Source organism: Candidatus Pseudothioglobus sp. uisw_142 (assembly GCF_059512465.1).
This window is the reverse complement of sequence record NZ_CM183452.1, coordinates 1-230686: the sequence shown is the minus strand read 5'-3', so window position 1 is coordinate 230686 and position 230686 is coordinate 1. Positions and strand designations below refer to the sequence as shown.

Annotated in this window: 222 protein-coding genes, 7 tRNA genes, 3 rRNA genes and 2 pseudogenes; 89 read left to right on the top strand and 145 right to left on the bottom strand. The window is 38.4% G+C overall.

Going from position 1 to position 230686, the window contains the following annotated elements; all coding sequences use genetic code 11:
- Positions 1 to 19 precede the first annotated feature (19 nt).
- The 6 genes from AC5YGB_RS01170 to AC5YGB_RS01145 form a co-directional block, all read right to left on the bottom strand.
- Entirely contained in the window at positions 20 to 316 is a 297-nt protein-coding gene (locus tag AC5YGB_RS01170) for an RnfH family protein (RefSeq protein ID WP_496137472.1), read from the bottom strand.
- Entirely contained in the window at positions 306 to 1043 is a 738-nt protein-coding gene (gene hisA, locus AC5YGB_RS01165) for a 1-(5-phosphoribosyl)-5-[(5-phosphoribosylamino)methylideneamino]imidazole-4-carboxamide isomerase (protein ID WP_496137471.1), read from the bottom strand. Before hisA ends, AC5YGB_RS01170 begins: the two co-directional genes overlap by 11 nt.
- A 91-nt stretch (positions 1044 to 1134) precedes the next feature.
- Positions 1135 to 2160 carry a tRNA (adenosine(37)-N6)-threonylcarbamoyltransferase complex transferase subunit TsaD gene (gene tsaD / locus AC5YGB_RS01160; protein WP_496137470.1) on the bottom strand — a complete coding sequence of 342 codons (1026 nt, stop codon included), beginning with the start codon at positions 2158 to 2160 and terminating at the stop codon, positions 1135 to 1137.
- The gene (lptB, locus tag AC5YGB_RS01155; protein ID WP_496137469.1) at positions 2153 to 2884 is read right to left on the bottom strand and encodes an LPS export ABC transporter ATP-binding protein; all 732 of its coding nucleotides are present in this window, start codon (positions 2882 to 2884) and stop codon (positions 2153 to 2155) included. The genes tsaD and lptB overlap by 8 nt, the downstream gene beginning before the upstream one ends.
- 37 nt (positions 2885 to 2921) lie before the next feature.
- Positions 2922 to 3677 carry a biotin--[acetyl-CoA-carboxylase] ligase gene (locus AC5YGB_RS01150; RefSeq protein WP_496137468.1) on the bottom strand — a complete coding sequence of 252 codons (756 nt, stop codon included), beginning with the start codon at positions 3675 to 3677 and terminating at the stop codon, positions 2922 to 2924.
- The gene (locus AC5YGB_RS01145; RefSeq protein ID WP_496137467.1) at positions 3656 to 4018 is read right to left on the bottom strand and encodes a diacylglycerol kinase; all 363 of its coding nucleotides are present in this window, start codon (positions 4016 to 4018) and stop codon (positions 3656 to 3658) included. The genes AC5YGB_RS01150 and AC5YGB_RS01145 overlap by 22 nt, the downstream gene beginning before the upstream one ends.
- Positions 4019 to 4113: 95 nt before the next feature.
- On the opposite strand from AC5YGB_RS01145, the gene truA reads away from it, so the two are divergent.
- Positions 4114 to 4857, top strand: a complete 744-nt coding sequence (gene truA, locus AC5YGB_RS01140) for a tRNA pseudouridine(38-40) synthase TruA (protein ID WP_496137466.1) — start codon at positions 4114 to 4116, stop codon at positions 4855 to 4857.
- Here the strand turns inward: truA and AC5YGB_RS01135 are convergent, their stop codons facing one another.
- The 4 genes from AC5YGB_RS01135 to purB form a co-directional block, all read right to left on the bottom strand.
- A complete protein-coding gene (locus tag AC5YGB_RS01135; protein WP_496137465.1) occupies positions 4858 to 6705 on the bottom strand; it encodes a sulfate permease in 1848 nt (615 codons plus the stop codon).
- An 86-nt stretch (positions 6706 to 6791) separates the two neighbouring features.
- Positions 6792 to 7310, bottom strand: a complete 519-nt coding sequence (rimM, locus tag AC5YGB_RS01130; protein WP_020028443.1) for a ribosome maturation factor RimM — start codon at positions 7308 to 7310, stop codon at positions 6792 to 6794.
- 4 nt (positions 7311 to 7314) lie between these two features.
- The gene (gene rpsP, locus AC5YGB_RS01125; protein WP_496137464.1) at positions 7315 to 7923 is read right to left on the bottom strand and encodes a 30S ribosomal protein S16; all 609 of its coding nucleotides are present in this window, start codon (positions 7921 to 7923) and stop codon (positions 7315 to 7317) included.
- A 54-nt stretch (positions 7924 to 7977) separates the two neighbouring features.
- A complete protein-coding gene (gene purB / locus AC5YGB_RS01120; protein WP_496137463.1) occupies positions 7978 to 9342 on the bottom strand; it encodes an adenylosuccinate lyase in 1365 nt (454 codons plus the stop codon).
- 93 nt (positions 9343 to 9435) lie between these two features.
- Here purB and acnB point away from each other — a divergent pair, with 93 nt between their 5' ends.
- Positions 9436 to 11994, top strand: coding sequence for a bifunctional aconitate hydratase 2/2-methylisocitrate dehydratase (gene acnB, locus AC5YGB_RS01115; protein ID WP_496137462.1), 2559 nt, complete (start codon positions 9436 to 9438; stop codon positions 11992 to 11994).
- A 58-nt stretch (positions 11995 to 12052) separates the two neighbouring features.
- Here acnB and rpmG read toward each other — a convergent pair whose 3' ends face one another.
- Together rpmG and rpmB are read right to left on the bottom strand one after the other, a co-directional pair.
- Complete coding sequence (gene rpmG / locus AC5YGB_RS01110; protein WP_020023743.1) at positions 12053 to 12208, bottom strand: 50S ribosomal protein L33; 156 nt, start codon at positions 12206 to 12208, stop codon at positions 12053 to 12055.
- 10 nt (positions 12209 to 12218) lie between these two features.
- Positions 12219 to 12455, bottom strand: a complete 237-nt coding sequence (gene rpmB, locus AC5YGB_RS01105; protein WP_020023744.1) for a 50S ribosomal protein L28 — start codon at positions 12453 to 12455, stop codon at positions 12219 to 12221.
- 113 nt (positions 12456 to 12568) lie between these two features.
- Between rpmB and AC5YGB_RS01100 the strand changes: the two genes are divergently transcribed.
- The 3 genes from AC5YGB_RS01100 (at position 12569) to AC5YGB_RS01090 (ending at position 13804) form a co-directional block, all read left to right on the top strand.
- Positions 12569 to 12658 (top strand) — tRNA-Ser (locus AC5YGB_RS01100).
- Positions 12659 to 12790: 132 nt separating this feature from the next.
- On the top strand, positions 12791 to 13129 hold the full coding sequence (locus AC5YGB_RS01095) for a P-II family nitrogen regulator (RefSeq protein WP_496137461.1): 339 nt from the start codon (positions 12791 to 12793) through the stop codon (positions 13127 to 13129).
- Between the two features lie 129 nt (positions 13130 to 13258).
- Complete coding sequence (locus tag AC5YGB_RS01090) at positions 13259 to 13804, top strand: CIA30 family protein (protein WP_144417912.1); 546 nt, start codon at positions 13259 to 13261, stop codon at positions 13802 to 13804.
- Position 13805: 1 nt separating this feature from the next.
- Here the strand turns inward: AC5YGB_RS01090 and AC5YGB_RS01085 are convergent, their stop codons facing one another.
- The 5 genes from AC5YGB_RS01085 to AC5YGB_RS01065 form a co-directional block, all read right to left on the bottom strand.
- The gene (locus tag AC5YGB_RS01085; protein ID WP_496137999.1) at positions 13806 to 14183 is read right to left on the bottom strand and encodes a type II 3-dehydroquinate dehydratase; all 378 of its coding nucleotides are present in this window, start codon (positions 14181 to 14183) and stop codon (positions 13806 to 13808) included.
- A 56-nt stretch (positions 14184 to 14239) separates the two neighbouring features.
- Positions 14240 to 14710: a type II 3-dehydroquinate dehydratase gene (locus AC5YGB_RS01080; protein ID WP_496137460.1), complete on the bottom strand. Its 471-nt coding sequence runs from the start codon at positions 14708 to 14710 to the stop codon at positions 14240 to 14242.
- 86 nt (positions 14711 to 14796) lie between these two features.
- Positions 14797 to 15363, bottom strand: coding sequence for an HDIG domain-containing metalloprotein (locus AC5YGB_RS01075; RefSeq protein ID WP_496137459.1), 567 nt, complete (start codon positions 15361 to 15363; stop codon positions 14797 to 14799).
- On the bottom strand, positions 15356 to 16456 hold the full coding sequence (locus tag AC5YGB_RS01070; protein ID WP_496137458.1) for a gamma-butyrobetaine dioxygenase: 1101 nt from the start codon (positions 16454 to 16456) through the stop codon (positions 15356 to 15358). Before AC5YGB_RS01070 ends, AC5YGB_RS01075 begins: the two co-directional genes overlap by 8 nt.
- Positions 16457 to 16530: 74 nt before the next feature.
- Positions 16531 to 17421, bottom strand: coding sequence for a phytanoyl-CoA dioxygenase family protein (locus tag AC5YGB_RS01065; protein WP_496137457.1), 891 nt, complete (start codon positions 17419 to 17421; stop codon positions 16531 to 16533).
- A gap of 90 nt (positions 17422 to 17511) precedes the next feature.
- On the opposite strand from AC5YGB_RS01065, the gene AC5YGB_RS01060 reads away from it, so the two are divergent.
- Positions 17512 to 17952: an NfeD family protein gene (locus AC5YGB_RS01060; RefSeq protein WP_496137456.1), complete on the top strand. Its 441-nt coding sequence runs from the start codon at positions 17512 to 17514 to the stop codon at positions 17950 to 17952.
- Positions 17953 to 17960: 8 nt separating this feature from the next.
- Here AC5YGB_RS01060 and pyrE read toward each other — a convergent pair whose 3' ends face one another.
- Entirely contained in the window at positions 17961 to 18602 is a 642-nt protein-coding gene (gene pyrE / locus AC5YGB_RS01055; RefSeq protein WP_496137455.1) for an orotate phosphoribosyltransferase, read from the bottom strand.
- 31 nt (positions 18603 to 18633) lie between these two features.
- Here pyrE and AC5YGB_RS01050 point away from each other — a divergent pair, with 31 nt between their 5' ends.
- From AC5YGB_RS01050 to fabB, 9 genes are all read left to right on the top strand, one after another.
- Positions 18634 to 19398, top strand: a complete 765-nt coding sequence (locus AC5YGB_RS01050) for an exodeoxyribonuclease III (protein ID WP_496137454.1) — start codon at positions 18634 to 18636, stop codon at positions 19396 to 19398.
- Entirely contained in the window at positions 19395 to 20093 is a 699-nt protein-coding gene (trmB, locus tag AC5YGB_RS01045) for a tRNA (guanosine(46)-N7)-methyltransferase TrmB (protein WP_496137453.1), read from the top strand. Before AC5YGB_RS01050 ends, trmB begins: the two co-directional genes overlap by 4 nt.
- The gene (locus tag AC5YGB_RS01040; RefSeq protein ID WP_496137452.1) at positions 20094 to 20546 is read left to right on the top strand and encodes an FxsA family protein; all 453 of its coding nucleotides are present in this window, start codon (positions 20094 to 20096) and stop codon (positions 20544 to 20546) included.
- A 39-nt stretch (positions 20547 to 20585) separates the two neighbouring features.
- Positions 20586 to 21785: a glutamate ligase domain-containing protein gene (locus tag AC5YGB_RS01035; protein ID WP_496137451.1), complete on the top strand. Its 1200-nt coding sequence runs from the start codon at positions 20586 to 20588 to the stop codon at positions 21783 to 21785.
- A gap of 71 nt (positions 21786 to 21856) precedes the next feature.
- The gene (locus AC5YGB_RS01030) at positions 21857 to 22753 is read left to right on the top strand and encodes a CvpA family protein (RefSeq protein WP_020025563.1); all 897 of its coding nucleotides are present in this window, start codon (positions 21857 to 21859) and stop codon (positions 22751 to 22753) included.
- Positions 22754 to 22756: 3 nt separating this feature from the next.
- On the top strand, positions 22757 to 24274 hold the full coding sequence (gene purF, locus AC5YGB_RS01025; protein WP_496137450.1) for an amidophosphoribosyltransferase: 1518 nt from the start codon (positions 22757 to 22759) through the stop codon (positions 24272 to 24274).
- Between the two features lie 12 nt (positions 24275 to 24286).
- Positions 24287 to 25444: an O-succinylhomoserine sulfhydrylase gene (locus tag AC5YGB_RS01020; RefSeq protein ID WP_020025561.1), complete on the top strand. Its 1158-nt coding sequence runs from the start codon at positions 24287 to 24289 to the stop codon at positions 25442 to 25444.
- Positions 25445 to 25507: 63 nt separating this feature from the next.
- The gene (fabA, locus tag AC5YGB_RS01015; RefSeq protein WP_020023761.1) at positions 25508 to 26020 is read left to right on the top strand and encodes a 3-hydroxyacyl-[acyl-carrier-protein] dehydratase FabA; all 513 of its coding nucleotides are present in this window, start codon (positions 25508 to 25510) and stop codon (positions 26018 to 26020) included.
- Complete coding sequence (gene fabB, locus AC5YGB_RS01010; protein WP_271771287.1) at positions 26020 to 27246, top strand: beta-ketoacyl-ACP synthase I; 1227 nt, start codon at positions 26020 to 26022, stop codon at positions 27244 to 27246. Before fabA ends, fabB begins: the two co-directional genes overlap by 1 nt.
- On the opposite strand, the gene secF is transcribed toward fabB, so the two are convergent.
- The 15 genes from secF to gshA all read right to left on the bottom strand — a co-directional run bounded on the left by secF (position 27247) and on the right by gshA (position 46336).
- Positions 27247 to 28173: a protein translocase subunit SecF gene (gene secF, locus AC5YGB_RS01005; protein ID WP_020027119.1), complete on the bottom strand. Its 927-nt coding sequence runs from the start codon at positions 28171 to 28173 to the stop codon at positions 27247 to 27249.
- The gene (secD, locus tag AC5YGB_RS01000; protein ID WP_496137449.1) at positions 28170 to 30017 is read right to left on the bottom strand and encodes a protein translocase subunit SecD; all 1848 of its coding nucleotides are present in this window, start codon (positions 30015 to 30017) and stop codon (positions 28170 to 28172) included. Before secD ends, secF begins: the two co-directional genes overlap by 4 nt.
- Positions 30018 to 30033: 16 nt before the next feature.
- Positions 30034 to 30372: a preprotein translocase subunit YajC gene (gene yajC / locus AC5YGB_RS00995; protein WP_020023765.1), complete on the bottom strand. Its 339-nt coding sequence runs from the start codon at positions 30370 to 30372 to the stop codon at positions 30034 to 30036.
- Positions 30373 to 30398: 26 nt separating this feature from the next.
- Positions 30399 to 31694 carry a serine--tRNA ligase gene (gene serS, locus AC5YGB_RS00990; RefSeq protein ID WP_020023766.1) on the bottom strand — a complete coding sequence of 432 codons (1296 nt, stop codon included), beginning with the start codon at positions 31692 to 31694 and terminating at the stop codon, positions 30399 to 30401.
- Positions 31695 to 31799: 105 nt separating this feature from the next.
- Positions 31800 to 33014 (bottom strand): Tat pathway signal protein, encoded by a 1215-nt coding sequence (locus AC5YGB_RS00985; protein WP_496137448.1) that lies wholly within the window; start codon positions 33012 to 33014, stop codon positions 31800 to 31802.
- 65 nt (positions 33015 to 33079) lie between these two features.
- Positions 33080 to 33994: an outer membrane lipoprotein-sorting protein gene (locus tag AC5YGB_RS00980; RefSeq protein ID WP_271771278.1), complete on the bottom strand. Its 915-nt coding sequence runs from the start codon at positions 33992 to 33994 to the stop codon at positions 33080 to 33082.
- The gene (locus AC5YGB_RS00975) at positions 33991 to 36579 is read right to left on the bottom strand and encodes an efflux RND transporter permease subunit (protein WP_065353775.1); all 2589 of its coding nucleotides are present in this window, start codon (positions 36577 to 36579) and stop codon (positions 33991 to 33993) included. The genes AC5YGB_RS00980 and AC5YGB_RS00975 overlap by 4 nt, the downstream gene beginning before the upstream one ends.
- Positions 36580 to 36757: 178 nt before the next feature.
- The gene (locus AC5YGB_RS00970; RefSeq protein ID WP_496137447.1) at positions 36758 to 37702 is read right to left on the bottom strand and encodes an MBL fold metallo-hydrolase; all 945 of its coding nucleotides are present in this window, start codon (positions 37700 to 37702) and stop codon (positions 36758 to 36760) included.
- A 101-nt stretch (positions 37703 to 37803) separates the two neighbouring features.
- Positions 37804 to 37919, bottom strand: a 5S ribosomal RNA gene (rrf, locus tag AC5YGB_RS00965).
- A 152-nt stretch (positions 37920 to 38071) separates the two neighbouring features.
- A 23S ribosomal RNA gene (locus tag AC5YGB_RS00960) occupies positions 38072 to 40961 on the bottom strand.
- Between the two features lie 304 nt (positions 40962 to 41265).
- A tRNA-Ala gene (locus AC5YGB_RS00955) sits at positions 41266 to 41341 on the bottom strand.
- 25 nt (positions 41342 to 41366) lie between these two features.
- Positions 41367 to 41443, bottom strand: a tRNA-Ile gene (locus AC5YGB_RS00950).
- 92 nt (positions 41444 to 41535) lie between these two features.
- Positions 41536 to 43076 (bottom strand): 16S ribosomal RNA (locus AC5YGB_RS00945).
- Together the 16S, 23S and 5S rRNA genes with 2 tRNA genes alongside form the textbook arrangement of a ribosomal RNA operon.
- Before the next feature lie 364 nt (positions 43077 to 43440).
- Positions 43441 to 44784, bottom strand: coding sequence for a tRNA uridine-5-carboxymethylaminomethyl(34) synthesis GTPase MnmE (gene mnmE / locus AC5YGB_RS00940; protein WP_496137446.1), 1344 nt, complete (start codon positions 44782 to 44784; stop codon positions 43441 to 43443).
- Positions 44774 to 46336: a glutamate--cysteine ligase gene (gene gshA, locus AC5YGB_RS00935; protein ID WP_496137445.1), complete on the bottom strand. Its 1563-nt coding sequence runs from the start codon at positions 46334 to 46336 to the stop codon at positions 44774 to 44776. Before gshA ends, mnmE begins: the two co-directional genes overlap by 11 nt.
- A gap of 97 nt (positions 46337 to 46433) precedes the next feature.
- Here gshA and AC5YGB_RS00930 point away from each other — a divergent pair, with 97 nt between their 5' ends.
- A complete protein-coding gene (locus AC5YGB_RS00930) occupies positions 46434 to 47363 on the top strand; it encodes a Nudix family hydrolase (protein WP_065353777.1) in 930 nt (309 codons plus the stop codon).
- Here the strand turns inward: AC5YGB_RS00930 and AC5YGB_RS00925 are convergent.
- Both AC5YGB_RS00925 and yaaA read right to left on the bottom strand, forming a co-directional pair.
- On the bottom strand, positions 47360 to 47626 hold the full coding sequence (locus AC5YGB_RS00925; RefSeq protein WP_038328893.1) for a glutaredoxin family protein: 267 nt from the start codon (positions 47624 to 47626) through the stop codon (positions 47360 to 47362). The two genes, AC5YGB_RS00930 and AC5YGB_RS00925, sit on opposite strands and share 4 nt — an antisense overlap.
- A 93-nt stretch (positions 47627 to 47719) precedes the next feature.
- A complete protein-coding gene (gene yaaA / locus AC5YGB_RS00920; protein WP_020023775.1) occupies positions 47720 to 48472 on the bottom strand; it encodes a peroxide stress protein YaaA in 753 nt (250 codons plus the stop codon).
- Positions 48473 to 48609: 137 nt separating this feature from the next.
- Between yaaA and gltB the strand changes: the two genes are divergently transcribed.
- The gene (gltB, locus tag AC5YGB_RS00915; RefSeq protein ID WP_496137444.1) at positions 48610 to 53127 is read left to right on the top strand and encodes a glutamate synthase large subunit; all 4518 of its coding nucleotides are present in this window, start codon (positions 48610 to 48612) and stop codon (positions 53125 to 53127) included.
- On the opposite strand, the gene AC5YGB_RS00910 is transcribed toward gltB, so the two are convergent.
- Together AC5YGB_RS00910 and folA are read right to left on the bottom strand one after the other, a co-directional pair.
- A complete protein-coding gene (locus AC5YGB_RS00910) occupies positions 53124 to 53306 on the bottom strand; it encodes a DUF6726 family protein (RefSeq protein WP_020023777.1) in 183 nt (60 codons plus the stop codon). The two genes, gltB and AC5YGB_RS00910, sit on opposite strands and share 4 nt — an antisense overlap.
- Positions 53303 to 53791, bottom strand: a complete 489-nt coding sequence (gene folA / locus AC5YGB_RS00905; RefSeq protein ID WP_496137443.1) for a type 3 dihydrofolate reductase — start codon at positions 53789 to 53791, stop codon at positions 53303 to 53305. Before folA ends, AC5YGB_RS00910 begins: the two co-directional genes overlap by 4 nt.
- Positions 53792 to 53847: 56 nt before the next feature.
- On the opposite strand from folA, the gene AC5YGB_RS00900 reads away from it, so the two are divergent.
- On the top strand, positions 53848 to 54438 hold the full coding sequence (locus AC5YGB_RS00900) for a Maf family nucleotide pyrophosphatase (protein WP_496137442.1): 591 nt from the start codon (positions 53848 to 53850) through the stop codon (positions 54436 to 54438).
- A complete protein-coding gene (mfd, locus tag AC5YGB_RS00895; protein ID WP_496137441.1) occupies positions 54435 to 57866 on the top strand; it encodes a transcription-repair coupling factor in 3432 nt (1143 codons plus the stop codon). The genes AC5YGB_RS00900 and mfd overlap by 4 nt, the downstream gene beginning before the upstream one ends.
- Positions 57867 to 57910: 44 nt before the next feature.
- Here mfd and AC5YGB_RS00890 read toward each other — a convergent pair whose 3' ends face one another.
- The 13 genes from AC5YGB_RS00890 to AC5YGB_RS00830 form a co-directional block, all read right to left on the bottom strand.
- Positions 57911 to 58486 (bottom strand): hypothetical protein, encoded by a 576-nt coding sequence (locus tag AC5YGB_RS00890; protein WP_496137440.1) that lies wholly within the window; start codon positions 58484 to 58486, stop codon positions 57911 to 57913.
- A 512-nt stretch (positions 58487 to 58998) separates the two neighbouring features.
- Entirely contained in the window at positions 58999 to 59283 is a 285-nt protein-coding gene (locus AC5YGB_RS00885; protein WP_496137439.1) for a hypothetical protein, read from the bottom strand.
- A 134-nt stretch (positions 59284 to 59417) separates the two neighbouring features.
- Positions 59418 to 60416 carry an adenosine kinase gene (locus AC5YGB_RS00880; protein ID WP_271770427.1) on the bottom strand — a complete coding sequence of 333 codons (999 nt, stop codon included), beginning with the start codon at positions 60414 to 60416 and terminating at the stop codon, positions 59418 to 59420.
- A gap of 33 nt (positions 60417 to 60449) precedes the next feature.
- On the bottom strand, positions 60450 to 61379 hold the full coding sequence (gene ispH / locus AC5YGB_RS00875; protein ID WP_496137438.1) for a 4-hydroxy-3-methylbut-2-enyl diphosphate reductase: 930 nt from the start codon (positions 61377 to 61379) through the stop codon (positions 60450 to 60452).
- 27 nt (positions 61380 to 61406) lie between these two features.
- Positions 61407 to 62258, bottom strand: coding sequence for an acetyl-CoA carboxylase, carboxyltransferase subunit beta (gene accD, locus AC5YGB_RS00870; protein WP_020027098.1), 852 nt, complete (start codon positions 62256 to 62258; stop codon positions 61407 to 61409).
- A 12-nt stretch (positions 62259 to 62270) separates the two neighbouring features.
- Entirely contained in the window at positions 62271 to 63071 is an 801-nt protein-coding gene (trpA, locus tag AC5YGB_RS00865; protein ID WP_020028006.1) for a tryptophan synthase subunit alpha, read from the bottom strand.
- A gap of 68 nt (positions 63072 to 63139) precedes the next feature.
- Positions 63140 to 64180, bottom strand: coding sequence for a uroporphyrinogen decarboxylase (gene hemE / locus AC5YGB_RS00860; protein ID WP_496137437.1), 1041 nt, complete (start codon positions 64178 to 64180; stop codon positions 63140 to 63142).
- A gap of 109 nt (positions 64181 to 64289) precedes the next feature.
- On the bottom strand, positions 64290 to 64502 hold the full coding sequence (gene rpmE / locus AC5YGB_RS00855; RefSeq protein WP_020023788.1) for a 50S ribosomal protein L31: 213 nt from the start codon (positions 64500 to 64502) through the stop codon (positions 64290 to 64292).
- A gap of 42 nt (positions 64503 to 64544) precedes the next feature.
- Positions 64545 to 64772: a BolA family protein gene (locus tag AC5YGB_RS00850; RefSeq protein WP_020023789.1), complete on the bottom strand. Its 228-nt coding sequence runs from the start codon at positions 64770 to 64772 to the stop codon at positions 64545 to 64547.
- Between the two features lie 36 nt (positions 64773 to 64808).
- Positions 64809 to 66089, bottom strand: coding sequence for an inorganic phosphate transporter (locus AC5YGB_RS00845; RefSeq protein WP_020027094.1), 1281 nt, complete (start codon positions 66087 to 66089; stop codon positions 64809 to 64811).
- Between the two features lie 8 nt (positions 66090 to 66097).
- Positions 66098 to 66778, bottom strand: coding sequence for a TIGR00153 family protein (locus AC5YGB_RS00840; RefSeq protein WP_020026305.1), 681 nt, complete (start codon positions 66776 to 66778; stop codon positions 66098 to 66100).
- Positions 66779 to 67033: 255 nt separating this feature from the next.
- Positions 67034 to 67444: an arsenate reductase/protein-tyrosine-phosphatase family protein gene (locus AC5YGB_RS00835; RefSeq protein WP_496137436.1), complete on the bottom strand. Its 411-nt coding sequence runs from the start codon at positions 67442 to 67444 to the stop codon at positions 67034 to 67036.
- Between the two features lie 9 nt (positions 67445 to 67453).
- Positions 67454 to 68122, bottom strand: a complete 669-nt coding sequence (locus tag AC5YGB_RS00830) for an MIP/aquaporin family protein (RefSeq protein WP_271770780.1) — start codon at positions 68120 to 68122, stop codon at positions 67454 to 67456.
- 183 nt (positions 68123 to 68305) lie between these two features.
- Here AC5YGB_RS00830 and glmU point away from each other — a divergent pair, with 183 nt between their 5' ends.
- The 3 genes from glmU to AC5YGB_RS00815 are packed head-to-tail and all read left to right on the top strand — an operon-like array spanning position 68306 to position 71739.
- Complete coding sequence (gene glmU / locus AC5YGB_RS00825; RefSeq protein ID WP_496137435.1) at positions 68306 to 69661, top strand: bifunctional UDP-N-acetylglucosamine diphosphorylase/glucosamine-1-phosphate N-acetyltransferase GlmU; 1356 nt, start codon at positions 68306 to 68308, stop codon at positions 69659 to 69661.
- A gap of 27 nt (positions 69662 to 69688) precedes the next feature.
- A complete protein-coding gene (locus tag AC5YGB_RS00820) occupies positions 69689 to 70855 on the top strand; it encodes an MFS transporter (RefSeq protein WP_496137433.1) in 1167 nt (388 codons plus the stop codon).
- A gap of 53 nt (positions 70856 to 70908) precedes the next feature.
- Positions 70909 to 71739, top strand: coding sequence for a TauD/TfdA family dioxygenase (locus AC5YGB_RS00815; RefSeq protein ID WP_496137432.1), 831 nt, complete (start codon positions 70909 to 70911; stop codon positions 71737 to 71739).
- A gap of 13 nt (positions 71740 to 71752) precedes the next feature.
- Here the strand turns inward: AC5YGB_RS00815 and metC are convergent, their stop codons facing one another.
- The 4 genes from metC to polA all read right to left on the bottom strand — a co-directional run bounded on the left by metC (position 71753) and on the right by polA (position 80761).
- Positions 71753 to 72919: a cystathionine beta-lyase gene (gene metC / locus AC5YGB_RS00810; RefSeq protein ID WP_496137431.1), complete on the bottom strand. Its 1167-nt coding sequence runs from the start codon at positions 72917 to 72919 to the stop codon at positions 71753 to 71755.
- An 80-nt stretch (positions 72920 to 72999) separates the two neighbouring features.
- Positions 73000 to 76176: a UvrD-helicase domain-containing protein gene (locus AC5YGB_RS00805; protein ID WP_496137430.1), complete on the bottom strand. Its 3177-nt coding sequence runs from the start codon at positions 76174 to 76176 to the stop codon at positions 73000 to 73002.
- The gene (argS, locus tag AC5YGB_RS00800) at positions 76173 to 77921 is read right to left on the bottom strand and encodes an arginine--tRNA ligase (protein ID WP_496137429.1); all 1749 of its coding nucleotides are present in this window, start codon (positions 77919 to 77921) and stop codon (positions 76173 to 76175) included. Before argS ends, AC5YGB_RS00805 begins: the two co-directional genes overlap by 4 nt.
- Positions 77922 to 78028: 107 nt before the next feature.
- A complete protein-coding gene (gene polA / locus AC5YGB_RS00795) occupies positions 78029 to 80761 on the bottom strand; it encodes a DNA polymerase I (protein WP_496137428.1) in 2733 nt (910 codons plus the stop codon).
- A 115-nt stretch (positions 80762 to 80876) separates the two neighbouring features.
- Between polA and AC5YGB_RS00790 the strand changes: the two genes are divergently transcribed.
- Both AC5YGB_RS00790 and dapD read left to right on the top strand, forming a co-directional pair.
- Complete coding sequence (locus AC5YGB_RS00790; RefSeq protein ID WP_020023801.1) at positions 80877 to 81596, top strand: metal ABC transporter ATP-binding protein; 720 nt, start codon at positions 80877 to 80879, stop codon at positions 81594 to 81596.
- Between the two features lie 56 nt (positions 81597 to 81652).
- The gene (dapD, locus tag AC5YGB_RS00785; protein WP_496137427.1) at positions 81653 to 82468 is read left to right on the top strand and encodes a 2,3,4,5-tetrahydropyridine-2,6-dicarboxylate N-succinyltransferase; all 816 of its coding nucleotides are present in this window, start codon (positions 81653 to 81655) and stop codon (positions 82466 to 82468) included.
- 66 nt (positions 82469 to 82534) lie between these two features.
- On the opposite strand, the gene AC5YGB_RS00780 is transcribed toward dapD, so the two are convergent.
- The 12 genes from AC5YGB_RS00780 to tkt form a co-directional block, all read right to left on the bottom strand.
- The gene (locus tag AC5YGB_RS00780) at positions 82535 to 82753 is read right to left on the bottom strand and encodes a hypothetical protein (RefSeq protein ID WP_020023803.1); all 219 of its coding nucleotides are present in this window, start codon (positions 82751 to 82753) and stop codon (positions 82535 to 82537) included.
- A gap of 213 nt (positions 82754 to 82966) precedes the next feature.
- Positions 82967 to 83185, bottom strand: coding sequence for a hypothetical protein (locus tag AC5YGB_RS00775; protein ID WP_020023804.1), 219 nt, complete (start codon positions 83183 to 83185; stop codon positions 82967 to 82969).
- A 167-nt stretch (positions 83186 to 83352) separates the two neighbouring features.
- A complete protein-coding gene (gene ubiA / locus AC5YGB_RS00770; RefSeq protein ID WP_053820645.1) occupies positions 83353 to 84195 on the bottom strand; it encodes a 4-hydroxybenzoate octaprenyltransferase in 843 nt (280 codons plus the stop codon).
- Entirely contained in the window at positions 84192 to 85115 is a 924-nt protein-coding gene (locus AC5YGB_RS00765; protein ID WP_020027147.1) for an RluA family pseudouridine synthase, read from the bottom strand. Before AC5YGB_RS00765 ends, ubiA begins: the two co-directional genes overlap by 4 nt.
- 4 nt (positions 85116 to 85119) lie before the next feature.
- The gene (locus tag AC5YGB_RS00760) at positions 85120 to 85890 is read right to left on the bottom strand and encodes a TatD family hydrolase (RefSeq protein WP_020026280.1); all 771 of its coding nucleotides are present in this window, start codon (positions 85888 to 85890) and stop codon (positions 85120 to 85122) included.
- Between the two features lie 9 nt (positions 85891 to 85899).
- Positions 85900 to 86511: a 16S rRNA (guanine(527)-N(7))-methyltransferase RsmG gene (rsmG, locus tag AC5YGB_RS00755; RefSeq protein ID WP_496137426.1), complete on the bottom strand. Its 612-nt coding sequence runs from the start codon at positions 86509 to 86511 to the stop codon at positions 85900 to 85902.
- Positions 86508 to 88379 carry a tRNA uridine-5-carboxymethylaminomethyl(34) synthesis enzyme MnmG gene (mnmG, locus tag AC5YGB_RS00750; protein WP_496137425.1) on the bottom strand — a complete coding sequence of 624 codons (1872 nt, stop codon included), beginning with the start codon at positions 88377 to 88379 and terminating at the stop codon, positions 86508 to 86510. Before mnmG ends, rsmG begins: the two co-directional genes overlap by 4 nt.
- Positions 88380 to 88487: 108 nt before the next feature.
- Complete coding sequence (locus AC5YGB_RS00745) at positions 88488 to 89549, bottom strand: class I fructose-bisphosphate aldolase (protein WP_496137424.1); 1062 nt, start codon at positions 89547 to 89549, stop codon at positions 88488 to 88490.
- A gap of 23 nt (positions 89550 to 89572) precedes the next feature.
- Positions 89573 to 91021, bottom strand: coding sequence for a pyruvate kinase (gene pyk, locus AC5YGB_RS00740; protein WP_496137423.1), 1449 nt, complete (start codon positions 91019 to 91021; stop codon positions 89573 to 89575).
- On the bottom strand, positions 91021 to 92184 hold the full coding sequence (locus AC5YGB_RS00735) for a phosphoglycerate kinase (RefSeq protein ID WP_496137422.1): 1164 nt from the start codon (positions 92182 to 92184) through the stop codon (positions 91021 to 91023). The genes pyk and AC5YGB_RS00735 overlap by 1 nt, the downstream gene beginning before the upstream one ends.
- A gap of 28 nt (positions 92185 to 92212) precedes the next feature.
- The gene (gene gap / locus AC5YGB_RS00730) at positions 92213 to 93211 is read right to left on the bottom strand and encodes a type I glyceraldehyde-3-phosphate dehydrogenase (protein WP_496137421.1); all 999 of its coding nucleotides are present in this window, start codon (positions 93209 to 93211) and stop codon (positions 92213 to 92215) included.
- A 19-nt stretch (positions 93212 to 93230) separates the two neighbouring features.
- Complete coding sequence (tkt, locus tag AC5YGB_RS00725) at positions 93231 to 95219, bottom strand: transketolase (protein WP_496137420.1); 1989 nt, start codon at positions 95217 to 95219, stop codon at positions 93231 to 93233.
- Positions 95220 to 95510: 291 nt separating this feature from the next.
- Between tkt and ppsA the strand changes: the two genes are divergently transcribed.
- A complete protein-coding gene (ppsA, locus tag AC5YGB_RS00720) occupies positions 95511 to 97874 on the top strand; it encodes a phosphoenolpyruvate synthase (RefSeq protein ID WP_496137419.1) in 2364 nt (787 codons plus the stop codon).
- Between the two features lie 4 nt (positions 97875 to 97878).
- Positions 97879 to 98691, top strand: coding sequence for a posphoenolpyruvate synthetase regulatory kinase/phosphorylase PpsR (ppsR, locus tag AC5YGB_RS00715; protein WP_496137418.1), 813 nt, complete (start codon positions 97879 to 97881; stop codon positions 98689 to 98691).
- Positions 98692 to 98735: 44 nt separating this feature from the next.
- On the opposite strand, the gene fdhF is transcribed toward ppsR, so the two are convergent.
- The 12 genes from fdhF to AC5YGB_RS00655 form a co-directional block, all read right to left on the bottom strand.
- Positions 98736 to 101450: a formate dehydrogenase subunit alpha gene (gene fdhF / locus AC5YGB_RS00710; RefSeq protein ID WP_496137417.1), complete on the bottom strand. Its 2715-nt coding sequence runs from the start codon at positions 101448 to 101450 to the stop codon at positions 98736 to 98738.
- Between the two features lies 1 nt (position 101451).
- Entirely contained in the window at positions 101452 to 103092 is a 1641-nt protein-coding gene (locus tag AC5YGB_RS00705) for an NADH-ubiquinone oxidoreductase-F iron-sulfur binding region domain-containing protein (protein WP_496137416.1), read from the bottom strand.
- Positions 103093 to 103953, bottom strand: coding sequence for a formate dehydrogenase accessory sulfurtransferase FdhD (gene fdhD, locus AC5YGB_RS00700; RefSeq protein WP_496137415.1), 861 nt, complete (start codon positions 103951 to 103953; stop codon positions 103093 to 103095).
- A 2-nt stretch (positions 103954 to 103955) separates the two neighbouring features.
- Entirely contained in the window at positions 103956 to 105635 is a 1680-nt protein-coding gene (locus tag AC5YGB_RS00695; protein ID WP_020026270.1) for a formate--tetrahydrofolate ligase, read from the bottom strand.
- A 192-nt stretch (positions 105636 to 105827) separates the two neighbouring features.
- Entirely contained in the window at positions 105828 to 107375 is a 1548-nt protein-coding gene (locus tag AC5YGB_RS00690; RefSeq protein WP_020026269.1) for a trimethylamine methyltransferase family protein, read from the bottom strand.
- Between the two features lie 20 nt (positions 107376 to 107395).
- The gene (locus AC5YGB_RS00685; protein WP_496137414.1) at positions 107396 to 109336 is read right to left on the bottom strand and encodes an ASKHA domain-containing protein; all 1941 of its coding nucleotides are present in this window, start codon (positions 109334 to 109336) and stop codon (positions 107396 to 107398) included.
- Between the two features lie 8 nt (positions 109337 to 109344).
- Complete coding sequence (locus AC5YGB_RS00680; protein ID WP_020027162.1) at positions 109345 to 109752, bottom strand: GFA family protein; 408 nt, start codon at positions 109750 to 109752, stop codon at positions 109345 to 109347.
- Positions 109753 to 109755: 3 nt separating this feature from the next.
- Positions 109756 to 110649 carry a dihydropteroate synthase gene (locus AC5YGB_RS00675; protein WP_065353795.1) on the bottom strand — a complete coding sequence of 298 codons (894 nt, stop codon included), beginning with the start codon at positions 110647 to 110649 and terminating at the stop codon, positions 109756 to 109758.
- Between the two features lie 17 nt (positions 110650 to 110666).
- Positions 110667 to 111569 carry a methylenetetrahydrofolate reductase gene (locus AC5YGB_RS00670; RefSeq protein ID WP_496137413.1) on the bottom strand — a complete coding sequence of 301 codons (903 nt, stop codon included), beginning with the start codon at positions 111567 to 111569 and terminating at the stop codon, positions 110667 to 110669.
- A gap of 55 nt (positions 111570 to 111624) precedes the next feature.
- Positions 111625 to 112263 carry a DUF1638 domain-containing protein gene (locus tag AC5YGB_RS00665; protein ID WP_271771150.1) on the bottom strand — a complete coding sequence of 213 codons (639 nt, stop codon included), beginning with the start codon at positions 112261 to 112263 and terminating at the stop codon, positions 111625 to 111627.
- Positions 112250 to 112954: a cobalamin B12-binding domain-containing protein gene (locus AC5YGB_RS00660; protein WP_020023827.1), complete on the bottom strand. Its 705-nt coding sequence runs from the start codon at positions 112952 to 112954 to the stop codon at positions 112250 to 112252. The genes AC5YGB_RS00665 and AC5YGB_RS00660 overlap by 14 nt, the downstream gene beginning before the upstream one ends.
- A gap of 214 nt (positions 112955 to 113168) precedes the next feature.
- Positions 113169 to 113882 (bottom strand): glutamine amidotransferase-related protein, encoded by a 714-nt coding sequence (locus tag AC5YGB_RS00655; RefSeq protein ID WP_496137412.1) that lies wholly within the window; start codon positions 113880 to 113882, stop codon positions 113169 to 113171.
- Between the two features lie 112 nt (positions 113883 to 113994).
- On the opposite strand from AC5YGB_RS00655, the gene AC5YGB_RS00650 reads away from it, so the two are divergent.
- Positions 113995 to 115215, top strand: coding sequence for an MFS transporter (locus AC5YGB_RS00650; protein WP_496137411.1), 1221 nt, complete (start codon positions 113995 to 113997; stop codon positions 115213 to 115215).
- Here the strand turns inward: AC5YGB_RS00650 and modC are convergent.
- Genes modC through modA form a run of 3 tightly spaced genes read right to left on the bottom strand, consistent with a single transcriptional unit; the run spans position 115212 to position 117729 of the window.
- On the bottom strand, positions 115212 to 116273 hold the full coding sequence (gene modC / locus AC5YGB_RS00645) for a molybdenum ABC transporter ATP-binding protein (RefSeq protein ID WP_496137410.1): 1062 nt from the start codon (positions 116271 to 116273) through the stop codon (positions 115212 to 115214). The two genes, AC5YGB_RS00650 and modC, sit on opposite strands and share 4 nt — an antisense overlap.
- Entirely contained in the window at positions 116273 to 116959 is a 687-nt protein-coding gene (gene modB, locus AC5YGB_RS00640) for a molybdate ABC transporter permease subunit (RefSeq protein ID WP_496137409.1), read from the bottom strand. The genes modC and modB overlap by 1 nt, the downstream gene beginning before the upstream one ends.
- A complete protein-coding gene (gene modA, locus AC5YGB_RS00635; RefSeq protein WP_496137408.1) occupies positions 116959 to 117729 on the bottom strand; it encodes a molybdate ABC transporter substrate-binding protein in 771 nt (256 codons plus the stop codon). The genes modB and modA overlap by 1 nt, the downstream gene beginning before the upstream one ends.
- Before the next feature lie 203 nt (positions 117730 to 117932).
- Here modA and AC5YGB_RS00630 point away from each other — a divergent pair, with 203 nt between their 5' ends.
- Positions 117933 to 118469: a tetratricopeptide repeat protein gene (locus tag AC5YGB_RS00630; protein ID WP_496137407.1), complete on the top strand. Its 537-nt coding sequence runs from the start codon at positions 117933 to 117935 to the stop codon at positions 118467 to 118469.
- Between the two features lie 32 nt (positions 118470 to 118501).
- Here AC5YGB_RS00630 and AC5YGB_RS00625 read toward each other — a convergent pair whose 3' ends face one another.
- From AC5YGB_RS00625 to AC5YGB_RS00590, 8 genes are all read right to left on the bottom strand, one after another.
- Entirely contained in the window at positions 118502 to 119536 is a 1035-nt protein-coding gene (locus AC5YGB_RS00625; protein WP_496137406.1) for a Gfo/Idh/MocA family oxidoreductase, read from the bottom strand.
- Between the two features lie 8 nt (positions 119537 to 119544).
- The gene (locus AC5YGB_RS00620) at positions 119545 to 120390 is read right to left on the bottom strand and encodes a TIM barrel protein (RefSeq protein WP_496137405.1); all 846 of its coding nucleotides are present in this window, start codon (positions 120388 to 120390) and stop codon (positions 119545 to 119547) included.
- A gap of 12 nt (positions 120391 to 120402) precedes the next feature.
- Entirely contained in the window at positions 120403 to 121557 is a 1155-nt protein-coding gene (locus AC5YGB_RS00615; RefSeq protein ID WP_496137404.1) for a Gfo/Idh/MocA family oxidoreductase, read from the bottom strand.
- 22 nt (positions 121558 to 121579) lie between these two features.
- Positions 121580 to 122662 (bottom strand): sn-glycerol-3-phosphate ABC transporter ATP-binding protein UgpC, encoded by a 1083-nt coding sequence (locus tag AC5YGB_RS00610; protein WP_496137403.1) that lies wholly within the window; start codon positions 122660 to 122662, stop codon positions 121580 to 121582.
- 166 nt (positions 122663 to 122828) lie between these two features.
- Positions 122829 to 124034, bottom strand: coding sequence for an ABC transporter substrate-binding protein (locus AC5YGB_RS00605; RefSeq protein ID WP_020023838.1), 1206 nt, complete (start codon positions 124032 to 124034; stop codon positions 122829 to 122831).
- An 80-nt stretch (positions 124035 to 124114) separates the two neighbouring features.
- Complete coding sequence (locus AC5YGB_RS00600; RefSeq protein WP_020026254.1) at positions 124115 to 124999, bottom strand: carbohydrate ABC transporter permease; 885 nt, start codon at positions 124997 to 124999, stop codon at positions 124115 to 124117.
- Positions 124996 to 125919 carry an ABC transporter permease subunit gene (locus AC5YGB_RS00595; protein WP_496138032.1) on the bottom strand — a complete coding sequence of 308 codons (924 nt, stop codon included), beginning with the start codon at positions 125917 to 125919 and terminating at the stop codon, positions 124996 to 124998. The genes AC5YGB_RS00600 and AC5YGB_RS00595 overlap by 4 nt, the downstream gene beginning before the upstream one ends.
- Positions 125920 to 125929: 10 nt before the next feature.
- Positions 125930 to 127921 (bottom strand): family 20 glycosylhydrolase, encoded by a 1992-nt coding sequence (locus AC5YGB_RS00590; RefSeq protein ID WP_496137402.1) that lies wholly within the window; start codon positions 127919 to 127921, stop codon positions 125930 to 125932.
- 315 nt (positions 127922 to 128236) lie between these two features.
- On the opposite strand from AC5YGB_RS00590, the gene AC5YGB_RS00585 reads away from it, so the two are divergent.
- From AC5YGB_RS00585 to AC5YGB_RS00570, 4 genes are read left to right on the top strand one after another with little or no spacing between them, the layout of a single operon-like run.
- A complete protein-coding gene (locus AC5YGB_RS00585; RefSeq protein WP_496137401.1) occupies positions 128237 to 128989 on the top strand; it encodes a UTRA domain-containing protein in 753 nt (250 codons plus the stop codon).
- Complete coding sequence (gene nagA, locus AC5YGB_RS00580; protein WP_496137400.1) at positions 128986 to 130134, top strand: N-acetylglucosamine-6-phosphate deacetylase; 1149 nt, start codon at positions 128986 to 128988, stop codon at positions 130132 to 130134. The genes AC5YGB_RS00585 and nagA overlap by 4 nt, the downstream gene beginning before the upstream one ends.
- On the top strand, positions 130131 to 130910 hold the full coding sequence (nagB, locus tag AC5YGB_RS00575; protein WP_496137399.1) for a glucosamine-6-phosphate deaminase: 780 nt from the start codon (positions 130131 to 130133) through the stop codon (positions 130908 to 130910). The genes nagA and nagB overlap by 4 nt, the downstream gene beginning before the upstream one ends.
- A gap of 34 nt (positions 130911 to 130944) precedes the next feature.
- Positions 130945 to 131661: an MBL fold metallo-hydrolase gene (locus AC5YGB_RS00570; protein WP_496137398.1), complete on the top strand. Its 717-nt coding sequence runs from the start codon at positions 130945 to 130947 to the stop codon at positions 131659 to 131661.
- On the opposite strand, the gene AC5YGB_RS00565 is transcribed toward AC5YGB_RS00570, so the two are convergent.
- Complete coding sequence (locus AC5YGB_RS00565; protein WP_496137397.1) at positions 131658 to 132137, bottom strand: Lrp/AsnC ligand binding domain-containing protein; 480 nt, start codon at positions 132135 to 132137, stop codon at positions 131658 to 131660. The two genes, AC5YGB_RS00570 and AC5YGB_RS00565, sit on opposite strands and share 4 nt — an antisense overlap.
- Positions 132138 to 132303: 166 nt before the next feature.
- Here AC5YGB_RS00565 and AC5YGB_RS00560 point away from each other — a divergent pair.
- From AC5YGB_RS00560 to AC5YGB_RS00550, 3 genes and pseudogenes are all read left to right on the top strand, one after another.
- Positions 132304 to 133467: pseudogene (locus tag AC5YGB_RS00560) on the top strand (PrnB family protein); the annotation flags it as partial.
- Positions 133462 to 134604, top strand: a complete 1143-nt coding sequence (locus tag AC5YGB_RS00555; RefSeq protein ID WP_496138031.1) for an aminotransferase class V-fold PLP-dependent enzyme — start codon at positions 133462 to 133464, stop codon at positions 134602 to 134604. The pseudogene AC5YGB_RS00560 and the gene AC5YGB_RS00555, both read left to right, overlap by 6 nt.
- Before the next feature lie 42 nt (positions 134605 to 134646).
- A complete protein-coding gene (locus AC5YGB_RS00550; RefSeq protein ID WP_020026245.1) occupies positions 134647 to 135033 on the top strand; it encodes a DUF2721 domain-containing protein in 387 nt (128 codons plus the stop codon).
- Here the strand turns inward: AC5YGB_RS00550 and AC5YGB_RS00545 are convergent.
- Together AC5YGB_RS00545 and AC5YGB_RS00540 are read right to left on the bottom strand one after the other, a co-directional pair.
- A complete protein-coding gene (locus AC5YGB_RS00545) occupies positions 135030 to 136028 on the bottom strand; it encodes an arginase family protein (RefSeq protein ID WP_496137396.1) in 999 nt (332 codons plus the stop codon). The genes AC5YGB_RS00550 and AC5YGB_RS00545 overlap by 4 nt on opposite strands.
- Before the next feature lie 15 nt (positions 136029 to 136043).
- Positions 136044 to 136607: a hypothetical protein gene (locus AC5YGB_RS00540; protein WP_236849146.1), complete on the bottom strand. Its 564-nt coding sequence runs from the start codon at positions 136605 to 136607 to the stop codon at positions 136044 to 136046.
- Between the two features lie 130 nt (positions 136608 to 136737).
- Between AC5YGB_RS00540 and AC5YGB_RS00535 the strand changes: the two genes are divergently transcribed.
- Positions 136738 to 137454, top strand: coding sequence for an SDR family oxidoreductase (locus AC5YGB_RS00535; protein ID WP_496137395.1), 717 nt, complete (start codon positions 136738 to 136740; stop codon positions 137452 to 137454).
- 38 nt (positions 137455 to 137492) lie between these two features.
- Here AC5YGB_RS00535 and AC5YGB_RS00530 read toward each other — a convergent pair whose 3' ends face one another.
- The 3 genes from AC5YGB_RS00530 to AC5YGB_RS00520 form a co-directional block, all read right to left on the bottom strand.
- Entirely contained in the window at positions 137493 to 138476 is a 984-nt protein-coding gene (locus tag AC5YGB_RS00530; RefSeq protein ID WP_496137394.1) for a hypothetical protein, read from the bottom strand.
- A 1-nt stretch (position 138477) separates the two neighbouring features.
- The gene (locus AC5YGB_RS00525) at positions 138478 to 139404 is read right to left on the bottom strand and encodes an inverse autotransporter beta domain-containing protein (protein WP_496137393.1); all 927 of its coding nucleotides are present in this window, start codon (positions 139402 to 139404) and stop codon (positions 138478 to 138480) included.
- 89 nt (positions 139405 to 139493) lie between these two features.
- Entirely contained in the window at positions 139494 to 140501 is a 1008-nt protein-coding gene (locus tag AC5YGB_RS00520) for an Ldh family oxidoreductase (protein WP_496137392.1), read from the bottom strand.
- A 304-nt stretch (positions 140502 to 140805) separates the two neighbouring features.
- Here AC5YGB_RS00520 and AC5YGB_RS00515 point away from each other — a divergent pair, with 304 nt between their 5' ends.
- On the top strand, positions 140806 to 141579 hold the full coding sequence (locus AC5YGB_RS00515; protein ID WP_496137391.1) for a nitrilase-related carbon-nitrogen hydrolase: 774 nt from the start codon (positions 140806 to 140808) through the stop codon (positions 141577 to 141579).
- 38 nt (positions 141580 to 141617) lie between these two features.
- On the opposite strand, the gene AC5YGB_RS00510 is transcribed toward AC5YGB_RS00515, so the two are convergent.
- Positions 141618 to 142136 carry a pentapeptide repeat-containing protein gene (locus tag AC5YGB_RS00510; protein WP_496137390.1) on the bottom strand — a complete coding sequence of 173 codons (519 nt, stop codon included), beginning with the start codon at positions 142134 to 142136 and terminating at the stop codon, positions 141618 to 141620.
- 86 nt (positions 142137 to 142222) lie between these two features.
- Here AC5YGB_RS00510 and AC5YGB_RS00505 point away from each other — a divergent pair, with 86 nt between their 5' ends.
- Both AC5YGB_RS00505 and AC5YGB_RS00500 read left to right on the top strand, forming a co-directional pair.
- A complete protein-coding gene (locus AC5YGB_RS00505) occupies positions 142223 to 142588 on the top strand; it encodes a cupin domain-containing protein (protein WP_020027193.1) in 366 nt (121 codons plus the stop codon).
- A 112-nt stretch (positions 142589 to 142700) separates the two neighbouring features.
- Positions 142701 to 143879, top strand: coding sequence for an SRPBCC family protein (locus tag AC5YGB_RS00500; protein WP_496137389.1), 1179 nt, complete (start codon positions 142701 to 142703; stop codon positions 143877 to 143879).
- On the opposite strand, the gene AC5YGB_RS00495 is transcribed toward AC5YGB_RS00500, so the two are convergent.
- Positions 143876 to 144568 carry a glutathione S-transferase family protein gene (locus AC5YGB_RS00495; protein WP_496137388.1) on the bottom strand — a complete coding sequence of 231 codons (693 nt, stop codon included), beginning with the start codon at positions 144566 to 144568 and terminating at the stop codon, positions 143876 to 143878. The two genes, AC5YGB_RS00500 and AC5YGB_RS00495, sit on opposite strands and share 4 nt — an antisense overlap.
- A 208-nt stretch (positions 144569 to 144776) precedes the next feature.
- Between AC5YGB_RS00495 and AC5YGB_RS00490 the strand changes: the two genes are divergently transcribed.
- Both AC5YGB_RS00490 and AC5YGB_RS00485 read left to right on the top strand, forming a co-directional pair.
- A complete protein-coding gene (locus AC5YGB_RS00490) occupies positions 144777 to 145484 on the top strand; it encodes a bacteriorhodopsin-like (protein WP_020026650.1) in 708 nt (235 codons plus the stop codon).
- 93 nt (positions 145485 to 145577) lie between these two features.
- Entirely contained in the window at positions 145578 to 145697 is a 120-nt protein-coding gene (locus tag AC5YGB_RS00485) for a DUF2256 domain-containing protein (protein ID WP_082345036.1), read from the top strand.
- Between the two features lie 67 nt (positions 145698 to 145764).
- On the opposite strand, the gene AC5YGB_RS00480 is transcribed toward AC5YGB_RS00485, so the two are convergent.
- The 3 genes from AC5YGB_RS00480 to AC5YGB_RS00470 all read right to left on the bottom strand — a co-directional run bounded on the left by AC5YGB_RS00480 (position 145765) and on the right by AC5YGB_RS00470 (position 147410).
- A complete protein-coding gene (locus AC5YGB_RS00480; RefSeq protein WP_496137387.1) occupies positions 145765 to 146133 on the bottom strand; it encodes a hypothetical protein in 369 nt (122 codons plus the stop codon).
- Positions 146134 to 146486: 353 nt separating this feature from the next.
- Complete coding sequence (locus AC5YGB_RS00475) at positions 146487 to 146921, bottom strand: tetratricopeptide repeat protein (protein ID WP_496137386.1); 435 nt, start codon at positions 146919 to 146921, stop codon at positions 146487 to 146489.
- A gap of 147 nt (positions 146922 to 147068) precedes the next feature.
- On the bottom strand, positions 147069 to 147410 hold the full coding sequence (locus AC5YGB_RS00470) for a hypothetical protein (protein ID WP_496137385.1): 342 nt from the start codon (positions 147408 to 147410) through the stop codon (positions 147069 to 147071).
- A gap of 152 nt (positions 147411 to 147562) precedes the next feature.
- On the opposite strand from AC5YGB_RS00470, the gene AC5YGB_RS00465 reads away from it, so the two are divergent.
- From AC5YGB_RS00465 to AC5YGB_RS00450, 4 genes are all read left to right on the top strand, one after another.
- Positions 147563 to 147982: a hypothetical protein gene (locus AC5YGB_RS00465; RefSeq protein WP_496137384.1), complete on the top strand. Its 420-nt coding sequence runs from the start codon at positions 147563 to 147565 to the stop codon at positions 147980 to 147982.
- 2 nt (positions 147983 to 147984) lie between these two features.
- Positions 147985 to 148200 (top strand): helix-turn-helix domain-containing protein, encoded by a 216-nt coding sequence (locus AC5YGB_RS00460; RefSeq protein ID WP_496137383.1) that lies wholly within the window; start codon positions 147985 to 147987, stop codon positions 148198 to 148200.
- A 22-nt stretch (positions 148201 to 148222) separates the two neighbouring features.
- The gene (locus AC5YGB_RS00455) at positions 148223 to 148408 is read left to right on the top strand and encodes a hypothetical protein (RefSeq protein WP_496137382.1); all 186 of its coding nucleotides are present in this window, start codon (positions 148223 to 148225) and stop codon (positions 148406 to 148408) included.
- A 178-nt stretch (positions 148409 to 148586) separates the two neighbouring features.
- The gene (locus tag AC5YGB_RS00450; protein ID WP_496137381.1) at positions 148587 to 149159 is read left to right on the top strand and encodes a DUF4389 domain-containing protein; all 573 of its coding nucleotides are present in this window, start codon (positions 148587 to 148589) and stop codon (positions 149157 to 149159) included.
- 15 nt (positions 149160 to 149174) lie between these two features.
- Here the strand turns inward: AC5YGB_RS00450 and AC5YGB_RS00445 are convergent, their stop codons facing one another.
- Positions 149175 to 149396 (bottom strand): hypothetical protein, encoded by a 222-nt coding sequence (locus tag AC5YGB_RS00445; RefSeq protein ID WP_496137380.1) that lies wholly within the window; start codon positions 149394 to 149396, stop codon positions 149175 to 149177.
- Positions 149350 to 149472, bottom strand: a complete 123-nt coding sequence (locus tag AC5YGB_RS00440; protein WP_496137379.1) for a hypothetical protein — start codon at positions 149470 to 149472, stop codon at positions 149350 to 149352. Before AC5YGB_RS00440 ends, AC5YGB_RS00445 begins: the two co-directional genes overlap by 47 nt.
- Positions 149473 to 149581: 109 nt before the next feature.
- Here AC5YGB_RS00440 and AC5YGB_RS00435 point away from each other — a divergent pair, with 109 nt between their 5' ends.
- The 3 genes from AC5YGB_RS00435 to AC5YGB_RS00425 are packed head-to-tail and all read left to right on the top strand — an operon-like array spanning position 149582 to position 151143.
- The gene (locus AC5YGB_RS00435) at positions 149582 to 150775 is read left to right on the top strand and encodes a hypothetical protein (protein WP_496137378.1); all 1194 of its coding nucleotides are present in this window, start codon (positions 149582 to 149584) and stop codon (positions 150773 to 150775) included.
- On the top strand, positions 150776 to 150949 hold the full coding sequence (locus AC5YGB_RS00430; protein WP_496137377.1) for a hypothetical protein: 174 nt from the start codon (positions 150776 to 150778) through the stop codon (positions 150947 to 150949).
- The gene (locus tag AC5YGB_RS00425) at positions 150946 to 151143 is read left to right on the top strand and encodes a TIGR03643 family protein (RefSeq protein ID WP_020023873.1); all 198 of its coding nucleotides are present in this window, start codon (positions 150946 to 150948) and stop codon (positions 151141 to 151143) included. Before AC5YGB_RS00430 ends, AC5YGB_RS00425 begins: the two co-directional genes overlap by 4 nt.
- A gap of 129 nt (positions 151144 to 151272) precedes the next feature.
- Here the strand turns inward: AC5YGB_RS00425 and AC5YGB_RS00420 are convergent, their stop codons facing one another.
- The 4 genes from AC5YGB_RS00420 to AC5YGB_RS00405 form a co-directional block, all read right to left on the bottom strand.
- Positions 151273 to 151860, bottom strand: coding sequence for a CIA30 family protein (locus tag AC5YGB_RS00420; RefSeq protein ID WP_496137376.1), 588 nt, complete (start codon positions 151858 to 151860; stop codon positions 151273 to 151275).
- Positions 151861 to 151865: 5 nt separating this feature from the next.
- The gene (locus AC5YGB_RS00415; protein ID WP_020023875.1) at positions 151866 to 152075 is read right to left on the bottom strand and encodes a hypothetical protein; all 210 of its coding nucleotides are present in this window, start codon (positions 152073 to 152075) and stop codon (positions 151866 to 151868) included.
- Positions 152076 to 152134: 59 nt separating this feature from the next.
- The gene (locus AC5YGB_RS00410; RefSeq protein ID WP_496137375.1) at positions 152135 to 152440 is read right to left on the bottom strand and encodes a hypothetical protein; all 306 of its coding nucleotides are present in this window, start codon (positions 152438 to 152440) and stop codon (positions 152135 to 152137) included.
- A gap of 70 nt (positions 152441 to 152510) precedes the next feature.
- A complete protein-coding gene (locus tag AC5YGB_RS00405) occupies positions 152511 to 152684 on the bottom strand; it encodes a DUF8622 domain-containing protein (protein WP_496137374.1) in 174 nt (57 codons plus the stop codon).
- Positions 152685 to 152772: 88 nt separating this feature from the next.
- On the opposite strand from AC5YGB_RS00405, the gene AC5YGB_RS00400 reads away from it, so the two are divergent.
- The gene (locus AC5YGB_RS00400; protein WP_496137373.1) at positions 152773 to 153315 is read left to right on the top strand and encodes a hypothetical protein; all 543 of its coding nucleotides are present in this window, start codon (positions 152773 to 152775) and stop codon (positions 153313 to 153315) included.
- Positions 153316 to 153352: 37 nt separating this feature from the next.
- Positions 153353 to 154180 carry an FkbM family methyltransferase gene (locus AC5YGB_RS00395; protein ID WP_496137372.1) on the top strand — a complete coding sequence of 276 codons (828 nt, stop codon included), beginning with the start codon at positions 153353 to 153355 and terminating at the stop codon, positions 154178 to 154180.
- A gap of 180 nt (positions 154181 to 154360) precedes the next feature.
- Here the strand turns inward: AC5YGB_RS00395 and AC5YGB_RS00390 are convergent, their stop codons facing one another.
- The 4 genes from AC5YGB_RS00390 to AC5YGB_RS00375 form a co-directional block, all read right to left on the bottom strand.
- Complete coding sequence (locus AC5YGB_RS00390; RefSeq protein WP_496137371.1) at positions 154361 to 154606, bottom strand: hypothetical protein; 246 nt, start codon at positions 154604 to 154606, stop codon at positions 154361 to 154363.
- 168 nt (positions 154607 to 154774) lie between these two features.
- On the bottom strand, positions 154775 to 155902 hold the full coding sequence (locus AC5YGB_RS00385; protein ID WP_496137370.1) for an SRPBCC family protein: 1128 nt from the start codon (positions 155900 to 155902) through the stop codon (positions 154775 to 154777).
- A gap of 164 nt (positions 155903 to 156066) precedes the next feature.
- The gene (locus tag AC5YGB_RS00380) at positions 156067 to 156588 is read right to left on the bottom strand and encodes a peptidoglycan DD-metalloendopeptidase family protein (protein WP_496137369.1); all 522 of its coding nucleotides are present in this window, start codon (positions 156586 to 156588) and stop codon (positions 156067 to 156069) included.
- Positions 156589 to 156980: 392 nt separating this feature from the next.
- A tRNA-Met gene (locus AC5YGB_RS00375) sits at positions 156981 to 157057 on the bottom strand.
- 140 nt (positions 157058 to 157197) lie between these two features.
- Here AC5YGB_RS00375 and coaE point away from each other — a divergent pair.
- Positions 157198 to 157812 (top strand): dephospho-CoA kinase, encoded by a 615-nt coding sequence (coaE, locus tag AC5YGB_RS00370; protein WP_496137368.1) that lies wholly within the window; start codon positions 157198 to 157200, stop codon positions 157810 to 157812.
- A 17-nt stretch (positions 157813 to 157829) separates the two neighbouring features.
- Here the strand turns inward: coaE and AC5YGB_RS00365 are convergent, their stop codons facing one another.
- A complete protein-coding gene (locus tag AC5YGB_RS00365; protein ID WP_496138030.1) occupies positions 157830 to 160364 on the bottom strand; it encodes an FtsX-like permease family protein in 2535 nt (844 codons plus the stop codon).
- A complete protein-coding gene (locus tag AC5YGB_RS00360) occupies positions 160348 to 161013 on the bottom strand; it encodes an ABC transporter ATP-binding protein (RefSeq protein ID WP_020027928.1) in 666 nt (221 codons plus the stop codon). Before AC5YGB_RS00360 ends, AC5YGB_RS00365 begins: the two co-directional genes overlap by 17 nt.
- A gap of 27 nt (positions 161014 to 161040) precedes the next feature.
- Between AC5YGB_RS00360 and AC5YGB_RS00355 the strand changes: the two genes are divergently transcribed.
- Positions 161041 to 161682 (top strand): GDSL-type esterase/lipase family protein, encoded by a 642-nt coding sequence (locus AC5YGB_RS00355; protein WP_496137367.1) that lies wholly within the window; start codon positions 161041 to 161043, stop codon positions 161680 to 161682.
- Between the two features lie 5 nt (positions 161683 to 161687).
- Here the strand turns inward: AC5YGB_RS00355 and AC5YGB_RS00350 are convergent, their stop codons facing one another.
- A complete protein-coding gene (locus AC5YGB_RS00350; RefSeq protein WP_271549475.1) occupies positions 161688 to 162002 on the bottom strand; it encodes a (2Fe-2S) ferredoxin domain-containing protein in 315 nt (104 codons plus the stop codon).
- Complete coding sequence (rsmI, locus tag AC5YGB_RS00345) at positions 161999 to 162829, bottom strand: 16S rRNA (cytidine(1402)-2'-O)-methyltransferase (protein WP_496137366.1); 831 nt, start codon at positions 162827 to 162829, stop codon at positions 161999 to 162001. The genes AC5YGB_RS00350 and rsmI overlap by 4 nt, the downstream gene beginning before the upstream one ends.
- Positions 162830 to 162991: 162 nt before the next feature.
- Between rsmI and AC5YGB_RS00340 the strand changes: the two genes are divergently transcribed.
- Positions 162992 to 163714, top strand: a complete 723-nt coding sequence (locus AC5YGB_RS00340) for a BON domain-containing protein (RefSeq protein ID WP_496137365.1) — start codon at positions 162992 to 162994, stop codon at positions 163712 to 163714.
- On the opposite strand, the gene rnhB is transcribed toward AC5YGB_RS00340, so the two are convergent.
- The 8 genes and pseudogenes from rnhB to AC5YGB_RS00300 form a co-directional block, all read right to left on the bottom strand.
- Positions 163700 to 164284 carry a ribonuclease HII gene (gene rnhB, locus AC5YGB_RS00335; protein ID WP_496137364.1) on the bottom strand — a complete coding sequence of 195 codons (585 nt, stop codon included), beginning with the start codon at positions 164282 to 164284 and terminating at the stop codon, positions 163700 to 163702. The genes AC5YGB_RS00340 and rnhB overlap by 15 nt on opposite strands.
- A gap of 11 nt (positions 164285 to 164295) precedes the next feature.
- Positions 164296 to 165559 (bottom strand): annotated as a pseudogene (purD, locus tag AC5YGB_RS00330) (phosphoribosylamine--glycine ligase).
- A gap of 22 nt (positions 165560 to 165581) precedes the next feature.
- Positions 165582 to 166496: a tRNA pseudouridine(55) synthase TruB gene (gene truB / locus AC5YGB_RS00325; RefSeq protein ID WP_496137363.1), complete on the bottom strand. Its 915-nt coding sequence runs from the start codon at positions 166494 to 166496 to the stop codon at positions 165582 to 165584.
- Between the two features lie 11 nt (positions 166497 to 166507).
- Positions 166508 to 166846: a 30S ribosome-binding factor RbfA gene (rbfA, locus tag AC5YGB_RS00320; RefSeq protein ID WP_053820711.1), complete on the bottom strand. Its 339-nt coding sequence runs from the start codon at positions 166844 to 166846 to the stop codon at positions 166508 to 166510.
- Between the two features lie 14 nt (positions 166847 to 166860).
- Complete coding sequence (infB, locus tag AC5YGB_RS00315; RefSeq protein ID WP_496137362.1) at positions 166861 to 169299, bottom strand: translation initiation factor IF-2; 2439 nt, start codon at positions 169297 to 169299, stop codon at positions 166861 to 166863.
- 55 nt (positions 169300 to 169354) lie between these two features.
- On the bottom strand, positions 169355 to 170830 hold the full coding sequence (gene nusA / locus AC5YGB_RS00310; protein ID WP_496137361.1) for a transcription termination factor NusA: 1476 nt from the start codon (positions 170828 to 170830) through the stop codon (positions 169355 to 169357).
- A gap of 9 nt (positions 170831 to 170839) precedes the next feature.
- The gene (gene rimP / locus AC5YGB_RS00305; RefSeq protein ID WP_496137360.1) at positions 170840 to 171301 is read right to left on the bottom strand and encodes a ribosome maturation factor RimP; all 462 of its coding nucleotides are present in this window, start codon (positions 171299 to 171301) and stop codon (positions 170840 to 170842) included.
- A 42-nt stretch (positions 171302 to 171343) separates the two neighbouring features.
- A tRNA-Met gene (locus tag AC5YGB_RS00300) sits at positions 171344 to 171420 on the bottom strand.
- Between the two features lie 98 nt (positions 171421 to 171518).
- Between AC5YGB_RS00300 and gshB the strand changes: the two genes are divergently transcribed.
- Positions 171519 to 172475 (top strand): glutathione synthase, encoded by a 957-nt coding sequence (gshB, locus tag AC5YGB_RS00295; protein ID WP_496137359.1) that lies wholly within the window; start codon positions 171519 to 171521, stop codon positions 172473 to 172475.
- Here the strand turns inward: gshB and crcB are convergent.
- Positions 172461 to 172862, bottom strand: coding sequence for a fluoride efflux transporter CrcB (crcB, locus tag AC5YGB_RS00290; RefSeq protein ID WP_496137358.1), 402 nt, complete (start codon positions 172860 to 172862; stop codon positions 172461 to 172463). The genes gshB and crcB overlap by 15 nt on opposite strands.
- Positions 172859 to 174112 carry an AAA family ATPase gene (locus tag AC5YGB_RS00285; protein WP_496137357.1) on the bottom strand — a complete coding sequence of 418 codons (1254 nt, stop codon included), beginning with the start codon at positions 174110 to 174112 and terminating at the stop codon, positions 172859 to 172861. The genes crcB and AC5YGB_RS00285 overlap by 4 nt, the downstream gene beginning before the upstream one ends.
- 52 nt (positions 174113 to 174164) lie before the next feature.
- Here AC5YGB_RS00285 and AC5YGB_RS00280 point away from each other — a divergent pair, with 52 nt between their 5' ends.
- The 5 genes from AC5YGB_RS00280 (at position 174165) to AC5YGB_RS00260 (ending at position 177734) form a co-directional block, all read left to right on the top strand.
- Positions 174165 to 175334, top strand: coding sequence for a lytic murein transglycosylase (locus AC5YGB_RS00280; RefSeq protein WP_496137356.1), 1170 nt, complete (start codon positions 174165 to 174167; stop codon positions 175332 to 175334).
- Positions 175331 to 175759 (top strand): Holliday junction resolvase RuvX, encoded by a 429-nt coding sequence (gene ruvX / locus AC5YGB_RS00275; protein ID WP_496137355.1) that lies wholly within the window; start codon positions 175331 to 175333, stop codon positions 175757 to 175759. The genes AC5YGB_RS00280 and ruvX overlap by 4 nt, the downstream gene beginning before the upstream one ends.
- The gene (locus tag AC5YGB_RS00270) at positions 175740 to 176699 is read left to right on the top strand and encodes an aspartate carbamoyltransferase catalytic subunit (RefSeq protein WP_496137354.1); all 960 of its coding nucleotides are present in this window, start codon (positions 175740 to 175742) and stop codon (positions 176697 to 176699) included. The genes ruvX and AC5YGB_RS00270 overlap by 20 nt, the downstream gene beginning before the upstream one ends.
- A 3-nt stretch (positions 176700 to 176702) precedes the next feature.
- Complete coding sequence (locus tag AC5YGB_RS00265) at positions 176703 to 177260, top strand: UPF0149 family protein (RefSeq protein WP_496137353.1); 558 nt, start codon at positions 176703 to 176705, stop codon at positions 177258 to 177260.
- Positions 177261 to 177365: 105 nt separating this feature from the next.
- Positions 177366 to 177734 carry a hypothetical protein gene (locus AC5YGB_RS00260; protein WP_496137352.1) on the top strand — a complete coding sequence of 123 codons (369 nt, stop codon included), beginning with the start codon at positions 177366 to 177368 and terminating at the stop codon, positions 177732 to 177734.
- Between the two features lie 54 nt (positions 177735 to 177788).
- On the opposite strand, the gene AC5YGB_RS00255 is transcribed toward AC5YGB_RS00260, so the two are convergent.
- Together AC5YGB_RS00255 and trxB are read right to left on the bottom strand one after the other, a co-directional pair.
- A tRNA-Phe gene (locus AC5YGB_RS00255) sits at positions 177789 to 177864 on the bottom strand.
- A gap of 70 nt (positions 177865 to 177934) precedes the next feature.
- Positions 177935 to 178882, bottom strand: a complete 948-nt coding sequence (trxB, locus tag AC5YGB_RS00250; RefSeq protein WP_496137351.1) for a thioredoxin-disulfide reductase — start codon at positions 178880 to 178882, stop codon at positions 177935 to 177937.
- Positions 178883 to 179019: 137 nt separating this feature from the next.
- On the opposite strand from trxB, the gene AC5YGB_RS00245 reads away from it, so the two are divergent.
- The 10 genes from AC5YGB_RS00245 to AC5YGB_RS00200 all read left to right on the top strand — a co-directional run bounded on the left by AC5YGB_RS00245 (position 179020) and on the right by AC5YGB_RS00200 (position 192093).
- Positions 179020 to 181269, top strand: coding sequence for a DNA translocase FtsK 4TM domain-containing protein (locus AC5YGB_RS00245; protein WP_496137350.1), 2250 nt, complete (start codon positions 179020 to 179022; stop codon positions 181267 to 181269).
- Between the two features lie 227 nt (positions 181270 to 181496).
- Entirely contained in the window at positions 181497 to 183071 is a 1575-nt protein-coding gene (locus tag AC5YGB_RS00240; protein ID WP_496137349.1) for an ABC transporter substrate-binding protein, read from the top strand.
- A gap of 91 nt (positions 183072 to 183162) precedes the next feature.
- On the top strand, positions 183163 to 184140 hold the full coding sequence (locus tag AC5YGB_RS00235) for an ABC transporter permease subunit (protein ID WP_496137348.1): 978 nt from the start codon (positions 183163 to 183165) through the stop codon (positions 184138 to 184140).
- 2 nt (positions 184141 to 184142) lie between these two features.
- A complete protein-coding gene (locus AC5YGB_RS00230) occupies positions 184143 to 185066 on the top strand; it encodes an ABC transporter permease subunit (RefSeq protein WP_496137347.1) in 924 nt (307 codons plus the stop codon).
- Positions 185063 to 186781, top strand: coding sequence for a dipeptide ABC transporter ATP-binding protein (locus AC5YGB_RS00225; protein ID WP_496137346.1), 1719 nt, complete (start codon positions 185063 to 185065; stop codon positions 186779 to 186781). The genes AC5YGB_RS00230 and AC5YGB_RS00225 overlap by 4 nt, the downstream gene beginning before the upstream one ends.
- Positions 186782 to 186809: 28 nt before the next feature.
- Entirely contained in the window at positions 186810 to 187895 is a 1086-nt protein-coding gene (locus AC5YGB_RS00220) for a M24 family metallopeptidase (RefSeq protein ID WP_496137345.1), read from the top strand.
- Between the two features lie 81 nt (positions 187896 to 187976).
- Positions 187977 to 189116 (top strand): glycine cleavage T C-terminal barrel domain-containing protein, encoded by a 1140-nt coding sequence (locus tag AC5YGB_RS00215; protein ID WP_496137344.1) that lies wholly within the window; start codon positions 187977 to 187979, stop codon positions 189114 to 189116.
- A gap of 28 nt (positions 189117 to 189144) precedes the next feature.
- Positions 189145 to 189597 (top strand): OsmC family protein, encoded by a 453-nt coding sequence (locus tag AC5YGB_RS00210; RefSeq protein ID WP_496137343.1) that lies wholly within the window; start codon positions 189145 to 189147, stop codon positions 189595 to 189597.
- 40 nt (positions 189598 to 189637) lie between these two features.
- Entirely contained in the window at positions 189638 to 190462 is an 825-nt protein-coding gene (locus tag AC5YGB_RS00205; RefSeq protein WP_496137342.1) for an enoyl-CoA hydratase, read from the top strand.
- Positions 190450 to 192093, top strand: a complete 1644-nt coding sequence (locus AC5YGB_RS00200; protein WP_496137341.1) for an AMP-binding protein — start codon at positions 190450 to 190452, stop codon at positions 192091 to 192093. Before AC5YGB_RS00205 ends, AC5YGB_RS00200 begins: the two co-directional genes overlap by 13 nt.
- 52 nt (positions 192094 to 192145) lie before the next feature.
- Here AC5YGB_RS00200 and AC5YGB_RS00195 read toward each other — a convergent pair.
- The 7 genes from AC5YGB_RS00195 to coxB all read right to left on the bottom strand — a co-directional run bounded on the left by AC5YGB_RS00195 (position 192146) and on the right by coxB (position 197539).
- Positions 192146 to 192221 (bottom strand) — tRNA-Thr (locus tag AC5YGB_RS00195).
- A gap of 63 nt (positions 192222 to 192284) precedes the next feature.
- The gene (locus AC5YGB_RS00190; protein ID WP_496137340.1) at positions 192285 to 192983 is read right to left on the bottom strand and encodes an SURF1 family cytochrome oxidase biogenesis protein; all 699 of its coding nucleotides are present in this window, start codon (positions 192981 to 192983) and stop codon (positions 192285 to 192287) included.
- Between the two features lie 2 nt (positions 192984 to 192985).
- Complete coding sequence (locus AC5YGB_RS00185) at positions 192986 to 193204, bottom strand: DUF2909 family protein (RefSeq protein WP_020024937.1); 219 nt, start codon at positions 193202 to 193204, stop codon at positions 192986 to 192988.
- A 69-nt stretch (positions 193205 to 193273) separates the two neighbouring features.
- On the bottom strand, positions 193274 to 194152 hold the full coding sequence (locus AC5YGB_RS00180) for a cytochrome c oxidase subunit 3 (protein WP_020024938.1): 879 nt from the start codon (positions 194150 to 194152) through the stop codon (positions 193274 to 193276).
- A 15-nt stretch (positions 194153 to 194167) separates the two neighbouring features.
- Positions 194168 to 194689 (bottom strand): cytochrome c oxidase assembly protein, encoded by a 522-nt coding sequence (locus AC5YGB_RS00175; protein ID WP_020024939.1) that lies wholly within the window; start codon positions 194687 to 194689, stop codon positions 194168 to 194170.
- Between the two features lie 99 nt (positions 194690 to 194788).
- Positions 194789 to 196402 carry a cytochrome c oxidase subunit I gene (gene ctaD / locus AC5YGB_RS00170; RefSeq protein WP_020024941.1) on the bottom strand — a complete coding sequence of 538 codons (1614 nt, stop codon included), beginning with the start codon at positions 196400 to 196402 and terminating at the stop codon, positions 194789 to 194791.
- A gap of 15 nt (positions 196403 to 196417) precedes the next feature.
- A complete protein-coding gene (coxB, locus tag AC5YGB_RS00165; protein ID WP_496137339.1) occupies positions 196418 to 197539 on the bottom strand; it encodes a cytochrome c oxidase subunit II in 1122 nt (373 codons plus the stop codon).
- Between the two features lie 313 nt (positions 197540 to 197852).
- On the opposite strand from coxB, the gene AC5YGB_RS00160 reads away from it, so the two are divergent.
- Together AC5YGB_RS00160 and AC5YGB_RS00155 are read left to right on the top strand one after the other, a co-directional pair.
- Positions 197853 to 198827 carry a COX15/CtaA family protein gene (locus AC5YGB_RS00160; RefSeq protein ID WP_496138029.1) on the top strand — a complete coding sequence of 325 codons (975 nt, stop codon included), beginning with the start codon at positions 197853 to 197855 and terminating at the stop codon, positions 198825 to 198827.
- Between the two features lie 23 nt (positions 198828 to 198850).
- Positions 198851 to 199585: an SCO family protein gene (locus AC5YGB_RS00155; protein ID WP_496137338.1), complete on the top strand. Its 735-nt coding sequence runs from the start codon at positions 198851 to 198853 to the stop codon at positions 199583 to 199585.
- Here the strand turns inward: AC5YGB_RS00155 and AC5YGB_RS00150 are convergent.
- From AC5YGB_RS00150 to hisF, 4 genes are read right to left on the bottom strand one after another with little or no spacing between them, the layout of a single operon-like run.
- Entirely contained in the window at positions 199571 to 199762 is a 192-nt protein-coding gene (locus AC5YGB_RS00150; RefSeq protein WP_020024945.1) for a DUF2970 domain-containing protein, read from the bottom strand. The two genes, AC5YGB_RS00155 and AC5YGB_RS00150, sit on opposite strands and share 15 nt — an antisense overlap.
- A 2-nt stretch (positions 199763 to 199764) precedes the next feature.
- The gene (gene cyoE, locus AC5YGB_RS00145) at positions 199765 to 200661 is read right to left on the bottom strand and encodes a heme o synthase (protein ID WP_496137337.1); all 897 of its coding nucleotides are present in this window, start codon (positions 200659 to 200661) and stop codon (positions 199765 to 199767) included.
- Positions 200661 to 201197 (bottom strand): redox-active disulfide-containing membrane protein, encoded by a 537-nt coding sequence (locus AC5YGB_RS00140; RefSeq protein WP_496137336.1) that lies wholly within the window; start codon positions 201195 to 201197, stop codon positions 200661 to 200663. Before AC5YGB_RS00140 ends, cyoE begins: the two co-directional genes overlap by 1 nt.
- Positions 201198 to 201256: 59 nt before the next feature.
- A complete protein-coding gene (gene hisF, locus AC5YGB_RS00135; protein WP_496137335.1) occupies positions 201257 to 202030 on the bottom strand; it encodes an imidazole glycerol phosphate synthase subunit HisF in 774 nt (257 codons plus the stop codon).
- Between the two features lie 122 nt (positions 202031 to 202152).
- Here hisF and uppS point away from each other — a divergent pair, with 122 nt between their 5' ends.
- The 10 genes from uppS to ribF all read left to right on the top strand — a co-directional run bounded on the left by uppS (position 202153) and on the right by ribF (position 211611).
- Positions 202153 to 202899, top strand: a complete 747-nt coding sequence (uppS, locus tag AC5YGB_RS00130; RefSeq protein WP_496137334.1) for a polyprenyl diphosphate synthase — start codon at positions 202153 to 202155, stop codon at positions 202897 to 202899.
- Positions 202899 to 203705, top strand: a complete 807-nt coding sequence (locus AC5YGB_RS00125; RefSeq protein ID WP_496137333.1) for a phosphatidate cytidylyltransferase — start codon at positions 202899 to 202901, stop codon at positions 203703 to 203705. The genes uppS and AC5YGB_RS00125 overlap by 1 nt, the downstream gene beginning before the upstream one ends.
- On the top strand, positions 203702 to 204853 hold the full coding sequence (gene dxr, locus AC5YGB_RS00120; protein ID WP_496137332.1) for a 1-deoxy-D-xylulose-5-phosphate reductoisomerase: 1152 nt from the start codon (positions 203702 to 203704) through the stop codon (positions 204851 to 204853). The genes AC5YGB_RS00125 and dxr overlap by 4 nt, the downstream gene beginning before the upstream one ends.
- A gap of 11 nt (positions 204854 to 204864) precedes the next feature.
- Complete coding sequence (locus AC5YGB_RS00115; protein WP_496137331.1) at positions 204865 to 205983, top strand: peptidoglycan DD-metalloendopeptidase family protein; 1119 nt, start codon at positions 204865 to 204867, stop codon at positions 205981 to 205983.
- 78 nt (positions 205984 to 206061) lie between these two features.
- Positions 206062 to 206937: a phosphoribosylaminoimidazolesuccinocarboxamide synthase gene (locus AC5YGB_RS00110; RefSeq protein ID WP_496137330.1), complete on the top strand. Its 876-nt coding sequence runs from the start codon at positions 206062 to 206064 to the stop codon at positions 206935 to 206937.
- Positions 206928 to 207728: a DUF2797 domain-containing protein gene (locus AC5YGB_RS00105; RefSeq protein ID WP_496137329.1), complete on the top strand. Its 801-nt coding sequence runs from the start codon at positions 206928 to 206930 to the stop codon at positions 207726 to 207728. The genes AC5YGB_RS00110 and AC5YGB_RS00105 overlap by 10 nt, the downstream gene beginning before the upstream one ends.
- A 12-nt stretch (positions 207729 to 207740) precedes the next feature.
- Positions 207741 to 208571: an ATPase gene (locus AC5YGB_RS00100; RefSeq protein WP_496137328.1), complete on the top strand. Its 831-nt coding sequence runs from the start codon at positions 207741 to 207743 to the stop codon at positions 208569 to 208571.
- A 4-nt stretch (positions 208572 to 208575) separates the two neighbouring features.
- Positions 208576 to 209628: a homoserine O-succinyltransferase MetA gene (gene metA / locus AC5YGB_RS00095; protein WP_496137327.1), complete on the top strand. Its 1053-nt coding sequence runs from the start codon at positions 208576 to 208578 to the stop codon at positions 209626 to 209628.
- A 2-nt stretch (positions 209629 to 209630) separates the two neighbouring features.
- Complete coding sequence (mutY, locus tag AC5YGB_RS00090; RefSeq protein ID WP_496137326.1) at positions 209631 to 210647, top strand: A/G-specific adenine glycosylase; 1017 nt, start codon at positions 209631 to 209633, stop codon at positions 210645 to 210647.
- Positions 210648 to 210687: 40 nt separating this feature from the next.
- Positions 210688 to 211611: a bifunctional riboflavin kinase/FAD synthetase gene (gene ribF, locus AC5YGB_RS00085; RefSeq protein ID WP_496137325.1), complete on the top strand. Its 924-nt coding sequence runs from the start codon at positions 210688 to 210690 to the stop codon at positions 211609 to 211611.
- On the opposite strand, the gene pyrC is transcribed toward ribF, so the two are convergent.
- Both pyrC and secA read right to left on the bottom strand, forming a co-directional pair.
- Positions 211608 to 212645 carry a dihydroorotase gene (gene pyrC, locus AC5YGB_RS00080; RefSeq protein WP_496137324.1) on the bottom strand — a complete coding sequence of 346 codons (1038 nt, stop codon included), beginning with the start codon at positions 212643 to 212645 and terminating at the stop codon, positions 211608 to 211610. The genes ribF and pyrC overlap by 4 nt on opposite strands.
- 35 nt (positions 212646 to 212680) lie before the next feature.
- Entirely contained in the window at positions 212681 to 215347 is a 2667-nt protein-coding gene (gene secA, locus AC5YGB_RS00075) for a preprotein translocase subunit SecA (protein WP_496137323.1), read from the bottom strand.
- 46 nt (positions 215348 to 215393) lie between these two features.
- On the opposite strand from secA, the gene AC5YGB_RS00070 reads away from it, so the two are divergent.
- From AC5YGB_RS00070 to AC5YGB_RS00045, 6 genes are all read left to right on the top strand, one after another.
- Entirely contained in the window at positions 215394 to 215699 is a 306-nt protein-coding gene (locus AC5YGB_RS00070; RefSeq protein WP_053820817.1) for a hypothetical protein, read from the top strand.
- Between the two features lie 85 nt (positions 215700 to 215784).
- Positions 215785 to 216402: a ubiquinol-cytochrome c reductase iron-sulfur subunit gene (gene petA, locus AC5YGB_RS00065; RefSeq protein WP_496137322.1), complete on the top strand. Its 618-nt coding sequence runs from the start codon at positions 215785 to 215787 to the stop codon at positions 216400 to 216402.
- Positions 216403 to 216410: 8 nt separating this feature from the next.
- Positions 216411 to 217634 carry a cytochrome b gene (locus AC5YGB_RS00060; protein WP_020026505.1) on the top strand — a complete coding sequence of 408 codons (1224 nt, stop codon included), beginning with the start codon at positions 216411 to 216413 and terminating at the stop codon, positions 217632 to 217634.
- 3 nt (positions 217635 to 217637) lie between these two features.
- Positions 217638 to 218321 carry a cytochrome c1 gene (locus AC5YGB_RS00055; RefSeq protein WP_020028858.1) on the top strand — a complete coding sequence of 228 codons (684 nt, stop codon included), beginning with the start codon at positions 217638 to 217640 and terminating at the stop codon, positions 218319 to 218321.
- Positions 218322 to 218396: 75 nt separating this feature from the next.
- A complete protein-coding gene (locus AC5YGB_RS00050) occupies positions 218397 to 219026 on the top strand; it encodes a glutathione binding-like protein (RefSeq protein WP_053820754.1) in 630 nt (209 codons plus the stop codon).
- Between the two features lie 6 nt (positions 219027 to 219032).
- Complete coding sequence (locus AC5YGB_RS00045) at positions 219033 to 219392, top strand: ClpXP protease specificity-enhancing factor SspB (RefSeq protein WP_496137321.1); 360 nt, start codon at positions 219033 to 219035, stop codon at positions 219390 to 219392.
- Here AC5YGB_RS00045 and bioD read toward each other — a convergent pair.
- Positions 219384 to 220025: a dethiobiotin synthase gene (gene bioD, locus AC5YGB_RS00040; protein ID WP_496137320.1), complete on the bottom strand. Its 642-nt coding sequence runs from the start codon at positions 220023 to 220025 to the stop codon at positions 219384 to 219386. The genes AC5YGB_RS00045 and bioD overlap by 9 nt on opposite strands.
- A gap of 50 nt (positions 220026 to 220075) precedes the next feature.
- Between bioD and AC5YGB_RS00035 the strand changes: the two genes are divergently transcribed.
- Entirely contained in the window at positions 220076 to 221014 is a 939-nt protein-coding gene (locus tag AC5YGB_RS00035; protein WP_496137319.1) for a dihydroorotate dehydrogenase, read from the top strand.
- Between the two features lie 9 nt (positions 221015 to 221023).
- Positions 221024 to 223483, top strand: a complete 2460-nt coding sequence (gene leuS / locus AC5YGB_RS00030) for a leucine--tRNA ligase (protein WP_496137318.1) — start codon at positions 221024 to 221026, stop codon at positions 223481 to 223483.
- 18 nt (positions 223484 to 223501) lie between these two features.
- Here leuS and AC5YGB_RS00025 read toward each other — a convergent pair whose 3' ends face one another.
- The 5 genes from AC5YGB_RS00025 to dnaA form a co-directional block, all read right to left on the bottom strand.
- On the bottom strand, positions 223502 to 224362 hold the full coding sequence (locus AC5YGB_RS00025) for a phosphoribulokinase (RefSeq protein ID WP_496137317.1): 861 nt from the start codon (positions 224360 to 224362) through the stop codon (positions 223502 to 223504).
- Between the two features lie 111 nt (positions 224363 to 224473).
- Entirely contained in the window at positions 224474 to 226861 is a 2388-nt protein-coding gene (gene gyrB, locus AC5YGB_RS00020; protein WP_496137316.1) for a DNA topoisomerase (ATP-hydrolyzing) subunit B, read from the bottom strand.
- A gap of 99 nt (positions 226862 to 226960) precedes the next feature.
- Positions 226961 to 228049, bottom strand: coding sequence for a DNA replication/repair protein RecF (recF, locus tag AC5YGB_RS00015; protein WP_496137315.1), 1089 nt, complete (start codon positions 228047 to 228049; stop codon positions 226961 to 226963).
- A gap of 13 nt (positions 228050 to 228062) precedes the next feature.
- Positions 228063 to 229166, bottom strand: a complete 1104-nt coding sequence (gene dnaN, locus AC5YGB_RS00010; RefSeq protein ID WP_496137314.1) for a DNA polymerase III subunit beta — start codon at positions 229164 to 229166, stop codon at positions 228063 to 228065.
- Positions 229167 to 229372: 206 nt separating this feature from the next.
- Positions 229373 to 230686 (bottom strand): chromosomal replication initiator protein DnaA, encoded by a 1314-nt coding sequence (dnaA, locus tag AC5YGB_RS00005; protein WP_496137313.1) that lies wholly within the window; start codon positions 230684 to 230686, stop codon positions 229373 to 229375.

Here is a 230686-nt window from a genome sequence, read left to right as displayed (position 1 = left end):
TGATCTATTTTACCTTGAATTAGGCCTTTTTATTGACTCGCATTGCCTTACCCTCAGCTGCCCTCTCTTTACGAACTTTTTTTGGATCAGCAATGAGAGGTCTATAAATCTCAACTCTGTCTTTCTCTCTCAGTATTGTCTCTAAGGTTGCGAATTTTGAAAAAATTCCTACTCTGTCTTTAGATAAATCAATTTCCTCATAAGTATCAAGAATACCTGATGCCAAAACTGCCTCTTTAAGTGTTGTACCATTTTTTACCTCAATACTAATAAGGCTTTGCTTAATAGCTATGGCATAAGCCACCTCAACTATCATAAATATCGCTCATTGTTTGGGCATCATTAAAGTCGAGCTGCCCTTCATAGATAGCCCTTCCAGTTATAGCGCCCATTATCCCATGATGGGCATTTTTCAAAAGTGCAGCTATATCATCCAGATTAGTTATTCCGCCAGATGCAATGATTGGAATAGATGTTTTTTTAGCAAGATTCGCAGTCGCTTCAACATTGACACCTTGCATCATCCCATCCCTCGCAATGTCAGTATAAACAATAGAATTAACTCCATACTGTTCATATTTTTTAGATAGCTCTACAACATCTATATCCGTTTGTTTTGCCCAACCATCTGTAGCAACAAGACCATTATTCGCATCAAGACCCACAATAATTTTATTAGGAAATTCGTCACAAAGTTTTTCGACAAAATCAGGATTGGTTACTGCCATAGTTCCAATGATGAGATAGCTTATCCCTGCTTCAATATATGCATTTGCAGTCTGTAAATCACGAATACCTCCGCCAATTTGTACTGGGAGATTTGGGAAAGACTTAGTAATCTCATTGACACAGTCGGCATTTATAGGTTTACCCTCAAATGCACCATTGAGGTCAACCAAATGAAGTCTTCTTGCTCCCTCTGCAACCCATTTGGAGGCCATTTCAGCAGGATTATTTGAAAAAACAGTTGTATCCTCCATAATCCCTTTACGGAGCCGGACACATTGACCATCTTTTAAGTCGATCGCTGGAATAATAATCATAAGAGTATTTATTTAGCTGAGAAGTTTTAGTTGTGTTTTAAATTATACTCTATGCTCTGGAAACAGAGGCTCCATAAAGAAAATCGAATAATTAATCCACCGGCAGAAGCTCTTCAAGACTCCATCGAGGCTTAATGGTTATTTCATAATTTTGATTACTTTGGCCTGCAAGAAATCTATAGTGTCCAGCTAAAGCAATCATCGCACCGTTATCCGTACAAAAATCTAGCGCAGGATAAAAAACACTTGCATTATTTTTCGTTGTCATCTCATTCAAAGATTCACGCAGAGATAAATTAGCGCTAACTCCACCAGCCACCACAAGTGTTTTATATCCAGTTTGTTTAAGGGCTCTATTGCATTTTATTGTTAATGTTTCAGTGGCTGCAACTTCAAATGCTTTAGCAATATTAGCTTTCTCTTCAGGGAAGTCAATGAATGTGTTTCTTGCGTATGTCTTCAAACCACTAAAACTGAAATCAAGCCCGGGTCTGTCAGTCATCGGTCTTGGAAAAGTGAATCGATTCTTATCACCTTGTTTAGCTAGATTTGCAAGAGCAGGACCACCTGGATAACCCAAACCAAGTATTTTTGCAGTTTTATCAAATCCCTCGCCAACTGCATCATCCAGTGACTCTCCTAGAATTTTATATTGACCAATTCTAGGAACATCTACAAGCAAAGTATGGCCTCCAGAAACTAAAAGCGCTACAAAAGGAAATTCAGGCCTTTCAGCCTCTAAAAGTGGAGCTAAAAGATGTCCTTCCATATGATGAACACCTAATGCAGGGATACCTAAACCCCATGCTAAACTCTGAGCAATTGAACCGCCAACTAAAAGTGCTCCCGATAAGCCTGGTCCAGCAGTATATGCAATGCCAGTAAGTTCATTTAATTTGATTCCACTCTCATTAAGAGCCTCTTTAATCAAGGGTATGGCTCTTTGAATATGATCTCTAGAAGCTAGTTCTGGAACTACACCACCATATTCTGCATGAAGACTCACTTGGGAAAATAACTTATGTGAAATAAGGCCGCCCTCACTAGTATAAATCCCGATTCCTGTTTCATCACATGAGGATTCAATCCCCAAAGTAATAAAGTTTTTACTAGCCACCAACGCTCTCACCTAAGTAAACTTTTTTCACTTCTTCATTGGCCAAAATTGAATCTTTGCCGCCCTGCGCTATGATTTTTCCTGCACTTAAGACATAAGAATGATTACACGTATCAAGCATTTCCCTATAGTTGTGATCTGTAATTAAAATCCCAATTCCTTTATCTCTCAGTTGATAAATTATTTCTTGAATATCACCAACTGAAATTGGATCAATGCCGGCAAATGGTTCATCTAATAAAATGAATTTTGGATCCATCGCTAAGGCTCTAGCAATTTCAACCCTTCTTCGCTCTCCACCAGATAAAGTAATGCCCTTTATGTGGCGAACATGCTCAACCTTAAATTCGGATAAAAGTTCTTCGAGTCTTAAAGGTCTATCTTTTTTTGAAACCGATTTGTTCATTTCTAAGACTGCCATAATATTGTCTTCGACGCTTAGCTTACGGAAAATAGATGGCTCCTGAGGAAGGTATCCAAGACCCAGCTTTGCACGCTTATGCATTGGCATATGGCCGATACTCTTATTGTCTAGAGTTACTTGACCTCTGCTCGACCTTACAAGGCCACAAGTTATATAGAAGCAAGTTGTCTTACCAGCGCCATTTGGACCCAGTAAACCAACAATTTCACCACCTTTAACAGAAAATGAAACATCATTAACAACCTCACGACGTGCATATTTTTTATAAAGATTTTTAACTTCTAACTGGTGATTTAACATTCCATTCAAGCGGCTGTATTATGAAAACTATCTTACCCTAAATGTACTCAATATGGATAGAGCTATAGACCTCTTTTAAGCCATCTGTTGTTGAAATCCTAAGCGCCCCATGCTCACTAATTCCATCCACTTCACCTTCAAAAATTTCTTTTGAATCTTTTGATCTAATTTTGAGTCCTTTGAGCATATCATAATCGTTCCAGTCTGTTAGCAGATTAGAGAGCCCTTCGGATTCAAAATCCTTCGACATGGCTAATATATTCTTTATGAATGCAGCAGTTAATGTGTCAAAACTAGGTAATTTTTTTAAAATTTGTGCCAAATCAGTCCAAGGAGTATCAATATTAATGTTGTAATCTAGCTGATAATTAACGCCAACTCCAATAACTACATACTGAACCCCTTTATGAATATTATTTTCCATCAAAATGCCTGCTAATTTTTTATTTCCATAATAAACATCATTAGGCCACTTAATTTTTAAACCTTGAAGCTGGCATTCCTCCTCTATGGATTTAATAATGGCCATTCCAATTACTAAACTGAGTCCATTTAGATTTGTATCAACACTAAAACATTTGCGAAGTGAAAAGAGAATACTGCCATCTTTTTGGGACGCCCAGTCTCTTCCATGTTGACCTTTTCCCATAGTTTGTTCTCTAGCAATACAAAGCTGAGTTCTTTTTGAATAGGGAACCTTTGTCAGGTAAGAACTTGTGCTCTCTATTGAATCAAAAAAATGACAATCAATATCATCTTCGATTAACTTCCTTAGAGAAGAATAATGATCCATGTGAACAAGAATATAATTAGTGAGATAAGCACTGCTGCTGACGCTACATCTTTAGCAAAACCTGACAACTCATTGTGTTCAAGGCCGACTCTATCAACAACTGCCTCAATAGCAGAGTTTAACATTTCAACAATTAAAACTAAAAATATAGGAAAAATAAGAAGTACTTTTTCGATTGAGGATTCACCAAGCCAGTAACCAATTGGAACCAAAAAAACGGCTAACCATACTTCAAGCCTAAACGCGTATTCTGATTGATAACATGCCTTTAAACCCTGAGCTGAATAGATAGAAGCAGACCAAAGTTTTTTAATACCAGTCGGTTTTTGATTTTCTGTCATATAATTAGCATCCAAATTAGACTCGTCAGGCGAGTCAGAATAATTTGTTAAAATATTAAGATTGATTTTACAATAAAAAAATTTAGTGGTTGATTATGAAAATTGCATTAGGCGTTGAATATTTTGGTAAGAATTTTCATGGCTGGCAAGTTCAAAAATCTGGCCTTCGAACTGTACAGAGCTCTGTTGAAGCCTCTTTAGCAAAAGTAGCAAACCACCCTGTGCGTGTATTTTGTAGTGGGAGAACAGACTCAGGAGTTCATGCCATGGAACAAGTCATTCATTTTGAAACGTCAGTAATTAGAACAGAACGAGCCTGGCTTTTTGGTGGGAATGTTAACCTTCCAAGTGATGTCAACTTTAAATGGGTTAAGGAGGTGAGTGATGACTTTCATGCAAGGTTTAGTGCTTTTGCAAGATCCTATGAATACAAGATCCATCATAACCCTGTTAGGTCATCACTTAAAGGGGATTATTATTTGTGGGAGCCAAGAGCTCTAGATATAACTAAGATGCAAACAGCTGCAGATTTACTGGTTGGAGAGCATGACTTTTCTTGCTTTAGAGGAAGCCTTTGTCAGGCAAAATCACCAATTAAAACGATTGAATATATTCAAATTGAATCATCTATAGACGAGCTGATCATCAGCATTAAGGCGAATGCCTTCCTTCATCATATGGTTCGAAATATTGTTGGAACCCTTTTAAAAATTGGAAGGGGTGAGAAGAATGTTGAGTGGATGTCATCTGTATTGGCAAGTAAAGATCGAAGAGAGGCGGGGCCAACCGCAGAGCCACAAGGCCTTTATTTTATCAAAGCGTTCTATGAAGAGATTTAATTAATTTGATTCGTTGGTGTCGTCAATATCTTCTACTTGCGCTTCGTCTTTTTCTTTCTCAATGTTTTCTAACTCCTGCCAAACATATTTTAGGGCGTCCGCTCTTAAATCAAAAAAACGATTTTCGCCATAACGTTTTTTGAATCCTGATCGGAATAATTCTGCTTCTAACCTTTCTGTTCTTGCAAAAAGTATTTCAACTCCAGAGCTTGAACAACTCTCTACCAGACTTGATAATACTTGTTCACCACTTGCATCCACTTGAACAATCGATGCCACATCAACAATGACATACTGGAGTTCGTCATTATTTTTAGCAATCAATTCAAGTAACTTTGTTTCAAAATAAGCAGCATTTGCAAAGTAAAGTGAGCCGCTCCACTTAGCAACCTTGACGGATTGACTTGCTTCAACAGATTCATCAGCGAATCTTGACGCAATAATTGACCCATGTTCGACTGATAACTCGGTAAAGTTTGGCTCCATCGTTCTGTAAAGAAACAAACCTAATGACAGAATGACTCCAAATGCGATTCCGTTCTCAAGATGGGGCGCAAAAGTTAGCGTCATCACAAAAGTCAACAAACCAACCAAACCGTCATGCTTCTCTACTTTCCATGCGTGCCTGAGTGGTGAGAAGTGAACCAGGTTGACAACAGCCATTAAAATAATTGCAGCAAGAGTGGCCTGAGGAAGATGGTATAGCAAAGGGGTTAGCCAAACGATGGTTAACCCTACGATAATAGCAGTCACGACAGATGAAAATCCAGTCACTGCTCCTGCTGTCAAATTGACTGCTGATCGCGAAAAAGATCCTGAAACCGAGTAACCTTGAAAAAAACTTGAGGTCACGTTTGATAAACCCTGACCAATTAATTCCTGGTTAACATCTAATCGCTGTTTCGTGGTTGCAGCCATTGATTTAGCAACAGAAATCGCCTCCATAAATCCAATTAATGAAATTGTAATTGCATAGATAAACAAAGTTCCAACCGCGTTGAAATCAAATCTTGGCACCTTAAAGCTAAATAGTCCATCAATATTAATTGAGCTTACAATCGCTCCACCCATAGCCTGGAAGTCCATCAAGAATGACGCTACTGTTGAAAGAACTGCTACTGACAAAATAGCTGGAAATCTTGGGAAAAAACGCTGAAAAAGTACAATACCTATTACACCAGAAATAGCCATAGCCAAGGTGGGTAGATGGGTATGAAAGACTGCCGCTTCTAGAAGTCTTGCTATCGTTTGGTAACTCTGATCTGCATTACAAATTGCGTGCAGCCCATTAACATCTATTGACTCAATTCTTTCAATGATCGTCAATGGTTGGCAGGCACTTACCCAGTCAGTATCATTTGAACTAATAACCCTAATTCCAAAAACCTTTGGAAGTTGAGAAGCACCAATAATGATTGCTGCAGCATTCGTAAAGCCTGTAACCACAGGATGTGAGAGGAAGTTAATTACAAAACCTAACCTGAGAACACCCAGTGAAAACTGAAATACGCCAACAATTAATGCTAGAAGTGCTGCGTACACTGCGTAACTCGCCGGATCAGTCACGATTTCACCAAGTGCTGCAGCAGTTAACAAGGAAACAACGGCAACTGGTCCAGTAGAAAGTTGTCTTGATGAGCCCATCAATGCACCAATTAAAACCGGTAAGAATGAGGCATAAAGACCATATTGCGGACCTAAACCTGCAAGCTGTGCATAGGCCATTGACTGAGGAATTATAACGAATGCAACTGTTGTGCCCGCCAAAATATCCGCTTTTAAGTTCTTAGGGTTACTTAAATCTTTAATCCATAACAAAAACGGAAATAGTCTTGTTATCCAATTCATGAAATATGATTCTGAAATTTTGTATTTAATTCAGCAATAAGTCTACCTCACTAGCGAAGGCAAACACAGAATTTTTTTACTAGTAATTAAAAATCTTTATCCCAGTCAACAAAAATTTCTTTCTTTTTTGAATCGACTGAAACAAGGTACGGCTCAATGTATGGAATCCAATGTTCTTTTTTACCTTTTACAACTAAGACATTATTTGCGCCAGTTTCAACAAAATAATCAACTAATCCAAGACTTTCTTTATTCTGATTTAAAACCGTAAACCCTATCAGCTCATGCCAATAGTATTGATCCTCATTCAATTCTGGAAGCTGTTCTTTGTCGATATATATATCTTTACCAATCAGTTTTTGAGAATCTTCACGGGTATCAATTCCACTTATATGTGCGACAATTGTTTTTGACTGTTCTCGTCCATTCTTTATTTCTATTTTTTGAAGCTCCCCATCAACATCAATTGACCAAGGTGAGTAGTTTAGGATATTAACTCTGGGTTTGGTGTATGAAAAAACTTTTACCCAGCCCTGTAAACCAAAAAAGCCATTAATCTTTCCGACTAATAGCTTTTTTTCGTTTGAGTGAGGTGCAGATGACACCAAATTATTTTTCTTCAGATTCTTCAGCTGGCTTTTCTTCTGCTGCGGCTTCTTCTGCAGGAGCTTCTGCTGCTGCGGCTTCTGCTGCTGCTTCTTCTACTGGAGCTTCTGCTGCGGCTTCTGCTGCTGCTTCTTCTACTGGAGCTTCTGCTGCGGCTTCTTCTACTGGAGCTTCTGCTGCGGCTTCTTCTACTGGAGCTTCTGCTGCGGCTTCTGCTGCTGCTTCTTCTACTGGAGCTTCTGCTGCGGCTTCTGCTGCTGCTGCCTCTTTAGCCTCTAGATCAGCTTTTGCTTTTTCTTCTGCTGCAATCTTTTTAGCTTTATCATCTGCCTTTGCTGATTGTTTAGCTAATTGCTTTTCACGAATAGAGGGATCTCTGTACTCTTTTACAAGCTGCTTAACGCGATCCGAAATCTGCGCGCCTTGAGAAATCCAATGTGACAGTCTGTCTTCTTCGAGTTGAAGCCTGACTTCTTGTCCGCGAGCGACAGGATTAAAATATCCAATACGCTCAATGTAACCACTATCTCTTCTCTTTCTAGAGTCTGTCGCTACAATCGAATAAAAAGGGTTTTTCTTGGCTCCACCTCGGGCTAGTCTTATCTTAACCATGGGTTTTTTGCTCCTTAGATTGTTAAATTATTAAGGCGAGAAATTATATCAGTTTTAGATGTTGCGTGCTAATTTAATCGCATCCCCAATATAGTTCATTGGCGTTAACTTGTTCAGTTCTTTTTTTGCCTCTAAGGGGATGTCCAAAGAGGCAATAAAATCACTGAGAATTTTGGCGTCAATTTTCTTTCCCCTTGTCAGAGCCTTAAGTTTCTCATAGGGATTTGACACGCCATACCTGCGCATTACAGTTTGAATTGGTTCAGCGAGAACTTCCCATGAATTATTCAGATCTTCGATCAGTTTTTCTTCATTTACTTCAAGTTTTTTTATGCCTTTGCAAATTGAAGCATACGAAATTAAACAATGTGCACTACTAACGCCTAAATTTCTTAAAACAGTAGAATCTGTCAAGTCACGCTGCCATCTTGATATAGGAAGTTTTGTTGCAAAATGCTCTCCAATGGCAATGGCTAATCCAAGATTGCCCTCAGCATTTTCAAAATCAATGGGGTTGACCTTATGCGGCATAGTTGAAGAACCTATTTCCCCTTTAACTGTTTTTTGAGTGAAATAACCTAATGAAATGTAGCCCCAAACATCACGGCAAAAGTCAATTAAGATGGTGTTAAATCTATTTAATGCATGAAAATACTCAGCAATATAATCATGTGATTCAATCTGTGAACTATAAGGAGCGTAATTCACTCCGAGACTCTCAATAAAGCTCTTAGAAACTTTTTCCCAATCAACTTCAGGATACGCACTGAGATGAGCATTGAAATTTCCAACTGCACCATTAAACTTACCCATTATTTGAACATCTTTCAGCTGCTTTATTTGTCTCTGCAGTCGATAAGAGAAGTTTGCCATCTCTTTTCCAAGAGTTGTGGGAGATGCTGTTTGACCATGCGTTCTTGAAAGCATTGGAATTTCAGCATTTTCCCTTGCTAAGCCAGTCATTAGATTCAAAGTTTCTGTCATTTCAGCCAAAAGAACCTCTCTTCCATTTTCAAGCATAAGCGCATGTGATAAATTATTAATATCCTCTGAGGTGCATGCAAAATGAATAAACTCATTCACTTTATGAAGTTCAGGAGTTGAAGATACTTTCTCTTTCAAGAAATACTCAATCGCTTTAACATCATGATTGGTTGTCTTTTCAATTTCTTTTATTGCTCTTGCATCATCTATAGAAAAATTATCGGCAATAGCTAATAATTTTTTGTTGGCTTCAGAGCTAAACAAGGGAACTTCAGATATTTCTGAATTGTTTGACATTGCCTCTAACCATCGCACTTCAACTAAAAGCCTATACTTTATGAGCCCAAATTCACTAAATATAGTTTTGAGTTGAGCGGTCTTATCGCTGTAACGCCCATCGATTGGTGAAATAGAGGTAAGTTTATCAAATGTCATAATACGAACTAATGCTTCAAAAAATTTAAGCCTTCATATTAAAAAGGATAAAATTATACTCTTTTATTTAATCACCTAATAACCAGTATTACTATGATAAAAGCTTACTTAAAGCACTGTGAAGAGAGAAAGTCGGACAATCTTCCACCACTAGCACTCGATGCAAAACAAACTAAGTCTGTCGTAGAGAGCCTAATATCAGGGCTTGATGATGACTTCTATTTGAATTTACTCACTCATAGAGTCCCGCCGGGTGTTGATGAAGCTGCTTATGTAAAAGCTGGTTTTTTAACTAGTATTGCTAAAGGAGAACAGTCTTGCAATGCGATCTCAAGAAAACATGCTACTTTTTTGCTAGGAACAATGCTTGGTGGATATAGCATCGAATCCTTAATTAATCTTCTGGATGATGATGAAACTGCTGAGGAAGCCTGTAAAGCACTATCTCATACAATACTTATCTATGAGGCCCACCAAAGCATAATGGAAAAGTCAGCAAACAACGCACATGCGAAGAAGATAGTTGATTCATGGGCTTCAGCTGACTGGTTTACCTCCAAAGAGCCTCTTCCTGAGAGCATTAAAGTGACAGTATTTCGTGTCGATGGTGAAACCAATACTGATGACCTTTCACCAGCAACTGAAGCCTGGTCTCGTCCTGATATCCCTCTTCATGCAAAAGCAATGCTTGTCAAAAAAATGGATAAGCCCCTTGAAAAAATTGAAGAATTAAAGCAAAAGGGCAATTCTCTTGCCTATGTTGGAGATGTAGTGGGTACTGGCTCTTCAAGAAAATCAGCAATTAACTCGGTTTTATGGCATATGGGTGAACCTATTGACTACATTCCTAATAAAAATAGTGGTGGCATAGTCCTTGGTGGCAAAATTGCTCCAATATTTTTTAATACAGCTGAGGATTCAGGGGCACTTCCAATTCAATGCGACGTTTCAGAACTCAAAATGGGTGATGAGATTACAATTTATCCATATGAAGGCAATATTAAAGATGCATCTGGAGAAGTTATTTCAAAATTTAATCTTGCGCCTAGTACGATGCCAGATGAGGTTCGTGCTGGTGGCAGAATTCCACTTATTATTGGAAGAGGTTTAACAGATAAAACAAGAGCTGAACTTGGCTTAGCGGTGAGTGATGTGTTTCTTCGTCCAGTGGACCCAAAGAATAGTTCATTAGGATTTACCTTAGCTCAAAAAATTGTTGGTAAAGCTTGTGGTGTTAAAGGTATAAGGCCCGGAACCTATTGTGAGCCTCGCATGAGTACAGTTGGATCTCAAGACACAACAGGAGCAATGACTCGAGATGAGCTCAAAGAATTAGCTTGTTTAGGATTTTCTGCTGATCTAGTTATGCAGAGTTTTTGTCACACAGCTGCTTATCCTAAGCCCATTGATCTTGAGTTGCAGCACACACTCCCAGACTTCATGCATTCACGAGGTGGCGTGTCACTCAAACCAGGCGATGGCATTATTCATTCTTGGTTAAATCGCATGCTTTTGCCAGACTCTGTTGGAACTGGTGGCGACTCTCATACGCGTTTCCCAATAGGAATTAGTTTTCCAGCTGGCTCTGGCCTTGTTGCATTTGGTGCCTCAATTGGAGTGCTACCATTAGACATGCCTGAATCAGTTTTAGTCAGGTTTAAGGGTGAGATGCAACCTGGAATCACTCTAAGGGACCTTGTCAATGCAATCCCATATGTTGCCATTCAAAAGGGATTACTCACTGTTGATAAATCTAACAAGAAAAATATTTTTTCTGGACGCGTTCTTGAAATTGAGGGACTTGGAGATCTAAAAGTTGAGCAAGCATTTGAGCTTGCAGATGCAACAGCAGAGAGGTCGGCAAATGGATGTACTGTAAAGCTTAATAAAGAACCCATTGCAGAATATTTAAATTCAAATATTACACTTCTCGGCTCGATGATTGATTCTGGCTATGATGATAAAAAAACAATAGCAAAAAGAATACAGGATATGAAAAAGTGGCTTGATAATCCAGAGCTTCTTGAGGCTGATAAAGATTGCGAGTATTCAGAGGTCATTGAAATAAATCTTAATGACATTAAGGAGCCAATCTTAGCCTGTCCAAATGATCCAGATGATGTAAGACTTCTATCATCAGTTGCCAAAACATCAATAGATGAAGTTTTCATTGGCTCTTGTATGACCAATATTGGACATTTCAGGGCTGCGGCACAGCTACTCAAAGATAAGTCAGAGCTTAATACAGTTTTATGGGTGGTGCCTCCAACAAGAATGGATGAAAAACAGTTAAGGGCTGAGGGAATATATGAAACCTTTGAGCGACTTACAGACAGGACTGAGGTCCCAGGCTGCTCACTTTGTATGGGAAACCAAGCAAGGGTTGAAGAAGGAGCATCTGTCGTTTCAACCTCGACCAGAAACTTTCCAAATCGATTAGGAGATAACAGCAATGTATTTTTAGCATCAGCAGAGGTTGCTGCAATCTCTGCTAAGCTAGGGTATATTCCTACTTCTGAAGAGTACTTATCCTTAATGAAAGACATTGAGCCTTTATCAGGTGAAATATATCAGTATCTCAATTTTGACCAAATCGCAGATTATCAAGAATCTTCTTCCAATGTTCCACTTGAGATGATCCTACAAAGTTAAACTTTAGGTAATTAAAAAGCCGCTCTAAAGCGGCTTTTTTTATGAATATTATTAAGGATTACTTAATCTTTGCTTCCTTATACATTACGTGTTTTCTTACAACAGGATCAAATTTTTTAACTTCAACCTTTTCTGGGTGAATTCTTTTATTTTTAGTTGTAGTGTAATAGTGACCTGTTTCAGCTGAAGAAACCAGTTTAATTTTTTCTCTCATAACTTACTCCTTATACCTTTTCGCCGCGTCCGCGGATTTCTGCTAAAACAACATCAATGCCCTTTTTATCAATAACGCGAAGACCTCTTGCAGATAACTTCAACTTAACAAAACGGTTTTCAGCCTCAACCCAAAAACGGTGAGTATGAAGGTTAGGGTAAAAACGACGACGCGTTCTGTTATTCGCGTGAGAAACGTTATTTCCACTTATAGGTCTCTTACCAGTTACTTGGCATACTTTAGACATAACGATCACCTAATCAAATTTCTAAAAAGGGAGAATTATACGCAAAAAATTGCAGTTTTTTTAAATAAATTTTATTTACTTTATTCATAAAAACGGTATCATACCAATCTTTCGGAGGGATGGCAGAGCGGTTGAATGCACTGGTCTTGAAAACCAGCAAGGGCTAATACCCTTCCAGGGTTCGAATCCCTGTCCCTCCACCATTCATACATGCTTTTCAAGCAGTTTCTAAAAAATCAATTTAAAATTGTAATCCATTGCTACTTAAATACAATTTAAGTATATTATTTCTCCTATAACTCAATAAGTTAAAGACAAAATAATAAGGATTATCTTTGAAACTAGTTACTGCAATATTAAGGCCTGAAATTTTAGACAAAGTTAGAGAAGCGCTTTGTGATGTTGATATACCAGGCATGACTGTTACCGAAGTCAAAGGTTTTGGCAAACAAAAAGGTCACACCGAACACTATCGAGGCACAGAGTTTACTGTTGAATTTGTCCACAAGGTCAAACTTGAAATTGCCATTTCTACTAAAAATTTAGATTTAGTCATTAATGTTATAAGTGATATCGCTCAATCTGGGCAAAAAGGTGATGGAAAAATCTTTGTCTCTGACATCGAAAAAGTAGTTCGTATTCGAACTGGTGAAACCAATCAAGATGCTCTTTAACTGAGCCAAAATAAAATAATTTAAGTGTTTATAAAATAAACATATAATAAGCTTTTTATTAATAAAAAATTCGCTTTTATGCCCTTATATTCATCCATTCAATCCAAATTAAAACATCTTCTAGTACTAATGTCATTTTCAATCTTATCAATTAGTTCAAATGTAATTGCAAATGATGAAGTACTTGCTTATCCATTCAACGCAGATAGTGGCAGGTACTGGCAGTACGTTAGTGATAGGGTCATGGGTGGTGTCTCTGATGGCAAGGTAAATCTTGAACAAGACGGTGAAATGTATTACGCAAGACTTACTGGTAATGTAAGTACAGCAAACAACGGTGGCTTTATTCAATTGCGTGCGAGTGTTTCATTTGCAAATTCTGAAAAGGAAGGGGAGAATCTTAAAGGCGTTCGACTGAACGTAAGAGGAAATGGTGAAACTTACTACATCCATATCCGAACAAATGAGAGTTGGTCGCCTTCAGACTATTATGCTACAACTTTCATAGCTAGTGAGGAGTGGCAAATGATTGACCTTCCTTTTAATAAATTTGAACGAAGATGGTCAAAGGACTCGACCTTGGATCCAAAAAAAATTAGGAGTTTTGGTATTGTTGCTTATGGCAAAGACTATGTTTCTGATATTTCAGTCTCAACACTAGAGTTTTACTATTAGGCTAGGATCTTTGTAAATCTGCCAACAACTCAATGACATGGCTATACCCATCTGCACCAAGACCAGCAACTACTGCATCCACAGCTGGAGAGACAAAAGAAATATGACGAAATGACTCACGTAAATGTGGATTCGAAATATGTAACTCTATCTTCAAGCCAGGAAAAGACTTTAAAGCATCATGAATTGCAATTGATGTATGAGTATAAGCAGCAGCATTAATGACAATTACATCAATTTTTTCTTTTATTGCGCTCTGAATCCACTCAACTATTTCACCTTCATAATTAGACTGCATAAATTTCACATTATTGCCATCTTTAAGACCTTGTTCTATACACTCTTTTGAAATACTATCTAATGTATCATGCCCATAAATCTCGGGCTCGCGTCAGCCAAGTAGGTTTATATTTGGACCATTGATAACAAAAATATTCATGATTTTTGACTCAACTGCTTATTGACTGCTCTAATAGCAAGATCATAGCTATGGATACCAAATCCACTTACAAAACCAACATTCCCTTCCGAAGCCTTTATTGGACTATTAATATTAACTCCCTTCTGGAAAATATTTGCAATATGCACCTCAATAACTGGCTTTTTTTGATTAGCCATGGCCTCTATATTAGATGCGTATAGATCGGGGTCTAAAGAGGCTGCATTAGAATAAGCAGCAGGATTAATTATTAAAGCATCAAACTCCTTAGAGGCCTTTAAAAGATAGTTTGATAACTCAGCCTGATCATCAGTTTGACAAAAATCCACACTAATCCCTAAACTATTGCAAGTTTCTAAACATTTTTTTTGGACCTTTTCCAAAGTAAGGTTATCATGGCCGAATTCATTAAAGTTGCTCAAATCTGAAAGCCCAGGGCCATTGATTATTAATAATTTTTTTTTCATAAAGTGATTAATTTCAATTTATTACCACAATATTATACTTTCCGAATGAAACTATATAGAAAGATTAAAAATCAAGTATTTATTTACTAAATATTACTGATTAATTGAGCCTCAATTAAAGACCGATAGTATGAAAATGGTGGACATTGCTTGTTCGGGTCTTTAGCTTCTTCATCCCAGTGGCGCAGATTGACACACTGCTCTAAATAATCATTTTTTTCAAACTCTCTCACCTCATACTCACTCATTGGACCTCCTTGAAGATTCAAGGTGTGGATTGAGGCTGATGAGAGACGTTCAAAATAATCAGGTTGAACTGCGCAAAGATATCGCTTTGCAGAGACATGCTGACGAATTGGCTCAACGACTGATGCCGGAAAATACTCTTCAAGAAAATTAGCACCTGCCTCTTCATGATAGTTATTAATACCTTTAGCTAATGATGACTCAGGAATTTCATTTTTGTAATGCCCAATATCATGAAGAAGTGCCGCTACTATTTGACTATTATCAGCACCCGCTTCTTCAGCACACTGAGCGGCCTGAAGCATGTGCTGTGCCATCGTAACTTCCTCGCCTAAGTAGGACTCAGCACCTCGCCTTTCAAAAATATCTTCAATAAGATCTACTATATATTCTGGGGTATTAGTCATTATTATTTTTCATTTCTAGCCTGTTAAGAAGACTATAAAGGCCATCCAAATCAGAATATGCACCCTGCAGATGGCGTTTGCCAGATTTAGAGAATTCTGTTCTAGCGTGCATCACTCGAGTATTATCAAAAAGCATTAAATCGCCCTCAGATAGCTTGAATTGAATCTTTAATTCATCCCTCTCAATAACCTCACTCCAGTGACGGTATGCCTTATAAAAAGACCTCATTTTATCTTGAGGCACATTGATCGTATCGATTGAACGGTTGTTGTATCGAACCTTGATAACTTCTTTTTTATCATTTAACTCAATCATCGGTACCCTTGAGCGAAGCTCAGTTTTACTGTCTGAAAAGCGATAATTAATCCAGGTATTTGCTAAGGATAGAAAACTCTCTTCACTCTCTTCTCGAAGAATAGATGCGGCTTTAAAACCATCAACCAAAATTGACTCTCCGCCCTCGGTAGAACTCTCAAGGCAATGCAGTAATTGGACTGTTGGAACAGGATCCCTGTAAGGATTATCTGTGTGAGAGCCAAGCCCAAGATTGGTAAAGGCAAGGTTATTCGGGTTGACCTCTGTTCTTACCTCAAACAAAGCCCCATAGTTTGTCTCTCTAGTGAACCCCAACTCACTAATCACTTTCAACACTTGGCCGTCTTGGGTTGGAACGTCATTTAAAACAAAGAAACCAGACTCTCTAAGCGACCTAAGCGCTAAGACCTTGGAAGTATCATCATAATGCATCAAGTCATAGCTGATAAAAGGAAGTCCATTATCAAAGCTATCTTTTTTCCATAATTTTTTGTACTTTTCGCTCCTATCCTCGAAATGACTGTTGAGTTCATAGCAGTTTTCCCTGAGCCACTTCTGAGAAAAGACTGACAAGTGATTTTCAGGTTGAAACATCACGCAAACATTTCCCTCAGCATCCTTGTAAGCCTTTTCAATAGTAATATTAGAGGGAAGATCTTTAACGCTAAATAGTCTTTGCCCGTTATCTAAGTTTCTTGATTCAGGCATCTGACAGTGGTCTCTTAGCCAGAGACTGTAAAGAGAGCTTTTGTTTCCATCACTCCAATCTATGACCAACTCATCACCGACTATAGAAATTATTTTGATTAAATCGATTTGTATCCCCTTTGATAATCTAGCTTTAAGTTTTTTTACATTGCAATATTTTTACTTTTGGATTGCTGTCCAAAAAAGGAAACCTCTTTTGGGTATTCTGGCAACTCGATACTATAGCTAGTGCACCTCACGGTACCAGTCTCTTTACCCCTGACAACCAAGCCAACTAGATCACTTGGGAGGTGGTTTGGAGAGAGTGCAACTGCATCCTCAGCTTTATAGGTAATGATGAATAATGACCTTGGCAGTGAAGATCGGTTTGGTGCTGAACCATGCAGCAATTTTGAATGCATAAGGCAAGCCGAACCTGCTTTACCAATACAACTTAACGCATTTTTTTTATTTTCAGACGCAACATTTTCAGCAACAGCTCCAGTAAAAATGCCCTTATGCCAATGAGAGTGTAGTGGTCCATTATGGGTTCCAGGAACAACCTCAAGTGGCCCGTTTTCAAGGGTCACATCATCTAGAAAATAAAGAACAGTCATAATATCTTCATTGGAATGAGGCTCAAAAGGAAAGTCCTGATGAAACTTCACCTCAGTGCCTGAGCCAGGCAACTTGAGATTTATTTTATTGCCAAGGTGTGTGATATTTGGACCAAATATCTCAGTCACCAGATCTAATGCATTGTTATCTTTTACCACGTCAAGGCATATCTCCGAAATTTCTGCTGGTGATGTGATCCTTCTCACTGCTGGTGTGCTTTCAGAATGAGTTTTAGGCTCAATATCAAATCGAGGCCTTCCATCCTTTATCTTTCCAAAAGGCTTCTTGTGGCTCTTACTTTCATCAACCCAGCTGGCAAGCTCAGCATTAAGTGATGCTAATTGCTCACTGGTAATTGCATTTTCAAAGAAAATATAGCCATCTCGATGAAATTGATCAATCAGTTCTTTGTTGTCAGACTCATTTTTTGCTTGCATACATAGCCTCCTAAGGGCATTATGAACCAATATTAAGAAAAAATAAAGAAAAATTTAATGGCCTATTAGAAAGAATATAAAATTATCAACATGGAAATATTATTTGATAATTTAAACTTCATGCATTGGTTAGTTTTAGGCCTTGCACTCATCATTCTAGAGCTGTTCTTATGGACAACATTTCTTCTTTGGATTGGCGCCTCAGCAATCACCGTGAGTATTGTTTTTTATCTCATTCCAGATGTTGATGGGCTCTTACAATTATTAACTTTCCTAGCCATTTCAGTTGCCACAACATACCTTTCTAAAAAATATTATCCTGTTAAAACAGTTGATGATGAATTAAACGAGAAGGCCAAGACTTATATCGGAAAAGAATGTAAAGTCAACTCAATGGAGGATGGCGTCATTAAGGTTCAAATAGGTAAGTCACTTTGGTTCGCTGAGGGCACTGATCTCAGTGTGGGTCAGAGCGTTAAAATTGTTGGCGTTGAGGCGTCTACTTTTATTGTCGAGCCAGTTAAGACCTAATTGGAAGTTTAACCGATCCCGTACTGCGATCTGTAGCTCTCAATTTTAGCTAGGATTTTTGAATCATCGCTTGTCCTCAAATAGTCAATGATATGTGACAGGTTTATGATACTCAAAACCGTAATTCCAAATATCTGCTCTACTTCTTGTATGGCTGAAAGCTCGCTCTTCCCTTTCTCTTGTCGGTCAAGCGCCACAATAACACCTTTCGCATTTGCCCCACAATTTTGGATAATATCTTGAGCCTCTCTAATCGCAGTTCCTGCCGTTATAACGTCATCTATAATCAAAATGTCTCCCTCCAGGGGGTGACCAACTATGCTTCCACCTTCACCATGATCCTTTGCCTCTTTTCGATTAAAGCTATACGGAACGTTATGATTAAAACTGTCATTAAGTGCAATAGAGGCAGCAGCTGCAAGAGGTATGCCCTTGTATGCAGGGCCAAACAATACATCAAACTTTAGCGCACTCACTTCAATGGCTTGCGCATAGAACTTTCCTAATTCAGATAAGTGACTGCCCTTGTTGAAAAGACCTGCATTAAAGAAATAGGGACTAATCCTGCCTGATTTAAGTGTAAATTCTCCAAATTTAAGAACGCCAGTCTCTAACGTAAAATCAACAAAATCCTTTTGATACTGTTCCATCCAATATTCCTAAACAATTAAAATAAGCGATATGAGAATTATAACAATTAATGTTAATGGAATAAGGGCTGCTGAGAGAAAAGGTTTCTTTAATTGGCTTAAAAAACAGAATGCTGATGTTGTCTGCCTACAAGAGATTAAAGCGCAGGAAGATCAGCTTGATGAGCGTTTTTACCCCAAAGAAATGTACACGTATTACCATCCTGCAGAGCGAAAAGGATATAGCGGGACTGGCCTATATTGTAAGTCTAAGCCTGACAAGATATCTTATAGTCCGTGGGATGACATGAACTCTGAAGGAAGGATTATTCAAGCTGATTTCGCTGACTTGAGCGTTTTATCAATCTATCTCCCCTCTGGATCATCAAAGGAGGAGAGGCAAGCACTAAAAATGGAATTTATTTATGACCGCTTTTTGCCGCACTTACGTGAGCTCGAAAAAGATAATAGAAGATACGTAATGTGTGGTGATTGGAACATTGCGCATAAAAAAATTGACCTAAAAAATTGGAGATCTAATCAAAAAAACTCAGGCTTCCTTCCAGAAGAGAGGGCATGGCTTGATATTCTTTATGATGACTTGGGCTACATCGACTCTTTCCGAGAAATCAACCAAGAAGAGCTCCAATATACTTGGTGGTCTAACCGTGGCCAAGCCTGGCTGAACAATACTGGTTGGCGCCTTGATTATCATATCGTCAGTTCAAATATGGCTGGCACTGCAACCTCGTGTGAAATATACAAAGAGGAGCGCTTTTCAGATCATTCTCCTTTAATCATTGATTATCAGTTATGAGTGAAGCAAAAAGCCATCGCAAAATTCAGAGTTTTGTTAAAAGGTCGGGTAGACTTTCAAAAGCCCAATACCTTGGACTGAATGATCTATGGAGTGATTTTGGGGTTGAGATTAATGACAAGGAACTCATCAACTTTGATGGGGTATTTGAAAAGCAAAATGATATTACGCTTGAAGTTGGGTTTGGGAATGGTGACAGCCTTCTTGAGATGGCCATAAAACAGCCTCATCAAAATTTCATTGGTATTGAGGTCTATGAGGCTGGAGTTGGAAGAATTATTAATGAGGCGAGTAAACAAAATGTCAGCAATCTAAAGATTATCAAAGATGATGCTGTAGAGGTAATCGCTAATAACATCGCTGATGAAAGTATTTCGCATTTCCAATTATTTTTTCCTGATCCTTGGCACAAAAAGAAGCATCATAAGCGTAGAATTGTCCAAACAAGCTTTTTAGATCTCCTTTCGAGAAAACTAAAAACCAATGGAACTGTCCATATAGCAACTGACTGGGAAAACTATGCGGAACATATCATGGAAACTCTAGAAGCGCATCCACACTTTAAAAACATTGCAGGAGGCCATATATATTCTGAAAGGCCCAAAGATAGGCCGCTTACTAAATTCGAAAATCGTGGTCATAAATTAGGTCATGGTGTTTGGGACTTACTTTTTAAAAACACAAAGGGGGGTTAAATGTTATTTCCTATATTTGTTGTTGTAACGCTAGCTGAAATATACGTGCTTGTTTCTGTGGGACAGGCCATTGGCGGTCTCTCAACAGTTCTACTCGTTGTAATTACTGCATTTATTGGATCAAGCCTTCTTAGACAGCAGGGCTGGTCAACTTTGGCCAAAGCTCAACAAAGCATGTCAGAGGGAAGAACACCAGCAATGGAGATGATGGAAGGTGTCGTTATTTTAGTTTCTGGAATCCTTTTACTGACTCCTGGTTTTCTGACAGATGCACTTGGACTTCTAGGTCTAATGCCTTGGAGCAGAAGTTACTTTATTAATCATTTTCTTGAGAAAAATGCTGAGCGCGTTTTTAAGCAAAGAAACTCAGTCTTTATTAACAGAACAAACAACAGTGAAAAAAAATCAAATAAAGATGACACCATTGAGGGCGAATTTTGGGAAGATAAATAATCCTCTATTTCAAAAAAAATCAGCAATAAATATCTCATAATGACAAGCAAAAAAACGCTAGATGACTGGTTGGCCTGGCAAGAAACCCTTATGGAAGAGACGATTGTATTAGGACTTGATAGAGTTCAATTAGTCTATGAAAAACTTTTTCCAAATGGCGTTCCCTTCAAAGTTATAACAGTTGCAGGAACTAATGGAAAAGGCTCCACGGTTTCCTTTATCGATAGTATTTATCAGCAATCAAAATATAAAGTGGGGCGCTCTACTTCTCCCCACTTATTGAAATACAATGAGCGCTATGCAGTAGATGGTGAAGATGCATCTGATGACGTCATAATCGAAGCTTTTGAAATCATTGAAGGCAAAAGAGAAGATATCAAGTTAACCTATTTCGAATTTTCAACTCTCGCAGCCTTCATTATTTTTGAAAAGGCCGAGGTCGACATTGCAATACTTGAGGTTGGGTTGGGCGGCCGGCTTGACTCTGTCAATGTAGTTGATAGTGATGTGAGCATCATCACAAATATTGCAATCGATCATACCGATTACCTAGGTGACACTAGGGAGGCTATAGGCAGAGAAAAAGCAGGCGTGATGAGAGGCTCTAGGCCTTGCATTTGTGGAGATCAGGACCCTCCTCAAAGCTTATTGGCATATGCTAAGGAAATTGGCACCGATATTACATTTGTGAGTAATGCCTATGAAGATGAAATTGGACTCGAGGGAGATCATCAGAGACTTAATGCTGCTGTTGCAATCAAAGCAGTTGAAAGTCTTGCAGTACAAAACCCAATTTCTAAAAGTATGATTAGCGAAGGCATCAAAAATGCATCAATCAGAGCAAGATTTGAGAAGGTTGAGATTGGAGATAAAACAATTATTCTGGATGTTGCTCACAATCCAGCAGCTGTAAAAACGCTTGTAGAAACTCTATCTAAATCGTCGATGCAAACAGTCGCTATTTTTTCAGCGCTCGTAGATAAAGATATTATTGAGATGATTGAACTTGCCTCAAAAGCAGTAAAGCATTGGTACCTGGTCCCCCTTTCCTCAGAGAGAGCAATTGAATCAGAAATATTGAATAAAAAATTTTCAAGCTCCGACTTAACAACAATCTGCCAAGATATGGAAAGTGCAATTCATGGGTCATTAGCTCTTAGGGAGGTAGAAAGAATTGTTATTTTTGGCTCTTTTTATACAATCGCAGATGCTTCAATAATTATTAATAAACTCAGATAGTATTAGTCGTTGGAGAGAACGACAAAGCATCATAAACTATTGTAAAATCAATTCTATCTATCAAGGAGCTCATGGGCAATTTTTTTGACAATGTTTGGAGTGCAATAAGCATATTGGCTTGGTCAGATTGGCTCACCCTCTTAATTCTTATCACATTTGTTGTTCGAGGTTTTATTCAAGGCCTTGCCAAAGAAGTCATAAGCTTTATATTTGTTATTATTGCAATCATATTAGCTTGGCTCTACTATGAGCCATTTGCTAAGACCTTTCTAAGTAGCTGGATTAACTCAGATAATCAATCTACCTATGCACTCTCCTTTGGAGGACTATTTCTGAGCGCTTGGTTCATTAAAAAAGGCTTATACAGAATTGCAAGTGCATCGGCAAGTAACCAAAATTCTAATGATCTAAATAGACCCTTTGCCAATTCAGTGATCTTTGTGATAGTTGGAATATTTAGCTTTAACTTTTTAGGAACAGTTTCAGACCTTAAAACTATTGAAGCAATAATCACTAACGAGTCACTCAGAAGTTTTGTGTCTTTTGTCCTAATTTTCGTAATCTTAATGGCTGGATTATTTGCCCTATCAAAACTTCTTAATATTAAAGTTGATACAGAAAATCCTTCCATTATGGCGCCAGTATATGAGGGTATATTAAGCGCATTAAGTTCCTTAGATACTCTTATTAATGCTAGAAATGTTGATGGCCTAAAGAATAAATTTTTTGGAGCAATTCTAGGTTTGTTTATAGGTGGTACTTTTGTTCTTATCGTTGTTCTTATTTTACAAAACATGAGTTGGGTTACACAAAACCATGCGTGGGTTGAAACGAGTGGTGCATTAAGAACATTTCAGGACTGGTCTGTTGACGTTAAGCCCGTCTTATCCAAGTATCTTCTTTTTGTAGAGCTTGACCCGGGTGATGTTGTTGTTGAATTTATAGAAAGTGAAATTTTGAAGGATTAATATATGTGCGGAATTATTGGTATTCTCTCCACAACTAAAAAAGATGTTGGTTTATACATCTATGATGCATTAACAATTATTCAGCATCGCGGTCAAGATGCCGCAGGAATAACAACAGCCAATAAAGGTCGTTTTTATATGAGAAAGGGTAATGGCCTTGTTCGAAATGTATTTAGAACAAAGCATATGGAAAAACTGATAGGTGATATGGGTATTGGACACATACGCTATCCAACTGCAGGAAGCTCTTCAGAGGCTGAGGCGCAACCTTTTTATGTCAATTCACCCTATGGAATTGCATTTGCACACAATGGCAACCTAACCAATGCAGAAACTCTGGCTCAAGAAATTTTTGAGCAAGATCTTCGTCATATTAATACCAATTCAGATTCCGAAATTCTACTTAATATCCTGGCGAGTGAAATTGCTGAAGAGCAAAAACATAGAATCAATGAAAGAGATATTTTTAAAGCAGTAACTAAGCTCCATCAAAGAGTAAAGGGGGCGTATGCAGCTATTGGAATGATCCCAGGCTATGGAATTTTTGGATTTAGAGATCCTAACGGAATCAGACCATTGATACTTGGTGAAAGAACTACTACAGAGGGTACTAAATATATGCTAACTTCAGAGAGCGTTGCTTTGACTGCTCTTGGATATAAGATTACACGCGATGTTGACCCTGGCGAGACAGTAGTGATTGATCGCAAAGGCCAAGTCCACTCCCATCAGTGCTCAGCTAACTCGAGACTCTCTCCTTGTATTTTTGAATTTGTTTATTTTGCAAGGCCTGACTCTATTATTGATAATATATCAGTTTATAAATCACGCCTAAGAATGGGTGAAAAACTTGCAGAAAAAATTAAATCTCAATGGCCTAGGGATGAAATTGATGTTGTTATGCCTGTGCCTGACACTTCGAGGACGGCGGCGCTTCAGCTGGCTAATGAGTTAGATATTAAATATCGAGAGGGCTTTATAAAAAATCGATATATTGCCAGAACTTTTATTATGCCAGGGCAAAAACAAAGGAAAAAATCAGTACGTCAAAAACTCAGTGCAATCGAACTAGAATTCAAGGATAAGAACGTTCTTCTCGTTGATGATTCAATTGTACGAGGCACCACCAGCAAAGAAATTGTTCAGATGGCAAGAGCAGCTGGTGCAAAAAAAGTTTTCTTCGCCTCAGCCGCTCCTCCAGTTCGCTACCCAAATGTATATGGCATTGATATGGCAAGTAAAAATGAGTTTATTGCTCATGAAAAAACAACTGATGAAGTATGCAAAGTCATTGGAGCAGATAAACTCATTTATCAAAACTTGGATGACCTGATATGGTCTGTTAAGCAAGGAAATCCTAATATCAAATCTTTTGATTGTTCGTGTTTTGATGGAAATTATTTGACTAATGACATTGACAAACCATACCTAGATAACCTTGAAGCCATTAGATCTGACAAAGCAAAAGAAACCAATATGACGAATGAAAGCTCAGAATTGATCTACAATGACGCTGACTAAACAGACAAAATCATGACTGAAAAAAGCTTTCAAACCAAATCAATTCGTGAAGGACACGAGCCTACGAATGAACAAGAGCACTCGGCTGCAATATTCTTAACCTCAAGCTACAAATTTAATAGTGCTGAAGAAGCTGCAAAACGATTTGATAAAAAGGAAGAGGGTAACGTTTATTCTAGATTTACAAATCCAACAGTTGATGCTTTTCAAAACAAATTAGCCGCCTTAGAGGGCGCCGAGAAGTGCCAAGCTACAGCAAGCGGTATGTCAGCTATTTTTGCAACTATCATGACAATACTTAAGCCGGGTGAACATATGGTGGCCTCTCGTTGTATGTTTGGGACGACCATTGTTCTCCTTAATGATATTATTGAAAAATTTGAAATCAAAGTCACATTTGTTGACCTGCCAAATCTTGATGATTGGGCCTCAAGTGTTCAAACAAATACAAAATTGTTTCTGCTAGAAACTCCTTCAAACCCCTTAGGTGAAGTGGTAGACATCAAAAAACTCTCGTCTATTGCAAAAAGTAATAATATTGTTTTAGCAGTTGACAACTGTATTATGTCGCCAGCTCTTCAAAAACCTTTATCTTTGGGTGCAGATCTAGTGATTCATTCAGCAACCAAATATATTGATGGCCAAGGAAGATGCCTTGCTGGTGCGGTTGCAGGCAAAGCCTCAATTATTGATGATATTAGCTCATTTACGAGAAGTACTGGACCTACCTTAAGTGCCTTTAATGCTTGGATTGTTCTAAAGGGCCTTGAAACACTTAATCTTAGAATGAGGGCACACTGTGAAAGTGCGATGACACTTGCAAGCTGGCTAGAGAGTCAAGCATTTGTTGAACAAGTTCACTACGTCGGCCTAAATAACCATCCACATCATGAGATTGCTTCAAAACAGCAGTCAGGTTTTGGAGGAATTGTCTCGTTTCAGGTCAAGGGTGGCAGAAAAGAGGCTTTTAAACTCATTAATAATACTAAAATGATTTCAATCACTGCAAACCTGGGTGATACAAAAACGACTATTACTCATCCTTCATCCACGACTCATGTTAGGCTTAGTGATGATGAAAAAAAACAAACGCATATCACTGAAAACCTAATTCGTATTTCAGTTGGATTAGAAAATGTTGAAGATATTATTGCTGATCTTAAGCCTTAAGTTGAATTTTAAGCGTAATTCAACTATGTTAAAATTCATTCAAAACAAGATATTTCAAATTTTATGAAGCAAAATAGCTACTCTTATGAAGATTTAATCCTTTGTGGCAAAGGAGAATTGTTTGGACCTGGAAATGCTCAACTACCACAACCACCCATGTTAATGTTTGATCGTATTACTGAGATTAATGAAAATGGTGGAGATTATGGCAAGGGAGGAATGACTGCTGAACTTGATATTCATAAAGATTTATGGTTTTTTGATTGCCACTTTAATGAAGATCCAGTCATGCCTGGTTGTCTTGGTGTTGATGCTATGTGGCAATTGGTTGGGTTTTATCTCGGATGGCTAGGGGGTCCAGGCAGAGGGCGTGCACTTGGCTCTGGACAAGTGAAATTCACAGGCCAAGTACTGCCTACAAGCAAAAAAGTCACCTATAACATTAGCCTTTCACGTGTTATCGCAAGAAAACTATATATGGGTATAGCTGATGCCACGATGGAAGTTGATGGAAAAACCATTTACGAGGCAACCAATCTAAGAGTTGGATTGTTTACTGATACTTCAGCATTCTGATGAATAGAGTTGTTGTCACTGGTATGGGTATTGTTAGTAGCTTAGGCATAAATAAGTCTGAAGTATTAGAATCCCTTAAGTCTGCAAAAACCGGAATTGAGTTTAGTGAAAAATATTCAGAAATGGGTTTAAGATCCCATGTTCATGGCTCTATTCCTGAAATTGATACAAGTGATGTAATAGATCGAAAAATGCTTCGCTTTATGGCCGATGCAGCAATATATAATGCCTTAGCGCTTGACGAAGCCATTAAAGAATCTGGACTTAGCCCAGAGATGGTTTCGCACGAGAGAACTGGTTTAATTATGGGATCTGGTGGTGCTTCAAACCAAAATATTGTTGAGTCAGCTGATATTTTGAGAGACAGAGGTATTAAGAGAGTTGGGCCATATCGTGTTCCAAGGACAATGGGCTCTACAACATCTGCATGCCTATCAACGTTATTTAAGATTAAAGGTATTAATTACTCTATCAGCTCAGCTTGTTCAACTAGTGCCCACTGTATTGGTAATGCGATGGAACAAATTCAACTTGGGAAACAAGATGTTGTTTTTGCAGGTGGTGGTGAAGAGTTGGACTGGTCTCTTACTATGTTGTTTGATGCCATGGGAGCTCTTTCTTCAAAATATAATGACTCTCCTAATAAAGCCTCACGCGCATTTGACGCCGATCGTGATGGATTTGTTATTTCAGGCGGTGGAGGTGCTCTTGTACTTGAATCCTTGGATCATGCACAAGCAAGAGGAGCAAATATCATTGCTGAACTAGTTGGCTATGGCGCAACCTCTGATGGCTATGATATGGTGGCGCCCTCTGGTGAAGGTGCAAAAAGATGTATGGAAATTGCAATTAATGGAATTAAAGGACCAATTGATTATATTAATGCTCACGGAACGTCGACTCCTGTAGGAGATGTTAAAGAACTAGGTGCAATAAAGGAAGTATTTGGTGATAGCACAATACCACTTATTGGATCTACAAAATCCTTATCGGGTCACGCATTAGGCGCAGCTGGTGTGAACGAATCAATCTACTCACTTTTAATGCTTCAAAATGACTTTGTTGCCGAGTCGGTTAATATTGAAAATCTTGACGATGAGGCAAAAGGAATGCCCATTGTAACTGAGACCAAAAATATTAAACTGAATCGAATACTTTCAAACAGCTTCGGCTTTGGTGGCACAAATGCGTGTCTAGTTTTTGAAAGGTTTAGCGATTCAAAATAATTAAGGTCTAGCGTCGATCTCTTTTTTCTCTTTTTCTGAAGGAAGCATATCTTCCTTCGAAATTCCGAGCGCAAGGATCATTGAACTTGCAACATATATTGATGAATAAGTACCAATAATAACTCCAATCAATAATGCGCCTGCGAAACTATGAATCACTTCGCCACCTAAATAAAATAATGCTAGAAGAACCAACAAAGTCGTCAGTGAGGTCATCAATGTTCGCGATAGCGTTTGATTAAGAGCTTCGTTGATGATAGGCCCAGCCTCAACTTGGCGTGTAGAGAGAAAATTTTCTCTAATTCTATCGAACACAACAATGGTGTCATTAAGAGAGTAACCAATTACAGCAAGAATTGCTGCCAAAACAGTCAAGTCAAATTCAATTTGTAAAATTGAAAAAATACCTAACGTAATTATCACATCATGAACAAGGGCCGCTATAGAGCCTAAAGCAAATCTATATTCAAATCTAAATGCAACATAAATCAGAATACCTATTAGCGCATAAAGCATTGCTAGGCCACCGTCATTTGTTAATTCTTCGCCAACTTTGGGACCTACAAACTCTACCCTTCTTACATCAATACCATCACCAAGCATTCTGATGATTGAAGAGCTAAGCTTTGCACTTGAGACCTCCTGAGGCTCAAGTTGAATCAGCACCTCTGTATCTGAACCAAAATATTGAACATTAGTTCCCTTAAAATCACCCTCTGAAAGTTTTAAACGGATATCTTCAAGGTCAGCTGTTTTTTCATAGCCTAACTCTATTAATGTTCCACCTGTAAAGTCAATTCCAAACTTTAGGCCTTGAAAGCTTATAGAAGCAATAGACAAAACTAATAAGACTGCAGAAAAAATCATTGCAAACTTCCGCTTGCCAACAAAGTCAATCACAGGAATATTTAATGATCTAAGACTCATATTGCCAACTCCTCAATTTTTTTACCGCCATAAATAATATTTATCACTGCTCTGGAAACAATAATGGCAGTAAACATCGATGTAATAATTCCAATCGATAGCGTTACAGCAAAGCCTTTAATTGCTCCAGTGCCAAAACTAAATAATACTATGGACGCTATTAACGTCGTGATGTTGGCATCTGCAATTGTTAGAAGTGCCTTTTCATAGCCTGCAGATATAGCCTTTTGTATATTTTTTGTAGCCTTCAGTTCTTCCTTTACTCGCTCAAAGATTAATACGTTAGCATCTACAGCCATACCAACAGTTAAAACAATTCCGGCTATACCAGGCAGAGTAAGGGTTGCCTGGATTAAGGATAAGATAGATACTATTGTAATCAAATTTATTGTCAATGCTAGATTTGCAACAAGGCCAAAAACGCGATAGCGCCATCCCATGAAAACTAATACTAAAGCAAAACCAACAAGAACAGAAATAAGGCCTTTTTGAATGTTATCTGCACCCAAACTTGGGCCTATTGTTCTCTCTTCAATAATTTCAACTGGCGCTGAAAGTGAACCAGCCCTCAAGAGAAGAGCAAGATTTGTAGCCTCTCTAGAGCTATCTAAGCCAGTAATTTGAAATCTGTTAGAGAAAGTTCCTTGTATAGTCGCAGCATTAATAATATCCTGAGTTTTGCTACGCTTTTTGACAGCGATACCATCCTCTAAAACAGTTTCAACTTTATTTTCAATAAATACTACCGCCATTCTGTAACCAATAAACTCCTTAGTAGTATCTAACATCGATCTTCCACCAGAACTATCCAGAACTATACTGACACTGGGCTGATTGTTCTCATCCATACTTGATGAAGCGTCAACTATGTTTTCACCAGTGGTTATGACGTTAGTTTTCAGAAGCAAAGGTCGACCATCTTTAAATTTATATATTTTTGATCCAGCGGGCGTTTTTCCGGACTGAATAGAAGTTTGTACATCATTTTTCTCATCGACCATTCTAAACTCGATAGTTGCAACTGCACCTAAGATTTCTTTGGCTCTTGCTGTATCCTGAACGCCTGGCAATTGGACAACAATTCTCTCTGTACCTTGTTGTTGAATGATTGGTTCAGCGACACCTAACTCATTAACACGATTTCTTAGTGTTGTTATATTTTGTTTTAATGCACTTAGTTTTGCAGCTGCTTGTGCACTTGAAGAAATTTCAAGACCAAGCTCTAATGCTTGCTCGCTTCCTTCCGCAATAATCAAATCAGGTAAATCGCTTTTTATAACCTTTTTTGCTTCATTCTTAAGTTCTTCAGTTTTAAAGCTAACTACAAGAATACCTTCATCTTTACGAATTTTTTTATAAAGCTTATCCTCACGAAGAGTTGTTCTTAATTCGTTGTAATAACGATCCATAGCCATTGCAGTAACTGCATTCATATCGACCTCAAGTAGAAAATGAACACCACCTCTCAAGTCAAGCCCTAGAGACATTGCCCTGCCACCTAAACTTGAGAGCCATTGTGGAATTGAAGGCGCAAGATTAAGCGCAACAACATAATTCCTATTCAATGAATCCTTCAACAGAGCTTTAGAGGTTAATTGAGACTTTGAATCACTAAACCTAATTAGAACATTATTATTTTCAATTGTTGCAGATTTATAGTCAACACTATTCTCAGAAAGTGTCTCATTTATGCTTTTCAGATCTTTTTCTTGAACTACATAGTCACCAGTACCGGTAATTTGGATCGCTAAATCCGACCCATAAAGATTAGGAATAGCGTAGAGAGTTGAGATGAAAAGGAAAAATACGATAAGTGCATTTTTCCATCCTGCATAATGATTCATAGAAACTTATTTATAGTTATTTTTCTTTTTTCTCGATTGATTTAGCTTTTGAGCTAGACTTAGCTTTTGAGCTAGACTTAGTCATTGGCTTGACACTTCCTTTAGGCATTTTTTGGTTAATACCTTGCTTTTGAACTTTTACTGAGACACCCGAGGCAATTTCCAATTCAGCAAAAGACTCGTCGACAGCACTAATTTTTCCAATAATTCCACCATTCGTTACAACTTCATCGCCTTTCTTCAAAGCTTTTAGAAGGTTTTTATGATCTTTAGCTCTTTTTTGTTGCGGTCTGATAAGTAAAAAATACATCAGCACAAACATTGCTATCAGAAAGAGTTCTGGTGGTAAATTCATTTTTCGCTCCAAAAATTGTAAAGGGGTTATTTTATCTTAGTTAGGCCTTTCATGTAGCCCTGTAAGACTTTTGGTATGGTTATACTTCCATCAGCATTTTGATAATTTTCAATCACTGCAACCAATGTTCTGCCAACTGCAAGGCCAGATCCATTGAGTGTATGTAAAAACTCAGTCTCATTCGTTTCAGGGTTCTTCCATCTGAGCTGCATTCTTCTGGCCTGGAAAGCCTCAAAACAAGAACAAGAAGAAATTTCACGATAGGCATTTTGACCTGGTAGCCATACCTCTAAGTCATAAGTTTTTGCTGATGAGAAACCGAGATCACCTGAACAAAGGACTACTTTGCGATATGGAAGACCTAATAACTGCAAAATGCCCTCAGCATCACTTGTCAACTCTTCAAGAATTTTGTATGATTCAGAGGGTTTTGAAATTTGCACTAGCTCAACTTTTTCGAACTGATGTTGGCGTATTAATCCTCTAGTATCTTTTCCATAGGAGCCAGCCTCTGATCGAAAACAAGGTGTATGAGCAACAAATTTGACTGGCAAGTCAGATGCTTTCAAGATTGAATCTCTAACAAGGTTTGTCACAGGAACCTCAGCTGTAGGTATCAAGTACAAAGCTCTTGCTTCTCCCTCCTCACCATGCAGATGAGTTTTGAATAAATCTGCCTCAAATTTAGGTAATTGGCCAGTACCCATTAGGGAGTCTGAATTAACTAGATAGGGGGCATAAGTCTCTGTATATCCATTTTTTTCAGTATGATGATCCAGCATGAACTGAGTTAGAGCGCGTTGAAGTTTTGCAAGCTTACCAGTAATAACTACAAACCTTGAACCCGAAATCTTAGCTGCAGCAGCAAAGTCTATTCCATGCATTTCACCAATATCAACATGATCCTTAGGTTCAAAGTCTAATGTTGCTGGTCCCTTTTCTGGCCAGCTGAAAACCTCATCATTGTCATCTTCAGAGTTACCCTCTGGAACTGAAGTGTGAGGAATATTAGGTATCGATAAAACTATCTCGTTAATCTTTGACTGGATTTCCTGTAATTGATCTTTAGCACTATTAAGTTTATCACCAAGCTCTGAAACCTCTTCCAAAAGTGGCTCAATATTCTCCCCACTAGCCTTTGCTTGTCCGATAGACTTTGATTTGGTGTTTCGTAAATTTTGTAATTCTTGAGTTTGAACTTGGGTGATTTTTCTTTGATTTTCAAGTTCATTGTATTCATCAACATCAAAAGAAAAATTTCTTCTTTTGAGCTGCTCAACAACAAAACCAATATTCCCTCTTAAAAGCTTACTCTCTAACATGATGTTAAGTTAAATTATTATGCGTAAATTATACTATGTACCACTCTGGATAAGGCCTTTATAGTATTGCAACAGTCTTTCCTTTTAACTTAAGGCCACTGTATCTTAATATTGATACTTAATTTCTAAATTAACCCTCTGATAATCATCTAATGCAGCAAAAGCACGATTATCTTTAGCATCGATATAGGTCCCACTAAAAGAAGCTTGCCACTGATCATTAATGTCCCAATCTAGAGTTGCTGAGCTGAGATTTAGGTCATTATTTGAAGATATGACATTTGATAATCCCCATTTCCAATCAGAATCTCCAAACTTATCACTGACACTGGCCATGTAGCTCATATTATTTCGTTTTGCGCCAACACCAACACCTAGAATTGAAGGCGTTAAATAATCATTAGCATAATCCAAAAGATACTGAGAATTAATAGATATAAGCCACTGCCTATCATCGTTCTGAATATCAAATGCCAAGTCCCAATCAACCCGATCTACTTTAATAAATTGTCCTGTTCGATTGTGCTGAACATTATTCTTGAGGGCAATATCAAATTTAATCAAGAAGTCATCAAAAGCCTTGTTCATTCCAAAACCTATTAATTGATAAGGAGTTGCATAAACCAGTCCATCAGTAAGATTAGTCAGCGCATCATTGGGCACTAGTTGACCCATATAAAATGCCATATCACTCCCCTCACTGCTAATGCCGTATCGCATTCCAAATTCATCATAGGTATCATTTTTCAGAATAAGGAGACTACTCTTCGAAACTTTTGGATTCGTGTTGTAAAAAAAACTTAAATCACTATGATCAAAATAACGTGTTGCACTCAAAAACCACTGAGTAATCATGGAAGGATCTGTTAATCCTCCAGAAGGATTAACAACATCAAGTGCTCCACCTTCGAGCTCTCCCCATCCAATGGTATATTTACCTATCTTAGTGCTCCAGTCATCAAAACTAAACTGTAAAAAAGCCTGCTCAACCTCTAAATCGCTTTTTTCAGTTGAATAATTGCTATCACTTGGCCAATATTTTGTTGCCTTTAATTCAACCTCTCCATAGCCTGAATCAGAGACACTCCCACTAGTTCCGAGAGTCATCTCTGTTCTTTCTTCAGTGGTGCTGTAATCACTCGCAGGATTAAAGCCCCACTTCTGAGTCACTCCAAGATCTAGCCAAGCTAATTTCTTTTCTTCAATAGCAGTTTCTTCTCCAAAGATATCACTATCATCAGACCACTCATCAAAATCTCCTTCAGACTCATCAAAAACAACATCATCATCAAAAAATAAGTCGTCTGCATTTACATTCATTAGGAAGGTAAAGCCAAATATTACAAATATTAATTGTCTTAGAACACTATTTAACATCTTACGATTTATTTGGCCTGTTTGCGAAGATCTTTCAGATATTTCTCTCTGAAGGCCTGATCAGTAAGAGCTCTCTGAGTTAAAAAGTCCTCTTTAATGTCCATATCAAAATTGATAGCCTCAAGCTTCATGTTGGTTAGCCTGTTACTGACAGTATTAAAAAATGTCAAACTTCTACCCATCCAAACATCATTAATTTTTTCAACTTTACCTACCTCAAGCTTTTTAATAGGATTGGAGTTCTTATCAAACATTTGAACCTTCAAGGTAATGAATCTTTCGGTATCTACCCAACTCTGAGTTTTTCCATAACTACTTTTACTGAGTCGATGAGGCTTTGGTATAGACTCAACAACGGCAACATCACGACCTCTAAACTTACCTTGCTCTAGTAATTCATAGGTATAGTCATCGAGCTTTCCAGACTCCTGATCTTCTGTTGTCATTTCAGTTCCGAAAATACTAGCTGACTCAGTCTCCTCATCATCACTATTTCTAACACTTATTCTCTTCACCTTTCCAAGCGCAGACAAATAGAGCCAAGTCTCATTATCTCTGTCACTGTCATCATAGCTGTAAGAGAGCATTCCAATTCCCCTCTCACTTGCTGGCTCAAGAATGATTGCGACACTCTTGGTGTCCTTGTCATCAATCCCAGTATTGATTTGTGCATTCTCGACTAATTTAACACGAGGCTTTTCAGCACACTTAACCTTGCCATCCTTTTTGCCATATTTACAAGTCGTTAACTTCATTCTAGTGAACGCAGAGTCTGTCGATTTTCTGGACTCTTCGTCAACCCTTTCCATGATTTCTCTAGCGCTCATATCACTATCAGCACTGACATTTAGACTAAAAAATGCTACACAAAAACTTAACATGAGCAGTTTTAAGTTCAAATCATTTCTTACTGTTTTATTCATTTTGAAACCTCTATAAAGTTTAAATTATCATCGACATCTTTCTGGCCAAATTTGGGCTTAAATATCATTATCAGTGCAGGGAAAAACAACAAGTCACATAGCAGCGCTACAAAAATCGCTAAGGAGCCAAAACCGCCAATTTTAGCCAAACCTAAATAATCACTAAAAGTAAGCATAAAAAATCCACAGCCTAATATCAGTGTTGTAAACGTAACCGCCTGTCCAACCTCTTTAATGGTTTCAACTAGTGCGATTTTCATATTGTGGTTTTGAGCGAGCGACATTCTGTAATGACTAATAAAGTGAATTGTATCATCGACCGCAATACCAATAATTAAAGGTGCAATCATGAGCGTATCTGTATCCAGCGAAATGCCAAGCAGGCCCATCAATCCAAAGGCCAATGTCGCTGGAATTAGGTTTGGAACAATCGACATTACACCTGCCTGCAATGAGCCAAGTGTCAACATCATAAGTAAACTGATGACAACTGCAGCTATCGCCAAACTCTTGAATTGATTCTTGCTGATATCATCTGCTAGCCTCATCATCAATGCAAATGAGCCAGTAATTTGAACCTTGAGTTCTGGGTAGGTTGCTGTAAGCTTATTAAATTCATTATTAATATCCGTCTGTATCTCATCAAAAAAATCTTTGTATTCTTCTGATCCTGCATTTCTTAGCTGCACACTAATATGACTTTTACTGAAATCATCACTGACTAAAGCTCTTCGCTCCTCTGGATTGGAACTATTAAAGAGATAAAGGAGCTGGGAGACAGCAATCTGACTGTCGGGAATAGTTCTGAATTCCTCTGAACTTTGCATAATCGCGTGAGTATCTTTAACGAGGTCAGCTAGGGAATTTGTACGGATAATGTAATCACTATAACTATCTTCAATTTTAGTCTGAAGTCTATCCATTGAACTTAAGACCGCAGGATCCATGATTCCATCAGATACAGCAGTATCAACAACTATGACCATGTTTCCAGTCCCCATCATATTGTCATCAACAATGTCGTATGCCTGACCAATTGGAACATCGTCAGAGTAAAGCTCAACGAGGTTAGAGTCTATTTTTACTTGCGTTGCGCCATACAAACACACGATAAACCCACCAAAAAACATGATGGCAATCATGTATCGAAAACGCTCTACAAAAGCTGGGATTCTATCTAATAACGGCTGGAGCCACTCTGCGCTCACTAGCCAGGTCAAGCCAACTTTTTTTGATGCGCTTAATAGAGGTTTTGCAAAGAAACATAAAAAACTTAATAGCTTTGATTTCAACAATAAAGCCAGAGCTCTAATTCCTTTTTTGTTATAAGTATCTTCATTACTTGATTTTTTAATCTGCATTGGATGCCAGTAATTTAACAAAACGGGTAGCAAATAAATTGTGTAAAGGAAGGCAAAAAAAACGCCTGCAGCGGAAGAAAGACCAAACTGCACGAACATCGGCATGCCTGTTGCAGCGAGTGAAGACATGCCTGCCATCGTTGTTATAGTAGTCAGGAGTATAGGAACACCAGTTTTGCCATAAGCTTTTGAAAGAGCCTCATCGTGCTCTTTCCCATCTCGCCTAAAAAATAAGTAGGAGCTCATAACATGTACACAGTCGGCAACACCTACGGCAATTACAAGCATTACTGTTAGAGCTATAAGCGTTGTTGATGCTAAATTCAACCAACTCAGTCCACCAATTACAAACAAAATACTTAGGCCTATTGCAAGTTGAGGCAGAACAACGGCGCTGGCAGAGCGAAACAAAGTCCACAGCAAGAGGTTAATGATTACTACCATTCCAACCAGTAAGAATGCAGCCTGGATAAGCGTATCCATAGCTAACGAGATCATTGCAGAGTTGCCAATCGGATAAAATTTAAAGTGTTCAGTCATCTTTGGCTGCTCTGTGATTGCTGTTATAGCCTTCATAAAGGGGATATAAAGGGCAGGCTCGTCAGGCTGGTATTCGATTTTTTGAATCACAGCGCTATCATCCATGCTGGCATCAAAATCATCACTCCAGTCGTCATCAGAAAAAAGAGAGGAGTCGTCATCAGACTCTTGGAAAACTGGAATAGCGCCAAAATCAGTTTTTATAGAGATTGCCCCAAAACGATGGTCTTTAGAAAACATAAATAGCTCAAGAGAAGGCTGGTCATCTGCCTCAGAACTAATTGCACTTAACTTACTTATATCACTTGGAATATTTTTAGGCACTAAGCGAGGCGAACTTAAAACATCGTCATCATTTTTCTGAATTCTAATGTTTGATAAGGATTGAACGCGCTTAATGTGAGTTAGTGATTCAACAATATCTGGGGTTAAACCATACTGATTAAGCCATTCATCATCACTGATTTGCTCATAATTATCTAGAGACTCTGTTATCTCTGCGATTAAGGTGAGCGATTTATTTGAGAAGACATCGCCATCTTTTGCCTCATAGACAATGAAAAGACCATCATCACTTCCAAATTGGTCTCGGAAATCATCCAAAGCTTCGATTGCAGGATCTGACTCACTAAACCAGACATCAAAAGAAGTGTCAAGTACAAAACGAGAGGCTCCAAAACCCATAAAAATAGTTGATAGCAGGGCTACTATGAGAACTATTTTGCGATAGGGAATAAGTTGACCGGGCACTCTCGCAAAATACCCGTTAAGATAAAGTAATAGATTCTTCATATTCAGTTTTCTAACGCCTACTTATATTATATCTATATGTTCATTAAAGGATTAAATTCAAGAGTCGGCCTTAACTATTTTTCTGCCAGTAAATTAGACCTTGAGTATTAATTAGAACGTCAAGACTTAACCTATCCTTTGCATAATCATTATTTTGAAAACCTATCTCATTAAGTCCTTCAAGAAAATAATCCATCATTTTTTTATAAATGATGGACTCTGAGTCATTTTTATCTGCATACTTGATTGCTAAATTACTGACAAAGTGAATACTTTCTATTAATTTATTAGTAACCTTTTTGGTTGGCTTAATAGCTGAAAAGTGGGTTAAGCAGACCCTTTCTGGTTTGAACTCCATAATTCGATTAATGCTTTGAATGAGTGCTTCTGGATCAAATTGGACAGGGCTCGTGCTAGGCAAAATATATAACTCATCTTGATGGTCAAGGTCACGATAGGAAATTCCAAACGTGTCGCCTGTAAACATCGACTTTGTTGCTTTGTCCCAGATGCAAAAATGGTGTCTTGCATGCCCTGGAGTATCAATAAATCTGAGCTCTCTCCCATCAAAATCTAAAATAAAGTTATCATCTGCCTGAATTACTCTATTGGCATCTATTGGAAAAATTTCACCATAATATTCTTTGAATTTATTTTCACCATAGACCGCCTTTGCCCCTGCAACGAGCTTACTTGGATCAATTAGATGACGAGCCCCTCTTGGATGAACAACTAAGGCTGCATTTTGACATTGCATCATAAGTAAGCCAGCACCGCCAGCATGATCTAGATGAACATGTGTTGGAATAACATATGACACATCTGAAAAACTGAGACCAACCTGAGAGAGTGCTTCTTTAACGTGGGGAACACTATAATTAGTCCCCGTCTCAATAATAATGATTTTGTTTTTTTGCTTGAGGAGATATATTGCTGCGAAATCTTTACTGTAGTATTCAGAATCGATCACACTAATCCCATCTACAATATTTATTAAATTAACTTTACTACTCATATCAGCAGCTCTTGATGATTAAAACTTGATTTATTTTACTAGAAAATAGTCAGATAAAAAAATACCCCGCCTTTATAAAGGTCGGGGTATTTTGAATAAAAGCCTAGCAATGTCCTACTCTCACATGGGGAGACCCCACACTACCATCGGCGCTAAGTGGTTTCACTTCTGAGTTCGGGATGGGATCAGGTGGGTCACACTTGCTATTATCACTAAGCAAACTGCTTACTTGGACTAAATAAGGAACTTAGACCAAGTGAATTAAAAAGTTTTTATACCAAAAAAAGGTATAACAAAATGGATAAAGTAAAGTCTATAAGGCATATTGCCTGTTGACACAACAACATCTCCAAATATCTTGGGTGTTATATGGTCAAGCCTCACGATCAATTAGTACTAGTTAGCTCAATACATTGCTGCACTTTCACACCTAGCCTATCAACCTCGTAGTCTTCGAGGGATCTTTAGGATTATTAAATAATCAGGGAGACCTAATCTTGGGAGGGGCTTCCCGCTTAGATGCTTTCAGCGGTTATCCTTTCCACACATAGCTACTCGGCAATGCCACTGGCGTGACAACCGAAACACCAGAGGTGTGTCCATTCCGGTCCTCTCGTACTAAGAACAGCTTCCCTCAAGTCTCCAACGCCCACGGTAGATAGGGACCGAACTGTCTCACGACGTTCTAAACCCAGCTCGCGTACCACTTTAAATGGCGAACAGCCATACCCTTGGGACCTGCTTCAGCCCCAGGATGTGATGAGCCGACATCGAGGTGCCAAACACCCCCGTCGATGTGAACTCTTGGGGGGTATCAGCCTGTTATCCCCGGCGTACCTTTTATCCGTTGAGCGATGGTCCTTCCACTCAGAACCACCGGATCACTAAGACCTAGTTTCCTACCTGCTCGACGTGTCAGTCTCGCAGTCAAGCATCCTTTTACCTTTGCGCTCATTGCACGATGTCCGACCGTGCTGAGGATACCTTTGCGCTCCTCCGTTACTCTTTAGGAGGAGACCGCCCCAGTCAAACTACCCACCATGCATTGTTCCCGATCCGGATTACGGACCTAGGTTAGAACCCCAACCATACCAGGGTGGTATTTCAAGGTTGGCTCCACTCTAACTAGCGTTAAAGCTTCAAAGCCTCCCACCTATCCTACACAAGTAGGATCAGAGTTCAATGCAAAGCTGTAGTAAAGGTGCACGGGGTCTTTCCGTCTGGCCGCGGGTATACTGCATCTTAACAGCAATTTCAATTTCACTGAGTCTCGGGTGGAGACAGTGTGGCCGTCGTTACTCCATTCGTGCAGGTCGGAACTTACCCGACAAGGAATTTCGCTACCTTAGGACCGTTATAGTTACGGCCGCCGTTTACTTGGGCTTCGATCAAAAGCTTCGCGCAAGCGCTAACCTCATCAATTAACCTTCAAGCACCGGGCAGGAGTCACACCCTATACGTCCACTTACGTGTTTGCAGAGTGCTGTGTTTTTAATAAACAGTCGCAGCCACCTAGTATTTTCAACTCTTTTCTGCTTTATCAGCAAGTGATATCACATAACAAGAGTACACCTTCTCCCGAAGTTACGGTGTCATTTTGCCTAGTTCCTTCACCCGAGTTCTCTCAAGCGCCTTAGAATTCTCATCTCGTCCACCTGTGTCGGTTTGGGGTACGGTTTCATATAACCTGAAGCTTAGAGGATTTTCCTGGAAGCATGGTCTCACTCACTTCTCCCAAAAGAGGGATCGTTATCACGCCTTGAAATAGAGGTTCCCGGATTTTCCTAAGAACCATTTCTACACGCTTGAACAAGGACAACCATCGCCTTGCTGAGCTAACCTTCTCCGTCTTCCCATCGCAGTTATATGAAGTACGGGAATATTAACCCGTTTCCCATCGACTACGCATTTCTGCCTCGCCTTAGGGGCCGACTAACCCTACGCCGATTAACGTTGCGTAGGAAACCTTGGACTTCTGGCGAGGGGGTTTTTCACCCCCTTTATCGTTACTCATGTCAGCATTCGCACTTCTGATACCTCCAGCAAACCTCACAGTTCACCTTCAACGGCTTACAGAACGCTCTCCTACCATCGCAATAAATTGCGATCCGCAGCTTCGGTATATAGTTTAGCCCCGTTAAATCTTCCGCGCAAACCGACTCGACCAGTGAGCTATTACGCACTCTTTAAAGGAATGGCTGCTTCTAAGCCAACCTCCTGGCTGTCTATGCCTTTTCACATCGTTTCCCACTTAACTATAATTTTGGGACCTTAGCTGACGGTCTGGGTTGTTTCCCTTTCCACTACGGACGTTAGCACCCGCAGTGTGTCTGCCATGCTCATACTTTCTGGTATTCGGAGTTTGCAATGGTTTACTAAGTCTTGACGACCCGCTAGCCATAACAGTGCTCTACCCCCAGAAGTAATACATGACGCTCTACCTAAATAGATTTCGGAGAGAACCAGCTATCTCCGGGTTTGTTTGGCCTTTCACCCCTATCCACAGTTCATCCCCTCATTTTTCAACATAAGTGGGTTCGCGCCTCCAGTTAGTTTTACCTAACCTTCACACTGACCATGGATAGATCACCCGGTTTCGGGTCTACTCCCAGCAACTAAACGCCCATTTAAGACTCGGTTTCCCTACGGCTCCCCTAATGGTTAACCTTGCTACTGAGAAGTAAGTCGCTGACCCATTATACAAAAGGTACGCAGTCACAGAACAAGTCTGCTCCCACTGCTTGTATGCATACGATTTCAGGTTCTATTTCACTCCCCTCCCGGGGTTCTTTTCGCCTTTCCCTCACGGTACTTGTTCACTATCGGTCAGTAGAGAGTATTTAGCCTTGGAGGGTGGTCCCCCCATATTCAAACAGCGTTTCACGTGCGCCGCCTTACTCGATTTCACAATTAAAAGATTTTCGTATACGGGACTATCACCCTGTGTCGTTGAACTTTCCAGAACATTCTACTAATCAAAAAATTGCTTAAGGGCTGGTCCCCGTTCGCTCGCCGCTACTAAGGGAATCTCGGTTGATTTCTTTTCCTCTAGGTACTTAGATGTTTCAGTTCCCTAGGTTTGCCTCCTTAACCTATGTATTCAGTTAAGGATAATGATCTTATGATCACTGGGTTTTCCCATTCGGAGATCTCCGGGTTAGAGCTTATTATCAGCTAACCGAAGCTTATCGCAGATTATCACGTCCTTCATCGCCTTCTACTGCCAAGGCATCCGTCGTATGCACTTATTCACTTGACCATATAACCCCAAAGTATCTGGGTTAATGGTTCTTTTTACACCGAGAAGTCACTAACTGTATCTCACGATACAATCGGTGAATTCTATTTTTTCAATGATAGATAAATCTATCAATGAGAATCCATATTTTTTGAAATTGTTGTGTCAATGCAATACACCTTTTTACGTTGTATTGTATTTAACAAACTTTACTTCATATCCAAATTGTTAAAGAGCTCCGAACCAAGGAATAAACCAAGGCTTGGTATAAAAACTTAAGTAAGCATTATTAATAAAACTTACTTAAGTTTTCATTTGAGAAAAATGGTGGAGCTAAGCAGGATCGAACTGCTGACCTCCTGGATGCAAACCAGGCGCTCTCCCAGCTGAGCTATAGCCCCATTAGAAAACTAATAACCCAGAAAATGGTGGGTCTGGGTGGATTTGAACCACCGACCTCACCCTTATCAGGGGTGCGCTCTAACCAACTGAGCTACAGACCCTTAATATCAATTAGATTGACTTTGGGTTATTGGTCTTTTTTTCTCTTACTTTAATATTATCAAACAACTTGTGTGAACACTCATGCTTTTCTTAAGGAGGTGATCCAGCCCCACCTTCCGGTAGGGCTACCTTGTTACGACTTTACCCCAGTCATGAATCACACCGTGGTGACCGTCCTCAATAAAGTTAGACTAGCCACTTCTGGTGCAACCCACTCCCATGGTATGACGGGCGGTGTGTACAAGACCCGGGAACGTATTCACCGTAGCATTCTGATCTACGATTACTAGCGATTCCGACTTCATGGAGTCGAGTTGCAGACTCCAATCCGGACTACGAAAAGGTTTATGAGATTAGCTACACCTCGCGGCTTCGCGGCTCTTTGTCCTTCCCATTGTAGCACGTGTGTAGCCCTGGTCGTAAGGGCCATGATGACTTGACGTCGTCCCCGCCTTCCTCCGGTTTATCACCGGCAGTCTCCTTATAGTTCCCACCATGATGTGCTGGCAAATAAGGATAGGGGTTGCGCTCGTTACGGGACTTAACCCAACATCTCACGACACGAGCTGACGACAGCCATGCAGCACCTGTCACTGCGTTCCCGAAGGCACCAATCTATTTCTAGAAAGTTCGCAGGATGTCAAGACCAGGTAAGGTTCTTCGCGTTGCATCGAATTAAACCACATGCTCCACCGCTTGTGCGGGTCCCCGTCAATTCCTTTGAGTTTTAACCTTGCGGCCGTACTCCCCAGGCGGATAACTTAACGCGTTAGCTTCGCCACTAAAGGGTAAATCCCCCCAACGGCTAGTTATCATCGTTTACGGCGTGGACTACCAGGGTATCTAATCCTGTTTGCTACCCACGCTTTCGTACCTCAGCGTCAGTATTGGTCCAGAAAGCTGCCTTCGCCATTGATGTTCCTTCTGATATCTACGCATTTCACCGCTACACCAGAAATTCCACTTTCCTCTACCATACTCTAGTTGACCAGTTTCAAATGCAGTTCCCAGGTTAAGCCCGGGGCTTTCACATCTGACTTAATAAACCGCCTACGCACGCTTTACGCCCAGTAATTCCGATTAACGCTTGCACCCTCCGTATTACCGCGGCTGCTGGCACGGAGTTAGCCGGTGCTTCTTCTAAAGTTAACGTCAAGGCTAACGGTTATTAACCGCTAACTTTTCTTCACAATTGAAAGTGCTTTACAACCCTCAGGCCTTCTTCACACACGCGGTATTGCTGGATCAGGGTTGCCCCCATTGTCCAATATTCCCCACTGCTGCCTCCCGTAGGAGTTCGGGCCGTGTCTCAGTCCCGATGTGGCTGATCATCCTCTCAGACCAGCTAAAGATCGTCGCCTTGGTAGGCTTTTACCCTACCAACAAGCTAATCTTACGCAGGCTCATCTGATAGCGTGAGGCTCGAAAGTCCCCCACTTTACTACGAATAGATTATGCGGTATTAATCCGAATTTCTTCGGGCTATCCCCCACTATCAGGCAGATTCCTACGCGTTACTCACCCGTCCGCCACTCGACGCCTACTAGCAAGCTAGTATCGTTTCCGTTCGACTTGCATGTGTTAAGCATACCGCCAGCGTTCAATCTGAGCCAGGATCAAACTCTTCAGTTTAATCTTTGACTTTTAGAACACATGGCATTTATAACCAATAGTTCAATTTTTTTAAAAGCTTATCTGCTTTTGTTTTTTATGTGCACTGCACAATTTCTTGCACGAGTGCCCACACAAGTTGCTTGATAAATTGTTAAAGAACTACCACTCAAAAAAAGATCTATTTGTGCGGTGAAAGCGGGAAATTATACATGCTCAAATTGTTGCGTCAAGCTATATTGCTCTTTTTTATTAAATAAACTTTTGAGCGCTAAAATTAATAAAGTAGCAGTCTATAAAATAGTGTTTTAAATCAACAATATAGAGAGAATTACTAAGATCAAGAATTTCCTATTTTTTTCTCTCGAAAACAGTCAATTGTACTCTACTTGCCAATACAGAATGAAGAGAAGATTTGACCCAATAGATCGTCTGATGAAAACTCACCAGTTATTTGACCAAGATGCATTCCTGCCTGACGAAGATCTTCAGCAACCAGTTCGCTTGCTCCTCCATCCAGTTGACTGATCGCACTATTAATAAACGAGAGAGTTTCATTAATGGCAATGATATGCCTTTTGCGAGCCAGAAAGACGCCCTCAGTATTTGAATTAAGTCCGGCAAAATCTGCGAGGGCTTTTCTAACTATATTAATTCCATCTCCATTTTTTGCTGAGATAGATATTTCTGGGTTGTTTTGAATCTTTTGAATCCCAGTTTTAGATCCTGTTAAATCAATCTTATTTTTGATTACGATTTTTGGTTTGTCTTTAACTGATTCTGGCAGTATTGAAAGATCAACGGACTTATCACTTGCATCATAAACAAGTAAAACAACATCTGCATTATTAATTTCGGTATGTGCTCTCCTAATTCCCTCTTGCTCAATTATATTGTCACTATTGTGCAGGCCAGCAGTATCGATAATATGAATAGGCATTCCATCTATTTGGATTGTTTCCTTTAGAACATCTCTTGTGGTGCCAGCAACATCAGTAACAATAGCACTAGGTTGTTTTGTGAGGGAATTCAGTAAACTCGATTTACCCGCATTTGGTTTACCCGCAATTGCCACATGAATTCCATCTCTTAAAATTGCGCCTTGATTTGCACTTTCTAGAATATTTAAAAGCGTTAATTTGAGAGAGTAAAGCTTGCTTGAAACTTCATGAGACTCTAAAAAATCAATTTCTTCATCAGAAAAATCAATAGTAGCCTCCACAAAAACTCTCAGAGCGATTAATTCTGAAAGTATTTGATTGATTTTTTCTGAAAACTCTCCAGTTAATGACCTCACTGCACTTAATGCAGATTCTTCAGAGCTGGATTGAATCAAATCTTGAACTGCTTCAGCTTGCACTAAATCCATTTTGCCATTTAAGAACGCCCTCTTAGTAAATTCACCTGGTTCAGCGACCCTAACATCCAGTGAAATGATAGTCTCTAAGAGCTTTCTAATAACGCTGACTCCTCCATGCCCCTGAAACTCAACCACATCTTCTCCAGTATAAGAATTGGGACCAGGAAAGGAAATCGCTACTCCTTTATCAATTAGGTTATTGTCGTTATCAAAGAATGAGCCATAATAGGCATACCTGGGCTCCAAATCTTGATGAAGTATTTTTTTTGAAATAGACTTTGAAAGAGGTCCAGTCACCCTAATGACTCCAATTCCACTTTGGCCATAAGCAGTTGCCAGTGCACATATGGTATCTGACTTATGTATCACTTGAGAAATAATCTGCTAAAAAATCATCGAAACTCAATGTATCACTCGACTCAATTTCAAGCTGTTTATTAATTGAGAATATTTTTTGATTGTCAAGCTCTGCAAAGTACTCTTCAGTTATAGACATTTCATTAAATAGCTCTTTGTTCTTTAGGCTGAATTGATTGGTATATTCAAAAAAACCTTTTTCTTCATCCTTCATCTGATTAAGCATTTCTGCTGAAGGAGTCAAATCAGGATCATTGATTCTTTTTGAAATATTCCTAACAGATTTTTGATGGGCCTCACTCAACAGAGTTGAGCAATCATTGATTCTAGCCAAAATAGACTGACCCCAATTTAATAAAGTTACATCTTCTCCATTATGACATAGAGATAATCCTGGCTCTCTCCCTCTGTGAGCAACCAAATTTGCGTTAACATCAATTTCGGTCAATTCTGCAGAAGAAACGGCGGGAGAATCTTCTAAAAGGCAAAACAACATAAAGGCCTCAAGAAATTGAACTTGCTCCTCATCAATTCCTTCTTTCATCATTGGATTTACATCAAGCGACCTTAATTCTATGTAGCCCACTCCTTCATTTAAAAGAGCTCCCAATGGCCTATCACTTCCATGGGTAGATGGCTTCGGCCTAACAGAGGAGTAATACTCATTAGCAATCTGAAGAATGTTGGTATTCAGTTGTTGATACTCACCATGTTTTTTTACACCAATGTTTTCACAATCATCACAGCTTGTTTGCATTGCAGCTCTCAGACTATAAACATAGTGACGCAAACTATTGTAGTTAGCCTTAACTCCTTTCTTGTCCTCTTGAGAGTTTTGATAGCCAATATCACCCATCCTTAATGATGTTGCGTATGGAAGATATAATGTATTGTCGTCAAACTCCTCTAAATTATGCTCATGATAATCTTGCATAAATGATTTACAAACAGTTGCAGAAGCCCCGAATAGGTAGGTGACCAACCAGCCATACCTTAATACATTTCTAGTCAGGCACATATAATGATGACTCATAAACTTTTGAGAGTCAACCTTGCTTGAGGGTGCGATAAGTTCACGGTAGGAATTCCAAAAATCTATTGAAAATGAATAATTGAAGTGGATACCAGCTATTGCCTGCATAACACTTCCGTAACGATTGGATAGCCCGCGGCGATAGACCGTTTTCATTTTTCCAATATTAGAATCACCATAATATGCAATAGGAATATTCGTCTTCCCTCTCAGAATACAGGGCATACTTGCAGGCCAGAAACGCTCACTTTCAGGCAAGTGATGTTGAACATAGTGATGTATTTTGGATAATTCATTAATGACATTATGAGAGCCCTGGATTGGCTTTGTAACTATTTCAACTAGTGCCTCACTAAAATCAGTCGTAATTTCTGGATGAGTCAATGCAGAGCCAAAGCTCTCTGGATGAGGGGTTTGCGCAATAGTTCCATCTTCAGCAACTCGCAACCCTTCTTTCTCAATCCCTATAAGATTTCCATTAAGACTGTCTTTAAAAGAATGGATTGAATTAATTTTATCTTGAAGACTCACTTTCTTTTATCTCAAATATTAAAATAGTTATTTTACCTCGGTCTTATGATAGCGGTGATAATAGAAAATAACTACAAAATGAATATATCTAATAGTGATGAGTCATAAAAATAAGAGCATTGAAGTTGTTGTTGGTGTGATGCGCAACGACAACAATGAAATATTTATTACAAGGCGTCAAATTGATCAATTTATGTCTGGGTATTGGGAACTTCCTGGGGGTAAAGTTGAGAATAAGGAGAGTCATTCTATTGCCATTATGAGAGAGCTCTATGAGGAAACAGGAGTTACTGTAAAGAATCACCATCTAATTCAAACAATTGAGCATCAATATCCTCAAAAGACAATTAACCTTTCAGTATTTTCTATTGAAAAATATGACGGAGCCCCCCTGGGAAATGAAGGACAAGAATTCTGCTGGTGTGGCATTGATAAATTAAAGGACTATAAATTATTACCCACAATGTGGAAAATTATCCATCGAATTTGTCTTCCAAAAAGCTATTGGATTACGCCAGATGAACACGAATCTGACTTAGTCATTAATCAGTGTAAACAGCGCCTTAGAGATGGAATCAAAATAATTCAGCTAAGAAGCAAATCTACTCTCAACAATACTTATATTGAGAAAATTTTTACATTATGTCAACTGAATCAAGCAAAACTTATACTCAATACGCCTAATAAAAGCTTTAAGGAAGCATGTGATGGTTGGCATCTCACTTCCAATGAACTGATGGAAATAAAAGAGAGGCCATTTGATGAAAAAAAATTATTTGGCGCTTCAGTACACAATTTAAATGAAGCAAAACATGCTGAGGATATATCTGCAGATTACATCAGTCTCTCACCGATTAATGAAACACTTTCTCATCCAAATACTGGAGTTTTAGGCTGGGAAAATGCCTCTGACATTATTAATCAATGCAAGACGCCTATATTTCTTTTAGGAGGAATGAATAAAAAATTGATGGATAGAGCATTAAGTATTGGTGCTCAGGGAATTGCTGGTATTAGAGGACTCTAGAGCTCGGAACCTGTAATCTCAAGAACTTTATTTTGGATATCCTCTTTGCTCATTTGCACCAACCCATCAGAACCACCCTTAACCAAAAGCGTGTCATTGACAAATATTTGTGGGACTGTCCTAAAACCTGACTTCATAAAGAAGTTACGTGCATCACTATCCTCTTGAATGTTGAGTGTCTCGTATTCTATATCTAGGTTGTCAAGATAGTTTTTGGCTCTTGTGCAGTAGAAGCAAGAGTGTGATGTATAAACTTTAATCATAAAATAAAAAAGATCAATACAGTTATTAAGAGCGCAAATGATACCAGTGTGAAGGCTAAAGAGGCCAAGCATCACAACATAAATATTGTGGCTTTATCCTCTCAAATAAACCCAAGTTGAATCGCTCGATAGATCTTTATCAAACCGATATCCCTCATCTGAAAAATCTTGAAGTGCTTCTGGGTTGTTTAACCTATTGCGGATAATAAAGTTAACCATTAATCCTCTGGCTCTTTTTGCGTATATTCCAATCACCTTGTATGAATCACCTTTTTTTTCTTTAAATACAATATCCAATATTTTGGCGTTAAGTGATTTTTTATCTATTGCCTTAAAGTACTCATTGGATGCAAGATTGACAATTAATTCATTCTCATCATCATTCAAAATATGACTTATATCAGACCCCCAGTAATCATATAGATCCTTACCTTTAGCATTACTCAGCTTTGTGCCCATCTCTAGTCGATAAGGTTGAATCAAATCAAGCGGTCTAATGACGCCATATAATCCTGAGAGCATTCGAACCTTATCTTGAGCAAAATTCAAATCCTCTGTTGATAGTGACGGAGCATCAATACCATTATAAACATCTCCCTTAAAAGCAAGAATGGCCTGTTTTGCATTCTCAAGAGTAAAAGGTATTTTAAATTTTTGAAAACGCTCAAAATTTAGTGCCGACAATTTTTCACTGATTGACATTAGTTTTGAAATTTGAGACTGGCTTTGATTCTTCAGAATGCTAACTAATTCATTGGAACTTTCTTGCTGTCTTGTTTGAGAAAACTTTTCGATATTACATTCAGAAAAATCTTGAGTTTTTGATGGAGAAATAATTGCCAACATATGCGGTACAAAAATGAAAAAGATTCTACCTTAAAATCGTTGTTATAACAACATAAGTAGGCAAATTTGGCCTTTAAAAGTAATAAAAAATAAGGTATGATGTGTGGTTTGATTGTATTCGTTTTAATCTCAATTTTATGAAAAATAAGCAATTACATTTGCCAAAAGCGCGTGGGCTTTATCACCCAGCCAACGAGAAAGAGAATTGTGGTGTTGGTTTTATTGCCAATCTAAAAAGTGATTCGTCTCATAAAATTACTAAAGATGCTTTGGAAATGTTAACTCGTATGGATCATCGAGGTGCCTGTGGATGCGAGGCAAATACCGGTGATGGCGCTGGAATACTGACAAACATTCCGCATGACTTTTTTATTGAGGAGATAAAAACCCTTTTTGGGCTAGATGTGACTGCGGGTAATTATGGTGTAGGTAATATATTTCTACCTCAAGATGAAAAAGAAAGAGATCTCTGCATGTCTATGGTTGAAAAAACGGTCAAAGATGAGGGGCAAACCTTGGTTGGATGGAGAGATGTTCCTGTTGACGCAAAAAAAGCAAATGTTGGTGATACAGCTCGTGACTCTCAACCAAATATCAAGCAGTTAATCATTCAAAACACTGGTAACTTAAATCAAGAGAGTTTTGAGGGAGTTCTTTATGTTATCCGAAAAAATATTTCTCAGGTTATTAGAACTGATGAGTCTATCTCACAGGCATTACTTTTCTATATTTGCAGTCTATCGACCAGAGTAATCATATACAAGGGTATGTTAATGGGGTCTCAGTTACTAGAATTCTATTCTGATCTCAGTAATAAGAAATTTAGCACCTACTTAGCGATGGTGCATTCTCGTTTTTCAACTAATACCTTTCCTTCTTGGGATAGAGCGCAGCCATGCAGATTCATGGCACATAATGGTGAAATTAATACTCGTCAAGGGAACTATAACTGGATGAGAGCTCGAGAAGGTGATCTCAAAAGTGATATTTTTGGTGACAATTTATCTAAAACCTTGCCTGTTATTGAAACTGAAGTTTCTGACTCAGGAAGCTTTGACAACGTTCTAGAATTTTTATTGATGAATGGACGCTCCCTTCAAGAAGCCATATTGATGATGGTCCCTGAAGCTTGGCAAAATGATAAAGAAATGAGCGCAGAGAAAAAAGCCTTTTATGAGTATTTTTCAAATGTGATGGAGCCATGGGATGGCCCTGCATCGATAGCCTTTACTGATGGGCGCTATATTGGAGCCGTTCTTGATAGAAATGGTCTTAGACCATCAAGGTACTACCTAACTCATGATGATAGAGTCATCATGGCATCAGAAGTTGGTGTTGTTGATGTGGAGACTAATAACGTAAAAACTAAGGGCAGGCTTAGGCCTGGAAAAATGTTTCTGGTTGACTTCGAAAAAGGACAGTTAGTTGACGATGAGCAAATAAAAAATAGTTTTGCATCAAAAAATCCATACAGTGACTGGCTCAAAAATCAACAAATAGTTTTATCAGATCTAAAAATTCATGGTGACTCAAAAGGTTTTTATCCTGAGACTCTCATTAACCGACTTAAGGCTTTTGGTTATAGCACTGAAACACTTCAGTTCATGTTATTACCTCTAGTCAGTGAGCTTAGAGATCCTGTAGGATCTATGGGAAATGACTCTGCACTGGCTTGTCTATCCGATCAATCTCGAATCATTTACGACTACTTTAAACAACTCTTTGCCCAGGTTACAAATCCTGCTATTGACTCAATCAGAGAGGAAGTGGTTATGTCTTTGAGTTGCGCAATTGGGCCTGAGGGAAATTTACTTAGCAATAAAGAGGAAAATGCTCATCGACTCGTGATTGAGCATCCCATCTTAACCAATGAAGAAATGTCAGCCCTGAAACATTGTGACCATCGAGGCTGGACCAGTAAAAGGATAGATATTACCTATGATATCAATAATGGTCATAATTTGAGTGACATGCTTGACTCAATTTGTGATCAAAGCACTCAAGCTATTGATGATGGTCATAGCCTTGTCATCTTGTCAGATAGAAAAATAAATGCTAATCGAAATGCTGTCAGCGCTCTTCTGGCATCATCTGCAGTTCATCGTCATCTGGTTGCAAATCACAAACGCACACAGGTTGGTATCATAGTTGAAACAGGTGAGGCTAGAGAAGTTCATCACTTTTGCCTTTTGACTGGATTTGGTGCTGATGCTGTTAACCCATATCTCGCTTTTGAGGCATTATGGCAGGCAAGAAGAGACAAACTAATTGATCTTGAAGATGATCATGCTGTCGTTAACTCATATCGAAAAGCAATTGCCAAGGGCATGCTAAAAGTGATGGCAAAAATGGGTATTTCAACGCTCGCTTCATATAAAGGAGCTCAAATTTTTGAGGCAGTCGGCTTATCGAATGAAATCATGCATAAATGCTTTTTTGAGACAGCGAGTCGAATTAGTGGCGTAGGTTTTGATGTGGTTCAAACAGAATCTGAAGAGCAGCATAAAAAAGCCTTTGTTACAAAGTCACTGGATAATCTTGGGCACTATCACTGGAGAAGTGGTGGCGAAAAACATATGTGGGAACCTCAAACTATCACGAGTTTACAGCAGGCTGCTCGAGGAAATGATCAAAATGCGTACTGGGAATTTTCAAAAAAATCAGATGAAGAAGGCACAAGAAATTGTACACTCCGTGGCCTCATGTCTTTCAAAAATGGCAACTCCATTGACATTAATCAAGTCGAGCCCGCAAAAGAGATTGTTAAGAGGTTTGTTACAGGTGCAATGAGTTTTGGCTCAATATCAGCTGAATCTCATGAATCACTCGCCATTGCCATGAATCGTATTGGTGGAAAGTCCAATACTGGTGAGGGTGGTGAAGACTCGAAGCGATGGACTCCAGATAAGAATGGTGATTCACGTCGCAGCGCTATTAAGCAGGTTGCCTCGGGTCGATTTGGTGTCACTATCGATTATTTAAATAATGCAGATGAACTTCAAATCAAAGTATCTCAAGGTGCAAAACCAGGCGAAGGCGGAGAGCTTCCTGGTGGAAAGGTTGATGAAGGTATTGCAAAAATTCGATGCTCAACTGCTGGTGTTGGTCTTATAAGCCCTCCACCGCACCATGATATATATTCTATTGAAGACCTCTCACAGCTTATTTTTGATCTTAAGCGCTCAAATCCAGATGCTCGTATAAGTGTCAAATTGGTTTCAGAGGTTGGGGTGGGAACAGTTGCAGCTGGTGTCACTAAAGCCAAATCTGACCATATCGTTATTGCAGGTCATGATGGTGGAACAGGTGCTTCTCCGTTGACATCAATCAAGCACGCAGGCCTTCCTTGGGAGCTAGGAGTTGCTGAAACGCATCAAACTCTTGTCATGAATGACCTTCGTTCAAGGGTTGTCATTCAAACTGATGGTCAACTCAAAACTGGAAGAGATGTTGCAATTGCCGCGCTATTAGGTGCAGAAGAGTTTGGCTTTTCAACGGCGCCATTAATAACGCTTGGCTGCATTATGATGCGAAAGTGTCACTTAAATACCTGTCCAGTCGGTATTGCGACGCAAGACAAAGTATTGCGTAAAAAATTCACTGGTAAGCCAGAGCATGTTGTTAATTACTTATTCATGGTTGCTGAAGAGTTAAGAACAATTATGGCTGAACTTGGCTTTTCTAAACTAACTGATATGGTTGGAAGAGTAGATATGCTTGAGATGAATAAAGCTATCAATCACTGGAAGCAAGACTCAATTGATTTGAGTGCAATACTGACTCCAGCTGAAAATCTATATAGAGATGCCGGAACCTATCAAACTATGAAACAAGATCATCAGCTTGAAGAGCAACTTGATATTGATTTAATTCTCAAATCAAAAGAGGCAATTGAGAAGGATGTTCCAGTTAAATTTGACTCTGTCATTTCTAATGTTGATAGGGCGGTTGGTGCAATGCTATCTTCCCATGTTGTTAAATATAGGAATGGGAATAACCTTAAAGAAGATTCAATTCATATTGATTTTAAAGGGTCAGCTGGCCAGTCTTTCGGAGCCTTTCTTGCGAATGGAATTACGCTTACCGTAGAGGGTGATGCTAATGACTATGTTGGAAAAGGACTCTCTGGTGGCCGTGTCATCGTTTATCCTCCCAAAGATTCAACATTTTCATCCCAGAGCGAAATTATTGCAGGCAATGTCTGCGGCTATGGCGCCACCGGTGGTGAATTATATCTCTCGGGTCAAGTGGCTGAACGATTCTGTGTTCGAAACTCTGGATTAGTTGCTGTTGTCGAAGGGATTGGTGATCATGGATGTGAATACATGACTGGAGGAAGAGCAGTTATTCTAGGAGAGGTTGGTCGAAACTTTGGAGCAGGCATGAGTGGAGGTATTGCTTATGTTTATAATCCAAATAAAACACTTGAAGGCAGAGCTAATGCCTCAATGATTGATTTTGATCCTATGGATAAAGCATCTGTTTCAGAGCTGTTTGAACTTACAAAGAAGCATTACAGATATACAGGCTCAAAAATCGCTGGCCAAATATTAAATAACTGGGATGAAGAGATACTTTGCTTTGTGAAGGTTATGCCGAAAGCCTTAAAAGCAGTTCTGGCTGCCCAAGACAAACAACACCTAAAGGCAATTTAAATAGGTATTGCGTCGATTACATCGGCGCTAGTCCCTAAAATACTATCAACCCCATCACCCACAACTGGAATGACTGAAATAACAGCGCCTGTAACTCTCATAGGCACAGTGACTACTTTGGTAAAAACGCAGCCCGATAAAAAAAGAATGGCTAAACTTAGAATAATTAGCTTGTTCAAGAATTTCTCTCTAATACAATAAAATGATAGGAGTAGTTATTTGCAATATCCTTTGGGTGAGACTCAGCGCTAACTTGGTGCCAACTTGAAGCGTCATAAGTTGGGAAATAGATATCGCCCTCAAACTCAGAGTCAATCCTAGTGATGTAAAGACGGTTAACCTTGGGCAGTAATTGCTCGCATAAACTTGCTCCTCCAATCACCATAACTTCCTTTTCATTCTCAGTTAATAAAAGTGCCTCGTCAATTGAAGAGACAACTTCACATCCAGGAATCATTATTTTTGTATTGCGAGTAATGACTATATTTCGTCGATTGGGTAATGGCCTTCCAATTGAATCGTAGGTCTTCCTTCCCATCAATATAGATTTACCCGTTGTGATTTTTTTGAAATAGGCTAAGTCGGCAGGCAAGTGCCATGGTAGTTGATTATCTTTACCAATCAGTCCATTGTTATCCATTGCAACTACTATTGATAAGCCCATTAATTCAGCCCGATTGAAGTAAAATATTAGATTATTTTACAATTTTTAAACGCGCAGTGTCACTCATTCTAGCCTCATCATCTCCATTCAGAAGAGCTATTCTAGATAAACTAGGTTTGCCTTTCGATGTCATTGCTCCAGAGATTGATGAAATGAGAAAAGACAACGAGTCTCCATTTGATTTAGTTGCTCGTCTTTCTAAAGAAAAAGCTCTGGAAGTAGCTAAAACTCATTCAGGTCTAATTATTGCCTCAGATCAAGTCGCCACTTTTGATTCTGGCGAAAATGGAGCAGATGAAATTTTAACGAAGCCTGGCACTCATGAAAATGCTTTCTTACAATTAAAAAAAAGCTCTGGAAGGAACGTAAACTTTCTCACAGGATTAGTACTCCTAAATACAGACACCTCAGAAATGCAGCTTCATGTTGAATATTACAAAGTAAATTTTAAGGTGCTTTCAGATAGTCAAATCTTAAATTATTTATCTAAAGAGGATACTCTCAATTGTGCTGGCAGCTTTAAGTCCGAAGGTCTTGGTATAGCATTATTTAACAGTATGGCGGGTGATGACCCTAACAGTCTTATTGGATTGCCAACAATTCAATTAATAAATATGCTCGCAAAGGAAAATGTTCACGTCTTATGAGTATTGTCTATCCGCAAGAATCTGGGTCATTTTCCTCTGACTTAAAAAAAAATTATTGGGGATCATTATTCGGGTCCTCAGAAGCTCTTGCGCTTATAGAGCTTGCAGAATCAAATCATTGTGTTGTTCTCTATATTGCGAGAGACATTGCACATCATGATGAAATTAAAAAAGCGCTTTTATTTTTTAGAACATCTGTAGAAATATTAGGTTTTGATAGCTGGGAAGTGTTAGCTTTTGATCACTTCTCTCCTCATCCTGACATTATTTCATCAAGGGTCCATACCTTATCCAAGTTATTATCTATCGAGAGTGCAATTGTTGTTACAACACTTGAAACGCTCTCCCAAAGATTGTGCCCAAAGGAATATATTAATCAGTACAGCCTAAATTTAAAGACTCGACAGAGCCTTGAGATTGATTCATTTGTTGAAAGCTTAATTAAAATTGGGTATAGAAGAGTAACAACTGTAATGGAGCCAGGAGAGTTTTCCATAAAAGGCGCACTGATAGATTTGTACCCTATGGGCGCAGTAAATCCATTCAGAATTGACCTTTTTGATAATGAGATTGATTCTATAAGGTCCTTCGATCCATCCACCCAAAGATCCATAGAGGTCATTGAGGAAATTCACCTTTTGCCAGCTAGAGAATTTGCTTCTGATAGTGCCAGCATTAATATATTCAAGGAAAACTATCTGTCTGAGTTTGGAAATACTGATGGCTTTATATATACAGAAGTCAGTGAAGGAAGATACCCTGGAGGAATTGAGTTCTATTTGCCATTATTCTTTGATAGAACAAATACTTTGTTTGATTACATTCCTAATAACTCAATGATTGTTTATCAAAAAGGGCTTGATGAGTTAATAGAAAATCAGAGTATTGAATTATTATCAAGGTTTAATTATTGTCAAAGCTCACTGGAAAGACTTCCCCTTCCAATCAATAAAGTTTTCGTGGATAGTAATGATTTTTTTAGTTCACTCAATGAAAAAAAACTAATACAAACACAGACTACAAAAATACAACAGAAGACAGGCCTTAATTTTACATCCTCAATACTCCCACCCCTCAAAATTGAAGCTCAAGCAAAAAACCCACTTAACAAATTAATCAAATTTATTGAGGGTTTTGAGGGTAGGCTCTTAATTGTATGCGAATCGGATGGAAGACAAAGCGTTTTAGTAGATTTGTTATCGTCCCATAAACTGAATCCCACTCAATGCTCTGATTGGATTGATTTTATTAATCACAGCTCAAAACTCTGTATTACAAGTGCCAGTCTCAACGAAGGTGTTGTATTTAAAAAAATAGCAATCATTTCAGAGAATAATTTATTCGGTAAGGATGCCATTAAGCAACGGCGTAGACGGCGAGCAAAACATAAAGATTTTGATGAAGCGATAAAAAGTTTAGTTGAAATTAAACTTGGAGATCCGGTTGTACATGAACACTATGGAGTGGGGCGATACCTAGGACTTGAAAGCAGAAGTTTTGATGAAAATCAACAAGACTTTCTCTCTCTAGAGTATGCAAATGGCTCAAAATTAATGGTTCCAATAACCAGCCTTAATTTGATCTCAAGATATTCTGGTGTGAGCTCTGATCACGCACCTCTTCACAAACTTGGAAGCCAGCAATGGATAAAAGCAAAAAGAAAAGCAGCTGAAGCACTCTATGATGTGGCAGCCGAGCTACTAGAAATCTATGCTAAGAGACAATCTCAAAAAGGATTTTCTTATCCAGCTCCCAATGACTCCTATAGTTCTTTTGTCTCAAGTTTTAAATTTGAAGAAACACCTGATCAGCTTAAAACAATGGATGATGTTCTACTTGATATGCAGTCTGATAGGCCGATGGATCGATTAGTTTGCGGTGATGTCGGTTTTGGGAAAACTGAAATAGCAATGAGGGCAGCTTTTCTAGCAGTTGAGTCTGGAAAGCAAGTAGCCATTCTAGTACCCACAACCCTATTAGCTAATCAGCATTTCCAAACTTTTAATGATCGTTTTTCAAAATTTCCTATTGTTATAAAATCTTTATCTAGATTCCAAGATGCGAAAGAACAAAAACAAATCAAGCTGAATCTAAAGGAAGGAAAAATTGATATTATTATAGGAACTCATAAACTTATTCAGGGTGATATTAAATATCAAAAATTAGGGCTAATCATAATTGATGAAGAGCATCGATTTGGTGTTAAACAAAAAGAATCATTAAAGAAGATTCGTGGTCAAAGTGATATATTAACGATGACTGCAACCCCTATACCACGCTCCTTAAATATGGCTCTAGGATCTTTAAAAGAGCTTTCAATCATTGCCTCACCTCCTTCAAAAAGAATAGCAATTCAGACTTTTGTAGATCAGTGGAATGACAACACAATAGTTGAGGCATGCTCTAGGGAGATTCATAGAGGTGGTCAAATTTTTGTTGTTCATAATGATATTGACTCCATAGACAATATGGCGGAGTCATTAAGAGTGCTTATGCCCAATTTAAAGATTCGAATTGCTCATGGTCAAATGCCAAGCAAAGAACTTGAACAAATAATGACTGATTTTTATCATCAGCGTTTTCAAGTCCTAGTTTGTACTACAATTATAGAGACTGGAATAGATATCCCAAGTGCAAACACTATTATTATAAATAATGCGCAAAATTTTGGTCTTGCTCAGCTTCATCAATTAAGAGGAAGAGTTGGGCGTTCGCATCATAAAGCATATGCATATCTCGTCATAAAATCTCATCAATCTATTACTGAAAATGCCAAAAAACGACTTGATGCAATTGCTTCACTAGAGGAGCTTGGAGCTGGCTTTATGCTGGCCAATCATGACTTAGAGATAAGGGGTGCTGGAGATTTATTAGGAGAAAATCAAAGTGGAAAAATTTCTGAAATTGGCTTTAATCTTTATCATGACTTATTAAAACGAACGATCCATGCCATTAAGAATAATAAACAGCTAGATATTAAAGAAGCACTTACTGAAGAGGTTGAGATTAATCCTGGTATAGCCTGTATTATTCCAGACACCTACCTTCCGGATGTTCATGAACGATTAATTCTCTATAAGAGAATTGCTAGTGCGAATAATGAGGAAGAATTAAAAGATCTTAAGATTGAAATGATAGACCGTTTTGGTCTTCTTCCAGACCCAACAAATAACTTGTTCGAATCCTCCTCACTAAAGAATTTTTCTCAAAATATTGGAATTCTTAAAATCAATATCTATGACGACAAGGCAGAAATTACTTTAAATGAAAAGAATAGTATCGACACATCCAAAATTATTAATCTAATACAAACAAAACCTCACCAGTTTCAACTAAAAAATCAAAAGACCTTGATAGTAAAAGAAGTTATGGAGGCTGATCAATTTAGAATTAAAAAAATTAGTGATATCGTTAAGTCACTGGTTTAGTTAGCTTGGTTTAATAAAAGAGTTAAAATATTCTTAGTCAAAAATTATTCTGAAGGCCCAATCTTTGGAAAAAAATATTTGATAAAGGGAACAACCACAAGAGCTGCAAAAAATAAAACTATTAAACAGCCTAAAATATCGCCCATTAAGTAGTTCCTCAAGAAGTCAGTCGCATTAATTGTCTCATTAGCTTGACCATTTGAAACAATATAAGAAGATACAAAAAATGCAGTAAGCGTATTAAATAAAGCGGTTAAGATTGCTAAAAAAATAAGGTGGTGGAATACAAGTTTGTCACCATCAAAAAAATTAGACAGTTTGAAAAACCTCATACTCGCAATAGCAAGGGCCGGCCCCATTGCTCCAGAAATAGTCCGAATCAGTGTTACCTGATCAAAAAAAGGTTGAGAGTGAAACCAAAATTCAGACAACTGTGATGCTAATATAGCGGCAAAAACCACCCTAAAACCAAATAATAAAAAACATAGCGACATCCCACCCAAGGGAAGCCAGATAAGGTTCCCTTCAAAGGGATAAGCAGGCCCGTTAATAAAGTAACATAAGACAACTATCAACAAAGTTATTATTTGAGGCTGGAACTCTAGGGCTTCAGATTTCATATAGCACACCCTTTCACTAGTTTCCGAGCTCTATCAAGAATAGAAAAAGTGTCACTATCTGGTATGTATCTTTGTGTCATCTTTACTCCCTATCGTTCGCTTTAAGTCTGTAGATTAGGATAAAAAGTCAGACTCACTACGCTATTTTTAAGTGGTCGTTATCATCCAAAGAAGCCCCTCCACTTAGTTAAATTTTGTGATGCCCTACATCACAACCTCAACTGTTGTTTTTTGTTTTATTCAAGGTACTGGCAGTCAATCCACAACCTTTCCTACGCTTTTTTATAAAGTGGTCATTAGGCAACCCACTTTAGGTTTTTTAGAAGATACTAACTGATTGCTCTGTTGACCTTCATCTGCGAGTATGTTGTGGAAACCACTCTGTATTGATTTGTTACTCGCTGCTTGCAGTATCAGTCGAGTCCTATTGGATTGTATTATAGTGAGGTCTCTATAGGCTTCGCTCACTTAATGTATCTTCTTTAATAATGGAAGTACTATACCAAAAAAAATTACTGTTGCAAGGTAAGAATCATCTCTCTCCTGTCTTCAGAGGATTGAGCTGCGCTTATAATTCTATTTGATGTTAGAAAGAGAACTGCTCTTTTGATAGTGGATAAAGAATATTTTGAGAAGTATGGGTCATTTTTAATTGAGGTAATCGTAACATTAGCATTAGAGGTAATATAAGAGAACACTGCCCTTTCTACTTCCGAGTAATCACTCAAACCAAGCTCTTTTTCACACTCATCAAGGGCCTGTCTCAGTTGGAATAATCTGTTAACCGCTTTTTTCATTTACTACCTCAAGAAATATATAAAGAAATTATAAATTACATCACTTAATTAATTTAGTGTCAGTATACAATAATTTTGTGCACCTGAAAAATCAATAAATTTCAATGGATACTTACTTCTAATATATCAAATATTTAGAGATTAAATTGTTGTTTGAGACTAATATACTCAATTGCTTTAATTCTTGGCCCAAATTGACTTACAACCCTTGAAGAAGCGGCATTAGCAAAATCAGCAGCCCAACCAAAGTCCTTGCCCTGACCTAAAGCAAACAAAAAAGAGCCTGCAAACATATCCCCTGCACCATTCGTATCGACTGCACTTGCCATTACTCCAGCAGTTTGTATTAGACGAGTTCCATCAAATACTAAGGATCCACCAGGTCCCCTAGTAATTGCAAAAGTCTTTGCATATTTTTTTAACTCCTCTGCTGCAGCCTCAATTGTGTGTGTCCCAGTGAAACTTCTAGCCTCATCCCCATTACAGAAGATGAGATCAAGACCATCATCGCCAATAATAGTTTTAATATTTTCAGAAAAAACTTCTACCACAAATGGATCAGAAAGGCTTAAAGAAGTCTTAACTCCATTTTGTTTAGCAAATTTCATAGCATCTCTTGCAACTGAAGTTCTTTGATCATCAGTGACTACATAACCTTCTATGTATAGCCAGTCTGAGTTTGCTAAAGCTTTTTCATCAACCTCTCGATAAGAAAGCTCAAGGCTTGCTCCTAAATTTGTATTCATAGTTCTTTCAGCGTCTGGCGTAACCATAACGAGGCACTTACCTGTTACCCCATTTGAAGGCTCTACCTGATGAAATTCAACGCCAGATTTGTTGAGGTCTTTAGCAAAGAAAACACCGACCTCATCATCTGCAACTTTACCCGAAAAGAATGTAGCAGAGCCAAACTGACTGGCAGCTACAACTGAATTACAGGCAGAACCACCACAACTCATCTTCACAGGGATGCGCTGTGTTGTTAGAGAGTCAATCAGATATTTTTGACGCTCTTCATCAACAAGTGTCATTAGGCCTTTACCAATTTCGTTATCACTTAGAAATGAGTCACTCACAATAACCTCTGTATCAACAATAGCAGCACCAATTCCATAAATATCATATTTTTTCATTAACTTAAAACTCCAAATTGATTAATAAATAATTTATTCTTTGAGTAGAGCTGGAATTGGAAAACTCACAGTCTCTTCTACGCCACCGAACTCGATAACTTCAGATCCACCATTAGACATTAGAAATGAAACAACCTCCTGAACCAATATCTCAGGCGCTGATGCTCCTGCAGTTATGCCAATAGAACTAATACCATCAAGCCATCCATTATCAATATCCTCAGGACCATCAATTAAATAAGATGGTTTACCTTTATTATCAGCAATTTCTTTAAGGCGATTTGAATTTGAAGAATTTTTTGACCCAATTACAATAAGGATTTGAGAATGCTTAATGACCTCTTTAACGGAGTCTTGACGGTTTTGAGTTGCGTAGCAAATATCACTCTTTTTAGGGGACTGAATATTAGGAAATTTTACTTTCAAGGCATCTACAATCTCATTTGTATCATCTACTGATAGGGTAGTTTGCGTAGTGAAAGAAATATCTCTGTCTTTTTGCAGATCAATTTTCTCAACGTCACTTATTGATTCAACCAAGGTGATATTATTATTTTCAGTTGCCTGCCCAAGAGTTCCCTCTACTTCGGGATGCCCAGCATGTCCAATAAGAATAACCTGATGATTATATTTTTGGCGACGTGTTACCTCTTTATGTACTTTTGTAACGAGTGGACAAGTAGCATCATAGATGATAGCGGAGATATCATTTGTCTCTTTTCTAACAGCTTGCGAAACGCCATGTGCACTATAAATGACCACACTCCCACTTGGAACCTCAGAAATTTCATCAACAAATATAGCCCCTTTATTTTTAAGGTTCTTTACAACATATTTATTATGGACTACTTCGTGACGAACATAGATTGGAGGTCCATGTTTTTCAATGGCGCGCTCAACAATCTCGATAGCGCGATCAACTCCTGCACAAAAACCCCTCGGATTTGCTAAATATATCTTCAAAATTTAATACACAATAGTTAAAAAAAATTAACTAGCTGATGCTGGATGAAGCGCAGAGAGTATTTGAAAAATTTTATTTCTAAGCTCTGATCGAGGAACAATCATATCAATAGCACCCTTCTCAAGCAAAAATTCACTTCTTTGAAAACCCTCTGGTAACTCCTCACGAACCGTCTGCTCAACCACTCTCGCTCCTGCAAAACCAATTCTTGCGTTTGGCTCTGCAATTTGTATGTCACCGAGCATCGCAAGACTAGCAGAAACACCACCCATCGTTGGATCAGTTAAAACTGAAATGAATGGTATTTTATTATCAGATAGTAACTTCACCGCAAGAGATGTTTTAGACATCTGCATTAATGAGAAAAGTCCTTCTTGCATTCTAGCGCCACCACTTGCTGAAAAACAAACTAAAGGCTGATTATTCTTGATAGCTAGATGAGCCGCTCGAACAAATTTTTCGCCCACTACGGAGCCCATTGACCCACCCATAAAGCTAAAATCAAATGCAACTGTGACAATTGGCATGCCCTTTAAAAAACCAGATTTTGCAATGAGTGCATCTTTTTCTTTAGTCTTTTTTTGTGCATCTTGATAACGATCTTTATATTTCTTTTGATCTTTGAACTTAAGAGGGTCGACTGATTGAATATTTGGAGCTATCTCAACTTGATTCTCCATATCAAGAAAATCTTGAATGCGCCTTCTGGCAGAAATTCTTAAATGGTGATTACACTTTGGACAGACATATAGAAGGCGTTCAAGTTCCTCTTGATAAAGAACCCTATTGCACTCAGGACATTTGCTCCAGAGTCCTTCTGGAATATTTTTTTTAGCATTCTTGCCAATCGATGGCATTATTTTTTCTAACCAACTCATACTATGCCTTAGTTAAGTAATTGCACTCGAGATTTCTTTTGCTAAATTTCCAACTTTGGTAACCATTTTATCCTTATCAGATGCGAGCTCTTCGACAATAGAGACAAGGGCACTTCCAACTATCACTGCATCAGCATTTTCACCAACCTGTTTTGCAGTGTCAGCATCTTTTATACCAAAACCAACACCCACTGGAAGTTGAATATAATTCCTCATTCGTTCAAGGTGATAATTGACCGAGTCAATATCAAGATTTGCAGCGCCAGTTACCCCCTTGAGGGAAACATAATAAATATATCCACTGGCTATTTTCGAAATTTGCTCTAAGCGCTCATCTGTCGTTGTAGGGGCAACCAGAAAAATTAAATCAATCTTATATTTATCCAGCTCCTGTTTAAGATCTGCAGCTTCTTCAGGCGGCATATCAACAACCAAAATGCCATCAACTCCAGCCTCATCTGCTCTAATAGCAAACTCTTTGTAGCCATAGACTTCAATAGGGTTGGTATAGCCCATCAAAACGATACCTGTCGTCTGATTGTGCTCTCTAAACCTCTCCACTATTGCAAAAACAGAATCTAAGTTGATACCGTCTGCAACTGCTCTTTCATGTGACTTTGCAATGACAGGCCCATCTGCCATTGGATCAGAGAACGGCATTCCCAATTCGATAATGTCGGCGCCACTATCAGCCAAAGTGAAGACAAGAGCCTCACAGCCATCTAACCCACCATCACCAGCAGTAATAAATGGAATGAAGGCGGTCTGATCTTGATCATCAAGTTTTTTAAAGATATTAGAGATTCTTGACATATTGTTATTATTATTATTTATTACGAAATTTTAACATAGAGAGACTCTCACTCTATTTAAGTGATTTTTTATTTTGAGTATGAATGGACCGCATCAACCAAGGCCTTCATACTTTCAGGATTAACATCTGGAGTGATGCCATGCCCCAGATTAAATACATGTCCCGTTGAGCCTTGAAACTGATCTAAAATTTTATGTGCTTCACTTTTGATGACCTCAGCTGATGCATAAAGTACAGATGGGTCAAGGTTACCTTGAAGGGCAACTTTCGAGCCAACCCTTCTTTCTGCTTCTCCAATTTCAACTGTCCAGTCAATACCAACAGCATCGCAACCAGTTGCAGCAATTTGTTCAAGCCATGCGGATCCACCTTTTGTAAAAAGCGTAACAGGTATTGTTTTACCTTCGTAGTTGCGGTTAATTCCAGCCACTATTTTTGACATATACATTAATGAAAAATTTTCATAACTGGCTTTATTTAAAAGACCGCCCCAGGTATCAAAAATCATAACTGAGTCAGCCCCAGCCTCGATTTGAGAGTTAAGATAGTCAATAATTGTGTCAGCTAGAACATTTAAAAGTTGGTGCATATGCTTTGGATTTTCATACATCAATCCTTTAACCTTTGAAAAGGTCTTGCTTGAACCGCCCTCAACCATATAAGTAGCAAGCGTCCATGGACTTCCAGTAAAGCCGATTAGTGGAACCCTTCCTTTAAGATTTTTTTTGATAACTGATACGGCCTCACTGACATAAGATAAATCTTTTGAGACGTCAGGTTTAGTTAATTGATTAATTTCTGCAAGTGAGCTCAGCGGGTGCGAAAATTTTGGACCCTCCCCTTCAATAAAGTGCAATCCAAGTCCCATTGCATCTGGAATAGTCAAAATATCAGAAAAGAGAATGGCTGCATCTAAATCAAAACGCTCTAATGGTTGAAGTGTAACTTCACAGGCTAAATCACTTGATTTACATAGCGTTAAAAAATCACCCGCTTTTTTTCGAGTTGCTCGATATTCAGGCAAGTAACGACCGGCTTGTCTCATGACCCAAATAGGAGTTCTAGTGACCTCTTTTTTTAATAACGCATTAATGTAGTCAAAAGCCATTATGTTGTCTCAAAATAGTTGATTATATCAATTTTAAATTTTAATCTGAAGTTTCCTTTTGACACAAAAAAAGCCACATTTGTGGCTTTGAGAGTCAATCAATTTGAATTTAACGTTTGAAAGCGCCGTAGCGAGATTTGAACTTCTCTACTCGTCCAGCAGTATCCATAATCTTTTGCTTACCTGTGTAAAAAGGGTGACAGCTTGAACAAACATCAAGATGAATTTCGTCTTTACCTGAAGTTGAGCGAGTCTCAAATGAGTTACCACAACTGCACACAACTTTTATTGTTTCATATGAAGGGTGAATATCTGTTTGCATAGCCTTATATCTTCAAGTTTTTCAAAAAGATGGAATTATATACTATCTCTCTGATGGGGTAAATGTTTTAACAGTTAATGCATGGAGCTCGCCGCTTTTAATTTCTTCCTTGACAAGACCCAAAACCATTCGCTGTCTTTGCAGCAAAGACAACCCTTCAAATAGTGGTGATACAATTACAGCAGAGCAATTACAACCATCACCCTCCATTGTTACATCTGAACTTTCAAGTCCTGATTCGAGCTTTAATTGAACTTCTTCTAGTGTCATAATTTTTGATGTAATATTTTGAAATAATTATACGCTCTAAGCACTAAAAATACCTTTGAGTGTGAAGAAAAACAAGATCGACATTATTGCTCCAGCTGGCAATGTAATTAACCAAGATAGAAATATTCTATTAACAACTCTCAGGTTCAATGATGCTACGCCCCTTGCAATACCCACACCAAGAACAGCGCCAACAAGTACCTGAGTTGTTGAAACTGGAAGCCCCGTATAAGAGGCAAATACAACTGTTGTTGCAGCGGCTAGTTCAGCAGAAAAACCTCTACTTGGCGTTAGTTCAGTAATATTTTTACCAATCGTTTTCATTACTCTAAAACCAAAGGTTGCAAGACCAAAGACAATTCCACCGCCACCTACTAACAATATCCATGAAGGTAGTGCACTTTTTGAAACAATTTGTCCGCCCGACTCTACAATACTATAGACCGCAGCTAATGGGCCAATTGCATTTGCAACATCATTTGATCCATGAGCAAAAGCCATTGAGCAAGCTGTAATTACCATCAGTCCGCCAAATAGTTTCTCCATATTTGCATAAGAGAACTCATTATCATCTTCGGGGTTGGTTTTAATTCGCCTAATAATAATTGCGGCAATGATGGCTGCAAGAATTCCAACTAAAGTTGCAATCATCATGCTTGTTGGAAGGTCCTTACCGAGATGTTTTAAAGAATCAACATGCTTGAGTCCTTTTAATAGAGTGACCAATGAGAGGACAAATCCTACAAAAAAAACATAGAAAGGGAGGTATTTTTTTGCATTTTCAAGTGGCTGCTCTGTATCTATTACTAGGCGCTGTAAGCTTTTAAATATCATAATAGCCATTGTGCCTGCAATAAGTGGTGAGACCACCCAACTTGCAATAATGGCATACACTTTATCCCATGATACAGCCTCTATACCAACTCCAACTGCTCCAAAACCAACGATTGCACCAACGATTGAGTGTGTTGTCGATACTGGCCAACCAAGAGATGAGGCAATTAAAAGCCAAGTTGCTGCGGCCAATAGAGATGCAAGCATTCCATATACTAATAACTCTGGATTATTTGCAAACGCTCCTGCATCAAGAATACCTTTACGGACAGTTGCAGTGACCTCTCCACCAGCCAAAACAGCTCCTGCAAATTCGAAAATGACTGCGATAATGACAGCTTGTTTGAAAGTTATAGCACCAGAGCCAACAGATGTCCCCATTGCGTTTGCAACATCATTGGCACCAATGCCCCAGGCCATAAATAGACCAAATCCAATGGCCAACATGATAAGAATATCTCTATTTTGAACGATAATTTCCATTGTTACCCCTACTTTGTCAACATAACTTCAAAACGCGATCCAACCTTTTGGGCAGCATCAGCAGTCTCACCAAGCCACTCTATGGCTCGATAATAAAACATTACATCTATAGGTGGTAATTCGGCCTCAAGCAGATAAAGCTTTTTTCTAATAATTTCTTGAGCAACATCTGTCTCATGTTCCAATTCGTTGACTTTCTTAATCATCTTGTCAACAATTTTTCGCTCTCTAGAACTAAACGCAGTCTCTAAGAGCTCATCCAATTCATTAATTGCAACCAAGGCGGCTGCTGAAGTTTTAATGCATAGCTTAGATAATTCTAAGAAGTCTTCTGCAAACTCTTTTGGAAAGTGCATTTTTCTCGACATCATCAAGCCTGAAAGATCTTTTGTAATGTTGGCAATAGAATCCTGAATTAATAAAACATCCAGTAAATCCCTTCTAGAGAAAGGCATCATAAATGTACTTGGCAAATTCATTCTTAGTTTTTTCTTAAGAACATCTGCTTTCTGTTCTTTTTTGCCAATTGATAGATGAGCTGATTGAGCCTTTTCCCAATCTTCAGTATTAGCCGCTTTAGCAAAAACTCCAAACTCTTTTAAGCATGAATGAACCTGTTTCATGTGCTGCTGTAATGGGCTTATTGGTGACTTTCCAAATAGGCTAGTTATGTTGTCTTTTCCAGTCATATCTCTAATCTACTCCGTATATAGTTTAAAGGTAAAAAAATACTACAAAATAACTCAGAATTTCTTTGGCAGTTGGAGCCAAAATGCGCATTATAACGAATTGAATTCAAATTTAGGTTGCTTTTTATTAAAACAAGAAGTGTATTTAGTTTAGTTCAACCTCTTCATTATAGCTGAGTTGTTAAGCCTTAGTATTAAGGTCCTAGAGAAAGCCCTTAGTTTTTCAGATGTTGAATATTCTTCAAGCCGGATAGATTATTTATCGAAAGAGTAATCATTTATAAATGGCAATAATTTACTTTTAATCTCCTCAAAACAAAGCTCAAATGCCTCATATTCTTTCCCATCTGGATCATCAAAGCCGATATGAGTCACAGGAGTATTGCCAGGGAAAACGGGGCAGGTTTGACTTGCATTCTCACAAACCGTAATCACTAGATCAAATTCAACTTGCTCTAAATCTTTGATGGGCTTAGAGTAGTAATGATCTCTCCAAATACCTTTAGATTGAAGTATTTTTTTTGCACTTGGATTAACCATGCCGCTGGCAGAAACGCCACTTGAGTATGCTGCAATTTTTCCATCAAAAGTACGATTAATGAGGGCCTCTGCAATAATACTTCTGCAACTATTACCGGTACATAAAACCAATACTTTCTTTACCATAGTTAATTCTTATGAGTCTGATTTAAAAACTTTCAGAAAAACTAAAGCTGCACATACCGCTCCCAAAATTGTTGCGACAATATAAAGCCATAGATGCTCCAAGTTTCCACTGACAAGGGCTGGCGCTATACTTCTTGCAGGATTCATGCTTGCACCTGTTATTGGTCCAGCAAACATCGATTCGAGTCCTACTGTGAGTCCAATTGCTAATCCTGCGAAATCCTTTGTCGCCTTGCCATGAACTGCTGAAGAACAAATGACAATCATCAGAATAAAGGTGAGGATAAACTCAAAACCAAAAGATTGAGATACAGAGCCACTTGGAAGGGTTGCCCCAAGATAGCTCACGTCTGACACTAAAACAAAATTTTCTCTCAATAGTAAATAAAGGGCTAAGCTTGCAAGTACTCCACCAAGTATTTGTGCTGAAATATATGGGATAACATTTTTTCGTTCAAATTCACCCATTGACCAAAAAGCAACTGTCACAGCTGGATTGAAGTGAGCGCCGGAGACATGTGCAAAGCTATAAATTAATGCAACGATAACAAACCCAAAAGTTAGGGCAATACCGACATGTCCAATTGCGTTAGCAATGTCGTTAATAATGATGGCCCCAGTTCCTGCAAACACAAGAATAAAAGTTCCAATTAATTCTGCAATTAGTTTTTTTTGCATACTATTTATTTTGCTCAATCTAACTAAAAAAATAAATCATCATAATGGGTCAATATTTCTGCTTTATGACAAATGAAGTTTAAATTTGGAGTCTAAGAATTTAAAGGGTAACATTATACAAAATATTTGAAATAATTAATTCATAGTATCAATTATTTCGAGATAAAAACGTACCCAATTAGAATGAATACTGCAATTATATTAGCTGCTGGACAAGGCACTCGAATGAACTCTCAGACGGCTAAAGTTCTTCACAAAGTCGGCAACAAGAGTCTTCTTCAACACGTCATTGATGCATCTTGCCCTCTAGTCAATTCTATTAATGTAATTATTGGACATCACTCAGAATCTGTCAAAAAAACAACTTCAAATGACGACATTAACTGGGTTAATCAAAAAGAGCAGCTTGGAACAGGTCATGCTGTTCAACAAGCAATCCCTCATATCAATGACAACTCAATCTGTTTAATTTTATATGGTGATGTGCCCCTTATCAAAACTGAGACACTTCAAATACTGACTGACAAAGCAGAATCTTCAGGCTTTTCCCTGTTGAGTGTTATGATGGAAAACCCCTTTGGGTATGGCAGAATTATTAGGGATTCAAATAATTCTATTTTGTCAATTGTTGAACAAAAAGATGCGAGCAAAGATGAACTTCAGGTCAGAGAAATTAATACAGGAATCATGGCAATCAGAGGCTCAATCTTAAAAAAATATTTAAAAGAATTACAGCCAAATAATTCTCAAGGAGAGCTTTATCTGACTGATATAGTTGAAAAAGCAGTTAAAGATAATGTTAATATTGCTTCATTTATATGTGAAAGTGTGGCAGAAGTTATGGGAATTAACGACAAAAATCAATTGTCACAAGCTGAAAGAGCATACCAACAGAATAAAGCTAGTGATTTAATGTCAAAAGGTTTAACCATCATGGATCCAAAACGATTTGATTGTCGAGGTGAGTTGAGCTTTAAAGATGACTGCGTTATAGATGTGAATGTGGTATTTGAAGGTGATAATGATTTAGGTAAAAATGTTTTAATTTCGCCTAATTGTATTATAAAAGCGTCTAAGATCGGCGATAATACTACTATACTCGCAAACTCAATTATTGAAAATGCTGTCATTGGATCAAATACTTCGATTGGCCCTTTCGCACGAATACGTCCTGAAACTAAGATAGGTAATCATTCAAAAATTGGTAACTTTGTTGAAGTTAAAAAATCATCTATTGAGAATAATTCAAAAGTCTCACATTTAAGCTACATTGGCGATAGCAAGATAGGAAACGATGTCAATGTTGGGGCTGGCGTTATTACATGTAACTATGATGGTATTAATAAATTTCAAACTGAGATTAAAGATGGGGCTTTTGTAGGTTCCAACAGCCAGTTGGTCGCCCCGGTCACTATCGGGAAAAATGCAACAATTGGTGCTGGCTCCACTATAACTCAGAATACGCCAGACGGTCAACTCACTCTGAGTCGAAATAAGCAGTCCACCATTAGTAAATGGAAACGACCTCTTAAGAAGTAATATCTATCTCATAAAGGATACATCTGAATGTTTAACCTACCAAAAAATGTATGGATACTGACCGCTTGTCAGTCCTTATTTATGTCTCTGAGTGTTTTTATTGTTTTTGTAGCGGGCATTATTGGTAGTAACCTTTCACCAGTAAAAAGCCTGTCTACTTTACCTGTTGCAACTATTGTTGTAGGAACTGCGGTAAGTGTTATTCCAGTGATAAGACTGATGTCAGTATTTGGCAGAAAAAAGGTTTTTTTAAGTGCCTGCCTTTACACAATTTTATTGATTTCTCTTTGTATCTTTTCAATCACTAAAGAAATGTTTTTTCTTTTTAGCTTTTCGAGCTTCTGCCTTGGCGCCAGTGTGGCAACCATGATGCAATTTCGGTTCGCTGCCATTGAGAGTGTTGAACCTGAAAAAAGACCGTCAGCTACTGCGGTTGTTCTTCTTGGTGGATTAATTTCAGCCTTCCTTGGAACCGAAGTTGCAACTTTAGGTAAGAATTATTTTGAGACTGACTTTGTGGGATCTTTCGTTCTGCTGGCGTTTTTATTTGTAATTGCTTTCATTTTGATGACTTTTTTTCAGCCAGCTGTTAAGTTTAAAGAGCAAGTAGATGAGTCAAAAAGATCATTAGTCGAGATTGTCAAACAAGGATCTTTTATAGTCGCTGTATGTGCAGCAACTACTGGATATGTCGTCATGAGTTTCATTATGACTGCGACTCCTGTAAGTATGCACGTCATGGATGGCCACTCTCTTCACCATACTAAGGTAGTTCTGCAAAGTCATGTCATTGCAATGTTTCTCCCTTCTCTATTCACTGCATTAATTGTTCGATATATAGGGTTAACCCGTATGATGCTTTTAGGCATTTTATTATTCTTTATCTCGGTAATCATTGCCTTTATGAGCCATGCACTTACTAATTATTGGTGGTCATTGGTGCTGCTAGGACTGGGATGGAATTTTCTATTTATTGGTGGTACAAATTTACTCCCAATGTCTTACAATGAGAATGAAAAGTTTAAAGTTCAATCTATCAATGATTTTTTAATATTTGGTCTACAAGCCCTTGCTGCACTCTCAGCGGGATGGTTTGTATTTAATTTTAGCTGGGAAGTTGTTCTTCTTTCGGTGACCCCACTTCTTTTAATGCAATTGGTTCTGCTTTTGTGGTGGCTAAAGAAGAATGGTTAATTCTAATCAGTTTTTTTCTTTTATAATGCAACAAAATCTTATTGGAGTTATGAATGTTTGAGGTTAGACCACTCACGCCATCAATTGGAGCTGAGATTTCAGGTATCTCTCTTAATGATGAATTAAATGATGATGCTATCGAGCAAGTATATAAATCCCTTATTAAACATCAGGTCATTTTTTTTAGAAATCAAAACCTTTCGCCAGAGTCACATCTTAAATTAGCAGAAAGTCTTGGAGAGATTGATCCTGGGCACCCCGTTTATCCTCATGTAGATGGCTATCAAAGTATTGTTTTACTGAGGAATGATGCTAATAATAGGCCTGATACTGCTGACTGGCATAAAGATTTGACTTTTAAAGCAAATCCGCCTTTTGCTAGCATACTCCATGGGATAAAAGTTCCTAAGTCTGGTGGTGATACACTTTGGGCAAGCATGAGTGCTGCCTATGATCAGCTACCAGATGGCTGGAAAGATTATTTAGAGGGCCTTGAGGCGATCCATGATATGGGGACATTTCGCAACGATTACTATAAAGAAGGTGGCGTTGAGTCAATTAATAATGCTCTGAAATCTGTTGGCTCAGCAGTTCATAAAGTCATAGATACTCACCCAATTTCTGGCCTTAAATATATTAATGTTAATCAGTCATTTACACGAAATATCGTTAATGAAAATCAAGGTCCAAGTGATCATGTGTTGCAGTTTTTATATCAACATATGAATAAGCCTGAGTTCCAAGTGAGGTTTCACTGGGAAGATGACTCTGTTGCCATTTGGGATAATCGAATAACCCAGCATTATGCGGTATGTGACTACTTGCCTGAATTAAGGCATATGCAACGAATCACGGTTATTAACGATAAAAGGGATAAATCTTAGACTGTCAGTCACCCTAGCTTAAATGTGAGAAGCCCTGTTTTAAATCCTCAATAAGGTCAGTTGTATCTTCAAGTCCTATACTCAGACGAATTACATGCTTGCCATCATGAACCCATTGGCCATCTCTCTTATATGGTCTAGCAGTTAACAAACTTTTATAGCCTCCCCAGCTAAAACCAAGGGCGAACATCTCAAGCGAATTAATAAATAACGCAATTTGATCTGCGCTATAAGCCTCTTTAAATGTAAATGAAAATAAGCCTGAAGATCCTGAAAAATCTCTCTTCCATAATCCATGTTGGGGGTGTGACTCTAGGCCAGGATGAATGACACAATCTACTATATCTTGCTCATCAAGCCACCTAGCAACCTCATTTGCCGAGTTCTCATGAGCCTCCAATCGAACCTTAAGAGTTCTCAGGCCCCTAAGCGCAACATAACAGTCTTGAGGGTTTGTGTAATTCTCAACAGTCTTAAAATAGTCTGCAAATTCGTCAGCATACTGCTTATTAACCGTTGCGCAGCCCATTAGCATATCTGCGTGACCACATATATATTTAGTGACTGATTGAATTGCAATATCAGCCCCTAGATCAAGAGGCTTTAGATACAAAGGAGTAGCCCAGGTGCTGTCAATGATAGTCATAATGCCTGCTTTTTTTGCAGCCTTTACTACTTCTACAATATCTTGCATTTCAAATGTATTTGAACCTGGAGACTCTAGAAATATTAGCCTAGTCTTTTTGGTAATATAGCTACTAATCTTAGATCCAATATCTGATGGAATATGCGTTGTTTTTACATCATATTTAGAAAGAATCTTATGACAAAACCTTGAGGTTGGGCCATACACATTATCACAAACTAAAACCTCATCACCACTTTGAGTAAAAGCCATCAAAGTACTTGTTATTGCATTAATCCCTGATGGAAATGCATAGGTTCTATGACCATTCTCAAGCTTACATATTGCCTCTTCAAAGGCTTTTTGAGTTGACAGGCCATGTGTTCCATAATCTACACCTGGATAATTGCCCTCTAGGGCTAGTTGCATATCCTCAAAATTATTGAATAGAACTGTGGAGCCACTTTGAACGTCTGGATTCACAGTTCGTATTTCACGATCACCATACTTCTGGGTATAGTCTATCCAGCCAACATCATTACTTCGTTTTGACATAAATATAATTATTTGAAGAATAGGATGCCATCATAGGAGGAATTGAATCCTTTGTCCAGCAATTTTTTTAAGGGATAACTTCATAGAAATATTAACTGGCTAGCTGCTGGACAATAGAGTGCCGATTTTGATGGAAGCTGAAAAAACTCTTCAAGAACGCCCTTGTAGTTTTCAATTTGCCCCTGGTGAGCATTTTTTTGCCTCTCAATAAATGCATTAACATTTTCACCATCATGAAGAGAGGAAGTCTTAAAGTCTATAATCCACAAAACTCCATCCTCAACAAATAATCGATCAACGATAATCGTTTGGGTTGAGTCACTAAATTCTGACTCAACTTCAGTTGACTCTCTATACTTAAAAATCCACTCAAAGTTTTTATCACGCTTGGTATTTTTTAAAAGGCCTAAAATTTTTTCAGACAAAGAATAGAGTAATCTTGTTGGCACTCCTCTCTCTCTAAGCATTGTTTCAACACTTAGCGATGGTGGACTAAATTCAGCGTGCTCCAGATAGAAGTGAACAATAGTACCTAGAGCACCTTGATAAATTAAATCAAATGTTTTTGGAGAGTTATTTAAACCATCTACATAGTTTTGCTTTCTAACCAGAGGTGGCATTAAGATTTTGTTGCGCAGGAGTTTTGGAGGTTGTTCTATTTCTAAACTAGACTCATTTTGACTATTGATATGAATGACATTGTCCTCATAGTAGCCACTTAATAATGATAGAAATGAACCAGTTGTAGGCTTTCCACTTTTTGATAGAGCGCCTAATAAATGGACTTCTTGTTTGGCCCTACTCATTGCAACATAAAGGAGCCTCATTAACTCAAAGTGTGATTGTTGCTTCTTTAAATACTGCAAGTATAGATATGTCTCACTCTCGCTATCTTCATCTGTCGGCTTTATGGGAGCCAATAAAACATGATTATCTGAAAACTCTTGCATTTGCATTAATGGAAGGTTGTCATTCCTGCCCTTTTTGCCTAAACCAGGAATAATGACTATATCAAATTCCAAACCCTTGGCTTGGTGGATAGTCATCAATTTCAAATTTGAACTTCTTGATGGTGCATATAAATCTTGAAGCATTGACTCAATCGTTTTGATATTCAAAACTTGATTCGACTCACAATGATTAAGTAGTTTAAGAAACTGAGTTTTAATATTTTTTTCTTGCTCTTCTAAATAATGGTCTTTACAAAGCATTTCTAATACAAATGAAAAGCGCTCAACAAAGGTAAATTTACCCTCAGAAAAAATGGCTTCTTTTGTAGCCAGGAAAATGTGTTGTGCCCTTTTGATCCCATCATCACTCAGATTTTGAACTGACTCTACATTCATTAATTGATTAAAAATGGTTTGATCTGATGTCTTACTAAGCGCCAATAAGTCTTTTAGTTTCAGGCCACACCATGGAGCCCTGAGGATTGAAAGCCATGCTAGCTTATCGCTCAAACTAAGAAGAGCCCTTGTTAAACTTAATAAATCCCTAGTAAAAAGATTCGATCGAAGGGACTCAGTCTTAAATGATTCAAAATTTATATTATTTTTTTGAAGCGCTGAACTCACTTGGCTTAAATGAGATCTTGATCTGACAAGAACAGCTATTTCTTTCTCTTGATTTCTAAGAAGAGATTGTTTAATAATTTTTACTATCTCTTCTGCCTCTTCTTGATCCTGATTTGGACTAAATACATAAAAGGATATAGCATTTTTTTGCTCTTCTTTCGAAAATGGAGTCGATTTTGAGTAATGAATAGAACCAAGAATTAAATTATCTTCATTTGGAAAGATGTTAGCAAAAATCTCATTATTTTCTCTAACAATACTTTGAGTTGATCTAAAGTTAGTACTTAAAATGAGGGGTTTAATGTCAAGGTTCGCAATACCACTTCTGACGACCTCAAGAAATATTCCAACTTGTGACTCTCTAAACTTATAGATAGACTGCATTGGGTCACCAACAAAAAAAATGGTTTTACCGTCATCCTGCTGCCAACCTTCGACAAGCTTTTGAATTAAATTTAATTGTGAATAAGAAGTATCTTGAAACTCGTCTACAAGGACATGTTTAATTTGATAGTCTAGTAACAAAGCGATGTCAGTTAATTCCTCTCGAGTATCAAGCGCATTTATCGCCTGCAAACTGACTTCAGAGAAATCTTGAAGGCCTTTTTCATCAAAAATAACTTTAAGCTCTGCAACGCTCAACTTTAGTACCTGTGCTATGTCAGTAATATATTTTTTTGTAAATTCAGGAAAGTGTTCACTGGGTAAATTATGTAAATTAATGAGCAATTTTTTAAGCTCAAACTCAGAATATAGGCCATCAATAAATTTTCTTAACTGATTTTTTTCATCTTTCATTTCAGCTGGGAAGCCAATAGTTACATCAATTTTCTTTCTCCAGTTTTTTGAACTTTTTGTAATCAGAATATCGGCAATAGCCCTCCAATCCTTTAAGTCTTTAATACTTGACCCAGGGAGTTTTGAAATCTGTGAGATATCTTCCCTCTTGCTAACCTTTAACAGACTAAAAAAATTATCTCCAAGAACATTTTGAGCAATACCTCGAAGATCTTCTAGATAGTCAGTTATTAATGTTTTTGAGATGCTCTCCAGTGAGCAGATATCTAAAGCGCCATCAATGAATAGCCTTGGTAGCCATTGTTCTCTTTTAGCAAGCATCTCCTCTATGAGGCGATAAAATCTATCAACATGATTATCAAGAGATAGTAAGACTGAGGAAACGCTTGATTTATATTCATCATCATTGATCAACAGCAAAGTATTTTCTGCGGCCTGACGATAAATAAATTCGTACTCATAGGAGTCGATGATTGTTCTGTGGGGAATCAATTGATCAAGAGATGGGAACCTTGAAACTATCAAATTAGATAATGAATCAATGGTAATGACTTTCAGCCGTGAAGGGTGCCTAAGAAGGTCCCAGTTTCTTTTCTTTGATTGATTTAAAACCCGTAAAGCAAGATTATAGGTTATAAGTTTATGAGGCTCCTTAGGTGGCTCCACTTGTGCATTACTTAAAGCACTTACAATTCGGAGCTTTAACTCATCGACTGCCCTATTAGTGAATGTCATAACTAAGATATTTTCTGGTTCTTCAGAAGAGCCCAATAATTTTAAATATCTTTGCGTGATAAGTTCAGTCTTTCCAGAGCCCGCTGGGGCTTGAACAATAAATGAGCTCTCAATATTTAACGCTTGGTCTCTTTGTTTTTGATCATTCACATTGACTCAGGAGCGCCCACCCCAAGAATAGAGAGTCCATTTCTTAAGATCTGTTTCGCTGCATGAATAAGTGATAGTCTAGCTTGAGTCAGATCTTGGTCTTCCAAAATAAATGTGCAAGCATTATAGTAACTATGGAACTGAGTAGCTAAGTCACGGAGATAGTAAGCAAGTTGGTGGGGCTCATACTGAATCGCTGCCGACTCAATAACACTTTTATAACGACTAAGCTCTCTTAGAATATTTTTTTCAACCTCTTCTGTTAAAAGGGATAAGTTCGCATCTTCAAGATTCGACTCAAAACCTTTTTCATTTGCTTGTCTAAAAACAGAGCAAATTCGTGCATGTGCATATTGAATATAGAAGACTGGGTTCTCATTTGTTTTTGATTTAGCCAAATCTAAATCAAAATCCATATGCTGCTCGGATTTTCTAAGAATGTAAAAAAAACGAGCTGCATCATTTCCCACTTCCTTTCTTAAATCTTCAAGAGTTACAAAAGAACCACTTCGAGTTGACATTTGTACTTTTTGGCCACCACGATATAGATTAGCAAATTGAACCAACAGAATTTCTAATTTATCAGGTTTATGACCCAAGGCTCCTATAGAAGCCTTGACCCTTGGGATATAGCCATGATGGTCCGCCCCCCAAACATTAATAATTTTGTCGTAACCACGCTCTAATTTTTCAAGGTGATAAGCGATATCAGAAGCAAAGTAAGTATGATTTCCATTGTCACGAACGACAACACGATCTTTTTCATCTCCATAGTTTGTCGTTTTAAACCAAAGTGCCCCATCTTTTTTATAAATATGTCCACTATCTTTTAGTCTTGTAATGCAAGACTCTGAAAGACCACTATCGATTAATGATTGCTCTGAAAACCATTTTTCAAAGCGCACTCCAAAATCAGCAAGATCATCTTTTATACCACCAAGAATACTTTCGATACCGACTTGAAAAATAGTCTGAAAATTGTCGCCTAATAAGTCTTTTGCTCTGACAATTAACTCATCAATATGGGACTCTTTGTCTCCACCCTCAATGCCATCTTTACAAATATTTTCAAAAACTATATCTGCACTCTGTTTAAAAGACTCACCACTTTCAACAACAATACTATCGGCAATATCATTGATATATTGGCCTTGGTAACCATTATCAGGAAATCTTATTTGCTCTCCACAAAGGGATAAGTATCGTAAAAATATGCTCACCGTTAAAATATCCATTTGTCTGCCGGCGTCATTTACGTAATACTCATTATCAACCTTAAAACCAATATTTCTTAACAAGTTAGATACTGTGGCACCATATGCTGCGCCTCTTCCATGGCCAACATGAAGCGGTCCAGTTGGATTGGCTGAAACATACTCTAAAAGAATACTTTGGCCTTTGCCAATTTCTGATTTACCATACATTTCACCCAGCTCAATAATCTCACTTACTATCGAGGTACTGGATGCATCCGAAAGGAAAAAATTAATAAACCCAGGGCCAGCAATTTCAGTTTTTTTAATAAAACTTGCATCCTCTAGTTGATTAACAATAATTTTTGCAAGCTCAAGAGGACTAATTTTGGCTTGTTTGGCAAGCATCAATGCAATATTAGTTGCATAATCACCGTGACTTTTGTCTTTTGTATGATCGAGCCTTACTTTAGAAGGCATCTCATTAATTAGCCCTTCATTAATAAGATCCTGGATACATTTTTTAAGTAAGTCTTGTAATTGATCTTTCATATAATCTTGCGAATGATTTCTATTATTTTCTAGATTAGTATTTTCTTAATATTAAACTAGGCTCAAATTATACTTTCAGCGTCCGCTGTAAAACATCTACTTTAAAGCTAATGAGCCTCTTGCCAATTTGATCCAATACCAATATCAACCTCAAGGGGGATGTGCAACTTTAAAGCATTCGACATCATTAATTTTATTTTATTTGCATACTCATCAGCCTTTTCAGAGTTGATCTCAAATACTAACTCATCATGCACTTGCATAAACATCTTGATCTCATGGCCTTCTGAATCAATCCAATCCTGAATATTAAGCATTGCTTTTTTGATAATATCAGCAGATGATCCTTGCATAGGAGCATTAATAGCAGTCCTCAATGCATGCTGCTGAAGCATTTTATTTTTAGAGTTAATTTGAGGCAAATAAAGCCTCCTACCTAATACTGTCTCAACATATCCCTGAGATTTCGCTTTCTCTTTTGTCTCATTCATAAATTGAAGGACACCAGGATAATTTTCAAAGTAGCCATCTATATATTGTTTGGCTTCCGTCCTTGAAACATCGATTTGTTTAGCTAAACCAAATGCACTCATTCCATAAATTAGGCCAAAATTAATGGCTTTAGCCTTTCGACGCTGATCTTTAGTCACCTTAGAAATTTCTGTATCAAAAACCTGAGAAGCAGTTGAGCGGTGGACATCTTCATTATTATTAAAGGCAGTGAGTAAGTTTTGATCCTCTGAAATATGAGCCATAATCCTCAATTCAATTTGAGAGTAATCTGCAGCAAGAATAATGCTTCCCTTGTTAGCGATAAAAGCAGACCTAATTTGAGCACCCTGTTCGGTTCTTATTGGGATATTTTGAAAATTAGGCTTTGATGATGAAAGTCGGCCAGTTGCCGTTACAGCCTGATGATATGAGGTATGCAGTCGACCTGTTCTTCTATTAATCTGTTTAGGAAGCGCTTCTAGATATGTAGAATTTAACTTTGTCAGAGTTCTATAGGAAAGAATTAAGTCAACTAAGGGATGATCTAACAACTTTAATGCTTCTTCATTTGTGGATGGTTGGCCTTTGGCTGTTTTCTTTTTTGGCTCAAGCCCAAAACCCTCCTCACTAAATAATATTTGTTGTATTTGCTTAGGCGACTCCAGATTAAACTCATCACCTGCTACTTCAAATGCCTTTGATTGAATGCTAGCCATCTCAGCCTTTATTTCAACTTGCTGATTAAAAAGAGATGTCTCATCTAAAAGTGCACCGTTCCTTTCCAGTCTGAGCATGACCTTAATTAATGGAATTTCAATACTCTTGTATAGCGCTACAAGCTTAGGAAAGGCTTGAAGTTTTAGCTCAAGTAAATTATTAAGTTCATTTGTCACAATTACATCCTCACAGGCATATGGCATTGCCTCATCAATACTGACCTGATTAAAGGTTAATTGTTTTTTACCACTTCCAGCTACATCTGAATAATGGATTGTAGTGTGACCTAAATAATGCAGCGCCAAGTCATCCATATTGTGGCGACTTGCTACTGAATCCAAGCAATAAGATTTAAGCATTGTGTCATCAACAATTCCATTGAGCTCTATGTCGACATTAGCTAAAACATGGGCATCATACTTTAAGTTCTGGCCAATTTTGCCTATCACCTCACTTTCTAAAATTGACTTAAGAGAATTCAATACCATATATCTTGGAAGCTGCACTGGAGCATCCAAATAATCATGGGCCACTGGGACGTAATAACTACTCTTTTCAATAAGGAAAACAAATCCAACGATTTCGGCCTCCATATAGTCAAGACTATTTGTCTCAAGATCAAATACAAAAGACTTGCTAGAGGATAACCTCGATAATAAAAATGTAAATTCATCTTCAGTTAGTACTAACGATTTAGTATAGTCATCCATCGATATTTTGGCATCAGTGTTTGGAGATTCTGGTATCTCTTTTTCTTGTGAATCAATTTGAACAGTCTCATTCTTTTCATCTAACTGCTTTAACCACATAGAGAAGCCAAACTCTTTGAAGAGGGCAATTAATTCTTCTGTATTTTCTCCAGGCTCCTCTTCTAAAATATCAAAAGGCAGCTGAACATCAAACTTAAGTTGAACTAGTTGATACGAAAGGTCTAATAAATCAAAAGATTCCCTAAGTTTTTCACCTACCTTACCACCAATCTTCTCAGCATTGGCTTTGACGCCTTCAATATTAGAATATTGCTCAAGCCATTTAGATGCAGTCTTAGGTCCAACACTCGGCACACCGGGAATATTGTCTGCAGAATCACCTGTTAAAGCGAGCAGATCTAAAATTTGATTAGGCTTAACTCCCATTTTTTCTTTGACATCAGCTTCACTATATAATTTCCCTTTCATATCTAGTTGCTTAATATTTCCACCGACAAGCTGGAAGAGGTCTTTATCACCGCTTGCAATGATTGTCTCAATATCACTTTGAGCTGCAAATCTTGACAATGTAGCAATGACATCATCGGCCTCAACACCTTCAACACATAAGAAATGGAAACCCATAGCGCGAATAATTTTATATAGAGGCTCTATCTGAATAATTAAGTCATCATGAGCGGGACTTCTATTTGCCTTATAGTCAGGAAACATTTGATGGCGAAAATTGGACCCTTTCGCATCAAATACCATTATAAGTTTTGCTCCTAGGTACTTTCTTTGTAGGTGCTTAATGGCATTCACGACGCCAAACATTGCTCCGGTAGGAAAACCACTATCATTGGTTAAATTCTGAGATATAGTTGAAAAGTATGAGCGAAATAAAAACGCTGAACCGTCAACTAAAATGAGTGGGTGGGCCATGTCCAAATTTTACATCTAAACTAAGTTTTGTTGTTCTTGAAAACTAAGTTATAAATTTGTTATTTCAAAATTTATATATTGAGTCTGTATATAAATTGTTATATAAAATATAAAGATGTCTGATGCTCTGATTACACTTAACAATATAAGCCTAAGCCATAATGGAAAAAATGTCCTTGATGATGTTAGCTTTAAACTCCATGAGGGTGAATTTATAACATTAATAGGCCCAAATGGAGCTGGCAAAAGCTCTTTAATTAAAGTCCTGTTGGGCGTCATTAAGCAGGACTCTGGTGATATAACATATACTGATAACATTAGACTAGGCTACACACCCCAAACTTTTTCAGCCAATCCCTTTATACCAATCTCTGTAAAGGATTTTTTAACCTTAAATCAAAAATTAGACTCTGAATTTATGCTCAAGACTTTTGAGCTAACAGGAATAAAGGATTTACTTAAATCCCCTTTAAAAAACTTATCTGGTGGTGAATTGCAAAAGGTATTGTTAACAAGGGCACTTCTCAACAAGCCAAATGTTTTAATACTGGATGAGCCTGCTCAAAATCTTGACGTTGATGGGCAAATGCAGCTTTACAAGTTAATTCAAGATATACATCAACAACAAAATTGCGCGGTTCTAATGGTATCCCATGATCTCCATAGAGTTATGAAAGAGTCAACTCAGGTTTTATGCCTTTATCACCACATTTGCTGCGAAGGCCTTCCAGAATCAATTTTAAAGGATGAGAAATTTAATGACTTATTTGCTGATCAAATCAATGATTTAATGGCAACTTATGAGCATCATCACAACCACCATCACGAACATTAAATAGCTTTAAAAGCAATGTAAATGATATAATTCTTCCTTTATTTAATCTAAGAATTATGAAAAATATTATTGAAGCAGCTTTTGAAGATCGTAACCATCTCACCCCAGAATCAGCTAGCCCTGAGGTCAAAGAAGCAGTTAATGAAGCAATACATTTGCTTGACTCTGGAAAGGCAAGGGTTGCAGAGCAAAAAGGCATTGGTGATTGGGAAGTCAATGAATGGCTTAAAAAAGCAGTATTACTATCGTTTAGACTTGCGGACAATGTCCCCATGCCCTCTGGGTTTACCCAGTACTTTGACAAGGTTCCATCTAAATATGCTGAAACTACTTTAAAAGAATTTCAAGCTTCAGGCGTAAGGGTAGTCCCACCTGCAACCGCAAGAAGAGGCTCATACATCGCCCCAAATACGGTCTTAATGCCATCTTATGTAAATATTGGTGCATATGTTGACTCTGGAACAATGGTAGATACATGGGCCACAGTAGGGTCTTGTGCGCAAATTGGTAAAAACGTCCACCTTTCAGGTGGTGTTGGTATTGGTGGAGTATTAGAACCTTTACAAGCGAGTCCAACTATTATTGAAGATAATTGCTTTATTGGAGCTAGATCAGAAGTGGTTGAGGGTGTTATTGTTGAAGAAGGAGCTGTTATATCGATGGGAGTCTATATTGGCCAATCAACCAAAATTTTTAATAGAATGACAGGTGAAGTCAGTTATGGGCGTATTCCAGCTGGATCAGTTGTAGTTTCAGGCAACCTTCCTTCTTCTGATGGAATTTATTCTCTCTATTGTGCGGTTATAGTCAAACAGGTTGACGCCAAGACAAGATCAAAAGTAGGCATAAATGAACTCCTTAGAGGAATTTAAATTTTGACTTAATTAGATTATGAAAAACCCGCCGTAAGGCGGGTTTTTTTACTAAGCTAGTATGGATTACTTAGTAAAGATCTTATACAACAAACCAACAGCAATTAAGCCGACCAAGTTTGCAGAACCAAGTCCCATAATAATATCTGTTAATCTAGCTATGACATCACCAGGTAGAAATGCAGCTTGACTACCAAAAATTATTTGAACAACAACTGCAAGTGCAATGATACTTACACCAGCTTCAGTTAATTTTTTTACCCAACCAATTACATTATCTAACATATAGTCTCCCCATTAATTTTAAGATAACCAGATTCTTCGCTGATTGTTAAACTTTTTATAGTATCGAAATCAGTGTGTCAAGTTTTCAAGACTCAGAATGGCTAATAATTAGCTAAGATCTTCTAATCTCAATTTAAATAACACAGAATTATTTCATTTATATATTAAAAAACCCGCCGTTAGGCGGGTTCTTCTTGAGTAAATATGAAATGTTTACTTAGAAAAGATGGTATACAACAAACCTGCTGTAATTAAACCAACTAAGCCAGCGCTACCAAGAGCACCAATCATATCCGTTAACCTAGCCACAACATCACCAGGAAGGAATGAAGCGCTTGAGCCAAATATTACTTGAACAACAACTGCAAGTGCTACAAGACCAACACCTGCTTCAGTTAATTTTTTAATCCAACCAGTTACATTACTTAACATATTTTCTCTCCATTAATTATAAAGATAATCAGCATCTTTGCCGATTGGTGGACTTTTTATAGTAATGAAATCAGAGTGTCAAGTTTAATTGATGAAAAAAAACTAAAAAAAGAGCAAAAATGCTCAAAAATTGACTAAAAGTTGCAAAAAAACAACAAAATTTAACTTTATAGAGCCACAGATAAGAAAATCCCTGCAAACGCAGTCATACCAATGTAATTGTTGCTTAAAAAGGCCAGAAAATACTGCTCATTTTGACGTTTTCTCATTAAAAACTGATGATAAGTCATGAAAATAGCAATAATTATTAAAGAAAAGTAATAAATTTGGCCTAATTTGAATATATTGCCCATCACTATAAAAATTAAAATGAGCAAGATTTGTAACAAAGTGATGATGATCTGATCGTACTTTTCAAACAAAATAGCGGTTGACTTTACTCCAATTTGGATATCTTCATCACGATCTGCCATTGCGTATAGCGTGTCATAGATCAGTGTCCATACAAGCGTTGCAAGAAATACAATTCCAGCAGTGATAGGCAATGAACCAGTTTGCGCACTGAATGCCATAGGAACACTCATACCAAATGCGGCCCCTAATACAAACTGAGGTAGGTTAGTCCATCGCTTTGTAAAGGGGTATAGCGATGCGAGAAATAGCGCTATAAATGAAAGCTTAATTGTTAGTTGATTAGTTTGCAAAACTAAAGCTAAAGCTATCAATAGCAATATAAAAAACAATATTAAGGCGGACCTTGGTGAGATTTGGCCTGAGGTGAGCGGCCTATCTTTTGTTCTTTTAATATATTTGTCGATGTTTCGATCGGCAAAATCATTAATAACGCACCCGGCAGTCCTCATAACGATAACACCCAAAGTAAATATAATCAATAAATCAAAATCTGGCCATCCACCTGCACTCAAAAAAAGTGCCCAATAGGTTGGCCATAGAAGAAGTAATATGCCTATAGGTTTATCTAGCCTCATTAATTGGATATATGCATTCATAATTTATTTAAAAATTCTTCTAGATCATTAGGTAATGGTGCTGTAACTTTTTGGATCTCTTTGGTCATTGGATTAGTAAATGTAATAGTTTTTGCATGCAAAAATAATCGGTTTAAACCTTTCTTTTTCATAAACTGATCAAATAAGCTATCTCCATATTTATTATCCTGGGCCACAGGATGCTTGGCATACTGAGCATGAACCCGAATTTGATGGGTTCTGCCTGTTTCAATTAGGACTTCGACTAATGATGCGCTGAAGTCTCCCAGTTGGAAATTTTTGATTGGATGGAAATGGCTTAATGATTCCTTGCCTTTTGAGTCAATAACGCTGTATCTAGAGTTTTGATAGATAGGCGCATCTATAGTATGTTTTTTCTTGCTCCAAGTATCTTTAACAAGTGCTGTGTATCTTTTTTCTAGTTCGTGATTTACCAGCTGTTCATGAAGTGATTTAAGAACTGATCTTTTTTTTGCAAGAATTAGACAACCCGAGGTGGCTCTATCTAATCGATGAACCAGCTCTATTGGCTCTTTATATTGTGACTTGAGCGCCTCGATTATTCCGATCGAAACTCCACTTCCCCCATGAACGGCCATTCCATGCCTCTTGTTGATTACAACAAGTCCCTTGTCCTCATATAGAATTGAAGAATTAAGTAACGCTAGTAGGTCCTCAGATGGCTTTATATCTTTTGCTGAAGAAGTCCTGATTGGTGGAATTCGAACAACATCTTCTGAATTAAGTTTATAGTCAGCTTTTTTTCTACCTTTATTAACTCTTACCTCGCCTTTACGGATAATTCGATAAATTCGTGATTTTGGAACACCCTTAAGCTGTTTAATTAAATAGTTATCAAGTCTCTGACCAACCGAAAAATCATCAACAGTTATAAATCTTGGTGAATCATGATTGATCATTAGTTTAGGTGAAGAATAGTCTATTGAAATTTTGAGTAGTTACTTTGGCAATCTCTGAAATACTTGTATTACGAATCTCAGCAAGTTTTTCTGCTACGTAATATGTGTAAGCCGGGCTATTAGGCTTACCCCTTTTAGGGACTGGGGTTAAGTAAGGAGAATCTGTCTCTACTAAGATTCGTTCAGCCGGAATTTTTTTAGCAACCTCTCTTAAAGACTCAGCGCTCTTAAAAGTCAAAATTCCAGAAAATGAGATATAGAATCCAAGATCTAGAGCAGCTTCAGCAGTATGTAAGTCCTCTGAAAAACAATGCATAACGCCTTTTTGAGCCTTCTCTTTAGAGAGCATTTCAATCGTATCCTCCTTAGAATCTCTCATATGGATAATCATAGGCTTACCAGAAACATTAGACGCTTCAATATGCCTCTTAAAACGCTCTCTTTGCCAATCTGCCTCATCTTTTCTAACATGGAAATAATCTAAACCAGTCTCGCCAATGGCAATAACCTTTTCTTTATCCGCATACTCCAATAACTCTTCTACAGATGGATCCTTACAATTTGTTTCTGTTGGATGAACCCCAGCGGATGAGTATATATTTGGGTAGGTAAGCGATAGATTATGAACTTGTTCAAAATGCTCCAAATCAATACAAACACATAAAAATTTAGAAACAGATAATTCACTTGCATGCCTTAACATTGACTCCATACTTCCACCAAAGGCGTCTAAATCAACTCGGTCAATATGGCAATGGGAATCAACTATTTGCATAATAAAAAATTATATCTTAATTTCTAAAAGTGAACGATTATCTGAAACAAATGGAACCTTCAAAACATGGACTTTAGATTCCATATTTTCAATATTTTCTAAAGCGATATTGTCACCCTTCATTAATAAATATCGCCCATCATTAGCTATCAAATGCTTAGTTTTATTAACTGTATCAATCGCTGAAGCAAAAGCCCTTGAAGTTATTTGGGAAAATAATTCGGGGTAATTAAAAGATTCAACTCTAGTATTTATTACCGTTAAGTTTTCAAGACCTAGCTCAGTCTTAACTGTTTGCATAAAACGACACTTCTTTCCAACACTATCGATTACAAAAACATTGGTTTTAGGCTTCATAATTGCAATGATAATACCTGGCAAGCCAGCTCCAGAGCCAACATCTAGTAATAATCCTGGTTTGATAAACTCTAAAATCGAGAAACTATCCAAAAAGTGTTTTTTTATAGACTCAAGAGGATCTCTTATGGCACTTAAGTTATAAACCTTGTTCCATTTATTAATAAGCGCATGATAATCTAAAAGTTGTCTAACCTGTTCATCTGTAAGTGAAACATCCATTGTCTTTGCGCCCTCGCAAAGCAATTTTTTGATCTCACTCACGACAATGTTTTATAAGTTTTGAGAAAGACCAATAATATTGAAATGGAAGCGGGAGTTACCCCTTGAATTCTGCTAGCTTGACCGATGGTTTCAGGTTTAAACTCGTTTAACTTTTGTCTGACCTCATTAGATAGAGCTTTAATCTCTGAATAGTCAATATCTGAGGAAAGTTTCGTATTTTCATTTTTACGATATTTTTCAATTTCATCTAGCTGTCTCTTGATGTAACCTTCATATTTAATTTGGTTTTCTACTTGCTCAATGATTAATCTATCCTCTAAAAAAGGCTTGGCGCTTTCGATTTTACTAAGAAGTTTGTAATCTATATTTGGTCTTTTTAGCAACGCTTCTAGACTGTACTCATGACTAAGTTGAATTCCAAGCACATCCTCAGCTTGGGCATCACTTGACTGAATCCAAAAAGATTTGAGCCGTTTTTTTTCAAGTGCTACTTGCTCATATTTGCCATTGAATGAGTGCCAACGATTATCATCAATAAGTCCCAACTCTCTTGCTTGGGGGGTTAACCTTTCATCAGCATTATCCTCTCTAAGTAGTAATCGGTATTCTGCTCTAGAAGTAAACATTCTGTAGGGTTCAGTTGCACCCTTAGTGGTTAAATCATCAACCATGACCCCGATGTAAGATTCGTCTCGCTTAGGTATCCAAGGATTTTTTTCTTGTACTTGCAGAGCAGCATTAACCCCCGCAAGTAAACCTTGTGCAGCTGCCTCTTCGTAACCCGTCGTTCCATTAATTTGCCCTGCAAAAAATAGACCAGAGATTTTCTTGACCTCAAGTGTTTGTTTTAATCCACGCGGATCAAAAAAATCATATTCGATTGCGTATCCAGGTCTCATAATCTTGGCATTTTCAAAACCCTTAATTGAGTTTACAAACTCTTCCTGAACATCATAAGCTAATGATGTAGATATGCCATTGGGATAAACCTCATGTGTTGTGAGACCTTCAGGTTCAACAAAAATTTGATGAGAGTCTCTTTCAGAAAATCTAACCACTTTATCCTCTATTGATGGGCAATATCTCGGACCAATTCCTTCAATTTTTCCACTAAATAGTGGAGAGTCCTTTAATCCATTCGTGATATGCTCATGAGTTTTAGCGTTAGTATGAGTTATAAAACAAGGAATTTGCTTTGGATGATCTGATGATTTACCCATAAAAGAAAAACTAGGTAATGGAGTATCGCCCTCTTGTTTTTGAAGAAGACTATAGTTTATGGTTCTTCCATCTAGACGTGGTGGTGTTCCAGTTTTTAGCCTTCCTACTCCCAAATCATATGAACGCAACCTTTCTGACAAAATATTGGCTGGAGCATCACCCGCTCTTCCACCCTGATAATTTTGTTGCCCAATATGTATGATTCCACCCAAAAACGTACCAGAAGTAAGAATGACCTTATCAGCAAAAAAGTCAAGTCCCATCTGAGTTATGACGCCCTTTACTCGGTTATTTTCGATAATTAAATCATCGACTGGTTGCTGAAATAAAGTTAAGTTGTCTTGGTTTTCGAGCTTCTCTCTTATAACACCCTTGTATAAAAGTCTATCTGCTTGTGCTCTTGTTGCTCTAACAGCAGGCCCTTTTGATGCATTTAGAGTTCTAAACTGAATGCCTGCTAAATCAATCGCTTGTGCCATTGATCCGCCCATTGCATCAATCTCTTTTACCAGGTGTCCTTTACCAATTCCTCCAATAGCAGGATTGCAACTCATCTGACCAAGTGTCTCGATATTATGTGTGATTAATAGTGTATCCACGCCCATCCTTGCTGAAGCTAATGCAGCCTCAGTTCCAGCATGACCACCGCCAACAACAATCACAGGATAATATTTACTTTGGTTCATCTTTTTTTGCCTATCAATAAAAAAGGCCCGATTAATCGGGCCCTTCATTATACGCTTTAAGACTTTAACTTGATAAATTAAGTCATTGGTTGCTTTATTGAGCTGATACTAATACTTATAGCCTGCTTCAAAAAGAGTCTCTTGTGATGAAGGCTGAGAGCCCGCAACATAGTCTCCAGTTGAAGCTTCTGAATTCGCTTGACATCTAGCCATTAAGGCCTTTTGGCCTGCTTCAATATTAGTTCCACTCCATGCTTGTAAGCATGACTGTTGAAGCGCTCTACCATATGAAAATGTGAGACTAGTTGAACTTTTATGCTCAATACTATTCATCGTATTAAGATAAACAGAAGCATCTTCTTCTGTTAAACCACCTGACAAGAACATAATCCCAGGCACTGAGGCAGGAACACAACGATTCATTGTTCTTACTGTCATTTTTGCAACCTCTTCTGATCCAGCTTTATTTTTATTATCAGCTCCTGAAACAGTCATTGACGGCTTCAATAATGTTCCCTCTAAGAAAACTTTATTTTCAGAGCAAGCTTTATAGACTTCAACTAAAACTTTTTCTTGAGCCTCTGCTGTTGTTTCAATTGTATGGTCACCATCCATTAGGATTTCTGGCTCAATAATTGGGACAAGTCCGGATTCTTGGCAAATCTTTGCATACCTTGCAAGACCCCAAGCATTTTCGCGAATTGCTAAATCAGTTGGACAACCGTCAGCAGTAATTTGTAAAACAGCTCTCCATTTTGCAAATCGCGCGCCCTGCTTATAATACTCAGCAGTTCTTTCAGCTAAGCCCTCGAGCCCCTTACACCAAGTTTCAACTTCATGAGCACCTGCAAGTGGACTTAAACCTTTGTCGACTTTAATACCAGGAATAATTCCGAGCTTATTAATCTTTGAAACCATGGTCTCACCATCAGCATGGTTTTGATATAGAGTCTCTTCAAAAAGGATTGCACCACTGATAAATTGACCAAGGCCCTCTGAGGTGAAAAGCATGCCTCTGTATGCTTGGCGATTCTCTTCTGTATTCTCAACATTAATTCCAGCAAGTCTTTTACCTATGGTTGGAGTAGATTCATCTACTGCAAGCAGTCCTTTGCCTTTCGCAGAAAGTTGATTGGCCGTTTGTCTTAACTCTTCTTGATTATTTATCATAATATTTACCCTTTTATTTTCTTTTAATAATTTCCATCACCAACACGCAAAATTTTCATCAAGTTTGTTCCACCCGATTTATCTTTATGCATACCCTTTGTAACAATAACAATATCTCCATTAGTCACCTCAGCCCTATCCTCAAGATTTTCAATAACATGACTATTAACATCATTCCAATCATCGGCGCTAGTTTTGTCAATATAACAAGGATAGACTCCTCTGTAAATAGTAACTTTCTTTAATGTTTTATAATTATCTGACATAGCAAAAATTGCAATATTTGAACTAATTCTAGACATCCATAGCGCTGTTTTACCTGTCTGAGTGAGTGTAGCAACAACTCTAGCGCCTAGGTGATTGGCTGCATACATAGAACTCAACGCAATCGTTTCATCAATACCTTCAAAATTTTCATGAAGTCTATGATGAGAGACTTTTGCTGTTGGGCTCTTCTCAGCCTCTAGACATACATCATTCATCGTTTTAACAGCATTCACTGGGTGCTTACCAACTGCTGTTTCAGCAGATAGCATGACAGCATCAGTACCATCTAAAACAGCATTTGCAACATCAAAAACTTCAGCTCTTGTAGGTATAGGGCTCATAATCATTGATTCAAGCATCTGAGTTGCAGTAATCACAAATCTATCATTAGCTCTAGCTAACAAAATTAATCGCTTTTGCTGAGCGGGTAATTGAGGATCACCAATTTCAACTCCTAAATCACCTCGAGCTACCATAATGCCTGCTGACTCCTGAATGATTTCAGTAATGACGTCTTCTTGAAGAGACTCTGCTCTTTCAATTTTTGCAATGACACTTGCGTTAGAACCTGCATCCATTAGAAGTCTCTTTGTTTCACGAACATCATCTGCATTAATAGGAAAAGAGATTGCAACGTAATCCGCATCAGCTTTAGCCGCAGTAATAATGTCTTGTTTGTCTTTTTCAGTCAGTGCACTTGCACTTAAGCCACCACCTCGCAGATTAATTCCTTTGTTGTTAGAAAGAATTCCACCTTGCGATACCTTAGTTAGAATTTTTTGTCCCTTAATCTGCTGGACCTCTAGAATTATCTTTCCATCATCTAGCAACAATGTATTACCCACATTTAAATCATTTGGGAGCTCCTTATAGGCGATTCCAACAGAATCCTGACTACCCTCGGATTCATCAAGTTCAGCATCAAGTGCAAAATGATCACCTTTTTTCAACTCTATACTTCCATCTTTGAATCCTGAAATTCTAATCTTTGGACCCTGTAAATCCATCAAGATTCCAATAAAGCTATTATTCTCTTTTTCGTATTTTCTTATTTGAGCAATACGCTGTAAGTGTTCTTTTTCGTTATTATGAGAAAAATTGATTCTCACAACATTCACTCCTGCATCCAAAATGCCTTTTAAAACTTCTGGATTATCCGTTGATGGACCGAGTGTTGCTAAGATTTTAGTACGTCTATTAATCATTAATTTTGTAATCTTTTCTCAAGTATTTCAACAACTGGAAGTTTTTTTCCCTCTAGGAACTCTAAAAAGGCTCCACCGCCTGTAGAAATATAAGAAATTTTATCTTCAATATTAAATTTATCAACTGCAGCCAGTGTATCCCCCCCTCCAGCAATCGAAAATGCCTCAGATTCTGCTATTGCTCTTGCAAGCTGCTCTGTACCATTTGCAAACTGATCAAATTCAAAAACTCCTACAGGACCATTCCAAACAATTGTTCCAGCGTTCTTCATAATTTCGCATAGTTCAGCTGTTGAATTGGGACCAATGTCAAAGATCATATCATCTGAGGCAACGCTAGTTGCATTTTTAGTGTCTGCTGCTGCAAACTCTGAAAATTCTTTACCGCAAACAACATCGCCAGGAACTGGAATTTGGCAATCTTCCATTAAAGCCTGAGCTGTTGGAATGAGATCATGCTCACATAAAGATTGTCCAACACTATGGCCTTGGGCTGCAATAAATGTATTTGCGATACCACCTCCAACTACTAGCTGATCAACAATCTTAGATAGGGCATCTAATACAGTTAGTTTAGTGGATACTTTTGAACCACCAACAATTGCAACCATTGGCCTTTTAGGATTATCAAGTGCCTTACCAAGAGCCTCAAGCTCTCCAACCAAAAGAGGGCCTGCGCAAGCGATAGGTGCAAACTGAGTAACGCCATATGTAGAAGCATGCGCTCTATGGGCAGTTCCAAAAGCATCTTGGACACAAACGTCACATAAAGCTGCCATTTTTTTAGATAAGGTCTCGTCGTTTTCTTTTTCGCCCTCATTAAATCTTACATTCTCACAGAGAACTACTTCTCCTGACTCCATCTCAACACCTTCTAGCCAATCGGATTCAAGCCTGACTTTCTGTCCAAGCAATGTTGAAAGGTGATCAGCAACAGGTCGAAGTGAGAATTTTTCTTCATACTCACCAGCATTAGGCCTTCCCAAATGCGAGGTAATTATAACTTTAGCACCAGCTTTAATAGCATGAAGGATAGTTGGCAATGATGCAACAATTCTTTTATCGCTTGTTACTTCACCATTTTTTATTGGAACATTTAAATCTTGTCTAATTAGAACTCTTTTACCATTCAGGTCTAAATCAGTCATCTTTAGTAAATTCATCAAATGCTCCAACTCAATAAAATAAGGCCTATTGTGAAATATGGCCAGCTAAACGAAGTAAATTACATGTATAGCTGTACTCATTGTCGTACCAAGATACCATTTTAACAAAAGTGTCATCCATTGACATTCCTGCCTCTGCATCAAATGTTGAGGCACAAGTACTTCCAACAAAGTCCGTAGAAACTACTTTTTCATCCGTATATCCTAAAACACCCTTCATTGAACCTTCAGATGCAGACTTCATTGCTGCACATATTGCATCGTAATCAGAGGAGCTGTTGAGCTCAGCTGTTAAATCAACAACAGAAACATCAGAGGTAGGAATTCTAAAGGCCATTCCAGTCAATTTTCCATTCAATTCTGGCAATACTTTACCAACAGCTTTTGCAGCTCCAGTAGATGAAGGAATAATGTTTTCCAAAATACCACGACCACCACGCCAATCTTTCATTGACGGACCATCAACAGTTTTTTGAGTAGCTGTTGCAGCATGGACTGTGGTCATTAATCCACGCTTAATACCCCATTCATCATTCAGTACTTTGGCAATTGGTGCCAAGCAGTTTGTAGTACACGAAGCGGCTGAAATAATTGATTGACCATCGTAAGCATCATGATTTACGCCGTAAACAAACATTGGAGTACTATCCTTAGATGGAGCTGATTGAATTACTTTTTTTGCACCTGCATCTAAATGGGCTTGGCAACCTTCTTCAGTCAGAAAAAATCCAGTACAGTCAATTACAAGGTCAGCACCAATATCACCCCATTTCAAATCTGCAGGATTGCGTTCAGCAGTCAGGCGAATCTTTTTACCGCCGATAACAAAATTGTTGCCTTCAACAGCTACGTCTTTACCAAACCTTCCATGAACAGAATCATATCGCAACATGTAAGCCAAATAATCATTATCAAGAAGATCGTTTACACCAACCACCTCTAAATTATCAAAATCCTTATCAATCGCACGAAATACCATTCTTCCAATTCGACCAAAACCATTAATTCCAACTTTTATTGTCATCTCAAACTCCTATAATAAATTAACTTAAAACTCTCTCAACAGTAGAAACTACATTGTCTACGGTAAAACCAAAATGCTTAAATAGTTCTCCGGCAGGTGCTGACTCACCATAGGTACTCATTGCAACAATACCACCATCTAGCCCAACATATTTATACCAAGATTCGGAAACACCAGCCTCAATCGCCACTCTCTTAACTCCTGGCGTTAGCACTGAGTCTCTATAAGACTGTTCCTGCTCATCAAAGGCGTTAGTTGATGGCATCGAAACCACTCGAACCTTTTTGTCACCCATTGCTTTTGCAGAATCGATCGCAAGTGAAACCTCTGAGCCAGTTGCTATCAGAATAATGTCAGCCTTTCCACTGCAGTCTGAAAGCACATAGCCCCCTTTTTCAATATTGGAAACCTGCTGACTTGTACGCTCCATTGGCGTTAAATTTTGTCTCGAAAATATTAGTGCTGTTGGAGCATTTCCTCTCAGCATAGCTACTTTCCACGAAACTGCAGACTCGATAGCGTCACATGCTCGCCATGTTTGAAAATTTGGAATTACTCTCATAGTTGCAATTTGTTCGACTGCTTGATGCGTTGGGCCATCCTCACCCAAACCAATAGAGTCGTGAGAATAGACAAAAATGGTTCCAATTTTCATCATTGCAGCCATGCGTAATGCGTTTCGCATATACTCCATAAACATTAGGAATGTTGCGCCGTAAATCTTGAATCCACCATGCAGAACCATACCATTCATCATAGCAGCCATCCCAAACTCTCTAACTCCCCAAGAGATATAATTTCCATTTGCATTGTCTGCATTAACTAAGACACTTCCAGACCAGTTAGTCAAATTTGAGCCCGTCAAGTCTGCTGAACCGCCAAATAACTCTGGAACAAGAGGGCCCATAGCTTCAATTGCATTTTGAGATGCTTTTCTTGAAGCAATATTTGGCATATCCTGCTGAGTTTTAGCAATAAATTCATCCATTTTTGTTGAAAAATTCTCAGGTAATTTTCCACTGATGCGACGCTGATACTCAGCCGCTTCATAGGGGAAAGAGGCGCTGTAAGCTCTAAATTTTTCACTCCACTCTTCTTCAACCTCTGCACCTTCAGAAACATGATTCCAGCCCTCGTAAATCTCTTCAGGGATATCAAAAGGCTCATGTTTCCAGCCTATATTCTCTCGTGTTTTTGCAATTTCCTCATCCCCTAAAGGGGCTCCATGACAATTATGTGAACCAGCAAGATTAGGCGAACCGTAACCAATAACTGTTCGAGTACAAATTAAAGAGGGCCTATCCTGAATTCCTTTAGCTTCATTAATAGCAGCATTAATAGCCTCTGGGTCATGCCCATCAACATCGGATATAACATGCCAATTATAGGATTTGAAGCGACCCGGAACGCCCTTCTCCATCCAATCACCAATATGGCCATCGATTGAAATATCGTTGTCATCCCAAAAGGCGATTAGTTTACCCAGCCCAAGTGTTCCAGCTAGAGCACATGATTCATGAGATAAGCCTTCCATTAAACACCCATCTCCCATAAACACGTATGTATTGTGGTCCACAATAGAGTGCCCTGGCTTGTTGAATTGGGCAGCTAGAGTTCTCTCAGCAATTGCCATACCAACAGCATTAGTAATTCCTTGTCCGAGAGGGCCAGTTGTAGTTTCTACACCCTCAGCATAACCATACTCAGGATGTCCGGGTGTTTTAGAATGTAGTTGACGGAAATTTTTAAGATCCTCTATGCTCAAATCAAATCCAGCTAAGTGAAGCAATGAATAGATAAGCATTGAGCCATGACCATTAGATAATACAAAACGATCTCTATCAGACCAGTTTGCGTTGGATGGATTGAACTTTAAATGCTTATTCCATAAAACTTCAGCAATATCAGCCATACCCATTGGAGCGCCTGGATGTCCAGAGTTTGCTCTTTGTACAGCATCCATGCTCAAAGCACGGATTGCATTTGCTAATTCGAGTTGTGTAGCCATTGTCAAAACCTATGAAAAAATAGTGAACCCCAAATTATACATTTTTTTTTCTATCATCCTGCCCTCAAAAGCCTCTATGAAAGCAAATTTGAGGAAAAATATTCAATAGCAGTATAGTATCATTACTACTTTATTTACAAAAGTTAAACTATACTTAGGAATGCATAACTCACTTCATTTCTAATGTATTAAAATTATACTTTTGATGAAAAACTCTATTATTACATTTTGTGTCAAAAATAGCTGCTACTCATCGTATCTTAAAAATAAGAACCATAGATAAGGGGTCTAATGATTGAAAATATTGTCTGGCTGAAAGATGTCACTATGACTGACGTTGAAAGAGTTGGTGGAAAGAATGCGTCACTTGGTGAAATGATTAGTGGTCTCAATTCCCAAGGCGTGAGAGTACCAGGAGGATTCGCAACAACAGCGGTCGCATTTGAGTCCTTCTTAGACCATTCGGATCTTAAAAGTAAAATAAACAATCTACTCTCTAATCTTGATATTACCAACATTAAGGAACTTACTAAAACTGGCTCATTGATAAGACAATGGGTTGAAGAGGCACCTTTTCCAGAGGATCTCCATCAGTCTATTGTCGATGGATATGAAAAACTGACTAAGCAGTATGGCTCAGATGTTACCTTCGCAGTTCGATCTTCCGCTACTGCTGAAGATTTACCTGAAGCATCCTTTGCTGGGCAACAAGAAACCTATCTTAATGTCAGTGGAATTGATGACATCTTAACCTCAATACGAAGAGTTTACGCATCTCTATACAATGATAGAGCAATCTCTTACAGGGTCCATCAAGGCTTTGAACATGAAATGGTTTCATTGTCTGCTGGTGTTCAGCAGATGGTTCGAAGTGATATAGGCTCTAGTGGTGTTATGTTTACTCTGGACACGGAATCCGGATTTGATGATGTAGTATTCATCACTTCGGCTTATGGCCTAGGTGAAACAGTTGTCCAAGGTTCTGTGAATCCAGATGAATTTTATGTGCACAAACCTACCTTAAAATCTGGAAAACCTTCAATTCTATCTAGAAGCCTTGGCTCTAAATCAATAAAAATGGTTTACGCAGAAAAAGATTCGGGATCACTAGTTAATACAACCGAAGTAAATTCTGATGATCGAATAAGATTTAGTTTAAATGATTCTCAAATTGAAGAGCTTGCTCATTACGCAATTAAAATTGAAAGCCATTATGGAAGACCAATGGATATTGAGTGGGCACTGGATGGAGTTGATGGACAAATTTATATCGTTCAAGCCAGACCAGAAACTGTTAAAAGCAGACAAAGTTCTCAAAAAATTGAACGCTATAAACTTCTTGAAACATCAAAAACGATTGTTGAAGGAAGAGCCATTGGCCAAAAAATTGGCACAGGAAAAACTAAGATAATTAATGACTTATCTGAAATGGACTCAGTCCATGAGGGTGACGTACTTGTTACAGACATGACCGACCCTGACTGGGAGCCAGTCATGAAATTAGCTTCTGCAATTATCACCAATCGTGGCGGGAGGACCTGTCATGCTGCGATTATTGCTAGAGAGCTCGGAGTTCCTGCCATTGTTGGAACTGGAAATGCGACTGAACTATTAAAAAATTCTCAAGAGGTCACGGCTTCTTGTGCAGAGGGTGATACAGGCAAAGTCTACGAAGGTAAATTAAATTTTGAACACACATTTTCTGAAGTAAGCAACCTTCCTGATATTCCAGTCAAAATTATGATGAATGTAGGAAACCCCTCTCGCGCATTTGATTTTGCAAGTATTCCCAATACTGGGGTAGGGCTCGCTCGCCTTGAATTCATTATCAATAATACGATTGGCATTCATCCAAAGGCTTTACTTGAATTTGATAGCTTACCGTCTGAACTCAAAAGTGAAATCAAAAAAAGAACATCCTGCTATAAATCACCTGTGGACTTTTATGTTCAAAAACTCACTGAAGGAATTTCAACCATAGCAGCCAGTTTTTCTGAATCCCCTGTAATCATTCGCATGTCAGACTTCAAATCTAACGAGTATTCAAATTTATTTGCAGGAGAACTCTATGAACCCAATGAAGAAAATCCAATGATTGGATTTAGGGGCGCTTCAAGGTACATCTCAACAGATTTTAGAGAGTGTTTTGAACTTGAATGCAAGGCGATAAAAAATGTCAGAAATGTAATGGGTTTAACAAATGTTGAAATCATGATCCCTTTTGTTCGAACCACATCTGAAGCCTCAAAAGTAATTGATCTTCTCAAAGAAAATGGCCTTGAAAGGGGTAAAGATGGTTTGAGAATAATCATGATGTGTGAACTTCCTTCGAATGCAGTTATTGCTGAAGAGTTTTTGGAATACTTCGATGGCTTTTCTATTGGCTCAAATGATTTAACACAACTGACTCTAGGAATGGATAGAGACTCTGGCCTTATTGCTGATGGTTTTGATGAAAGAAATGCAGCAGTTAAGAAAATGATCACGATGGCTATTGATGCTTGTCATCGCAAAGGTAAGTATATTGGTATTTGTGGACAAGGACCCTCTGATCATATGGATTTAGCTCAATGGCTTTTAGAAAAAGAAATTACAAGTATCTCTCTTAATCCAGATACTGTTGTTGAAACCTGGACCAAACTGGGTACGCTTTAATAGCATGAGAACCGTATTTTTTATTTCAGACAGAACTGGAATTACCGCAGAAGCACTTGGAAATAGTCTTCTTACTCAGTTTCCCCAAATTGATTTTAAAAGAGTTAATCTTGCCTTTATTGATACTCAAAAAAAGGCACAAACAGCAGCTCAATTGATTAAAGAGGCGTCAGAGACTGATGGTCAGCCTGCTCTAATTTTCAGCACTCAAGTTTCTAATGAATATCGTCATCTTCTTGAAAATAGTGGTGGGATTATTTTTGATTTTTTTGAGACTTATATTTCAAAAATGGAGAAAATACTTGAAACTCAATCTTCACATGAGATGGGGCTTTCTCATGGCGTGGGCAATAAAAATACTTATTCAGGTCGAATTGATAGCATAAATTTCGCTCTTAATAATGACGATGGACTTACTACTAAAAATTATGAAACTGCTGACATAATTCTGACAGGGGTCTCTAGATCTGGAAAAACACCAACATGTCTTTTTTTAGCACTTCAGTATGGAATCTATGCTGCAAACTACCCACTTATTGATGAAGATTTAGATACCTCTAAACTGCCAAATGCTCTTAAAGGCTTTAAAAATAAACTCTATGGCCTAAGTATTAACCCAGTTAGACTCCAAAACATAAGAGATGTTAGAAGATCTAATAGTGGTTATGCCTCAATTGAACAATGTCGAAAAGAGGTGAGAAGAGCGGAGGATATGTTTGTTCAAAATGATGTTCCTTATATTGACACCAGCCACATCTCAATCGAAGAAATTGCGGGACGTATACTTCAAAAAAGTAAACTAGAGAGAAGGTATTAGGTTTTAATAAAGTGAGCCCTTTAGACTCACTTTATTGATTTTCGTCAGGAGGCTTTTAATACGTCTACAGCTACAATTTTGTATTCAGGACACTTTGTCTCTTCATCTGTAACACCACTAGTAACCTCATTGATTAGCACTTCTGGGAAGTGGAAGGTTGTTCTAACTACACCTTTCTTAACCCTATCTGTAACCTCGACATCAAGTGTGACTTGACCCCTATCAGACTTCAAAGTTGCACGATCACCAGATATGAGATCCTTTGCTTTTGCATCTCTTGGGTTGAGCATAATGACATCTTTAGTTAGGATTTGAACATTTGAAGTTCTCCTAGTCATTGTTGCACAGTTGTAATGTTGAAGTTCACGACTAGTTGTAAGAATAAATGGGTACTCATTCTTATGCTTAGTAAGCTCTTCACTCTCTTTCCAGTCATGGTAATGAAACTTACCTTTGCCACGCTTAAACTCTCCAATATGAAGGATTTGTGTATCTTCACCTTTTTTGTTTACAGGCCACTGAAGCCCCATTGGGCTTGCTCGCAAGCCTTCCCAAGTGACACCTTCAAAAAATGAAACTACGCTAGATATTTCATTTAAAACAGTTTCGGCATCAAAATCAGGCTGATCAAGGCCTAATTTACGCATCATTTCAACGATAATTTGACCATCTGTTTTTGTACCTGGAAGAGGTTTAACTGCCGCATTAACTTGTTGAATTCGTCTTTCTGTGTTTGTAAAAGTTCCACTCTTTTCAAGAAAAGTAGTTCCGGGAAGAACTACATCTGCCATCTTAGCAGTTTCACTCATAAATATTTCTTGAACAACAAGTAAATCAAGCCCCTGCATTGCCTTAACGACATGATGGGTATTTGGATCAGTCTGAACAACATCCTCAGCAAAAATCCAAAGTGCTTTAAGTGAGCCGTCAACTGCACCATCGAACATTTCAGGAATTTTTCTTCCAGGAGTTGTTGGTGTCGGAAGACCCAACTTATCTTCATAAAAGTCTTGAACATCTTTTTGATCCATCCACAAATATCCTGGACCATGATGAGGCTGACATCCCATATCGGCAGCACCCTGCACATTATTCTGACCACGAAGTGGATTTACACCCACGCCAGGTCGACCTAGATTTCCTGTCATCATTGCCAAATTAGAAATTAGCATAACAGTCTTTGTTCCTTGAGAATGCTCAGTAACACCTAAACCATGAAATTCCATTGCATTATTTGCTGAAGCATAAGCAATTGCAACAGCCTTTACATCCTCTTTATCAAGCCCTGAAATTTCTGCCATTGCATCCACATCGAGCTCTTTTATTTGCTCTATGAAATCCTCTCCACCTTCACAGCGTTCTTTAATAAACTCATGATCTAAAAGACCAGCCTCAACTATATAGTACTGAATCATATTCAGAACAGCGACGTTAGTCCCTGGTTTGAGTTGAAGATGGTGATCAGCCATTCGAGCTAACTCTGTTCTCACCGGATCAATCACGATTAAAGTAGCACCGGACATAGCTTGCTGCTTAATTTTAGCGCCAGTTACTGGATGCGCTGCAGTTGGATTAGCACCAATTACGATCATCAAATCTGCTAATGGAATATCTGCAGTTGAATTCGTTCCGGCACCTGTTCCAAAGCTTTGCTGCATTCCCCAAGCAGTTGGAGAATGACAAACACGTGCACAGCAATCAATATTATTAGTTCCAACTAACTGGCGAATCATTTTTTGGAACATATAATTTTCTTCGTTAGTACAGCGTGCTGATGATATTCCAGCAATTGCATCTGGACCATGATCTTGTTTTATTGATTCAAATTTTCCTTTAATGAAATCGAGCGCTTCGTCCCATGAACATGGCGTTAAAACTCCATTTTTTCTGATTAAAGGGGAAGTTAGTCTGTCTTCATGATTATAAAACTTAAATGCATAACGACCTTTTAAACAAGTGTGACCAGCATTCACAGCATCTTGAGGCGCTCGAATTGATAAAACTTCATCATTCTTTACGGCAACTTCTAGATTACACCCAACACCACAATATGAGCATGTTGTTCGCACAGTTTTATCTGCTTCAACTGACTTAGATTGAAAAACGTCTGAAATAGCTGAAGTTGGACAAGTTTGTGCACAGGCACCACAAGAGACACAAGAAGAATCTCCAAAAAGCATGTCGTTATCAGTAGTAATGCGTGACTCAAAACCACGCCCAGTCATTGTGAGAGTAAACTGACCCTGAACCTCGTCACACGCCCTAACACACCTTGAGCAGTTAATACATTTAGACAGGTCCATTCGCATGTAGGCATGAGATAAATCTTTTTCACGGTCGCAGTGATTCTCACCTTTTGCATATCTTATTTGACGAACACCGACGCTTGCTGCAACATCTTGAAGCTCGCAGTTGCCATTGACTTCACATGTCAAACAATCTGGCGGATGATCACTAAGAACTAACTCAACAATGTTTTTGCGTAGCTTTTTAACGCTTTCTGAGTTTGTATAAATTCTCATTCCAGGAGCTATTGGTGTATGACATGAAGCGACTGTTCTCTTTGGCCCATCTTCTGCAAGCTGAACTTCAACAGAACAGACTCTACAGGCTCCATAAGGCTGAAGATTATCATCATTACAAAGGGTTGGGATTATCTTATCACCAAGAGCCTTATCAGTAAAAGCTAAAATTGATGAAGAGTCATCGAAAGGAAACTCAACATCATCAATAAATACACCTTTTGGTTGATCTGACATACTATTTCTCCATTAAAGGTTTAAACTCGTCACTACAGTGTTCGAGTAAATTTTTAATTGCAAGAGGTAATCCACCGCCCAAAGCGCACAAGGAACCCACCTCCATTGTTTCTAATAAATCATATATTAATTCTTCTGAGAATTTTTGATTATTATCAATCGCTGAACCTAGCATTTCTTTTCCACGAGTAGAGCCTAGTCTGCAAGGGAAACATTTCCCACATGACTCATGGGCTGTAAATGCAAATAAATGCTTTGCGTACTCCACAGCAGAAAATGACCTAGGAATGCATACAAAGCTAGCGTGTCCAAGTAAAAAACCTGCCTCCGCAAAAACTTCAAAATCTAGTGTTAAGGATTTCAGTTTGTCCACTGGGACAATTCCTCCAAGCGGCCCCCCAATCTGAATTGCCTTAATGTCGGCATTAAACCCACCACCAATCTCATCAATTATGAATTCCAGTGAAGTCCCCAAATCTACCTCATAAAGGCCAGGATTATTGAAAAACCCATCAAGAGAAATAAGCTTAGTTCCCAGAGAACGGCCATTTCCTATTGACTTATAAGATTTGCTGCCGTGCTTTAAAATAGCTGCAACCGCTGCTAAACTCTCTACATTATTGACAACTGTTGGTTTTTTATAGAGGCCTTCAACAACAGGAAAAGGAGGTCTAACATCAACCTCAGCGCGGCGACCCTCTATTGATGCTATAAGTGCTGTCTCTTCACCGCAGATATATGCACCTTGGCCTTCAACCACATTCATATCAAAGTCAAACCCACTACCTAAAATGTTTTCACCTAAAAGACCTAATTCTCTTAATTTGGCTAAAGCTTCATTAGTAATATCAATCGATTCAGGATATTCTCCACGGATATACATAAAACCTTGCTTTGAGCCAATAATGTATCCGCAAACTACCATACCAAAAAGGACCTTCAAAGCCTGCTCTTCTAGTAAATAACGATCTGAGTACGCGCCTGGATCTCCCTCATCAGCGTTACACACCACATACTTAGCTTTGGCTTCTTGCGCTTTACAAAATTCCCACTTCATCCCAGTTGGAAATCCGGCGCCACCTCTACCTCTAAGGCCTGAATCCTTGAGCGTATTAATAAGCTCATCCTTGTCAGTTTCAAAACAATTCTGAAGCAATTCTTTAAAATCTTCAAAAGAAGAAAAAACCTCATTCTCTACTAAGAATGAAGTTTCTGAATAAGATTTCATTGTGTAAGGAAGACTTTTATGCTCACCAGCCAAAATATTGTCTAATTGATTAATATCATCGCCTGAGTAGTTTTCACCATCATAATAAAAAGCACTATTTTCATAACACCTGCCTAAGCAAATCATTTCACCAACACTATCTTCGCCAAGCTTATTCTTTAGTTTTTGAGTAACGTCTTCCTGAGTACCTCTGCACATACAGGCACTACCAGTGCAAACATAAGCTTTTTTATTTTTGAAATCTTCGTTCAGAAAATCATAGAAACTTTTAGTACTATGAATTGTTGATACGCCCAGGTTATAGTCACCCGCAAGCTGAGCATCACTGGTGTCATTTGGACTTACAGATATTTTTCCAAATAAACTATTCTTATCATCTTTCTTACCAGACAGTAAACTTATGTTTCTAGACATCTATTCTCCGAAATTTTCACTGATACGCCAATTACCAGTGTAGATATTATATTTATTTTTTTTAATAAAGCCAATTAAAGTGATATCAAATTTTTCTGCTAAATCAAGAGCCAATGAAGTTGGAGCACCAATACCAACTATCATTCCAATACCAGACATAACAGCTTTTTGAATAATGTCAAAACCTAAGCGCCCAGAACACATTACAAATTGTTCTAGTGGTTTTAACATTTCGTTGGTGCGAACATGTCCAATTAACTTATCAAGGGCATTATGTCTACCAACATCTTCAGCTATATGCAAGACCTCACCTTTATCAGAAAGTAAAGCACTAGCATGAACTCCTCCAGTACTTGCAAATTGCTTTTGCTTGTCTGAAAGTATATTGGGCAGTTTACTAATTAAACCAATACTCACTATAGGTCCTTCTTTATTAATTTCTGGCTCATAAGCAATTTCAATCGCATTTAGTGTTCCTTTTCCACACACACCACAACTAGAGTTAACCATAAAATGACGCTGTAGATTCTTTAGATCTAGTTGATTACCTTTTGAGAGAGTTACAATCAAAGAATTATCAACGTCATACTTCCCTTTATTCTTAGCGTTAACTCTAATTGAATCAATAGCACTTTTGTCCTGAATCACACCTTCAGAAAATAAAAGTCCACTCACTAAATTCGAATCATCACCTGGTGTTCTCATTGTCACCATAAGTGGCTCAATGACCCAATCATTGCCCTTGCAATACCTTACAATTATCTCAAGAGGCTCCTCAATTGCAATGCAGTCAGCCGATATTTCTCGAGTTAAACCTTCAACTCTGTGAATCTCATAATCAACTGATCCAACATCTTTCATATCTAGAATAGTCCTTGAACTAATCCATTTTCATCAAGTTTAATTTTATCAGCAGCTGGAACCCTTGGAAGTCCAGGCATAGTCATGATTGCACCACATACAACAACTACAAACTCTGCACCCGCAGAAAGTCTCACTTCTCTAATAGAAAGGGAGTGGCCCGTTGGAGCGCCAAGTAACTGGGGGTCTGTAGAAAAACTATATTGAGTTTTGGCGATACATACTGGAAGATTTCCAAAGCCATTCTCTTGAAACCAGTTCATTTTATCTCTCACCACTTTGTCTGCCATGACCTCGTCCGCCTGATAAAGTGTTTTAGCAATTGTCTCAACCTTTTCTAGCAATGGAAGTTCATCATCATACAATGTCTTAAATTGTGAAGCACCAGAGTCAGCCAATTTGGCAACTTTTTCTGCTAAATCAATCGCACCATCACCGCCATGCTCCCAGTGACTTGTAACACTGACTTCAACGTTAAATTGCTCACAATAATCTCTAATGACTTGGAATTCAGCTTCAGTATCTGAAACAAATTTGTTAATACCAACAACTAATGGCACCCCAAATTGGCTTAAGTTGCGGATATGCCTTCCTAGATTTGAACAACCTATTTTGAGAGCCTCAACGTTTTCATTATTTAACTCATCTTTAGCGACGCCGCCCTGATGTTTCAGTGCCCTTACAGTGGCAACCAAAACAACGGCATCTGGAGCTAGTCCAGCCTTACGACACTTAATATTAAAGAATTTTTCAGCGCCCAAGTCAGCTCCAAAGCCTGCTTCAGTAACTACATAGTCTGATAATTTAAGTGCTGTTTTTGTTGCAATAACTGAATTACATCCATGTGCAATATTAGCAAAAGGTCCGCCATGAATTAGCGCAGGATTACCCTCTAAAGTCTGAACAAGGTTTGGTCTGAAGGCATCCTTAAGAAGAACTGTCATTGCCTGATGAGCGTTGATCTGCTTCGCTCTAACTGGAGTCATATCTCGCGTATATGCAATAATAATGTTTCCTAATCTTTCCTCAAGCTCCACTAGGTTTTGAGACAAACAGAAAATTGCCATAACCTCTGAAGCTACTGTAATGTCGAACCCATCTTCTCTTGGATATCCGTTAGTAGAGCCGCCAAGAGATGAAGTAATAGTTCTTAGAGATCTATCATTCATATCTACAACACGACGGAATGCAACCTTTCTGCTGTCAATATTGGTCGAGTTGCCCCAATAAATATGATTATCAATCATTGCAGATAGAAGACTATGCGCAGATGTTATTGCGTGGAAGTCACCAGTAAAATGAAGATTGATATCCTCCATAGGAATAACTTGTGCGTAACCGCCTCCAGCTGCACCACCCTTCATTCCAAAACAAGGCCCTAAACTTGGCTCACGAAGACAGACCGTAGTTTGTTTACCAATCTTATTTAAACCATCTGTAAGGCCTACCGAAGTAGTCGTTTTACCTTCGCCTGCTGGAGTTGGAGTGACTGCTGTTACTAAAATAAGTTTGCCATCCTTATTTTTTTGGACACCATCAATTGCGTTCCAAGAAATCTTAGCCTTATCATGGCCAAAAGGAACCAGATCCACTTTATCAATGTTGAGCTTTGCTCCAATATCATTTATGTGTTCACCAGAAACTTCTCTAGCAATATCAATATCTGTTTTGTACTCGCTCATTTCTTCTCCTAAGTGCGCTTTAAATCAATTAATAAAGAAAAAAGTCTATTACCACGAAAAAAAATTGGCAGTATAAAACTTGAATCTTGGTGTTAGAATTTTTAGAATAGATATTATCTTACAAATTCAAGCAGCTATTAATAATTAAATTCATAACAGCTTGAATTTTAATAAATGCAGATCTAAACTGAATTAAACATTAGAATCCTCAAAACTATCTTTGCGTTCTTTCATATAGGCTAATAATGCTTCATCAATTTCTGTATCAAGTGGTGGCAATTCATATTCTGATAGCATTTTTTTATAAATGCCATTTGCGAGCATTGCTGTATCTCTTGATCCATCCTGAACCCATTGTTCAAAGCTATTATCATCAAGAACATCTGACATATAAAAGGCTGTCTTAAAATTTTTCTTAGTGTGTTCACACCCTAAAAAATGTTTAGGAACATCATCAGAAAAACTTCCAATTTCACGAATTGCGTCCATTGCTTGGCCATTTTCACTCATGTCGATTCCCTCTGCAGAAACCCTCATCATTCCTGCTTGATCAGCGTCCATTATAAATTTTTCATAACTCATGCATAAACCACCTTCTAACCAGCCAGCGGTATGAAGGTTAAAGTTAACACTTGCATTTAAAGTAGCTTGCATTGTATTCGCAGCCTCATAGCCTGCTTGAGCATCTGGCATCTTTGCACCATTAAACCCACCTCCACTTCTAAATGGAACGCCTAATCTTCTAGCCAAAGCTCCTGAAATATTCATCATGTGGGCAGCTTCAGGGGTGCCAAAAGTGGGAGCACCAGATTTCATAGACATTGCAGTGACAAAATTACCATAGATAACAGGTGTGCCTGGTCTAACAAGTTGGGCAAATGCCATTCCAGCAAGTCCCTCTGCTAGACTTTGTGCGGCAACACCTACAGCGGTTGTTGGCGCCATCGCGCCTGCAACAATAAATGGCGTAATGATGGTTGCTTGATTATTTCTTGCGTAGACCTTAAGGGCACCTAACATCGTTGCATCAAATGACATAGGTGAACTGGCATTGATTAAACTAATTAACACACAGTTTTTGTCTACGAACTCATCTCCAAAAACTATTTTCACCATATCAACAGTATCCTGAGCTCTTTCGGCTGCAGTAACAGACCCCATAAAAGGTTTGTCTGAGTATTTGATATGACTATAAACCATATCAAAATGACGTTTATTAACGGGCAAGTCAACTGGCTCACAAATCGTCCCACCAGAGTGATGAAGATTGTCTGACATATAAGCAAGTTTAATAAAATTCCTAAAATCTTCTATTGTTGCATAACGTCGCCCTTCATCAAGATCATGAACAAATGGAGGGCCATAAGCAGGAACTAAAACCATATTGTCGCCACCAATTTCAACATTTCTTTCAGGATTGCGAGCGAATTGAGTAAATTGCTTTGGAGCATTATCTTGAATTAGTTTGCGACACATTCCTTTTGGAAATCTAACACGCATGCCGTCAATACTTGCACCCGCCTTCTCAAGAATATCAAGTGCCTCTTGATCTTCAGAGAAAACAATGCCAATTTCCTCCAGAATAGTATCTGCATTGTCTTCAATAATACTCAGATCATCATCACTAAGAATACTGTAGTGAGGTATTTTTCGTTTTATATAAGCCGGCGCTTTAGGAATACTCTTCGCATCAGACTCATCAGCAGATCCGCCCCGACGTCTTCTTCTTTCTCTAGCCATTAAAATTCTCCTTGATAAACTTATGACGCTCTTTTTCGGCGCCTAACTTTTTTAGTTTGTTGTTGCTTAACAGGTGATACACTGAATTTCATCGCATCAACAAAAAACTCTTGAAACCTTGGTTCTGTAGCAGTTTCAATTTTCACAACTTTGTCTACCGCCTCGATAATTGCTAGCTTTTTATTAACATCTAATAGTGCTGCACTCGCGCCAATACCAGCAGCATTGCCCACTGATTCTATTTTTTCAGCCGTTGATGTTGGGATAATATCTAGTAAAGCGACATATCTTGCATCTAGGTGGGCACCAAAAGCACCTGCTAATAATATTTTATCAAAATGATCACAATCAAGGTAGTCCATCAATATTGATACTCCCGCTGATAGGGCGGCCTTGGCTAGTTGAATAGATCGAATATCCACTTGTTCGATATAGATCGATTTAGCACCTTGATCAACCAATAAAAATCGAGTTGTATTCCCTTTTTTTGAAAAGAGTTCTGGGGCAATTGATTCAACAAAAAGACCACTCTGGTCAATAATTCCTGCTTCTGCGAATGCAACAATTGCCTCAATAATACCGCTTCCACAAATCCCAACTGCCTTCATTTGAACGAGTTCATAATCAGGCTCATCAGACCAGGCATCACAACCAATTACCTTGAAACGGACCTTCAAACTATCTTTATCTATCCTAACTCTCTCAATAGCACCATAGGTCGCCCTGACGCCCGAACTAATTTCAGCGCCTTCAAATGCAGGACCTGTTGGTGATGAAGTAGCATAAACTTTACCTTCTTTAGAGAGCATGATTTCAGCATTTGTACCGATGTCAACTAGCAAAGTCGTTTCGGTATGCATTGTATCCATTTGACTGAGATAGGCTGCCGCTGTATCAGCGCCAACATGACCTGCAATCAAAGGCAAGAATGATAATCTAGTTTTTGGATAGAGGTCAAAACCCAAATCTTTAGCGTCAACATCAAGCCAGCTTCTTATAGATAAAGTAAAAGGGGCCTGCCCCAACTCAACTGGTGAGATTCCAAAAAATATATGGTGCATAATGGGATTACCAACCAATACAACCTCAAGTAATTTATCCCATTCTGTTTCTAAATTTTCACATGCTTCATGGAGCATTTCAGTGATTTTTCCTCTAACGGCAGCAGTCAACTTTTCATCACCGCCCTTATTCATCATGACATAAGAAACTCTACTCATTAAATCTTCACCAAAACGAATTTGTGGATTCATTGCTGAAGACTCATAAACCAATTTACCATTTTTTAGATCATAAACATAAAGCGCTAAAGTTGTTGAGCCGATATCAATGGCTGCCCCTAGGATTTGATGAGTGCCTTTTGGATATGCAGCAACGATTTGACTGCTGTCACGAACTGCAACAGTTAGCTTGCCTTTGCATTCATGAATAAGTGGCTGAAGATCTCTCAGTAGATTAAAGTCAATGTTTGCCTTAACGCCTTGTTTTGTTAGCTGAGCAATAAGGTTTTCTGAAGCCGAAGGGTTTTCATCTAGGGTTGCCTCATCTAGTGTGCAATCAATTAGACTTATTGAACTAGAAATTGAATAAGTTTGAGCAGCATTTTTCTTACTAATATAGGCCTTGTGTTCTTGACTATCTTCTGGAACATCAATAACTAAATCACCCTGGATACAGGACTGACAAGCCAATCTTTTTCCTTTGTATGTTGGGTTATCTTGAATTAATTGTTTTTCAAGTCTTGTAACAGCGCTTACATTTTCAGGATCACACTTTACACCAAATTTCGAATGTTCTCCCTCTGAAACCTCTATCCAGCACTGATGACACTGTCCATATCCACCACATAGTGAACGAATAGCGACTCCTGCATCTTGTGCAACTTGTAATAATGTATCACCAAACTCACCCTTAAATTGGCGGCCTGAAGGAGTGAAACATACTTGATAATTATCATCCATCTTTATTCTTACTCGTCTATTTTGCTGTTGCCATAGCCCTCACTTTGAGGCTCTTTAGGGTTAATATTATAATAACATCCTTTTTCTTCAGTAAATATATGGTGCCAAGTCCTTAGATTCTTGGAATCATGAATACTTCCTGCTGTCACGCTTATAGTTGGTTTGTTGTCATTCTGCCAAAACATATTTGCACCACAGTTATCACAAAAGCCATGCCTTGAGCCTTCATGAGTATAAAACCACTTAATCTTACCCTTGATTTTAATATTCTCTCTGCTTACTTGTGATGCAGCCATAAAGTGGCCTGTCATTTTTCGACACTGCTCACAGTGGCAATATGAAATATCATTCAAATCAAAAGCTGTATAGGAAGTCTGTCCACAAACACAAGACCCCTCATACTCTATGCTAGGCATAATTTATGCACGTCTCCTTCTTCTTCCTTCCCTAGGATTTTCACCCTCTTTCAGTGGTTCTTTGTAGGCTGATATCCACTTTGTACATCCATCATCCACACCTGTCAACACATCTCCAGCTCTAATGGCTTGGACAAGTTCTGGATGCAAAGGGTTAACAATGGCCGAGGTCATTCCAGCTGCAATCAACATTGGTAAGAAGGCATTATTAATTCCACTTCTTTGAGGTAAGCCAAAACTTACATTTGAAGCTCCACAAGTTGTATTCACCTTTAATTCACTGCGAAGCTTTCTAACCAACTCAAAAACTTGATTTCCAGCTTGAGAGATGGCGCCAATTGGCATCACTAATGGGTCAACAACAACATCTTGTGGCTTGATTCCATAATCAGCAGCATGTTCAACAATTTTTTTAGCAACCTTAAATCTTTCATTTGGATCTTCACTGATTCCCGTCTCATCATTAGAAATTGCAACAATGGCTGCATCATATTTTTTGACAAGAGGTAGCACCCTTTCCAATACCTCTGTCTCACCAGTTGTGGAATTGACTAACGCTCTTCCTTGGTATGCACCTAATCCAGCTTCAAGCGCTTCAATTATCGAAGAGTCAATTGATATTGGGACATCCACAACAGCCTGAACACGTCTAATAGACTCCGCCAATATTGCCGGTTCATCAGCCAATGGAATACCTGCGTTTATATCAAGCATTTGTGCGCCTGCCTCAACCTGAGCAATTGCATCTGCAACAACACGAGAGTAATCTCCTGCTTTCATTTCCGCAGCTAAAATTTTTCTGCCAGTAGGGTTTATTCTTTCTCCAATCATTACAAATGGATGCCCAAAACCAATTGTTACCTCTCTTGATGAAGACGATAGTGTTGTTGTTGCCAATTTACTTACTCCTATTTTTAATTATTTGTTGCATTCTTAATCCATGAAGCATTCACATTTATCCCCCCTAAAGGAAAAAAATGAACATTTGTGATATTGAAGCTGGGGTTAGCTTTTTTGTGCTCAGCCAATGTCTCTAAAAAATCATTTGGCTCAAAAGGCAACAATAATTTCTTAACATCTTTTGCTCTTTTTTGCAAAACTCTCAGAGATGGCCCAACACCACAAGCGATTGAAAATTTGATTAAAGTTTGTAATTTAGCCGGGCCTGCAACACCAATATGAACTGGAATGTCAATACCGTTTTTGATTAGAGAGTCTGCCCATTCAATTACAGGACTAGCCTCAAAACAGAATTGTGTCGTTAAAGCTAGATTGATATCTGTGCGTTCTTTAAATTTTTGTTTCCAGCTAAGGGCCTGATCAATATTCTTATTAGAGCTATCAGGGTCAATATCCTTGTTACCCTCTGGATGGCCAGCAAAATGCAGATGCTTAAAGTTATACTTCTCAAAAAGCTCTGTCTCAACAAGCTGCATTGAACTGGTGTAATCCCCATGGGGATTAGTCACCCCTCCAGCCAAAAGCAGCGCTTGCTCAATACCAGCCTCATTCCGGTATCTATTTATCCAATCTTCAAGCGTATTTTGATCTTTAATAATTCGCGCAGGGAAGTGGGGCATCACAGCAAAACCTTCACCACTAATTCGCTTTGCAGTCTCAACCATCTCTTCAATTGGAACACCTTCTATATGGGCGATATAGACCCTTGTATTTTGTGGCAATATCTCTTTAAAGCTCTCAATTTTTGAGGCAGTGCGCGGCATAACCTCAATTGAGAAATCATCTAGAAAATTCTTAAGTTGATCACTTGTTTTCTTATTATTTTCTTTTGAAGAAAATGCACTTAGTAACGACATTATTTATCCTTCCTAAAACTCGCAGTAATATTAATCTCTTTTCACTTAATTTAACTCATGAACTTAATGGCTGGATGTCTATTTCCTCAAAAACAGAATCAAGACTGCCTGTTCCTACAAGCCTATACTCGTATTCAAAGCCAAAATCTTTTGCATACTTCTCTGCATCCTTATTCCACTGCTCATTTTCTGTTTGAGCTAAATATACTAATTTTTTATAATGTTCAAAATAGACTTCAAAAAGTTCTGGATGCTTATCAAGGCCCAAACCTTTAATCATTATTCTATTAAAATTTTTTACCAAATAGTCTGTTAAATAAAAAGTTCCTATTTCCTCTTCTGATAGCCTATCAAAGACATCTTTGCCAGCAAAAAATTCATAACAATGTGCTCCGTCTATTCGCTTCGCTTTGTACTTATTGATAACTCTATCAAGTGCACCACCTGTTCCACAATCAGCGTAAGCAATATATACTTCTTCATAAAGATGAGCATTTTTTGATAAATAATCCTCCACACCTGGGGCAATTAATTGGGGGGAGTTATGCCAACCAGCTGGCAAACATTGAAGATTGACTTTATCTGAAAATGAGGGGTTTTGCTTTATTAATCTTAAAAGATCATAAACAAGCGCACCACAACCTAATACTAATCTTTTTTTATTTTCACTGGCGACTTCCTTACCTGTGAGCACGATTTTTTTTCAGACCACGAACATGCTCTTCAGCCATTTCAGCACTTCTTGCTGCATCACGACCATAAGCAGGAACGCCAATTGAGTCCGCAAATTCTTGGTTCAAAGGTGCACCACCACACATAATGTGAACATCTTTACGCATACCTCTTTTTTCCATTTCTTCAACCACAACACCCATATAAGGCATCGTCGTAGTCAATAATGCAGACATTCCAACAATAACTGGCTCATGGGTATCTACCGCTTCAAGATAGTTCTCAACAGGGTTATTAATTCCCAAATCAATGACCTCAAATCCTGCTCCCTCGCACATCATTCCAACTAAGTTTTTGCCAATATCATGAATATCACCCTTAACAGTTCCGATCACAAATTTGCCAAGCGATGTATCTTCAGCCGATTCTGCAAGTATTGGTCTCAGAATTTTCATTCCACCTTTCATTGCGCCAGCACACTTTAAAACCTCAGGAACAAATAGAATGCCATCCCTAAAATCAATCCCAACAATCTTCATACCACCAACGAGCGCCTCACCCAAAACATCATTAGCGTCCCAACCCCTTTCAAGAAGTATATTGGTGCCTTCAGTTACCTCTGCATCAAGGCCATCATAAAGGTCATCTTGTATCTGCTCTACAAGCTCTTTATCATCGAGATCATTCAGGTCAAAATCGTCTTCGTCACTCATTGCTTTGCCTCGGTTCTAAAAGGAATAATTAATACTTAAAAAACGGAAAGATACCTTGAATTAATTTCGGTGTCAATCATTAAATTTACATTTAAAAAAAATTGTACAATTTGCATAGTTTTTTAGAACTTATTTCCCTTTAAGATGTTGTTATATATAACTATTGAACGTTTTAAAATATGTGAAATAAATCACAAAAAAAACTTGAATTTAACTAAACTATCTCACTCATGAAGTTATCATAAATTTGTCTCGCACAGCTGAGACATTGACTCATATTTGCATCGGTATTTTTTTTAAGATTTGAGAGTGCGCCTTCACCTAATGTGTTTGTCAACGCTTCAGCATAAGCTGGAATTGCCCCCCAATTATCTACAGTATCTGATTCGATCTCGACATGATATTGCATGGACCAGGCATTAGTTCCAATCCTCATTGCCTGAATTGAACATACATCTGACTTAGCCAAAACAATTGCACCTTCTGGCGCTTGTGCCACTCGAACTGAGTGCCATTGAAGACATTGCTGTTTAGGGGCTGTCCCTAAAAATAGTGGATCCTTCTTTCCCTCTTCCGTTAATTCAACTTCAAGGACTCCAATTTCAGGAACTTTTTGTGGACCACATGTGCCGCCTAATGCATCTGCAAGCAACTGATGACCCAGACACAAACCAAGGTAAGGTCTCTCTAGCTCAGCAACCCAATGCCTAATTGCTGCCTTTTCTTCAACGAGCCACGGATTTTCTTCAATGTCCCATACATCCATTGGCCCCCCCATAACCCAAAGTGCATCATACTTATCAAAGCTAGGAATTTTATCGCCGCGATGAAGATATACAGGATCCCATTCAATTTCATCTTCAGCCAAGAATTGTCTTAATGACCCGGGATGTTCACAATCAACATGCTGAAAAACTAATACCCGCATCTGCAGACTCCTTTTTAAAATTCAAAATATGTAATAAAATATATATTAATACTTATACGTAAGCTCGTCAAATAATAGTGGTTATATTGTCCTAAGTTTTGAATACAAAAAAATGGCTCAACATAAAAAAATAATTAGTTTGGCAATTGCACTTGCTTGTATACTTTTGGCTATTAATTTTGGCTTGAGGTCGTCTCTTGGCTTATTTCTTAAGCCCGTTTCAGAAACATTTGGATATGGTCGAGAAGTTTTTGCATTCTCGTTGGCCCTTCAAAATCTTTTTTGGGGATTATCTCAACCAATTGCTGGAGCATTTGCAGATAAATTTGGAACATCTCGAGTCATTATAGTAGGAACTCTCTTTTATTCACTGGGCCTCTATATTACAGCCACTGCAGATAGCTTTATGGGTCTTCATATAGGTGCAGGAATTCTTATTGGTATGGGTATTGCAGGAACTGGTTTAGGGGTCATACTTCCAGCTATGGCAAGAATGGTTTCACCAGAAAAAAGAGCTATGGCATTAGGCATAGGAACCGCAGCTGGATCTGCCGGTCAATTTTTACTTATCCCTGTTGCTAGAGAGTTTTTAGTGGCCTATGGATGGCAAACCGCTCTTATTATTATGGCAATTGGGGCACTCTCAATGATCCTTTTTTCACCCGTATTTAAAGGCGATGAAATCAAAAATACTACTTTAGATAATGAACCATCCCAAACTCTAAAAGAAGCTCTCAATGAAGCCTCAGGACATATTCATTATTGGCTTCTTATTGCTGGTTTTTTTGTATGCGGCTTCCAGCTTGCTTTTATTGTAGTTCATATGCCTTCCTATCTAGCAGACAAGGGCTTTGATAGTTCTGTCGCAGCTGCAAGTTTATCCATTATTGGTCTTTGTAATATTTTTGGCTCACTCATTTCTGGACACCTTTCAGGAATCTATTCAAAAAAATGGATTCTCACTTATATTTATGCAGCTAGATCAATTATCATTGTTTTATTTCTTATAACGCCGATTTCAACTTTTACAATTTATGCTTTTTCTTTTGCAACAGGCTTTCTTTGGCTTGCAACAGTCCCTCCTACATCAGGATTAGTTGCTCAGATGTTTGGCTTAAGATTTATGGGTACACTCTACGGTATCGTTTTTCTAAACCATCAAATTGGCTCATTTACTGGTGTTTGGATTGGAGGTTATCTCTTTGATACAACAGGTTCTTATGATCAAGTCTGGTGGTGGGCAGCCATCATTGCGGCAATTACTGCGCTGATTCATGTCTACATCGATGAGCGGCCAATAAAAAGGATTCGAGCTAACATTGAGGCCAGTTAAGAGAGTATCGCCACACTTTTGACTTGAACAAAAACCTCTGATCCCTTTTCTAATCGAAGCTTATAAGATGATTTACGAGTGATGCATGCAAGTAGAATGGTATCCTTAATCTGGAGGCGAACCATGACTTGGGCTTCACCTTCATTTACTATTTCCTGAACCATTGCTGGAAAAATATTCAAAATACTTGTATCAACCTGTTTTGATTTTGTAAGACTCACATCACGAGCTTCCACTCTAATCCTAACTTTGGTTTGAAATGGAAAACCATTATCTGGAACTATAAACTGTCCCCCTAAAAAATCCAAATGCATCAAATTAAATTCTGAGTCACGTTTCAATACTTCGGCTTCAATTATTGATACTGCGTCACCACCATGAGATAAAGGCATATCAAATCGAGTCAACATATCATTTACAGGCCCGCTACCAATAATATTTCCATCTTCGATTAGAAGAAGGTGATCGGCCAACCTTGACATCTCATCTTGAGAATGGGTTACATAAAGAATTGGAATTTCCAAATCATTATGAATAGAATCAAGGTAAGGTAGAATTTCGTTTTTACGTTTTAAGTCCAGAGCAGACAGAGGCTCATCCAAAAGTAAAATTTTAGGATTAGTCAATAAAGCTCTTGCAATTGCAACTCTCTGCCTCTCCCCTCCTGAAAGCTGAGTTGTCTTCCTATTAAGCAGGGTTTTTATTTCTAGTAAATTATGTATGGATTCAATAAAATCTTCTTTTAGTCCTATTGCTCTTTTAATTACAAAGTTGAGGTTACCCTTAACGTCAAGGTGATCAAATAGTGCAGCATCTTGGAAGACATATCCAATCTGGCGTTTATGTGTTGCCAAAAAATCTTCGCCTTTCTGCCACACTGAATCTCCAATTTTAAGAAAGCCTTTATCACTTTTCTCAAGCCCTGCAATCGCTCTTAATAGGGTCGTCTTTCCAGATCCAGAGGGACCAAAAACTACAGTTATGCCCCTATCAGGAATACTAAAATTAGCATCAAGCATAAAACTTTCTAATTGAACTTTTATCTTACATTCAATCACTAGTCTTTACTCCTCATAATTGAAAAATGACGATTAATGATATAAACAAATAGCAGCATTAGAAATGATGTCGCAAGTAAGCCTCCTGCTAACCAGTGAGCTTGTCCATATTCCATTGCCTCAACATGATCATAAATTGCGATTGATACTACTCCTGTTTCACCTGGGATATTACCTCCTATCATGAGCACAACCCCAAACTCTCCTACCGTATGAGCAAACCCCAATACAGCAGCAGTAATAAAGCCAGAACGCGCCAAAGGGACAGCAACTGAAAAAAAGCGATCGATTTTTGACGCGCCTAATGTCGAAGCAACCTCCAGTGGCTTTCTTCCAACAGAGCTAAAGGAATTTTGGAGTGGCTGAACCACAAAAGGCATAGAATAAATAACTGAGCCGATAACAAGGCCAGTGAAAGTAAATGCTATTGAACTTCCTCCAAGGGACTCCAATAGCTTTCCAATAGGACCGTTAGATCCCAGAGTGATTAGCAAATAAAAACCTAGTACTGTTGGTGGAAGAATCAGTGGCAAGGCTATGATTGCCTCAAATACTGCTTTAAATTTAAACTTAGTTTGTGAGAGCCACCAAGCGATCGGAGTTCCAATTAAAATTAATATAGAAGTACTGACTAAGGCTAATTTAATAGTAACAATGATTGCAGACAAATCTAATTCATTTAACATTATGGTAAACCATATCCGAATTTAGAAATTATATTTAAGGCCTTATCAGTTTGCACAAAATTCATAAAACTTCTGCCGAGTAAACTGTCTCTTAAAAGAACTGCTTGCTGCTCTATTGGATTATAGAGAGACTTTGGAACCTCCCAAAAGGAACCTACTAAAGAGAAATTAGGGCTCATTAATTGTGAGAAAGAGACAAAACCAAGCTCTGCATTTCCACTATTTATGAACTGAAATGCTTGGGCTATATTTTCACCTCTGACTAATTTTTTATCCATATTTTTCCATAAACCGATTGATACCAATGTTTCCTTAGTTGCTATTCCATAAGGAGCAATTTTAGGGTTAGCTATAGCTAAAAATCGAAAATTGTTATCATAAAGAACCTGTCCTTTTGGATCCACAAATCCATTAGCTGGACTCCATAGAACAATTTTACCCAAGGCATAAGTAAATCTAGATTCATTCTCAACTATTCCTTCTTTTTCAAGTAAGACAGGTCTGGCTTTATCAGCTGAGAAAAAAATATCAAATGGAGCACCATTTATGATCTGTGCATAATGTTTGCCTGAGGAGCCAGGAATCAGAACTATTTTGTTAAATTTAGAAGACTCAAAATTTTCTAAATGAAACTGTTCAACAATTGCTTTCATTGTTGGATAAAAATTACTTGCAACAGCTATTCTTATTTCATTAGCCACAGAATGAGTGGTAATAAAAAATTGGCATACAAATAAGAAGACGAAAATCCCTAACTTAGTATTCAACATATTTATTTACTGACTTTTTTAGTGATTAAATTATTAACAATTCAAGGAATAGATTTGAAGATATTTCTAATATATTCTATAGTGATTTAGCTTAATAATTGTTAATTTTAGAGTCTTTCAAACCTGCATAACTAAATACAATTATGTTAATATATTTCATATTAGAAATAGAATTTTAAAAACGCACACATTAAAAGGGAAAAATGTCGAAAAATCATACTTTATTAGCTGTTTTATTCTCCTTATTCTTTACATTAAACGTATCAGCTGACTATTTTGATGGGCAGAGAGCTTATGCAAATGGCGACTATGTTGTAGCCATTCATGAATGGACTCAAGTTGCTGAAGCTGGTAATGCAAGAGCGCAATATAATCTTGGTTGGATGCATGCAAATGCCAAAGGTACTGCACAAGATTTTAAAGAGGCGATTAAGTGGTATACAAAGTCTGCTGATCAGGGGAATGTTAATGCGCAGTATAACCTGGGTAACCTCTACTTAAGAGGACAAGGGGCTGCCCAAAATGATAAACTTGCTTTTAGTTGGTTTATCAGAGCAGCTGAACAGGGTGATGCACCTGCTCAATACAATCTTGGAAGAATGTATATACTCGGTAAGGGTGATGATAAAAACTTCTTAGAAGCAAGGTTTTGGATTAAGCAAGCTCTAGAAAACAATGATGAATATATTGGAGCACTTGCGCAGCAAGTTTGGGACGAATATAAGCTTGGAACTTACTAGGAAAAACTACTTTACGAAGTTTTTGTTTTAATTTAGGTTTTTATAGCAACAACTGAGCAAGTTTCAATACTAGTTTTTTCAGCCTCTATAATTGCAATGGTTTTAGATGCTTGGATCAATAGATCTAAATTAGTCTTGTTTCCAAATAAGATTTCGTCAACAAAAGCTCGAATTTCAAACTCATACCCCATGCCTTCTTTTAACTTAATATTTTCAGACTGCCCATCTCTAGATAGCTTTAACGTTTCCTCTTCATCTAAAAGATAGCTAAGTGTTCCGTTTTCAAAGTTAGCTGTATATGACATATTGAAGCCATAACCCTCTTGCATAGTCCAGGACCCCTCAGAACTCACTAAAGGTGATGCATTTGTCTTATTAAAAATATAATTTGTAACAACATGATCAATACCTCCACTTGGACCTTTATAGCCTTGACTGAAGACAGCATCTGGCAATCCCACGCAATAATTCACAAAGTCAGTATCATGAACATGAAGATCGAGAAGTGCGCCGCCACACTGATTATCATCTGAATAAAAAGCACCGCCAGGAAAACTTGTCTGTCTCTTAAAATTTAAGGATAAACATTTTCCATAAGCATTATTTTCAATTGCTTCTTTTAGAAAAGCCCAAGCTGGCCAATACCTTAAACACATAGCTGACATGATATGACATGAAGAGTACTGTTTTGCTAATTGAATGATTTTTTTTGCATCATCATAAGTTCTAGCTAATGGTTTTTCAACGAGAACATGTTTATTCTTTGCCAGTGCTGCCTCAACAAAAATAAAATGAAGATCTGTACCAACACATATATCAACTGCATCAATATCTGGGTTATTAATAAGATCCATTCCATCAAGATATTTTTTTACATTGAGACCAGTCACCCCCCCTTCAGCTTGACCACTAATATTCCCCTCAGCCTTGCTTGATCCATCCAGTCTACTTTGAATTGAATCAGCAACAGCAATTACTTCAACATCATTTATTTTGGAATAAATATCTAGATGTGTTGATCCCATACTTCCTAAGCCAATTAAGCCAATTTTTACTTTTTTTGTCATATTATTAATTATTTAAAATCAAATAATTGATCCATTGCTGCAGATGTACGAGACAAAATAGTTTCATCCCAAGGCAGCATTTCTGCAATTATTGTGTTATTGTACTTAATAGAATTCAGTGCTTCTATGGTTTCCTTCCAAGGGACATCACCAGCCCCAAGATCACAAAAACTGAAACTACCAGTCCAATCAAAATTTTCTTGAAAGTCCTTTATTTGAACTCTTTTTATTCTAGAATTAAGCAACTCAATCCAATGGGGTGGATACTGCTGATAACCAATAAGATTACCTATATCCAAATAAACACCTAGTTTATCTGAATCAAAAGAATCCACAAAATCCCTTAGCTCGATTGGTGAATAAAATAAACCATTCCATACATTCTCAATACATATATCAATATTAAGATCTTCAGCAATTGGTAGAAGTTGATTAAGAGCATATCTGAGTCGGTCAAGAGCCCTATCATATCGAACAATATCACTAGAGATTGGGCTTTTAACCACTCCAGGTACAAATAAAAATGCTTTACACCCTAAATTACTAGCTACCTGAATTGCATCCTTATGGAGATCAATAGATTTATTTCTAGTTGCTTCATCATTACTTGTTGGACTTACCCCCCAGCTTAATCCATTTGTCATACTATCAACAAAAACACCAGAGTTATTAATTTGTTTTCTTATCTTTAGACATTCAGCTTTAGAGGTATTGGTGGTTAAGACACCTTCTGTGGAAATACCAAGCTCAAGCGCGTCAAAACCAAATTTATTTGTTTGCGCTAATGCAGATTCTATTGACTCAATATTTGCTAGTCCATTTTCAAAAGAAAGATAACTTATGCCTTTAATCAAAACCCTACTCCTTTAATATAATGAATCTAATTCTTTCCAAGTTTCAGTCATATCAACAACTTGTCCTGAAGCCATACTCTCATCAATTGCCAAAGCAACTAGACCAGCAGTTATAGCTTCTTTAGGCCCAACTGGAAGAGATTTTAAATCACCCTTAAGAAAACTTGCAATATCTTCACACATTAACTTATCTGCACCATAATGGGCTGGGTAATTTACCTCACCAGGGGCTATAGAAACAGTAAAGTCATGATCCTCTAGGCACTCTCCAGTTCGCGCATCTGTAATCTTAAGTCCACCTCTTCCAAAATCTCCCTCAGCCATTCCTCGACTGCCAATAATACAAAAACGTCTTTGTTCATCAGGGACATTAATACTCGTATGAAACGAGAAGGTTATATTTCCAGGGTATTCTAATAATGCATTCTGATGATCAATTATGTCAGCGTCACTTCTGAATGGATCATCTGCACTTTCCCAATAGGATTTTTTAATTTGGTAAACATCATCATGCTCGTCTCCAGGAGGTGCCTCTGAAGGAATAAAATTATTTCGCCCACCAAAGCTAATAACTCTCGATGGCCTATCACCAACAATACTGTTATATAAATCAATATCATGGCAACATTTTTCTAACATAAAGCCACCTGAATATTTTTCCAGTCGGCGCCAATCTCTCATAAAAAAGGATCCATGAAATGGTGCTATATGCTCATTAGCTTCAAGTGAAGTAATATTTCCTAGGGTTCCTGCATCAAGAATTCGCCTCAGTTCTCGCATATGGACTGAGTAACGCAAAACAAGGCCCACAATTAATTGGCTTTCGCCATATTTTTTTATTAATTTTGCTAAGCTAAAACTGTCTTCTTTTGTCGTCACAATTGGCTTCTCTGAGAATACCTGTAAGCCAGCCTCAAGACCAGATTTTATATGCTCAAGATGAAGATGGTTTGGAGATGCAACCCACAGAAGATCAAGCTTACATTTTTCAATCATCTCCTCAAGGCTATTAAATCTTATTAAATTATTTGGGACATTATCAAGTAAAGATAAACCACATGGATCAGGATCAACATAGCCAACTAAATCTAACTCTGGTAAATCCTCTATAAGCATTTTAAGAACGTTTGCAGCTCTTAAACCTAAACCAATAATACCAGTTCGCATGATTTACTCCTTGTTTATGTAATTAGCTTTTTGAAAGAGAATGACCTGATGAATCAAAAGCGTGACATTTAAGAGTGTCTAAAGCTAGGTTGACAGTATCACCTGGTTTGACAACTGAGTCGCTTGGTAAAACAGCACAAAAATTACTGTTGCCCAAAACAGAACCATAAAGGATTACTGTTGCTCCAATATGCTCAACAACATCGACAGTCATTGGAATTCCTCCTTTTTTAGAAGAAACAATCAAGTCTTCTGGCCTGATTCCAATATCTATTTCGTCACCTGTTTTTATGTTTGAAACATCAACTGCTAGGTCCAAGGATAGTTCACCAATATTTGCAGATAGCTTCTTCTTTTTAATAACCGTGTCACTTGTTTTAAGGAAATTCATATTTGGCTGGCCAATAAACCCTGCTACAAACTTTGTTTTAGGGTTATGGTATAAGTCCATTGGTGAGCCAACCTGCTCAATAACCCCATCTCGCAATACAACAATCTTGTCAGCCATTGTCATGGCTTCAATTTGATCATGCGTAACATATATCATAGTCGTTGCTAAATTTTGATGAAGCTTTGCTAGCTCAACTCTCATATCTCCTCTAAGAGCTGCATCTAAATTAGATAAAGGCTCATCAAAAAGGAATACTTTAGGATCTCTTACAATCGAACGACCAATAGCAACCCTCTGGCGCTGGCCTCCTGATAGTTGTCCTGGTTTGAAATCTAAACGATCTCTTAACTGCAAAATATCAGCAGCTTTGAATACCTTTTCTTCAAGATCTTTCTCATTAACTTTTGCAACTCTGAGTGGAAAGGCTATATTCTCAAACACTGAAAGATGAGGATAGAGAGCATAAGATTGAAAGACCATCGAAATCCCTCTTTCAACTGGTGGGGCATTAGAAACATCTTTATCATCAATAATTACACCGCCTGTTGTAGCTTCCTCTAAGCCTGAAATGATTCTTAATAATGTTGTTTTTCCACAGCCCGATGGGCCAACAAAAACAACAAATTCTTTATCATTTATTTCTAGGTTAATATCAAATAAAACTTCTGTCTCACCAAAACTTTTATAAATATTTTCGAGTTTTACTGTTGCCATTCTTTCTTCCTTAAAAAGAGCGCAAACTTAGTGCGCATTTAAATTTTCTACTTGTAGTTAAAGCAAGCTTCAAAAAGATGCTTTGAGGAAAGTCTCTTTTTGAGGTATGCCTTTTAAAAATTCAGGGGTAACAATGTGTTACCCCTGAAATAGTCAATTAATTGACTTAATTACCTTCAGCTAAAATTTCAGCAGCTTCTGCAACTAGATCAGCAGCAGAACCTTCACCCAAAATCATGCCTTGGATAGCACCATTGATACCAGCTTGCAATGCTTTAAAGTCTTCAAACATTGGCTCTGGACCACCACTACCAATTGGCGCAACAAATGTCTGCCAGTAGTCGGTAGTATAGTAAACATCATCCATCATTTTTTCATACTGCATGATTGGTGTTAAACCCCAGCTCTTATCTAGGTCGTACTGAGCTTCACCAGATGAAAGCATTGAAGCTAGCTCCATGGCTAGATCTTCATTAGCTGAACCTTTAAATACTGCAATAGAGTCAGTAATTAAAAGTGTTCCGCTCTCACCACTTGGGCCTGCAGGAATTGGAACAACAATTTCAGAAATATTATCGTTATGCTGTCCAGCACCCCATGGTCCATTGATATACATACCAATTTGTCCATCGTTATAAAGCTGAGTCAACTGAGAACGCTCATATCCCATAGGTCCTTCCTGAGCAACACCCGCTAACTTACCATAAAACTCAAGAGTTTCGATAGTCTCGGGACTATTAAAAGTGATTTCACCAGTTGCTGCATCATTTACTGAACCGCCATTACTATATAAGTAATTTAAGAATTGGTGCATAGTGTTATCAAAGTCCTTTCCAGTTACGCCAACACCCGCAGCTGAAGTATTATCATTGATAGCTTTAGCCATGTTGTACATTCCTGTCCAGGTTTTAGGTGCTACACAAGCCATACCTGCTTCTTCAACTAGACCACAGTTAATAAATAAAGCCTTGGTTGAAAACGCATGAGGGAAGCCCCAAGTTTTTCCGCCATCACTTACAGTATTAAGAATACCTGGCTGATACATGCCTTGTTGCTCATCAGAAATATTAACTGGAACAATCAGACCACTACGAGCTAGTTGCTTAAGAGTACGTGAACCCATATAAGCCAAACCTACTGGATCACCAGCAGCAGCTAGTGTCATTGATTTGTCTTGGCATGTTCCCCAAGGAACTGCTTCAGCATTCACTGTAACACCTGAGTATTTCGCTTCAAAAGCAGAAATTACTACTTGATCAGCTTCACGGATTTCACCGCCGCACATAATCATGTGTACTTCTTCAGCCTGCACTGGAGCCATTAAACCGGCACCCATTACAGCTAAGAAGAGTGCTTTTTGTATATTTTTCATTTACTTCTCCTTTTCTATTTACATCAAGTTACTAGAAATTAAAAAAAATCTAATAACACTTTATGTGAGACTCTTACCTCTCACTCCTTTACTGCCCCTGCTGTTAATCCTGATATGAGATGTTTCTGCATAAACAGGAAAATTAATAGCACAGGCAGAATTCCAATAAGGCTTGCTGCCATCATTTCATTCCAGAGCACTGTCTGGTATCCAACAAATTCAAATATGCCAGCTGGAAGTGGCATGTAATCTCTATTTTGGTTAAAAGTAATTGCAAATAAAAACTGTTGTGCATAGGCACCAATAAACATTGCAACACTAACAACAATTAGACCAGGAACTGCAAGAGGCAGGATAACACGTCTTAATGTGTAAAGTCGAGATGCCCCATCAACAAATGCAGCCTCTTCCAGTTCGTATGGAATCTTTTCTAAAAAAGACTTAAGTAGCCATATTCCCGTTGGTATAAGGAAAGCCACACCAGGAATAATCATAGCCCAATATGTATTAAGCAAACCATAAGATCGTAGTAATTTATACAGAGGTATTAAAAGAACAGCCCCTGAAAACATATTCACTGCTAAAAATAATGTAAGGCTAGTTGTTTTGCCTCGAAAGTCAAAGCGGGCATAAGCATAAGCAGCAGGAATAATGAAGCACATTGATAAAAGAGTAACAGCTGTTGCTATAAATACGCTATTAAATATATAGCGAGGCAACTGAGGAACTGTAACCCACATATCTCTATAGGCTTGAAAACTCATAGTATCTGACCAGAATCGACTCATAAAGTCGAGAAAACCCATTGTTTCACCAACCTCTAATTCTGGACGACTAAACAAATGAGTTATGGGTCTGAGTGATGCTACAAACATTTCAACAAAAGGCAATAACATAAATAATATGAACAGCCCAAGGGAAAAATAGATGCCTATTTTGTGAAGTAATGAGTATTTATCCATCATTTTTGAACCCCACCGTATCCATACTTTTTACTCAGTCTTCCAAGCACAGTTAAATATATTACTGAAAATACCCCTAAAATCAAAACAACGAGAACTGCTCTAGTTGCTCCAGCACCAAACTTATAACTAAAGATTGCTGTTTTGAAGGTGTCAATAATTAATGTAGTAGTTGCACCACGAGGTCCACCTTCTGTCAAAATCCAAATAATTTCAAATGAGTTGAACGTCCAGATTGCAGATAACAAAGCCATAGAGATAATAGTAGGCATAATTTGGGGCAAAGTGATTCTTCTAAAACGATACCACCTTGATGCACCATCAACATAAGCAGCCTCATATAAATCTTTTGGAACGCCTTGCATTGCCGCCAAAAAGAATAAGGTTACCATTGGCGTGCCAATCCAAACATCTGTGACAACTGCTGAGTAAAAAGCACTCTGCTTGTAAGCCAAGAAACTAAATGGTCCATTGGTAATCCCAACCATTTCTGCAAAGTTTGAGAGCAATCCAAAATGACCATTATAAAGCCACAACCACCCAAAACAGCCAATAGCAATAGGGACAATCCATGGCGGCATTACTAAAGCGCGCATAAGACCTCGGCCTCTTATATTACTTGCTAAAAGTGTTGCACCGATTAAGCCTAAAATCATTTTAAAACCAACTGAAAGGAACATCCAATAAAAGGTTCTTGTAACAATTGCAGGAAACTTACGTCCTCCTATAGCTTTTTCATAATTTTCCCAACCTATAAAATCAGCACCTCCCATCAAGGTTCCAAGGTTTGAATTAGTAAAAGACAGTCGAAAGGTTTCATATAAAGGCCAAAGTACAATCCAAAACATAACCAGTGCAGCAGGCGCAATTAATGCCCATGCAAACATGGTTGTTGTTTGTGCCTTTGTTTTAGGTTTAAGCATTTGTATCAAATTACTCACTCGCCAGAACCTCCTCATTCTTTGCTGGATCTGACATGATATCAAATTTCTCGGCTATATAATAGTCCCATCCAATTCTATCAAACAATTCTCTAAAGCTATTTGTGGCCAAATTATGGAGATCAGTGCCTTTTCGTCTGTTTTCATTAGATGTCCAAGCACTCTCTGAAAGTCCAATAACTCTTGGACAAAGCATTGATTCCATCTCACTATCTTTTAGAATTGTTTCACACCAAAGATGCCCCTGAATACCCATAATATTAGATTCAAGTTCTGGCTCATCTTCAGGAATAATTTGCCAATCAACAGAACTCTCAAAAGGTATCACAGCTGCCCAATTTGCCCCTCGATCAGCATAGTTTCTACTTTGAGCCATATCAAAATAAATGTTCTCAGCTGGACACAAGACCACTTTATAGCCTTGTCTTGCTAGATCAAAACCAGACTCAAGATTCTGCCATGAAAATAATAATTTCTCTGACTTATCGTCATGATGATTGCCATCTTCAGCCTCCTGCCAAGAGGCAGTTTTTTTGTTATTTAACTCTACTCTTTTTGAAAGCTTATTGATAAACCATGAAGCAACATCTTTAGCACTGTTAAGATCATGCTCTTTCATTAAGTCTTGTACTTTAGGAGATTTTTCCCAAGCACCCGGCGCTACTTCATCCCCACCCAGATGGATATATTCCCCAGGAAATAGATTACACATATCGTCTATTAAAGACTCGACAACCTTTATGGTTTCAGGCATGGCTGGATTCAACGTGTTCTCTCTATAGCCTTGAACTGAAACTTCATTACTTTTGTCTTCAGGGTCTCTCATCTCAGGGTATAAGTTAATTAGCGCCATATTATGGCCTGGCAAATCAAACTCGGGTATGACTTCAATATAGTTAGCTGATGCCCTACTAATAATTCTATCAATATCTTCTTTGTCATAATAACCGCCAGTTGCATCTGAGCCAGATCCGAAAACAGGTGGCACTAATAAATTATTTCCCCTCTTTGAAGTTTCAGTAGCAGCTTCAGGATAACTATCTAATTTAAATCGAAAGGCTTCATCGTCGACTCCATGCCAATGAAACTTATTCAGCTTGAAAAGACTCATTAAATCTAATAATTTGAATAAACTGTCTACCGAGAAAAAATGCCTTACAGTATCTAAATGCTGTCCTCTCCAACTAAAACGAGGCTTATCAAAAATAGAGCCACATGGAACTAACTGATGATAATTTTGGGAAAGCTGCATCAAAGAGACAAGAGCATAATAAAAGCCTGATTCATCACCTGATACAATCTCGACATCGTCACTCGTTATGGTAATTTTGTAGGCAGAGTCATCAGAAAGATCCTGAAAGGTAAGCTTAAGTGATGTGGTTGCTTTCTTATTTATCTCGTTTGTTGAGTTAGATAAAAGATTGAGATTAAGTCGATTACCAAGTTCTAAAGCTGATTGATAGGCACTTGTTATTATTTCCAGATTTTCAAACGCTACATTAATCGGCGAACACAGGTTACAAACTCCTGCACTTGGATTCCATGAGTAAGGGTGTGGCACCAATCTAAAAGATTCATAATTTAATTTATCTCCCGAAAAATTGGGAATTGGCGCCACGGAGGAGATTCTTTCTAGATCTAAATCTATCATTTCAAGATTGATCAGATCTCCATTATCTTTTTTTAAAAAACAGCCTTGGGGTGACCATCGATGATTCATAGGCTTGTGCCTAGACTCCTCATAGGCATATTTAAAACTCCACTGTTCACCAGGCTTTAAAATCAACTCTTCAGAATGGCATAACTCTGTATAACCACCTGAACTTTTGACGACACTACAATTTTCAATCGCTTTTGAAGGTGCAAGTAAGCTAAAACAAAACCTAAAATTCTCTATCGAGTTATCAGAATTATTGCTCAAGCTTGAACAAAAGTAATTGTCTGCATTGATTGATGTAGTCATCACAAAACCAGTTGTATTCATCGTTATTTATCTTTCTCAAAATAGACTCATTGCAGCGTCTAATTAGCACTTAGTCTAGTAAAAATTGGTAATATAATGGTATTATATAACAGGTACTAAATAAAAAGCAAATAAGATTTATTGATTAGTATTTAATTAATCTCATAAAGATCATTTAATCCAATACATATGATTATTATATGGGTAATAAAGGCTTTTAAATATTTTATATTCTTGTTATTGACTTTCTTTAGAATATTAGAATATAATAATACCAATTAAATACCAATTTAACTAAAAATGCTGTTAATTTATTTAACAGCTTAATTCAATCATATGGTGAGTGCTGACAATTTAATTAACTTCTTAAGACCATCTGGTGATAGTTCTGAATCTCTATACAAACAATTATCTCGCTCACTAAATAGTGCCATTCAAGAGGGAATTTTAAAGCCTGGTGATGCGCTTATGCCAGAGAGGGATTTAGCTTCTAATTTAAAAATGTCTCGCATCACTGTCCGTAAGGCGATAGATCAGCTTGTAGAAATCGGAATGCTTATTAAGAGACAAGGTGCTGGAACAGTTGTATCTGAAAATGTTGACCTTGTTCTTCACAAAAACCTCTCCTCTTTAAATAGTTTTACCGCTGATATGAAGAAAAGAGGCCTTGAGTCCTACTCAAGAATTACTCTTAGAGAGGAAGGCAAAGCTACCGCGAAGGAAGCGTTGATAATGAACTTAAATGAAGATGACTTTGTGCATAGACTCAATCGAGTTCGATACCTAGTTAATGAGCCACTTCTTTATGAAATAGCTGTCATACCTGCGTCAATCATTTCAATAACCTCTGCCATTGACAATTCTTTATATGAACTTCTTGAATCCAAAAAAATGAACCCAGTCACTGCAAAACAAAATATTCACGCGATTATTGCAGATGATAATTTAGCTGACAAGCTTGAAGTCAATCCAGGAAGTGCTATTTTATTTGTTGAAAGAAGGGGAAAAGATGCCAATGGTCGAGTGGTCGAATATACCCAATCCTACTATCGTGGTGATCGCTATGATTATGTGGTCGAATTAGGATGAAACAAGCAATCACAGGGTCAAAGCTTTTCAACGGTAAAATGTTTATCGAGCATAAGGCACTTCTCATTGATGATCAGCATATTGCTGGAATTGTAAATGAAGATGCTATACCCACTGACTACCAAGTCCAAAAACTAGATGGGGGCATCTTGTCACCTGGTTTTATTGATCTTCAAGTTAATGGAGGAGGTGGAAAGTTATTTAATAACTCTCCAGATAAGGAAAGCCTTAATACAATAATATCCGCTCATCAATATTTTGGCACTACAAGTATTATGCCAACAGTCATCAGTGACTCGTTAAATATTTTGCAAAAATGCACTGATATTATATCTAACGAGATTAATAATAATCACTCACTACTTGGCATTCACATCGAGGGGCCATTTTTCAATGTAAAGTATAGAGGGGTTCACCAAAAGCAATATATTAATACCATTAATGCTTCCTATTTAAATCTATTTGAGACACTGAATAAGTTTCCAGTCATGCTTACGCTTGCTCCCGAATGTATATCGATCAAGCAGCTTAAACATCTTAAGTCTTTAGGTTTTAAAATTCTGGCAGGTCACACCGATGCAAACTATGATCAGCTCGAAGAAGCCGTTAAATATGGCTTAGATGGTTTCACTCATCTCTTTAATGCAATGGGCCAAATTTCAGCACGGGAACCAGGTGTTGTTGGATCTGCATTAGATTTTGATGAAACATCCGCAAGTATCATTGTTGATTTACACCATGTTCACCCTTCATTAATAAATCTCTCGTTCAAACAAAAGCCAAAAGGAAAGCTCTTTTTTGTATCGGATTCTATGGCAACGATTAATCATGGAGAGCCCTCATTTGAGCTTTATGATGAAGTGGTTAGTGAGTCTAATGGACGCATTATTAACTCTGAAGGTAAACTTGCAGGCTCATCCATTACTCAAATTGATGCCATTAAAAATGCTTATCAAAAATGTAGCATTCCTCTTGAAAACGCAATCTCTATGGCAACACTTTATCCAGCAGAATATTTAGGCGTATCTGACTATATTGGTCAGTTAAAAAAAGGGTACCGAGCAGATCTTGCTCATTTTGACTCAAACTTTCATGTGCAAAATGTTTGGCTCGCAGGAAAGCAAATCAAAGAGGATGCCCAATGAGAGTAGTAATACTTCCAACTGAAAAAGAGGCAAGTGATTTTGCAGCCGACTTTATTGAAAAATTTATAACTGAAAAACATGATTCAGTTCTTGGGCTGGCCACAGGAAGTTCAGTTTTATTAACCTATGATGCAATTATTGAAAAATATAATGCAGGGAATCTAAGTTTTAAAAATGTCATTTCTTTCAACTTAGATGAGTATGTCGGCTTAGAGCCTAATCATAAGCAAAGCTACAGGCATTACATGAGCGAAAAACTGTTCAGTCATATTGATATTAATGAAAATAATATTCATATACCTGATTGCCTAGATGGAGATTTTGAAACGACATGCGAAAATTATGAGTCCAAAATAAAAAGTCATGGCGGTATTGATCTCCAGCTTTTAGGGGTTGGGTCTAACGGCCATATTGGATTCAATGAACCAACCTCAAGCCTTAACTCTAGGACTAGAGTAAAAACACTCACTAAAAATACAATTGCAAATAATGCGCGCTTCTTTGATGATTCAGAGCCGCAGCCTTCCATTGCAATTACGATGGGGATAGGAACTATTATGGATGCAAAAAATATATTACTGCTTGGACTTGGTCAGCATAAGAGTAAAGCAGTCGCTGATCTAGTTGAAGGCCCATTATCATCTTTTTGCCCAGGCAGTGTTCTTCAATATCATGAAAACGCTATCATCGTTCTCGATCAGCAAGCTGCATCAAGTCTTAAACTCTATGATTATTACATTCATAGTGAAAAAATGAATGTAGAATATATGGCATAAACAAAGTTCTTTTTAGGTTATGGAGGAGCATCAAGTGAGTCTAATTTTTAAACAATTATTTGAAAGGGAGAGTTGTACCTATACCTATCTTATTGCAGATAGTGTGAGCAAAGAAGCTGCCATTATTGATGCTGTAGATATTATGATTGAGAGGGATACTGCCTTATTGAAAGAACTAGAACTTGATCTAAAGTTCATTATTGAGACGCATATTCATGCCGATCATATAACCAGCGCTTGCCCCCTTAAAAAATACTATCCCAATGCAAGAATCGTATTAGGAATGGAAAATATTGATGCAGAAGCCTGCGCAGATATTATGGTAAGTGAAGGACATCTTCTTCCAATTGGAGCTTATGTAATAAAGGCAATCGAAACACCTGGACACACTATAGGCTGCATGTCATATATTGTAGAAGATAAAGTTTTAACAGGGGATGCACTATTTATAAGAAGTACAGGGCGCTGTGATTTTCAAGGTGGCTCAGCAGAAACGCTGTATGAATCTATTCATAAACTCTACAGACTAGATGACAACACTGAAGTCTATCCAGCTCATGACTATAACGGCCTATCTGTGAGCACAATCGGTGAAGAGAAAAAGTTTAATACGATGATCAAAGACTCTTATGATCAAGATAGATTTATACAAAATGTAAATAATTTAGATCTATCACTTCCAAAAAAGATCAAAGTAGCTGTACCAGCAAATCAGAGCTGTGGACTTGTCCCAGAAGAGGTTTTAGTCTAGAAAAAACTTTTTTTTTCCGTTTTAATGAGTGGAAGCTCCTGCCTTGAAAATGTTTGCTTAAGAACAACAGTAGACTCAATGCTAGAAACACAACGTAAATTTCCAAAAGATTGCTTAATAAAACTCTCATAACTTAATAGGTCATTAGATATGATCTTAAGCAGATAATCATGAGAACCTGAAATAACAGAGCACTCAAGCACTTCAGGAAAATCTTTTACAGCGCCTTCAAACATATCAGCATTATCGTTAGAGTTTTCAGTGAGCCTTACAAAAACATAAACAATAGCATTAAAGCCTAAACTATCTGCACTTAAATTAGCACTATAGCCACTGATTACCCCAGAATTTTCAAGTTTTTTGACTCGCCTGAGGCAGGGCGTGTCAGACATATTGAGTTTAATAGCTAACTCTGAAATTGGAATTCTTCCATTCTTCTGTAGTATTGATAAGATGTGTAAGTCTTTAGAGTCCATAGCAAGATTTATTATTAATTTAATATAAATTAACTATATTCTATATTATTATTAATTATATTAGTGTATTAATTCAATTTGATAAGTTTTTATAGTTAATTTTAGTGGGTTTAATTTCTACTCTGATGATAATATAAGCTTTTTTTTATATATATAGAAATTACTCATGACACCTAATTCTCTTACCTTTGACCACTGGATTAGAAATCGCTTTGTTGAGCTCAATACAGAGCTAGAGTTAATCTATAAAAATCAAAATGAACGCATTAATGTGAATCAAGTGGGTGATCAAATAAAAAAAACACTTGAAGATGAAGGACGTGATCTCATCAAACAACTTCTATCGGAGGGTAATACAGATGAAGGCTTTGATAATGCTTTTGACCTTTTAGGAAATGTTGGGCTTTACATGGCGGCATGTCGAAGACATGAAATAACTGACCCATCTAAAGACTCATCATCGCCCCTGAAAGAAGCGTCTGGGCTTGCAATGAATATTGGTGCATCCATAGGTGTGGTGCCTCGCTTTGCAACAGCTCATCTATCAACTCACAACAAAGCTGTCGATGGAGTCTACAAGAGCTTTACGAGTTTGCCTGCTGAAAAACTCTTCCTTGATTACAATACAAAAGCAATTCTTGCTTATAAAAGAGCTGCAGATGCCCTCCTTAAACTTCACTCACTTGGCATCTCGCATCCAATGTGCCAGGAACTGCTCCAAGTTGTAAAAGTATCCCTTAACGATGTCATTCAATCCAATCAATTTCTCTTTGACCAGTTAAGTGTTGATGATTTTTTCTTCAGCGTAAGGCCCTACTACAAGCCCTATCATGTTGGATTTCAAGTATATCGGGGAGCTAATGCTGGAGATTTTGCAGGAATCAATGTCATTGATATTCTACTGGGACTATGTTTAGCAAAAGAGCCTGCTTACTCCCAAATGCTTGTTGATAAGTTTATGTATATGATGCCTGAAGACCAGGGTATTTTAAGGGACTGTATGAGAAGAACAAGCTTTATGGATGACTTCTTAAATGCTACTGATAGTGACGCAAAATGGTATCAGGATAATCTTACTTTATTCTTAGACATTTGTGAGCTACATGGTGAAGCTGCAACGCAGCATCATAATCAACTCGTCGAAAAGTATATCGCAACACCTTCTAATTCTTTAAAGGAGACTCAGCTCGATAACATTACAGCGAGTGGTCCTCCTCTCGAGGTCTTAATAAGTGCACTCGAGAAACTAAGAGATCGAAGAGCTGCAGCAGATCGAAATGATATACCCACCCGATTTAAAGATATTGAAACTCTTAAAAATAGATTGAAAAAGCATTCAACTCAAAACAAGAATTACAAAAAAGACTTTATATTAACAAACGCTAATTACCTTCTTAATCACTCAGTTGGAAGGCCACTCAAGGACACTGAAACGATTTTTACTAATCATTTTTTTGAACCTTGGTCCAGCTCTCTCGATGAGCCATGGAATCAATGGCTCCCAGTCATTGATCACTTTACAAATGAATTAGCTCATCTATTCAATGCTAAAAAAGAGGAGTTCTGTCCGCAGATTAACCTCTCTTCAGGGCTCACTAAAATATTACAGTCCTTCGAAGAAAATCAAAACAAAAAAATGGTTGTTTTGATGAGTGAGGTCGATTTCCCGGGCATGGGGTTCGTCTTACAAAAAGCATTACCTAATCATTCTGAAATTAGGTTCATACCTTCTAAGGAGGATGTGACTGATTACACTGTTTGGGAAAAATATCTGACAGATGAAATTGATATGGTCTTTATCAGTCATGCTTATTCAAATACTGGTCAGCTCTCCCCGATAGATAAAGTGCTCTCTCTTGCTAGATCCAAAAATATATTATCAATACTTGATGTAGCGCAATCAGTTGGCATTGTTCCTATTGATCTGGAGGCTTTAGAGCCTGACTTTATGATTGGATCATCGGTAAAGTGGCTTTGCGGCGGACCTGGGTCAGCATACTTGTGGGTCAACTCTAAACGTCTACCTTATTGTAAGCCTAAAGATGTGGGCTGGTTTAGTCATGAAAATCCATTTGAATTTGATATTCATGATTTTAGATATAAGGACACTGCCATGAGGTTTTGGGGAGGAACGCCATCGATTGCTCCTTACGTCATTGCAGCGCATAGCATCAATTATTTCAATCAGATAGGAATCAAAAAAATTCGGCAGCATAATCAAATGCTCATTGAAAAAGTGTCAGGAGAGTTTGATGATGAATTTGTATCTCCAAGAGAGGAGGTTAAGAGAGGTGGAACCATGATCCTTGATTTTAAAAATAATCAAGAAAGGATCTTAAGCCATCTTAAAGAAAATAACATTAGTGTTGATGTTCGCAGTCAAGGGATTCGAATCTCGCCTCACATTTATAATGATGAGGAAGATATGAGTCATCTCATTGAAGTAATTAAAACAACAAAGTATTAAAAAGACTTAATCGAACCTCATTCCTTATTAAAATAGATAGCTATGGATATTACAACTCCCGCACTTCTCTTTCCTGCAATCTCTTTATTATTTGTAGCCTATACAAACCGCCTTCACTCACTGAGCGTCTTGATTAGAGCAATGACAACTGAAGGAAGTGATGAGTCCAAGACGAAGCATGCAGATGAGCAACTGAATATTCTTGAAAAGCGTGTGATCTATATTAGAAGGATGCAGGTTTTTGGCGTAATGAGTTTTATTTTTAACTTGATGACCATTATTTTGGTCTACTTAAAATATTACATACTCGCCAACTACATTTTTGGTTTTGGCCTACTGATGCTCTCTGGCTCTTTATTTTTTGCGCTTCTTGAAACTATAATCTCAACAAAGGCGCTCGACATTCATCTGAAGAATTATAAATCCTAGGTTTTATCGCCCATATTGTCAGCGATTAAACATACCATCTCAAACATGATTGAATTTGCTACATGTGAGGTAATCTGGTTAGGTGAGTCTACTGTTGGCATGAGACAAACTACGTCACCCCCAATAATATTTTTACCACGAAGCCCTTGAAGCATCTTGAGGACATCTGGCATTTTAAAGCCTTCGATAGCAGGCTCGAGGTTGGACACTCCAGGAGCTACTGTCACATCTAAACAGTCTAAATCAAATGTGATATAGATAGGCGCATCACCAACACGCTCTTGAATCATTTCGATGCACTTATCAACACCAAATTCATCATAGTTATCCTTGGTAATAATCTCATAGCCGAGCTCATAACTCGAGTCCAACCAGTCAAGCGTTCTCGTGTTTCCCCTGATTCCAACTTGGATACTTTTTGACGCATCTACAAACCCATCTCTAACCAAATAGCTCGCCCAGTGTGCTGCGGATTTGACTGCACCTAAAAAATGATCAAGCTGGTGAAAGGCATCTGTGTGGGCATCGAAATGAACTAAAACGGCCTTCTTCCCATTGGTCAGTTTGGATTTTGGACCAGCAATAGCCTGCAAGATCCCGCCTGTAATTGAATGGTCTCCGCCAATTGAAACTGGGCGAACGCCTGACTCAGCAAGCACTTCATAAAACTCAGTTATTCTCTCAATGCACTGCTCGTTATTATTAGCTTCTGGAAGCGGAACATCACCAAAATCTCTAATTTCACACATCTCCCATGGAGAGATGCCAAACTTCAAATGACCCCTTCTACCCTGTGCTGAAATGTTTCTTACCGCTCTTGGACCTAAGTGCTGATCACGCTGAGTCGTTCCATTCCCTGTGCTATGAGGCACTCCAACAAGTGCAATATCACAGCCTTCGGGCTCAGGCTTATGTGGACAACGAAAAAGTGTTGGAACGCCCCACCAATATAGGCCATTCATCATGGCTGAGTTGTCTCGTGTTTTCTTATCCATTTACTTTATCAAAAATTACTCAAATTTTTCGCTAACCTTAACTAGAATAGCTTCTTTGTATGGCACCTTTAACTCCTGTGATGCCCACGCAGCAAAACCTAAATCAACTTGCTGCTCCCATGTTTCAATAGGATTTTTAAAGATTGTAACAGAGGATTCTGTTGGCGCTGATAAAAATAACGCCATCTCTTCTGCTTCCTCCATTTGATTATCTTGAGAGACATATTCACTAATGTTGATAAATTTTGCAACATCAGTCATCCAGTAAATACATCCTCTATACTCTTCGGCAAGATTGATTCCTTTAATATAATCTTGAGTCAAGCCTGTAATTGCCTCAGTTTGAGCAGCAGTGATTTGCCCATTTGTCATCTCAGTATCAGTTCCATCAATTTGGTGATAGGCGTAGATTCTATTCATCAGCGCCTCTCCTGCAGTGAGGCCAGACATCTCAGGTCTAGTCAGCTCAATATAAATAAGAGCAGAGCACCTGATTGCTCTATCTGCGACTTCTTTATCCGCATGGGCTGGCATTACAAAACCAATTAAAAGTGTGAAAGCAATGAGTAGATTCTTCATATTGTTTAATAGAAATTTGATAAATAAGCGATAAAGTATAACCAAAATAAACATCTAAATCACATCTAAATCACATCTTTAGAATGGGTTAATTGCTAAAATTGAGAATTTAATTAAATAACAACTATTTATGTCAAACAAACACCTCATATTTGGAGCAACTGGTGCCATAGGCTCGAGCCTTGCACAACAACTTAAGAAGTCTGGGCAGGATGCACATCTCGTTGCCAGACATGAAGATGAGCTCAAATCTCTCGCAGAGAATCTGGGTTTTACCTTCACAGTTGCTGATGTTCTGGAGGATGGCTTTATAGATAAAATCAAATCTGATACGGCAGACTTTAATATCAGTGGTCTTGCTTACTGTATCGGCTCGATTGACTTAAAACCCCTCAAGAGAGTAACTGAATCTGACTTACATCAGTGTATGAAACTAAATCTTTACTCAGCGATCGAGGCAATCAAAGGTTTTCAAGATGATCTAAAAAAGAATCATGGGTCGATTGTGCTGTTCTCGTCTGTGGCTGCGCAAAAAGGCTTCACAAATCATACAATTATTGCATCTGCCAAAGCTGCTGTTGAGGGCTTAACGGTGACCCTTGCTGCGGAGTTTGCCCCAAGTATTCGCGTCAACTGCATAGCGCCAAGTCTGACTGATTCAAAGATTTCTCAGTCGATGCTTAAAAGTGAAGTCGTAGCAGAAGCACTTGCTAAAGCCCATCCACTTAAAAGGCTAGGCGAAGGAAAAGACTCGGCCTCTCTTGCTGGTTTTCTTCTAGGTGAAGGAAGCTCTTGGGTGACAGGTCAAATAATTGGAGTTGATGGGGGTCGCTCTAGACTTTCTTAGTCTAAAGCAACCCGCGTGAAAGAGATAATAGAATTTAATTAATTTGTAACAGTCAAGTAAATTCTGGGCGCACCCGAACCCATAAGGAGTATGTCGTTATCATCTCCATCACTAAACTCAAGGGAATTTGCCGCTGTTGCTTTAATGCTCATATCAAAAGTGGAATTTTCTGTTACAACATAAGGAGTCGACAGGGCTGTTGTCCAAGCAATTTTGGCTGCATTCGCACAAGTTGTTGCAAATGCATCAGCGGTTGTCAGCAGGCTAACGGTTGGTATTCCACGAGTCGACCCAGTGCCCTCAATAGCAAAGGTTGATTTATCACCATTAGCAGCCAAGGCAGAACAATTTTCCTCACTAAACTTGGTTAAAAGCTCGTACGTAGTAACAACGGTACCTTCAGCGGTACCGCAGTCCATTGTTTTAACGCCTCCTGCCAAAGAGAGACCATGTGCTGTAGTAAATGCAGCATCATTAGTGCCATCCGGATAACTAGAAGCACGCCCACCAGCATTACTCGTCCAGCAATAAGTTCCGCCGTTGCCATCACCAGACGACCCATCAACATCGTTACTAAATCTTCCTGACCATTTCATGCCGAGCTTAGTGCTTAACTGAACATACAAGTATGGGTAGGTTCCTGGCTCAATATAGAATTCTGGTATAGGTAGCGTTGCACTAACACCAGCCTGAATATCCACCCCAACACCCGCAGCTTGCTCAAAGAACATCTGACAGCTTGATAGATCATTCAAATCAGGATCTTTTGTGCAAAGACCAAATTTATAAATATTTAATTTGTAGATATCAGGGGTAATGGTACAGTCCGTCTTTGCTGTATTTGCAGCAACTTCTTCATCAGCAGTATCATCCTTAACAGGGGTTTGTGAGTCTCCACTGACGGTAACAATAGCTCCGTCACCATTAACAACACATAGTGCACTGGCACTATTTGAAAATACTATTGCCGCTAAAAATAAGGTGGCTAATAAAATGATTTTATTTAAGTTTAATGTTTTCATATTAGATTCCAGTTACGGTTAATGTGCCAGACTTTTTCTTGACAAGCTGATTTTCCCGCTTAACAAGGTCATACCTTTCAGCACCAAGCTTCTTAAACTCGTAAGCCTTATCAGACAAAGTAAAGAGGGTTGGTCTTACGTGTTTTTCTTGACCAAAGGCCCATGTATAGTTAAGAGAAATGGAATCAATATCTTTCTTCGCGGCATCCTTATAATCAGTTCGAACATAACTCAAAGATAAGTTATCAGATAAGCTTCCACCTAAAGAGTACTTTCTCATCTTTTGATCTTTCAGGCCATCGATACCATCCCACTGCACTGCATTCATTCCAAACATCATGCCGGGAAGGTAAGGAAGCGCAACCTTGAAGCCCATGTCCCTTCCATCAAGGACCTTTGAGTCAGTTCCGCTCTTGTCCTTTATATACCCAGTAGTTCCGTTATATATATTGACTCTGGACTCTAAGACTGAACTTACTACTTCAAATCCTACGCCGTTTCGTTTGTGATCATCTGGAAACTCGTGATCATAAAATGCATTTACGCCTGTCATCCAGGTTTCATCAGCATTCAGTCTTCTGTAACCAAAACCTAGGTTTAAAGTAGTCCTTTTATCGTATCTATTAAGATTTATTTGGTTAAAAAGAAAAGAGTTAGGATTATCGCCGAAGGCTTTTAAAACACCTATATCAACAGTCGAATTGCCCTCCTTTAAATTAGTACTGACCTCTACCGTGTCAAAATTAGGACTCAGAATTGCTCCAATACCAGAAGAGATAAAAGATCCAGTTGAACTGGTCATTCTGCTCATTAATGAGGACTTAATCTGCTCAGAATCATCCGCGTTAACCGTCAAGGAAAATCCTAGTGACATTGTCAAGATAGAGCTAAGTAAAACCTTAGATACCTTATTAATTGGTGTTTTCATAAAAGAAAGACCTAACATTAAAAGGAGTTATTATATAACAAGACATATATATATGATAGATACTAAAAAAGCTGATTTTTTTAGCCAATCTAACTGAGTTTAGAAATCTTCTCAAATAATTCTTTTGAAATAGTAATACTCTGAGAGCTTTCACGAAGTTTTCTCTTTTCTAAACGTTTATTACCAGGAAGTCTCGTTGATGGCTGCTCAAGAATTGAAGAGACCATCGTCTCTGTTCTCTCAGAGAATTGATCACCTGCAAAAAAACTAGGATCAATTGCTATGATGAGCTGACCAACTCCAGGCGCATCTCCTTCATCATTTAAAAATGAGCTTGCCTCAAAACCAAAATTTGAACCCGTTAGACCTGCGGCTAATATTTCTACCATGAGCGCAAGAGCACTGCCTTTGGCGTCTCCTATTGGAAGCATTGCACCTTCCAAGGCCTTCTTTGGATCAGTCGTGGGCTTGCCTTCACTATCAATCGCCCAGCCCTCTGGAATCTTTTCATCCTGCTGGTTCGCGACCATGACCTTACCGCGAGCAACTTTACTCAAACTCATATCGATAACGAGTGGCGCCTCATCTTCACGTGGCGTTGAGAATGCTATTGGATTGGTTCCAAATAGAGCTTTAGTGCCTCCCCAAGGCGGAATCGCTTTGGGCGTATTTCCAAACATTAGACCGATTAGTCCATTATTGGCTAAAATCTCTACATGTCTTCCAGCCTGACCAAAGTGATGGGAACGCGTTATACTTGCAGCAGCGATTCCAAAGTTTTTACAGGTAGCTGTTATCTCTTTTAATGCTAACGAAATGGCAGGGTAGGCAAAGCCATTTTTAGCGTCAATCCTTATGACGCTGCCCTTTGAACTCATGATTGATGGCGCCTCAGCTCCCTTAACCTTGCCTGCAGTCAGCTGTTCAACATAAGAGGGTACTCGTGAAAGCCCATGGCCCGCCTGTCCATCAAACTCAGCACTGATTAATGCATCAGCCACCTCTTTGGCATTATCTTCTGAAGTATTATTATTAACTAGAGCGTTGAATGCTATATCCCACGCCTCTTTTTCAGAAATTTGCAAAGTTTTTATCATAATAGTTCCTATAAATTTAGAAAGTAAATTATAGTTATCTTAAGACAAATTAAGTATATTTATTTCAGATGATCAAGCTATCATTAAAAACAAGAGTGAGTTTTTACCTGAGTGGTGGCTGGCTTCTTTTTTCATTTTTCATAGCGACCACCTACTCCAAACTCAATAACCAAATCATTGTGGGTTGGTTCGACTTATACAATGTCTACTGGCATATATTTTTTATCGTTGGCACTCCAGTTTGGCTATACTGGTTCGCAATAAAGCCTTATCAATTGATAAAAAACATTCGACAAAAAAACTAATGAAAATAAATATCGGAATTTTTCAATATGAAATGCAGGATGAGATTCCTCTTGAAAAGATAGGCAGACTTGAAACCCAATTAAATAATAATCCCCAATTAGATTTGGTCGTCTGTCCTGAGTTATTTATATCCGGTTATGGAAGTTTTGAAAAAATACGACAATATAGTGAAACCAGTGATGGTAAATATGCCAATAGAATATCATCCCTAGCAATAGAAACTAATACTGCAATTATTTATGGTTACCCAGAGATAAGTGATGATAGGCTTTTCAATTCAGCTCAACTTTTTGATTCTAAAGGCCTATCAATGGCCAATCACCGCAAAAAAATGTTGCCACCAACTGCCAATGAATCAAAAATATTTACACCTGGTCAGGATAGCTCTATCGTCTCAATCAATGGCATCAAAATAGCAATCATTATATGTTACGAGTTAGAGTTTCCAGAGCTCATAAGAGATTTAGCACTACAAGATGTTCAGTTAATCATTTGCCCAACTGGGCAGTCATCAAATTGGCCAGCAGCTGCACTTCATAACTGCCGAACAAGAGCATTCGAGAATGGCATATTCGTAGTATATGCAAACTCAACCGGCAAGCTGCATAATATTAACTTCATGGGTGAGAGTAAGATTATTGGTCCAGATGGGATAGATCTTGTTAATGCGGAACAGGGGGAAAAACTGATTTGCGCTGAGATTGATACCGATGATATTTTATTAGTGCGCGAAAAATTACCTTATCTAGATGATTCAAGAAAACTCTATTAATTTAAACTTTGGAATATAAATATAAGATTAAACCTATTTCACTCACATGAAGAGTTGTCTAGGCCCCATGGGGTTTTAGTATTACAAAAAATTGTGCCATTAAGGATTGCTCCTCTTAGATTTGCATTGGTCAGGTTTGCACCGGTAAGATTAGCTAGCGTTAAATCAGCCTTGCTTAAATCTGCTTGTCTCAGGTCAGCTCCAATCAACCAGGCCTCCTTAAGCGTTACGCCAAAAAGATTGGCTGCAAAAAATGAAGTATTCTCTAAATTAGCCCCTTCAAAGTTAGATCCAAATAAGCTTGATCCTTCAAAGTTTGCGCCACTTAAGTTTGCGCCACTGAGTTTAGCTTCAATAAAGTTTGCACCACTTAGGTTGGCGCCTGAGAGGTTGGCGCGAATAAAATTGGTGGAGCGTAAGTCACAGCCCTTACATTGATTCAGTTGATTTAATATATCAGTATTAAAACCAACATCTTGCCAGTCATCAGCTCCATCTGCATTAGCAGAACTAGCAATAGTCATAGAAAGAAAGAAAAAGAGTAGAAAATTTTTCACAATGTCTTATATTTGTAGAATTTAATTATTTATTATAGAATACCATAGGAACATAAAAAGTTTTTTTGACATATAGGAGAAGCACAATGGCTAATTTAGTAAGAAAATCTTTTGACAATCCAGATGATTCCGTAACGCCTGATAAAACTAGCGTAGCAACATTAGAGTTTGGCTCAGTAAAAGCAAATAGAATTACACTGCAACCAGGATGGATGTGGTCGGAATGCATTAAGCCTCATGTTGGGGGTGAGAGTTGCCAGGCAGGACATCTAGGAACATGCATCCAAGGCACCATGCGCGTCACTCATGATGACGGTACAGAGATGATTGTAAAAGCTGGTGATGCATACTCTATATCTCCAGGGCATGATGGTGAAATAATCAGTGATGAACCATTTATTGGCTATGAGTTCAATAACCAGGGCAAGTCATTCGCAGTTTGGGATAGCTAAAAAATATTTCATTGAAGAAGCTCTATCTATTGGAGCTTCTTAAGACCAAAACACCCTTAAAGAAACTTCTCTATGTTTTAGAGGCAGTTTTTTTCCCGATACAATTTTTTATATGAAGACTGAGATTGACCTGAATACGAATACAAATGCATCTCTTGATAGTGTCATTGAGAGGCTTAATGAGGCATCAAAAAAAACATTTGAAAAATCGACTCCAATTCCATCTGCTGTTAATCATTCAGTTCAATTTTATAACCATGAACAAGAGAGAATTTTTAATCAGGAATGGATCTGTATTGGTCGCTGCGATGAGATTTCATCGTCTGGAGACTTCATTACTCATGAGATAGCAGGAACTCCAGTTCTGGTTGTTCGCCAAGATTCTGGAGATATTATGGGCTTTGTGAATGCCTGTGCTCACCGATTTACCTGTCTCGTTCAAGAAAGATCAGGTCATGCGTTTGCATTTACCTGTCCAAATCATGCGTGGACCTATGGAATTGATGGCCAATTAAATCATGCGCCATTTATGGATAGCAAGCCAGGCTTTAATCTGAAAAAAAATAAATTAGAACTGCTCCATACAGAGACTTGGGAGGGTTTTATATATATAACCTTGTCACAAAAGCCTAGAAAAAGTATTGCAAAATCACTTGGAAAATTGTCAGAAAATATTGTGGGTCAATATGATATGTCAAGTTACAAGTCAGTCATAAGAGAAACTATGAGTTGGGACGCTAACTGGAAAAACTTAATTGAAAACTTTACTGAAAGTTATCACGTCCCAATTGCCCATCAAAAAACATTCGCAAACCACAAAAAACAAATTAAAGATTACGAGTGTGGTGAGGATAGCGATCATTACTGTTATCACTTCGCCCCTCAAGAATCCGACAAAGGTTCAGGAGCAGCCCATCCAAATAATACAAAACTTAAAGGCAAGTGGAGACGCACAATGGTTGATTTCTGCATTTTTCCCAACCATTTAGTCACGCTCATGCCAGATTATTTATGGTGGGTTTCCGTTATGCCATCCGGGGTTGGCAAGTTCCAAGCAACTTGGGGCGTTGCAGTTCCGCCTGAAATTCTAGACGAAATCCCAAAAGATAGTTATGATAACTGGCTTACAGAAATGATCAACTATATGGGTGATGCCAATGAAGAGGACCGCGCTCTTGTTGAGGGTCTTTTCCGAGGGAGTGCCTCTACTAGATTACCTAAAGGCACACTTCACCCCATTGAAAAAAATCTATGGCAATTCATGAGGTACTTATCAAAAATGACTGGCTAAATTTTGTCAGGGACATGATAGTTATACTCTCCAGAAGCAGACTCTTCATAAGAGTAAGTCATTTTTTTCCACTCCTGAACTTTAGGTTTTTGACTGATCTCATTATATAAATGAGTAAGCCTTTCAAAAGACTTAGGTAAATCTGTTGGTATATCGTCAAGAACACCCTGAGCAATCCAGCCGAGCAAACTCCAAACTGCAATATCAGCAATCGTCATCTCATCTCCAACGAACCAACCTGAATTATTTGCCTCTAAGATCTCCTCTAAATAACCAAAGTATTTTGGCAAGGCTTCATTACTCAACTCAGCCCGCATTTGTTTCTTGATCATAGGGTTATCTTCACGCATAGAAGGATTTATCATTTCATTGATATCTGTTACTGTATCAATTATTTGATCAACCTTACCAGCCTCAATGATGTTCTCAGAATACATTCCACTTAGCTTTCCACAGATTCGAGCAATCCCTCCTGATTGAGCAATACTATGGCCATCAACTACTAGAACTGGTAGTTGTCTAAATGGAATTGAAGTTTCATCTTTTAATTTACCATTTGACTTCAAATACCTAAGATCTTCATCCGTGATTCTGAAATCTTCGAACTCGATGTTTGACATAAATAATGGCAATCTAGCAACTTCTGCACGCCAAAAGGGCTGGTTAAAATATATGAGTTTTATTTCCAATGTAATCGCTCCCGTATTATTAAATTTATAGTTAATAATACTATCAACTTATTGACATGTATGTAGAGATATTTATAAAAGTAGATCAAAATAAACCATATTAATATCATGTATTTTTTATTTAGTTCTTTGTTGGTATAATCCGAATTTGTAGAAAAAGGGGCTACAAGAAAATTTAAATTTTTATCTTTTTAGTTAAGGAGTTAATATGGAAGGCATGTTACAAGCTGGAGATTTTGTTGGCGTCTCATTTTGGTTAGTATCTGTTGCTATGGTTGCTGCGACAGTGTTCTTTTTTTATGAAGGAATGTCAGTAAAAAAAGAGTGGAAACTTTCAATGACAATTGCAGGACTAGTGACACTAGTTGCAGCAATTCACTACTACTATATGAGAGACTATTGGGTTGCTTCAGTAATTGCTGGCTCTCCAGATTCTCCTATAGTTTATAGATATATTGACTGGTTAATCACTGTACCTTTATTAATGATTGAATTCTTCATTATTCTTAAAGCAGTTGGTGCCAGCATCTCAACAAACTCTTTCTGGAGACTGTTAGTTGGTACTCTGGTTATGCTTATCGGTGGATTTGCAGGTGAGGCAATGTTGATCTCAGCTTCCCTAGGATTTATTATAGGAATGGTAGGTTGGGCAATCATCATCTGGGAAATCTTCGGTGGTGAAGCAAGTAAGGCTGCAGATGCTAATGCAGGGGTTAAATCTGCTTTCAACGCACTAAGACTAATTGTTTTAGTTGGTTGGGCAATCTACCCTCTAGGATATATCTTTGGATATATGATGGGTAGTGTTGACTCAGGCTCACTAAACATTATTTACAACCTTGCAGATTTTGTTAATAAGATTCTGTTTGGGTTAATTATATGGAATGTAGCTGTAAGAGAGTCTAGCGACGCTTAACACTCTTTGCTCGGTTAAAGCCCTCTTATTAGAGGGCTTTTTTTTACTCAAAAGAAAATTAAGTCCCTCCATAATTCTAGAATAGAGATCACTATGAAGCCTGAAAAGATTTGTAAGACTTGTGGTAAGCCTTTTACCTGGAGAAAGAAATGGCGAAAGGACTGGGATAATGTTCTGTATTGCAGTGAGAGGTGTAGACGAAATAAAACATAATAGTCACACAACTTCAAATAAAAAGGCCCTAATCATTAGGGCCTTTTTATTGTTAACTCTTTAAATTTTATCTAGATTTCCAGAAAAACAAAATTGCAAAAATTACATCAGGACCTAAATTTCCAATGAGGTTCGCACCGTCAGAAGGAAACATACCTGTCATCATCTGGTAACCACTTAAAATCAAATATACTACATGCCATAGAGCGAAGAACATACCGACTGACTTTAAGTTATCGCTAGCCCAATTTGGCATCTGCCAACTGATATAAGCAATAGCAATGACCATTAATGACATACCCTGCATCATATTTGCTGCAAGCGCATTTTCACCAACATTGAATCCTGACATCAAAGAAGCTGGCGATAATAACATCCCAAAACCAAAGATTGCCATCAAGGCAGCTTGAAGTCTAAAAACTAAAGATAAACTCATAATAACCCCTTATTATTAAAAGAAATTTTAATATACCATAAACTTTTAGTTCATATTATGGGTGGATAAAAAAATCTTAAAATTAAGTTCATTATGATATCTAAATTTAGTATACTAATTTGTAAGGCAGGGTATAAATTTAAAAATTACTTTCTCCTAAAGCAATTATTAAATATCTTCTTTTTTAGAAATAAACCCTGCCTTATAATGTCGATCTAATCAAGATCAAGATAGGAACTTAGTAAGGACATCAAAATTTACAGCAAGCTTTCAAAGCCGACGCGTCTTACTAGCTTTGGTGTGAGAGTTCTTGCTGTAGGTCTTTCATGCCAATCTCACCTTGGCATTGGAGTTTAAATTTTATCTAACTCATTAATGTTATATAGCTCTTCTGCAACCTTACTATATTTTTCATAGGTACTATCCATAGCTTTCTCAAGCCACTTCTTTGCCTCTTGCATATCCTGATTGACACCTATCCCCCCTATGTATGAAGCGCCGATTGAGAATTGCGCAGGTGCGTAACCAAGGTTGGCAGATTTGAGCCACCACTCGAAGGCAGATTCATCGCTCTGAACAACCCACATACCTTCCTTCATGTACATCGTACCAAACTCGAACATTGCCTTGGGGTGGCCTCTTGTTGCGAGCTGGCTGATTTTATATAGCTCTTTTGCAGATTTCTCATACTCACCTGCTTGGTCATATGCAAGAGCTCTTTTGAGGTCTGCGTTAACATTAAAAGATAGAATTACCAATGGTACAAATAATAGATTTAATATTTTCATGAGAAACATGATAGTGGTCAGACATGAAGATTAAATGTAGATTCAGAGTTCTTTAGATAAAGATATTTATACCATCTGAAGCACTAACCACAGGCCCCATCAAGGCGACTTCGAATAATAATCTCTTTGGCTACTAAAACTCAAAGATTAAAACACCTTATCTAGTGTTATTGATTTCTCAGCGCCAATGGTATTAATCTTTAGCCTTGCTCCAGAGCGTGATGAATATATTGCTCTCTTTCCTCTAAGCATTCTATTCCATTTTTTTAGTCTAATGAATCTTTCACTGTCTATTGAAATAGATATATCAGATTTTTTAAATGCAACACCCTTATTACAAATAATATCTCTTACTCTTATCTCGGAAATTACTTTTGCAGGCAAGGGTGGATCTATTGCAAAGGTACAAATCTGGTCATCACTTAGCTCAATTAAATCTAAGGAAGCAAAAGTACCTTTTACAGCGAATGAAAGAAAAACAATAAGCAACAATTTATACACAGGCCAATTATATTTCAATTAGAACTATTTCTAATTTATTTTGTAAATAAAAAATAAATGTAATATTTATTTAACATAAAGTATATTATATATTACATAGTGTATGGTATACTTTACATTAATTAATAACACTTCGCATAATGAATATCAAAATTAGAAATACTTTGGCAGAGATAATTGGCGCATTAATTGCGATGACTTGGATGTGGCTTCATTTAACCGAGGCCTCAATAATGACAATAGAGTCGGTCTCTAAAGTCCTAGCTCAGGGAATTGGAATTAGCATTATTCTAATTATTATCCTTCATATCGTTTTCAATATACTATCATCAATCATCTCAGGTCAATACGAAAAAGATATTGATGATGAAAGGGATAAAATTTATGAACTCTATGCCTTACAGCTAAGCAGTGTTATATTTGGAATCTCGATTGTAACAATACTTGTCTTATTGGGTTGGTTTAATCTTTCTATCAATACAGGCCTTATTGTTATTACTTTTGCAGGCTTTATAGGAAGTATTATTAGTCTTTTCTTAAAAATTTACCTCTACAGATAGTAATGATTAAGAAAAAGATTCACATAGAAAATGCCGTCAGAAAGCTCAGGTTTTATAGTAATGAAATGACGCAGCAGAGACTTGCAGAACTAGTTGGCGTCTCAAGACAGACAATCGTTGCTATTGAAAAGTATAAGTACACGCCCTCATTAGATCTAGCATTTAAGATTGCGCTGGCATTTGATAGGGAGATACAAGAAGTTTTTTTTATAAACTAATAATTATAACTAGGAGAAAGTAATGGAAATATCTCAACTAGAGCCACAAATAAAAGATACTCAAGACGAACTGATAATGCATCAACAAAAGACTCAAAAGTTTAAAGAGTACGTGCAAGGTCTTTTCATCGATGTCTATACGCAGGATGAATTTACTAGGAGGGTTGATGCAATTTTTAATGAAACCTTTAAGAGAGATGAAAAATGACAAATGAAAAAAATCAGTTGATCGAGCAACTCAGCAGTATTGACAATAATCTAGAAAAACTCCAAAAAAACTCAAATAGAATCAGTGATAATATGGGCCTTATATGGTTAATACTTGTGGGTTATATTGTCTACATAGAATTTTTTAAATAACGCATTATTTTTTTCATAGAGGAAGCATGCAAGGGTATCCCGTAAATTTAAAAATTGATTATCCTGAATCATCAGATCGCTTAACTGCCGTCTTTAGACTGATTCTTGTCATTCCGATTATCATTATCCTAGCCCTGATTTCAACCTATGCTGAAGCCTTATCCTTTGCGATTGCGATGATGATTCTCTTTAAAGAAAAATACCCGAAGTGGTGGTTTGACTGGAACATTGGCATCACTAAATTTGCATACAGAATCGTGGCTTATGTTTTCCTCATGAGAGATGAGTACCCTTCTACGGATGATGATCAATCAGTCCACCTAACTATCCCCTACCCCGATGTTAAACAAGATCTAAAGAGATGGATGCCACTCGTTAAATGGATCCTCGCAATCCCTCATATCATTGTGCTAATCGTTATTTTTATTGGTGTTGTACTAGGCACAATTTTTGCTTTAATCGCTATCTTATTTACAGGTAAATATCCAATAGCCATATTTAGATTTAATGAAGGTTTTCTAAGATGGTCATTAAGGGTTAGCGCATTTGCACTGCTTCTGACGACAGATCAATACCCGCCATTTAGGTTTAGCGAGTAAACCTTTGAAGTTACCCTAATATGAGTAAGACTTATCTTTATCGTTTGTCGTCACTGGAATTAAAGAAGTATCTGGTGAAGGAAAAGTTGTCCCAACTCCTGAAGTAACTAATTTATCATCTGTCAAAGAAGAAACCTCAACACCTCCATAACAAATGATCTCTCTCTTAAGAACTTCTGTCTGAATATATTCAGGAGTTGCCGCCGACTCCATCCATCCATCCACAAAGGTCATCATTGGACCACTCATCCAAAAGATTTCCATATGAAGAGCTTGCAAAACTCAGAGTAAAGAAAATTAAGTATCTCTTCATAATAAATAAGTTTATAAAAAAACATCAAAAATATGCTGTTTTCTATGAGAATCAATGTAAATTATGTATTTTTTTAATGAAAGACATAGTTTTCAATAGATTGGAATAGATGCTCGACATTACTCGTAAAAAATATAGCGGTGAAATGAAATTTACTGTTACCCGCGCCTTTACTCATAAGACTGTTGCTGAGCTCAGAGAAGAGCTACTTCGCGTCAAAAACATTGTGGATTACTGGGAAGAAAAATCGAATAAAAGAGCATTTGGTAAAATACAAACTGACAGTATTTCCTTTGAAAAATGGAGAGAAATATATGCGAGTTTTGGCTGGATAGAACTTGAAGATTACAGGTGTTTCTACAATCCAAATAGCGTCAGTATCGATGAAGAAATGATTACAGCACTTCCTTCCTTAGAGGGTAATAGTGACAATGAGCAGAGTGGCACTTGGGCCTCTTATGAACTGGATAAATCATATTCATCATTTTGGAAAGTATGGAATAAATACTATCAGAAATGGCATTTTAGACTCAACAAACTTGAGATGGCACGCTTTGATATGAGAAGAGTTTCACAGACTCAAACAACCAGAATTGAGGAGGCTCTTTTTGTTCTTCTAGGCCTTAGTCCATCCGTTCAAGGTACCGAGGGTTTTGAAAACTTTAGTCTGAGTGAGAGACTATTTGAAACTGACAGTAGTGAATATCAAGACTACCAGGGTAATAAACTAGTTATAAACAGTAACCTCTATTCAAATGATGATTATGGACATCTTGAATGGTATCTGAAACAAAAAAAGGAGTATGTTCTCATTGAAAGGCTTGCAACAAGAGGTCAGCCATCTGACTTTAGTGACAGACTCTCATCTGCTAAATTTAATGAGTGGGCATACAAAAATAACTATATTGAGGACAGGGTTCCTATGATCAGAAATACTGGTGAAAGTCCATTTGGTGAGGGTTTTGCATTCAGTCTTTTCAGTGGGTTAGTGGAAGTTGGCTACCTCAAGGGATCTTTTGATTGTATGTGGAATCTCGCAGATGGCATGTCATGGATGTCACTCCACTACCTAGCTAATGAGATTGTGAACAGAAAACTCATTCAAACCAATAGTCCTTTTGAACATATTAAAAAATATATACACTACGCATCAACCTATCCACTTGAAGATCAATTTTTTAAGCCAGCAATTGATAAATTTAGTGAAACGGATGATGAAAAAATCTTTAAACAAGAATGTGATTTAATAAACTCAGCTCTAGATCATATTGAGCCAAATAAAACAATTAATTATGGGAGATAAATGAAAATACTAAAAGTTTTGGATGCCGAATTAGTCCTCGTTGACCTTGAGGTCAATCTAGGAGATAAAAAACAAAATAGTCCGACTCTGTGTGCAAGGTTCAAAGACAAAGTTATTCCCTTAAACACCCCGGATGGGAGACCTATTCTGATGAATGAGGATAATGCAATATGATCGATACGAATGAGTTAATTGAGATGGCCTGGAGTGATGATGTCACATTTTCAGACATAGAGAGGGATCTTGGAATCAAGGAACCCGAAGTTAAGCGCATCATGCAAGCAAATCTAAAATCAAGCTCCTATAAGCTTTGGCGAAAAAGAGTTCGCTGGATCAAGGAAAAACAAAAGAAATCAAAAAAAATTTAAACCTTAGCTTATAGATCATAATTAGCCTTATTAAGAGAAGTCTTTGAGAATGCTTACTATGGGAAAAATACAACTGATTACCTAACCTTTAATGATGTTGAAAGTTTCTCCTCAGGCTAAACTGATAAATTAAAAATAGAAGCTGACCTCAGAGACAGAGACATCAGACTTAAAATCTCGCCCATAAGCAACGATTCCAAAGTCTCTTATGTCATTAATGTCCAGCTTGGAGGTCTTTGAGGTTGAACGCTTAAATGCACTAAACGGCATCTCTACTTGACTCCAATCAGGACCCGCCTCAAAAGTATGATAATAGTAATCACTTGGCCTCCAAGTGAAATAAGTGCGGATCATAACGTGGTAGGTCTCTCCGTTACCGCGAACATTTAATCGAACCCCTTGAAGCTCTTGACCCCCTTTATTAGCATCATGAATTAGCTGAAACATCTTTGGCTTTTTAAATAGAGAGACAGCAGAACGTAACTGAATGAACCCCCCATTGTTCCTTGTGCTCACATCACCAGTGAGCCTTGCAAATGAGGTATCTCCATCTTTTTCCAAGTAAACATTGCCCTCAGAAACGCCCCCCATGACGCGATCACTAACGTACTTCCAGTCGCTAACTGCACCCTCCTGAATTGGAAACACAAGATCATTCTGTGCTAGAGAAACAGTCGCTATAAAAGACAGCAAAATGAATGCTGTAAATTGTTTCACAGTATTTACCACCAGCCTAATGCTCTTCCATTTCCTGCAATAATGAGAACGCAGGTGACTATATGAAGCACAATCCAAAATGTTCTAAAAGCCAGTGCCTTTTTTACATCTGTCTGCGTAATGGGTAAAAACTCAGGTTTATCCTCATCGTTGACACCAATTGGCATCCCAACTGTCCTTGCCCAAACTTTTAAAAATCGTCTCTGACCACTCATACTATTATTGAATCTAATGTTTAATTTGAAAAGAGTAAATAATTATTCTACAGATAGAATTAAAGCGTTATCTTGTAGTTAAATATAAACCTGAGACCGCTTGATTTCTTTTTCTCTTTAATTACAGGTGATGGAAAGACTGTACCATGCTCGTTATATGTTGGAGTTTCTAGTGCATATTGACTTGATTTCAGATTGACATAACAAATCACCTCTCTCAAATCGATCTCTTGAGAAATAGGATCAGGAATGGACACAGAATCGACCCATCTGCATAGGTCTTCAGAAGTCCAATCACTTAAGTCGTTTGCTAAAGAAGTATTCAGAAAACCTAATGAGAAAACCAATAAAATAATTTTTTTCATTATTATATTATAAGGAATCAATAAATAAGAAAAGTGAAGATTAAGAGTTCTTTAGATAAATCCTTCAAGACTACTTAGCGCTCTTCCATGTGCCGCCATATTTATAAGAGTCTTCGTACTTAGCCTTTATTTTCTCAAGGCACCATCCACAAAGAAATAACCACGCTCTCTGCTGATATTTACAATGATACAGCGTGTTTTTCTCTTTGCTACAATTAAAGCACTCTTTAGTTCTAACTCTCATTCAAATTTGATTGGCAACTTATGGATAGTGTATATTGTCTCATAAATAGATAATGGGCTAATATTAACATAACCATCATTTTAAAAATATGACTACAACAATTCAAAGCTCAAGGAACAAAAATATTCTCTATTTTGCATTAGGCTCTACTTTAGCATTCATGCTCTATATCACATTTGTCTTAACTCCTGCTGGAGCCTGTTTCAAGCTGGATAGTGGCTCAAATTCATTGGGCCTTTCTTTTTCTTACACAAAGGATATGGTTCTGAGCTTCTTTGAATCAAGATCTCAAGAGCAGCTTCTTTGCTATAGCCAATTTCTTAAAACTTGGGATGCAATATTTGCAATTATTTATACACTGATGTACGCATCATGGATTGTGTGGCTCTTTAGTAATAAGAAATGGTTAGCATCAATTCCTATTCTTGGAATGATCTCTGACTGGTCTGAGAATTATATTGAATTAATAATGATTAAAACCTATTCAAATTCGGGTGCTATAAATGAAACGATAGTCTCTCTTGGCTCTGGAGTAAATTCATTTAAATGGATCTTATCAAGCCTAACTTATTTGATAATTCTCATTGGAATAATTATTGCAATCAAAAACTTTATTACTAGGCCTAAATAGTATTTAGTTATTACTATATAAAGCTATTTAATAACTTATGAAAAAGACTCTAAGATCGATTGAAAAAGGCATGAAGTATTTCATACTTGAAAAAACCTTTGCCTCAAGAAAAAAGTTTATAACAAAAATGACTCCAATCGATGAAGTTAAAGATCTGATTAAACAACTTTATCCTGTAGTTTGCAAAAAAGGGCTTATAAGGTTTGGCCCAGAAGGTGATGGTGGATATCTCATACCAGATGATCTTGAGGGCATTGAGGCATGTTTTTCTCCTGGAGTTTCAACTGCTTCAGGATTTGAAAAAGATTGTGCAAATCAAAATATGAAAGTTTTTTTGGCAGATGCTTCTGTTAGCGCCCCAGCTCAAAAGCATGATTTATTTGACTTTATCCCTATGTTTGTTGGATCAATAAATAATGATAATTATTTAACATTAGATAAATGGGTAAATTCCAAATTACCAAATAGTAATAGCGATCTTTTATTGCAAATGGATATCGAAGGCTCAGAATATGAGGTTTTTCATTCACTATCAGAAGACACTATCAGAAGATTTAGGATCATGGTAATTGAATTTCATGGCTTAGATGAAATATGGAACTACTCATATTTTAAAATTATCAGTAGAGTTTTCAAAAAAATTCTCCAATCTCATAATTGTGTTCATATTCATCCAAATAATATAGCAAACAAAAGCAAATTAAATGGTGTTGAAACTATTCAAGCAATGGAATTTACTTTTTATAGAAATGACCTTTCAATTGAAGCTGCATATCAAACATCCTTTCCACATTCATTAGATAGCGATAATAACCCAAAACAATCTAGCGTCGCATTGCCAACATCTTGGTATAAAAATAGTTAATTGATTAATTTCAAGCTATTCCGCTTCTATTAGCTTCGGGCGGGTCAAACTGTTATATATAGCAATCAACTTGACCAAGAGCCTAATGAAAGACTATGTATTGAAGAGGTATTTTTTAAAATTTTAATATATATTAAATGTACCCTTATAAACAGGGCACATTTAAAAAAAATTTACAATTTAGACGTCCAATAGTCTTAAAGCACCATTTAGTAAGTCTTCTGACATACCATGGTCACCAGAGTCATGCGCTTTGACACCTTGCTCATGAAGCATAAGAGCAAAACTAATTAAAGTTGCGTGCTTTGTTTGGTCTAGTGTTGCAATTTTATCTTCAACTTCTGATTTGAGCATTGGACATGCCCCAGCAAAAACCATAGAAGGTAAAAGTAAAATCATAAAAGTAATAGAGAGTAATTTTTTCATTTCGTCATTCCTAAGTTAATATAAGAAAGTGAAGTTTAGAATAACTTCAAGTCTATCAAGTGAAGTTTAGACGTTCTTTACAAAAAGATTTCGTGAAGTTAGTTTTGAACCAAAGTCCAAATTTCATTTGATGTTTACTGTTTTTTTAAAGACTTAAGTTCAAACCTCTTATATTATTTTATTGGCATACCATTCAGAAAAAGTTGCAACATTTGCCTCCATTAATGTCGAGAATTGCCCCTGAAGCGAAGTGGACTTATTGAGGCCCTTCTGTTGATTTTCAAGTGCGACAATATCTTCGTCTAACGCATCATCAAGTCGCTGATAATATGACTGGGACTTTTCTTTAAAACCAGGAAGTGTTGTTGTATTTTTTGGAAAACAAATACTTTGTCTAATACGACAACTCATTGAAGTAATTGGGCTTGCTTCATAGACCCAAATTGCTTCTTGACTTGCTGCAAAAGTCATATTTGGAAAGATCCAACTGTACCTTGCTCCAAGGCTCCAGGGGGCCTCCAAATTTTCCATTATCGGTAAAGCGTTAATTTGATCCACCTCTAGTAGTGCCCCTGTGCCCGTGGTAAATCCAAATTGACTTGCAAAATCTCCCGTTGTTTTATCTGCTTCTTCAGGCTTGTTATAAAGATTATCGATGCTAGTTGGATGTACATTATTCAAATGATAGTATTCATTAAAGACATCTAAAAATGCTTTCCAATTACACTGAACTTCAAAAGTTGCACGTCTAGTTGTAACCAATTCATTCATAGACCAAGGCTGATGTAATTCAGAAAAATTACCAAGCTGATTAGATAAATCTGTTGGCTTATTTCCCAGAAAAACAAATAGGAATCCCTGCAATTCTTTTAATTTGTACTCAATTAAAGAATACTCTTCAAAATCAAAACTGGGATTTTCTGCCATTGTTTTAGCGTGCATTAAATTACCATCTAGTGAGTAAGTCCACCCATGAAAAGGGCAGCTGATAGCTTGACATTGGCCAGTTCCATCTAATAGTTTTGCGCCTCTATGGCGGCAAGTATTTGCATAAAGCCTCAATTCTTTGTCTTGATTACGTATCAAAACTAAGGCTTGACCACAAAGCTCAAATACCTCATATTCTCCTGGGTTTTCTAGCCTATCGGACCTGCCCAACCCAAGCCATTGATTAGAAAAAATACGCTCTTGCTCTTGGGTCAAAATTGAGTCCTCCCAGTAGCATTCGTAAGGCAGACTTCGTCTTTGAGGAGGTGGCAACTTACAAAGCTTTATACGTTCAAGTAGTTTTTTCATACTTGGATTTTAAGTCAAATAGAACTAAAGTCCAAATTTTGTTTGATGTGTGAGGTAGGTGTATATAAAATTACTTTGTATAAAAAGTATGCTTTTTTATACTTTTTTGGAGGGGATGGTTAGTTAAGATTTTATGTTTTTCAAGAAAAAGATTAGGTAAATAGTTAACATGGAACTGGGTAGGTAAGAGAGCCGAGCTTGTATTTTGTATTTGGCTTAAAACAGGTAACTTTGTTTGGCCCATCTGACCAATAAAGGTGGGGGTTTACTCCTTTATTCCCATCTTTTAGGAAATATGCCCATCCCCAATAGAACCCTTTGTTATAGAGGTCTCGATAGTTACGACCTATCTGAAAATGAAGATGACGAAGTCCAGCTATACAGTCAAATATATCTTGATTGTCTCCTAAACTTCCAATAGGTTGACCTCGTGTTACCTGTTCATTAGCAGTCACAAGCATCTCACCTAAATGACCATAGAGTGCTATAATTTTTTTACCATCAAGTCCTTTACCATGGTCTATAGCTATTGTTGGGCCCCAACATTTTTCCACTGTGGCTTCTAGCACCTTACCATCTGAAGCAGCTAAAATTAACTGTCCCTTATTTCCTATGATATCTATACCCTGATGAATCTGGTCTCGCATTCTTCCCTTTCCATCAAGAGTATCACGGAAATCTGACACAATTAAAGGTGCTCCTGGTGGATATATTATTGTAAAACCTTGAGTAGAATAAAAGAATAGTACTAACAGCAGTAGAAGTTTTTTCATACTAGGATTGTATATCAACTTGAACTAAAGTCCAAATCCTCTCTGATGTGTGAGGGAGGGTGTATATATCTATCTCCGATGTCGAGAGGGGCTCCCCCCGTACCTTCAAAGTCTGTATATATATGCGAGGGATGGTAGATTTTTCTACTGATTTGGAATATATAGAATATTTTCCTAGTTAAATCAATGATTTATATGGATTTACTTAATAATTAGTTATTATATAAATAATTACTGATGTAACCCCAGTGTAGCCCCAAGCATTATTTTGATTTAAGTGAAATGGCGTAAAGCCTTATGGGATATGGTGGTTATGGGTGGACTTGAACCACCGACCCCAGCATTATGAATGCTGTGCTCTAACCAGCTGAGCTACATAACCAAAAAGAGCGCCTATTATCGAAATTTTTACCTCAAAAGTCAAGCTAAATAACATATTTGAGCAATAATATTATCATTCCAATAGTCTCAACTTCATTTAGCTATAAAATTTAAGTTTTAATAATAGTAATTCTTAACTATATGGCCGGTAAAGTTCTTAAAGTAGCGCTTACTGGAGGCATTGCCTCAGGAAAAAGCTTGGTGAGCGACTTGCTTGCAATACATGGCTGCCATATTATTGATCTAGATGTAATATCTCGTGAAGTTGTATTACCAGGAACTGAGGGGCTTAATGAGCTAGTAAAATTCTTTGGCGATTCGATCCTTTTAAGTGACGGATCACTTGATCGAAAAAATCTTCGGGATGTTCTTTATAAAAAGGGACGAAATAGGGCTAAGATTGAGCAAATATTACACCCCAAAATACTTCAAAAAATGAAGTCTTCGATGGAGATTTTCAAAGAAGGTGTTATGGTTGTAGTCATCCCTCTCTTGGTTGAAAAAGAATTATGGGGTCCATTTGATAGAGCTATCGTTGTCGATTGTGATGTTGATATACAGATAAATCGTCTAACTGCTAGGGAGAATATTGATAGTGCAAAAGCACAGACCATGCTATTAGCCCAGGCTAGTAGGGAGCAGCGAGTCCAACTAGGTGACCATCTGCCTACTGACATTATTGATAATAACTCAAAGATCAGTGATCTTAAAGATAGCATAGAAAGTCTTAGTCAAAAACTGTTTGCTATAGTTTAATTCTCTACTAAAAAGAATTACTCATTTCGAATGAGCGGATAAACCTTGGGGTTAAATATACTTCGATTAGCCAGAAGGATTAGTATAAATGATGTCAATGCAGTTGATAATAATATCCAAAGGGTCAGCCCAAAATCAAATTGCCAAGTCAGCTGCAAAGCATTCTCTACAACTAAGTAAGAACTTATAACTGCAACAGAGGTAGCAAAAAATATTAAAGTGCCATAGATGACAGCAAATTCCATTGTCATTGCCTTTAGGATTGTTGGAAAGTCTACCCCCAATATTTTGTAGATCAAATTGTTATAGCGCCTGAATGTTGTTTGCACCAAAACTGCACTCACAATAACAATTAACCCAATAACAATAACTATGAGTGATATTGCAGTCACTGCTATGAATATTTTATTTAACACATCACTAACTTGTGATAGGATTCTATCAATCTTTATAGCAGATACATTTGGAAATTTTTCAACAACCATTGCCAAAACATCACCAGATGGCAACTCGGTCTTTAATGTTCCAACAAACTCATGAGGAAGTTTGTTTGCAAAAGCTTTATTGATGATGATGGCAAAATTAATGGATATGTCCCGATAATCAACCTCTCTAAAGTTCTTTATAGTGCCAGTCACATCTCGACCTAGTATATTGAGTACTATCTCGTCATTAATATTCATCCCAAGGTCATATGCAGCCCGACTGTCCATTGATATAAACATCTCGCTCTCATTCCCTGGCTCCCACCACTCTCCCTCAACAATAGGATTGTCTGGCTTTGGCTTTTCAGACCAAGAAATTCTCCTATCACCCCTAACAACCCAAGCGGACCTGTTACTCCTAGAAACAATCTCCTCAATAGGTATATCATTTAATGAGATAAATGATGCGCTCGCCATTGGACTAAATTCAAGCTCTGCATTTGGGTCAACTCCTTCAATAAATGACTGGAGATCCCCTTGAATATCTTTATCAATGCTCACAAAAAATAAGTCTGGTGCCATAGATGGAATGCTATCTGAAATTTCTTTTTTTAAGTTGTTAGCAACAAAACTTAAGGTTAATAATAGAGTTAACCCTATTCCTAAAGAGATTGTCATAATTGGTGCTAGTGATTTTTTAGCAACAATATTTCTATAGGCTATCCTATAGCTGTTATTTGAAAATTTATGAAAGCGCTTAATAAATATCATTAATAATTTTGATACGCCATAAAAAATCAGCATGGTTGTAAAAAAAGCTACGAAGTAAAAAACTGTATAAAGCTTCTGGTCAGTTTGATTAACAAAATAGGTAGTTAAAATAACTACCAAAACACCTAATAAGAGAATATTTTTAACTGAGAAATTTAAGCTTACAGGATTAAAAGAATTCCGAAATAATGAGGCCGCCTTAATTTCACTAATGGAATACAGCGAGGGAATAGAGAAAATTAATACAACCAAGAGTCCAATGAATAGGATGTTAAGATATCCAACTAAGCTAAAGGTTGGCTGCAGATCAATACCAAGAGACTTGGGCAAAAGCTCGTTCGCCAACAATGGACTAAAGACTCCCAGTAAGTAGGCAACAATCGAGGTCGATAATAGAATCAATATGATTTCATAAAAATACATTGTTTGAATAAAACTTGACGGAAATCCAATCGATTTTTTGACCGCTATGCTAGTATTATTTTGATTTACGAATGATAAGAGTGTATTACTAATGCCAATACCTGCAATCACCATTGCGCTTACAGAGACCAAGTTTAAAAAGTTTGAAAAGTTGTCTATCACACTGCTAAGTCGACGTCCACTCTGCCCAGGAAGTCGAGTTTTGATTGTATCGTCATAGGCAATAATGGAGTTAACTATGGTTTCTGGTTCTTGGGTCTGACTTGAATTATTAAATTTAATTCTATACTTATGGTCAAGAAAACTACCTCCTGAGCTAAGCCCAAATTGCTCATAACTATCCATACTGATAATCGCAAATTCTCCAAAAACAGCACTTTCTGCTAGGTCTGGTACTGAGGAGACAAGTCCAGCAACTTCAAATTTTTGACCCATTATTGTTAAGTCGTCACCTGGGCCAACATTTAGAAGGTTTTGGATGCTTTCATTGATTAGAACATGTGGCTTTAGTGAAGAAGAGAAAATGATATTAGCCATCTCCTCAGGAATAGTTTCAATCTCGCCATAAAGTGGGTAGTTATTGTCAACTGCCCTTAGCTCAGTAAATACTGGAGACTCGCCCTCCTTTGAAAGCATCGTTGCAAACTCAATAGCGGCACTTACTTTACCAAGAGCATTAAACTGATCAATAACCTTAGGAGGCAACGGTTCAATATCACTGTCAATCTGTATATCACCCCCCAAAAGCTCCTTAGCGTTGCTTGCTATTTCAGTATTTAAGGCCTCCTTAACTGAAAAAGTTAATGAAAGCAGCAGTAAACTAACAAAAAGAGTTGAGGTAATAACCCATAATTTTTTATAGCTTCTTGAGAAGTCTCTGAGAGCGTACTTATTGATTAATTTGAATTGCTGAATATCAAACAATCTGACCATCCTTAATTTCAATGATGCGGTCACATCGATTCGCTATTGAGTTGTCATGTGTGACCATGACTAATGAGGTTTGGCTTTTTTTTGTATAGTCAAAGAGTAAATCCATCATGCTATCCGAGTTCACTGTATCAAGATTACCAGTAGGCTCATCCGCTAGAATAATTTTTGGTTTATTAATTAAAGCTCTGGCAATGGCGACTCTTTGTTGTTCGCCACCAGAGAGCTCACTAGGGAGATGATGCAGTCTATGGGACAGTCCAAATTCTCCAAGCAGTGTCTCTGCATTTTTTTCAAGATTATATTGTTGATTAGCTTCAAGAGATAATAGGACATTCTCAACAGCTGTCAGATTTGGAATTAAATAGAAGGACTGAAATACAATACCAATATTTTTTCTTCGAACCTCTGATAATTCACTTTCCTTCAGTCCAACAATTTCCTGATTATTAATTTTAATTGACCCCTTGGAGGCAGTCTCTAGGCCTGAGGCAAGCATAATAATTGAAGTCTTTCCAGAGCCACTTGGCCCAACTATAGAAATAACCTCCTCACTATCTACTGAGAAATCAATCCCTTTTAAAACTTCTACAGCATCATCTTTTACGCCATAACTTAATGAAACATTATTGAACTGTATCGCTGCACTCATTATTCAATCTAATATAAAATTCAGCGCATGATTATCTCAAAAAAAAATAGCCTTAGATCAGTATTTATTGGATTACTGTTAATATTTTTTATATCAAATGTATATGCAGAAAATTCATTGAAAGTGATGCTCTATGGTGACAGCCTAATGGCTGGATATGGATTACCTCAAAATGAGAATTTAGCTTCCGAACTGACAAGAAATTTTAAAGAAAGTAATCCTTCGTTAACATTCATAAATGCTAGTATTTCTGGAAATACCTCTAAGAATGGCCTAGCAAGAGTTGACTGGTCCCTTGGTGATAAGCCAAATATAGTGATTTTATGTTTAGGCGCTAACGATATGTTGAGAGGCCTTAATCCAGCTCTCACTAATAATAACCTTGATGTAATAATTACTAAATTCAAAAAAAATAATGCCATTGTAATATTAGCTGGAATGCTTTCTCCTGAGAGCATGGGCCCAGATTATCAATCCGCATTTGATAGCATTTATCCAGAACTATCAAAAAAGCATAACCTAATCTTTATGCCTTTCTTGTTGGAAGGTGTTGCACTAGAAAAAGGTTTGTTGCTTTCTGATTATAAGCACCCGAATGTTAAGGGAGTTGAGATTATAGCCACTAACTTAAATCCTTACATTGTTGAAGCGATATCAAGACTGAAATAACAATATTACTTAATCAGTAAACGGTCAACTATACTACCGCCCTCAAGATGGGACTCAAGAATCTCGTCAATGTCCTCCTCGTCAATATACTGATACCAAACATTATCCGGATATACAACTACCACAGGACCATTTTCACACCGTCCAAGACAGCGTGACTCACTAACCCCAAAGCGTCCTTCACCTAGTGATGCATTGGCACGGCACTTATCCTTGGCATAACGATACATTTCTTTCGCACCACTCTGAGAGCAGCACTGCTTGCCATCGGTGCGAATGTTGTTGCAGAAAAAAATGTGTCGCTTGTAAAAATTATTCATAATGCTGAAGCTCTTTTATAACAATGTTTTTTATCAATGCCAGTAATCTTGGCTGCTAACTTAGCAGCCTTTGAGGCCCCCATTTCAGAACACAGGATAGGCAATATTTTATCGAGCTGACGCTCAGACTCAATTAAATCTATTTTATCAGCAGCAGAAATTAAAATCACAAATTCACCCTTTTGATGGCTAATATCTGCATCAAGATACTCAATTAAACTTGGCAATCTATCTGTCAGAATTGTTTCAAAAGATTTTGTCAACTCCTTTGCAAGACACACCTCACGACTCTCCCCAAAAACCACAAGCATATCCTCTAATGTGGATAAGATTCGCTTTGGTGACTCATAGAATATGATGGTTTCATCTAGGTTTATTTTTGTTTGAAGGAGCTTTAATCTAGCTACTGGCTTTGATGGAAGAAAGCCAAAAAATGTAAAGCTGTTACTGGCCAGTCCTGAAGAGGATAAAGCTGTTATGAGGGCACTTGGCCCAGGAATTGGAACTACCTTGATGCTAACTTTTTTAGCCTGTGTGACTAGATAATAACCAGGATCACTGATAAGCGGCGTTCCTGCATCACTAATCATTGCTATCGATTTTCCAGCAGCAATCTCATCAATGATTTTTTCAGTCTTTTTCTTCTCATTATGCTCATGAAATGCCTTCAAAGGGGTATCAATTTCATAGTGAGAAAATAGTTTTTTACTGTGCCGAGTGTCCTCAGCCAAAACGAGGTCTACACTTTTAAGGATATCAACTGCTCTAATGGTAATATCGCCTAGGTTTCCAATTGGGGTAGCGACAATATAAAGCTTTCCAGACATATGATGTTTTTTTAATAATTATTCTTTTAAGTATTATGCTTTATTAGTAATAACTAGAATTTAAATTTATCTCTCTCTTTGAGTGATAAAGCTATGAATCTGCTTTAAAATACATACCAAAGAATTTATTTCACTTTATCAATTAGGGAATAAGGAGCAACAATGAAAAAAATTATTATCTTGTGCACAATAATGATCACTTCTTCAATCTTAAGCTCATGTGCTCCTATAGTTCAGGGTGCTGCTGCTGTAACAACTGTTGCAACTATGTCTAATGATCGAAGGACAATGGGCGAGATACTAGATGACAAAACGCTTTTTATAGACTTAGGAAATATTGTTGCAAAAGACCCAATGCTGGAGGATGCACATATTAATTTTAATGTCTTCAATCAAGCAGTATTGATGACTGGAGAAGCCCCAGATGACAATGCAAAAGACTACCTTGAGAGCATTGTTAAAAGTAAATCTGCCAAAATAAGTCAACTCATGAATGAGGTTGAGGTTATGCCTAAAAGCAGCTATATTGATAGGGCTAAAGATGGTGTGATTACTGTACAAATTGAAACCCTTTTTCTTAATCAAGAGGTTTTTCACCCGAGTCATGTTTCAGTTCGTACAGAAAGAAAAGTAGTTTACTTAATGGGCTCTGTTACTAAAAGAGAGGCGGAGCATGCAACTAATATTGCCAGTAAAGCAAAGAATGTAAAGAAAGTTGTTAAGCTTTTTAATTATCTTTTAGTAAGGCCTGCTAAAGAAGTTGAAAAAGACAACAAGAAAAAAGAAGTGGCCATGAAAAGGGCTGAACTTGAAGATAAGTTGGCTGAACAAGAGTTAATACAAAACGAATTAACACAACAACTATTCGAACTAGGTTCTGATTAATTTTGTTATAGGGGAAAATGTAAATCGGTGTTGACCGTCTATAGGGCCGTGTTTCTCCAAAGCCTCCAAATGTTCTCTTGTACCATAACCTTTGTGCTTAGAAAACCCGTATTCAGGATAAACCTGATCGAGCTCATTCATTTGTCTATCTCTTGTCACCTTGGCAATGATTGAGGCCGCTGATATCACTGGCTCAATTAAATCACCCTTAATAATCGATTCACAATTTTCAACATCTGGACATCTGTTTCCGTCAACAAGGACTTTGAAACCTTGCACTTGGGCTTGACTTATGAGTTGATGCTGTAATGCATTAACTGCTCTTTTCATGGCCATCATAGTAGCCTGCAATATATTGATCTCATCTATCTCGATGCTGCTTGATTCAGCTGAAGCCCAATAACACTTTTTTGTAATTTGTTCATATAGGACTTCACGTTTTTTTTCAGACAGTTTCTTTGAATCAGTAAGGCCATCGATTTGGAATCTAGGAGGAAAAGCAACAGCGGCGGCCACGACACTTCCAACCAGCGGACCTCTTCCAGCCTCATCAACGCCAATGATAATCATAATGAACTCACTTATAGACCCTTAAATCCAATATCTGTGCGGTAATAACTCCCATCCCAGTTAACCATTTTGACCAGGTTGTATGCTTTTTCTTGAGCCTCTTCTAGATTCAATCCAAGAGATGTTGCACATAAAACGCGCCCGCCATTACTTAGAATATTACCATCCTCTAGCTTTGTACCGGCATGAAAAACTTTGGACTCAGATGAAGCTTCAGGTATGGTGATAACCTCATCCTTCTGATAAGAATTTGGATAACCATTAGCCGCCATCACAACCCCCAAAGCAGTTTTTTCATCCCAATCAGCCGACTCTAGTTCTAAATTACCTTGAGTTGCAGCCATACATAATTGCGCAAGATTAGTTTTCAGTCGCATCATGATTGGTTGGGTCTCTGGATCTCCAAACCGGCAGTTATACTCAAGTACTTTGACCTTTTCATTATGATCAATCATAAGTCCTGCATACAAAAAACCAGTGTAGGGCATACCCTCTTTTTTCATCGCGCTAACTGTTGGCTTGATAACATTTTCCATAACATCTTTAAATACCGACTCGCTTACAACTGGTGCAGGAGTAGGCGCCCATGCCTCCAGTATTAGGGCCTTTGTCGCCATTATCACGAGCTTTATGGTCTTGAGATGTTGCCATCGGAAGTATATTATTGCCATCCACCATAACAATAAAACTTGCCTCTTCGCCTCTTAAAAACTCCTCTACAACAACCCTTGATCCTGCCTCTCCAAATCGGTTACCATCAAGCATGTCGTTAATTGCATGAGTCGCTTCACTAAGTGTATTTGCAATAATGACGCCCTTACCAGCAGCTAATCCATCCGCCTTAATGACAATTGGTAAGCCCTTTTCTTTTACATACTCAATGGCTGGTAAAGTTTTAGTAAAAACCTCATAGTAAGCAGTAGGTATCTTATTTCTAGCTAAAAAATCCTTGCAAAATGCTTTAGAGCCTTCTAGCTGAGAGGCGAGCTTGGACGGACCAAATATTGGAAGGCCTTTATCTTGAAACTCATCAACAATCCCAATTACAAGTGGGGCCTCTGGTCCAACAATCGTAATATCGATCGACTCACTCTGTGCAAATTTAATGAGTCCTGAAATGTCTTCAGAGTCAATCTGAATATTGGAAATTTTATTTTCTAATGCTGAGCCTGCATTACCTGGAGCTACAAATACTTGCGCAACTTCATCAAATTGAGCACACTGCCAAGCTATCGCATGCTCTCTTCCTCCAGAGCCAATAATTAAAACTTTCATCTTGTTCATATTTTAATTCTAACTAATTTATAAAAAGCCTTTTTGGTAAAACCTCGGATAAGTCGTTGCTTTGACCAATTCCAATAAATTCTTTTTTCTCATCATAAAGCTTAACTTTTTGATCACTGTCTAAGCCCGTAAAAGTTATTTTTCTTCCAAACTTAATGTCAATTGACTGCTCCAAATTTAAATAAATACTATTTAAAGCTGGGAGCATTTTATCTGCTCCAATCAGAACAGGATCTAAATTAGATAAGTTATCTGCTTTGAGTGTCTCCAGCTCTTCAAACGTTTTTCCCTGGGCAATATCAAAGTGAGCAAACCCGATCCTCCTAAGCTCAATCACATAGCCGCCACAGCCTAATAATTTACCAATATCCTCGATTAGTGTTCTAATATAGGTGCCCTTTGAACATGACACTTCAAGAGTTAATATATCTGCATCAAAATCCTTAAAAAGGATTTCATGAATACTGACTTCTCTTGCTTCTCTTTCAACTTCGATACCCTTTCTAGCAAGTTTATATAGAGGTGTCCCTTCTCTCTTAAGAGCAGAGTACATTGGTGGTATTTGCTTTATGTTACCAATAAGATTGAGCAGTGTGCTTTTGATAGTGGTATCGTCAACATCTTTAATTGAGCCATACTCAGACAGCTCTCCCTCAGAGTCACCAGTGTTACTGACTTGACCTAATTTACCCCTAACAAAATAGCGCTTATCTCCATCGAGTAAAAACTGTGCAATCTTTGTTGCCTCGCCAAAACAAATCGGAAGAAGCCCGCTCGCCAACGGATCAAGGCTTCCAGTGTGGCCTGCTTTATTGGCATTAAATAGGTATTTCACATCTTGCAAGGCTGAATTAGAGCTACAACCACTCGCTTTATCTAAAAGCAAAACTCCGTTAATGTCTCTACCTTTTTTATTGCGTCTAGACACGATTCAATGATTTAAAGCTTATTTAGAAGGTCATCCATTCTAGCACCCGTATTTGGAGCAGTATCGTAAATAAAATTCAGCGATGGCGTATGCCTAAGGTCAAGTGCTTTGGATAGAGATGACCTAAAAAAACCACTAGCCTTGTTAAGTAGATGACTGACATCATTATGAGATTCATCATCAACAGAGAAAAAAACTTTAGCGCTTGTCAAGTCACGACTGACAATGACATCTGTAATAATCACATCTTTAAGTCTTGGATCTTTAGTCCCAGTTGACAGCAACAGAACGAGCTCACGCTTAATCAACTCATTAACCCTTTCCGCTCTAAAGCTAGCTTGCTGCGGCATTTACACTATACCTCTTAGAGTGAACGTGCTCGTTCAATTCGCTCGAAGACCTCTATCTGGTCGCCAGGCTGGACATCGGTATAGTTAAGGACACCAATACCGCACTCAGTTCCAGATTTCACCTCTTTTACATCATCTTTGAAGCGCCTTAGTGACTCTAGTTCGCCTTCATAAATCACGACACTCTCTCGTAAAACACGAATTGGACTATCTTTCCTTACTACGCCCTCTTCCACCATACAACCAGCAATATCACCAAACTTAGGCGATCTAAATACATCTTTCACGCCTGCTATTCCGATAATATTTTCGCTCAACTCTGGACTTAGCATTCCGCCCATAATTGCCTTAATGTCATCAATCAGGTTATAAATAATACTGTAATATTCGACCCTGACGCCCTCGGTATCTGCTGTTTTTCTGGCCACTGCGTCCGCTCTGACGTTAAAGCCAAGGACTATTGCTTCGGAGGCACTTGCTAATGAAATATCAGTGTTATTGATTGCACCAACACCTGAAGAGACAACCTTAACTTTAACTTCATCAGTTGAAAGCTCCTCTAAAGCTTCAACTAGAGCCTGGGCTGAACCCCTTACGTCTGATTTAATTAATACATTAACTGTAGAGACCTCTCCTTCTTCCATTTTTGAGAAGAAGTTATCCATTTTTTCAGCTTGCTGCTTCTGGAGTTTAGTCTCGCGATCCTTTGTTTTTCTGAACTCTGCAACTTCTCTAGCTTTTCTTTCACTTTCGACAACTAGAACCTCTGCACCAGAGTCTGGCACTCCCGAAAGACCTAAAATCTCAACGGGTGAAGATGGTCCCGCCTTATTAATCGGCTTACCATTATCATCAATAATTTGTTTGACCTTTCCGAACTCAAGGCCTGCAATAACGATATCACCTTTTTTAAGGGTACCCGACTGAATCAGAACAGTCGTTACTTTTCCTCGTCCCTTATCTAAACGGGCTTCTAGAACAACACCGCTGGCTGGCTTGTCAATAACTGCACTGATCTCAGACATTTCAGCTGTCAAGGTAATGCTCTCAAGAAGCTCATCAATACCTTCGCCTGTATGCGCCGAAACTCCAACCATTAAGACGTCACCGCCCCACTCATCTGCAATAACATCATGAGTGGATAAGACTTGTTTTATCTTATCAATATCAGAACCTTCTTTATCAATTTTATTAATAGCAACTATGATTGGCACATTTGAATCTTTCGCATGCTTGATAGACTCAATGGTCTGAGGCATAACGCCATCATCCGCGGCAACAACGAGAATAACAATATCAGTCGCAGATGCGCCTCTATGTCTCATCTTTGAAAACGCGGCGTGACCTGGAGTATCGATAAAAGTAATCAAACTCTCTTTTTGTTCAACTTGATAGGCGCCAATGTGCTGAGTAATACCGCCTGCCTCAACTGAAGTAACTTTGGACTTGCGAATGTAGTCAAGGAGTGATGTTTTTCCATGGTCAACATGGCCCATGATTGTAACAACAGGTGGCCTTGGAGCAGATTCTGAATCTGTGCTAGTTTCCTGGATAAGCGTATCTTCAACTGTTTCCTCACTACTTGCAATTGGAGTGTGTCCCATCTCTTCTACAACCAGCATTGCTGTATCTTGATCAATAACATCGTTAAGCGTTGCCATAACGCCCATCCCCATCATTACCTTTAAGACCTCTCCAGCCTTCGTTGTCATCTTAAGTGCTAGCTCAGATATTTTGATAGTCTCAGGGATTAAAACCTCATGTTTGATTGGCTCAACAGGTTTGTGAAAACCATGCTGCGCCTGCTCGTCCTGAACTTTTTGGGAAATCTGTGTTCTTTCTTTTTTCTTAAGCTTCCTATTAGGATTATGCTTTGCAACATGAAGCTCTTTACGCTTTGGTGCTGAATCTGATGCTGATCTATGCCTCTTTGGGCCCTTCTTTTTGTCTTGAGCTTTGTCAGCTTCAAGCTTTTCTTTATCTTTTTTCGCTTGCTGTTCCTTCTCAGTCAATTCTTTTTGAGTTTTTTGAGCCTGTATCTCTTCATTCATTACTTTTTGCTGACGCACCATATCATTTCGCTTTGCATCATGCTCCTCATCTTTTTGTTCAGCAAGCCTTCCTGCCTCCAAAGCCTCTTTAGCCTGTAATATTGCAGCATCATCCACCCCATTAGATTGAGCAGTTTGTGGCACTTCACGCTTCTTTTTAACCTGAATTTTAACGCCGCCTGTTGATGAGCTTGCAGCTGGCTTTGTAGTTTTTCTTGTAACCGAGATACTTGATTTTGTTGCTGAGCGTTTACTCAAACTTGACATTAAAATCTGTCTCTCTTCTGCAGAAATATTTGACTCTGCTGTCTTTCCAGAAATACCTGCACCTGACAAGATAGAAATAACTTGATCAGGTGACTTCTTGAGTAATTTTGATAAACTTTCTACAGTGTGTGCCATATTATATTTCTACCTATTTATTTCAGTTATTTGTACTAAATATCAATCCTGTCAATTAGTCAAACCAGCCTTCTTTTTCTCTGGCTGCCATGATAACAGCTGAAGCAGTATCATTTCCAATATCTTGAATGTCCAATAATTCGACGATTGAAAGTTCAGCTAACTCATCCACAGTGCTAATTTCAGCGTCTACTAGAGCTTGCGCTAATGCATCATCAACACCCTCAACGCCTAGTAAAACTTCTGATGCTTCTGCATCATTTAATGCCTTAACCAACTGGGCATCTTGGGCTCTTTCTTGAAGCTCATCAACCATCTCAGAATCGAATTCTTCAATCTTCGATAGAATTTCTGATTCCGCCTCAGCAATCTCATCAAGATTGGTGTAGCCTTCATCTATTAATACGCCTGCAACTTCAGCATCAACGCCTAGTTTTTCAGCAAGCTTCTCTCCAGTTTTCTGAAGCTCTTTGGCTTGTAATTCGTCCGCATCACTCAGTGACATGACATTCAGCTTCCAGCCCGTTAATTTGCTAGCAAGCTTGATATTTTGACCACCTCTTCCAATGGCAAGTGCCAACTGGTCTTCTTCAACTGCAATGTCCATAGAGCCCTTATCCTCATCAACGACAATTGAACTTACCTCTGCAGGCGCCATTGCATTGATCACAAACTGTGCAGGATCTTCGTCCCAAAGAATAATATCAACCCTTTCACCATTAAGCTCATTTGAAACAGCCTGAACGCGAGCGCCCCTCATTCCGATGCATGAGCCAATTGGGTCAATTCGCTTGTCTTTTGCTTTAACTGCTAACTTTGAACGAAGGCCTGGATCTCTTGCCCCTGCTTTAATCTCTATAACGCCCTCACTAATTTCAGGAACTTCCATTTCAAACAACTGAATCATCATGTCGTTTACAGTTCTGCTTAGGAAAATTTGAGCACCGCGCGGCGTCGATTTCACCTCTTTGATATAAGCTCTCAAACGATCATTCTTTCTAATTGACTCATTTGGGATGAGGTCATATTTTGAAACCATGCCATCAATTCCGCCCATATCGACGTATACATTACCTCGGTCTACTCTTTTGACAGTGACCATCACAACCTCTCCCACACGCTGAGAGTAGTTATCAACGACAACCGTTCTTTCAGCCTCGCGAACCTTTTGGATAATAACCTGCTTAGCAACTTGCGCTGCAATTCTGCCAAACTCGAGAGATTCCATTGGCTCTTCAACAAAAGCGTCAATATCTAGTCCATTAGCATCAGCTTGGTAAATGTGAAGCTCTGAATCAAACATGTTTCCATCATCATCAACAAACTCCTCGCCATCTTCGATGACTTGCCACTGCCTAAAGGTTTTAAATTCACCTGTATGCCTGTCGACCTCTACACGAACCTCAATGTTGTTGCGCTTCTTTGTTGCAACTGCTAAGGCCTCTTCTAATGACTCAAGAACATCCTCTTTTGTGATATTCTTTTCATTTGAGATTGCCTCAATCATTAAAAATAACTCTTTGCCATCCATGGGCTTCTCCTAAAAATGAGCAACTAAATTTGCTTTTTCAATTAAATCTATATCTAAAGTAACAGGGCCAAGCTCTGTCACTAATTCTAGTGAATTACTTTTTTCACTCACGCTTCCAATGGCACCAGTAAAATTTCTTCTTCCTTCTATCGGCCTGAATGTTCTCAATCGTACGTCATGCCCTAAAAAACGCATGTAATGTGCGACCACAAAAAGAGGTCTCTCAATGCCAGGTGAAGACACTTCAAGATTATACTGCCCAGTAATCGGGTCCTCAACATCCATTATTGCACTTACTTGGCGCGATACAATCTCACAATCATCAACACCAATGCCATCCTCTGAGTCTATATAAAGCCTCAATATAGAGTGCTTTCCGCTAGGGACATATTCAATACCTAGCAGCTCATAGCCCAAGTCTTTAATACTTGGGTTAATTATTGAAAGCACTTTATCCGCTATCTTAGCCACAAAAAACTCCTAATAAAAACCCCCAAAAGAGGGGGTCTAAATTGGTAGCGGGGATAGGATTTGAACCTATGACCTTCGGGTTATGAGCCCGACGAGCTACCATGCTGCTCCACCCCGCACTAAAGAGGCGAAATTATACGCCCAAAACCTCGCTAATTCAACATAATTTGGCCACCATGCGTATTATTATTAAAACTGATTGCATTATAATATGTCGATGAAGCCAATTAGACTCGGCGTATTGATGGACGATATTTCCAGCATTAAGCCCCACAAAGACTCTACTTTTGCAATGATGCTTGAGGCGCAGGCGCGCCATTGGGAAATCTACACCTTTGACAGCTCAGACATGTATTACTCAGATGGCAAGGTTATTGCCGATTCAAGAAAAACATTGGTGAATGATTCTAAGTCAGACTGGCATTCCCGTGAAGACACTCAGCCCCTTTCACTAAGCTCGCTTGATGCTGTATTCATGCGCAAAGACCCTCCTTTCGATATGGATTATATTTATGCAACTTATCTTTTAGAGCAACTAGAATCAGAAAGCGTCCTGGTGGTCAATAAACCAAGCTCTTTGAGGGATGCAAACGAAAAACTATTTGCCCTTAATTTTCCAGAATGCATTCCAAAAACCCTTGTTAGCTCAAATATTGAAAAACTAAATACCTTTATTAATGAGATAAAAACTGTGGTCGTCAAACCGCTTGATGGCATGGGGGGAACTGATATATACAAACTCTCACAGGGAGATCATAATATTGAAGATGTGCTTCAAAAGATCACTAATAGTCAAAGTCGCTATATTATGGCGCAAGAATTTTTGCCAGAAATAAAAAAGGGTGATAAACGCATCCTTTTAATCAATGGTAAGCCTGTTGACTATGCACTAGCAAGGCTTCCTGCAGAGGGAAGCTTTAAAGGAAACTTAGCCGCTGGAGCTAAGGGAGTTGGTCAGCCCTTGTCTGAGAGGGATCGCTACCTATGCTCACAGATCGCGCCAATGCTAATTGAAAAAGAGCTGATGTTTGTTGGTCTTGATGTCATTGGTGATTATATTACTGAAATTAACGTGACCAGCCCGACCTGTATTCGTGAACTCGACAAACAGTTTGGTCTCAATATATCAGCGATGCTTTTGGATGAAGTTGAAAATAGGTTATCCCTGCGCTAGATTAAATCCATATTTTGCAAGCATGACTCCCAGACTTGCGGCCAGAAGTGAGAGGCTTAAATTTAATAAGATATTGATCAGTGCTTGTGAGTAATCTCCGGCGCCAAGCATCTCAACGGACTCAATAGAAAGCGCTGACATCGTTGTTAGAGAGCCCGCAAGGCCGACAAGAAGCATCAAGCGATAGGTTTCACTCAGGTAGAGTTTTTCTAAGACAAGTACAATTAAAATGCCTGCAAGAAATGATCCAATGATATTAGAAATTAGGGTTCCGTAAGGGATACCGCTCCCAAGATATTGAATGGATAAAATGCCTATATAGTATCGACAGGTAGCGCCAATTGTGGCGCCTATACCGATACTCGCAATAGATGAAAAAGTGCTCATAAATCTGACCTAAGCTGATCTAATTTTTCTTTAATTTTAATCTCTAGGCCTCTATCAGTGGGCTCATAATAGATTTTTTCTCCCATCTCTTCTGGGAAATAAGTCTGCCCCTTGCTATAAGCATTGAGCTCGTGATGCGCATAACGATAACCCTTTCCATGTCCAAGCTCTTCCATGAGCTTTGTGCTTGCATTTCTAAGATGGATAGGAACATCTAGGTCATTGGTTTCTTTTGCCCCTGCGATGGCCTCATTAAAGGCGGTATAAACCGCATTTGATTTTGGTGCGCACGCACAAAATACCGCCGCCTGGGCAATCGCACGGTTCCCTTCCTTGTCCCCCAAGCGCTCATAAACATCCCACGCATTCACCGTGATTTGAAGCGCCCTTGGATCAGCGTTGCCAATATCTTCAGAGGCTATTGCGAGGAGCCTCCTCGCAATAACTTTTGGGTCGCAGCCTGAAACAATCATCCTAGCCATCCAATAAAGAGCGCCGTCTGGGGAGGATCCTCTGACTGACTTGTGAAAGGCTGAAAGCTGCTCATAATAAATATCACCGCCTTTATCAAAACTGCTGACTTTACTTTGGAGCGTTTTGACAATATCTTTTTTGCTTAACGCGTGATTAGATTTATGCGTTAACTGCTCAATAATATTGATGAGTCTGCGCGCATCGCCATCACTACTATCGATAATAAGAGACAAGGAGCCATCATTCTCAAGAATAATGGCTTGGTCAGTTATAGCTCTGATGGCAATACTTTCAAGCTCCTTGCTACTTAGCTTATTTAAGATATAGACTCTTGCCCTTGATAGCACTGAGGAGTTAATTTCAAAAGAGGGGTTCTCAGTCGTTGCTCCAATTAAAGTAATCAGCCCCGACTCAATGTGAGGCAAAAAAGCATCCTGCTGCGCTTTATTGAATCGATGGATCTCGTCTACAAATAGTATCGTGCTTGTATCATTTTGCTTATAGAGTTGAGCGTGCTTAATAACATTTCTAAGCTCTTTAATGCCGTCCAAGACAGCTGACATCTGCTCAAAATGTGCCCCCATCTGAGCGCAGATAATTCTTGCTAGGGTCGTCTTGCCTACGCCCGAAGGCCCCCACAAAATCATAGAGTGAAGCTGCTTGTCACTCAATGCTTTGCCAATTGGCTTGTCAGTATCAAGTAAGTGGCGCTGCCCAATAAAATCATTTAGATCTGAAGGTCTTAATTTTTCAGCTAATGGCTTATAGGTCGACATCTTGATTTAGATTAATTAAAATAAGGTGGTATTGTCTCATTATAATTTACATATGTTTTTAAGATTTTTTTGTCTTGTTTTTCTAACAACAAGCGTTTTTGCAAATTCACAGTCTTTTGAAGACTTTCTTGATCAGGTTCGCAAATCTGCAACCGAACAGGGCGTCTCAAAAGCAACCCTTGACAAGGCCTTCTTGGGCCTAGTAGAGCCAAAGCCTGAAATTATTGATTCTGATAAATCTCAAGCTGAGTTTACTCAAAATTTTTGGCGCTATGTCAACAAAAGAGTCAGCAAAACCCGGCTCAATAATGGCAATGATACATTAAATAAAAATGCCACATTACTCAACAAAGCCTCGCAAAAATATGGCGTCCCAGCACATCTCATTGTAGCCTTCATGGGCCTTGAGAGTAATTATGGAAACTACATGGGTAACGAGAGGCTTATTCAATCTTTAGCAACTCTAGCCTATGATCCAAGGCGCTCAAAATTCTTCACAAGAGAGCTAATTGCCGCACTAAAACTAATGGATAAAAAAACCATCCCAATTGATGCGACTGGCTCATGGGCAGGGGCAATGGGTGCTGTTCAGTTCATGCCGTCCAATGTCATTGCTTATGGCGTTGATGCCAACAATGATGGTAAGGTTGACCTATGGAAAAACAAGGAAGATATCTACGCAAGTGCTGCAAACTTTCTCAGTGAGCTTGGCTGGAAAAAAGGAGAAAAATGGGGTCGTGAAGCTTTAATCCCTAAAAACTTTGACTACCGATTAACTGGCTTAAATGTTGAAAAGACGGTTAATGAATGGGCAGCACTTGGGGTTCTTAAAGGGAATAGATCAGCCCTTCCAAAATCAAATTTTAAGGCCTCTTTAATTGTTCCGATGGGTCACAAAGGCCCTGCTTTTTTGGTCTACAGAAATTTTGAAGTGATCATGGGCTGGAACCGCTCAATCCTCTACGCACTCTCTGTAGCCTACTTATCAGACAGACTGAACGGTGCTGGAAGACTCTCTGCAAGACCACTGGACGAGCCGCTTCTGAGTAGAGAAGATGTGATGCAGATTCAAAACACTCTTAATCTTTTGGGCTATGACACCGGCACACCTGATGGAATGGCTGGACCCAAGACCAGGCAGGCCACCAGAAAATTCCAATCAGATATCGGCTTTGTTGCAGATGGCTACGTTGGATACGAACTATTTCAACAACTCCAATGACCATCAAAACCTATCTTGGCTTTGATGTTGGCACGAAACGAACAGGCGTTGCTATTGCAAATAGCCTAACCACCCAGGCGAATGGAATTGACACTGTCATTCACAACAAGGATGGTTCAACAAACTGGAAAGATCTTGAGGGCCTTATCAGTCAGCATAATCCAGATGGATTCATCGTTGGACTTCCACTTGATAAGAGCAATCAAGACCAGGAAATGACTTTCATCGCAAAATCATTTGGAAAAAAACTCGAACAGCGCTTTAACACTCCTGTCTTTTTTATCGATGAATATTTATCCTCTTCAGAAGCAAAAAACCAACTAAAATGGCACTACGCTCATAAAAACGCTGATAGGGCTGATGTAGATAAGCGATCAGCAGAACTAATTTTGCAGACTTGGCTCAATGAAACCACACACGATTAGCAACGATGCACAGCTCAACTCGAATGGAAGATTATCACATCTATTAGGGCTAGAAGGCCTTCCCAAAAATCAAATTGAAAAAATACTCGATGTTGCTGATGATCTTATAGATAAAAAAGGCAACCTTCAAAAAACTAAAATCTTGAGAGATATGTCGGTTGCCAACCTCTTCTTTGAGCCCTCAACACGAACACGAAACACCTTTGAGATTGCTGGAAAGAGAACCAGTGCCAAAACAATAAACGTAGACCTGGCGAACTCGGCGACCAAGAAAAATGAAACCTTGATGGATACAATGCATACGCTTAAAGCGATGCAAATTGATATGTTTGTCATCAGGCACAAGCAAAACGGGATGCCGCATCATGTAGCTGAAAATATAAAGGGCGTGTCCATCATCAACGCGGGTGACGGCATCAATGCACACCCAACCCAGGCGCTATTAGACGTCCTCACAATTCGTCAACACAAGAAGATGTTTGATAATCTATCGGTCGCCATTGTTGGTGATATCAGGCACTCTCGCGTTGCACGATCCTTAATACAAGCCATGAAAACTTTGGGAATAACAGATATTCGTTTGATTGCTCCAGAGACGCTTCATTACAAAGAAGAGACTCCAGGGTTAGAGCGCTTTGATAATCTGGATCAGGGCATCGAAGGGGCTGATGTTATTATCTCTTTGAGGCTACAAAAAGAGAGAATGATTGCCGCAGATATTCCTGATGAGCAGACCTATTTTGAAGGTTTTGGCCTTACAAATGAAAGATTGAAGCTTGCTAAACCTGATGCAATTGTGATGCATCCTGGACCCGTTAATAGAGGCATAGAGCTGAGCTCTAATGTTGCTGATGGACCTCAATCGGTGATACTTCAACAGGTCACCAACGGCATTGCAGTCCGCATGGCTGTTATGGAAATACTTGCTGGAGCTTTTTAAATCATGAGCCAGTCCATTAATTATGATCTTGCAAAAGATGCACTTCATAAACTCAACACCGACGATACGATCTCATCTGCGCACGGCCTACTATGCGGCTTTTATTGTGTCAAACAAGACATCCATCTGAATGAATGGCTCAATGAAATCTTAGTGAGCATTGATCTTAACAACCTCCTTGAAAAGGAAGCGCACCAGGTACTAGCCGAGATATTCAACAACACCAGTGAGCAACTTGCCGACCCAACGCTCAACTTTTGGCCTGTGATTGCAGACGATAACTCGCCTCTCAGAGAGCAGGCAAATACACTGATTGAATGGTGCCAAGGATACCTAGTGGGTCTCGGCCTTAGCTCAGTAGAGACCTCTGATGACGAGGTAACAGAGATGATTAAAGATATCAGTGAAATATCTCAGCTTGATGCAGACCTTCTGGACACTGATGATAATACTGAGGATTTTTATGAGATCGTTGAGTTCGTTAGAATTGGCGTTTTATTTATTCAAGAAACCCTTCAGCCCTCAAAACAGGACTTTATTAACCCAACCCAACTCCACTAAAAGTTGTCATTTGATTTAATAGGAATCATTATTATTAAGGCTTATAATATCAATTAGCTCATTAGGGCTGATCTATAAAAACTTTAATAACTTTAGGAGTAAGGAATGACTTTATCAAATTTATTTAAAGCACAAGCAATCTTTGTCTGGCTCTATGCTGCATTATTTTGGGTAGCGCCTGAGATGGCTGCTCAAGGGCCTGGCTGGACTTTAACACCTAACATGGTTTCTTTTGGACAAATCTTAGCGGTTCCATTATTTGCTCTAGGATTGTTCTCATGGATGGCACCAAGCTGGGTTGGAGACAACCTAATGAAAGTTGGAATGATCTTTGGTGTATACATTAACCTTGGTCTCGTTGCAGTTCAGGTATTACATATATCAACTGGAGCAGCTAAATTTGACCCAATGGGAATGATACCAGCTCTAATTTTAGCAGCATTATTCTTTTGGAAAACTCGCGCTTCAAGCTAGATAGTAAGTTATAAAAAAGCCGAATTAAACTTTGGTCTAATTCGGCTTTAAATATGGTGGCCACACCTAGAATTGAACTAGGGACACAGGGATTTTCAGTCCCTTGCTCTACCAACTGAGCTATATGGCCAAATCGCGTAATTATACACAAGGCAAATCATAATTGAGTTTGAATTTAAAGGCTCTAAGCCTTGCCTAGTCTAAGAGTTATCTAAAAATTTTTCTGCGTCTAAAGCTGCCATACATCCCGAGCCAGCAGAGGTAACTGCTTGCCTGTAAACATGATCTGCCACATCTCCAGCTGCAAAAACGCCTTCAACACTTGTTTGAGTCGCATTTCCCTCTAATCCAGCCTGAACTTTGATATAGCCATTGTTGATTTCAATTTGTCCCTCAAAGATACCTGTATTTGGCTTATGTCCAATCGCTATAAAAACGCCATGCACATCAATCTCTTTTGTGTTTCCGTCATTTCCCCTTAGACGAAGGCCTGTAACGCCCATCTCGTCACCTAAAACCTCATCCAAATTATGGTCCCACTCTATTGTGACGTTTCCATTTTGAGCTTTTTCCATAAGCTGGTCTGAGAGAATCTTTTCAGATCTGAATTTATCTCTTCGATGAACAACGGTGACATGGTCAGCAATATTTGACAGATAAAGCGCCTCTTCCACTGCCGTATTGCCGCCGCCTATTACAGCAACCTTTTGGCCGCGATAGAAAAAACCATCGCATGTCGCACAGGCTGAAACGCCCTTACCTTTAAAGGCTTCTTCAGAGTCAAGCCCTAAGTACTGAGCGGTTGCTCCTGTTGAAATAATGACAGCATCCGCAGTATAAGTGGTCTCACCGCCCTGAAGCGTAAAAGGACGCTTCGAGAAGTCAACACTCGTGATATGATCGTTAATAATTTCAGTGTTAAATCTTAGGGCATGGTCTTTCATCCGCTCCATCAAGTCTGGACCCTGAAGCCCATCATGATCGCCAGGCCAGTTGTCAACGTCAGTCGTGGTCATTAATTGACCGCCCTGTTCAAGTCCACTCACCATCACTGGATTTAGGTTAGCTCTAGCCGCATAGACTGCAGCAGAATAGCCAGCAGGGCCTGATCCAACAATCAAAACGCGGCAATGTTTAATATCACTCATAATGAAATACTTTATACTAATTAATCAAATGAGTATTATAAGCTGTCTTGAAAAAAAATAATAAACGAACCACTCAAAATACCCCTATAAATAATCCGCGCTCAAAACTCGTCAGTGAGTCTATTTTTATTTTGCTGATGATGGTAGGTGCAATTTTTTTCATATCACTTATAACCAGCTCTCTCAGTGAAGACCCTTGGACAGGTGGGACTGTGCTTAACGAGCCAGTAGCGAATAAGGCAGGAGTTTTTGGTGCTTACTTAAGCGACATCAGTTTTGCAATATTTGGCTACGTATCCTATTTAATCCCAATAGCCATTGTATGGCTTGGCTATAACTTCCATAGAGATGCAAACAAGGAGCACCAAAGTCAGCTGACATTTTTAATGCGCCTTATATCCTTCTTTGTGATGCTCTTCTTTATTGCAGCCCTTGCTCACCAGTATGCACCCAATATAGAGTTAATGGAAAACATCAAAGTCGCCTTCTTATCGGGAGGATGGGTAGGTGAGTCGATGCACGAACACCTTTTTTATGGATTTTTTGGAGACTCTTCAACACTCATTTATGTGGGAATCATTTTGGTTAGTTTTAGTATTGCAACTAGCGCCTCTTGGAAAAATATTAGCACCTCACTGTTCAAAAATCGTCTCAACAAAAGAGAAAAGACTCAAGACAAGCCAAAGAAGGAAAAAATAAAGCCAGAAATCATTAGCTCTAAGCCTGCTTCTGTAGAGTCAATCAAAATAGACAGCCCCAATAAAGCAGAGAAGGCTGAAAAACCTAAGAAGACTGAGAAGGCTGAAAAACCTAAGAAGACTGAGAAGCCTCAAAAAGAACAAGGCAGCAACCTATTTAAATCTGGGACATCGGGCGGTTTACCAGACTTATCACTACTTGATGATGTTGACAATTCTGGGTTAGGCTATACAGAAGAATTTTTAGTGGAGATGGGCCAGCAAGTTGAAATTAAGCTGAAAGACTTTGGTTTTGATGTCACCATCACAGCAGTCACCCCAGGCCCTGTTGTCACTCAATTTGAAATATCCCTAGCACCTGGCATTAAAGTCAGTCAAATTATGAACCTTAACAAAGATCTCGCCAGAGCGCTTCTTGTTGAGAGCGTCAGAATCGTGGATGTGATTCCTGGAAAGCCAGTCATTGGACTTGAAATACCAAATAACAATCGCGAGATGATTGGCCTTAAAGAAATTCTCTCTAGTGAAGCTTTTGCTAAGGCAAACTCCACACTCTCCATGGGGCTTGGTAAGGATATTAATGGCTTGCCAGTAGTTGTTGATCTTGCAAAAATGCCTCATTTACTGGTAGCTGGCGCAACAGGAATGGGTAAGTCAGTGGGCCTTAATGCGATTATTTTAAGCATCTTATATAAGGCATCTCCAGAGCAGGTCAGGCTGATCATGATTGACCCTAAAATTGTTGAACTTGCCTCATACGCCGACATTCCTCACCTTCTAACGCCGGTAGTGACAAACATGAATGAGGCTGCAAGCGCACTCTGGTGGTGTGTCAATGAAATGGAAAGGCGCTACAGCCTCCTTGCCAAATTTGGTGTCAGAAATATTGAATCATTCAATGAAAAACAGCGTCTTGCTAAAAAGTCTGGGAAACCACTTTTAGACCCATCTTTTAATCCAGAGACTGCCAAAGAGGGTGAGGAGCACCCAGAACTTGAAGCGCTCCCTCTGATTGTTATAGTCATTGATGAGTATGCCGACATGTTAGGCGCACTTGCACAAGAAGATCGCGCCAAATCGAAACGAGTTGAGAGCCTTATTGTCCGAATAGCTCAAAAAGCTCGTGCTGCCGGAATGCACCTGATTGTTGCCACGCAAAGGCCAAGTGTTGATGTGATCACAGGCCTTATCAAATCAAACATCCCTACAAGAATGTCGTTCAAAGTCTCATCGAAAACAGATTCCAGAACAATTCTAGATCAATCTGGAGCAGAGCAGCTTCTGGGCATGGGTGATATGCTCTATATGGCCCCAGGAATGTCTCACCTCACCAGGGTGCATGGCGCCTTTGTTGAAGATAGTGAGATACTAAGAGTTGTCAAACACCTCAAGAAGAATTCAAACCCTAACTATTTAGATGGCATTCTTAATCCTCAAACAGAGTCATTCAGCGATAAAGAGCCAGGCCAGTCTTCTGGAGAACAAGATCCTCTTTTTGATGAGGCTGTTCAAATAGTAACATCTACAAGAAGAGCCTCGATATCAAGCCTTCAAAGAAGAATGCGTATTGGCTATAACCGTGCAGCTCGGATTATTGAAGACATGGAAGCTAGTGGGATTGTCAGCTCAATGAATAGCGCTGGTAACAGAGACGTTCTAGCACCAGAACCGATTGACCCAGAGTCCTAAATCAATGCTTTGAATCTCCTTGTTTTTTTTAGCAGAGCTTCTAATACTAATTAAAAAATCGCTAAAAAACCTTGGAACTATCTGATTTCAGTTCGCAGAAGCAGAAAAATATTCTTGACAGTATAGTGCCATTACTATAAAGTTGATTAAAGCCAACTTTATTAGTTGGTTTTTTAATCGATAATCTATTGCGCCTTATTTAAGGCGTTTTTTAAGGAGAGAGAAAAATGAAAAAAACTTTAAGTATTGTTTTGTCAGTGCTATTAATGGGTATTTTTTCACCAGCCTTTGCCAATTCAATTAAATGGTCAATGCCCGGTGATTCTTTAACTCTTGATCCGCATGCACAAAACGAAGGACCGACTCACATGGTTTCTCGTCAAATATATGAGGGCTTAGTCACTCCAGGTATCAATATGGAAGTGCTTCCTCAGCTTGCAGAGTCATGGACAACAACTGCTGATGATACGTGGATATTTAATATTCGCAGGGGTGTAACGTTTCATGACGGTTCATCTTTAACAGCTGGTGATGTTGCTTTTAGTGTCAATAGAGCAAAGACTGCTCCATCTGATATGGTTGATTTAATTAAAAGTGTTAAATCGGCAAGAGCAATTGATGATCACACTGTTGAAATAAAAACTGATGGGCCAAACCCAATTCTTTTAAACCAACTAACTCAGATATTTGTAATGTCTGAAGCATGGTCAAAAGCAAATGGCTGTGAAGCTTCATACAATTGGGATGCAGGTGAAACGTCTTATTGCGCATCCAATGCAAACGGAACTGGACCATTTGAAATTACTTTTAGAGAGCAGGACGTTAGGACTGTTTTTGAAAAAAATGACAACTGGTGGGGAAATCACTACACACACAACATAGATCAAATTGAATTACTTCCGATTAAGAATGATGCAACAAGAGTTGCGGCGCTTCTGTCTGGAGAAATCGACTACACTAATGTTGTCCCAGTTCAAGACATCAAAAGGATTAATTCGTCTATGGGTCATGCTGTGAAAATGACTCCTCAAAATAGAACTATATTCTTTGGTATGGATCAAGGATCAGACGAATTGAACTCATCTAACATTAAAGGAAGTAATCCTTTTGCAGATAAAAGAGTTCGTCTAGCAATGTACCATGCTCTAGATATGGACGCTATCCAAGATAAGGTCATGAGGGGACAAAGTGTGCCGGCAGGTATTATTACTGCTCCTGGTGTTAATGGCCACACGGCAGCTCGTGATCAAAGAATGGCTTACGATCCTGCAACATCAAAAAAACTTTTAGCTGAAGCTGGCTATCCTGATGGATTTGAAGTCACATTAGATTGCCCTAATGATCGTTATATCAATGACGAGGCAATTTGTGTAGCGGCTATTAGTATGTTTGCAAAAATTGGTGTTACAGTGAATCTTGATGCGAAGACCAAGAGCCAACACTTCTCAGAAGTAAAAGAGGGTGATGCTAATGGTATGACGAGTGATATGTACATGTTAGGTTGGGGTGTCCCAACTTTTGACAGTCACTATGTCTATTCATACTTGTTTGAAAGCTCTGGAAGCTGGAATAAAGTAAATTTCAGCAATGCTAGAGTTGACGAGTTGGTTGCAGCAATGGGTGTGGAAACAGACCTGGATAAAAGAAATGCTATGATTGCTGAAGCTTGGGATATTACTCAAGACGATGTAACGTATCTTCCTTTACATCACCAAGTTGTTAACCAAGCATCAAAAAGTAATGTTGATGTTCCAATTAGAATGAACAACGAACCATTATTTAGATTTGCAAACGTAAAGTAAAGTAGTAAAAAATTTTCTGGCCAGTTATCTGGCCAGAAAATCATTTCAATTTTTATGTAACATAACCCCCCTCTTTATCAACCAGTTGTCAATGTATATCTATTTCTTTAAAAGACTTTTACAATCTTTCCTTGTAATGATTGTAGTAGCCTTTGTTTCCTTTTCATTGTTCAATTTTGTAGGGGACCCAGTTAACAGCATGACAGGAATAGACGCCTCTTATGAAAGACAGGCAGAGGTTAGAGAGATTCTTGGATTAAATGATCCAGTCTATATTCAATTTTCAAGATTTTTAGGCAATGTTGTCCAGGGTGATTTTGGCATATCTTATCAACTAAAAAGAGAGGTTTCTGACTTAATTGCAGAACGAATGCCGGCCACACTTGAATTAGTATTTGTATCCGCTTTGCTTGCCATCGTAATAGGCGTTATTCTTGGTGTGTATACAGGCATCCATAGGGATAGCTTTATTTCAAATGTCATCCTTGTTGTTTCACTAGCTGGCGTTTCTCTTCCTACGTTCATTATAGGGATAATGTTAATTTACTTATTCTCTGTAATCCTTGGGGTTCTGCCTTCATTTGGAAGAGGAGAGGTTGTTCAGTTAGGTTTTTGGGCAACAGGCTTCTTAACAGTTTCTGGCCTCAAGGCATTAATACTGCCCTCAGTCACATTAAGCTTATTTCAAATGACTTATGTCATCAGACTAGTTCGTGCAGAAATGATGGAAATACTCCAAACAGACTACATTAAATTTGCCAGGGCTAGAGGTATTAAAAAAAATGCCATCAACTATAAGCATGCACTTAAAAATGGCTTAATACCGGTCATCACTATTACTGGTATCAATATCGGAACCTTAATAGCCTTTTCGATTATTACTGAAACAGTATTTCAGTGGCCTGGTATGGGCCTTCTATTTATTAACGCAGTCTACTTTGTTGACATACCAATAATGTCAGCTTACATGATTATGGTTGCCTTTATTTTTGTAATGATAAATTTCATAGTTGATATCACATACTATTTTATCGACCCAAGAATCAGGCTTAAGGAAGAGGCAAGCTAGGAATGTTAAACAAAACTTTCAATAAAATTTACGACACCGATATAGGGTATAGCTTTTTTAATTCAAAAATTGCAATGACCTCTTCCGCTGTTTTGTTTATTATTTTTCTTTGTTCAATTTTTGCTGGTGTGGTTTCGCCCTACAACCCCTTTGACCCAGCTTCAGTCTCATTAATGGATGCCTTTACACCGCCTTCGTGGTCAGAAGGAGGAAGCTCTAGCTTTATCCTTGGAACAGATCAACAAGGTAGAGATATGTTATCAACTATTATCTATGGCTCAAGGATTTCATTAATTGTGGGCTTTGCATCAATCCTTTTTGCAATGATACTGGGCGTATTCCTTGGCGTTACTGCTGGTTATATAGGCGGTAGATACGAGATAATTGTCATGCGAGTTACAGATGTCCAGCTCACAATTCCAAGCATCTTAATGGCACTACTCGTTAACGGTATCGCGAAATCAGTTATTTCACAATCGATGCATAGTGAAATGGCAATTTATGTGTTAATTTTTGCAATTGGTATCTCAGAGTGGCCTCAATTTGCTCGTGTCTCTAGAGCATCCACCTTGGTTGAAAAAAATAAAGAATATGTCTCGGCATCAAGAATTATAGGGCTATCAAACGTCCTGATTATGTTTAAACATATCTTACCAAACATACTCAGGCCTCTATTAGTGATTGCTACAATAGGATTGGCTCTTGCAATCATAACTGAGTCTACGCTCAGTTTTTTAGGTGTAGGAGTTCCACCCACCACTCCTTCACTAGGCACATTAATTAGATTTGGAAATAGTTTTTTATTTTCAGGTGAATGGTGGATTACATTTTTTCCAGCTATCTTTTTAATCATTTTAGCTTTGTCTATTAACCTACTAGGAGATTGGATGAGAGACGCCTTAAATCCAAAATTAAAAATAAGATGAGTCTGCTAAAGGTTAAAAATTTAAACATTAGTTATCCAACTAGAAAAGAAACTATTGTTGCTAGCAAGGATGTTGAATTTACGCTGGAGAGGGGTGAAATATTAGGAATAGTTGGTGAATCAGGCTCTGGAAAATCTACCATTGCAAACGCCATCATCAATTTAATTGACCCGCCAGGTGAAATAACAAGCGGATCAATTAAAATTGATAATGATGAATTAAGAGATAACGAAGAGCTTATCCAAGAAATCAGAGGAAAGAAAATTGGATTTGTTTTTCAAGATCCACAAACATCCCTTAATCCACTATTTAAAATAAAAGATCAACTAATTGAAACCATCCAAACACATCTTAATTTAGACTATCAAGATGCATTAAAAAAATCTATTCAGCTCTTAGAAGAAGTAGGCATTGATAATGCTGAAAAAAGAATTGAAGATTATCCTCATCAATTTAGCGGTGGCATGCGCCAAAGGGTTGTTATTGCTTTAGCGATTAGCTGTGAACCGGATTTGATTATAGCCGATGAACCAACAACTGCTTTAGATGTAAGCATTCAACATCAAATACTGGAATTACTAAAGGATCTGACTAAAAAAAGAAATTTAGGGGTAATGATTATCACCCATGATATGGGCGTTATTGCAGAAACAACAGACAAAGTTATTGTTATGAGACACGGGCTTATTGTTGAACAAGGCGATACAAAGGAGCTATTAACGAATCCTAAATCTAATGAAGCTCGAAGCTTAGTTATTTCAGTCCCGCCAACAAATAAAAAAATTGATAGATTCAAACTTATCAGCCCTGATGGAAAAGAAATTACATCTGACTCGAAAAATTTAACAAAAAATATTATTAAAACCTGGGGCGCTAGAAAAAATACTAATCAAAAGTTATTAGAGCTTTCAGGAATTACTAAAATTTTTGATGATAAGTCCTTAGTGAGTAATTTTTCATTTGGGTCAAAAAATGAAACCGCTGCTAAAGTGGTGAAGGCAGTTGATAATGTTTCTTTTGAACTATTTGAGGGAGAAACTCTAGGCTTAGTTGGAGAGTCTGGCTCTGGTAAATCAACAATAGCAAAAATTATTACAGGTCTCGTTAGACCAACTAATGGGGAGATCTTTTATAACAATCTCTCACTTTATAATTCAAAAAGAAAATACCAAATTGATAAGAGTAGAGGACAGGTTCAGATGATATTTCAAGACCCCTACTCATCTTTAAACCCAAGATTTAAAGTAAGGGACATAATATCTGAGCCAATAAGGCTTTTTCAAAAAAATATTAGCTCTAGTGAGCTTACAAAAAATCTCTATGACTTAATAGATATTGTTGGGATGTCAAGACAATCACTGGATCGCTATCCTCATGAATTTTCAGGTGGACAAAGACAAAGAATATCAATTGCTAGAGCTTTAGCAACTCGTCCTCGCTTATTAATTTGTGATGAACCTACATCTGCGTTGGATGTAAGCATACAAGCACAAGTTCTAAACCTTTTAAAAGATATTCAAGATGAGCTCCATCTGGCCATGCTGTTTATTAGTCATGATCTTCCTGTAATTAGACAAATGTGTAATAGAATTGTAGTACTGAAAAATGGTATTGTTTGTGAGACAAAAGAAAGCGAAGAGTTATTTAATAATCCAGAACATCCTTACACCCAAGAACTTATTAGGCTCATGCCGAAAATTGAATCTATAATTTAATTTATTTATAAATTTATTAGAAAAACATATGCAACTAAAAATAAACTCTGTGCGCAATCGCATGAAGGATAACAATGTTGATTTAATTGCTCTTGGTCCTGGCACTCATATGAAATGGTTGTTAGGCTTCAACCCCTCTCCTGATGAAAGACCTTGTATGTTATTGATGGGATTGGAAAATGATGCCTTCCTTATGCCATCAGTGAATGCAGAGGATGCTATGAAGCGCTCTGATATTAAAATGTTTAGCTGGAAAGATGAAAATGGCCCTGATGAAGCACTAGATGAGGCTCTTTCTTATACTAGCTCATCAAATGCAAAACACATTGCAATAGATGAGGCAATGCGCTCTCACTTTGCCTTATTACTTATCGATGCATTACCAAAACCGACCTATGAGTTTACTAACTCTACAATTGGTGCGCTCAGAATGCGCAAAGATGATAATGAGTACTCTAATCTTAAAGAGAATGCGCTGATCGATGATAGAGCAATGCAAGCTGGCTTTGCAGCAATCAAAGAAGGTGTGACAGAGCTTGAAATTGGTGAGGCAATAAATAAACACTTTATTTCTGAAGGGGCGAAACCTCAATTTTGTATTGTAGGATCTGGCCCAAATGGTGCTTTCCCGCATCATCATACTGGAAATAGAAAAGTAGAAAATGGTGACGTAGTACTGATTGATATCGGTGGTCGAAAAGGAACCTTCCCAAGTGACATGACACGCATGTCTGTAGTAGGAGAACCGCCAAAAGATTATCTTGAGGTTCATGCGATTGTAGAACGTGCAGTGCAAGCAGCAATGGCGGCAGCAAAACCAGGAGTTATGGCCAAAGATGTAGATGCTGCAGCAAGGGGTGTTATTACTGAGGCCGGGTATGGAGAATTTTTTGTTCATAGGACAGGACACGGTCTTGGCATTGATATACACGAGCCACCCTATATCACTGCAACTTCTGAAGTTGTCCTAGATGAGGGAATGGTGTTCTCAATCGAACCAGGAATTTATCTTCAGGGTAGGTTTGGTGTTCGCCTAGAAGAGATTGTTATTTTAAGGGCTGATGGGCCCGAAATTCTTTCGGAACTCACTCGAAAAACGAACTTTATAACGTAGTCAAAAAGCGCCAAAAAAACATCTGCAACATTATGAAAAATGTGTATTATTTTGCATTCTGTTTGATGGTTATTAGTAGCTATGAAAAAAGAATTTAGTTTTGGAACACAGGTTAGAAAATCTCCATATTTTGATGCGACTGTGCGCTGGGGAGCAAAGGGATTTTCGGTCTATAACCATATGTATATTCCTAGAGACTTTGGTGATCCTGTTCAAAACTTTTGGAATCTTGTTAATGATGCAATACTTTGTGATGTTGCAGTTGAGCGCCAAGTTGAAATAACTGGCCCTGATGCGGCTCAATTTGTCCAACTATTAACGCCAAGAAATCTTTCTGAATGTGCAGTAGGACAATGTAAATATGTTTTAATCACCGATGAAAATGGTGGTGTATTAAATGATCCTGTCCTATTAAGACTCGCTGAAAATCACTTCTGGCTATCTTTGGCTGACAGTGATATTTTAATGTGGGCTAAGGGCGTAGCTGTTAACTCTGGGTTAAATGTTAATTTAAGTGAGCCAGATGTTTCACCGCTGCAACTCCAAGGCCCAAGGTCTGGCGATATTGCTAAAGCAATATTTGGTGAGAGAATAGATGGCCTTAAATATTACTGGCTTGAGGAATTTGAACTCAATGGTATTCCATTAATCATATCTAGAACAGGTTGGTCAAGTGAGCTTGGCTATGAAATCTATCTTCGTGATGGCTCTCGTGGAAATGAACTTTGGGATCACATTATGGAGGTTGGTAAGCCAATGGGATTAGTTCCAGGCCATACCTCTACGATAAGAAGAATTGAGGGTGGGATGCTTTCATATCAGGCTGATATGGACTACACAGTAAATCCGTTCGAGCTCGGATTGGGGCGTCTTGTTGATCTTGAGATGGATGCCAACTTTATTGGCAAAGAGGCGCTTAAAAAAATTAAATCTGAAGGGGTTAAGCGACACCAGGTTGGAATAGAAATTTCATGCCCGCCTCTTCAGCATCCAAACACAAGCTATTGGCCAATTATGTTTGGATCAGAAGAAGTTGGGTATATAACTTCAGCGGTTTATTCGCCGAGACTTGACAAAAATATTGCACTTGCTATGATGGATGTTAACCACTCGGCCATAGATACTGCTGCAGAGACGACAACTCCAGAAGGTAATTTTCCTATCAAGGTTGTCCAGAAGCCATTCTATGACCCCAAGAAGAAAATTACCTCGGGATCTTAGCCCGAGTAAATAGGATTAGGAGAAATTTGTGTCTGAACTATCTATCGACCTCAGCTGGAACAGAAAAGAAGAAGAGCTCTCTCCTGGAAAGTTTTCCAGTGAACATCAGGTTACTTATAACGAACAATATAAAGTAATAGCGGACACTGCTCCTGACTGGGGAGGATCTGCCAATAATACCAATCCAGAGCAGGCGCTCGCTGCCTCATTAAGCAGCTGTCACATGATGACTTTTTTAGCTCTTGCTGCAAAAACTAAGTGGCCCGTCAATTCTTACATTGACCATGCTGTCGGTCATCTGGGTAAAAATAGCAAGAAACAGATGGTTGTTAACCGAATTGATTTAAATCCAGTAGTCTCATTCGATAGCGGCTTTGAAGTCAGCGATGAAGAATTAGCAAAAATGCATGATAGGGCCCACAGATATTGCTTTATAGCTAATACATTAGACTCTGAAGTCGAGGTCAATATCAACATTTAAAAAGTTGGCAATGCGTTTCTGCTAATATGGAGCCTAAATTATGAGCAGCAATAATAACAACAAAGCTAATACCGATGATTCAATTTTGCTTGAAGAATTTATAGCCAATGGCGTATATCGCTTAACACTTAACGACGCCAAAAAGAGAAACACTCTTTCAGAAGAGATGATGGCCAAACTCAAATCTTCACTCACAGATGCTACGGACAATAAGTCCATAAGAGTAATAATAATTGCGGGCAACGGACCAGCGTTTTGCTCAGGGCATGACTTAAAACAAATGACTGCCGGAAGAGACAACGATGACCAAGGTCTTACCTACTTTAAAAAAGTATTTGCATCTTGCTCAGAGTTAATGCAAATGATTGTTGAGCACCCCAAACCAATCATTGCTGAAGTTTCAGGCGTCGCAGCAGCAGCAGGATGCCAGCTTGTTGCCTGTTGTGATCTTGCTGTAGCTGGAAAGTCTGCTCGATTTATTACTCCGGGCGTAAATATAGGGCTATTCTGCTCCACCCCAATGGTTGCACTGTCCAGAAATGTATCCAACAAAGCAGCGATGGAGATGCTCCTGACAGGTGAAATGGTAAGTGCAGATAAAGCTGAACACATTGGACTTATAAACCGAGTTACAGATGATGCTGATTTGAAACAAGAGACAACAGCTCTGGCAGAACTTATTGCCTCAAAATCTAGTCTGACATTAAAGATTGGAAAGGAAGCCTTTTATAAACAAAAAGATATGCCTCTATCAGAGGCTTGTGACTTCGCGTCAAAAGTCATGGTAGACAACATGTTAGAACATGATGCTAAGGAGGGCATTGGCTCGTTCCTAGAAAAGCGTAAACCTAAATGGCAAAATTAGTGGCGATGAATAATTCTTATAATACTAATCTTGATCGAAATCCTGCTAACTTTCAGCCACTTACGCCGCTAACATTTTTAGAACGTGCGGCATCGGTATACCCAAATCATACTGCTATCGTTCATGGTAAATTAAGACGCAACTACAGCGACTTTTATAGTCGCTCTAGACAACTTGCCTCTGCACTCTCTGCACAGGGTATTGTTCGAGGCGATACTGTCTCGGTAATATTATCAAACACGCCCGCGATGCTGGAGGCCCATTATGGCGTTCCAATGTGTGGCGCAGTTTTACACAGCATTAACACGCGCCTTGATCCAGATACTATTGCGTATCAGCTAGACCACGCAAACTCCAAGGCTTTAATAGTTGATCGTGAATTTCTAAAAACCGCTAAAACGTCACTGGAACTTGCTGGAGTATCGCCGATTTTGATTGAGTTTAATGATAGCGAATACCCCATCAAAGAATCATTGCCTGGGGCAATAGAGTATGAGGAATTTTTATTAAAGGGCGATAAAAATTACAATTGGCTCATGCCTGAGGATGAATGGGATGCAATCTCCTTAAACTACACTTCTGGCACAACTGGAAACCCCAAAGGCGTTGTCTCTCATCATCGAGGAGCCTATCTTTTGGCACAAGGAAATGCGATGATTGCCTCAATAAAAAAGCATTCGGTCTACCTTTGGACACTGCCCATGTTTCATTGCAATGGCTGGTGCTTCCCTTGGACAATGTCAGCTATTATTGGGACACATGTCTGCTTGAGACGTGTTATGGCAGAGCCAATTTGGGAGTCCCTTGCTGAGCACAAGGTAACACATTTATGCGGAGCTCCAATTGTTATGTCAACAATACTGGCGGCATCAGATAATGAAAAAAAATTATTAGAAAAACAAGTAGATTTTTTTACAGCAGCGGCCCCACCTCCAGAGTCAGTCTTAACCAACATGAAAGATGCCGGGTTTAATATTACGCATCTTTATGGACTCTCTGAAACCTATGGTCCAGCAGTGGTAAATGAGTGGCACCAAGAATGGGACGACTTAGCTGAAAGCGAACAAGCCTCTTTAAAAGCAAGGCAAGGTGTTCGCTACCTGCCACTTGAATCTTTAGCTGTTATGAATCCAAAAACAATGCGGCCCGTGCCTCGTGATGGCAAGACAATAGGCGAAGTCATGTTTAGAGGCAACGTAGTCATGAAAGGCTATCTAAAAAATAAGGCTGCTACTGATGAATCATTTAAGGACGGCTGGTTTCATTCTGGAGACCTAGGGGTTATCCATGAAGATGGGTATATCCAGCTGAAAGATCGCTCCAAGGATATTATTATTTCTGGTGGTGAAAATATTTCATCAATCGAAATTGAAGAGGTGCTATACAAACACCCCTCTGTTGAGGCGGCTGCTGTTGTAGCGATGCCAGATGAAAAGTGGGGCGAGACTCCGTGCGCATTTGTTCAGCTTAAAAAAGCAAGCCACGCCTCTGAAGAAGAGCTCAGCCAATGGTGTAGAGATCATATGGCCTCTTTTAAGCTTCCTCGTCAATTCTATTTTGAGGACATCCCAAAAACCTCTACAGGAAAAATACAAAAGTTTATTTTGCGTGAGCAGGCAAAAAACTTATAAGAAAAGTTTGAAATAAAAAAGCGGCCCATCGGGCCGCTTAATCAAGATTTGCTGGTGCCGACACACGGACTCGAACCGCGGACCTACTGATTACAAATCAGTTGCACTACCAACTGTGCTATGTCGGCTTAGAGCGAAATTATACAGTAAAGAATTTTTTTTCAGTAATATTTTATAGCCTCAAAATAGAGTTACTTTTTTCGCTGTTTTATAGCAATACGTATACCTATAATCCCAAGAACGATTGCCATCAGAAACCACTGTATGGCATACCCAATATGCTTCTCAATACTTCCCGTATAAGGCTCCCATTTTCTAACAAACCCATCGTCCATTGATGCGTCTAAAAGTCCAACCATACTAGAAAAATTAACGCCTGCTATCTCGCTCATTTTAACTAAATCGACTGCCTGAATTAGAGTTGGGAAATTATTGCTTATCTCGCTTGATTTCAATTCAATTCTTTTGATTGGCTTTGAAATTTGAACCTTAATCTCAGACTTAGTTTTTTCAATTGAGATGTCTGCTAGTTTTTCCCTGTCGCCATTCCAAGGGATAAAGCCTCGATTGATAACTATAGTGCCAGATTGATTCTCTAATTTAAATGGCGTTAAAACATAATATCCAGAAACTTGATCAATAATCTGATTGTCATAGACGAACTGTTTGTTATTTAGATATTGCCCCTTAAGTCTAACCTGGTAATACTCTTTTTCAAGCAGCCTATTTTCATCAGAGATTAATTCTACAATGCCTGTATTTGCTTTTTGTATTGAGGCTTCTATTGCACGTTTTTCGTTAGCGCGGTCAAGCTGCCAAAGCCCCAATGACGCCAGAAAGGCAATAGTTGCAACAATTAGTACTGCAGGAATTAAGAACCTTAAGTTCATTATTACTGAGTGGGCAAAAGATTAAAGCCATTTGGTTCAATCCAACCTAATGCACCTGCAAGCAATAAGAATGCAAAAAGGAGAACTGAAAGAATAATTCTCATTCTTAACGCCTTAAACATTCTATCTGAGCCAGCTTTGCCGCCCTTAAGAAGACCAATAACAGCAGAGCCTAAAAATATAAATATTAAAACAAGTACTGCAATTACAAATAAATTCATATCTTTCCTTGATTGCTTGAAAAAAAAGGCCCCTTAATAGGGGCCATTGAATAAACCTCTATTTCTATATTATATCCAGTAAACAAAAATAAATAGACCCAGCCATACGACATCAACAAAGTGCCAATACCATGCAACGCCCTCAAATGCAAAATGGTTTTCTAAATTAAAGTGTCCCTTCTGGATACGATAAAGGATAACTGTTAACATAATAACGCCGATCGTTACGTGGAAGCCATGAAAACCAGTCAGCAAGTAGAAAGTTGACCCATAAATTCCTGAGGTTAATTTAAGGCCATCATGGTAGGCATGGCCATACTCAGTAATTTGAAAGCCCAGAAAAATAACGCCCAGCGCAATCGTTGCTAGCATCCATGCCATCAAAGCATCTCTGTGACCAGCTCTCAAGGCATGATGTGCATATGTAAGAGTTACTCCTGAAGTTAAAAGTAGTCCCGTATTTAGAGCTGGCAGCCCCCAAGTGTCTACTAGTTTAAAGTTTGTTGAAAATGCCACCCCATTCTGGCCCACATCACCTGGAGTAGAAATTAGTGGCCAAGCCGCCTTAAATCCCTCCCAAAGCTGTGGTGTATAAATGTTGTTATACTCTCCTCCAAGCCATGGAACACTCAAGACCCTTGCATAAAGAAGAGCCCCAAAGAATGCTGCAAAAAACATAACCTCAGAGAAAATAAACCAGCTCATGCCCCACCTAAAAGATCTGTCGACCTGGGAGTTATACATCCCACCCACGCTCTCAGCAACTACCGTACCAAGCCAACCAAACATCATAAATGCTATGATAGCAAAACCCAGAACCATCACAGGCCAGCCCCAGCTGACATCATGCATTTGATTTGCAAAGCCAACAAATAGTGTTGAAATGCCTATTGATCCTATAATTGGCCAATATGTACCATGAGGAACATAATATTTTTCGTTGCTCATTTTCTCTCCCTTTAATTAACTATCTAACTTATAAAAATTATATGACAAGCTCACATCTTTAATCCATTCTGCCATTTCAGGCTCAACCACAAACCGAAGCGCCATTTCTACTTCCTCTCCAGGCTGAAACTCTTGCTTAACAAAACAAAAACACTCTAATTTTTTAAAATGTAGCGCCGCATCTGTTGGCGCCACGCTTGGTATTGCTTGACCAAAAATTACCTCATCGGTCGTATTTTTAGCAATGTAGCTCATGTTATAAAACTTCCCTGGAATAACCTCCATTGAAGTCACTTTTGGTGCAAACTGAACTGGAAAACCAGAACTAGTTGACGCAAAAAAACTAACTGTTACTTCACGCTCTTCATTAATCTGATACTGCTTTTCAGTTTCGACAGTACCCGTCTTACCATTAAACCCAGTTAAGTCACACAATACATCATATATTGGCACCATGGCATAAGCAAAAAAGAACATCAAAACAGGGACGGATACAAGCTTTATCCAAAATCCTTTTGTTATTTTTTTTCTCTCCATATCAGCCGTTAAGCATTATAGTTGCTAAATACAATCCTATTGCTACAATGGCCACTATGAGTGCAGTTCGGCCTTGGCCTTTGCTGTTCTTCTCTGCCATTAACTGTGCTGAGACTCAGCTAAAATTTCAGCTCTGGTTGGTGGCTCATCAAATGTATGGTAAGCAACTGGCGCAGCCAATGTCCACTCTAGGCCCTTAGCACTCTCCCAAGGCCTTGCAACTGCTGGCTTGCCATTTCGAATACAGTCAACCAAAATATAGGTAAACAAAAGAAATGATAGGCCAAAGGCAAAAGAGCCAATTGATGAAATGAAGTTAAAGTCTGCAAACTGAAGCGCATAGTCAGGAATACGACGAGGCATCCCCGCTAATCCTATAAAGTGTTGTGGGAAAAATGTTACATTAACTGAAATCATAGCAATCCAAAAGTGGACTTTCGCTAAGCGCTCGTTATACATTTTTCCAGTCCACTTAGGCAGCCAATAGAAAACAGCTGCAATGATTCCCCACAAGGCTCCAGTTACAAGAACGTAGTGGAAATGTGCAACAACAAAATATGTATCGTGGTACTGAATATCAGCAGGCGCTATTCCAAGCATTAAACCTGAGAAGCCGCCAATTGTAAATAAAAATACAAAAGACAGTGCCCATAACATTGGAGTTTCAAATGACATTGAACCCTTCCACATCGTTGCAACCCAGTTAAAAACTTTAACACCGGTTGGAACTGCAATTAGCATTGTTGCATACATGAAGTAAAGCTCGCCAGCGACTGGCATCCCAGTCAGGAACATATGGTGAGCCCACACTATATAAGACAAGAATGCAATTGATGCAGTTGCATAAACCATCGATGAATAACCAAAGAGTGGCTTCCTTGCAAAAGTAGGAATAATATGGGAGATAATGCCAAAGGCTGGCAAAATCATAATGTACACCTCTGGATGCCCAAAGAACCAGAAAATATGCTGAAACATGACCGGGTCTCCACCGCCAGTTGCATCAAAGAAAGCGGTTCCAAAATTACGATCTGTAAGCATCATAGTTACAGCTCCAGCCAAAACTGGCATTGCACCGATTAGGAGGAATGATGTAATTAACCAAGTCCAAACGAAAAGAGGCATATCCATTAGTCTCATTTCAGGTGCCTTCATATTAAGAACGGTCGCAATAATATTAATGGCGCCCATGATTGATGAGAAACCAAGCAAGTGAATTGCAAAGATAAAGAAGTCAGTTGAATCTGGTGCAAATGTTGTTGAGAGTGGAGCATAAAAAGTCCATCCAAAAGCAGGTGCACCACCTTCCATAAAAAATGTGCTCAGTAGAATCGTGCCAGCAAAAGGCAGTATCCAAAAACTCCAATTATTCATTCTTGGAAGAGCCATATCGGGAGCTCCTACCATCATAGGAATAAGCCAGTTTGCCAGACCAACAAAGGCTGGCATAATGGCTCCAAATACCATGATCAGCCCATGCATTGTTGTCAACTGGTTATAGAACTGTGGCTCAAACAATTGCAGTCCAGGCTGCAATAACTCAGAACGAATTCCCATAGCAAATGCGCCGCCCACCAAGAGCATTGCAAAAGAAAACCACAGATAAAGCGTTCCAATATCCTTGTGGTTAGTTGTCTTAACCCATCTTAGGAGTCCTTTTTCAGGACCATGATGGTGATCGTCGTGTGCTGCTGCCGCTGTAGTTGAGCTCATGTGTTTCTCCTTAAATTAACGTGCAGATGTAACATCTGATGGTTGAACAACTGATCCATTGTTACCAAAAGATCTTCTTTCGTAGGTAATTACCGATGCAATATCTGTATCGCTAAGCATCTTAAATGCAGGCATACCCCTTAAACCATTTAAAACCATGCCTATTTGATAATCTGCGGGGCCATTTGTTACTTCTGACCCTATCATTGCTGGGAAGACTCCCGGAATACCTGAGCCGTCTTTTTGATGACAACCAGAGCAGTTTGCGTTGTAAACTTCCTCACCCCTTGCAACCAAATCAGCCTCTGTCCATTCTTGTGTAGCGCTAGCTAATTCAGCAACTTTTTCAGCCTGTTTGCTCTCAACCCAAGCCGCATAGTCGGCTTTAGAAACAACGTCTACCACAATTGGCATAAACCCATGATCTTTTCCACAAAGCTCAGCACATTGTCCTCTATAAGTTCCAATTTCATTTGGCTTGGCCCATGCATCGTTGATAAATCCAGGATTAGCGTCCTGCTTGACGCCAAAAGCGGGAACCCACCAGTTATGAATAACGTCATTAGAGGTAATTAAAAATCTAACCGTTGTATCAACTGGAAGAACAAGATGATTGTCAACTGAGCGAAGGTAGTCACTTTCCTTATGAACAGCTTCACGCTCCTCAGGTGATGCCTTAATAACGTCTCTCGAAGATTGTGCTAAATTTGAAACAAAGCTGATTCCTTCTTCAGGATAGTCATACTGCCACTTCCATTGAATGCCGGTTACCTTGATAGTCATGTCTGCCTTTTCAAGGACCTCAATATCAATCAATGTTTTGGAGGCTGGAATTGCCATTGCAATTAAGATTAAGATTGGAATTCCTGTCCATATAAATTCAACTGTCGTACTCTCATGAAAATGTGCAGCCTTAGCTCCCTTTGACTTTCTGTGGGCAATGATCGAATAGAACATAGCACCAAATACTACAACGCCGATACCAACACAAACCCAAAATGCCATCATATGAAGCCAGTAAATGTCCTGGCTAAGGTCAGTGATGCCTTTTGTCATATTAAGTGTATACTCTGCAAAAGCAGATCTAGGGCCTAATAATGCTGCAATAGCGCTAGTAATAGTCAACAATAGTTTCATAGATTCTCCGAATTAAACCTTTTTTTAGCTATATAAATAGTACTTGAATGTGTAATTTCAAGTTTCAATTAAAAAATGCAACCAAATGATACCTGTTTATCTCTTTTTTACCAAGTAATAATTCACCTTTATTCTCAATATTGATTGAACTTTTTTCACCGACAAACTGAATACTAAAAAATTACACTCCTATTATTGAAAAAAAAGAATAAACCCCTAAATATAAGATGCACATTTATTAAATGTTTTTTGAATTTTTTTAATCAAGCAGCTACTTTGTTAACTAAAATAGATGCCTCATTTACTGGATTTTATGTACTCTAAAGCACTTAACCTCTCATTTATTTTAGCTCTCATAGTTGTCATCTTAGGAGCATATACTCGCCTTGCTGATGCGGGACTAGGATGTCCCGACTGGCCTGGATGCTACGGTCAGCTTTTAGTGCCTGACATCATCTCTGCAGAATATGACAGGCCCCTGGATGTTGCAAAAGCCTGGAAAGAAATGGTTCATCGCTACGCCGCTTCAATACTTGGCCTATCAATTGTTATTATCTTTTTATTAGCAATTTTTAGGAGGCCGGATACGCTCCGTTCTGTAAAGCTGCCAACTGCGCTTCTATTATTGGTTAGTTTTCAAGGCGCCCTAGGGATGTGGACAGTAACGGAATTAGTACATCCAGGAATAGTTACGATGCATTTATTGGGTGGCTTTTCAACAACAACTCTTCTCTTTTGGCTGCTTCTTAATGAACGTAAGCCTCTTACTCTTGATCAGCCAATTCTCAACAAGCACAAGATAATGCTTGCCATTGTTAGTTTGCTTCTAGTTTTTCAAATTTTTCTTGGAGGGTGGACCAGCACTAACTATGCTGCACTTGCCTGCGGGGACTATTTTCCTAGCTGTCTAGGAGAGATGTGGCCTGATGACATGGACTTTAATAATGCCTACTATTGGGGGCCACTTGGAGTTGATTATGAGTTTGGTGTCCTAGAAAATGAAACACGAACAGCAATCCAAATGGTTCATCGTGTTGGCGCACTTGTTGTAACTACAGCAATAATTACTTTTTCATTTGCCCTTAGAAACTACAAAGCACTCAAAAACAGTGTGCTTATAGTTCTTGCCCTTCTAGCAATTCAAGTTGCGCTGGGGATAATTAATGTAGTAATGTCTCTGCCTATGTTTGCTGCAACAATGCATAATGTAGTCGGCCTTGCGCTGCTCTTGAGTCTTGTGAACCTTGCTCACAAAATGTTCACAAAAGAAAATGCTCTTCAAAGCTAATTGACACCTTTGTAGGCCTTATTATGACAAAAAGTACTCAAATTTATTTCCTTATTCTTGTAGCTATTATTAGTGCTGCAGTTTTCTTCTTCCTTGGTGGCAAGCCCACCATGGAGGAACTCAAAAAGTCTGTTGCTCCTGCTGCGTCTTTATACCCTGAAGCAAAATCAGTTTCAGATAAACTCAACTTTATCGATGATGCATCAAAAAACACTCATTTATCAGATGTGGCAGATGATAAATGGGCGCTTCTGTATTTTGGGTACACTTCGTGTCCAGATGTTTGTCCAATTGACCTCTCTAAAATAAACCAAGCATCGAAGTTAATGGAAAATAGTGATCAACTACAAGTTGTATTTGTCTCTGTTGATCCTGATAGAGACATAGGAAGCCTAGACAACTTTGCTAAAGCTTTTAATTCATCTTTCAAGGGCTTAACCGCAAAGCAGGATGAGCTAATTTCTATTAGCAAAACGCTTGGCGTTTATCACGAAGTGGTTCAGTCTCAAAAAACAGCTCAAGAGGATCATAGCAATCATAATCATTCTCACGATGATGATTCGCATGATTCACACAAAATGGTAGCCGATGAAAAACCCGGCTCTACAAAAGTTGCACATTACGATGTTGACCACACTAGCAGCTATTTGCTCTTTAATCCAGAACTGAAGCTAGTTGCTCTTTTGACAAACCCTCACGAGCCTGCGCCTATGGCTGAGGCTCTTGATAAAATCATAGATGCTTTAGGAAAGAACTAGCCTTACAGCAAAAATTAATGAGCCGATAAAAAGCACCGTCATCATAAGACCTACAATGATGTATGGCCATGGGCCTGTTTTTTCTGTAGCATCAAAATCTTGGGCAAGATTCTTTTTTTTTCCAACTCCAATCATTGCAGAGGCCACTGCTCTAAAAACCTGAAGCAAAGATTTCATGTCTAGGCAGCAACCCCAAAATTCATTAGAAGGTAATGATCTATCAATAGCCCCACGAATAAAACCATCAAGTAATTAATTGAATATTTAAAAGTCTTAAACGCAATCTTAGAATTCTCAGGCTCAAGAAAAATCTTAATTGAGTATCCTAAAAAAAGAGCCCCAAGGGATACTGCACAAATCAAATATATCAAGCCACTCATTCCAGTTAGAAAAGGTAGCAAAGTTACAAGAAACAAAAGGACTGTATACAAAAGGATTTGTACTCTAGTAAATTCTAGTCCATGTGTAACTGGCAGCATTGGAATTTCAGCTTTTTTATATTCTTCACTCCTATGAATAGCCAAAGCCCAAAAGTGCGGAGGGGTCCATATAAAAACAATGAGAAACAGAAGTAATGCATACTCAAGGCCATTCGAACCCGCAATTGAAGTCCACCCAAGAACTGGTGGTGCAGCCCCTGCAGCGCCGCCAATAACTATGTTTTGTGGAGTGGCTCTTTTCAAATACATCGTATAAAAGACGGCGTATCCTATTAAAGAAAGAAGGGTTAGAACTGCAGTCAATAAGTTTACAAAAACGACTAGAAGGGCGATTCCAACAACGCCCAAAAAAGCACCCCAGATAAGCGCCTGCGTCCTTGTAACTTTACCCTGAGGTAAAGGCCTCCGATCAGTTCTAGACATCTGCGTATCAATTTTTTCGTCAACAACATGATTAAATACAGCTGCAGACATTGCAGCCAATGAAATTCCCGCCGATGCTGCAAGAATAAGAAGTAGATTAGGCACATAGGGAACAGCTAGGAGCATTCCAACAACTGCTGTAAGCAAAATAAGCATCACAACTTTAATCTTACAGAGGCCCAAAAGATCTTTCAAGGAAGGAAGGTTTTCCATTAGCCTATCCTTGAGTATTTAAGAAGTCGCTTTAAATCCTTAAGCACAAATTTTATGTTGATATCCTTTGGATCGTAATACAGCATAAAGTTTCCAATAGGATCAATCAGAAAAATAGAGTTTTCTGGCAATCTTGAAAGCTGGCCTAATAGCTTGTCACTTGTGATACTCGCCAGGATGAGTTTTTCATCCTCAACAGAAGGCACTGATCCATCATTAGTAATAAGCATTCTTTGGATTCGGCGCATGTCCATATTGATCAGTGTGCGAATAGTCTTCACGTCTGCAACAGCTTGATTACAGAGGGTATCACAACTATCTGTTACATAGGCCAGTGTCCAAACTCCTTGCAGGGAGGCGTCTCCTTTTATGTCAAGGTCTGACTTTTCAGTAACAATTACTGGTGCGATTAATTCACCATAGTTAACCGTATTTTGGCTGAAATAGGACGGGTTTAAATAAAAGAACAAAGTTCCCAACCCTATTGGAAGAAGAAATATTGATAAAAGCGCCCAAAATTCTTTTTTAAAAGTCATGTTTTTCCCGAAATCAAAACTGCGTAATGATACGCTGAAGGAGTCAAAAACTCAACTTGCTATAGCCTTACTTCGATGCCTTTTTGTTGCATCGATTTTTTGGCCTCATCAACCGTAAACTCGGCAAAGTGAAAAATGCTCGCAGCAAGAACTGCGTCGGCCCCGCCATCGACCACGCCCTCGGACAAGTGCAATAAATTGCCAACCCCGCCAGAGGCAATCACTGGAACATTGACAGCGTCAGATACGGCTCGCGTTAACTCAAGGTCAAACCCGTCTTTGGTTCCGTCTCTGTCCATCGAGGTAAGCAGTATTTCACCGGCGCCATTTTCTCCCTTGGTCATTTTTAGTGCCCATTCTATAGCGTCAATGCCTGTTGTTTTTCTGCCGCCATGAGTATAGATTTCCCATTTAGAGGGGTTTGACGAAACTCTTTTAGCATCAATTGCAATCACAATACACTGGGACCCAAAAATAGCGCAGAGCTCGTTAATAAGGCCCGGGTTAAAAATAGCAGCAGAATTAACTGCAACCTTGTCTGCCCCTGCCTTAAGCATGGCTCTAACATCGTCAGCTTCTCGAATGCCGCCGCCAACAGTCAGAGGAATAAAAACTTGTTCAGCAATTTTTTCGACCATGGCAACTGTCGTATTTCTTCCTTCATGCGAAGCCGTTATATCAAGAAACGTAATTTCATCTGCACCCTCACTGTCATAGCGCTTTGCAACCTCAACAGGGTCTCCAGCATCCTTGATGTCAACAAACTTAACGCCCTTGACCACCCTTCCATCACGGACATCTAGGCAGGGGATTATTCTCTTAGCTAAACTCATAGTATGGATTTTACCGTATAAATCCTCATTTACTGTCTAACGAGAGCCCTATTTAATTAATCGTTTAAATTGAAATACTTTGCAATGGGCAATTTAATGACTAGTGGGTATAATTGCGCTCTATGAGCTCAGAAAATGCCGGTTTGCAAACCAACAATCAAAGCCCTCCTAAGCATATAGCTATCATTATGGACGGCAACGGAAGGTGGGCTAAAGCAAAACATCTGCCTCGCTCGAGTGGCCATCAAAAGGGCGTTAGAACCGTTAGAAAAATTGTCAAGCACTGTGCAAAGTTAGGCGTCAATACACTTACTCTTTTTGCTTTTAGTAGTGAAAATATGAAACGCTCAAGTGAAGAAGTGGGTCTCCTTTTCAAGCTATTCTTAACCGTTTTGAAAACTGAGACAAAAAAACTTAAAGACAACAACATCAAACTAAAAATTATTGGAGATCTCTCCGTATTCACCCCTGAAATACAATCACTTGCTCGCGAAGCAGAAAAACAACTTTCCAATAATTCAGGACTAAATCTAGTCATTGCAGCTAATTATGGAGGCCAATGGGACATTGCAAAATCGGCAAAGAAAATTGCATTTGAATCCGCTAATGGCAACATTAATCCAGAAGATATTGACTCCTCAACCTTTCAATCATACACCTCTCTAGCCTCCTATCCAAAAGTTGACCTTCTTATTCGAACAAGTGGCGAGATTAGGCTAAGCAATTTTTTGCTGTGGGATATTGCTTATAGTGAATTCTATTTTTGTGAAACCTTGTGGCCAGATTTTGATGAAGATTCTCTAGATATTGCAATTAAGGACTTTCATTCCAGAGATAGGCGCTATGGTGAGCGCAATGGGGAGAGGTAATGCTCATTAAAAGAGCTCTAACAGCACTTGTTTTAGCACCAATAGCTATTGCAGGAATACTGCTATTAAATGAGACTTGGTTCTCAGCAGCTCTTGGATTAATTCTTATTATTGTCTCTTGGGAGTATTGCAGACTAGTGTCAATAACCAGCCCTACCAATAAAGCCATTTTCACTATAGCAATATTGGCGCTGGCTTTTATTTTTTCTAAAAACACAACACTACTAGCGCCCTTACTATTCCTAGCACTAGCATGGTGGTTTGTCGCTTTATATTGGGTCATAAAATACCCAGATAGTCATGCCAGTGTTAGCAAAAATATTTACACATCAGTTATAAATGGGCTCTTTCTATTTGTGCCGATGGCGGCTGCAATCATTATTCTTCAGTCTCAAAATAGTTCATTAGTGCTTTTTCTACTGGCACTAATCTGGGCAGCAGACATCGGCGCTTATTTTTCAGGAAAACAGTTTGGCAATAAAAAACTCTGTCCTGAGGTAAGCCCAAACAAAACACTTGCAGGCCTATATGGCGGCATTATTCTTGCTCAAGCTGTTGCTCTCTGTTATGTCTTCATTGTTGTTCAGGCGCCTAACTTAAAGGACTTTTTGGTCTTTAGTATTTTAGCCCTCGTGGTCTCTTTAGTCTCAGTCCTTGGTGATTTATTTGAGAGCTTATTAAAGCGCATTAGCGGCTATAAAGATAGTGGAGATATTCTTCCAGGGCATGGTGGGCTTTTGGATCGCATTGATAGCCTAACATCGTCTGCACCAATATTTCTTCTCTTGCTGGTCTTTGTCCTATGAAAAATATTGCAATTCTTGGGGCGACAGGCTCAATTGGACTCAACACGCTAGATGTTATTGCTCGCCATCCAGACAAATATAGCGCGTTCGCTGTCAGCGCGCACTCAAACTGGAAAAGTCTGAATGAACTCTGCAAAAAGCATATGCCAAAATACGCAATTTTGATCGATGAAGAGGCGGCTGACAATCTAAGAAAGTTGGCTCCAAAGGGAGTGGAGGTCTTAAGCGGTGAGAATGCACTTGATGATATCGCCTCTCATATTCAAACTGATTTTGTTATGGCTGCAATCGTTGGTGGAGCCGGCATGTCATCCACTTTTTCTGCCGCTATGGCTGGTAAAAGAATAATGCTCGCTAATAAAGAGTCTCTAGTTTTAGGCGGCGCTCTTCTAATGAATGCCGCCAACAAATCAGGCGCTGAAATCATTCCAGTTGACTCTGAGCACAGCGCAATTTTTCAATGCCTTCAGGCGGGCAAGGAAGGATTAAACAAAATTCAATTGACTGCTTCTGGCGGGCCATTTTTAAATATGCCATTTGTCTCTCTTAGTAAAGTCACTCCAGAGGAGGCATGTAATCATCCGAACTGGAAAATGGGACAAAAAATTTCTGTTGACTCTGCAACAATGATGAACAAGGGGCTCGAAGTGATTGAGGCTAGCTTCTTGTTTAATCTTCCTGCAACTCACATTGAAGTTATTGTGCACCCTCAAAGCATTGTTCACTCGTGCGTCTATTATGATGATGGCAGCGTTCTATCACAAATGGGCCTTCCCGATATGAGAAGTGCAATATCTTATGCGCTGTCTTTTCCTGGAAGACAGCTATCAGGAGTCGAGGTGCTAGACCTTACTAAACAGCCTCCATTGGAATTTTATCCGCCCGACATGAAAAAGTACAAATGTTTAGAGCTTGCATATCAAGCCATAAAACAAGGCGGAAACGCCCCTGGCACTCTAAACGCAGCGAATGAGGTTGCTGTTGATGCCTTTTTAAAAAATAAAATAGGCTTTTTAGACATCAGTAAGATAATTGAAAAAACTCTCAACGAGACGCCCACTCAAAATCTTGACACACTCCCTAGTGTTGTGGAAAATGACCAGCTTTCACGTCAACTGGCCTTGTCGTTAATTTCTAAAAACGACTAAACCCAACAATAATGATTAAATCTTTTTTTATTTCATTGCTTCTAGCATGTGTGGTTTTCTCAGCCCCCTCTTTTGCAGGCGGTCAGCATGACTTTAGCTTTAAGGTTTCGCGTGGGGATGCTTTTTATAAGTTTTTCTATAGCACAGGGCTTTCAGGCAAGCTGCTGACAAAACTAATGACGTCAGATCCGAGAGCTCAAAGGCTCAACAATATTTATCCCGGTGATAAATTCCAGATTAGCCTTAATGATAATCATACTCTCAAGCAAATTATATTTAACCCTGCAAATGATAATCCGCTCTTCATAAACTATGACGGAAAAAGATTTAGCTATGAAAAATCAAATATACAACCTGTTGGAGATGTGTCCTTTACTGTCATTACAATCAATAAGTCTCTTAATTACGACGCTAAGAAGGCTGGCGTTGATGCTGAAGTTGTAAAAATGATGGTAGATAACTTTTCATGGGAGATTGACTTCAGTCGTGATCTTAGAAAAGGTGACAGGTTCTTTTTATCATGGGAAGGAGAGAAGACGCCGAGTGCCATGATTTATATTAGCGGAAGAAAAACTATTGCGCTTTTCTCTCATAAGGACTCTCTTGGTAGAAAGAAATACTATAATTCTAAAGGTGAAACACTAAACGACTCATTTAAATTTGCTCCTACAAAGTACAACAGGATTAGCTCTAGTTTTTCATTGCGTCGCTATCACCCAACACTTAAGACTTATCGTCCTCACCGAGGCACTGATTTTGCTGCACCAAGCGGAACACCTGTATATGCACCAGCAAAAGGGCTAGTTAAGTATGTTGCGACACTATCAGGCTATGGCAACGTAATTTATCTAAAGCATGGCTCTGAGTATGTCACAGTATATGCTCATTTGTCAAAATTTGCCAAGGGTCTAAAGTCCGGCAAGCGAGTTAAAAAAGGCGAGCTCATTGGATATGTGGGCACTACTGGAATGTCTACGGGGCCACATCTTCATTATGAGATTCGCATCAACGGGGTTCACAAAGATGCTGAAAAAGTTAAGCTTAACAAAAAATCAATCGTTCCAAATGCTGAGATGGCAAGCTTTCAAAAAAGAGCTAAACAAATACTTACAAAATTAAAAATTAAATAGGCCTCTATACATAGCAACTTAAACAAACCCTTAGCTCAATCGATTAAAATAAAGCCATACAGCTATTAAAGTAATCAAATGAGCTCTCATATTCGAATAGATCTATCCTTACCTCTTCTTCATCAGGGAAAAGTAAGAGACATATATGATATTGATTCTCAATACATGCTCATTGTAGCAACCGACCGACTCTCAGCATTTGACGTTATCTTCGAGCAGCCAATTGCAAGTAAAGGCAAAATCCTTACAGAAATAGCAAACTTCTGGTTTGACAAAACTAAGCATATTGTTCAAAACCATCTAACCAAAATAAAGCTTGAAGAAGTATTGACAGCCAAAGAGGTGGAGACACTTTCAGGAAGGGCGATTGTAGTTAAAAAGCTCAAGCCCCTTCCTATTGAAGCCGTCGTTAGAGGCTACTTAATTGGCTCAGGCTGGAAAGAGTATCAAGAGTCTCAGTCGGTTTGTGGTATTGCTTTACCTGATAACTTAAGACTGGCAGAGCAACTTAAAAAACCAATCTTTACTCCGTCCTCAAAAGCTGCAGTTGGAGAGCATGATGCCAATATTTCTTTTGAAAAGGTTGAAGGTCTAATTGGCGCAGAACTAGCGAAAGAAATGAAAGAGGTAAGTCTTAAAATATATAGCTTTGCATCAAAACTTGCGATAGAAAAAGGCATTATTATTGCCGACACTAAGTTTGAATTTGGGCTTGACTCAAATAACCAACTCACGCTTATGGATGAAGTTTTGACGCCTGACTCTTCCAGATTTTGGTCGCTGCCTGACTACACTCCTGGAATAAGTCCAAAAAGCTTTGACAAACAAATCATTAGAGACTATCTTGAGTCACTTGACTGGAACAAGGCGCCCCCTGCACCTGAAATTCCACAAAAAATCATGCGCCACGCAGCAAATAAATATATGGATATTCAGTCAATATTATGCAACTAGCTGGACCAATAAGAATGATGCAAACTTCTCTGGCTGATGGAGAGGCAAAATATAGCCTACCGATTGGCAGCGAAACTGTTGACATGAATGCGCTAGTAGGCAGGCAAATTGAGCTGAGCTTTCAACAAGAAATTACATGCTCAAATTGTGGCAAAAAAACGAATAAAAGCTTTTCACAAGGATATTGCTTCCCATGTGCTCGCTCACTTGCAAGATGTGACATGTGCATCATGAAGCCAGAAACCTGCCATCATCACTTAGGGACCTGTAGAGAGCCTGAGTGGGGTCTTGCCAATTGTTTTTCTTCACATATCGTTTATCTAGCTAACTCTTCTGGGATAAAGGTTGGGATTACTCGAAAAACAAATACTCCCGGAAGATGGATAGACCAAGGAGCAGTATGCGCTTTACCAATTTTAGAGGTTAAAACAAGGCTTGATTCTGGGAAAATTGAGATGGCCCTTAAGTCCTATGTGGCTGACAAGACAAACTGGCGCACAATGCTTAAAAACGAGGTCAAAGATATTGACCTAGTAACAGCTAAAAATGACCTTTTAGCAAAAATACCTAGCTTAGTTAACGAGCTTCAAGCTAGAGACCTTAAGGGCGAAACAATCAATATCAGGTACCCTGTGTTAAAATATCCAACAAAGATTGTCTCTTTAAATTTTGACAAAACACCCCTCATCTCTGGCGTTTTGCAAGGAATTAAAGGACAATACTTATTACTAGATGGTGGCGTGCTAAACCTTAGAAAATTCAGCTCATATCATCTTATAATTAACAGCTAATGGTCTTTTATAATGATATCTGCAGAAAAGTTTAAAAAACTGAAAAATAAGTCTATTACTCTTTTGGGTATGTCTGGTGTTGGCAAAACTCATCTGGCAAAGCTTATTGGAGAAGAAGGAGATTGGTTTCATTTTTCTGGAGACTATAGGATTGGTGCAGCCCACCTCAAAGAAGCTATAATTGCAAATATTTCTGATAAGATGAAAACAGATAATTGGCTAAGGAGACTTTTAGATAACCAGTCAATCAGCATTAATAGCCAAGTAAGTTTTGATAATCTAGAGCCAATCTCAGCATTCTTAGGAAAGGTTGGTAACCCAGAAGAAGGGGGCCTTCCAATAGGTGAATTTATTCGTCGTCAAAATCTTTTTTTTGAGGCAGAAAAAAAGACAATGTACGAAGTGCCTGACTTTATCAAAAAGTCCGAGGCAGAGGGTTTTAGTCATTTTATAAACGACGCCGGGGGTAGTCTTTGTGAGCTCGAAGACCAAGCTCTGTACAAGCTTCTCTCAGAAAAAAGTCTCATCGTCTACATACAAACCAACTCTGAAAATGAGCGAATTCTAATTGAACGTGCCAAAGCCCATCCAAAGCCTATGTATTATGATTCAAAATTTTTTGAGAAATCCATTAACACGTATCTTGCTGAAAACAGCTTAGACTATGTAGCTCAAGTTAGCCCAGATGATTTTGTAAGCTGGGTTTTTCCAAAGCTGATAGAAGATAGGCTTAAAAAATATACAGCGATTGCAAAAAAATATGGCTGCACAATTCAAAGCGATGACCTTCATAATTGCCGCTCTGCGAATGATGTTATTAATTTAATCTCAAGCGCGCTCTGAAGTTATGCCTCTTATAGCACACTCAAACCTGCCTTCTTTTGACCGCCTTGAAAAACAAGGTGAAACAATACTGTCTGAAGAAAGAGCCTCTCATCAGGCCATTAGAGCCCTTCATATTGGCCTGCTGAATATGATGCCTGATTCTGCGCTTGAGGCCACCGAAAGACAGTTCTTTAGGTTGGTTGGTCGCTCTAACCAAGTGGCTCAACTCTACATACATCCTTTTTCCCTCCCTAGCATCAAACGAGGTAAAAAAGCTTCAGAGCATATTAAAAGCCACTATAAAAGCTTTGATGAAATAAAACTTCAAGGCCTTGATGCTCTTATTATTACTGGTGCAAATGTTACTGACCCCGATCTTCAGCTTGCCCCTTTTTATAATGAGCTCCATGAAGTTGTTGACTGGTCTTATGAAAATGTAACCTCAACCTTGTGTTCATGTCTCGCAACTCATGCTGTTTTAGAGTTTAAATACAAACAAAAAAGAAGTCCTATTGGAAAAAAACACTGGGGAGTTTTTCCCCATCAGGTTGTTGATCGAACACATCCATTAGTCAAGGGCGTTAATACACGATTTGATGTTCCTCACTCTCGCCATAATGAAATTTCTAGGTCTCAGTTTGATGAGGCCAACATTAAAGTTTTAGCTGCTAGCAAAGTTGGCGTCCATTTAGCTGTAAGCCCAGACTTGTTTCGTATTGTCTTCTTTCAAGGCCACCCAGAATATGACTCCATTAGTCTTTTAAAGGAGCTAAAAAGAGAAATTGCCATCTATCTTGAAGGCGGTCGTTCATACTATCCACCTTTTCCAACGAATTATCTTTCACCGCAATGTTGTGCAATTCTAGAGGAGTATAAAACAAGGCTTATAGCCAAGTCAGCCTCAATAAAAGACTTCCCTGAGCAGCTCATCATGCAAACGCTTGATAATACATGGCATGATAGTGCAAGCGCTATTATCAACAACTGGATTGGATGCTTTTATCAGGTAACAAATGAGGACATTAAGCTGCCATTTATGGAGTCGGTAGACCCACAAAATCCGCTTGGCTTGTAAAGGTGACAGAGTTAGCAAGAGACTTACTTCGATGGTTTAAAATCAATGGGAGGAAGAGCCTTCCGTGGCAATCATCCCCGCCCAATGTTTATCATATTTGGCTTTCTGAAATCATGCTCCAACAAACACAAGTCATTACAGTCATTGACTACTTTAATAAGTTCATCGCCTGCTTTCCAGACCTAGCCGTTCTTGCAAATGCAAAAGAAGATGAAGTCATGTCAAACTGGGCAGGGCTTGGATATTATAGTCGCGCACGAAACCTTCATAAAACTGCAAAGATAGTCACCTCTATTCACAAGGGCGTCTTTCCAAAAAAATACGAGGAGATTGTTGCGCTTCCTGGTATTGGCCCTTCCACTGCTGGTGCAATTTTGTCATTAGGAAGCGGCTTATCGACCCCAATTCTTGATGGCAATGTAAAAAGAACTCTTTCACGGTATCACAAAGTTGAAGGCCATTACTCTTCAGGCAAAGTCATGGCGGAGTTGTGGCGTCTAGCAAAACATCACACGCCTCAAACAAACAACGCTGAATACACTCAAGCGATCATGGATATTGGTGCAACCATCTGCAAACCAAAAAACCCATTATGTGGCAACTGTCCAATAGCTAGTCATTGTGGGGCCTGTCTCTCCAAAGAGCAAGATATTTATCCACACACAAAAACTAAAAAAAATAAGGCGCCTGAAAAAACTATTGCATTTCTAATATTTACAAACGAAAGGCAACAGGTTTTTCTTAAAAAAAGACCTGGCAAAGGAATATGGGGTGGATTATGGAGCTTTGTAGATTGTGATGACAATGCTGAAGCAATTAATTTTGCAATTCGCCAGCATAACAATAACGCAAAGATTATAAGGCCGCTTGCAAAATTTAAGCATAACTTCACTCACTTTAATTTGTGGATCAACCCAATTTTGGTTGATTCACCTGGCGGGTTAGCCAACTATTATGATGCAAGCAGCTTAGCTCTTGGCACTCCTGCGCCAGTTAAAAAGATACTTCAGGAGCTTTAATTGACCAATAATCAATAGAGTCAGTGAGTAAAATACAAGAATGGAACTGATAAGAGGCCTTCACAATCTAAAAAAACAGCCTGGCTGTATTCTTACCATTGGTAACTTTGATGGTGTTCATCTCGGACACCAAGAGATATTAAAAAAGCTTGTCTCCAAGTCAAAAAAAATGGGACTACCCTCTCTGGTTGTCTCTTTTTCAGTAACACCCGAAACATTTTTTGGAAGACCCAAGGCAAGACTGAGTAGCTTTAGGGATAAACATTTATTTCTGGAGTCTATGGGGATAGATAAACATCTTTTAATCAGGTTTAATAAAGGCTTTTCCGAGCTTTCAGCATCTTCTTTTATTAATCAAGTTCTTGTACAAAAAATTGGAGTAAAGCACTTCTTTATTGGTGATGACTTTCGTTTTGGAAAGGGTCGTCTTGGTGACTTTTCTATGCTGAAAGCAGCCTCCCATGAAAATAACTATACGATTGAGAAATTAAACAGTGTGCTGCTAGATGGGCTCCGCGTTAGCAGTTCTGCGGTACGAAATTTTCTTACCGATGGAAACTTTACTGGGGCTGAAAAATTTCTTGGTAGGCCCTTTTCAATTAGTGGCAAGGTTGCGCATGGAGATAAGCTGGGAAGAACAATTGGGTTTCCCACTGCAAACATAAGCATACATAGAAAATTAAGCCCAGTTCTAGGTGTTTATAGTGTCCTTGTCAAACTTAAATCAAAAATATACAAGGGTGTGTGCAATGTGGGGAAAAGACCGACGCTTGGAGGAAATAAAACGCTTTTGGAGGTTTTTATATTTGATTTTGACAAAGAAATTTATGGTGTCTATGTAACTGTAATATTCAAACAGAAGTGTCGTGAAGAGAAAAAATTTGAATCATTTGACGAGCTAAAAAAACAAATCAAAAATGATGTCGAAAAAAGCAGACTCTTCTTTCAAAACAATATTTCTTAAGTCTTTAGCTTCCAAGAAAGACTCCTCCCAGCATAAAAAGGAATCACTGTTGAGCTTGAAAAGCTAAAGCTTTCAGGGATTTGCCACGTGGTTTTTTCCAATGTAATTGTTTCAATATTTCTACTCAGCCCATAGAAGTCAGGACCAAAATATGAGGCAAAGCCCTCTAGCATATCGATTTTATTTGCTCTATCAAAAGCCTCTGCATAAAGCTCAATAGCTGCATGCGCACTGAAGACTCCAGCGCACCCACAAGCCGATTCTTTTTGACTTTTATCATGCGGAGCGGAGTCTGTTCCTAAAAAAAACTTGGGGCTTCCTGAAGTGGCGGCCTCAATTAGCGCCTCTTGATGGGGGGCTCTTCGTTTTAAAACAGGCAAACAATAAAAATGTGGCTTAATCCCACCAACAAGCATGTGGTTTCTATTTGAAAGCAAATGATGTGGCGTAATGGTTGCAGCAATATTATTGCTGCCTTGGCCTACAAAATCCACTGCCTCCTTTGTTGTGATATGCTCCAAAACAACTTTGAGGCTAGGAAAGTTTTCAACCAAAGGCCCAAGAACGGAGTCCAAAAAAACCTTCTCTCTGTCAAAGATATCAACTTTACTATCTGTAACCTCTCCATGAATAAGAAGGGGAACCCCCTCATTTTGCATTTGCTCAAGGACGGGATAAGTGTTTGACAGATTAGTAACTCCGCTATCTGAATTTGTAGTGGCGCCTGCAGGATAAAGCTTAACAGCATATACATGCTTTTCATTGCTAGCTTCAATTATGTCTTTCTGGGTTGTGTTGTCTGTCAGATATAACGTCATCAGTGGGCTAAAGTTTGTATCGTTGGGAAGGGCATGAATAATTTCCTCACGATATAGCAAGGCTTGCACTGATGTCTTTATAGGTGGAGTTAGGTTTGGCATAATAATAGCCCGGCCCATTTGTTTTGCTGTCATTCCAACAACTGAGCTCATTTCCAAACCATCCCTCAGGTGCAAGTGCCAATCATCAGGTTTAGTTATAGTTAGTTTTTTCACTTTATACGACACTGCGTGTCAAAATAGAGTATCCATTACCCATGGCACTGCTTGTATTTTTTTCCAGAACCACACGGGCAAGGATCATTTCTTCCAACCTTTAAGTTTTTGATAGGTTGCTTTGATGAAACAACTCTACGTTGAGGCGCTGCTTTTCTCTGCACAGGCCTTGGGCTTTCCTCTTGCTTTTGCTCTTCAAGGATTTCTTGTTGCTTTGAGCTAACCTGCTCAAGATTAACACTACAAAGCGCCTGAACAATTTCAATATTAATGGTTTCAAGAAGCTCAGTAAACATAGAAAAAGACTCTCGTTTAAACTCCTGAATTGGGTTTTTTTGCCCTATTGCACGCAAATTAACGCTTTGTCGGAGCTGGTCCATAATAGCCAAATGCTCCTTCCAGTGATGGTCGAGGGCTCTGAGCATAACCGCCTTTTCAAAGGTTCTCATCATCTCCACTCCAAGAGCTTTTTCCTTCACTTCATGAGACGTAACAAACCCCCTTTGAATCAATTTTAGTATGTCATGAACATCCAATCCCTCTTCTACCATTCCTTTAAGAGGAACATTGGCGCCATAAGAGTTTTTTAAAATATTTTGAAGGCCCTCAATATCCCAATCCTCTTCAAGGACTTTTGGTGATATGTGTTCCACAAAAAGCTCGCTAATGACATCATCTCTGATAGCTTCGTATCGTACTTTAACATCTTCGGTTCCCATGAGCTCATCCCTTAGCTCATAAACCACCTTCCTTTGGTCATTAGCAACATCATCATATTCTAGAAGGTGTTTTCTAGCATCATAGTGCATTCCTTCGACTTTCTTCTGAGCATTGGCTATTGTCTTATTGAGCCAGCTATGTTCAAGGGCCTCTCCTTCTTTCATGCCGAGCTTCTTCATCATGCTTGCAGTTTTTTCAGAGGCAAATATCTTCATCAAATTGTCCTCTAAAGACAAGTAAAACCTTGTTGAGCCTATATCTCCTTGTCTTCCAGCGCGCCCTCTGAGCTGGTTATCGACCCTTCGCGATTCATTTCGTTCAGTTCCAACAATATGAAGACCTCCTGAATCAATAACAGCATTGTGTTTATCTCTCCAAGCACTCTGTTCAGACTCACCAGCATCTTCAGAAGGCCTGCCGCCTAAAACGATGTCAGTTCCTCGTCCAGCCATGTTAGTTGAAATTGTAACAGCGCCTGGTGCCCCGGCATTTGCAACAATTTCAGCCTCCCGCTCATGCTGTTTTGCATTAAGAACCTCATGTTTAATTTTGTGTTTAGTCAGCAAAACTGATACGCTTTCTGAGCTCTCAATGCTATTCGTGCCAACAAGAACAGGCTGCTTCCTAGCTTGACACTCCTGAATGTCTTTAACCACTGCATCAAGCTTTTCTTGCATAGTTCCATAAATTAGATCTGAATGATCAACTCTCGAAGACCTTGTGTTTGGAGGGACAACAACAACCTCTAAGCCATAAATATCTTGAAGCTCTGAAGCTTCAGTTTCTGCAGTGCCAGTCATCCCAGAAAGCTTCTCATAAAGCCTAAAATAATTTTGATAAGTGATTGAGGCTAAGGTTTGATTTTCTTTCTTAATACTTACATTTTCTTTGGCTTCTATCGCCTGATGAAGCCCCTCAGACCACCTTCTTCCTTCCATTGTTCTGCCGGTAAACTCATCAACAATCACAACATCGTCATTCTGAACAATGTAGTCTACGTTTTTTTGGAATAAAACATGCGCCCTAAGCCCAGAAATCAAATGCTGAAGTAAAATAATATTGCTTGCATCATAAAGACTAGCTCCCTCTTGCAAAGCCCCAGCCTCTATGAGCATATCTTCAGCTTTTGTGTGCCCATCGTCACTCAAAAAAACCTGTTTATGTTTTTCGTCAATCGTGTAATCGCCTGGTATTAGAATCTCAACTTCCTTGCCTTCCCCTTTTTCAGTTTGAAGTGTAAAACTAGGGATCATTTTATTAATGGCTTTGTATACCTGGGCATGATCTCCAGTCGGACCAGAGATTACTAGCGGAGTTCTTGCTTCGTCAATTAGAATTGAATCAACTTCATCAATAATTGCAAAGGAAAGCTCTTTCTGCATTTTTTGTTCTTGAGAAAAGGCCATGTTGTCTCTAAGATAATCGAAACCAAGCTCATTGTTAGTTGCATAGGTGATATCACAAGAATAGGCTTTTTGTTTTTCCTCTCCAGACATTCCTGAAACTGAGGTTCCAACAGTAAGCCCCAAAAAAGAAAAGACTTTTCCCATCCATTCGGCGTCTCTGGATGCCAAGTAGTCATTGACTGTGACGATGTGAACTCGCTTTCCAGTTATTGCGTTTAGGTAGGCTGGAAGAGTTGCAACAAGGGTCTTACCTTCACCAGTTCCCATCTCTGAAATACTGCCCTCATTAAGAACCATGCCGCCAATAAGCTGAACGTCATAGTGTCTAAGGCCTAATGTTCTCTGGCTTGCTTCTCTAACTAGTGCGAACGCTTCGGGTAAAACACTCTCTACAGACTCGTTTTCCTTAAGCCTTGCTTTGAGCTTTTCAGTCATTGATGACAAATCACTATCACTCAAAGACTTCATCTGTTCTTCTAGCGAGTTGATCTTATTGACCTGGCTATTGTACTTTTTAATTAGCCGGTCATTGTGCGACCCTAAAACCTTTGATAAAACATTATTTATAATACTCATGGAAGAACGAAACATTAGTAGACAAAACTGTGGTATTTTCTCATATATGCAAGATAAAACAAAAGAAAACCCTACAAATTTTAAAGCTGAAGGCAAACTAGGAACAATGTTCGAAAAAGCAAAGTCACACAATCGCTTTAATTCTGAATTTCAATCCCAGGTTCCCACTGAGCTAAATGGCCTCACTCTTTCTCTTGTTGATGATCAAAAGGTCTTTCTCATTGCCGAAAACGCTTCTGTTGCTTTTCGCGCCAAAAGACAAAAAAAGCTGCTTATCTCAATCATAAGAAAAATTGATGGCCTCTCTGATACAAAATCTTTAGCTGTTAGAGTTGATGAAAAAAAATACTAGATTAGTTGAATACTTTTAGCTTTTAAATATCAGTCCTTTACTTTATAATAATACGGTTTTTCACCAAATATCATTCGGAATTTTAATGTCAGAACAAACAATCGACCTAAAAAAACGACGTTTTTTAACCAAGGCTACCAGTGTAGTTGGTGCAGTTGGTGTTGGGTTTGCAGCATGGCCTTTTTTAGCAACATGGAAACCATCGGCTAAAGCTAAAGCAGCTGGGGCGCCTGTAGATGTTGATATTTCTAAATTAGAGGCTGGTCAGCTTGTTCGCGTCTTATGGCGCAAAAAACCTGTTTGGATATTTAAACGCGATGAAAAAGCTCTAGAGTCTCTTGACTCAGAGGACCTAATCAGCAAGCTTGCTGATGCTGATGGAACTGGCAACTCTAAAAGCCAACAGCCTGACTACGTTACAGCAAACTATCGCTCAATTGAAAACAAAGAAAGTGTTGCTGTTATTGTGGGCGTCTGCACACATCTCGGATGTTCTCCAACATATAGACCAGAGCCTGGGGCAGCTGATCTTGGTGGAGACAGCTGGAAAGGCGGTTTTTATTGCCCATGTCATGGCTCTAAATTTGACCTTGCTGGAAGAGTTTATGCAGGTGTGCCTGCCCCAACCAACCTAGTAATACCTCCCTATCAATACGTCACTGATTCATTGATTCGTGTTGGCGTTGACCAACAAAACACATAAGAGAAAATATGAATAATAAGCAAAGCTGGATAGACCAAAGATTTCCATTAACTAGGGTTATTAATGAGCATTTAGCAGAATACTATACGCCTAGAAACTTTAATTTCTGGTATTTCTTTGGTGGCTTAGCAGTAGTGATGCTTATAATGCAGTTAGTTACTGGGATATTCTTAACCATGCACTATAAGCCTGATGCAGAGTATGCTTTTGCCTCAGTCGAGTATATTATGAGAGACGTTGAATGGGGCTGGTTTATACGCTATATGCATTCGACAGGAGCCTCTGCTTTTTTTGTAATAATTTATCTTCATATGATGCGTGCGCTTTTATATGGCTCTTATAAGGGACCGAGGGAATTGATATGGATACTTGGCATGGTGCTGTATATTCTTTTATTAGCTGAAGCTTTCATGGGCTATGTTTTGCCTTGGGGGCAAATGTCGTTTTGGGGCGCTCAAGTAATTATTTCACTTTTTGGCTCAGTCCCGATTGTAGGACCAGATCTATTAGTTTGGATTTTGGGTGATTATGCTGTTGGTGATTCGACTTTAAATCGTTTCTTTTCATTGCATGTTGTTGTTATTCCACTTATTCTTGTTGTTCTTGTTTTTTTGCATATTGTTGCTCTTCACCACGTTGGATCAAATAATCCAGATGGAATTGAAATAAAGAAAAATAAAGACGCGGACGGTATTCCAAAAGATGGAATCCCCTTTCATCCATACTTCACAATTAAAGATAGTGTTGTTGTTGTTGGTTTTTTATGGATATTTTGTGCAGTTGTTTTTTACGCGCCAGCCCTAAATGGGTATTTTCTTGAAGCTCCGAACTTCATTGAGGCCAACCCACTTAAAACGCCTGAACATATTGCACCATTATGGTACTTAACTCCTTATTACTCTGTATTAAGAGCAATTCCTCCCCTGTTTGGCTCACAATTCCCTGGAGTATTAGCAATGTTTGCAGCGCTTGGAGTGTTTTTCCTTCTTCCTTGGCTAGATAGGAGCCCAGTTAAATCAATACGTTACAGAAGTCCTATTTATAAATGGATACTTGGGACTTTTGTTGTAAGCTTTATTGTTTTAGGCTGGCTTGGTGTTCAACCGGTTACCCCTTTATATGCTTTACTAGCTCGTATTTTTACGACCTTGTATTTTGCTTTTTTTATCTTAATGCCCTGGTTTAGCACCCTTGGAAAAACTAAAGAGGTTCCAGAAAGGGTTACTGAATAACATATGAGAATAAAATTAAAATTAATAGTTGGCTTTTCTGTTCTTCTTTTTTCAGTAAATATTTTTGCTGCTAGCAAGGTTCATTTAGATCATGCAAATACTGATATTTTTGACGAAGCCTCCTTACAAAACGGCGCAAAACTTTTTATGAATTATTGCTCAGGTTGTCATGAGATAAGCTTAATGCGTTACAATCGAATTGCTAAAGACCTAAATCTAACCGAAGAGCATGTTGCTAAAAATCTAATGTTTGCTGGAAATAAAGTAGGGCAAGCCATTACTACAGCTATGCCAGAAGATGCTGCGTCGAAATGGTTTGGAGGTGTCCCGCCAGACCTATCTTTAGTTTCAAGATCGAAAGGAACTGACTGGATTTACACTTACCTACGTAGCTTTTATGATGATGATGAGAGAATTTTTGGGGTAAACAACACAGTCTTGGTAAATGCCTCTATGCCAGATGTTTTATGGCCCCTTCGAGAGTCTCAATCTGAGTCAGAATTTGATAATAGTGTTCGTGACATAACAAACTTTTTAGACTATGTTGGCGAGCCAGCGAAACTAATAAGACTTCAGCTTGGCAAATGGGTTCTATTGTTTTTAAGCATTCTATTTGTTCTAGTCTATCTTCTCAAAAAAGAATACTGGAAAGATGTCAAATATGGCATTTGGAGACCTCGCGACTGATTTCTGATACAATCATTTATATACATCCTTTGTCCTTAAAACGGCAAGGGACTTTTTTTTAATTCGGTAAAAACTATGCTAACAAAACCTAATCCGGCTTCAACAACTCTTTATTCTGCCTCACAAGAACTAGAATCTCATGCTGTCAGATTTATTATGGCTCACAAGTCGATAGAAAGACAAGTCATAGAGTTAAAATTTGATGAAATGCCAGAAGAAGTTCTTGAACTTAACCCTTGTGAGACCCTTCCCACTCTTTTTGATAGGGGGATGGTTTTGTATGATCTTTCAGTTATTATGGAATACCTTGATGAGCGCTTTCCTTTTCCGCCACTTTTGCCAGTAGATCCAATTGAAAAAGCCGAAAAGAGACTTTTAATCTATCGCTTTACAAGAGCAGACGGATGCTGGTATGAGCTTGTCTCAAAAATTCTCAATGGAAACAAAAAAGAAGCCGATGCTGCTAGAAAAACTCTGAATGGAAACTTATTAGAGCTTCTTCCCTTGTTTTCTCATAAGCCTTACTTTAAAAGCGAAACAATGACACTTGTTGATGTTTGTATTGCACCAATCCTTTGGAGGCTAGACCTTCTAGGAATCTCTTTAGGCGAAAAAGCAAAGCCAATCAAAGAATATGCAAACAGGCTTTTTGAAAAAGAAGGCTTTCATGATAGTTTGACTTTTGCTGAAAAGGACTTTAACTAGAGACAAATGCCAGGTGTTATTCCCTATTTAATCCGAGCATATTGCAACTGGATAGAGGATAATAATCTCACTCCATACGTCTTAGTAAGCGCCAAAAGTGAAGGTCTTTCAATTCCTGATGGGTTTGAAAACAATGGAAAAATAGTCTTAAATATTAGCGCTTCAGCAACTGCTGATCGGCTTATCAATAACGAGTCCATAAGCTTTAAAGCGCGATTTCACGGCAAGTCCCAAAAGATTATTGTTCCCTGTGAGGCTGTGATGTCTATCTATGCCAATGAGAATGGCGAGGGAATGCTTTTTGACAACAAAGGCATTAGTTCAGACAAGGGGGACAAAAAACCAAGCCTTACGATACTAGATTAGTTTTTCAACCTCTAAATAAAATAACTCAGAATTTTTAATCGAAAACTTTAGAACTGGCACGTCTGTATAAGAGCGAAGCGCTTCAAGATTTGAAAGCGTATTCTCACGAACCTCATTAAGAACGACGAAAGCTATTTTAAGTTTTTTGCTAAGAACAGCGTCGATGGTCAACAAAGCTTGGCTTATTGCTCCTAGTTCGTCCTTAACAATAATAATAACTGGCAATTCAAGCTGAACAGCAAGATCTGAATTAAGGGCTTTATCTGCAATCGGCGAATAAAACCCGCCGGCTCCTTCAACAAAAACAAAACTTTCCCCAACACCGTCATTACAAGCGTATACCAAGTCTTCAAGGCTTAGGGTTTTTCCAGCACCCAAACTAGCCTCTTCAGGGCTCGCCTCAAGTTCAAAACAATAAGGACAGACTTGACTTAAACTCTCTCCGGAAGCACAGGCATCGTTGAGCTTCACCGCATCCTTTGGAAAATAACCTTCATCTACCAACTCGCAGTCGGTTTCTACCGGCTTTCTTACAACTACTTTTCTTTTTTTTCTAAGCTGCTTTATTATTTCAACAGAAACTGTGGTTTTTCCAACCTCTGTATTGCTTCCAGTGACAAAAACTCCATTCATAGCAACATTTTAGACGAAGTTAATGACTCCCAAGTCATCATAAAAGTATAATGTCGACAATGCAAAATAATCTTAAAACAAGTTTTTGTGGGATGTCCCTTAACTCACCTATCGTTCTGCTTTCGGGGTGTGTTGGATTTGGAGAAGAGTACACAAGAATAAAAGGGTTTTCTAACTCTCATGTGGGTGCAGTTTGTTTAAAAGGCACCACTCTAGAACCCAGACTAGGAAATAAAGTTCACAGGGTCGCCGAAACTCCAAATGGGATGCTTAATGCAATTGGCCTTCAAAATCCAGGAACTAGTTCAGTCATTGCTGATATTTTGCCCACTTTAGATAAAGATGAAACTAAGTTTATTATTAATATTTCTGGCTCTAGTGTTGAAGAGTATGGTGAGGTAGCTAAGTATTTTGATGATACAGATATTGATGCAATTGAGATTAACATCTCTTGCCCCAATGTCAAAGAAGGAGGTGTAGCCTTTGGAAATGATCCTGATATGTCCTTTAGAGTTGTAGAAATATGTCGCAAAAATACAAGCAAGCCTATTATCACAAAACTTTCACCTAACCAAACTGATATTGCCTCAAATGCACTTCGGTGCATAGATGCTGGAAGTGATGGTTTGGCTGTAATAAACACAGTCATGGGTATGGCCATAGATATTGAAAAACAAAAACCCGTAATTGGAAATAATCAAGGCGGGCTTTCTGGTCCAGCAATAAAGCCAATAGCACTTCTTAAGGTTCATCAGGTCTACCAAGTCAGCAAAAACCATAATATTCCAATTATTGGGCAAGGCGGAATAGTTAATGCACAAGACGCAATCGAGTTTATTATTGCAGGAGCAGATACAATAGGAATTGGCACTGCTTTGTTTTATGACCCGCTGGTCTGTCAAGAAATTAATGCTGGAATTAGTAAGTATCTAGAAAAACATGAAATGAATAGTGTGGGCTCGCTCGTTGGAACTCTCAACTTAAATTAAAACTAAACAATGCAACAAGAATACAACGCCAAAAAAATCGAAAGAGAGGCTCAAAATTATTGGGAAAAAAATAACTCTTTTGTAGTTACAGAGGACGAAACTAAAGAGAAATATTATTGCCTATCTATGTTGCCATATCCCTCAGGAAGACTCCATATGGGACATGTAAGAAATTACAGTATTGGTGATGTTATATCAAGATACCAAAAGATGCTGGGTAAAAACGTTATGCAGCCAATTGGATGGGATGCTTTTGGGCTCCCAGCAGAGAATGCTGCTATAAAAAATGAGGTGCCACCTGCAGGATGGACTTATGAAAACATAAGCCATATGAAGCATCAATTAATCGAATTAGGTTTTGGCTATGACTGGTCGCGAGAGCTGGCAACCTGTCATCCAGAATACTATCGATGGGAACAATGGTTCTTCATTAAGTTATTTGAAAAAGGCCTAGTCTACAAAAAAAAGGCTGTTGTAAACTGGGACCCTGTTGATCAGACAGTGCTCGCTAACGAACAAGTTGTGGATGGTTGTGGATGGCGCTCGGGTGCTCCTGTTGAGAAAAAAGAGATTTCTCAGTGGTATATGAAAATAACTGATTATGCAGACGAGCTCTTGGCAGATATTCAAAAACTTGATGGCTGGCCTGATGCGGTTAAAATGATGCAAACTAACTGGATAGGTAAATCAATTGGTCTAGATATTGAGTTTAAGCTTAATAACGCAAATTCAATTACAGTCTATACAACAAGGCCGGACACGCTCTATGGCGTTACGTATCTTGCCATCGCTGCAGAGCACCCTCTGGCAATAGAATCCGGTAAAAAAGATAAACAGGTTCAAAAATTTCTTGATGAATGCAAAAAAATGGAAACTGCTGAGGCTGCAATCGAAACCATGGAAAAAAAGGGTGTTGATTCTGGACTCACGTGCGTCCACCCCCTAACTGGGGAAAAAACTCCTATCTGGATTGCAAACTTTGTTTTAATGGGCTATGGCACTGGAGCAGTTATGAGTGTTCCAGCCCATGATCAAAGAGACTATGAGTTTGCCAATAAATACAATATTCCTATTAAAGAAGTGATTGCTGACTCCAATGGCCTAGTTGATATAAGCGAAGAAGCGTTCGTTGAAAAAGGAATTCTGATCAACTCTGGTGAATTCTGTGGGCTTGACTTTGGCGCCGCATTTAAGGCAATAAGCAAAAAACTATCGAACCTAAAAATGGGTGAAGAAAAAACCAATTATCGCCTAAGAGATTGGGGAATTTCAAGACAGCGATATTGGGGTTGTCCAATACCAATAATAAACTGCCCTTCTTGTGGGGCTATTCCAGAGTCTCTTGAAAATCTTCCTGTTCGACTCCCAGAAAATGTGGCTATAGATGGAGTGGGCTCACCACTTAAAAAAATGCCTGGTTTTTATAAGACGCCTTGTCCAAAATGTGGAATAGGTTCGGAGAGGGAAACAGATACCTTTGATACTTTTTTTGAATCTTCTTGGTATTTTGCACGTTACACCTGCGTTGATCAGAAGGATGCGATATTAGATGAACGAGCCAATTATTGGCTTCCAGTAGACCAGTATATTGGAGGCATAGAGCACGCTATATTACATCTTTTATACTCACGTTTTTTTACAAAACTCCTGCGGGATGAAGGCATTGTAAAGACAAATGAGCCGTTCACCAATCTTCTCACTCAGGGGATGGTGCTTAAAGATGGGGCCAAAATGAGCAAATCAAAAGGCAATACAGTTGATCCAGAAGAAATGATTTCAAAATACGGGGCAGACACCGCACGACTCTTTATTTTATTTGCTGCTCCTCCAACTCAAGATCTTGAGTGGTCAGACACTGGCATCGAAGGCTCTCATAGGTTTATAAACAAATTTTTTCGACTTGTAAGTAGTTTTGTAGAGTCAAAAAATAGCGCTGTTGTTTCAAAAATAGACAACTCTAAGCTAACAGAAGAGCAAAAAACAATTCGTCAAAAAACCCATTTAGCCCTGCAAAAAGTAGGCGATGATTTTGGAAGAAGGCATTCTTTTAATACCGCAATTGCCGCTATGATGGAGTTAAACAATACGCTATCAAAATACAATGATGACTCACGAGAAGGGGCCTTCATAAAACGAGAGGCAATTGAGATAATGGTTAAATGCCTCAGCCCCGTTATGCCTCATGTTTGTCACCACCTTTGGTTTTTGTTGGGGGGGAAAGAAGCGGTAGTTAACTCAAGCTGGCCTATAGTTGATGATTCAGCCCTTGTTCAAGAAAATGTTCAACTAATAGCCCAGGTTAATGGAAAACTACGGGCAAAAATAGTAGTTCCATTAGACTCCGAAAATAAACTTGTAGAAGAGGTAGCGTTTTCAGATGAAAGAGTTTTAAAGTTTACTGAAGGCAAAGCATTAATCAAAGTAATTGTTGTTCCAAATCGACTAATCAACATTGTTGTAAAAGACTAAATGTCTAATGGATCGTACTTAATGCTTTAGCATTTTCTCTACTTGCTCTCTTAAAATTAGCTCCATTACAAAGCCCATCTTTCCGCCTGGAACAACTAATGTATTGGGTCGGGACATAAATGAGCCTGCTACCATATCTTGTAGGTAAACAAAGTCACAATACTTGTGGTCCTGAAACCTAACAACGACAAAACTTTCATCTTGAGTTGGTATGTCTCTTGCTATAAAAGGATTAGACGTGTCAACAGTTGGAACTCTTTGAAAATTTATATGGGTTCTTGAAAATTGGGGGGTAAGGTAGTTTATATAATCCCACATTCGTCTATGGATTGTGTCAACAGTTGCCTCTGCACTATACCCTCTTTGTTCTTTATCTCTATGAATTTTTTGAATCCACTCAAGATTCACAACAGGCACCACACCTATCAATAAATCAACATATTTAGCTACGTCGATGTTTCCATCTTTGACGCCCCCATGCAAACCCTCATAAAACAATAAATCACTATTTCTTCCAACATCTTCCCACTCCGTAAACTCACCAGCATTTTTCCCAAAAGGAACTCCCTCTTCATCAGAATGAATATAGTAGCGTCGATCACAATGACCTTTTTCACCATACTGTTTAAATGTTTTTTCAATCAGATCAAAATGATTTGCTTCAGGACCAAAATGACTAAAGTACTTATTTCCTTTTTTATCTTCAAGCTCCATTGCAGTCTTCATCTGTTTGCGGTCAAACTTATGAAAACTATCGCCCTCAATAATAACTGGCTTAGCGCCAACCCTTCCAAATATATGATTGAATGCATTTTTTACAGTCGACGTTCCAGCTCCGGAGGAGCCAGTTATAGCGATAACAGGATGTTCTTTTGACATAACCCTACCATTTGTAAGTAATTAAAGTAATTATCTTACAAATGCGGTCTGTAGGTTAGTAAATAAATTCGTAACTCGAATTAATTCAATTCAAGTTATTAGTTTACTAAATTAGAAGTCGAGGTTGTCTACCTTTAGTGCATTTTCTTCAATAAAGTTTCTTCTTGGCTCAACCTCGTCGCCCATAAGCGTTGTAAATACATCGTTTGAAGCAATTGCATCTTCGATTTTAACTTTAAGCATCACTCTAGACTCAGGATTCATTGTAGTATCCCACAACTGATCAGGGTTCATTTCCCCAAGCCCCTTATATCTCTGAAAGCCCTGTCCTTTTCTTGCTTCAACTAAAAGGAAGTTGAGGGCGGTAGTAAAGTCTGGTGTTTTTACCTCTTTTGCGCCTTTCTGAACAAATGTTTCGTCAGTAAACATACTTTCAACCTGGCTTGAGTACTTTTCTATACTTTTATATTCTCTTGATTCAAAAAAACCTACATCAAGGACAGATTTACTTGTTTCAACACCATATGTTTTCATCAAATAAATCACGCTATTGTTTGAAAAGCTTAGATCGTGACTCTCAGACATGGAGCTACTATTATTCATTTTTTGTTGAAGAGACTCACACCATTCTTTAGCTTTCTTTGGATCATTTAGGTCCATCTTTGGCATTCCTAGAATCGCCCTTAACAAAGGCTCATTGTATTTTTTACCAAGTTTTACAATAATCCCAATAGAATCATAGTAGCTTGATACAATTTTTTCAAGTGCAACACCTTGAATTGCTGGAGTATCGCTATTAACAAAAAGACTAGCATCATGGATAGCTTCTTGTTGCAAATACTCATCAAGCTCTGCATCATCTTTTAGGTATCGCTCTTGTTTTCCTTTTTTGATTTTATATAAAGGTGGTTGTGCAATATAAAGATAACCATTTTCAATAAGCTCTGGAAAGTGTCTATAAAAGAAAGTTAATAGAAGGGTTCTAATGTGGGCGCCGTCTACATCCGCATCCGTCATAATCACAATCTTGTGGTATCTGAGTTTTTCAATATCATATTCTTCTTTGCCAATTCCACAACCCAAAGCAGTAATTAAAGTACCAACTTCTTGGGAGGAAAGGATTTTTTCAAATCTAGCTTTCTCTACATTTAATATCTTTCCCTTAAGAGGAAGAATTGCCTGAGTTCTTCTATCTCTTCCTTGCTTAGCAGAGCCTCCCGCTGAGTCCCCCTCAACAAGGAAAATTTCAGATTCAGCAGGGTCTTTTGTTTGACAATCGCTCAACTTTCCAGGAAGGCCTGCGATATCTAAAGCACCTTTTCTGCGAGTCATTTCTCGGGCCTTTCTGGCTGCGTCGCGCGCCCTTGAGGCCTCGAAAATTTTACTTATTATGATTTTTGCTTCTGCGGGGTTTTCAAGAAGGTATTCTCCAAGCTTTTCATTTACAGAAGACTCAACAGGCGCCCTAACCTCTGAAGAAACAAGCTTATCTTTGGTTTGGGAAGAGAATTTTGGGTCAGGAACCTTAATGGAAAGTATCGCTGTTAACCCCTCCCTGGTATCTTCTCCAGTAATAGCTGCTTTTTCTTTTTTAGCTAGTCCTGAAGCATCGATAAAATTATTAAGTGTTCTAGTGAGAGCGGCTCTAAGGCCTGCAAGATGGGCTCCTCCATCTCTTTGCGGTATGTTGTTTGTAAAACAATAAACGCTCTCTTGATAAGAATCGCTCCACTGAAGCGCAACATCAACTGAGATGTCGTCTTTTTCTGTAGCGATGGAAATAATATCACTGTGTATAGGGTTCTTCGATTTGTTTAAATGCTCAACAAAGGCTGTAATTCCGCCCTCATAAACAAAAACATCTTTTTTATCAGACCTTTCGTCATTGATCTCAATGTGTACGCCTGAGTTTAAAAATGAAAGCTCTCTTAATCTATTCGAAAGTGTTTCAAACTTATAAACGGTTTCTGCAAAGATTTCTGCACTCGGCTTAAAATGAATTGTGGTTCCAGTTTTATCTGTTTTTCCTGTTGCCTTTACTGGCTCTTTAGGAACGCCCAACACATAGTCTTGCTCATAAATATCACCGCCTCTGTAAATAGTCAAATGAAGTGACTCAGACAAAGCATTTACTACTGAAACACCAACCCCATGAAGTCCTCCAGAAACCTTATAGGAGTTATCATCGAACTTACCGCCCGCATGCAGGACTGTCATAATAACTTCAGCGGCAGATATTTGTTCTTCAGGGTGAATGTCTACAGGAATGCCTCTTCCATCATCAGTAACTGATATGGAGTTATCGTCGTGGATTACAACTTCAATTTTGGAGCAATGGCCGGCTAAAGCTTCATCAATTGAGTTATCGACAACTTCGAAAACCATGTGGTGTAAACCTGTACCATCATCGGTATCACCAATATACATTCCAGGGCGCTTCCTAACAGCGTCCAAACCCTTTAAAACTTTAATATTGGAGGCTTGGTATTCTTCGGTCATAACTGCCCCTTTAAAAATAAATTTATTATACCACGGCTGCGGTGTTTAGCGCCATTTCATCTGTATTTTTTAAGTCTAATTATGTAAAAAACAAGATCGTTATAAAACCTTTAGAACGCCTTTTTTAATTTCAAAAATGGTTGTCTTTTTAGGATCTAAAGGTAGATCAATGTTGCCAATATCTGAAATAAAAATTTGAATATTAATTTCAGTTAAATAATCAATAATAGACTTAATTTTGCTCTGGTCAAGCTCTGATGAAACATCATCAATTAATACAATGGGTTTTGTTTTGTTTTGAACAAGAATCAAAACTTGAAGCATCCAAAAAACAATTGACATTTTTTTCTGCTCACCTCTTGAAAGAAAGCTTTCGTTTCTTTTGTTTAAGAGATATTCAATGTTCGCTCTATGGGGTCCACAACTCAAGTATTTGGTTTTTAAAAAATTTGTTTTATTTTTTAAAAGATACTCTAATATTTTTACCTGACTAAGGGGGTCGACCTCTTTTGGCCAGCCTGTTTGAATGTGAAAAGTAAAATCATCATTAGTTTTGATTAAACTATTGAGTCTTCCCTTGGATTGTTCGTTAAGGAGAGTTTTTAACTGCTCCACATAGTCCATACGGCCCTTTGTAATGTTCACAGAAAGACTTGCAAACTGTTTAAACCATTCGTCAAGCTCTCCTGTGTTCCCACTTGTGAGCAGTGTATTAATGTTTTTAAGGGTTTTTTTATAAGTTTTATATGCTGTAAGTGTTTCGTTACTTTTATTATGAAAAACCCCCCAATCAAGATAAGATCTTTTTAATTTCGGTGATCCCCCTACAACAAACCCACGATCTGGTGAGATAATTTGGATCGGAAGAATTTGGCTTAAAAGACTATTACTAGAGATTTTTTCTTTGTCAATTAAAATCTGGCTTTTATCGCGAGATTTTTTAATGTTAACTTTTTGTTTATCTACAAGGGCGGTTATTTTTATTTGTTGCTCGTCAAATGGAATGATGTCTTTTAGGTTTTTAGTCTTAAACGACCTGCTGTGTCCTAAGTAATATATTGACTCAATGAAGTTTGTTTTGCCTTGGCCATTTTGACCAATTATTAAATTGATGTTATTGTTGGGCAGCAGGTATTGATCTGTCAAATTCCTAAACTTTAAAACATGCAGTTTTTCAATAATTGCCATTAAAGCACAACAATTATATTCTCATTGGCATAATAATATATTGATAACTTTCGTCACCGATAGCACTTAATAAACACGATTTATTTTCACCTCCCGGTATAACCATGTTCACCTCTTTAGAGGTAAGTTTTTCAAGAACTGAAATTAAGTAATGAATATTAAAAGCAATTTCTAGTTCTTTTTCTTGCTTCGTTACCTCAATTTGGGTTTCAGCCCTACCTCTCTCTGAGTGAGAAAAAATACTGAGCTTGTCTTCTCTAAAAACAAGCTTGACACCTTTAGTTCTTTCATCTACAAATATTGAAGCTTGCTGCAAGCTAGATAAAAAGTTTTCGCGATCAATAACAATAGTGTTACTAAAATCAGTTGGCATTACTTGTTTATAGTTTGGAAAATTACCATCAATCAAACGGCTAATAATTTTAGTACTAGAGTCAATCAATGAAAAATAATTATCAGACAGGTGTATTTCAGCAATGCTTTGTGTGCTTTTATTCAGTAGTTTAGTTAGTTCTAGTACGGCTTTTCTAGGAAGAATCACTGTCTTTTTTTCTTCTAAACTACTTTCTTGATTGACTTCGCCGATTGAGAGTCTGTGCCCATCTGTTGCAACCACTGTTAATGAGTCCTTGTTTAGTTCAAAAAAGAGACCGTTTAGATATGCCCTAATATCCTGGTTCCCCATTGAAAAACTGGTGTTTTCAATTAACTCTTTGAGAGTATCTTGCTTAATTTTGACAATACTTGAATTTTGAGTCTTAGGAAGGGCGGGAAAGTCTAAGTGATTAAAAGTGTTTAGTTCAAACGTATTTTTGTTAGCATTTAGATAAACTTTGTTTTCTTCTATTTTAAATTTTATTTGGGTCTTTTCTGGGAGTTTTCTTACAATGTCAATCAAGTCTTTTGCATAAATTGTAAAGGTGGCTTCCACATCACTTTTCACTTTATTTGAAGCACTGATTTCTAGTTCCATATCAGTGGTTGTTAGTGTAAGCTTGTTGCCTTTTAATTGAATTAGTACGTGAGAGAGTATTGGTAAAGTTTGCTTTTTCTCAACTACTCCAATTACAGTTTGCAATGGCTCTATAAGTTCTTCAACGCTTAATTCGGTGTTCATAAGTTGCCTTTCTTATTAAATTAATTATTGTTATTATTAGCTGATCTATTATTTGTTAATTACTTTCTTTTTTTGAAAAAAATCAATAGTTTGTGTTGTGATTATGTTGTTAATAACTGTGTTGTTTATTATTAAAGATGTTAATTAGTTTTCTAATTATAAGATGTTTTGTTATTTACTAACAACCCAAGTAATAATTAATTTGTTTATAAGTTAGTAATTTTGATTTTTATGTTTTCAATGTCGTTCTTGATTTCTTCATTTGTCGAAATAAGGCTTTTTAGTTTTTCACAAGAATAAAGCACTGTAGAGTGGTCCCTATTTCCAAAGTTTTGACCTATTTTAGCTAATGACAATGATGTCAACTCATGGCAGAGGTAGATAGCCATCTGTCTTGCTTTAACCAAATGTTGTTTGCGAGAGTTTGAAATTAAATCGGAGACTGTAATGCCGTAATACTTACTTACGGTCTTCTGAACTTCATTAACCTCAATGAAAAGTTTTTTTGGTTTTATAAGGTCGCCTAGTGCTCCCTCTACTACGTCTTTGGTAATCAGCGAGTGATCAATTTGAGAGAAGTCGACAAAAGCCTTTAGTTTTAGTAATGCGCCCTCAAGGTCCCTAACGTTTGACATGACGTGGCTTGCAATAAATAAGGCAACATCTTCTGAAAGGTTAAGAGAAATTTGTGGATTTTGAGATTTCTTAAGGAGAATGGCAGCCCTCATTTCAAGCTCTGGAGGAGAAAGTTGTAAATTAAGACCTTGTGAGAATCTTGTTTTTAATCTGTTTTCAAGGTCTTTAATGTTCTTTGGGGGTTGGTCACATGTAAATATAATTTGCTTTTTGGTGCTAAACAAAAAATTAAAAATATGAAAAAACTCTTCTTGAGATTTATCTTTCCCAGCAATTAAGTGAATATCGTCAACTAACAAAAGGTCAGCTGACTGATAGAAAAGCTTCACATTTTCTATTGTATTGTGTCGAAGGCTGGTTGTTATGTTGCGAACAAAATCCATAAGAGGGACATAGATAACTTTTGAGTTTGGATTTTTTTTAAGAGCAAGGTGCCCAGCTGCCTGCATTAAATGCGTTTTTCCAAGTCCAGATTCTCCATAGATAATAAATGGATTATATGGAGATGCTCCTATCTTTTCAGCTATCTGCCTGCTAGCAAGGGCGGCGACCTGATTTGCGCTTCCTAAAACTAAATTGTCAAATGTATATTCTGGAAACAGAGGTGTGGTGTGATGTTTGTTAGCGCTTGCTGCTTTTTTGCTAGACTCAACAACACCAAATCTTACCTTGAGTTTTCGGTCACACTCAGAAACCGCTAAGACAATTGCCGCCTCTAAGCTTTTATGATTGCTTATGTACTTCAGAGCTGACGCACTTGGCGCATTTAGATAAAGAGTTTCATTTCTTTCGGTTGCCTTAAGGGGCTTAACCCACACACTATATTCTCCCAACGGCAGAGAGTCTTTTAGGGAGTCTAAACATTTAGCCCAGGCCTGTGACAT

Excerpts from the sequence above, each read along its gene's own strand:
- AC5YGB_RS00205 (WP_496137342.1), top strand. The coding sequence starts at position 189,638 with ATGAGCAGCAATAATAACAACAAAGCTAATACCGATGATTCAATTTTG.
- cyoE (WP_496137337.1), bottom strand. The coding sequence starts at position 200,661 with ATGGAAAACCTTCCTTCCTTGAAAGATCTTTTGGGCCTCTGTAAGATT.
- crcB (WP_496137358.1), bottom strand. The coding sequence starts at position 172,862 with ATGAGCACTTTTTCATCTATTGCGAGTATCGGTATAGGCGCCACAATT.
- glmU (WP_496137435.1), top strand. The coding sequence starts at position 68,306 with ATGAATACTGCAATTATATTAGCTGCTGGACAAGGCACTCGAATGAAC.
- AC5YGB_RS00175 (WP_020024939.1), bottom strand. The coding sequence starts at position 194,689 with ATGGAGAGAAAAAAAATAACAAAAGGATTTTGGATAAAGCTTGTATCC.
- AC5YGB_RS00600 (WP_020026254.1), bottom strand. The coding sequence starts at position 124,999 with ATGATGGATAAATACTCATTACTTCACAAAATAGGCATCTATTTTTCC.
- AC5YGB_RS00230 (WP_496137347.1), top strand. The coding sequence starts at position 184,143 with ATGTTAAACAAAACTTTCAATAAAATTTACGACACCGATATAGGGTAT.
- AC5YGB_RS01020 (WP_020025561.1), top strand. The coding sequence starts at position 24,287 with ATGACTGAAAAAAGCTTTCAAACCAAATCAATTCGTGAAGGACACGAG.
- modB (WP_496137409.1), bottom strand. The coding sequence starts at position 116,959 with ATGTTAAATGAATTAGATTTGTCTGCAATCATTGTTACTATTAAATTA.
- nusA (WP_496137361.1), bottom strand. The coding sequence starts at position 170,830 with ATGGATGGCAAAGAGTTATTTTTAATGATTGAGGCAATCTCAAATGAA.
- AC5YGB_RS00925 (WP_038328893.1), bottom strand. The coding sequence starts at position 47,626 with ATGATTAAAGTTTATACATCACACTCTTGCTTCTACTGCACAAGAGCC.
- AC5YGB_RS00410 (WP_496137375.1), bottom strand. The coding sequence starts at position 152,440 with ATGAAAAAAATTATTTTATTGGTTTTCTCATTAGGTTTTCTGAATACT.
- argS (WP_496137429.1), bottom strand. The coding sequence starts at position 77,921 with ATGAAAGATCAATTACAAGACTTACTTAAAAAATGTATCCAGGATCTT.
- yaaA (WP_020023775.1), bottom strand. The coding sequence starts at position 48,472 with ATGTTGGCAATTATTTCTCCATCAAAAACTCAAGATTTTTCTGAATGT.
- AC5YGB_RS00355 (WP_496137367.1), top strand. The coding sequence starts at position 161,041 with ATGATTATCTCAAAAAAAAATAGCCTTAGATCAGTATTTATTGGATTA.
- AC5YGB_RS00425 (WP_020023873.1), top strand. The coding sequence starts at position 150,946 with ATGATCGATACGAATGAGTTAATTGAGATGGCCTGGAGTGATGATGTC.
- AC5YGB_RS00490 (WP_020026650.1), top strand. The coding sequence starts at position 144,777 with ATGGAAGGCATGTTACAAGCTGGAGATTTTGTTGGCGTCTCATTTTGG.
- AC5YGB_RS00605 (WP_020023838.1), bottom strand. The coding sequence starts at position 124,034 with ATGAAAAATATACAAAAAGCACTCTTCTTAGCTGTAATGGGTGCCGGT.
- serS (WP_020023766.1), bottom strand. The coding sequence starts at position 31,694 with ATGTTAGAGAGTAAGCTTTTAAGAGGGAATATTGGTTTTGTTGTTGAG.
- AC5YGB_RS00125 (WP_496137333.1), top strand. The coding sequence starts at position 202,899 with ATGCTCATTAAAAGAGCTCTAACAGCACTTGTTTTAGCACCAATAGCT.
- nagA (WP_496137400.1), top strand. The coding sequence starts at position 128,986 with ATGAAACAAGCAATCACAGGGTCAAAGCTTTTCAACGGTAAAATGTTT.
- rpmB (WP_020023744.1), bottom strand. The coding sequence starts at position 12,455 with ATGTCTAAAGTATGCCAAGTAACTGGTAAGAGACCTATAAGTGGAAAT.
- AC5YGB_RS00520 (WP_496137392.1), bottom strand. The coding sequence starts at position 140,501 with ATGATAAAAACTTTGCAAATTTCTGAAAAAGAGGCGTGGGATATAGCA.
- dnaA (WP_496137313.1), bottom strand. The coding sequence starts at position 230,686 with ATGTCACAGGCCTGGGCTAAATGTTTAGACTCCCTAAAAGACTCTCTG.
- folA (WP_496137443.1), bottom strand. The coding sequence starts at position 53,791 with ATGGGCTTATCAATAGTAGTTGCAATGGATAACAATGGACTGATTGGT.
- AC5YGB_RS00505 (WP_020027193.1), top strand. The coding sequence starts at position 142,223 with ATGGCTAATTTAGTAAGAAAATCTTTTGACAATCCAGATGATTCCGTA.
- AC5YGB_RS00235 (WP_496137348.1), top strand. The coding sequence starts at position 183,163 with ATGTATATCTATTTCTTTAAAAGACTTTTACAATCTTTCCTTGTAATG.
- AC5YGB_RS00060 (WP_020026505.1), top strand. The coding sequence starts at position 216,411 with ATGAATAATAAGCAAAGCTGGATAGACCAAAGATTTCCATTAACTAGG.
- dxr (WP_496137332.1), top strand. The coding sequence starts at position 203,702 with ATGAAAAATATTGCAATTCTTGGGGCGACAGGCTCAATTGGACTCAAC.
- AC5YGB_RS00285 (WP_496137357.1), bottom strand. The coding sequence starts at position 174,112 with ATGTCGACCTATAAGCCATTAGCTGAAAAATTAAGACCTTCAGATCTA.
- AC5YGB_RS00240 (WP_496137349.1), top strand. The coding sequence starts at position 181,497 with ATGAAAAAAACTTTAAGTATTGTTTTGTCAGTGCTATTAATGGGTATT.
- metA (WP_496137327.1), top strand. The coding sequence starts at position 208,576 with ATGCCTCTTATAGCACACTCAAACCTGCCTTCTTTTGACCGCCTTGAA.
- AC5YGB_RS00160 (WP_496138029.1), top strand. The coding sequence starts at position 197,853 with ATGTACTCTAAAGCACTTAACCTCTCATTTATTTTAGCTCTCATAGTT.
- AC5YGB_RS00185 (WP_020024937.1), bottom strand. The coding sequence starts at position 193,204 with ATGAATTTATTTGTAATTGCAGTACTTGTTTTAATATTTATATTTTTA.
- polA (WP_496137428.1), bottom strand. The coding sequence starts at position 80,761 with ATGGCCCACCCACTCATTTTAGTTGACGGTTCAGCGTTTTTATTTCGC.
- gltB (WP_496137444.1), top strand. The coding sequence starts at position 48,610 with ATGAAAAATAAGCAATTACATTTGCCAAAAGCGCGTGGGCTTTATCAC.
- AC5YGB_RS01050 (WP_496137454.1), top strand. The coding sequence starts at position 18,634 with ATGAGAATTATAACAATTAATGTTAATGGAATAAGGGCTGCTGAGAGA.
- AC5YGB_RS00340 (WP_496137365.1), top strand. The coding sequence starts at position 162,992 with ATGAAAAAAATTATTATCTTGTGCACAATAATGATCACTTCTTCAATC.
- trmB (WP_496137453.1), top strand. The coding sequence starts at position 19,395 with ATGAGTGAAGCAAAAAGCCATCGCAAAATTCAGAGTTTTGTTAAAAGG.
- infB (WP_496137362.1), bottom strand. The coding sequence starts at position 169,299 with ATGGCACACACTGTAGAAAGTTTATCAAAATTACTCAAGAAGTCACCT.
- rpsP (WP_496137464.1), bottom strand. The coding sequence starts at position 7,923 with ATGGTTAAGATAAGACTAGCCCGAGGTGGAGCCAAGAAAAACCCTTTT.
- secF (WP_020027119.1), bottom strand. The coding sequence starts at position 28,173 with ATGAGTCTTAGATCATTAAATATTCCTGTGATTGACTTTGTTGGCAAG.
- trpA (WP_020028006.1), bottom strand. The coding sequence starts at position 63,071 with ATGTCAAGAATCTCTAATATCTTTAAAAAACTTGATGATCAAGATCAG.
- AC5YGB_RS00690 (WP_020026269.1), bottom strand. The coding sequence starts at position 107,375 with ATGGCTAGAGAAAGAAGAAGACGTCGGGGCGGATCTGCTGATGAGTCT.
- AC5YGB_RS00045 (WP_496137321.1), top strand. The coding sequence starts at position 219,033 with ATGCCAGGTGTTATTCCCTATTTAATCCGAGCATATTGCAACTGGATA.
- tkt (WP_496137420.1), bottom strand. The coding sequence starts at position 95,219 with ATGGCTACACAACTCGAATTAGCAAATGCAATCCGTGCTTTGAGCATG.
- AC5YGB_RS00485 (WP_082345036.1), top strand. The coding sequence starts at position 145,578 with ATGAAGCCTGAAAAGATTTGTAAGACTTGTGGTAAGCCTTTTACCTGG.
- AC5YGB_RS00515 (WP_496137391.1), top strand. The coding sequence starts at position 140,806 with ATGAAAATAAATATCGGAATTTTTCAATATGAAATGCAGGATGAGATT.
- AC5YGB_RS00845 (WP_020027094.1), bottom strand. The coding sequence starts at position 66,089 with ATGGAAATTATCGTTCAAAATAGAGATATTCTTATCATGTTGGCCATT.
- AC5YGB_RS00830 (WP_271770780.1), bottom strand. The coding sequence starts at position 68,122 with ATGCAAAAAAAACTAATTGCAGAATTAATTGGAACTTTTATTCTTGTG.
- AC5YGB_RS00035 (WP_496137319.1), top strand. The coding sequence starts at position 220,076 with ATGTCGACAATGCAAAATAATCTTAAAACAAGTTTTTGTGGGATGTCC.
- AC5YGB_RS00435 (WP_496137378.1), top strand. The coding sequence starts at position 149,582 with ATGCTCGACATTACTCGTAAAAAATATAGCGGTGAAATGAAATTTACT.
- AC5YGB_RS00565 (WP_496137397.1), bottom strand. The coding sequence starts at position 132,137 with ATGGACTCTAAAGACTTACACATCTTATCAATACTACAGAAGAATGGA.
- rpmG (WP_020023743.1), bottom strand. The coding sequence starts at position 12,208 with ATGAGAGAAAAAATTAAACTGGTTTCTTCAGCTGAAACAGGTCACTAT.
- secD (WP_496137449.1), bottom strand. The coding sequence starts at position 30,017 with ATGAATCATTATGCAGGATGGAAAAATGCACTTATCGTATTTTTCCTT.
- AC5YGB_RS00465 (WP_496137384.1), top strand. The coding sequence starts at position 147,563 with ATGAATATCAAAATTAGAAATACTTTGGCAGAGATAATTGGCGCATTA.
- accD (WP_020027098.1), bottom strand. The coding sequence starts at position 62,258 with ATGAGTTGGTTAGAAAAAATAATGCCATCGATTGGCAAGAATGCTAAA.
- AC5YGB_RS00630 (WP_496137407.1), top strand. The coding sequence starts at position 117,933 with ATGTCGAAAAATCATACTTTATTAGCTGTTTTATTCTCCTTATTCTTT.
- AC5YGB_RS00985 (WP_496137448.1), bottom strand. The coding sequence starts at position 33,014 with ATGAATGTAAATGCAGACGACTTATTTTTTGATGATGATGTTGTTTTT.
- AC5YGB_RS00200 (WP_496137341.1), top strand. The coding sequence starts at position 190,450 with ATGGCAAAATTAGTGGCGATGAATAATTCTTATAATACTAATCTTGAT.
- AC5YGB_RS00680 (WP_020027162.1), bottom strand. The coding sequence starts at position 109,752 with ATGCCTAGCATAGAGTATGAGGGGTCTTGTGTTTGTGGACAGACTTCC.
- ribF (WP_496137325.1), top strand. The coding sequence starts at position 210,688 with ATGGAACTGATAAGAGGCCTTCACAATCTAAAAAAACAGCCTGGCTGT.
- AC5YGB_RS00745 (WP_496137424.1), bottom strand. The coding sequence starts at position 89,549 with ATGATAAATAATCAAGAAGAGTTAAGACAAACGGCCAATCAACTTTCT.
- AC5YGB_RS00840 (WP_020026305.1), bottom strand. The coding sequence starts at position 66,778 with ATGACTGGAAAAGACAACATAACTAGCCTATTTGGAAAGTCACCAATA.
- mnmG (WP_496137425.1), bottom strand. The coding sequence starts at position 88,379 with ATGAACCAAAGTAAATATTATCCTGTGATTGTTGTTGGCGGTGGTCAT.
- nagB (WP_496137399.1), top strand. The coding sequence starts at position 130,131 with ATGAGAGTAGTAATACTTCCAACTGAAAAAGAGGCAAGTGATTTTGCA.
- AC5YGB_RS00835 (WP_496137436.1), bottom strand. The coding sequence starts at position 67,444 with ATGGTAAAGAAAGTATTGGTTTTATGTACCGGTAATAGTTGCAGAAGT.
- AC5YGB_RS01150 (WP_496137468.1), bottom strand. The coding sequence starts at position 3,677 with ATGGATCATTATTCTTCTCTAAGGAAGTTAATCGAAGATGATATTGAT.
- fabB (WP_271771287.1), top strand. The coding sequence starts at position 26,020 with ATGAATAGAGTTGTTGTCACTGGTATGGGTATTGTTAGTAGCTTAGGC.
- ppsR (WP_496137418.1), top strand. The coding sequence starts at position 97,879 with ATGAGAACCGTATTTTTTATTTCAGACAGAACTGGAATTACCGCAGAA.
- AC5YGB_RS00610 (WP_496137403.1), bottom strand. The coding sequence starts at position 122,662 with ATGGCAACAGTAAAACTCGAAAATATTTATAAAAGTTTTGGTGAGACA.
- AC5YGB_RS00885 (WP_496137439.1), bottom strand. The coding sequence starts at position 59,283 with ATGAAAAAAGCGGTTAACAGATTATTCCAACTGAGACAGGCCCTTGAT.
- mfd (WP_496137441.1), top strand. The coding sequence starts at position 54,435 with ATGAGTATTGTCTATCCGCAAGAATCTGGGTCATTTTCCTCTGACTTA.
- rbfA (WP_053820711.1), bottom strand. The coding sequence starts at position 166,846 with ATGCCGCAGCAAGCTAGCTTTAGAGCGGAAAGGGTTAATGAGTTGATT.
- AC5YGB_RS00180 (WP_020024938.1), bottom strand. The coding sequence starts at position 194,152 with ATGAGCAACGAAAAATATTATGTTCCTCATGGTACATATTGGCCAATT.
- coxB (WP_496137339.1), bottom strand. The coding sequence starts at position 197,539 with ATGAAACTATTGTTGACTATTACTAGCGCTATTGCAGCATTATTAGGC.
- AC5YGB_RS00155 (WP_496137338.1), top strand. The coding sequence starts at position 198,851 with ATGACAAAAAGTACTCAAATTTATTTCCTTATTCTTGTAGCTATTATT.
- AC5YGB_RS00140 (WP_496137336.1), bottom strand. The coding sequence starts at position 201,197 with ATGACTTTTAAAAAAGAATTTTGGGCGCTTTTATCAATATTTCTTCTT.
- gshB (WP_496137359.1), top strand. The coding sequence starts at position 171,519 with ATGAAGCCAATTAGACTCGGCGTATTGATGGACGATATTTCCAGCATT.
- AC5YGB_RS00385 (WP_496137370.1), bottom strand. The coding sequence starts at position 155,902 with ATGAAAAAACTACTTGAACGTATAAAGCTTTGTAAGTTGCCACCTCCT.
- rpmE (WP_020023788.1), bottom strand. The coding sequence starts at position 64,502 with ATGCAAACAGATATTCACCCTTCATATGAAACAATAAAAGTTGTGTGC.
- AC5YGB_RS01170 (WP_496137472.1), bottom strand. The coding sequence starts at position 316 with ATGATAGTTGAGGTGGCTTATGCCATAGCTATTAAGCAAAGCCTTATT.
- AC5YGB_RS00655 (WP_496137412.1), bottom strand. The coding sequence starts at position 113,882 with ATGCGGGTATTAGTTTTTCAGCATGTTGATTGTGAACATCCCGGGTCA.
- AC5YGB_RS00585 (WP_496137401.1), top strand. The coding sequence starts at position 128,237 with ATGGTGAGTGCTGACAATTTAATTAACTTCTTAAGACCATCTGGTGAT.
- AC5YGB_RS00650 (WP_496137411.1), top strand. The coding sequence starts at position 113,995 with ATGGCTCAACATAAAAAAATAATTAGTTTGGCAATTGCACTTGCTTGT.
- petA (WP_496137322.1), top strand. The coding sequence starts at position 215,785 with ATGTCAGAACAAACAATCGACCTAAAAAAACGACGTTTTTTAACCAAG.
- AC5YGB_RS00735 (WP_496137422.1), bottom strand. The coding sequence starts at position 92,184 with ATGAATTTACTAAAGATGACTGATTTAGACCTGAATGGTAAAAGAGTT.
- AC5YGB_RS00220 (WP_496137345.1), top strand. The coding sequence starts at position 186,810 with ATGCAACTAAAAATAAACTCTGTGCGCAATCGCATGAAGGATAACAAT.
- fabA (WP_020023761.1), top strand. The coding sequence starts at position 25,508 with ATGAAGCAAAATAGCTACTCTTATGAAGATTTAATCCTTTGTGGCAAA.
- AC5YGB_RS00225 (WP_496137346.1), top strand. The coding sequence starts at position 185,063 with ATGAGTCTGCTAAAGGTTAAAAATTTAAACATTAGTTATCCAACTAGA.
- AC5YGB_RS00270 (WP_496137354.1), top strand. The coding sequence starts at position 175,740 with ATGAAACCACACACGATTAGCAACGATGCACAGCTCAACTCGAATGGA.
- dapD (WP_496137427.1), top strand. The coding sequence starts at position 81,653 with ATGAAAAATATTATTGAAGCAGCTTTTGAAGATCGTAACCATCTCACC.
- AC5YGB_RS01065 (WP_496137457.1), bottom strand. The coding sequence starts at position 17,421 with ATGCAAGCAAAAAATGAGTCTGACAACAAAGAACTGATTGATCAATTT.
- AC5YGB_RS00455 (WP_496137382.1), top strand. The coding sequence starts at position 148,223 with ATGGAAATATCTCAACTAGAGCCACAAATAAAAGATACTCAAGACGAA.
- recF (WP_496137315.1), bottom strand. The coding sequence starts at position 228,049 with ATGGCAATTATTGAAAAACTGCATGTTTTAAAGTTTAGGAATTTGACA.
- AC5YGB_RS00670 (WP_496137413.1), bottom strand. The coding sequence starts at position 111,569 with ATGTCGTTACTAAGTGCATTTTCTTCAAAAGAAAATAATAAGAAAACA.
- AC5YGB_RS00025 (WP_496137317.1), bottom strand. The coding sequence starts at position 224,362 with ATGTCAAAAGAACATCCTGTTATCGCTATAACTGGCTCCTCCGGAGCT.
- AC5YGB_RS00850 (WP_020023789.1), bottom strand. The coding sequence starts at position 64,772 with ATGACACTAGAAGAAGTTCAATTAAAGCTCGAATCAGGACTTGAAAGT.
- acnB (WP_496137462.1), top strand. The coding sequence starts at position 9,436 with ATGATAAAAGCTTACTTAAAGCACTGTGAAGAGAGAAAGTCGGACAAT.
- AC5YGB_RS00440 (WP_496137379.1), bottom strand. The coding sequence starts at position 149,472 with ATGAAGAGATACTTAATTTTCTTTACTCTGAGTTTTGCAAGCTCTTCA.
- AC5YGB_RS00780 (WP_020023803.1), bottom strand. The coding sequence starts at position 82,753 with ATGTTAGATAATGTAATTGGTTGGGTAAAAAAATTAACTGAAGCTGGT.
- AC5YGB_RS01145 (WP_496137467.1), bottom strand. The coding sequence starts at position 4,018 with ATGACAGAAAATCAAAAACCGACTGGTATTAAAAAACTTTGGTCTGCT.
- pyrE (WP_496137455.1), bottom strand. The coding sequence starts at position 18,602 with ATGGAACAGTATCAAAAGGATTTTGTTGATTTTACGTTAGAGACTGGC.
- AC5YGB_RS00705 (WP_496137416.1), bottom strand. The coding sequence starts at position 103,092 with ATGTCTAGAAACATAAGTTTACTGTCTGGTAAGAAAGATGATAAGAAT.
- coaE (WP_496137368.1), top strand. The coding sequence starts at position 157,198 with ATGGCCGGTAAAGTTCTTAAAGTAGCGCTTACTGGAGGCATTGCCTCA.
- AC5YGB_RS00525 (WP_496137393.1), bottom strand. The coding sequence starts at position 139,404 with ATGAAAACACCAATTAATAAGGTATCTAAGGTTTTACTTAGCTCTATC.
- uppS (WP_496137334.1), top strand. The coding sequence starts at position 202,153 with ATGAGCTCAGAAAATGCCGGTTTGCAAACCAACAATCAAAGCCCTCCT.
- bioD (WP_496137320.1), bottom strand. The coding sequence starts at position 220,025 with ATGAATGGAGTTTTTGTCACTGGAAGCAATACAGAGGTTGGAAAAACC.
- ppsA (WP_496137419.1), top strand. The coding sequence starts at position 95,511 with ATGATTGAAAATATTGTCTGGCTGAAAGATGTCACTATGACTGACGTT.
- purB (WP_496137463.1), bottom strand. The coding sequence starts at position 9,342 with ATGACATTTGATAAACTTACCTCTATTTCACCAATCGATGGGCGTTAC.
- AC5YGB_RS01035 (WP_496137451.1), top strand. The coding sequence starts at position 20,586 with ATGACAAGCAAAAAAACGCTAGATGACTGGTTGGCCTGGCAAGAAACC.
- fdhF (WP_496137417.1), bottom strand. The coding sequence starts at position 101,450 with ATGTCAGATCAACCAAAAGGTGTATTTATTGATGATGTTGAGTTTCCT.
- AC5YGB_RS00545 (WP_496137396.1), bottom strand. The coding sequence starts at position 136,028 with ATGGATAAGAAAACACGAGACAACTCAGCCATGATGAATGGCCTATAT.
- AC5YGB_RS00400 (WP_496137373.1), top strand. The coding sequence starts at position 152,773 with ATGACTACAACAATTCAAAGCTCAAGGAACAAAAATATTCTCTATTTT.
- AC5YGB_RS00975 (WP_065353775.1), bottom strand. The coding sequence starts at position 36,579 with ATGGGTTTTGGAGCCTCTCGTTTTGTACTTGACACTTCTTTTGATGTC.
- AC5YGB_RS00625 (WP_496137406.1), bottom strand. The coding sequence starts at position 119,536 with ATGACAAAAAAAGTAAAAATTGGCTTAATTGGCTTAGGAAGTATGGGA.
- AC5YGB_RS00405 (WP_496137374.1), bottom strand. The coding sequence starts at position 152,684 with ATGAGAGTTAGAACTAAAGAGTGCTTTAATTGTAGCAAAGAGAAAAAC.
- AC5YGB_RS00815 (WP_496137432.1), top strand. The coding sequence starts at position 70,909 with ATGTTTGAGGTTAGACCACTCACGCCATCAATTGGAGCTGAGATTTCA.
- AC5YGB_RS00360 (WP_020027928.1), bottom strand. The coding sequence starts at position 161,013 with ATGAGTGCAGCGATACAGTTCAATAATGTTTCATTAAGTTATGGCGTA.
- trxB (WP_496137351.1), bottom strand. The coding sequence starts at position 178,882 with ATGAGTGATATTAAACATTGCCGCGTTTTGATTGTTGGATCAGGCCCT.
- modA (WP_496137408.1), bottom strand. The coding sequence starts at position 117,729 with ATGTTGAATACTAAGTTAGGGATTTTCGTCTTCTTATTTGTATGCCAA.
- AC5YGB_RS00055 (WP_020028858.1), top strand. The coding sequence starts at position 217,638 with ATGAGAATAAAATTAAAATTAATAGTTGGCTTTTCTGTTCTTCTTTTT.
- AC5YGB_RS00930 (WP_065353777.1), top strand. The coding sequence starts at position 46,434 with ATGAGTCATAAAAATAAGAGCATTGAAGTTGTTGTTGGTGTGATGCGC.
- AC5YGB_RS01080 (WP_496137460.1), bottom strand. The coding sequence starts at position 14,710 with ATGAAAAAAAAATTATTAATAATCAATGGCCCTGGGCTTTCAGATTTG.
- AC5YGB_RS00280 (WP_496137356.1), top strand. The coding sequence starts at position 174,165 with ATGTTTTTAAGATTTTTTTGTCTTGTTTTTCTAACAACAAGCGTTTTT.
- AC5YGB_RS00190 (WP_496137340.1), bottom strand. The coding sequence starts at position 192,983 with ATGAACTTAAGGTTCTTAATTCCTGCAGTACTAATTGTTGCAACTATT.
- AC5YGB_RS00395 (WP_496137372.1), top strand. The coding sequence starts at position 153,353 with ATGAAAAAGACTCTAAGATCGATTGAAAAAGGCATGAAGTATTTCATA.
- leuS (WP_496137318.1), top strand. The coding sequence starts at position 221,024 with ATGCAACAAGAATACAACGCCAAAAAAATCGAAAGAGAGGCTCAAAAT.
- AC5YGB_RS00450 (WP_496137381.1), top strand. The coding sequence starts at position 148,587 with ATGCAAGGGTATCCCGTAAATTTAAAAATTGATTATCCTGAATCATCA.
- AC5YGB_RS01075 (WP_496137459.1), bottom strand. The coding sequence starts at position 15,363 with ATGACTAATACCCCAGAATATATAGTAGATCTTATTGAAGATATTTTT.
- hisA (WP_496137471.1), bottom strand. The coding sequence starts at position 1,043 with ATGATTATTATTCCAGCGATCGACTTAAAAGATGGTCAATGTGTCCGG.
- AC5YGB_RS00215 (WP_496137344.1), top strand. The coding sequence starts at position 187,977 with ATGAAAAAAGAATTTAGTTTTGGAACACAGGTTAGAAAATCTCCATAT.
- AC5YGB_RS00765 (WP_020027147.1), bottom strand. The coding sequence starts at position 85,115 with ATGATCAATCATGATTCACCAAGATTTATAACTGTTGATGATTTTTCG.
- AC5YGB_RS00790 (WP_020023801.1), top strand. The coding sequence starts at position 80,877 with ATGTCTGATGCTCTGATTACACTTAACAATATAAGCCTAAGCCATAAT.
- ctaD (WP_020024941.1), bottom strand. The coding sequence starts at position 196,402 with ATGAGCTCAACTACAGCGGCAGCAGCACACGACGATCACCATCATGGT.
- AC5YGB_RS00695 (WP_020026270.1), bottom strand. The coding sequence starts at position 105,635 with ATGAGCGAGTACAAAACAGATATTGATATTGCTAGAGAAGTTTCTGGT.
- AC5YGB_RS00245 (WP_496137350.1), top strand. The coding sequence starts at position 179,020 with ATGATGGTAGGTGCAATTTTTTTCATATCACTTATAACCAGCTCTCTC.
- AC5YGB_RS00660 (WP_020023827.1), bottom strand. The coding sequence starts at position 112,954 with ATGAGTGACGAAGACGATTTTGACCTGAATGATCTCGATGATAAAGAG.
- AC5YGB_RS00820 (WP_496137433.1), top strand. The coding sequence starts at position 69,689 with ATGTTTAACCTACCAAAAAATGTATGGATACTGACCGCTTGTCAGTCC.
- ubiA (WP_053820645.1), bottom strand. The coding sequence starts at position 84,195 with ATGAATGCATATATCCAATTAATGAGGCTAGATAAACCTATAGGCATA.
- AC5YGB_RS00430 (WP_496137377.1), top strand. The coding sequence starts at position 150,776 with ATGAAAATACTAAAAGTTTTGGATGCCGAATTAGTCCTCGTTGACCTT.
- AC5YGB_RS00105 (WP_496137329.1), top strand. The coding sequence starts at position 206,928 with ATGCAACTAGCTGGACCAATAAGAATGATGCAAACTTCTCTGGCTGAT.
- AC5YGB_RS00110 (WP_496137330.1), top strand. The coding sequence starts at position 206,062 with ATGAGCTCTCATATTCGAATAGATCTATCCTTACCTCTTCTTCATCAG.
- AC5YGB_RS00115 (WP_496137331.1), top strand. The coding sequence starts at position 204,865 with ATGATTAAATCTTTTTTTATTTCATTGCTTCTAGCATGTGTGGTTTTC.
- hisF (WP_496137335.1), bottom strand. The coding sequence starts at position 202,030 with ATGAGTTTAGCTAAGAGAATAATCCCCTGCCTAGATGTCCGTGATGGA.
- AC5YGB_RS00260 (WP_496137352.1), top strand. The coding sequence starts at position 177,366 with ATGACTTTATCAAATTTATTTAAAGCACAAGCAATCTTTGTCTGGCTC.
- metC (WP_496137431.1), bottom strand. The coding sequence starts at position 72,919 with ATGTCAAAACGAAGTAATGATGTTGGCTGGATAGACTATACCCAGAAG.
- AC5YGB_RS00365 (WP_496138030.1), bottom strand. The coding sequence starts at position 160,364 with ATGGTCAGATTGTTTGATATTCAGCAATTCAAATTAATCAATAAGTAC.
- AC5YGB_RS00150 (WP_020024945.1), bottom strand. The coding sequence starts at position 199,762 with ATGAAATCTTTGCTTCAGGTTTTTAGAGCAGTGGCCTCTGCAATGATT.
- AC5YGB_RS00550 (WP_020026245.1), top strand. The coding sequence starts at position 134,647 with ATGGATATTACAACTCCCGCACTTCTCTTTCCTGCAATCTCTTTATTA.
- rnhB (WP_496137364.1), bottom strand. The coding sequence starts at position 164,284 with ATGATTATCATTGGCGTTGATGAGGCTGGAAGAGGTCCGCTGGTTGGA.
- gyrB (WP_496137316.1), bottom strand. The coding sequence starts at position 226,861 with ATGACCGAAGAATACCAAGCCTCCAATATTAAAGTTTTAAAGGGTTTG.
- gap (WP_496137421.1), bottom strand. The coding sequence starts at position 93,211 with ATGACAATAAAAGTTGGAATTAATGGTTTTGGTCGAATTGGAAGAATG.
- secA (WP_496137323.1), bottom strand. The coding sequence starts at position 215,347 with ATGAGTATTATAAATAATGTTTTATCAAAGGTTTTAGGGTCGCACAAT.
- AC5YGB_RS00050 (WP_053820754.1), top strand. The coding sequence starts at position 218,397 with ATGCTAACAAAACCTAATCCGGCTTCAACAACTCTTTATTCTGCCTCA.
- AC5YGB_RS00100 (WP_496137328.1), top strand. The coding sequence starts at position 207,741 with ATGATATCTGCAGAAAAGTTTAAAAAACTGAAAAATAAGTCTATTACT.
- AC5YGB_RS00760 (WP_020026280.1), bottom strand. The coding sequence starts at position 85,890 with ATGCAAATAGTTGATTCCCATTGCCATATTGACCGAGTTGATTTAGAC.
- AC5YGB_RS00350 (WP_271549475.1), bottom strand. The coding sequence starts at position 162,002 with ATGAATAATTTTTACAAGCGACACATTTTTTTCTGCAACAACATTCGC.
- AC5YGB_RS00685 (WP_496137414.1), bottom strand. The coding sequence starts at position 109,336 with ATGGATGATAATTATCAAGTATGTTTCACTCCTTCAGGCCGCCAATTT.
- dnaN (WP_496137314.1), bottom strand. The coding sequence starts at position 229,166 with ATGAACACCGAATTAAGCGTTGAAGAACTTATAGAGCCATTGCAAACT.
- AC5YGB_RS00775 (WP_020023804.1), bottom strand. The coding sequence starts at position 83,185 with ATGTTAAGTAATGTAACTGGTTGGATTAAAAAATTAACTGAAGCAGGT.
- fdhD (WP_496137415.1), bottom strand. The coding sequence starts at position 103,953 with ATGAAAGATGTTGGATCAGTTGATTATGAGATTCACAGAGTTGAAGGT.
- AC5YGB_RS01030 (WP_020025563.1), top strand. The coding sequence starts at position 21,857 with ATGGGCAATTTTTTTGACAATGTTTGGAGTGCAATAAGCATATTGGCT.
- AC5YGB_RS00070 (WP_053820817.1), top strand. The coding sequence starts at position 215,394 with ATGCAAGATAAAACAAAAGAAAACCCTACAAATTTTAAAGCTGAAGGC.
- AC5YGB_RS00265 (WP_496137353.1), top strand. The coding sequence starts at position 176,703 with ATGAGCCAGTCCATTAATTATGATCTTGCAAAAGATGCACTTCATAAA.
- ruvX (WP_496137355.1), top strand. The coding sequence starts at position 175,331 with ATGACCATCAAAACCTATCTTGGCTTTGATGTTGGCACGAAACGAACA.
- AC5YGB_RS00530 (WP_496137394.1), bottom strand. The coding sequence starts at position 138,476 with ATGAAAACATTAAACTTAAATAAAATCATTTTATTAGCCACCTTATTT.
- AC5YGB_RS00615 (WP_496137404.1), bottom strand. The coding sequence starts at position 121,557 with ATGCGAACTGGTATTATTGGTTTAGGTTTAAGAGCTGCAAACGTTCTT.
- AC5YGB_RS00390 (WP_496137371.1), bottom strand. The coding sequence starts at position 154,606 with ATGAAAAAATTACTCTCTATTACTTTTATGATTTTACTTTTACCTTCT.
- AC5YGB_RS00475 (WP_496137386.1), bottom strand. The coding sequence starts at position 146,921 with ATGAAAATATTAAATCTATTATTTGTACCATTGGTAATTCTATCTTTT.
- AC5YGB_RS00980 (WP_271771278.1), bottom strand. The coding sequence starts at position 33,994 with ATGAATAAAACAGTAAGAAATGATTTGAACTTAAAACTGCTCATGTTA.
- AC5YGB_RS01135 (WP_496137465.1), bottom strand. The coding sequence starts at position 6,705 with ATGAATTGGATAACAAGACTATTTCCGTTTTTGTTATGGATTAAAGAT.
- hemE (WP_496137437.1), bottom strand. The coding sequence starts at position 64,180 with ATGGCTTTTGACTACATTAATGCGTTATTAAAAAAAGAGGTCACTAGA.
- AC5YGB_RS00535 (WP_496137395.1), top strand. The coding sequence starts at position 136,738 with ATGTCAAACAAACACCTCATATTTGGAGCAACTGGTGCCATAGGCTCG.
- lptB (WP_496137469.1), bottom strand. The coding sequence starts at position 2,884 with ATGTTAAATCACCAGTTAGAAGTTAAAAATCTTTATAAAAAATATGCA.
- AC5YGB_RS00445 (WP_496137380.1), bottom strand. The coding sequence starts at position 149,396 with ATGATGACCTTTGTGGATGGATGGATGGAGTCGGCGGCAACTCCTGAA.
- AC5YGB_RS00500 (WP_496137389.1), top strand. The coding sequence starts at position 142,701 with ATGAAGACTGAGATTGACCTGAATACGAATACAAATGCATCTCTTGAT.
- AC5YGB_RS01060 (WP_496137456.1), top strand. The coding sequence starts at position 17,512 with ATGGAAATATTATTTGATAATTTAAACTTCATGCATTGGTTAGTTTTA.
- AC5YGB_RS01090 (WP_144417912.1), top strand. The coding sequence starts at position 13,259 with ATGTCATTTTCAATCTTATCAATTAGTTCAAATGTAATTGCAAATGAT.
- AC5YGB_RS00880 (WP_271770427.1), bottom strand. The coding sequence starts at position 60,416 with ATGAAAAAATATGATATTTATGGAATTGGTGCTGCTATTGTTGATACA.
- AC5YGB_RS01040 (WP_496137452.1), top strand. The coding sequence starts at position 20,094 with ATGTTATTTCCTATATTTGTTGTTGTAACGCTAGCTGAAATATACGTG.
- AC5YGB_RS00890 (WP_496137440.1), bottom strand. The coding sequence starts at position 58,486 with ATGAAATCTGAAGCCCTAGAGTTCCAGCCTCAAATAATAACTTTGTTG.
- AC5YGB_RS00970 (WP_496137447.1), bottom strand. The coding sequence starts at position 37,702 with ATGAGTAGTAAAGTTAATTTAATAAATATTGTAGATGGGATTAGTGTG.
- yajC (WP_020023765.1), bottom strand. The coding sequence starts at position 30,372 with ATGAATTTACCACCAGAACTCTTTCTGATAGCAATGTTTGTGCTGATG.
- purF (WP_496137450.1), top strand. The coding sequence starts at position 22,757 with ATGTGCGGAATTATTGGTATTCTCTCCACAACTAAAAAAGATGTTGGT.
- AC5YGB_RS00480 (WP_496137387.1), bottom strand. The coding sequence starts at position 146,133 with ATGAGTTTATCTTTAGTTTTTAGACTTCAAGCTGCCTTGATGGCAATC.
- AC5YGB_RS00460 (WP_496137383.1), top strand. The coding sequence starts at position 147,985 with ATGATTAAGAAAAAGATTCACATAGAAAATGCCGTCAGAAAGCTCAGG.
- AC5YGB_RS00590 (WP_496137402.1), bottom strand. The coding sequence starts at position 127,921 with ATGAATACAACTGGTTTTGTGATGACTACATCAATCAATGCAGACAAT.
- AC5YGB_RS00415 (WP_020023875.1), bottom strand. The coding sequence starts at position 152,075 with ATGAGTGGTCAGAGACGATTTTTAAAAGTTTGGGCAAGGACAGTTGGG.
- AC5YGB_RS00540 (WP_236849146.1), bottom strand. The coding sequence starts at position 136,607 with ATGAAGAATCTACTCATTGCTTTCACACTTTTAATTGGTTTTGTAATG.
- AC5YGB_RS00595 (WP_496138032.1), bottom strand. The coding sequence starts at position 125,919 with ATGCTTAAACCTAAAACAAAGGCACAAACAACAACCATGTTTGCATGG.
- rsmI (WP_496137366.1), bottom strand. The coding sequence starts at position 162,829 with ATGTCTGGAAAGCTTTATATTGTCGCTACCCCAATTGGAAACCTAGGC.
- truA (WP_496137466.1), top strand. The coding sequence starts at position 4,114 with ATGAAAATTGCATTAGGCGTTGAATATTTTGGTAAGAATTTTCATGGC.
- pyk (WP_496137423.1), bottom strand. The coding sequence starts at position 91,021 with ATGATTAATAGACGTACTAAAATCTTAGCAACACTCGGTCCATCAACG.